General features: G+C 72.2%; 199 protein-coding genes, 6 tRNA genes, 5 pseudogenes and 1 riboswitch (2 of these 211 only partly in view). Of the genes and pseudogenes, 69 read left to right on the top strand and 141 right to left on the bottom strand.

Annotation, left to right across the window (positions count from 1 at the left end; genetic code table 11):
• The 5 genes in view from ACIPSJ_RS33050 to ACIPSJ_RS33030 are tightly spaced (at most 32 nt apart) and all read left to right on the top strand, a layout consistent with a single transcriptional unit that may run on beyond the window.
• Window positions 1–661 carry the 3' portion of a carbohydrate ABC transporter permease gene (locus ACIPSJ_RS33050; protein ID WP_401351348.1) on the top strand. Its footprint begins 206 nt before the window's first position, so the window shows 661 of its 867 coding nt (coding positions 207–867); the start codon falls outside the window, past its left edge; the stop codon is at window positions 659–661.
• Between the two features lie 10 nt (window positions 662–671).
• Window positions 672–4,088 (top strand): Tat pathway signal sequence domain protein, encoded by a 3,417-nt coding sequence (locus tag ACIPSJ_RS33045; RefSeq protein ID WP_401351347.1) that lies wholly within the window; start codon window positions 672–674, stop codon window positions 4,086–4,088.
• Between the two features lie 10 nt (window positions 4,089–4,098).
• Window positions 4,099–5,238 carry an alginate lyase family protein gene (locus ACIPSJ_RS33040; RefSeq protein WP_401351346.1) on the top strand — a complete coding sequence of 380 codons (1,140 nt, stop codon included), beginning with the start codon at window positions 4,099–4,101 and terminating at the stop codon, window positions 5,236–5,238.
• A gap of 32 nt (window positions 5,239–5,270) precedes the next feature.
• Window positions 5,271–6,878, top strand: a complete 1,608-nt coding sequence (locus ACIPSJ_RS33035; RefSeq protein WP_401351561.1) for a glycoside hydrolase family 43 protein — start codon at window positions 5,271–5,273, stop codon at window positions 6,876–6,878.
• Window positions 6,875–7,690: an alpha/beta fold hydrolase gene (locus tag ACIPSJ_RS33030; RefSeq protein WP_401351345.1), complete on the top strand. Its 816-nt coding sequence runs from the start codon at window positions 6,875–6,877 to the stop codon at window positions 7,688–7,690. Before ACIPSJ_RS33035 ends, ACIPSJ_RS33030 begins: the two co-directional genes overlap by 4 nt.
• On the opposite strand, the gene ACIPSJ_RS33025 is transcribed toward ACIPSJ_RS33030, so the two are convergent.
• From ACIPSJ_RS33025 to ACIPSJ_RS32935, 19 genes are all read right to left on the bottom strand, one after another.
• Entirely contained in the window at window positions 7,638–8,456 is an 819-nt protein-coding gene (locus tag ACIPSJ_RS33025; protein WP_401351344.1) for a BTAD domain-containing putative transcriptional regulator, read from the bottom strand. The two genes, ACIPSJ_RS33030 and ACIPSJ_RS33025, sit on opposite strands and share 53 nt — an antisense overlap.
• A 162-nt stretch (window positions 8,457–8,618) precedes the next feature.
• On the bottom strand, window positions 8,619–10,322 hold the full coding sequence (locus ACIPSJ_RS33020) for a hypothetical protein (RefSeq protein ID WP_401351343.1): 1,704 nt from the start codon (window positions 10,320–10,322) through the stop codon (window positions 8,619–8,621).
• Window positions 10,294–12,654: a hypothetical protein gene (locus ACIPSJ_RS33015; RefSeq protein ID WP_401351342.1), complete on the bottom strand. Its 2,361-nt coding sequence runs from the start codon at window positions 12,652–12,654 to the stop codon at window positions 10,294–10,296. Before ACIPSJ_RS33015 ends, ACIPSJ_RS33020 begins: the two co-directional genes overlap by 29 nt.
• A 9-nt stretch (window positions 12,655–12,663) precedes the next feature.
• Window positions 12,664–13,299 (bottom strand): hypothetical protein, encoded by a 636-nt coding sequence (locus tag ACIPSJ_RS33010; protein ID WP_401351341.1) that lies wholly within the window; start codon window positions 13,297–13,299, stop codon window positions 12,664–12,666.
• Between the two features lie 16 nt (window positions 13,300–13,315).
• Window positions 13,316–13,960, bottom strand: coding sequence for a hypothetical protein (locus ACIPSJ_RS33005; RefSeq protein ID WP_355718013.1), 645 nt, complete (start codon window positions 13,958–13,960; stop codon window positions 13,316–13,318).
• Between the two features lie 8 nt (window positions 13,961–13,968).
• Window positions 13,969–14,580 (bottom strand): hypothetical protein, encoded by a 612-nt coding sequence (locus tag ACIPSJ_RS33000; RefSeq protein ID WP_401351339.1) that lies wholly within the window; start codon window positions 14,578–14,580, stop codon window positions 13,969–13,971.
• Window positions 14,573–17,824 (bottom strand): LamG-like jellyroll fold domain-containing protein, encoded by a 3,252-nt coding sequence (locus ACIPSJ_RS32995; RefSeq protein WP_401351338.1) that lies wholly within the window; start codon window positions 17,822–17,824, stop codon window positions 14,573–14,575. Before ACIPSJ_RS32995 ends, ACIPSJ_RS33000 begins: the two co-directional genes overlap by 8 nt.
• Window positions 17,821–19,149, bottom strand: coding sequence for a baseplate J/gp47 family protein (locus ACIPSJ_RS32990; RefSeq protein ID WP_401351337.1), 1,329 nt, complete (start codon window positions 19,147–19,149; stop codon window positions 17,821–17,823). The genes ACIPSJ_RS32995 and ACIPSJ_RS32990 overlap by 4 nt, the downstream gene beginning before the upstream one ends.
• Window positions 19,146–19,595: a hypothetical protein gene (locus ACIPSJ_RS32985; protein ID WP_355718025.1), complete on the bottom strand. Its 450-nt coding sequence runs from the start codon at window positions 19,593–19,595 to the stop codon at window positions 19,146–19,148. Before ACIPSJ_RS32985 ends, ACIPSJ_RS32990 begins: the two co-directional genes overlap by 4 nt.
• Complete coding sequence (locus ACIPSJ_RS32980) at window positions 19,592–19,906, bottom strand: hypothetical protein (protein ID WP_359218903.1); 315 nt, start codon at window positions 19,904–19,906, stop codon at window positions 19,592–19,594. Before ACIPSJ_RS32980 ends, ACIPSJ_RS32985 begins: the two co-directional genes overlap by 4 nt.
• On the bottom strand, window positions 19,906–21,549 hold the full coding sequence (locus ACIPSJ_RS32975) for a hypothetical protein (RefSeq protein ID WP_401351336.1): 1,644 nt from the start codon (window positions 21,547–21,549) through the stop codon (window positions 19,906–19,908). The genes ACIPSJ_RS32980 and ACIPSJ_RS32975 overlap by 1 nt, the downstream gene beginning before the upstream one ends.
• Before the next feature lie 34 nt (window positions 21,550–21,583).
• Window positions 21,584–21,952 carry a hypothetical protein gene (locus ACIPSJ_RS32970; protein WP_359218907.1) on the bottom strand — a complete coding sequence of 123 codons (369 nt, stop codon included), beginning with the start codon at window positions 21,950–21,952 and terminating at the stop codon, window positions 21,584–21,586.
• Window positions 21,953–21,990: 38 nt separating this feature from the next.
• Entirely contained in the window at window positions 21,991–22,500 is a 510-nt protein-coding gene (locus ACIPSJ_RS32965; protein WP_355718035.1) for a hypothetical protein, read from the bottom strand.
• 48 nt (window positions 22,501–22,548) lie between these two features.
• Window positions 22,549–22,863: a hypothetical protein gene (locus ACIPSJ_RS32960; protein ID WP_401351335.1), complete on the bottom strand. Its 315-nt coding sequence runs from the start codon at window positions 22,861–22,863 to the stop codon at window positions 22,549–22,551.
• A gap of 3 nt (window positions 22,864–22,866) precedes the next feature.
• Window positions 22,867–23,259, bottom strand: a complete 393-nt coding sequence (locus ACIPSJ_RS32955) for a hypothetical protein (protein WP_393662020.1) — start codon at window positions 23,257–23,259, stop codon at window positions 22,867–22,869.
• Between the two features lie 41 nt (window positions 23,260–23,300).
• Complete coding sequence (locus ACIPSJ_RS32950) at window positions 23,301–24,479, bottom strand: hypothetical protein (protein WP_401351334.1); 1,179 nt, start codon at window positions 24,477–24,479, stop codon at window positions 23,301–23,303.
• A 110-nt stretch (window positions 24,480–24,589) separates the two neighbouring features.
• Window positions 24,590–25,414 (bottom strand): hypothetical protein, encoded by an 825-nt coding sequence (locus ACIPSJ_RS32945; RefSeq protein WP_359218915.1) that lies wholly within the window; start codon window positions 25,412–25,414, stop codon window positions 24,590–24,592.
• Window positions 25,415–25,652: 238 nt separating this feature from the next.
• Window positions 25,653–25,726 (bottom strand) — tRNA-Pro (locus tag ACIPSJ_RS32940).
• Between the two features lie 46 nt (window positions 25,727–25,772).
• Window positions 25,773–27,200, bottom strand: coding sequence for an MFS transporter (locus tag ACIPSJ_RS32935; protein ID WP_359218917.1), 1,428 nt, complete (start codon window positions 27,198–27,200; stop codon window positions 25,773–25,775).
• Between the two features lie 210 nt (window positions 27,201–27,410).
• On the opposite strand from ACIPSJ_RS32935, the gene ACIPSJ_RS32930 reads away from it, so the two are divergent.
• A complete protein-coding gene (locus ACIPSJ_RS32930) occupies window positions 27,411–27,992 on the top strand; it encodes a TetR/AcrR family transcriptional regulator (RefSeq protein WP_401351332.1) in 582 nt (193 codons plus the stop codon).
• An 86-nt stretch (window positions 27,993–28,078) separates the two neighbouring features.
• Here the strand turns inward: ACIPSJ_RS32930 and ACIPSJ_RS32925 are convergent, their stop codons facing one another.
• The 3 genes from ACIPSJ_RS32925 to ACIPSJ_RS32915 form a co-directional block, all read right to left on the bottom strand.
• A complete protein-coding gene (locus ACIPSJ_RS32925; RefSeq protein ID WP_401351330.1) occupies window positions 28,079–29,176 on the bottom strand; it encodes a maleylacetate reductase in 1,098 nt (365 codons plus the stop codon).
• Entirely contained in the window at window positions 29,173–30,030 is an 858-nt protein-coding gene (locus tag ACIPSJ_RS32920; protein ID WP_359218923.1) for an intradiol ring-cleavage dioxygenase, read from the bottom strand. Before ACIPSJ_RS32920 ends, ACIPSJ_RS32925 begins: the two co-directional genes overlap by 4 nt.
• A 95-nt stretch (window positions 30,031–30,125) precedes the next feature.
• Window positions 30,126–30,638: a hypothetical protein gene (locus ACIPSJ_RS32915; protein WP_359218925.1), complete on the bottom strand. Its 513-nt coding sequence runs from the start codon at window positions 30,636–30,638 to the stop codon at window positions 30,126–30,128.
• Between the two features lie 130 nt (window positions 30,639–30,768).
• On the opposite strand from ACIPSJ_RS32915, the gene ACIPSJ_RS32910 reads away from it, so the two are divergent.
• On the top strand, window positions 30,769–31,116 hold the full coding sequence (locus ACIPSJ_RS32910; RefSeq protein ID WP_393800509.1) for a cupin domain-containing protein: 348 nt from the start codon (window positions 30,769–30,771) through the stop codon (window positions 31,114–31,116).
• Window positions 31,117–31,164: 48 nt separating this feature from the next.
• Here the strand turns inward: ACIPSJ_RS32910 and ACIPSJ_RS32905 are convergent, their stop codons facing one another.
• The gene (locus ACIPSJ_RS32905; RefSeq protein WP_359218928.1) at window positions 31,165–32,190 is read right to left on the bottom strand and encodes a LacI family DNA-binding transcriptional regulator; all 1,026 of its coding nucleotides are present in this window, start codon (window positions 32,188–32,190) and stop codon (window positions 31,165–31,167) included.
• A gap of 147 nt (window positions 32,191–32,337) precedes the next feature.
• Here ACIPSJ_RS32905 and ACIPSJ_RS32900 point away from each other — a divergent pair, with 147 nt between their 5' ends.
• The 3 genes from ACIPSJ_RS32900 to ACIPSJ_RS32890 all read left to right on the top strand — a co-directional run bounded on the left by ACIPSJ_RS32900 (window position 32,338) and on the right by ACIPSJ_RS32890 (window position 35,432).
• Window positions 32,338–33,504 (top strand): phytanoyl-CoA dioxygenase family protein, encoded by a 1,167-nt coding sequence (locus tag ACIPSJ_RS32900; protein WP_359218929.1) that lies wholly within the window; start codon window positions 32,338–32,340, stop codon window positions 33,502–33,504.
• A 15-nt stretch (window positions 33,505–33,519) separates the two neighbouring features.
• Window positions 33,520–34,296 (top strand): SDR family oxidoreductase, encoded by a 777-nt coding sequence (locus tag ACIPSJ_RS32895; RefSeq protein ID WP_401351328.1) that lies wholly within the window; start codon window positions 33,520–33,522, stop codon window positions 34,294–34,296.
• Window positions 34,297–34,427: 131 nt separating this feature from the next.
• A complete protein-coding gene (locus tag ACIPSJ_RS32890) occupies window positions 34,428–35,432 on the top strand; it encodes a Gfo/Idh/MocA family oxidoreductase (RefSeq protein WP_401351326.1) in 1,005 nt (334 codons plus the stop codon).
• A gap of 76 nt (window positions 35,433–35,508) precedes the next feature.
• Here ACIPSJ_RS32890 and ACIPSJ_RS32885 read toward each other — a convergent pair whose 3' ends face one another.
• Complete coding sequence (locus ACIPSJ_RS32885) at window positions 35,509–36,072, bottom strand: TetR/AcrR family transcriptional regulator (RefSeq protein WP_359218935.1); 564 nt, start codon at window positions 36,070–36,072, stop codon at window positions 35,509–35,511.
• A 128-nt stretch (window positions 36,073–36,200) separates the two neighbouring features.
• Here ACIPSJ_RS32885 and ACIPSJ_RS32880 point away from each other — a divergent pair, with 128 nt between their 5' ends.
• Window positions 36,201–37,232: an NAD-dependent epimerase/dehydratase family protein gene (locus ACIPSJ_RS32880; protein WP_401351324.1), complete on the top strand. Its 1,032-nt coding sequence runs from the start codon at window positions 36,201–36,203 to the stop codon at window positions 37,230–37,232.
• A 245-nt stretch (window positions 37,233–37,477) separates the two neighbouring features.
• On the opposite strand, the gene ACIPSJ_RS32875 is transcribed toward ACIPSJ_RS32880, so the two are convergent.
• The 5 genes from ACIPSJ_RS32875 to ACIPSJ_RS32855 form a co-directional block, all read right to left on the bottom strand.
• The gene (locus ACIPSJ_RS32875; RefSeq protein ID WP_355727338.1) at window positions 37,478–37,648 is read right to left on the bottom strand and encodes a hypothetical protein; all 171 of its coding nucleotides are present in this window, start codon (window positions 37,646–37,648) and stop codon (window positions 37,478–37,480) included.
• Window positions 37,649–37,777: 129 nt separating this feature from the next.
• Window positions 37,778–38,680: a sugar phosphate isomerase/epimerase gene (locus ACIPSJ_RS32870; protein ID WP_359218939.1), complete on the bottom strand. Its 903-nt coding sequence runs from the start codon at window positions 38,678–38,680 to the stop codon at window positions 37,778–37,780.
• Window position 38,681: 1 nt separating this feature from the next.
• Entirely contained in the window at window positions 38,682–39,593 is a 912-nt protein-coding gene (locus ACIPSJ_RS32865) for an ATP-binding cassette domain-containing protein (RefSeq protein ID WP_393534134.1), read from the bottom strand.
• Window positions 39,594–39,597: 4 nt separating this feature from the next.
• On the bottom strand, window positions 39,598–40,668 hold the full coding sequence (locus ACIPSJ_RS32860) for an ABC transporter permease (RefSeq protein WP_401351322.1): 1,071 nt from the start codon (window positions 40,666–40,668) through the stop codon (window positions 39,598–39,600).
• 5 nt (window positions 40,669–40,673) lie between these two features.
• On the bottom strand, window positions 40,674–41,693 hold the full coding sequence (locus ACIPSJ_RS32855; protein ID WP_359218943.1) for a sugar ABC transporter substrate-binding protein: 1,020 nt from the start codon (window positions 41,691–41,693) through the stop codon (window positions 40,674–40,676).
• 248 nt (window positions 41,694–41,941) lie between these two features.
• Between ACIPSJ_RS32855 and iolD the strand changes: the two genes are divergently transcribed.
• The 7 genes from iolD (at window position 41,942) to ACIPSJ_RS32820 (ending at window position 51,492) form a co-directional block, all read left to right on the top strand.
• Window positions 41,942–43,813, top strand: coding sequence for a 3D-(3,5/4)-trihydroxycyclohexane-1,2-dione acylhydrolase (decyclizing) (iolD, locus tag ACIPSJ_RS32850; RefSeq protein ID WP_401351320.1), 1,872 nt, complete (start codon window positions 41,942–41,944; stop codon window positions 43,811–43,813).
• Between the two features lie 33 nt (window positions 43,814–43,846).
• Window positions 43,847–44,632, top strand: a complete 786-nt coding sequence (locus ACIPSJ_RS32845; RefSeq protein ID WP_355727329.1) for a GntR family transcriptional regulator — start codon at window positions 43,847–43,849, stop codon at window positions 44,630–44,632.
• A 320-nt stretch (window positions 44,633–44,952) separates the two neighbouring features.
• On the top strand, window positions 44,953–46,266 hold the full coding sequence (locus ACIPSJ_RS32840) for a carbohydrate ABC transporter substrate-binding protein (protein WP_359218948.1): 1,314 nt from the start codon (window positions 44,953–44,955) through the stop codon (window positions 46,264–46,266).
• Window positions 46,267–46,275: 9 nt separating this feature from the next.
• Window positions 46,276–47,256: a sugar ABC transporter permease gene (locus tag ACIPSJ_RS32835; RefSeq protein ID WP_359218950.1), complete on the top strand. Its 981-nt coding sequence runs from the start codon at window positions 46,276–46,278 to the stop codon at window positions 47,254–47,256.
• Window positions 47,253–48,143, top strand: a complete 891-nt coding sequence (locus ACIPSJ_RS32830) for a carbohydrate ABC transporter permease (RefSeq protein ID WP_359218952.1) — start codon at window positions 47,253–47,255, stop codon at window positions 48,141–48,143. Before ACIPSJ_RS32835 ends, ACIPSJ_RS32830 begins: the two co-directional genes overlap by 4 nt.
• Window positions 48,144–48,169: 26 nt before the next feature.
• Complete coding sequence (locus tag ACIPSJ_RS32825; RefSeq protein WP_401351318.1) at window positions 48,170–49,483, top strand: glycoside hydrolase family 36 protein; 1,314 nt, start codon at window positions 48,170–48,172, stop codon at window positions 49,481–49,483.
• Window positions 49,480–51,492: a beta-galactosidase gene (locus ACIPSJ_RS32820; protein WP_401351317.1), complete on the top strand. Its 2,013-nt coding sequence runs from the start codon at window positions 49,480–49,482 to the stop codon at window positions 51,490–51,492. The genes ACIPSJ_RS32825 and ACIPSJ_RS32820 overlap by 4 nt, the downstream gene beginning before the upstream one ends.
• A 90-nt stretch (window positions 51,493–51,582) precedes the next feature.
• Here ACIPSJ_RS32820 and ACIPSJ_RS32815 read toward each other — a convergent pair whose 3' ends face one another.
• Both ACIPSJ_RS32815 and ACIPSJ_RS32810 read right to left on the bottom strand, forming a co-directional pair.
• Window positions 51,583–52,248 (bottom strand): NUDIX domain-containing protein, encoded by a 666-nt coding sequence (locus ACIPSJ_RS32815; RefSeq protein ID WP_359218958.1) that lies wholly within the window; start codon window positions 52,246–52,248, stop codon window positions 51,583–51,585.
• Between the two features lie 81 nt (window positions 52,249–52,329).
• A complete protein-coding gene (locus ACIPSJ_RS32810) occupies window positions 52,330–54,147 on the bottom strand; it encodes an ABC transporter ATP-binding protein (RefSeq protein WP_359218960.1) in 1,818 nt (605 codons plus the stop codon).
• 270 nt (window positions 54,148–54,417) lie between these two features.
• Here ACIPSJ_RS32810 and ACIPSJ_RS32805 point away from each other — a divergent pair, with 270 nt between their 5' ends.
• Window positions 54,418–55,341: an NADP-dependent oxidoreductase gene (locus ACIPSJ_RS32805; RefSeq protein WP_401351316.1), complete on the top strand. Its 924-nt coding sequence runs from the start codon at window positions 54,418–54,420 to the stop codon at window positions 55,339–55,341.
• Window positions 55,342–55,364: 23 nt separating this feature from the next.
• Here ACIPSJ_RS32805 and ACIPSJ_RS32800 read toward each other — a convergent pair whose 3' ends face one another.
• From ACIPSJ_RS32800 to ACIPSJ_RS32740, 13 genes are all read right to left on the bottom strand, one after another.
• On the bottom strand, window positions 55,365–56,450 hold the full coding sequence (locus ACIPSJ_RS32800) for a Gfo/Idh/MocA family protein (protein WP_401351315.1): 1,086 nt from the start codon (window positions 56,448–56,450) through the stop codon (window positions 55,365–55,367).
• Window positions 56,435–57,091 carry a ThuA domain-containing protein gene (locus ACIPSJ_RS32795; RefSeq protein WP_401351313.1) on the bottom strand — a complete coding sequence of 219 codons (657 nt, stop codon included), beginning with the start codon at window positions 57,089–57,091 and terminating at the stop codon, window positions 56,435–56,437. The genes ACIPSJ_RS32800 and ACIPSJ_RS32795 overlap by 16 nt, the downstream gene beginning before the upstream one ends.
• Before the next feature lie 71 nt (window positions 57,092–57,162).
• On the bottom strand, window positions 57,163–58,263 hold the full coding sequence (locus ACIPSJ_RS32790; protein WP_359218968.1) for a sugar kinase: 1,101 nt from the start codon (window positions 58,261–58,263) through the stop codon (window positions 57,163–57,165).
• Complete coding sequence (locus tag ACIPSJ_RS32785) at window positions 58,260–58,889, bottom strand: bifunctional 4-hydroxy-2-oxoglutarate aldolase/2-dehydro-3-deoxy-phosphogluconate aldolase (RefSeq protein WP_359218970.1); 630 nt, start codon at window positions 58,887–58,889, stop codon at window positions 58,260–58,262. Before ACIPSJ_RS32785 ends, ACIPSJ_RS32790 begins: the two co-directional genes overlap by 4 nt.
• Before the next feature lie 20 nt (window positions 58,890–58,909).
• Entirely contained in the window at window positions 58,910–59,719 is an 810-nt protein-coding gene (locus ACIPSJ_RS32780) for a hypothetical protein (RefSeq protein ID WP_401351312.1), read from the bottom strand.
• A complete protein-coding gene (gene dgoD, locus ACIPSJ_RS32775) occupies window positions 59,719–60,864 on the bottom strand; it encodes a galactonate dehydratase (protein ID WP_359218974.1) in 1,146 nt (381 codons plus the stop codon). Before dgoD ends, ACIPSJ_RS32780 begins: the two co-directional genes overlap by 1 nt.
• Window positions 60,861–61,637: a FadR/GntR family transcriptional regulator gene (locus ACIPSJ_RS32770; RefSeq protein WP_359218977.1), complete on the bottom strand. Its 777-nt coding sequence runs from the start codon at window positions 61,635–61,637 to the stop codon at window positions 60,861–60,863. The genes dgoD and ACIPSJ_RS32770 overlap by 4 nt, the downstream gene beginning before the upstream one ends.
• A gap of 28 nt (window positions 61,638–61,665) precedes the next feature.
• Window positions 61,666–62,439: an SDR family NAD(P)-dependent oxidoreductase gene (locus ACIPSJ_RS32765; RefSeq protein ID WP_401351309.1), complete on the bottom strand. Its 774-nt coding sequence runs from the start codon at window positions 62,437–62,439 to the stop codon at window positions 61,666–61,668.
• 40 nt (window positions 62,440–62,479) lie between these two features.
• Window positions 62,480–64,546: an alpha-galactosidase gene (locus ACIPSJ_RS32760; RefSeq protein ID WP_401351307.1), complete on the bottom strand. Its 2,067-nt coding sequence runs from the start codon at window positions 64,544–64,546 to the stop codon at window positions 62,480–62,482.
• On the bottom strand, window positions 64,543–65,391 hold the full coding sequence (locus ACIPSJ_RS32755; protein WP_359218983.1) for a carbohydrate ABC transporter permease: 849 nt from the start codon (window positions 65,389–65,391) through the stop codon (window positions 64,543–64,545). Before ACIPSJ_RS32755 ends, ACIPSJ_RS32760 begins: the two co-directional genes overlap by 4 nt.
• A complete protein-coding gene (locus ACIPSJ_RS32750) occupies window positions 65,391–66,326 on the bottom strand; it encodes a sugar ABC transporter permease (RefSeq protein WP_359218985.1) in 936 nt (311 codons plus the stop codon). The genes ACIPSJ_RS32755 and ACIPSJ_RS32750 overlap by 1 nt, the downstream gene beginning before the upstream one ends.
• Window position 66,327: 1 nt before the next feature.
• A complete protein-coding gene (locus ACIPSJ_RS32745) occupies window positions 66,328–67,620 on the bottom strand; it encodes an ABC transporter substrate-binding protein (RefSeq protein ID WP_401351305.1) in 1,293 nt (430 codons plus the stop codon).
• Window positions 67,621–67,634: 14 nt separating this feature from the next.
• Complete coding sequence (locus tag ACIPSJ_RS32740) at window positions 67,635–69,749, bottom strand: glycoside hydrolase family 27 protein (protein WP_401351559.1); 2,115 nt, start codon at window positions 69,747–69,749, stop codon at window positions 67,635–67,637.
• 230 nt (window positions 69,750–69,979) lie between these two features.
• Here ACIPSJ_RS32740 and ACIPSJ_RS32735 point away from each other — a divergent pair, with 230 nt between their 5' ends.
• A complete protein-coding gene (locus tag ACIPSJ_RS32735) occupies window positions 69,980–73,615 on the top strand; it encodes a discoidin domain-containing protein (RefSeq protein WP_401351303.1) in 3,636 nt (1,211 codons plus the stop codon).
• A gap of 9 nt (window positions 73,616–73,624) precedes the next feature.
• On the opposite strand, the gene ACIPSJ_RS32730 is transcribed toward ACIPSJ_RS32735, so the two are convergent.
• A complete protein-coding gene (locus tag ACIPSJ_RS32730; RefSeq protein WP_401351302.1) occupies window positions 73,625–74,341 on the bottom strand; it encodes a DUF1275 family protein in 717 nt (238 codons plus the stop codon).
• Between the two features lie 259 nt (window positions 74,342–74,600).
• Between ACIPSJ_RS32730 and ACIPSJ_RS32725 the strand changes: the two genes are divergently transcribed.
• Entirely contained in the window at window positions 74,601–75,926 is a 1,326-nt protein-coding gene (locus ACIPSJ_RS32725) for a lipase family protein (RefSeq protein WP_401351300.1), read from the top strand.
• Between the two features lie 126 nt (window positions 75,927–76,052).
• Here the strand turns inward: ACIPSJ_RS32725 and ACIPSJ_RS32720 are convergent, their stop codons facing one another.
• Genes ACIPSJ_RS32720 through ACIPSJ_RS32710 form a run of 3 tightly spaced genes read right to left on the bottom strand, consistent with a single transcriptional unit; the run spans window position 76,053 to window position 79,229 of the window.
• A complete protein-coding gene (locus ACIPSJ_RS32720) occupies window positions 76,053–76,979 on the bottom strand; it encodes a sugar phosphate isomerase/epimerase family protein (protein ID WP_401351298.1) in 927 nt (308 codons plus the stop codon).
• A 3-nt stretch (window positions 76,980–76,982) separates the two neighbouring features.
• Window positions 76,983–78,152, bottom strand: a complete 1,170-nt coding sequence (locus ACIPSJ_RS32715) for a Gfo/Idh/MocA family protein (RefSeq protein ID WP_401351296.1) — start codon at window positions 78,150–78,152, stop codon at window positions 76,983–76,985.
• Window positions 78,153–78,179: 27 nt separating this feature from the next.
• Complete coding sequence (locus tag ACIPSJ_RS32710) at window positions 78,180–79,229, bottom strand: Gfo/Idh/MocA family protein (RefSeq protein WP_401351294.1); 1,050 nt, start codon at window positions 79,227–79,229, stop codon at window positions 78,180–78,182.
• A gap of 209 nt (window positions 79,230–79,438) precedes the next feature.
• On the opposite strand from ACIPSJ_RS32710, the gene ACIPSJ_RS32705 reads away from it, so the two are divergent.
• Window positions 79,439–80,491 carry a LacI family DNA-binding transcriptional regulator gene (locus ACIPSJ_RS32705; protein ID WP_401351293.1) on the top strand — a complete coding sequence of 351 codons (1,053 nt, stop codon included), beginning with the start codon at window positions 79,439–79,441 and terminating at the stop codon, window positions 80,489–80,491.
• Window positions 80,492–80,606: 115 nt separating this feature from the next.
• Here ACIPSJ_RS32705 and ACIPSJ_RS32700 read toward each other — a convergent pair whose 3' ends face one another.
• The 6 genes from ACIPSJ_RS32700 to ACIPSJ_RS32675 form a co-directional block, all read right to left on the bottom strand.
• A complete protein-coding gene (locus ACIPSJ_RS32700) occupies window positions 80,607–82,460 on the bottom strand; it encodes an RICIN domain-containing protein (protein ID WP_401351291.1) in 1,854 nt (617 codons plus the stop codon).
• Window positions 82,461–82,527: 67 nt separating this feature from the next.
• Complete coding sequence (locus tag ACIPSJ_RS32695; protein WP_401351290.1) at window positions 82,528–84,267, bottom strand: amylo-alpha-1,6-glucosidase; 1,740 nt, start codon at window positions 84,265–84,267, stop codon at window positions 82,528–82,530.
• Window positions 84,268–84,368: 101 nt separating this feature from the next.
• Window positions 84,369–85,193, bottom strand: coding sequence for a carbohydrate ABC transporter permease (locus tag ACIPSJ_RS32690; protein WP_401351289.1), 825 nt, complete (start codon window positions 85,191–85,193; stop codon window positions 84,369–84,371).
• Window positions 85,190–86,152 carry a carbohydrate ABC transporter permease gene (locus tag ACIPSJ_RS32685; protein WP_401351288.1) on the bottom strand — a complete coding sequence of 321 codons (963 nt, stop codon included), beginning with the start codon at window positions 86,150–86,152 and terminating at the stop codon, window positions 85,190–85,192. The genes ACIPSJ_RS32690 and ACIPSJ_RS32685 overlap by 4 nt, the downstream gene beginning before the upstream one ends.
• A 20-nt stretch (window positions 86,153–86,172) precedes the next feature.
• The gene (locus tag ACIPSJ_RS32680; RefSeq protein ID WP_401351287.1) at window positions 86,173–87,417 is read right to left on the bottom strand and encodes an extracellular solute-binding protein; all 1,245 of its coding nucleotides are present in this window, start codon (window positions 87,415–87,417) and stop codon (window positions 86,173–86,175) included.
• A gap of 244 nt (window positions 87,418–87,661) precedes the next feature.
• Window positions 87,662–88,675: a LacI family DNA-binding transcriptional regulator gene (locus ACIPSJ_RS32675; protein WP_359219006.1), complete on the bottom strand. Its 1,014-nt coding sequence runs from the start codon at window positions 88,673–88,675 to the stop codon at window positions 87,662–87,664.
• Between the two features lie 451 nt (window positions 88,676–89,126).
• Here ACIPSJ_RS32675 and ACIPSJ_RS32670 point away from each other — a divergent pair, with 451 nt between their 5' ends.
• Window positions 89,127–91,901, top strand: a complete 2,775-nt coding sequence (locus tag ACIPSJ_RS32670; protein WP_401351286.1) for a cellulosome protein — start codon at window positions 89,127–89,129, stop codon at window positions 91,899–91,901.
• Here the strand turns inward: ACIPSJ_RS32670 and ACIPSJ_RS32665 are convergent.
• Window positions 91,867–91,940, bottom strand: a tRNA-Pro gene (locus tag ACIPSJ_RS32665). The two genes, ACIPSJ_RS32670 and ACIPSJ_RS32665, sit on opposite strands and share 35 nt — an antisense overlap.
• 103 nt (window positions 91,941–92,043) lie before the next feature.
• On the opposite strand from ACIPSJ_RS32665, the gene ACIPSJ_RS32660 reads away from it, so the two are divergent.
• The 3 genes from ACIPSJ_RS32660 to ACIPSJ_RS32650 all read left to right on the top strand — a co-directional run bounded on the left by ACIPSJ_RS32660 (window position 92,044) and on the right by ACIPSJ_RS32650 (window position 95,524).
• On the top strand, window positions 92,044–92,553 hold the full coding sequence (locus tag ACIPSJ_RS32660) for a DUF309 domain-containing protein (RefSeq protein WP_401351285.1): 510 nt from the start codon (window positions 92,044–92,046) through the stop codon (window positions 92,551–92,553).
• A gap of 45 nt (window positions 92,554–92,598) precedes the next feature.
• The gene (gene cobF / locus ACIPSJ_RS32655) at window positions 92,599–93,381 is read left to right on the top strand and encodes a precorrin-6A synthase (deacetylating) (RefSeq protein ID WP_401351284.1); all 783 of its coding nucleotides are present in this window, start codon (window positions 92,599–92,601) and stop codon (window positions 93,379–93,381) included.
• A gap of 61 nt (window positions 93,382–93,442) precedes the next feature.
• Entirely contained in the window at window positions 93,443–95,524 is a 2,082-nt protein-coding gene (locus ACIPSJ_RS32650; RefSeq protein WP_401351283.1) for an MDR family MFS transporter, read from the top strand.
• 25 nt (window positions 95,525–95,549) lie between these two features.
• On the opposite strand, the gene ACIPSJ_RS32645 is transcribed toward ACIPSJ_RS32650, so the two are convergent.
• From ACIPSJ_RS32645 to rpmG, 4 genes are all read right to left on the bottom strand, one after another.
• Window positions 95,550–96,296 carry a cobalt-precorrin-6A reductase gene (locus ACIPSJ_RS32645; protein WP_401351282.1) on the bottom strand — a complete coding sequence of 249 codons (747 nt, stop codon included), beginning with the start codon at window positions 96,294–96,296 and terminating at the stop codon, window positions 95,550–95,552.
• 91 nt (window positions 96,297–96,387) lie between these two features.
• On the bottom strand, window positions 96,388–96,510 hold the full coding sequence (gene ykgO / locus ACIPSJ_RS32640; RefSeq protein ID WP_046728129.1) for a type B 50S ribosomal protein L36: 123 nt from the start codon (window positions 96,508–96,510) through the stop codon (window positions 96,388–96,390).
• Between the two features lie 34 nt (window positions 96,511–96,544).
• A complete protein-coding gene (locus ACIPSJ_RS32635; protein WP_390986684.1) occupies window positions 96,545–96,805 on the bottom strand; it encodes a type B 50S ribosomal protein L31 in 261 nt (86 codons plus the stop codon).
• A gap of 65 nt (window positions 96,806–96,870) precedes the next feature.
• The gene (gene rpmG, locus ACIPSJ_RS32630) at window positions 96,871–97,035 is read right to left on the bottom strand and encodes a 50S ribosomal protein L33 (protein WP_355714864.1); all 165 of its coding nucleotides are present in this window, start codon (window positions 97,033–97,035) and stop codon (window positions 96,871–96,873) included.
• Window positions 97,036–97,158: 123 nt separating this feature from the next.
• Between rpmG and ACIPSJ_RS32625 the strand changes: the two genes are divergently transcribed.
• Window positions 97,159–97,947: a TIGR01458 family HAD-type hydrolase gene (locus ACIPSJ_RS32625; protein ID WP_401351279.1), complete on the top strand. Its 789-nt coding sequence runs from the start codon at window positions 97,159–97,161 to the stop codon at window positions 97,945–97,947.
• Here the strand turns inward: ACIPSJ_RS32625 and ACIPSJ_RS32620 are convergent.
• Both ACIPSJ_RS32620 and ACIPSJ_RS32615 read right to left on the bottom strand, forming a co-directional pair.
• The gene (locus ACIPSJ_RS32620) at window positions 97,933–98,706 is read right to left on the bottom strand and encodes a sulfite exporter TauE/SafE family protein (RefSeq protein ID WP_401351278.1); all 774 of its coding nucleotides are present in this window, start codon (window positions 98,704–98,706) and stop codon (window positions 97,933–97,935) included. The genes ACIPSJ_RS32625 and ACIPSJ_RS32620 overlap by 15 nt on opposite strands.
• A gap of 156 nt (window positions 98,707–98,862) precedes the next feature.
• Complete coding sequence (locus ACIPSJ_RS32615) at window positions 98,863–99,795, bottom strand: LysR family transcriptional regulator (RefSeq protein WP_401351276.1); 933 nt, start codon at window positions 99,793–99,795, stop codon at window positions 98,863–98,865.
• Window positions 99,796–99,866: 71 nt separating this feature from the next.
• Here ACIPSJ_RS32615 and ACIPSJ_RS32610 point away from each other — a divergent pair, with 71 nt between their 5' ends.
• Window positions 99,867–100,763 (top strand): SDR family NAD(P)-dependent oxidoreductase, encoded by an 897-nt coding sequence (locus ACIPSJ_RS32610; RefSeq protein ID WP_401351275.1) that lies wholly within the window; start codon window positions 99,867–99,869, stop codon window positions 100,761–100,763.
• A gap of 24 nt (window positions 100,764–100,787) precedes the next feature.
• On the opposite strand, the gene ACIPSJ_RS32605 is transcribed toward ACIPSJ_RS32610, so the two are convergent.
• Window positions 100,788–101,642 (bottom strand): Cof-type HAD-IIB family hydrolase, encoded by an 855-nt coding sequence (locus ACIPSJ_RS32605; RefSeq protein ID WP_401351274.1) that lies wholly within the window; start codon window positions 101,640–101,642, stop codon window positions 100,788–100,790.
• A 121-nt stretch (window positions 101,643–101,763) separates the two neighbouring features.
• Here ACIPSJ_RS32605 and ACIPSJ_RS32600 point away from each other — a divergent pair.
• From ACIPSJ_RS32600 to ACIPSJ_RS32585, 4 genes and pseudogenes are all read left to right on the top strand, one after another.
• A pseudogene (locus ACIPSJ_RS32600) lies at window positions 101,764–102,102 on the top strand (SAM-dependent methyltransferase); the annotation flags it as partial.
• Between the two features lie 40 nt (window positions 102,103–102,142).
• On the top strand, window positions 102,143–103,546 hold the full coding sequence (locus tag ACIPSJ_RS32595) for a glutamine synthetase (protein WP_401351273.1): 1,404 nt from the start codon (window positions 102,143–102,145) through the stop codon (window positions 103,544–103,546).
• The gene (locus tag ACIPSJ_RS32590) at window positions 103,546–104,688 is read left to right on the top strand and encodes an amidohydrolase family protein (protein WP_401351271.1); all 1,143 of its coding nucleotides are present in this window, start codon (window positions 103,546–103,548) and stop codon (window positions 104,686–104,688) included. Before ACIPSJ_RS32595 ends, ACIPSJ_RS32590 begins: the two co-directional genes overlap by 1 nt.
• A 42-nt stretch (window positions 104,689–104,730) precedes the next feature.
• Window positions 104,731–105,258 (top strand): NUDIX hydrolase family protein, encoded by a 528-nt coding sequence (locus tag ACIPSJ_RS32585; RefSeq protein WP_355714883.1) that lies wholly within the window; start codon window positions 104,731–104,733, stop codon window positions 105,256–105,258.
• A 36-nt stretch (window positions 105,259–105,294) separates the two neighbouring features.
• Here the strand turns inward: ACIPSJ_RS32585 and ACIPSJ_RS32580 are convergent, their stop codons facing one another.
• The 4 genes from ACIPSJ_RS32580 to ACIPSJ_RS32565 are packed head-to-tail and all read right to left on the bottom strand — an operon-like array spanning window position 105,295 to window position 110,954.
• Window positions 105,295–107,424, bottom strand: a complete 2,130-nt coding sequence (locus ACIPSJ_RS32580; protein WP_401351269.1) for a SpoIIE family protein phosphatase — start codon at window positions 107,422–107,424, stop codon at window positions 105,295–105,297.
• Window positions 107,425–107,466: 42 nt separating this feature from the next.
• Window positions 107,467–108,486: a dihydrodipicolinate synthase family protein gene (locus tag ACIPSJ_RS32575; RefSeq protein WP_401351267.1), complete on the bottom strand. Its 1,020-nt coding sequence runs from the start codon at window positions 108,484–108,486 to the stop codon at window positions 107,467–107,469.
• Window positions 108,487–108,501: 15 nt separating this feature from the next.
• Complete coding sequence (locus ACIPSJ_RS32570) at window positions 108,502–109,983, bottom strand: NAD-dependent succinate-semialdehyde dehydrogenase (protein WP_401351265.1); 1,482 nt, start codon at window positions 109,981–109,983, stop codon at window positions 108,502–108,504.
• Window positions 109,980–110,954: an ornithine cyclodeaminase family protein gene (locus ACIPSJ_RS32565; RefSeq protein WP_401351264.1), complete on the bottom strand. Its 975-nt coding sequence runs from the start codon at window positions 110,952–110,954 to the stop codon at window positions 109,980–109,982. Before ACIPSJ_RS32565 ends, ACIPSJ_RS32570 begins: the two co-directional genes overlap by 4 nt.
• 168 nt (window positions 110,955–111,122) lie before the next feature.
• Between ACIPSJ_RS32565 and ACIPSJ_RS32560 the strand changes: the two genes are divergently transcribed.
• Window positions 111,123–111,827 carry a GntR family transcriptional regulator gene (locus ACIPSJ_RS32560; protein ID WP_401351262.1) on the top strand — a complete coding sequence of 235 codons (705 nt, stop codon included), beginning with the start codon at window positions 111,123–111,125 and terminating at the stop codon, window positions 111,825–111,827.
• Here the strand turns inward: ACIPSJ_RS32560 and ACIPSJ_RS32555 are convergent.
• Entirely contained in the window at window positions 111,824–112,732 is a 909-nt protein-coding gene (locus ACIPSJ_RS32555) for a TIGR01777 family oxidoreductase (protein WP_401351260.1), read from the bottom strand. The two genes, ACIPSJ_RS32560 and ACIPSJ_RS32555, sit on opposite strands and share 4 nt — an antisense overlap.
• Window positions 112,733–112,877: 145 nt before the next feature.
• Between ACIPSJ_RS32555 and ACIPSJ_RS32550 the strand changes: the two genes are divergently transcribed.
• The 6 genes from ACIPSJ_RS32550 to ACIPSJ_RS32525 all read left to right on the top strand — a co-directional run bounded on the left by ACIPSJ_RS32550 (window position 112,878) and on the right by ACIPSJ_RS32525 (window position 119,754).
• A complete protein-coding gene (locus ACIPSJ_RS32550) occupies window positions 112,878–114,086 on the top strand; it encodes an ROK family transcriptional regulator (protein WP_401351258.1) in 1,209 nt (402 codons plus the stop codon).
• A 127-nt stretch (window positions 114,087–114,213) separates the two neighbouring features.
• Window positions 114,214–115,575 carry an ABC transporter substrate-binding protein gene (locus ACIPSJ_RS32545; protein WP_401351256.1) on the top strand — a complete coding sequence of 454 codons (1,362 nt, stop codon included), beginning with the start codon at window positions 114,214–114,216 and terminating at the stop codon, window positions 115,573–115,575.
• A gap of 2 nt (window positions 115,576–115,577) precedes the next feature.
• On the top strand, window positions 115,578–116,576 hold the full coding sequence (locus ACIPSJ_RS32540; RefSeq protein ID WP_401351254.1) for a carbohydrate ABC transporter permease: 999 nt from the start codon (window positions 115,578–115,580) through the stop codon (window positions 116,574–116,576).
• Window positions 116,573–117,430: a carbohydrate ABC transporter permease gene (locus tag ACIPSJ_RS32535; protein WP_359221653.1), complete on the top strand. Its 858-nt coding sequence runs from the start codon at window positions 116,573–116,575 to the stop codon at window positions 117,428–117,430. Before ACIPSJ_RS32540 ends, ACIPSJ_RS32535 begins: the two co-directional genes overlap by 4 nt.
• A 46-nt stretch (window positions 117,431–117,476) precedes the next feature.
• Window positions 117,477–118,760, top strand: a complete 1,284-nt coding sequence (locus ACIPSJ_RS32530) for a 6-phospho-beta-glucosidase (RefSeq protein WP_401351253.1) — start codon at window positions 117,477–117,479, stop codon at window positions 118,758–118,760.
• Entirely contained in the window at window positions 118,753–119,754 is a 1,002-nt protein-coding gene (locus tag ACIPSJ_RS32525; protein WP_401351251.1) for an N-acetylglucosamine kinase, read from the top strand. Before ACIPSJ_RS32530 ends, ACIPSJ_RS32525 begins: the two co-directional genes overlap by 8 nt.
• A 523-nt stretch (window positions 119,755–120,277) precedes the next feature.
• Here ACIPSJ_RS32525 and ACIPSJ_RS32520 read toward each other — a convergent pair.
• The 3 genes from ACIPSJ_RS32520 to ACIPSJ_RS32510 all read right to left on the bottom strand — a co-directional run bounded on the left by ACIPSJ_RS32520 (window position 120,278) and on the right by ACIPSJ_RS32510 (window position 123,824).
• Window positions 120,278–121,222 (bottom strand): fumarylacetoacetate hydrolase family protein, encoded by a 945-nt coding sequence (locus ACIPSJ_RS32520; RefSeq protein WP_401351250.1) that lies wholly within the window; start codon window positions 121,220–121,222, stop codon window positions 120,278–120,280.
• The gene (locus ACIPSJ_RS32515; protein WP_401351249.1) at window positions 121,219–122,817 is read right to left on the bottom strand and encodes an MFS transporter; all 1,599 of its coding nucleotides are present in this window, start codon (window positions 122,815–122,817) and stop codon (window positions 121,219–121,221) included. Before ACIPSJ_RS32515 ends, ACIPSJ_RS32520 begins: the two co-directional genes overlap by 4 nt.
• 68 nt (window positions 122,818–122,885) lie before the next feature.
• Window positions 122,886–123,824 carry an MBL fold metallo-hydrolase gene (locus ACIPSJ_RS32510; RefSeq protein WP_401351247.1) on the bottom strand — a complete coding sequence of 313 codons (939 nt, stop codon included), beginning with the start codon at window positions 123,822–123,824 and terminating at the stop codon, window positions 122,886–122,888.
• 140 nt (window positions 123,825–123,964) lie between these two features.
• Here ACIPSJ_RS32510 and ACIPSJ_RS32505 point away from each other — a divergent pair, with 140 nt between their 5' ends.
• Window positions 123,965–124,612: a TetR/AcrR family transcriptional regulator gene (locus tag ACIPSJ_RS32505; protein ID WP_401351245.1), complete on the top strand. Its 648-nt coding sequence runs from the start codon at window positions 123,965–123,967 to the stop codon at window positions 124,610–124,612.
• Between the two features lie 255 nt (window positions 124,613–124,867).
• Here ACIPSJ_RS32505 and ACIPSJ_RS32500 read toward each other — a convergent pair.
• Window positions 124,868–124,941, bottom strand: a tRNA-Pro gene (locus tag ACIPSJ_RS32500).
• 140 nt (window positions 124,942–125,081) lie between these two features.
• Between ACIPSJ_RS32500 and ACIPSJ_RS32495 the strand changes: the two genes are divergently transcribed.
• Together ACIPSJ_RS32495 and ACIPSJ_RS32490 are read left to right on the top strand one after the other, a co-directional pair.
• Window positions 125,082–125,783, top strand: a complete 702-nt coding sequence (locus ACIPSJ_RS32495; RefSeq protein ID WP_359221665.1) for a transketolase — start codon at window positions 125,082–125,084, stop codon at window positions 125,781–125,783.
• 37 nt (window positions 125,784–125,820) lie between these two features.
• On the top strand, window positions 125,821–126,732 hold the full coding sequence (locus ACIPSJ_RS32490; protein ID WP_401351242.1) for a transketolase family protein: 912 nt from the start codon (window positions 125,821–125,823) through the stop codon (window positions 126,730–126,732).
• Here ACIPSJ_RS32490 and ACIPSJ_RS32485 read toward each other — a convergent pair whose 3' ends face one another.
• The 9 genes from ACIPSJ_RS32485 to ACIPSJ_RS32445 all read right to left on the bottom strand — a co-directional run bounded on the left by ACIPSJ_RS32485 (window position 126,733) and on the right by ACIPSJ_RS32445 (window position 134,097).
• The gene (locus tag ACIPSJ_RS32485; RefSeq protein ID WP_401351241.1) at window positions 126,733–127,092 is read right to left on the bottom strand and encodes an MmcQ/YjbR family DNA-binding protein; all 360 of its coding nucleotides are present in this window, start codon (window positions 127,090–127,092) and stop codon (window positions 126,733–126,735) included.
• 30 nt (window positions 127,093–127,122) lie between these two features.
• Window positions 127,123–127,659, bottom strand: a complete 537-nt coding sequence (locus ACIPSJ_RS32480; protein WP_401351239.1) for a GNAT family N-acetyltransferase — start codon at window positions 127,657–127,659, stop codon at window positions 127,123–127,125.
• Window positions 127,656–128,237, bottom strand: a complete 582-nt coding sequence (locus ACIPSJ_RS32475; protein WP_401351237.1) for a helix-turn-helix domain-containing protein — start codon at window positions 128,235–128,237, stop codon at window positions 127,656–127,658. The genes ACIPSJ_RS32480 and ACIPSJ_RS32475 overlap by 4 nt, the downstream gene beginning before the upstream one ends.
• 58 nt (window positions 128,238–128,295) lie before the next feature.
• A complete protein-coding gene (locus ACIPSJ_RS32470; RefSeq protein ID WP_359221672.1) occupies window positions 128,296–129,198 on the bottom strand; it encodes a LysR family transcriptional regulator in 903 nt (300 codons plus the stop codon).
• Between the two features lie 292 nt (window positions 129,199–129,490).
• Window positions 129,491–130,684, bottom strand: a complete 1,194-nt coding sequence (locus ACIPSJ_RS32465; RefSeq protein WP_359221674.1) for a glycine C-acetyltransferase — start codon at window positions 130,682–130,684, stop codon at window positions 129,491–129,493.
• A 19-nt stretch (window positions 130,685–130,703) separates the two neighbouring features.
• Entirely contained in the window at window positions 130,704–131,732 is a 1,029-nt protein-coding gene (gene tdh, locus ACIPSJ_RS32460) for an L-threonine 3-dehydrogenase (RefSeq protein WP_359221676.1), read from the bottom strand.
• 175 nt (window positions 131,733–131,907) lie between these two features.
• The gene (locus ACIPSJ_RS32455; protein ID WP_359221677.1) at window positions 131,908–132,285 is read right to left on the bottom strand and encodes a hypothetical protein; all 378 of its coding nucleotides are present in this window, start codon (window positions 132,283–132,285) and stop codon (window positions 131,908–131,910) included.
• A 32-nt stretch (window positions 132,286–132,317) separates the two neighbouring features.
• Complete coding sequence (locus ACIPSJ_RS32450) at window positions 132,318–133,031, bottom strand: SDR family NAD(P)-dependent oxidoreductase (protein ID WP_401351234.1); 714 nt, start codon at window positions 133,029–133,031, stop codon at window positions 132,318–132,320.
• Between the two features lie 136 nt (window positions 133,032–133,167).
• Complete coding sequence (locus tag ACIPSJ_RS32445) at window positions 133,168–134,097, bottom strand: LysR family transcriptional regulator (protein WP_401351232.1); 930 nt, start codon at window positions 134,095–134,097, stop codon at window positions 133,168–133,170.
• A gap of 108 nt (window positions 134,098–134,205) precedes the next feature.
• Between ACIPSJ_RS32445 and ACIPSJ_RS32440 the strand changes: the two genes are divergently transcribed.
• On the top strand, window positions 134,206–134,508 hold the full coding sequence (locus tag ACIPSJ_RS32440) for a muconolactone Delta-isomerase family protein (protein ID WP_359221681.1): 303 nt from the start codon (window positions 134,206–134,208) through the stop codon (window positions 134,506–134,508).
• Window positions 134,509–134,570: 62 nt separating this feature from the next.
• Window positions 134,571–135,749: a YbfB/YjiJ family MFS transporter gene (locus tag ACIPSJ_RS32435; RefSeq protein ID WP_401351556.1), complete on the top strand. Its 1,179-nt coding sequence runs from the start codon at window positions 134,571–134,573 to the stop codon at window positions 135,747–135,749.
• A gap of 21 nt (window positions 135,750–135,770) precedes the next feature.
• Here ACIPSJ_RS32435 and ACIPSJ_RS32430 read toward each other — a convergent pair whose 3' ends face one another.
• From ACIPSJ_RS32430 to ACIPSJ_RS32395, 8 genes and pseudogenes are all read right to left on the bottom strand, one after another.
• Window positions 135,771–136,373: a TetR/AcrR family transcriptional regulator gene (locus ACIPSJ_RS32430; RefSeq protein ID WP_355714777.1), complete on the bottom strand. Its 603-nt coding sequence runs from the start codon at window positions 136,371–136,373 to the stop codon at window positions 135,771–135,773.
• A gap of 57 nt (window positions 136,374–136,430) precedes the next feature.
• Entirely contained in the window at window positions 136,431–137,012 is a 582-nt protein-coding gene (locus ACIPSJ_RS32425; RefSeq protein WP_359221682.1) for a GAF domain-containing protein, read from the bottom strand.
• Window positions 137,013–137,073: 61 nt separating this feature from the next.
• The gene (locus ACIPSJ_RS32420; RefSeq protein ID WP_401351229.1) at window positions 137,074–137,673 is read right to left on the bottom strand and encodes a GTP-binding protein; all 600 of its coding nucleotides are present in this window, start codon (window positions 137,671–137,673) and stop codon (window positions 137,074–137,076) included.
• On the bottom strand, window positions 137,651–138,022 hold the full coding sequence (locus ACIPSJ_RS32415; RefSeq protein WP_359221684.1) for a DUF742 domain-containing protein: 372 nt from the start codon (window positions 138,020–138,022) through the stop codon (window positions 137,651–137,653). The genes ACIPSJ_RS32420 and ACIPSJ_RS32415 overlap by 23 nt, the downstream gene beginning before the upstream one ends.
• Before the next feature lie 2 nt (window positions 138,023–138,024).
• Window positions 138,025–138,459: a roadblock/LC7 domain-containing protein gene (locus ACIPSJ_RS32410; RefSeq protein WP_355714767.1), complete on the bottom strand. Its 435-nt coding sequence runs from the start codon at window positions 138,457–138,459 to the stop codon at window positions 138,025–138,027.
• Window positions 138,460–139,424: 965 nt separating this feature from the next.
• Window positions 139,425–141,125 (bottom strand): annotated as a pseudogene (locus ACIPSJ_RS32405) (sensor histidine kinase); the annotation flags it as partial.
• A 416-nt stretch (window positions 141,126–141,541) separates the two neighbouring features.
• On the bottom strand, window positions 141,542–142,660 hold the full coding sequence (locus ACIPSJ_RS32400; RefSeq protein ID WP_401351554.1) for a DUF4037 domain-containing protein: 1,119 nt from the start codon (window positions 142,658–142,660) through the stop codon (window positions 141,542–141,544).
• A gap of 87 nt (window positions 142,661–142,747) precedes the next feature.
• Window positions 142,748–143,965, bottom strand: a complete 1,218-nt coding sequence (locus ACIPSJ_RS32395) for an MBL fold metallo-hydrolase (RefSeq protein WP_401351227.1) — start codon at window positions 143,963–143,965, stop codon at window positions 142,748–142,750.
• 163 nt (window positions 143,966–144,128) lie between these two features.
• Here ACIPSJ_RS32395 and ACIPSJ_RS32390 point away from each other — a divergent pair, with 163 nt between their 5' ends.
• Entirely contained in the window at window positions 144,129–145,307 is a 1,179-nt protein-coding gene (locus tag ACIPSJ_RS32390; RefSeq protein ID WP_401351225.1) for a Glu/Leu/Phe/Val dehydrogenase dimerization domain-containing protein, read from the top strand.
• Window positions 145,308–145,311: 4 nt separating this feature from the next.
• Here ACIPSJ_RS32390 and ACIPSJ_RS32385 read toward each other — a convergent pair whose 3' ends face one another.
• On the bottom strand, window positions 145,312–146,460 hold the full coding sequence (locus tag ACIPSJ_RS32385) for an MFS transporter (protein WP_401351224.1): 1,149 nt from the start codon (window positions 146,458–146,460) through the stop codon (window positions 145,312–145,314).
• Complete coding sequence (locus tag ACIPSJ_RS32380) at window positions 146,457–147,068, bottom strand: XRE family transcriptional regulator (RefSeq protein WP_359221690.1); 612 nt, start codon at window positions 147,066–147,068, stop codon at window positions 146,457–146,459. Before ACIPSJ_RS32380 ends, ACIPSJ_RS32385 begins: the two co-directional genes overlap by 4 nt.
• On the opposite strand from ACIPSJ_RS32380, the gene ACIPSJ_RS32375 reads away from it, so the two are divergent.
• Both ACIPSJ_RS32375 and ACIPSJ_RS32370 read left to right on the top strand, forming a co-directional pair.
• Window positions 147,067–147,591 carry a GNAT family N-acetyltransferase gene (locus tag ACIPSJ_RS32375; RefSeq protein WP_401351222.1) on the top strand — a complete coding sequence of 175 codons (525 nt, stop codon included), beginning with the start codon at window positions 147,067–147,069 and terminating at the stop codon, window positions 147,589–147,591. The two genes, ACIPSJ_RS32380 and ACIPSJ_RS32375, sit on opposite strands and share 2 nt — an antisense overlap.
• Window positions 147,592–147,633: 42 nt before the next feature.
• Complete coding sequence (locus tag ACIPSJ_RS32370; protein WP_359221692.1) at window positions 147,634–148,236, top strand: TetR/AcrR family transcriptional regulator; 603 nt, start codon at window positions 147,634–147,636, stop codon at window positions 148,234–148,236.
• 47 nt (window positions 148,237–148,283) lie between these two features.
• Here the strand turns inward: ACIPSJ_RS32370 and ACIPSJ_RS32365 are convergent, their stop codons facing one another.
• The 4 genes from ACIPSJ_RS32365 to ACIPSJ_RS32350 all read right to left on the bottom strand — a co-directional run bounded on the left by ACIPSJ_RS32365 (window position 148,284) and on the right by ACIPSJ_RS32350 (window position 153,628).
• Entirely contained in the window at window positions 148,284–149,069 is a 786-nt protein-coding gene (locus tag ACIPSJ_RS32365) for an SGNH/GDSL hydrolase family protein (RefSeq protein ID WP_359221693.1), read from the bottom strand.
• A gap of 145 nt (window positions 149,070–149,214) precedes the next feature.
• Window positions 149,215–149,940, bottom strand: coding sequence for a DUF6250 domain-containing protein (locus ACIPSJ_RS32360; RefSeq protein ID WP_401351221.1), 726 nt, complete (start codon window positions 149,938–149,940; stop codon window positions 149,215–149,217).
• 185 nt (window positions 149,941–150,125) lie between these two features.
• Window positions 150,126–151,073, bottom strand: a complete 948-nt coding sequence (locus tag ACIPSJ_RS32355; protein ID WP_401351219.1) for a peptidoglycan DD-metalloendopeptidase family protein — start codon at window positions 151,071–151,073, stop codon at window positions 150,126–150,128.
• A gap of 5 nt (window positions 151,074–151,078) precedes the next feature.
• Window positions 151,079–151,239, bottom strand: a riboswitch (cyclic di-AMP (ydaO/yuaA leader).
• A 316-nt stretch (window positions 151,240–151,555) separates the two neighbouring features.
• Window positions 151,556–153,628: an alpha-galactosidase gene (locus tag ACIPSJ_RS32350; protein ID WP_401351217.1), complete on the bottom strand. Its 2,073-nt coding sequence runs from the start codon at window positions 153,626–153,628 to the stop codon at window positions 151,556–151,558.
• A gap of 176 nt (window positions 153,629–153,804) precedes the next feature.
• Here ACIPSJ_RS32350 and ACIPSJ_RS32345 point away from each other — a divergent pair, with 176 nt between their 5' ends.
• Window positions 153,805–154,602, top strand: a complete 798-nt coding sequence (locus tag ACIPSJ_RS32345; RefSeq protein ID WP_359221697.1) for a tyrosine-protein phosphatase — start codon at window positions 153,805–153,807, stop codon at window positions 154,600–154,602.
• A 21-nt stretch (window positions 154,603–154,623) separates the two neighbouring features.
• Here ACIPSJ_RS32345 and ACIPSJ_RS32340 read toward each other — a convergent pair whose 3' ends face one another.
• The 20 genes and pseudogenes from ACIPSJ_RS32340 to ACIPSJ_RS32245 all read right to left on the bottom strand — a co-directional run bounded on the left by ACIPSJ_RS32340 (window position 154,624) and on the right by ACIPSJ_RS32245 (window position 175,724).
• On the bottom strand, window positions 154,624–154,746 hold the full coding sequence (locus ACIPSJ_RS32340; protein WP_355714737.1) for a DUF6126 family protein: 123 nt from the start codon (window positions 154,744–154,746) through the stop codon (window positions 154,624–154,626).
• Window positions 154,743–155,366 (bottom strand): helix-turn-helix domain-containing protein, encoded by a 624-nt coding sequence (locus tag ACIPSJ_RS32335; RefSeq protein ID WP_401351215.1) that lies wholly within the window; start codon window positions 155,364–155,366, stop codon window positions 154,743–154,745. The genes ACIPSJ_RS32340 and ACIPSJ_RS32335 overlap by 4 nt, the downstream gene beginning before the upstream one ends.
• 59 nt (window positions 155,367–155,425) lie before the next feature.
• A complete protein-coding gene (locus ACIPSJ_RS32330; protein ID WP_401351214.1) occupies window positions 155,426–156,811 on the bottom strand; it encodes an aspartate aminotransferase family protein in 1,386 nt (461 codons plus the stop codon).
• Complete coding sequence (gene dxs / locus ACIPSJ_RS32325; protein WP_401351213.1) at window positions 156,808–158,820, bottom strand: 1-deoxy-D-xylulose-5-phosphate synthase; 2,013 nt, start codon at window positions 158,818–158,820, stop codon at window positions 156,808–156,810. Before dxs ends, ACIPSJ_RS32330 begins: the two co-directional genes overlap by 4 nt.
• Window positions 158,821–158,847: 27 nt before the next feature.
• Window positions 158,848–160,005 (bottom strand): flavodoxin-dependent (E)-4-hydroxy-3-methylbut-2-enyl-diphosphate synthase, encoded by a 1,158-nt coding sequence (gene ispG, locus ACIPSJ_RS32320; protein WP_359221702.1) that lies wholly within the window; start codon window positions 160,003–160,005, stop codon window positions 158,848–158,850.
• 4 nt (window positions 160,006–160,009) lie between these two features.
• Window positions 160,010–161,032 carry an adenosyl-hopene transferase HpnH gene (gene hpnH, locus ACIPSJ_RS32315; protein WP_359221703.1) on the bottom strand — a complete coding sequence of 341 codons (1,023 nt, stop codon included), beginning with the start codon at window positions 161,030–161,032 and terminating at the stop codon, window positions 160,010–160,012.
• A 6-nt stretch (window positions 161,033–161,038) separates the two neighbouring features.
• Window positions 161,039–161,680, bottom strand: coding sequence for a 1-hydroxy-2-methyl-2-butenyl 4-diphosphate reductase (locus ACIPSJ_RS32310; RefSeq protein WP_401351212.1), 642 nt, complete (start codon window positions 161,678–161,680; stop codon window positions 161,039–161,041).
• Window position 161,681: 1 nt separating this feature from the next.
• Complete coding sequence (gene shc, locus ACIPSJ_RS32305) at window positions 161,682–163,673, bottom strand: squalene--hopene cyclase (protein ID WP_359221705.1); 1,992 nt, start codon at window positions 163,671–163,673, stop codon at window positions 161,682–161,684.
• A 117-nt stretch (window positions 163,674–163,790) separates the two neighbouring features.
• Window positions 163,791–164,858, bottom strand: a complete 1,068-nt coding sequence (locus ACIPSJ_RS32300; protein WP_359221707.1) for a polyprenyl synthetase family protein — start codon at window positions 164,856–164,858, stop codon at window positions 163,791–163,793.
• Between the two features lie 59 nt (window positions 164,859–164,917).
• Entirely contained in the window at window positions 164,918–166,420 is a 1,503-nt protein-coding gene (hpnE, locus tag ACIPSJ_RS32295; RefSeq protein WP_401351210.1) for a hydroxysqualene dehydroxylase HpnE, read from the bottom strand.
• Window positions 166,399–166,476: pseudogene (locus ACIPSJ_RS32290) on the bottom strand (DUF6380 family protein); the annotation flags it as partial. The gene hpnE and the pseudogene ACIPSJ_RS32290, both read right to left, overlap by 22 nt.
• Window positions 166,476–167,429 (bottom strand): presqualene diphosphate synthase HpnD, encoded by a 954-nt coding sequence (gene hpnD / locus ACIPSJ_RS32285; RefSeq protein WP_401351209.1) that lies wholly within the window; start codon window positions 167,427–167,429, stop codon window positions 166,476–166,478. The gene hpnD and the pseudogene ACIPSJ_RS32290, both read right to left, overlap by 1 nt.
• Window positions 167,426–168,328: a squalene synthase HpnC gene (gene hpnC, locus ACIPSJ_RS32280; RefSeq protein WP_401351207.1), complete on the bottom strand. Its 903-nt coding sequence runs from the start codon at window positions 168,326–168,328 to the stop codon at window positions 167,426–167,428. The genes hpnD and hpnC overlap by 4 nt, the downstream gene beginning before the upstream one ends.
• 359 nt (window positions 168,329–168,687) lie before the next feature.
• Window positions 168,688–169,467, bottom strand: a complete 780-nt coding sequence (locus ACIPSJ_RS32275) for an ABC transporter ATP-binding protein (RefSeq protein WP_401351205.1) — start codon at window positions 169,465–169,467, stop codon at window positions 168,688–168,690.
• Window positions 169,460–170,389: an ABC transporter permease gene (locus ACIPSJ_RS32270; RefSeq protein WP_401351203.1), complete on the bottom strand. Its 930-nt coding sequence runs from the start codon at window positions 170,387–170,389 to the stop codon at window positions 169,460–169,462. Before ACIPSJ_RS32270 ends, ACIPSJ_RS32275 begins: the two co-directional genes overlap by 8 nt.
• Before the next feature lie 141 nt (window positions 170,390–170,530).
• On the bottom strand, window positions 170,531–171,415 hold the full coding sequence (locus ACIPSJ_RS32265) for a glycosyltransferase (protein WP_355714703.1): 885 nt from the start codon (window positions 171,413–171,415) through the stop codon (window positions 170,531–170,533).
• Window positions 171,412–172,155 (bottom strand): CDP-alcohol phosphatidyltransferase family protein, encoded by a 744-nt coding sequence (locus ACIPSJ_RS32260; RefSeq protein ID WP_355714700.1) that lies wholly within the window; start codon window positions 172,153–172,155, stop codon window positions 171,412–171,414. The genes ACIPSJ_RS32265 and ACIPSJ_RS32260 overlap by 4 nt, the downstream gene beginning before the upstream one ends.
• Window positions 172,156–172,168: 13 nt before the next feature.
• Window positions 172,169–173,230, bottom strand: a complete 1,062-nt coding sequence (locus ACIPSJ_RS32255; RefSeq protein WP_401351202.1) for an iron-containing alcohol dehydrogenase family protein — start codon at window positions 173,228–173,230, stop codon at window positions 172,169–172,171.
• On the bottom strand, window positions 173,218–173,970 hold the full coding sequence (locus tag ACIPSJ_RS32250) for a phosphocholine cytidylyltransferase family protein (protein WP_359221716.1): 753 nt from the start codon (window positions 173,968–173,970) through the stop codon (window positions 173,218–173,220). Before ACIPSJ_RS32250 ends, ACIPSJ_RS32255 begins: the two co-directional genes overlap by 13 nt.
• The gene (locus tag ACIPSJ_RS32245; protein ID WP_401351200.1) at window positions 173,967–175,724 is read right to left on the bottom strand and encodes a DUF5941 domain-containing protein; all 1,758 of its coding nucleotides are present in this window, start codon (window positions 175,722–175,724) and stop codon (window positions 173,967–173,969) included. Before ACIPSJ_RS32245 ends, ACIPSJ_RS32250 begins: the two co-directional genes overlap by 4 nt.
• 451 nt (window positions 175,725–176,175) lie before the next feature.
• Between ACIPSJ_RS32245 and ACIPSJ_RS32240 the strand changes: the two genes are divergently transcribed.
• Together ACIPSJ_RS32240 and idi are read left to right on the top strand one after the other, a co-directional pair.
• The gene (locus ACIPSJ_RS32240) at window positions 176,176–177,117 is read left to right on the top strand and encodes a cation diffusion facilitator family transporter (protein WP_393659743.1); all 942 of its coding nucleotides are present in this window, start codon (window positions 176,176–176,178) and stop codon (window positions 177,115–177,117) included.
• Between the two features lie 204 nt (window positions 177,118–177,321).
• Entirely contained in the window at window positions 177,322–177,915 is a 594-nt protein-coding gene (gene idi, locus ACIPSJ_RS32235; RefSeq protein WP_359221720.1) for an isopentenyl-diphosphate Delta-isomerase, read from the top strand.
• Between the two features lie 18 nt (window positions 177,916–177,933).
• Here idi and ACIPSJ_RS32230 read toward each other — a convergent pair whose 3' ends face one another.
• Window positions 177,934–178,428 carry an ATP-binding protein gene (locus ACIPSJ_RS32230; RefSeq protein WP_359221764.1) on the bottom strand — a complete coding sequence of 165 codons (495 nt, stop codon included), beginning with the start codon at window positions 178,426–178,428 and terminating at the stop codon, window positions 177,934–177,936.
• A 248-nt stretch (window positions 178,429–178,676) separates the two neighbouring features.
• On the opposite strand from ACIPSJ_RS32230, the gene ACIPSJ_RS32225 reads away from it, so the two are divergent.
• Window positions 178,677–179,432, top strand: coding sequence for an enoyl-CoA hydratase/isomerase family protein (locus tag ACIPSJ_RS32225; RefSeq protein ID WP_401351199.1), 756 nt, complete (start codon window positions 178,677–178,679; stop codon window positions 179,430–179,432).
• Here the strand turns inward: ACIPSJ_RS32225 and ACIPSJ_RS32220 are convergent.
• Window positions 179,404–180,054: a DJ-1/PfpI family protein gene (locus tag ACIPSJ_RS32220; protein ID WP_359221722.1), complete on the bottom strand. Its 651-nt coding sequence runs from the start codon at window positions 180,052–180,054 to the stop codon at window positions 179,404–179,406. The genes ACIPSJ_RS32225 and ACIPSJ_RS32220 overlap by 29 nt on opposite strands.
• A 7-nt stretch (window positions 180,055–180,061) precedes the next feature.
• Window positions 180,062–181,033, bottom strand: a complete 972-nt coding sequence (locus ACIPSJ_RS32215; protein ID WP_401351197.1) for a GlxA family transcriptional regulator — start codon at window positions 181,031–181,033, stop codon at window positions 180,062–180,064.
• 137 nt (window positions 181,034–181,170) lie between these two features.
• On the opposite strand from ACIPSJ_RS32215, the gene ACIPSJ_RS32210 reads away from it, so the two are divergent.
• From ACIPSJ_RS32210 to ACIPSJ_RS32200, 3 genes are all read left to right on the top strand, one after another.
• Window positions 181,171–182,040 carry a hypothetical protein gene (locus tag ACIPSJ_RS32210; protein ID WP_401351195.1) on the top strand — a complete coding sequence of 290 codons (870 nt, stop codon included), beginning with the start codon at window positions 181,171–181,173 and terminating at the stop codon, window positions 182,038–182,040.
• 145 nt (window positions 182,041–182,185) lie between these two features.
• Entirely contained in the window at window positions 182,186–184,576 is a 2,391-nt protein-coding gene (locus ACIPSJ_RS32205; RefSeq protein WP_401351193.1) for a Tex family protein, read from the top strand.
• Window positions 184,577–184,713: 137 nt separating this feature from the next.
• Entirely contained in the window at window positions 184,714–185,304 is a 591-nt protein-coding gene (locus ACIPSJ_RS32200) for a DinB family protein (protein ID WP_401351191.1), read from the top strand.
• Window positions 185,305–185,394: 90 nt separating this feature from the next.
• On the opposite strand, the gene ACIPSJ_RS32195 is transcribed toward ACIPSJ_RS32200, so the two are convergent.
• The 3 genes from ACIPSJ_RS32195 to ACIPSJ_RS32185 all read right to left on the bottom strand — a co-directional run bounded on the left by ACIPSJ_RS32195 (window position 185,395) and on the right by ACIPSJ_RS32185 (window position 188,681).
• Window positions 185,395–185,898: a DUF1003 domain-containing protein gene (locus ACIPSJ_RS32195; protein ID WP_401351189.1), complete on the bottom strand. Its 504-nt coding sequence runs from the start codon at window positions 185,896–185,898 to the stop codon at window positions 185,395–185,397.
• Between the two features lie 63 nt (window positions 185,899–185,961).
• Complete coding sequence (locus ACIPSJ_RS32190; RefSeq protein ID WP_359221730.1) at window positions 185,962–187,602, bottom strand: ABC-F family ATP-binding cassette domain-containing protein; 1,641 nt, start codon at window positions 187,600–187,602, stop codon at window positions 185,962–185,964.
• Between the two features lie 56 nt (window positions 187,603–187,658).
• Window positions 187,659–188,681, bottom strand: a complete 1,023-nt coding sequence (locus ACIPSJ_RS32185; protein ID WP_359221731.1) for an oxidoreductase — start codon at window positions 188,679–188,681, stop codon at window positions 187,659–187,661.
• A gap of 65 nt (window positions 188,682–188,746) precedes the next feature.
• On the opposite strand from ACIPSJ_RS32185, the gene ACIPSJ_RS32180 reads away from it, so the two are divergent.
• Complete coding sequence (locus ACIPSJ_RS32180) at window positions 188,747–189,694, top strand: FAD-dependent oxidoreductase (protein ID WP_359221732.1); 948 nt, start codon at window positions 188,747–188,749, stop codon at window positions 189,692–189,694.
• 7 nt (window positions 189,695–189,701) lie between these two features.
• Here the strand turns inward: ACIPSJ_RS32180 and ACIPSJ_RS32175 are convergent, their stop codons facing one another.
• Window positions 189,702–191,660, bottom strand: a complete 1,959-nt coding sequence (locus tag ACIPSJ_RS32175; RefSeq protein ID WP_401351187.1) for a Xaa-Pro dipeptidyl-peptidase — start codon at window positions 191,658–191,660, stop codon at window positions 189,702–189,704.
• Between the two features lie 223 nt (window positions 191,661–191,883).
• Here ACIPSJ_RS32175 and ACIPSJ_RS32170 point away from each other — a divergent pair, with 223 nt between their 5' ends.
• Complete coding sequence (locus tag ACIPSJ_RS32170) at window positions 191,884–193,353, top strand: M1 family metallopeptidase (protein ID WP_359221736.1); 1,470 nt, start codon at window positions 191,884–191,886, stop codon at window positions 193,351–193,353.
• Between the two features lie 69 nt (window positions 193,354–193,422).
• On the opposite strand, the gene ACIPSJ_RS32165 is transcribed toward ACIPSJ_RS32170, so the two are convergent.
• Together ACIPSJ_RS32165 and ACIPSJ_RS32160 are read right to left on the bottom strand one after the other, a co-directional pair.
• Window positions 193,423–193,923 carry a macro domain-containing protein gene (locus ACIPSJ_RS32165; RefSeq protein WP_401351185.1) on the bottom strand — a complete coding sequence of 167 codons (501 nt, stop codon included), beginning with the start codon at window positions 193,921–193,923 and terminating at the stop codon, window positions 193,423–193,425.
• A gap of 145 nt (window positions 193,924–194,068) precedes the next feature.
• Window positions 194,069–194,227 (bottom strand): annotated as a pseudogene (locus tag ACIPSJ_RS32160) (L-asparagine permease); the annotation flags it as partial.
• A 125-nt stretch (window positions 194,228–194,352) separates the two neighbouring features.
• Between ACIPSJ_RS32160 and ACIPSJ_RS32155 the strand changes: the two are divergent.
• Window positions 194,353–195,099 carry a MerR family transcriptional regulator gene (locus ACIPSJ_RS32155; RefSeq protein WP_401351183.1) on the top strand — a complete coding sequence of 249 codons (747 nt, stop codon included), beginning with the start codon at window positions 194,353–194,355 and terminating at the stop codon, window positions 195,097–195,099.
• On the opposite strand, the gene ACIPSJ_RS32150 is transcribed toward ACIPSJ_RS32155, so the two are convergent.
• Complete coding sequence (locus tag ACIPSJ_RS32150) at window positions 195,076–195,801, bottom strand: SDR family NAD(P)-dependent oxidoreductase (protein WP_401351181.1); 726 nt, start codon at window positions 195,799–195,801, stop codon at window positions 195,076–195,078. The genes ACIPSJ_RS32155 and ACIPSJ_RS32150 overlap by 24 nt on opposite strands.
• A 137-nt stretch (window positions 195,802–195,938) precedes the next feature.
• On the opposite strand from ACIPSJ_RS32150, the gene ACIPSJ_RS32145 reads away from it, so the two are divergent.
• Genes ACIPSJ_RS32145 through ACIPSJ_RS32135 form a run of 3 tightly spaced genes read left to right on the top strand, consistent with a single transcriptional unit; the run spans window position 195,939 to window position 199,510 of the window.
• Entirely contained in the window at window positions 195,939–196,964 is a 1,026-nt protein-coding gene (locus ACIPSJ_RS32145) for an ABC transporter permease (protein WP_401351179.1), read from the top strand.
• 25 nt (window positions 196,965–196,989) lie between these two features.
• Complete coding sequence (locus ACIPSJ_RS32140) at window positions 196,990–198,051, top strand: sugar ABC transporter substrate-binding protein (protein ID WP_401351177.1); 1,062 nt, start codon at window positions 196,990–196,992, stop codon at window positions 198,049–198,051.
• Between the two features lies 1 nt (window position 198,052).
• Window positions 198,053–199,510, top strand: a complete 1,458-nt coding sequence (locus tag ACIPSJ_RS32135; protein ID WP_401351175.1) for a sugar ABC transporter ATP-binding protein — start codon at window positions 198,053–198,055, stop codon at window positions 199,508–199,510.
• Here the strand turns inward: ACIPSJ_RS32135 and ACIPSJ_RS32130 are convergent.
• The 6 genes from ACIPSJ_RS32130 to ACIPSJ_RS32105 form a co-directional block, all read right to left on the bottom strand.
• Window positions 199,502–200,242 carry an IclR family transcriptional regulator gene (locus ACIPSJ_RS32130; RefSeq protein ID WP_355720684.1) on the bottom strand — a complete coding sequence of 247 codons (741 nt, stop codon included), beginning with the start codon at window positions 200,240–200,242 and terminating at the stop codon, window positions 199,502–199,504. The two genes, ACIPSJ_RS32135 and ACIPSJ_RS32130, sit on opposite strands and share 9 nt — an antisense overlap.
• A gap of 55 nt (window positions 200,243–200,297) precedes the next feature.
• Window positions 200,298–201,920, bottom strand: coding sequence for a thiamine pyrophosphate-binding protein (locus ACIPSJ_RS32125; protein ID WP_401351173.1), 1,623 nt, complete (start codon window positions 201,918–201,920; stop codon window positions 200,298–200,300).
• Between the two features lie 598 nt (window positions 201,921–202,518).
• Window positions 202,519–204,714 (bottom strand): 3-hydroxyacyl-CoA dehydrogenase NAD-binding domain-containing protein, encoded by a 2,196-nt coding sequence (locus ACIPSJ_RS32120; protein ID WP_401351172.1) that lies wholly within the window; start codon window positions 204,712–204,714, stop codon window positions 202,519–202,521.
• Window positions 204,715–204,754: 40 nt separating this feature from the next.
• A complete protein-coding gene (locus tag ACIPSJ_RS32115; protein ID WP_359221745.1) occupies window positions 204,755–205,969 on the bottom strand; it encodes an acetyl-CoA C-acetyltransferase in 1,215 nt (404 codons plus the stop codon).
• Between the two features lie 48 nt (window positions 205,970–206,017).
• Window positions 206,018–207,031: an LLM class F420-dependent oxidoreductase gene (locus tag ACIPSJ_RS32110; protein ID WP_359221746.1), complete on the bottom strand. Its 1,014-nt coding sequence runs from the start codon at window positions 207,029–207,031 to the stop codon at window positions 206,018–206,020.
• On the bottom strand, window positions 207,031–208,182 hold the full coding sequence (locus ACIPSJ_RS32105) for a CaiB/BaiF CoA transferase family protein (RefSeq protein ID WP_401351170.1): 1,152 nt from the start codon (window positions 208,180–208,182) through the stop codon (window positions 207,031–207,033). Before ACIPSJ_RS32105 ends, ACIPSJ_RS32110 begins: the two co-directional genes overlap by 1 nt.
• Before the next feature lie 191 nt (window positions 208,183–208,373).
• Between ACIPSJ_RS32105 and ACIPSJ_RS32100 the strand changes: the two genes are divergently transcribed.
• On the top strand, window positions 208,374–209,552 hold the full coding sequence (locus ACIPSJ_RS32100) for a saccharopine dehydrogenase family protein (protein ID WP_401351168.1): 1,179 nt from the start codon (window positions 208,374–208,376) through the stop codon (window positions 209,550–209,552).
• A gap of 4 nt (window positions 209,553–209,556) precedes the next feature.
• Here the strand turns inward: ACIPSJ_RS32100 and mmpA are convergent, their stop codons facing one another.
• The 3 genes from mmpA to ACIPSJ_RS32085 all read right to left on the bottom strand — a co-directional run bounded on the left by mmpA (window position 209,557) and on the right by ACIPSJ_RS32085 (window position 211,729).
• The gene (gene mmpA, locus ACIPSJ_RS32095) at window positions 209,557–209,703 is read right to left on the bottom strand and encodes a morphogenic membrane protein MmpA (RefSeq protein ID WP_355720665.1); all 147 of its coding nucleotides are present in this window, start codon (window positions 209,701–209,703) and stop codon (window positions 209,557–209,559) included.
• A 60-nt stretch (window positions 209,704–209,763) separates the two neighbouring features.
• On the bottom strand, window positions 209,764–210,453 hold the full coding sequence (locus tag ACIPSJ_RS32090) for an endonuclease V (protein ID WP_359221753.1): 690 nt from the start codon (window positions 210,451–210,453) through the stop codon (window positions 209,764–209,766).
• Window positions 210,454–210,643: 190 nt separating this feature from the next.
• Window positions 210,644–211,729, bottom strand: coding sequence for a WD40/YVTN/BNR-like repeat-containing protein (locus tag ACIPSJ_RS32085; RefSeq protein WP_401351166.1), 1,086 nt, complete (start codon window positions 211,727–211,729; stop codon window positions 210,644–210,646).
• 219 nt (window positions 211,730–211,948) lie between these two features.
• Between ACIPSJ_RS32085 and ACIPSJ_RS32080 the strand changes: the two genes are divergently transcribed.
• From ACIPSJ_RS32080 to ACIPSJ_RS32060, 5 genes are all read left to right on the top strand, one after another.
• Entirely contained in the window at window positions 211,949–212,365 is a 417-nt protein-coding gene (locus tag ACIPSJ_RS32080; protein WP_355720656.1) for an SsgA family sporulation/cell division regulator, read from the top strand.
• Window positions 212,366–212,636: 271 nt separating this feature from the next.
• Window positions 212,637–214,274, top strand: a complete 1,638-nt coding sequence (locus ACIPSJ_RS32075) for an ABC-F family ATP-binding cassette domain-containing protein (RefSeq protein ID WP_401351164.1) — start codon at window positions 212,637–212,639, stop codon at window positions 214,272–214,274.
• Between the two features lie 98 nt (window positions 214,275–214,372).
• Window positions 214,373–215,149, top strand: coding sequence for a dimethylargininase (gene ddaH, locus ACIPSJ_RS32070; protein ID WP_359221758.1), 777 nt, complete (start codon window positions 214,373–214,375; stop codon window positions 215,147–215,149).
• Between the two features lie 240 nt (window positions 215,150–215,389).
• The gene (locus ACIPSJ_RS32065; RefSeq protein ID WP_359221760.1) at window positions 215,390–216,364 is read left to right on the top strand and encodes an acyl-ACP desaturase; all 975 of its coding nucleotides are present in this window, start codon (window positions 215,390–215,392) and stop codon (window positions 216,362–216,364) included.
• A 157-nt stretch (window positions 216,365–216,521) separates the two neighbouring features.
• A complete protein-coding gene (locus tag ACIPSJ_RS32060; protein WP_401351162.1) occupies window positions 216,522–217,367 on the top strand; it encodes a hypothetical protein in 846 nt (281 codons plus the stop codon).
• Here ACIPSJ_RS32060 and ACIPSJ_RS32055 read toward each other — a convergent pair.
• Window positions 217,364–217,972, bottom strand: a complete 609-nt coding sequence (locus tag ACIPSJ_RS32055; protein ID WP_359213643.1) for a hypothetical protein — start codon at window positions 217,970–217,972, stop codon at window positions 217,364–217,366. The two genes, ACIPSJ_RS32060 and ACIPSJ_RS32055, sit on opposite strands and share 4 nt — an antisense overlap.
• A 108-nt stretch (window positions 217,973–218,080) precedes the next feature.
• Window positions 218,081–218,138 (bottom strand) — tRNA-Trp (locus tag ACIPSJ_RS32050).
• 17 nt (window positions 218,139–218,155) lie between these two features.
• Here ACIPSJ_RS32050 and ACIPSJ_RS32045 point away from each other — a divergent pair.
• Window positions 218,156–219,211 (top strand): annotated as a pseudogene (locus ACIPSJ_RS32045) (hypothetical protein); the annotation flags it as partial.
• Between the two features lie 40 nt (window positions 219,212–219,251).
• Here the strand turns inward: ACIPSJ_RS32045 and ACIPSJ_RS32040 are convergent.
• From ACIPSJ_RS32040 to ACIPSJ_RS32025, 4 genes are all read right to left on the bottom strand, one after another.
• On the bottom strand, window positions 219,252–220,580 hold the full coding sequence (locus tag ACIPSJ_RS32040) for an SDR family NAD(P)-dependent oxidoreductase (RefSeq protein WP_401351160.1): 1,329 nt from the start codon (window positions 220,578–220,580) through the stop codon (window positions 219,252–219,254).
• Window positions 220,581–220,607: 27 nt separating this feature from the next.
• Window positions 220,608–220,679: transfer RNA gene (locus ACIPSJ_RS32035), tRNA-Asp, on the bottom strand.
• A 10-nt stretch (window positions 220,680–220,689) separates the two neighbouring features.
• Window positions 220,690–220,761 (bottom strand) — tRNA-Gly (locus ACIPSJ_RS32030).
• Between the two features lie 68 nt (window positions 220,762–220,829).
• Window positions 220,830–221,084, bottom strand: coding sequence for a WhiB family transcriptional regulator (locus tag ACIPSJ_RS32025; RefSeq protein ID WP_355720642.1), 255 nt, complete (start codon window positions 221,082–221,084; stop codon window positions 220,830–220,832).
• Between ACIPSJ_RS32025 and ACIPSJ_RS32020 the strand changes: the two genes are divergently transcribed.
• Complete coding sequence (locus ACIPSJ_RS32020) at window positions 221,083–221,226, top strand: hypothetical protein (protein WP_359213650.1); 144 nt, start codon at window positions 221,083–221,085, stop codon at window positions 221,224–221,226. The two genes, ACIPSJ_RS32025 and ACIPSJ_RS32020, sit on opposite strands and share 2 nt — an antisense overlap.
• Window positions 221,227–221,343: 117 nt before the next feature.
• Window positions 221,344–222,135 carry a VOC family protein gene (locus ACIPSJ_RS32015; protein WP_359214096.1) on the top strand — a complete coding sequence of 264 codons (792 nt, stop codon included), beginning with the start codon at window positions 221,344–221,346 and terminating at the stop codon, window positions 222,133–222,135.
• A 28-nt stretch (window positions 222,136–222,163) separates the two neighbouring features.
• Here ACIPSJ_RS32015 and ACIPSJ_RS32010 read toward each other — a convergent pair whose 3' ends face one another.
• Window positions 222,164–223,192 carry a LacI family DNA-binding transcriptional regulator gene (locus ACIPSJ_RS32010; protein WP_359213653.1) on the bottom strand — a complete coding sequence of 343 codons (1,029 nt, stop codon included), beginning with the start codon at window positions 223,190–223,192 and terminating at the stop codon, window positions 222,164–222,166.
• Between the two features lie 65 nt (window positions 223,193–223,257).
• Window positions 223,258–224,034, bottom strand: the 3' portion of a protein-coding gene (gene ligD / locus ACIPSJ_RS32005; RefSeq protein WP_401351157.1) for a non-homologous end-joining DNA ligase. Its footprint extends 243 nt past the window's final position; 777 of the gene's 1,020 nt are visible here — the last part of the coding sequence; its start codon lies beyond the right edge, outside the window; the stop codon is at window positions 223,258–223,260.

The raw sequence follows: 224,034 nt of genomic DNA, 5'->3' as shown, positions 1-224,034 counted from the left end.
CTGGACCTACCACGACGGCGTCTTCACCCGCTGGATCGGCAACTCGATCCTCTACTCCACGCTCGGCGCGGCCGGCTCCACCCTCATCTCGCTCGCCGCCGGGTACGGACTGTCGAAGTTCGACTTCCCGGGGCGGGGCGCCCTGTTCGCGGTCATCGTCGGCGCCTCGCTGCTGCCCAGCACCCTGCTGGCCTTCCCGCTCTACCTCGTCTTCGCCAAGATCGGGCTGACCAACACCATCTGGTCGGTCCTGATCCCCTACTTCATCAACCCCTTCGGGGTCTACCTCGGCAAGGTCTACGCGGACAGCTCCGTACCCACCGAGCTGATGGAGGCGGCCCGCATCGACGGCGCCTCCGAGCTGCGGATCTTCTGGTCGGTCGCGCTGAGGCTGATGCGGACCGGCGGCATCACCATCTTCATGCTCGTCTTCATCGACATCTGGAACAACTTCTTCCTCCCCCTGTTCATGCTCAACGGCGAGCGCACCTTCCCCGTCACCCTGGGCCTCTACTCATGGCTCCAGCAGGCGCAGACCGCCCGCGACATGAACACCCTCGTCCTCACCGGATCCCTGCTGTCGATCGTTCCGCTCGCGGTGTTCATGTTCGCGCTCCAGAAGTACTGGCGCAGCGGAATCCTCATGGGCAGCCTCAAGTAAAGGACCAGCCGTGCCCAACGCACCCAGAAGACGTGACGTCCTCAAGTACGCCGGAACCACCGGCGCCGCCGCGGCCGGCCTAGGCCTGCTGAGCGCCCAGCCCGCCACGGCCGCACCCACCGCCGAACCCGCCCTCGCGAAGGCGGTCTGCAAGCCCCTGGACATCGTTGTCTTCGGCAACACCTCCTCCGAGTCCGCGCACCACCTCACCGCCACCCTCTCGGACACCGTCACCGGCGGCCTCGGCCAGCGGGCCCGGATCCTCAACCCCACCGAACCGGCGACCTACTGGGGCGGCACGCTGAAGTTCGACGTCGCTGTCAGCCCGACCGACACCACCTACGTCACCGTCCGCCTCTGGGGCGACGACTACGACTCGACCTCCCAGCAGTCCGCGTCCGGCACGAACATGTGGCGGCTCCAGCTCTTCTGCGACGGCCTTCAGGTCGGCCACCAGGACGAGGGCGCCGTCGACAGCCTCGACATCCTGGACACGGCGCCCCGCGCCCCCGGCCGCTTCTTCTTCCACACCCTGCCGCTGCCCGAGCGGCTCACCCGGGGCAAGAAGAGGGTGACGCTGGAGATCCGGTCCATGGGCCGCATCTGGTCCTACGGCCAGAACGCCGACCAGCTCTACTACAAGATGACGACGCCCTCCCGGGGCATCTACCGCCTCTACACCCACACCGAGCCGTACTTCGTCGCGCCCAAGGGCGAGGCGCAGGGCCCGGCCCCGGTCCCCAAGGTCCGGGAGGTCGAGGGCCCCGAGGCCCTGGACGCCGTCCGCAAGCGCGTCGACAAGGACCAGAAGTACTACCTCAGCGGCGCCGGCCCGGCCGGCATGGACGCCTGGGCCTTCCAGTCCCTCGCCGAGGGCTACCTCTGGTCCGGCAGCCCCGCCTACCAGAACCCCGTCGCCCTGGACCGCGTCCTGCGGGCGCTCGACGGCCGCTACATGGCCTGGCAGAACGACCCGACGGTGCTGACCGGCTCCGACCAGCAGTGGCAGGGCTTCGGCCGGGTCGGCCTGGTCCTCGCGCTGCTCTGGGAGCACCTGGGCGACCGTCTGGACCAGAAGGTGACCGGCTCGCCCTACGAGATCGCCAACCCCGGCTTCGAGGAGGGCGGCGACACCCCGGAGGGCTGGGAGGTGCCGGGCTGGGGGAAGACCGCCGACGCCGACTGGGCACGGGACACCACCGTCGCCCGCACCGGATCCGCGTCCCTCAAGGTGACGGCGACCGCGTCCAACGGCTTCATCACCGTCTACTCCTCGCCCAAGACCCGAGTCGGCAAGGGCACCTACACCTACGGCGCGTGGATCAGGACCGACGGCGTGACCGGCACCGGCGCGCACATCGACCCGCTGTTCTTCGACGCGAGCGGCAACCTCGTCGGCAGCGACCACCGCGCGTTCGCCACCACCGGCAGCCACGACTGGCAGTACGTCTCCATCGACCTCGACACCCCCGACGGCGCCACCCAGATGGAGATGCACCTGCGGCTGTCGGGTCCCGGCACCGCCTGGTTCGACTCCGTCGACCTGGTCCGGCCCACCGAGCTGCGCAACCCCGGCTTCGAACTGGGCGACACCACCCCGGCGGGCTGGGCCGTGCCCGGCTGGGGCAGGACCGCCGACGCCGACTGGGCACGGGACACCACCGTCGCCCGTACCGGATCCGCCTCCCTCAAGGTGACGGCGACCGCGTCCAACGGCTTCATCACCGCGTACAACACGGCGAAGGTCCAGGTCGGCGACGGCACGTACACCTACAGCGCCTGGATCAGGACCGACGGCGTGACCGGCACCGGCGCCCACATCGACCCGCTGTTCTTCGACGCGAGCGGCAACCTCGTCGGCAGCGACCACCGCGCGTTCGCCACCACCGGCAGCCACGACTGGGAGCAGGTGTCGATCGACCTGGCGACCCCGGCCGGGGCGACCCGGGTCGAGTTCCATCTACGGCTCTCCGGTCCCGGCACGGCCTGGTTCGACGACCTGGTGGTCACCGCCCCGGCCGGCACCGCCACGGTGGAGCAGCCGGTCCGGCGCACCGCCTACACCGACATGCTCAAGTCCAGCCGGGACTACTGGCGCCGGCACTTCCCGCACTACAGCAACCAGACGCAGATCTGCGCCATCGGCATCTACCAGGCCAACCGCGGCCTCAGCCTGCTCGCCCCCGGCCTCGCGCTGTCCGAGGACAGGGCCCGCGGCTACCTGTACCAGTCGCTCGGCATGACGCCCTACCTCGGCCCCGAGGACGCCGACGGCAACCCGACCAAGCCGCTCGGCGAGGGCTACCACCAGGTGACGAGGGCGGGCCTGACCCGCGAACTCGGGTACGTGGGCAGCTACGGCGAGGTCATCGACTGGCTCGTCATGATGTACGAGTCCGTCACCCGCGGATACCAGGGTCAGGACGCGCCCGAACTGCGCAAGCAGATGGTCGACATCATCAAGGCGCGCGGCCGGTTCCGCGTCGTCGACGTCGACGAGACCGGCGCCCGGGTCGCCCGTATCGAGACCGTCATCGGCTGGCGCAACGAGGTCTACCCCGGCGAGATCGCGTACGCGTCCCGCACCGTCTGGGACTCCCACCCGGTCCTGTCCGCCGTCGCCTTCAAGGACCCCGACATCGTCGGCTGGACCCAGGAGATGATGGACGACGGCCAGTTCTACCGCCAGCTGGACCTGCTCATCAACCACACCTGGACCCGCGTCGGGCTCGCCGCGCTCCGGCTGGTCTCCCGGGACTGGGACGCCTTCCAGGCGCTGCCCAGCCGCCCCGCCCGTATCCCCACGGACTGGGACCGCCCCGACTTCGTCTTCACCGACGAGGAGAACGGCTGCCTCGCCGTCAAGAACGGCCGGGAACTCCTCTTCGCCTCCCTCTACTGGCGGGCCCGCCAGGGCGTGAACGACTACGCCCGCGTCCACCACCTCACCCCGACCGACCAGCGCTCCGCGACGATCCGCCAGCGCTCGGCGGGGACCACCGACGACACGTTCACCGTCCGGGACTGGATCCTGTGGGACTACGCCATCAACGACCCCGGCGCCGGCGGCATCCCGCCGGGCGGCTTCCCGCCCCCCGGAGACACCCTCCACCAGGCCCTGGCCGGAGACGTGTACCACCTGGCGCCCGTCCCGGCGGACGTCCCCGACCCCGCCCTCGGCGTCCACTTCGAGGGCGTGGAGACCATGCTGGTGGGCCGCGCGCCGTTCTACCTGTGCGAGTACGGCGACTACCTCATCGCCATGAACACCAGCACCGACCGGACCTTCACCCTCCCCGCCCGCCCGGACTTCGGCCCGGCCCGCGACCTGGCCACCGGCAGGAACGTGGGCGCCGGGCAGCGCCCGAAGCTCGGCCCGCACAGCACCCTCGTGCTCTACCGGGGTGCCGGACGCGACGACAAGTGAGGAAGCCCGCATGACCGAGCCGCACCTCCCCGCCCCCACCCGCCGTCGCTTCCTGAAGATCACCGCCGTCGGCACCGCCGCGGCCGCCACCGGACTGGTCCTCGTCCCCGAGGCCGACGCCCTCACCTCGTTCATCCACCCCGGGGTGCTGCACAAGCTCTCCGACATCCAGCGGATGAAGACTCGGATCGCCGCCGGCACCGAACCCTGGCTCAGCGGCTGGAACGTCTTCAGAACCGACCCCTACTCGCAGTCGTCGTACACGATGCTCGGCCCGTTCGCCTCGGTCGACCGGGGCACGACCGAACTGCACAACGGGGAGTTCTGGAACGACTGCAACGCCGCCTACCAGAACGCCCTGATGTGGAACCTGACGGGCACCACCGCCCACGCGACCAAGGCCCTGCAGATCATCAAGGCGTGGTCGGCCACCCTCACCTCCATCACCGGCAAGGACGCCCAGCTCGCGGCCTCCATCTACGGCTTCAAACTGGCGGCGGCCGCCGAACTCATGCGCTACACGGCACCCTCCGGAAGCTGGTCGGCGTCGGAGATCACCCAGACCGAGAACCTCTTCAGGAACGTCTGCGTCCCGCTCGTCGACACCTTCGGCGACGCGGGCTGGGGCACCAACTGCATCAAGGCGATGATGGCCATGGGGGTGTTCTGCAACGACACCTCCGTCTACAACGCCGCCGTCGACGCCTTCTACCTGCACGACTGCTGCAAGATCAGCCGGGTGATCGGCGACACCGGCCAGTGCGTGGACAGCGGCCGCGACCAGGCCCACACCCAGCTCATCCTCGGCAGCATGGCCGAGGCCTGCGAGATCGCCTGGGTCCAGGGCCAGGACCTCTACTCCGCCTCCGCCAACCGCCTGCTCGCCGGCTACGAGTACACGGCGAAGTACAACCTCGGCAACGACGTCCCCTACGCCGTCTGGGGCTCCTGCCAGGCCACCTACAACGCCATCTCCACCGTCGAGCGCGGCAATCTGCGCCCGATCTACGAGCTGGCCTTCAACCACTACGTCAAGCGCCGCGGCCTGCCCACACCCTGGACCTATGCCGCCGTCGCGCGACTCCAGCCGGAGGGCGCCGCGTTCCAGTGCGACCACGTGGGCTTCGGCACCCTGCTGTTCACCCTCTGATCCACCCTCCGACCGGAGCATCCGTGAGCCTGTTGATCCAGAACCCCGTCCTGCGCGGCTTCGAACCCGACCCGGCGATCCTGCGGGTCGGCGCCGACTTCTACCTCGCCACCTCCACCTTCGAGTGGTGTCCGGGCGTCCGGATCCACCACTCCCGGGACCTGGTGAACTGGCGGCCGCTGGGCGGGATTCTGGACAGCGGGCGCCTGCTCGACCTGACCGGCGTCCCGGACTCCGGCGGCATCTGGGCACCCGGACTGTCGTACGCCGACGGCCTGTTCCACCTCGTCTTCACCGTCGTCGACACCTACGCGGAGGGCTGGAAGGACCTCCCCAACTACGTCACCACGGCCCCGTCGATCGAGGGCCCGTGGTCGGACCCGGTCCCGCTGCACGGCCGCGGCTTCGACGTGTCCCTCTTCCACGACGACAGCGCGGACGGCGACGGGCGCAGCTGGCTGCTGAACATGCGCTTCGACTGGCGGCCGGACCACGAGTCCTTCGCCGGGATCGAAATCCAGGAGTACGACCGCGGGACCCGGACCCTGCTCGGCGCGCCACGGACGATCTCCGTCGGCACCGCCGCCGGGGTCGCCGAGGGCCCCCACCTCTACCGCCGCGACGGCTGGTACTACCTGGTGCACGCCGAGGGCGGCACCGGCTACGAGCACGGCGCCGCGGTGGCCCGTTCCCGCAGCCTGTTCGGCCCCTACGAGCCCGACCCGGCCGGTCCCCTGCTCACCTCCCGGCACGATCCGAGGCTGGCACTGCAGAAGGCCGGTCACTGCTCCCTCGTCGAGACACCGGCCGGGGAGTGGTACGCCGCCCACATCGTCGCCCGGCCTCACGGCGAGCGGGGCCGGTGCGTGCTCGGCCGGGAGACCGCGCTGCAACCGGTGACCTGGACCGAGGACGGCTGGCCCCGCATCGCCGGGGCCGTCCCCGCCGTCACCGTCCCGGCCCCCGACCTCCCGCCGGCCCCCGCGCCCGAACCACCGCCCGCCACCGACCTCTTCGACACACCAGCCCTCGGCCCCGACTGGTCCACCCTGCGCCGGCCCGCCACCCCGGACTGGATCGAACCGGCACCCGGCAGACTGCGCGTCCACGGCGGCCAGTCACCGGTGGGCCGCCGCACCCCCAGCCTGGTCGCCCGCCGGGTGACCGCGAGCCGCTGCTCCCTCCGGACGAGCCTGATCTTCGCCCCCCGCTCCCCCGACCACATGGCCGGACTCACCGCGTACTACAACACCCGCAACTGGCACTACCTCCACGTGACGGCCCAGGACGACGGATCCCCGGTGCTGCGCGCGCTGAGCTGCGAGGCCGGGCGCCTCATCGCCCACCGGCCGGCGGTACCCCTCGCCCCCGGACGCGCGGTCGTCCTCCAGGCCGAACTCGAACTCCCCGTCCTGCGCCTCTCCTACGACACCGGCCAGGGCATGCGCGTGCTGCCGCTCGAACTCGACGCCACCGTGCTGTCCGACGAGCACGCCGACGAGTTCCACGACGGCCGACTCCGGGTCCTCGGGTTCACCGGCGCGATGCTGGGGCTGTGGGCTCAGGACCTCGACGGCGCGGGCGTGCACGCGGACTTCGCCTACGCCACCTACCTCACCACCCCGGACCGTGACGCATGACCATCCTCCCCCTGGGACGCATCCGCCTCTTCTGTACCGCGCTCGGACCCGCGGAGGGCCTGCCCCTTCTCCTGGTGCACGGCTGGGGCGGAGACGGCCGCGAGTGGTCCCCGCACGCCGAGGCCCTCGCCGACCGGTTCCGTGTCATCGTCCCCGACCTGCGCGGCCACGGCCGCTCCGAGGTGCCGGACCGGGGCAACACCCCGGCGGAGATGGCCGACGACCTGGCCGCCCTGCTCGGCCGCTTCGGCACCGTCCCGGCCGTCGTCGTGGGCCACTCGATGGGCGGACAGGTCGTCAACCTCCTCGCCGTACGGCATCCCGCCCTCGTCCGCTCCGTCATCGCCCTCGACCCGGCCCACGGCGCGCACGGCGACGAGGTGACCAGGATCCCGGTCCGGCTGGCCCGCTATCAGGCCCAAGGGGCCGAGGCGGCGGCCGACTTCGTCGCCGGCGCGTTCGCCGCGGGCGCTCCGCCGGGCCTGCGGACCGCGCATGTCCGGACCATGCTGGGCACCCCGGACCACGTCATCGCCCAGGCCTACGCCGGCATGTACACCGACCCGGACGCGGTGGGCATCCGCCCGCACAGCGAGGCGTATCTGCGGCGCCGCACCCAGCGCGCCCTGACCGTGTGGACCTCGGCCGAGGCCGCCGCCTGGGAGCGCGACACCCTGCACACGCCCGGCTCCCGCGTCGACCACTGGCCCGATTCCGGCCACTACCTGCACGAGGAACACCCCGAACGAACCGTCCGCCTCATCCGCGACTGGACGGCGGACGAACCACGAACCGAGTCCGACCCCGCCTGAGGAGGAGAGACCGAGGGGCCGTTTCCGGAATCATGCCGGCGAAGCGTGCCGAGGGTTCGATGTCCAGCTCCGCACGGAGCAGCCGCCGGAACGCCTCGTAGTGCCGGATCGCCTCCACGACATTGCTCTCGGCCAGATGCACGGTCACCACCGCGCAGTGGGCGCTCTCGCGGAGGGGCTCGATCGCGACGCAGGTGAGGGCGGCCTCCAGGGCGAGTGCGTAGCAGCCGCTCCGGACGTGCCGGGCACTCAGCGATTCGAGTGCGTGCAGGCGGAGTTGGCGCAGCCGCTCGCGCTCGGAGCAGATCCACTCCTCGTCCCATCCGGGGAGCAGTTCGCCTCTCGCCAGCAGGCCGAGCGGAGGCAGCTCGTCGCCCGGATCGCGCGCGGAGCCGGTCAGGCGCAAAGCGGCCCGGGTGAAGTCGTCGACGTCGACGGACACGCCGTCCGCGAGGTACAGGGTGTCGCCGTCGCTGCCGACCGCCGGGTACCGCACCCGGCGCAGCCGCCAGAGCGTCGTACGGAGGCTGCCCTGCGCGTGCTCCTCGCTGACGTCGGGCCACAGGGTCCCGGCGACCACCGACCGGGGCGCGCGCTGATGCAGTCCGAGATAGGCCAGCAGCCGCTGCTCGTTGGCCGGGACGGCGATGCCCCCCTCGGTGCCCTCCAGCCTGAAGGCGCCGAACAGGCGCAGTCTGGCGAGCCCTGGGGGCTGTTCCGTCGTGTCGTGTCTTCGTGGTTCCGCGGTCAGTTCGTTCCAGGCCATCGCCGTCCCCGTTTCCCCGTGTGGCGACCGCCGGTTGAACGGCCCCCGTGCGCTCAGGCCGGCGTTCGCGCGGGCCTGAGACGACCAGCGTGGCGAGGCGGGACGGGGGCTGTCATATGCCGTTCCGCTCATCGGACCGGAAGTGGGCACCCGCCCGCCGGGTCACGGGCTGGGCGGCACGTTGGGGTACGGGAGGGTGAGGTTGTCGCCAGGAGAGAGTCCCAGGTCGTAGAAGAGTTCACGGTGGATGACCCAGGCGATGGTGTTCCGGGTGGCCTGGTCGAGGAGCGGGATCCGGTCGACCGCCGCGAGCATCTCGGCGTACAGCTGCGCGACCGTCACCTGGGTGTCGCCGGCCCGGCGCCGCGCCATCGCCCAGTTCTTCCAGGGCTGGTCGAAGACGGTGTGGGCCCAGGTGGGGAGGAGCGTGCTGGGGGCGTCGCCGCGGCTGTAGCCGGTTACGTCGCGCAGGAAGGAGGTCGGGCTCGTGTGTGCCGACTGGACCTGTGCGCCCGTGACGCCGTAGGCGCCGCGCACCGCGGACGCGTCCGCGTGCCGCTGCACCGCGAGGTCCACCGTGCCGGGCGCGCCCAGCGGACCGAGCAGCCCGGCGGCCTGGGCGTCGGCGACGGCGGACGACACACCGGTGCCGCTGGGCGGCGCCGACGGCAGGTGGGCCAGCTCGACGTACAGCCGTGCGAAGACGTCGTCCGTGGTCAGCCTGGGCTCCGTCAGGTCGAGCGGGCGTGCCGCGGGCGCCGTCCGCGCGGGCGTCGGTTCCGGAGCCGGTGCCTGAGTTGTCGTGGATGGCCGGCCGGGAGCCGGTGGCGAGGTCTGCTCGGTGGGGGCGGGTGCCGAGGACGCCGCCATTCTGGGGGCGGGCAGCGCCTGGTCCACGCCGGTCATCGCCCTGTTCAGGCCGAAGCGGACGGCCCACGCCCGAGCCCGCGCCGTGAAGCCTCCGGGCGCGGAGGAAGGTACCCGTGCGGTCGCGGCGGCCGGTGACGGCCCTGGCGCGACCGGTTCGACTGGTTCGATCGGCCGCACCGGTTCGATCGGCCGCGCCGGTTCGGTCGACCGCACCGGGGGAAGTCCCCGGGGCGTGGGTACCTCGTCGGCCGACGGCGGAGCGGTGCGCGGGCCCGAGGACAGCACCCCGCCCGCGCCGGCGATGACGATCGGCGCCAACACGCCCTGCACGAACGCGTGCGCCTGCGCCCGCCGGAAGGCCTCCGCGTTCATCTCCTCCATGGTGAACGGCCTGTGGTGCTGCTTCTGGATCAGGAGCCACCCCTGCATGGGCGCGGAGAGGATGAACGCGCACCCGTCCCGCTCGTCCATGGCCGCTTGGTATGCGGGCCCGAGCGCACGGCGATGTCCATGCATGAAGGCGTCCATGTCGTTGTTGTAGGCCTTCCGGTCCCTGTGGAACGCCTCCAGCCTGATCTCCTCGCCGCGCCTGATGGCACGGTTGAGACGAGATATCCAGTATTTGCGCCAAATCTCGTACATCTCGTCGATCGTGAGCGTGTTGTGCGGGTTCGTCGGATCGCGCGGCGACAGCGGCGCGGCGGGGGCCGGTGCTGGTGCTGGTGCTGGTGCCTGGGAGGCGACCGGGATTCCGACTCTCTCGCCGTCGTTGTCGTAGCTCGGTACGGCGTAGTCGCGGCGGTCGGTCCCCGTCGCCGCGCGGGCCCGCGGCCGAGGGCGGGGGCTCGTCGGCGGCGGTGACGTCCCCCCCGGCTCGGCGTCCCGCACCGCGCGGCGGATCGCGGCCACGACCGTCGCGCGCAGCCGTTCGCCGGTCTCGGCCGACAGTCCCTCGGGCAGCGTGATGTCAGTGGGCGGGTGGTAGCGCCGCACCATAGCCTTCGACCTCCTCGGCGGGGATGGGGACCAGATCGTCGCGCGCGACCCAGAACTCGTTCAGCTCACCGATGGCAGCCGTACGGCCGACGTCGGCGTCCGGATGCCGGTAGTAGCGGGTGTTGCCGAACCGCCGGCTTCCCGGCAGCGGGCCCGCCACGAAGCTGTCGATGACACGGCCTTCCGGCGGCTGCCGGCTCAGGATCGGCCGGCCTTCGCCGCTCACCTCCTCGAAGACGTCGTAGATGTCGCCGCCGACCCAGTAGGAGCTGGCGAGCGCCACCCGTTCGGCGTCCGCGTTGGCCGGCGTGACGAACACCCGGACGTCGGTGCTGAACCAGCCGCCCACGTCCAGTTCACGCCCGAGCAGCCGGACCCAGGGGTCGGGCCCGAAGAGCAACTGGGAGTCGAGGATGAGCTGTTCGAGCCGACCGCCCTTGTGTGCGGCCCGGTAGACCGGTGTCTCGGCGCCCCGCCTCAGCCGGAAGGTCTGCCGACGCCGGTCGGTGCCCAGGGCGGCGAACCGTCGGCGCACCCTCGCGTCGAGGTCGGCGAGCATGGCGGCACGCACCGGCGCGATGATGTCGGTGAGGTCGTAGCGGTGCCGCCGCGCGTGGTCGACCTTGCTGACCGTCGTGTAGTAGCGGACGCTGTCGGCCCGCGCCCGCAGCGCGGCGTCCGGGCGGTCGACCGCGGGCGGGTCCTCCTCGACCAGACCGAGCGCCCGTGCCGCGTCCATGAAGTACAGGAAGTCCTGGTAGTCGTGGATGCGGGTACGGAACTCCTGCCGCAGGGCGCCGACGTCGATGTCGGCCACGTACCGGAACGAGGAGGAACCCAGCACGCTGGTGCTCGGCTCGGTGTCCGGTGGCAGCGCGCCGTGCCAGGTGTCCCAGACACCGCGGGTCGGCCTGGCTCCGAGCCACGTCCAGAAGGCGAGTTCGGCGTCGCCGGCCGCGATGTTCCCGTTGGCAGCCTCACGGGCCATGTTGATGAGTCCGAGGAAGTCGTTGATCGCGGTGATGAGGGCCGCCACACCCGCCACTGCCCGTTGCCCGGTGGTGTACCGGCTCGGCGCCGTGGGCGGGCGGGGCACCGTCGGCCTGACCGGCGGCGGGCCGGCGGGCGGCGTCTCCTCGTCCGTGCGAGCGGCACCGCCCGGCATCGCGCCGGGCTCGCGCACCGGCTCGCGCACCGGCTCGCGCACGGGCTCGGTGGACCGTGACTCCGGTCCCGTAGGCCGTGACTCCGGTCCCGTAGGCCGTGACTCCGGTCCAGTAGGCCGTGACTCCGGTCCAGTAGGCCGTGACTCCGGTCCAGTAGGCCGTGACTCCGGTCCAGTAGGCCGTGACTCCGGTCCGGTGGGGCGTGGCTCCGGTCCGGTGGGCTCCCGCTCCGGTTCGGGACGTTCGCCGCCCGTGGGTGGTGCGGCCGGTCCGCCGGGTGTGCCGGGGGCGGACTGGGGCCGGAAGTCCCTCTTCCCGTCGAGCCAGAAGTACCAGATCGTCGCGCCGGTACGGTTCGCGGCTTCCTGCATGGCCCGTTGGCAGGCCCCGCACGGGTTGTACTGGCCCATGATCACCATCACGTCGCCGCGCTGGAGCGGGGCCTCGCGCACCGCGCGTGCCTCGGTGTGCGTGGCGGAGTTCACGGTGCGCCAGTTCCCGAGGGCCTGTTCCTCGGGGGTCGCGTTGCCGCTGTGGAGTTCTCCGCGCCAGACCTCGACACCCCTGCGGGTCACGGTGACCGTGGCGGAGTGCGGCGGACGGTACTCGCTCTCCTGCGCCGCGGCGAGATCCGCCTCGTTCGACGGGACGTACTGCCGCAGAATCGCCCGCGCCGTCTCGTCGCCACGTGACGCACGGCGGCGCAGCTCGCTCTCGGGCATCTGCCGGTAGCGCAACCGCAGTTGCTCCGCGGCCTCCGCGTCGGCCCGTGCCCGCCTGCGCAGGGTGCCCAGCTTGACCTGCGGCGCCGGTGCCGCTTCGGGAGCGGGCGCAGGTGCGGGTGCGGGTGCGGGTGCGGAATCGGGTGCCGCCGGTGCCGCCGGTGCCGCCGTACCCTGTCCGTCCGGTACGGCGACCGGTTTGCCGCCGTCGCCGAAGGACGGGACGGCGTACCCCTCGGCGCCCTGCCGGTCCGCGTCGTACGGCTCCTTCACCTCGGCCGCCGTGCCGCAGTCCCGGCCGTGGCGGTCGGCCAGCAGGCGTTCGGCCTCGGTCAGCCGGGCCGCGACCGCGCGGGTCAACGCCCGTCCTGCCGCCTCCAGTTGGTCGTCGGTGGGCACCCCGACGATCCGCAGGGTGATCGGAACGTGGCAGTCGATCCGCATGGCGCCGGCTCAGCCCGCGGTGTAGGCGAGTTGGACGGTGGCGAGGCTGGTGGCGCCGACCACCTGGATGGCCGACCCCGTGGCCACGACACAGTAGCGGTACGTCTGCGGATCGACGGCGGCGAGCGCCGCGTCGACGGGCACGGTGATGTCGTACGGGTTGGTGATGGCGGACGTCGCCGTACCGATCTCGGCCAGCTTGTTGGGAGCGGCGCTCGCGTTCGCCAGCGGGGCCCTGGTCAGGGCGATGCTGAAGGCGGCCGGAGTGCCGAACCAGAGGCCGACGGCACGGAACGAGACGAGCCTGACGTTCGCCGGCAGGCTGAGGCCCATCACCGCGACGCTGTCGGGGCCGCTGACGGCCGGGTACGCCGCCCCGGTCTCGTCGTACAGCCAGCCGTCGCCCGAACCCGGCAGCGATACGAGGTCGAGGCCGGGCGTGAACAGTTGCTGGCCGGTCGGCAGGCCGACGGGCTGGGCGAGCGCGGTGTCGATCTCGGTGACCACGGCGGCCGCCTGGTGGAGGTCGCTTGCTATCGCGTCGAACCGCACGTTGAAGCCGTCTGGGCCGTCGGCGGTGACGCGGCTGACGTTGTCGATCCAGTCGGTGGGCTTGAACGTGGGGGTGTAGCTGAGGTCGGTCACGGGTGTCCCTTCCCGGTCAGGACGGCGAGGCGAAGGTGAGGTGGACGGCCTCGATCGACATGCCGCCGAAGAGGACGGTCTCGAAGGTCGCCGTGAGGACGTAGCGGAAGACGCTGGTGTCGATCAGGGCGCGTGGTGCCGAGACCGGTATCTGGAGGTCGAAGGGTCCGACGGACGTGAAGTCGTCGTTGACCGCCAGCGGTTCGGGGGCCGGGGCCGGGACGACGAGCCGAATCGGTGTGCGCGCCAGCGAGACGGCGCCGCCGACGCCGTGGGAGGAGCCTCTCTGCATGTCGCCCACCACCCGCACCGACGTCAGCCGAAGCCCGTGGGGCAGGGTGAGGTTGGCCACCCCGGTCATGGCGAGGGAGTTGGCGTGGGGCACGCCGTTCACGTCGTAGCTCCACGCGCCTCCCGACAGAAGTCCGGTGGGTCGCAGGATCGGCGTGAAGCTGAGCCGCTGCGGCTGCGGGGGTGGTGCGGTGTTCGACACGTCGATCGCCGCACCGATGTCGGTGACCACGGTGGACAGTTGGCGCAGGTCGCTCGCGATCGCGTTGAAGCGCACGTTGAACCCGTTCGGACCGGCTGCCTCCACCCGGTCCTTGCGGTCCTCCCAGGCGACATGGCGGAACGTCGGGGTGTAGCTGAGGTCGGCCACGTTGACTCCTAGCTGCTCGTGTAGGCGATCTGGAAGGCGGCGAGAGTGACCGTGGTCCCGGATTCGATGAGGGAGGCCTGGATGAGGTAGCGGTACGTCGCCGTCGCAGTCACGGCCTTCGACGGGTCCACGTCCGTGGACCTGTCGAAGGGGTCGGCGTCTCCGCTGACCGTCGCCAGCACTTCCGGAGTGCCGCCGGGGATCTTGACCCGGGAAAGGGAGACGACCAGACCCACCACGTTGACGCCGACCTGGCCCATGACACGGAACGAGGTCAGGCGGACGTTGTCGGGGAGCGCCACCTCCATCAGCCCGTACGCGTCCTCGTCCTGCACTACCTGGGCCGCGCCGCCAGGGGTGATCCGCCAGGCGATGGTGCCCCCGGCGGCGCTCAGCAGCATCGGCGCCAGGGTCAGCACATGTTCGACCGGCCCGGTGCCGCGCTGGTCCACCGCCGCGTCGATCTCGGCGACGACGGCGGACAGTTGACGCAGATCGCTCTCGATGGCGCCGAACCGGGCGTTGAATCCGTTCGGTTCGTCGGCCCTGACCCGGTCGCCGTCGGGGCCGTCCACGAACTCCTTGTGGACGAAGGTGGGTTGGAACACGATGTCAGCCATCGGCGGGCCTCCTGGCTCGGGGCGGCAGTGGGCCGCGGACACGGAACCGCGGGTAGGTGTAGTCGGGGTTCGCCAGCGAGAGGTCACCCTGGAGTTCGACCACATGGGCGCGGATCGCGGCGGTGTTGACCTCCACGCCGACCGGATGCAGCACGTTGAGGACGTTCATGATCAGGTCGTGCTGGTCCTTGGTGATGACCGTCGCCGGGGTGTCCGCCTCCGGCCGCAGCCGCACCTGGAAGGTGTACGGGACCGCCTGCCCGCCGATCAGGTAGCTCGCCTGCACCCAGGCCGTGCCGGCCGCGTCGGCCTGCAGGGTGACGGTCTGCCGGGTGCTGGACGCCACGGTGATCGCGGCGTCGTCGTACGTCCCCGACGCCCAGCCCAGGCGCGGTCCCTCGCCGGGGAACTGGCCGATGAGACCGGCGAGGGCGGCGGGCGGCGGGGTCGCGGTGAGGTCCATGGTGGCGCCCTCGTCCAGTTCGATGACGGCGCCCTGCTCGACTCCGGAGGGCCCGCGCACCTCGACGAGCTGACCGGGGGCCTGGCGCACCTCCAGGCCGTCGCCGCTGTTCAGGAGATACCCGAAGCCGACCGCGAACGCGGGCCCGGCCAGCGCTCCGGGGTCCAGGGAGCCGTGCCGCAGGACGAGCCGGCGTCCTGCGGCGGCGGCCGGGTCGGGAGGGTCGCCGGTGCCGTCGAAGCCGGCGGTCACCGTGAGCCGTCCCGTGACCGACCGGCGTGCCAGTTCGGCGAGCAGGGCGTCCAGGAGCTCGGCCACGGCCGGCTGCATCAGGTGGGCGCCGTCGCCGCCGTAGTCGACCCGGGGGTCGTCGTGGCGGACCAGGAACGCCGGGTCGAAGTAGGTTCCCGGGCGTTCCACGCTCGACGCGGGCACGCCGCGCGTTCCGTCCGCGGCGATCGTGGCGCCGTCGTCCAGGCCGGCCAGGCCGACCCGCAGGGTGCGGGTCGCCGACGCCGAGACCGTGTGCCTGCCCCGGGCCACGTCGGCCTTGACGATCAACTGGCCGGGGGCGGTGGCGTTCAGGGCCGCGGTCCGGTGCCGGGAGCCGGCCCCGCTCTCCGGCGACAACAGGCCTCGTCCTGAACCTCCGGGCACCACGAGCCAGTTGACGAACGCGTCCGCGGGGGGCGCCGGACGCAGGGACAGGGTCACGAGGGTGCCCTGGTCCAGGTCGGTCGGGTTCGGAGTGACGGGCGCGGCGACCGCGGCGGGGGCCGCCGGGGCAACGCCACCTGAAGGAGCGGCAGTCGGGACGACCGGGACAGGAGTGACGTCGATCCTGAAGTAGTCGCCTTGCGCTGCGGCCGCGTAGACCTCCCCCGCTCCGCCCCGGTAGGTGACGTGGTCGAAGCCCGCCCGGTGGGCCAGCGCCGCGAGTCGCCCCGGCGGCACCGAACTGTGGCGGAGGAGCACCGCCCGGCCTGTTGCCCGCAGGTCGTCCGCCAGGGGGTCGTAGGCGGCGTCGACCAGCAGGCGGCCGGGCGGTGCGGTCTCGGCACCGGCCAGGGTGACCAGCCGGTCGAGACGTTCGGCGACCCCGACCTGGACCAGGTGCGGGTCGGCGGGGGCCGGCGCCGGGGTGAAGTCCACCCCGGCGTGGTCGTAGCGGAACAGGTAGGCCGGGTCGAAGGTGTCCTCCTGGGCGGCGGTGCCCACCACGCTCGACTCGGTCGTACGGCGCCGTCCGGTCGCGTCGATGCTCTCGCCGGGCAGCAGGGCGTACGGCCGGATGTGCACGAGCCGGGTGCCGCGGACCAGGGTGGCGTTCGTGTCGTCGACCACCAGTGCGTCGGGCTGCCCGCCGATCGGTCCGGCGAGCCGGTTGAGGAGGGCGGTGAGGTTCGCCGGGGTCGGCAGGGTCCAGCGGCGGAACAGTTCGAGCCGGCGGCGGTAGTGGTCGTCGTCCTCGCCGAGGGCGGGTGCGAAGCCCGTCCTCGGCGCGGAACTGATCCGTACCTCGTCGACGACCCCGCGGAAGCCGCCGCCGGCCGCGCCGACGCGCAGCGGGGCCGTGTTCGCCACCGCGCCGAGCGGGTACAGGAACCGCCAGTCCCGCAGCCGTCCGTCGAGGAACAGCTTCACCCGGCCGCTGGTGCGGTCGAGCACCGCCGCCATGTGCGTGAACGCGTCGGTCGGCAGGCTGGTGTCCGCGAACAGGGTCACGTCGTGGCCCGGGTCGCCGTCGCTGATCGTGAACCGTACGTTGCGCGGGAGCCCCCGTCCGAAGTCGCCGATCGCGAACTCCCAGCCCGGGCCCCGTTTTTTGCCGGGGTCGGGGCGGGGGTCGGGGCGGCGGCCGAGCACCGGCCCGTCGTGGGCGCGGGGGTCGGGATCCGGATCGGGGTCGGGGGCCGGGTCGGGGCGGACGAAGCACTCGAAGGTCGCGTCGTCCCGCTCGCCGATGTCGAACGTGGTGTCGGTGTCGGCCACGATCACCGCGTCGGCGGACCGGAAGCCCATCGCCCGCCCGTACCGGCCGGGGAGGCCGACCTGCACCGGGCCCTGGAGCACACCGTGATGCGCGGTCCGGCCCAGGTACGCGGCGGTCGCGTCCGCCACCTGTGGGGTGGCCCCGGCGTCGTCGTCGAGGTGGTAGAGCGCCACGGTGTCGGTGTCGAAGCCGTACGCCAGCGCGGGGAAGCGCGGTACGCCGAGGTCGGCGCCGATCAGGTCGAGGCTCAGGCCCAGGGCGGACGGCAGGTGCCGTTGGGCGAGGGTCGTGGCCGCGTGCCGCCGCAGCCGGTCGCGTTCGGCGCCGGTCACCCACAGCAGCTTGGCCGTGGTGCCGAGCAGCGCGGTCAGCGTCCAGCAGTCCTGGGGCCGGTTGTCGAACGGTGATGTGCCCATGGTGAGCAGGAGCAGCCGGGCGGTCGCGGTCACGGGTCGCTCCAGCAGGAACGACGTGCCGGTGACCGTGCCGGCCGGCACGGTCACCGAGGTGTCCACCGCACGCGCGCCCGGCTCCTCGTAGGTGATCGTCACCGTGATGTCGACGTCGATGTCCCGGGTCGTGGCGAGGACGTAGCGCGGCTCGGGCGGTACGCCGAAGCGGGCCTCGTGGTCGGCGAAGTCGTAGCTCTCCACCGCTGCCTGGGAGCTGTTGAAGGGCAGCAGGCGAAGGTCGAGGACGTCCGCGCCGCGGGCGAACGGTGTGGTGAGCCGGCGCGCCATCGTGGTGGCGGCGAGCACGGGTGCCGGGGTGAGCTCCTCGGTGGTCATCCGGTCACCACCGTCACGTCGAAGGCCTCGCCGTCGACCACGAAGGTCGCCAGTTCGGTCGGGCCCATCACCAGGTTCTCGCCCACGGCGCCCTCCGCGAGCACCCGCTGGAAGGGCACGTCGCCGAAGGTGATCCGGCCGAACGCGGCCGGTGCCCTGCGCAGATGCAGCCCCTGGACGTCGAGCACGCCCGGCTGTTCGACGAACGCGCTGACCACCTGCGCGTACAGGACGTCGCCGCCCAGGCGCAGCGCCCCGATGTCCGTCGCCAGACGGCGGCGCACCGCGGAGAGCAGGGCGACGCCGTCCGAGCCGGGCGCGATCACGAGGGTGGCCCGGACCCCGACCTCGATGTGGTCGGCCTCGACGATGTTGGCGTGGATGCCGATCGGCCGTACCGCGTCGACCGCGGCGCCGACCCGCTCGAAGATCCCGGGCACGGAGCCGGTGGTGTGCCACGGCCAGCGGAAGTCGTGCGCGACCACGACGGTGAAGAAGTACGGCTGTCCGACGCGGCGTTCGCTGCTGAACGCCCGCTGGTCGAAGTGGAACAGGTCGAAGTAGCTCTGCGACACGTCGACTCCGCCGAGCGGGTCGGACAGGACGATGTCGAGGACGCCGCGGACGCCCTGGGCCGCCTGCGCCACGGCTTCGACCGTCCAGAGGTTGCGGGCGATCCCGAGCAGCCGGCCGCGATAGGTCCCGTCCGGTTCCTCCTTGGTTCCGCCGGTCGCCGCGGCCGCGTTGGTCACCTTGAAGTCCGCGGCCCCGAGGTCGGTCAGGTAGATGGACCGGTACGTCGGGTCGATGGCGGTGATCCTGTCGGCTTCGACGTCGCCGTCGGGTCCCGGCTCGAACGCCACCACGCCGACGTCCGCGGTGGGGGTGCCGCGGCTGTCGAGCACGACCGGCGCCACCGTGCCGAACGACTGGGCGGGGAGGCCGGGTTGGGCGGCGGTCACCAGGATCGCCCCTTGGGGCAGGACGTAACTCCGCCCCTCCACCCCGTTGTTCAGCGTCACGGTGACCGTGCCGGTGCTCGCCAGCGGCGCGCGCTCCAGGCCGGTGTCCTCGCCGAGCAGGTCGAGGGCGTCACCGACCGCCGTGGACATGAAGTTGGCGTAGTAGAGGTCCTCCAGCCGTTTCCACAGCTCGCCGTCCTCGGCGGCGGCCGTCTCCAGGATCTTGCGCAGTGCGCTGGTACTGGTCAGGTCCGCTCCGGGGAACGCCGCCCTGGCCCGGTCGAAGGACTCGCTGAGAATCACGTCGACGGGCTTGAGGACGAACCCGTCGGCAGTCACCCCGTAGTCGGTCACGGTCGTCATACCTCCACGTTCACGCGCAGCGTGACCGGAACCTCGGCCACCGTCTCCAGGTCGGCCTCGACCGTCCACGCGCGGCGGACCTGTGCGGCGCGCGCCTGTGCCACGGCGCCGGGACCGGCGGCCAGGCGTTCGGGATCGTCGTCGAAGGTGACCTGCCTGACCTCGCTGACCCGCGGGTCCGTGCCCAGGGTGCCGACCAGGTTCAGCTTCAGGAGCTGCTTGACGACGCGGGTGCCGTTCGGTTCGGTGAACGCCTGGGTGACGTCCAGGCCGTAGCCCGTGTTGAACCGGTCGGAGCCGAAGGGCGTCAGGACCCGCAGGGTCAGCGCCTGGGTGAGATTGGCGATCCCGGTCACCTCGGCCAGGTCCCCGCCGTCGAGTACGAGGTCCCCGTCGTCCACGCGCAGTCCGCGCCCGAACGGGTCCGGGGACGTCGGCGTTGTCATGTTGCCTCCAATTTCGTCTGGCCGGCCGAGACGACCCGCCAGGGCGTGGCCGTCAGGGTCGGTCCCTGTGCGGTCTCCAGTGCCACCGGTTCGCCCCCGACCTTCAGCGTCGTGGCGAGGCCGGTGTCGATGGAGGCGACCGCGCCGCACGGTGGTTGGTTCGGGCAGGCCGGGACGGTCGCGGTGAGCAGGTCGGCGCGGGTGAGGACGGGTTGGCCGTCCACGGTGAGCAGGTGTCCGGCGGGCACGATCAACAGCGGCGCCCCGTGCGGGCATTGGAGCGTGGACGCGGCGGTGAGAACGGCGGCCATCACGACACCGCCACGGCGGAACCGTCGAGGGCCAGGCCGACCGTGCCGTTGGTCAGCCGGATCGGCTGGTCCTTGGTGCTGATGGTGACCGCGCCGTCGGCGCCGACCGTGATGGTCGTACCGCTGTGGTGCTCGATGGTGATCGTGTCGTCGTCCGGCGGCTTCGGACGGGTGCCCACTTCGGGCAGCAGGTCCTTGCCGACCACGATGTGCAGGCCGGTCGTCTGGATGATCCGGTGACCGCCCGCGTCGGTGAGGTCGTTGGCGCCTGGGCCGGCCGGCCGGCCGTCGTCGCCGAGTGCGGTGGGCAGCGCCAGCCAGTAGTCGCCGGGCTCGTTGGCCGGGCGTCGCGTCGCCGGGTTGTCCGGCCAGAGGAACCCGGCCAGTACGGCGTCGTTGACGGCACCCCGGTTGTGGGCGAGGAGGGCGCGCATGCCGGGGTACACCGGCACGACCAGGCCCGTGCGGTCGAACGCGAACACCGAGGCGATCGGTTTCTCGTGCATGCTCGCGCCGGTGTCGACGGGGCTGGCCACGCTGGGCGCGACCACTCCGGGGTCGGGGGCCTGGGCGTAGTGCAGGGACGCGAGGTGCTTGTCGGCGCCCGCGGCGTACTCGGTGACCTCGCCGACGTCGACGGCCGGGTGGTCGTCGCGGGCCCGGTCGACCATGCCCCGCCAGCGGTCCACCACGACCTGGACGCCGGTGGTGACCTGGGCCCGTTCGCCCGCGGCGGCCGCGATCAGGCCGAGTTCCGCGGTGTATCCGCCGGAGGTGGTGAACCGGTGCACCACCCGGGTCAGCCGCAGGGTGCCGTCGGGCACCCCGGACAGTCCGGTGATCTTCGCGACCTGGCCGACGCGCAGCCGCGGATGCCCGAGCACGGCCAGGTTCACGGTGGCCCGCACCGGCGGCGACAACGCCCCGTCGGTGTCCTCTCCGTAGGAACTGTCCAGCCATACGATGTTGGTGTCGGGGTCGAGCGCCACCGGCGCCGTGTCCTGCGCGGCGCCGACCGCCGCACCGAGGTAGACCGTGCCGTCGCGGACCACCAGCGGGGCGTTGCCCCGTTCGGCCAGGGTGCGCAGCGCGTCCAGGGTGGACCCGCTGCGCACGGTGAAGCCGCTCAGGTCTCCCGGCAGGGTCGACCCCGCCGCGACCGGCACCTCCGCCTTCTCCAGCAGGTTGAAGGCGAACAGTTGCGCGCTCGTCCCGGCCGGGCTGCCGACGGCCACCGGCTTGTTGCGCAGCAGGTAACCGCCCTCCTCCTGCCCGTACAGCACCGTGCGTGCGTAGCCGTCCTGGCCGACGGTGCCGGAGATCCTGGTGACCCGGCCCACGAGGACGCGGCCGGCGTCGCCCGTCGTGGTGGACGGGTCGTCGAAGTAGCCGAGCCGGATGGAGACGTTGAGCGCCGTCCGCGCCTGGACCGCGCGGATCATGCCGATCACGTCGGTCGGCAGGTTGATGAGCGTGACCTCGAACGTGTCGGTGGCGGCGCCCTCCGTCATCGTGACGGTGATGTCGGCGTCGAGCACGAAGGAGCCGGCCAGCACGTCGTTGGACACGGTCAGCGGCAGTCCGGGCCCGCCGGGTTCCAGGGGCGCGGAGATCTCGACCTCGTACCGGATGACGAAGCTCATGTCGCCACCTCCCGGCGGGAGTTCGCCCGTTCGTTCATCGCAGGGCCACCCCTCCGACGACCCGGGAGCCGAACGAGCCGGCGCCGTTGAGATTGCGTGGGTCCAGCAGCATCGTGGGGAACGTCAGGGCCAGTTCGGCCGCGTGGTACTCCACCCCGGGCGCCAGCTTGCGCCGCAGGATGGTGGTCAGCCCGGCCGGCTCCTCGCGGTCGACCGACAGCACGAGGAACGCCCTTCGGGCCGGCAGGTCGAGCAGGTCGCCCGAGGCGTCGTCGAGGAGGTCCTCCGCCACGTTGGCGTAGAGCCGGAACCGGTAGGAGCGGACGCCGAGGGAGAGCCGGAACGCCTGCGGGAACCCGTCGGCCGGGTCGATGGGCAGGGCGAGATAGTTCAGGGCCGCCATATCCTGCCTCCTTGGTCATGACGGGGTTCGTCGCGGACTTACAACAGGCCGCCCGGGACACGGGCGATGGGACTGGCCACGGGTCCGGTGGGTACGGCCGCGGTGCCGGCGGCGAGGACGAGGTCGCCGATCTCGCCGAGTACCGCGGTGGTGAGGGCCGGCGGGATCTGCTGAAGCGTGATCGACACGTCCAGCGCGTCCCGCTTGGCCACTCCCTGGGTGAAGCGCAGATCGGTGACCTGCATGTTCAGGCTGGTGGTCAGTCCCGACACCACCGGGATGCCGACCGCCGACTCTCCCCGTGCCATGGCGGCGACCAGCAGCCGTGAGGTGAGCGCGAGCGCCTCCAGGGCCTTCTTCTGCTCCAGCCGCTGCGGGCCGAGCAGGACGGCCTCGATCGCGATCGTCTTGTTCGTGGGCTGGGTGGCCTGGGAGAACCGGCTGCCCATGATCCGCTCGATGCGGTAGCCCTCGTTGATGGTCATGCTCTGCACGTACAGCAGCTGCACAGGGCCCACCAGCACCGGCAGGTTCACCGCATCAGCCATCGTGTTCCTCCCCCTTCACATCCGTCGGGTCCGGCTCGTCGGCATCCGTCAGATCCGGGTCGCCAGTTCCCGGTCGAGCTGGTCGAAGACGTAACCGGCCACCCGCTGGACCTCGGCGTCCGGCAGCGTCCCCACGACCTCCACCTGGACCGGGAAGTAGTAGTTGACGACCGCGGACTCGCTCTCCGGCGAGATCACGGCCTCGCTGCCGGCCTGCGGGACGATGTACTCGCCCTCGTGCACCAGCGCGATCCCGGTGCGTTCCACCCGGCCGCCGGTCGCGAACCCCGGTACGGGGAACACGTCCTGGCCGCCGGGACCGCTCTCGACGCCGTCCGGACCCTCGTCCGGGTCGCCGTCCACGGGTTACGCCTCGACCCCGACGGAGAGCGCGAGGCAGGTGAAGCTCGCCTGCGGGACGCCGTCGATCACCACGTTGCTGGGGTTCGCCGACGTGACGACGCAGCGGGCGAACTTCATCGAGTTGAAGGCCCAGTCCGTACCCTTCTTCTCGGCCACGATGATCTGGAACTCGGTTCCCTCCGTGGCCAGTTGGGTCAGGTCGGCGACCGCGGTCGCGACCGCCGGCACGCCCATGGTGAACGTGAACGTCGCGGGCTGGCGGACGAACCCGACATTGTCCGCCTCGACGCTGTGCAGCACGGTGTGCGGCGCGTTGAAGGTCGGGGTGAACGTCGAGATGGGGGTGATGGTGGAGTCCCCGAGTTTCACTTCGAGGCGTGTGTTCCAGTCGGCCATCAGGTGTGCCTTCCTAGTGGGATGTGGCTGGTCGAAGTTCCCTACTCGAACTTCAGGTCGATGGAGATCCGGTGCACGGCGCCCGCGTACTCGACGGCGGCCAGCACCTGCACGAGGCGCTGCACCTCGGCGGTGTGGATCCGGTTCGCCTCGTCGGTGGTGAGCGTGGCCGGGTCCTTGTCCAGGAGGGCGAGGACGGGGACGACGATCTCGAAGCTGTTGAGGACACCGGCGTCCACGAAGGGGCTGAGCACCGCCTCCATCTGGGCGACCAGGGCGCGCAGCCCGGACCTGCTGATCCGCACGTTCCCGATCGAGCCGATGAGCTGCGCCTTGAGCAGGAAGGACAGGTGGTCGATGAAGCGGCAGACGTCGATGTACTTCTTGGGGCTGCCGGGGTTGCCGGTGTAGCCCTCGCCCATGTAGACGCCGTTGCCGGGGATGAGCGCCGGACTCGTCAGCCAGTTGACACCGGCTCCCGTCGGGCCCGATCCGGAGACCTCCGTCGGTCCGTTCAGGGTGTCGATGTCGGTGGGGTTGAACGGCGGGCTCTCGATGTTCACCTGCTTCAGCAGGAGCGACACGAAGGGTTCGTAACCGGCGATGGTGCCGGTCACCGCCACCGCCGCGTCCTCGTCGCTGTTGTGCGCGATGTAGACCATCCGCTCGTTGGGCAGGATCACCTTCGGGTCCGTGCTGCCCTTGGGCAGCATCGCGACACCCATGCGCTCCATCCCGTCGGCACCCGTGTCGGACACCGAGGTGACGTGGGCGGAGAGCAGGCCTATGGGTCCGTCGGGGGTCTTCGAGGTGGCGTCGACCGGGGTGTTGGCGACCACGACGAGCTGGACGTTCAGGCCGGCGACGGCCGAGAGCGCGCCCTTCCAGTCCGGCGCGGTGGCGTCGACCGGGACGCCGTAGACGAGAGTCGGGCCGGGGCTCTGCCTGAACACCAGCGTGAGTGCCTTGCCGAGTTCTCCCGGGAAGGTCTCCTCCGCCTTGTCCGGGCTGGTGAACGCCACCGGCGTGGGCGGCACGGCCGCGACCGCGTCCGCGGCGGCCGACTTCTTGGCCGACGCCGAGGCCGACGCGGACGCGGACGCGGGCGAGGCGGGGGCCGGGGTGGTCACGCGGCCCACGATCGCGATCGTGCCGAACGCGCGGACGGCCGGTGCGAACAGGTTGACGGTCGGGTCAACCCGGATATACCGAACGGGCATCAGGGTTCTCCTCCAGGGCGGGGCCGGTCAGGCCGAATCGGTGGCGGATAGGGGTGAGCCGGGTCCCGGGCCGGTCGGCCCGCTCCTCGGTGGCTGTCCTGACGGCTTCCTCACGAGGCCGGCAGGAAGAGGCTGACGACGCCTTCGGCGGCACAGAGCCGTTCGACGTCCGCCGCGGCGAGCCCGTCGGGCAGGCCGTCGGCGGCGATGACGAGGGCCGTCGCGTAGGCCTCGGTGGCCTCGGCCGGGAGCCCGGCGGGGACCGGGCCGGTCAGGGGCCGGGCCGCCTCCCGTACGAGCCGGGTGGCGCGCAGCCCGCCGGCGAGGTCGAACGGGTCGACGACCACGGCCGCCAGGGTGACCGGCAGGGTGTGCGTGTTCGCCGGGTCGTCGGGGTCGAAGGGGGGTGGTGTGCGCAGCTGTATCTCCGCGACCACGTAGTGGAAGGCGTCCTTCAGTTCCTTCACCGTGCTGATTCCGTGCTCGGTGAGGAAGGCGTCGAGATCGAAGAAGGTGAACCTCGCCCGGAACTCGTCGAAGGTGGCGAAGTCGTCGAACGCCCGGGCCACCACCGATTCCGCGCCGGCCGGGTCGATCTCGGCTACCAGCGTGACGTCGACGGTGGCGCGCAGGTCGATCCAGACCGGCCGGGTGGGCTCGGGCACGGTCAGGGTCAGTTCCGTACGGGCGTAGGACGGTACGAGTTGCGACCACGCCCCGTCCTGGCGGCCGGTCGGGAACAGCGGCCGTTGCAGGGCGATCTCCCGCACCCGTGCGTCGGTGATCGTGTCGAGCCGGACGGCCGACAGGTCGTAGACCGAGGCCAGCATCGTGCGGACCCGCTGGTCACCCGAACCGCCGGTGGGCGACAGCAACGCCCCCAGAGCGGCAGGGTCACTCAGTGCGAGCAGCGCCCGGTCCCCGAATGCCGACATGATTCCCCCGCTGGTAGTCCGGTCCCGGCGGGTCGTCCAGGCCCGTCCGGCGATGGCTACGTTGACAGGGGGGCCGTTACGGAGGCGTCACCGCGGCGTCAGCCAGAGGTCCGGATCGCTGCGGCCTGACCCGCTGACACCGGTCAAGGACCGCTGGTCCCCGAGTGGTCCACGAGAACGGTGAAGGGGCGGTCCCGGATTTCTCCGGGACCGCCCCTTCACCTACGACTCCATCGAGTCGGGACGACAGGATTTGAACCTGCGACCCCTTGACCCCCAGTCAAGTGCGCTACCAAGCTGCGCCACGTCCCGCCGCGGAGTCACGCGGTGGGTTTCCGCGTGATCACGCAGGTCAACACTACCGCACGCGTACGGGTGCTGCCGTCGGCCGCTCCGTGGCCGGGGTGGTGACGCGGTTCGTGCGGCGGACCGGGACGAGGAGCGCGGCTCCGGCGGCGGTCAGGCAGAACAGGGTGAGCAGGGCCCAGGCGTGGGTGTAGCCGGAGGCGTAGGGCAGTCCGGAGGGCTGGAGCCGGCCGGTGACCAGGACGCTGGTGAGCGCGGCGCCGATGGAGCCGCCGATGGTGCGGATGTTGGCGTTCATACCGGTCGCGGCGCCGGTCTGCTCGGGCGGGACGCTGCCGACGATGAGGTTGGCCATCGAGGCGAAGGCCAGGCCGATGCCGAGGCCGAACAGGCCCGCGACGACACCGATCTGCCACCGCTCGTCGTGCCAGAGGGTGAGGAAGCCGCAGGCCAGTGCGCCGAGCGCGGCGCCCGCGGTGAGCTGCGCCTTGGCGCCGACGCGGGGTTCGAGCCGGCCGCCGAGGACGCCGGAGAGGAACATGGCGATGAGCATCGGCAGCATGAGCAGGCCGGACTCGGTGACGGTGGCGCCGAAGCCGTAGCCGGCCGAGCCGGGGGTCTGGACGAAGCCGGGCAGGAAGGACCAGATCGCGTACATGCCGGCGCCGAAGAGCAGGGCGGCCGCGTTGGTGGTCCGGACGGCGGGCAGCCGCATCACGCGCAGGTCGATCAGCGGGTTGGCCGAGCGGGACTCGGACAGCAGCCAGACGGCGAACAGGACGACGGCGAGGCCGAACAGGCCGAGCACCTTCGCCGAGCCCCAGCCCCACTGCCCGGCCTGGCTCAGCGGCAGCAGCAGCGCCACCAGCCAGGCGGAGAGCAGCCCGGCGCCGAGCCAACTGACGCTGCCCTCGGCCCTCTTGGGCGACTCGGGGACGTAGCGGGCGGCGATGAGCACGGTCAGGGCGACGACGGCGACCGGGATCCAGAACAGCCAGCGGTAGTCGAGCGCCGAGACGATGGGACCGGCGGCCACGATGCCGACGCCGCCGCCGGCCGCGATCACCGCGGACAGGTTGCTGATGCTGCCGCTGACCTCGCCCGGGGCGAACTCGTCCCGGATGATGCCGAAGGAGAGCGGGAACAGGGCGCCGCCGATGCCCTGGACGACCCGGGCGATGATCAGGACGCCGATGTTCGGCGCGAGGGCGGCGACCAGACAGCCGGCCAGGACGGCCAGCAGGACGGCGACCAGGGTGCGCTTCTTGCCGACCAGGTCGCCGACGCGGCCGAGTATCGGGGTGAAGACCGAGGCGGACAGCAGGTATGCCGTCATCACCCAGGTCGCGGTGGACTGCGAGGCGTGCAGTGCGTGCTGGACGGTCGGCAGGGCCGGTGCGACCAGCGACTGGAGCATGGAGAACACGCCGGCACCGGTCGCGAGGACCGCGAAGGTGAGGCGGGTGGACTTCCGGGGCATGAAGGACCTCTCCGAGATCGGAACGGAGGGAAGGGTGAGCGAAATGTCGGTGAGCGTGCGGGGAGGGGACACCCGGCCGCGTCCGGCCATGGCGGTGCCGCTCCGCACTGCTAAAGTGGAGGCACCCCTCCACTCTACTGGAGGCAACCCTCCGCTTCAACCGAAGTCGAGGAACCCCTCCGGTTCACCTCGGTCCCCCAGGAGGCAGCAGTGACGACCGCCGGCTCTTTCCCCGTCAGTGAGATCGTCGCGTCCCGCAGACCGCACCGTAAGGACGCGGCCCGCAACTACGACGCGCTGATCACGGCCGCCCGCGAGGCCTTCGCCGAGCACGGCGCGGACGTCTCCCTGGAGGACATCGCCCGCCGCGCGGGGGTCGGCATCGGCACCCTCTACCGGAACTTCCCGACCCGTCGCGACCTCTTCGAGAGCGTCTACGCGGACGAGGTCAACGCCCTGTGCGCGGCGGCCGTGGAGCTGTCCGAGCTGGAGCCGTGGGAGGCGCTGACATCCTGGCTGAACCGCTTCACCGGCTACATGGTCACCAAGCGCGCGGTCCGCGAGGCCCTCAACGACGAGTCGGAGATCTTCTCGGCCTGCCGGGACTCGATGTACGCGGCCGGCGGACCACTGCTGGAGCGGGCCCAGAAGGAGAACGTGGTCCGCACCGACATGGAGATCGGCGACCTGCTGAGGATGGTCTCGGGCATCGCGGCGACGGCTTTCGAGGACAACACCCAGCGCGACCGGGTGATGGGCATCGCCCTGGACGGCATACGAACGATGCGTTAAGCGCCCCGCCAGGGGCGCGGGGCCCTATCGATATGCGGCTCCGCCGCGTGGGCGCGACCGGCCCCCACCGCCCCGCGGGTCACCACTCAGCCGAAGTCACCGCACTGAACAGACCTGCCCTCATAAGCCGCCCGCAGCACACCCAACGCGTCCTCCTCCGTAACGGCCCTCGGATTCGCGTACGCCTGCCCCGCAACCTGCCCGGCGGCCACGGCCAAGTCCGCTTCCTTCAGACCGAGTTCGGCCAGCGAACGGGGTGCACCGAGCCCACCGGCCAACTCCCGCAGCGCACCCGGCGCCCAGTCCGCCCCCAGCGCACGCGCCACCGCGGCGGCAGCCTCCGGCACGGCCGCCGCGTTGAAGGCGAGCGCGTACGGCAGCACGACGGTGTGCGTCTCGGCGTGCGGCAGCCCGAACGTGCCGCCGAGGACATGGCACAGCTTGTGGTGCAGGCCCATGGTGGTGGCGCCGAGGCAGGTCCCGCACAGCCAGGCGCCGTACAGGGCGCGGGCGCGGGCCGGTACGGCGCCCGGCGCGGCGGCGATCTCGGGCAGCGCGCCCGCCATCGCCCGGACGCCCTCCTCGGCCATCAGCGCGACCAGCGGCGAGCCGTCGGGGGCGTACAGCGCCTCGACGGCGTGGGCGAGGGCGTTGATCCCGCTGGTCACGGAGAGCGGGACCGGCAGGGAGAGGGTGAGTTCGGGGTCGTAGACGACGCTGCGGGGCAGTACGACGGGGTCGCGGCCGGTGCGTTTGGCGCCGTGCTCGGTCAGGCCCCAGACCGGGGTCATCTCGGAACCGGCGTACGTGGACGGCACCGCGATCAGCGGCAGGCCGGTGCGCAGGGCGATGGCCTTGCCGAGGCCGATGGCCGAGCCGCCGCCCACGGCCACACAGCCGTCGGCGCCCGCGGCCCGGGCCGCCTCGACGCCCCGCTCGGCGACCTCGACGGGAACGTGCATCCGGGCCCCGGTGTGCAGGCCCGCGCAGGCCGGGCCGAGCGAGTCGGCGACCGCCCGCGCGGTGTCCGCGCCCCGCCCGCCGCTGAGCACCAGCAGCCGCCGCAGCCCGAGGTGCCGGGCCTCCTCGGCGGTCGCGGTCAGCGCGGCACCGGGGCGGAAGACGACCCGGGTGGGCCTCGTCTCGTGAACGAAGTCGAGGCCGAAGAGGTCGGAGGGGCTCACGAGCGCTCCAGCACGAGATCGAAGCGGGCGTGCCGGAACGGGTTCGGCACGCCGAACTCCGCGGCCAGGGACGGGTCGTCGGTCGGTGCGAAGTCCTTCACCAGGCTCTCCTTGACCGCGAACACCGCGTCCGAGTCCAGGTAGTCGCCGCCGGCCACGAAGATGTGCGTGGTGACCGGCTGGTGTCCCTCGGCGGAGACGATGAAGTGGATGTGGGCGGGCCGGTAGGGGTGCCGGCCGGTGGCCTTCAGCAGGGCGCCCACCGGGCCGTCGGTGGGGATCGGATAGGCGCTGGGCACACAGGTGCGGAACCAGAAGCGGCCCTCGGCGTCGGCCGTGAACAGGCCGCGGCCGTTGCCCGCCGGCTGGACGTCGGGCTGCTGCACGTCGTAGAAGCCCCGCGGGTCGGCCTGCCACACGTCCAGGACCGCGCCGGGCAGCGGGGTGCCGTCGGCGGCGCGGACGACACCGCTGACCACGCAGGGTTCGCCGCCGCCCACCAGGTCGATGTCGGCGCCGAGCGCGCGCACCGGGGACTCGGTCATGTGGAAGGGGCCGAGCACGGTCGACTCGGTGCTGCCGGGGTCGCTGTGCCCGTTGACGGTCTCCACGAGCATCGACAGCCCGAGCACGTCGGAGAGCAGGATGAACTCCTGCCGGGTGTCCGTGCAGGTCTGGCCGGTCGCGGTGAGGAACTCGACCGCCGTCTCCCACTCGCGCTGCGTCAGCCGGGTCTCCCGCGCGAAGGCGTGCAGATGGCGGATGAGCGAGGTGAGGAGTTCACGCAGCCGGGGGTCGTCGGTACCGCCCAGACTGCCGACGGCCTCCGCGGTGACCGCGTCTTCGGTTGTCATACCGGCTCCTTGCCCGGAGGAACAGTGACCATGAGTGATCGTAAACCCGTTCACCGTTCAATGAACCGGATCCACCGCCGGAACCGCTGCCGGTTCTACTTGATGAGCGCGTTGGCGATCACCACGATCACCCCGAGGCACGCGTCCACCATGCCGATGAGTACGGCGGCCGGCCAACTCCGTCTGGACCAGCGGGCGGTGACCAGCCCGAGGCCGAACAGGATGACGATGTTCAGGGCGAACGCCGGGTACTCGACACCCTTCGGCGGCCACCAGCCCCAGCCCGCGCCCGCGAGCAGGAAGACGGTGGGTAGCACGGCCACTACCAGCGGCCACTCGTCGGCCAGGGTGCGCAGCACGTCCCAGCGGCGGTGCGGGGCGCGCTCGGCGATGTAGTGGGCGTAGCCGTGCGCCAGGGCGGAGGCGCAGGCGGTGACCACCAGCCAGAGGGCGTCGTAGCGACGGCTGGCGGCGGAGGTGTGGCCGTACTGGGTGAGCGCGGCCACCATCGAGCAGGCCAGCACGGCGCCGTAGACCCCGCCGAACAGGACGGCCTCACGGGTGTCGTGCGCGCGTGGCTGGGCGACGGTCGCCGTGGAGTCGGCCATGCCCTCCACGATCACCCCGGGCGGGCCTGCCCGCCAGTCCGGGCGGCCCGACGAAGTGTCCTCCCACCAGGTCCGATGCCGCACACACTGTCCACGGCCGACGGCCCGCCGGGCTCGCTAGGGTCGCCGTATGACGACGCACAGCTTCGCCCTGCACATCCCCGACGCCGAGCTCGAACCCGACCCGCTCGACCCGGCGCAGATCGTCTCCGGCACGCCCGAGGTCACCGGGAAGGTGGTGTGGGAGTCGGCCGACGGGAAGCAGCTCCGCGGGATCTGGCAGATCACCCCGGGGGTGGTCACCGACACCGAGGCGGACGAGCTGTTCGTGGTGGTCAGCGGCTCGGCGACGATCGAGGTCGAGGGCGGGCCGACGTTCACGGTGGGCCCCGGGGACATGGCCGTCCTGCGCGCGGGCGACCGTACGACCTGGACGGTGCACGAGACGCTGCGCAAGGCGTACGCGATCAACCTGTGACCGCCGACTCGGCACCACCGACCTGTGACCGCCGGCCCGGCACCGCTTTCAGCGTGCGGTCGGCATGTTGTACGGCGTGACCACCTGGATCGCCGACGGCAGGCTCGGGCCCGCCGGGGGCAGCGCGCCCTGGGCGCGCATCACCAGGTGGCACGCCTCCCGCATGTCCTGGCGCAGGTCGTGGTGGAGGACGGCGGACAGGCGGTGCTCGCGCAGCAGCCGGGTGTTGTCGTGGTCGAGATCGTGGGCGACGAACACGGCGCACTCCCGGCCCAGCTCGGCGAAGGCGCGCAGGGTGGCGATGTTGCCGCCGCCGATCGAGTAGACCGCGCGGATCTCCGGGTCGCGTTCCAGGGCGGCGCGGACCAGGTCGTACTGGGTGGCGTCCAGCCCCTGCCCCTCCGCGATCTCCACCAGCGCGCGTTCGGGGTGGGTGGCCCGCATGACGCTGCGGAAGCCCATCTCGCGCTCCTCCTCGTTGCGGAAGAAGCCGCTGCTGAGGCTGGTGAGGACGTTGCCGGGCCGGTCACCGAGCCACTGGCCCATCAGGTAGGCGGCGGTGGCGCCGGCCGCCCGGTTGTCGCTGCCGACGTAGGCGAGCCGGCCGCTGGCGGGCAGGTCGGTGACCAGGGTGACGACCGGGATCTCCGCCGAGCGCAGGCGGCCGACGGCGGCGGTGACCTCCGGGACGTCCGGCGCCTTGAGGATCACCCCCTGCGAGCCCCGCCGGGCTATCCGGTCCAGGGTCCGCACCAGCTCCTCCACCGGACCGGTCTCCCGGAAGTGGAACCGGGAGCGCACCACCGCCGGGTGCAGCGAGGGCAGCTCGGCCTCCAGCGCGCCGCGCACGGCCGTGGTGAACCGCTCGGGCGCCTGCATCACGATGTCGACCATGAAGGTACGGCCCACCAGCCGGACCTGGGTGCGCTGCCGGTCCAGATCGGCGATCGCCTGCCGCACCTCGCGCACGGTGCTCTCCCGGACCCCGCCCCGCCCGTTCAGCACACGGTCCACGGTGGCCTCGCTGAGACCTGCCTGTCGTGCGATCTCACGGATCGGGAAGGGATGGCCCACGGCCTGGCTCCTTGAGGGGTTTTTGATGGCTCGCTGCTGGTTGTTCGAGGGGTTTGTGCTGACAAGAATGACAGAGCCCGGCCGCTCACGTGGCCGTGCCCCCTGGCCTTGACCGTGGCCGTGACCGTGACCGAAAGAAGGACACCGATGTCCCTCGCCGCCGAACAGGGCCGTGCGTGGCTCTCGCAGCAGGACTGCGACCTCGACACCTTCCGCGCACTGGTCGAGCGGACCACCGACCCGGCCGCCTACCCGCACGCCACGTCCGTCGAGGACAACGTCCTCGTCTACGACAGCGAGCGGCTGCGCACCGCCGAGGCGCCCCACACGGTGCGCACCGAACTCGTCCGTGCCCTCACCGACGGCCCCGGTGTCGTCGTCTTCAAGGGCGCGTTCCCGGACCCGAAGGTCGTCGACCGGGCCACCGCGGTGTTCGAGGCGCTGATCAAGGAGCAGAACGAGTCCGGCGCGGGAGCCGGCGACCACTTCGCGAAGCCGGGCGCCAACGAACGGGTCTGGAACGCCCTGGAGAAGGCCGCGCTCTACGACCCGGAGGCGTTCGCCGACTACTACGCCAACGACATCGTGGCCCTGGTCTCCCACGCCTGGCTGGGCCCCGGCTACCAGATCACCTCGCAGGTCAACGTCGTCAACCCGGGCGGCACGGCCCAGCTCCCGCACCGCGACTACCACCTCGGTTTCCTCTCCGACGAGACCGCGGCGGCCTACCCGGCGCATGTGCACCGCCTCTCCCCCGTGCTGACCCTGCAGGGCGCGGTCGCGCACAGCGACATGCCGGTGGAGTCGGGCCCGACGATGTACCTGCCGTACTCGCAGACCTACGAGCCGGGCTATCTCGCCTGGCGGCGGCCGGAGTTCCGGGACTACTTCAAGGCCCGGCACGTCCAGCTGCCCCTCGCCAAGGGGGACGCGGCCTTCTTCAACCCGGCGGTGTTCCACGGAGCCGGCACCAACCGGACCGTCGACGTGCGCCGGATGGCCAACCTGCTCCAGGTGTCCTCGGCCTTCGGGCGGGCGATGGAGAGCGTGGACCGGGAGGCCGTGGCCAACGCGGTCTACCCGGTGCTGCGCCGGCGCCGGTCGGAGGGCGCGGCCGAGGCATGGCTGGAGCACGTCATCGCCGCGAGCGCCGAGGGCTATCCGTTCCCGACCAACCTGGACAGCGACCCGCCGGTCGACGGCATGGCGCCGCCCTCCCAGGCGGACCTGGTGCGGCGGGCCCTGCGCGAGGGCTGGCAGACGCGGACACTGCGGGACGAGCTGCGGGCGGCCGCCGCCCGACGCGAGAGCTGAAGGGCCGGAACTTCCATGGGACTTCTCGACAACAAGATCGTCCTCGTCAACGGCGGGAGCCAGGGTGTCGGCGCGGCCATCGCGCGGGCCGCGGTCCGCGAGGGCGCGACCGTGGCCGTGACCGGCCGCCGCCCGGAGCCGGGCGAGGCGCTGGTGGCGGAGCTGACCGCGGCCGGCGGCACCGCGCTGTACGTCCGGGCCGACCTCTCCGACGCCGACCGGGCCAGGTCCTCGGTGGCCGAGGTGGTCGAGGCGTACGGCCGGATCGACTGCCTGGTCAACTCGGCGGGGCTCACCTCCCGGGGCACCCTGCTGGACACCACGCCCGAGCTGTTCGACGAGCACATCGCGATCAACCTCAAGGGGCCGTTCTTCGCGATGCAGGCGGCGGTCGCCGACATGGTCGCGCGCAAGGAGCCCGGCACGATCGTCAACATCATCACCTCGTCGGCGCACGGCGGGCAGCCGTTCCTCGCGCCGTACGTCGCCGCGAAGGCCGGGCTGATCGGCCTGACCCGCAACGCCGCGCACGCCCACCGGTGGGACCGGGTGCGGATCAACGGCCTGAACATCGGCTGGACGGCGACGGAGGGGGAGGACGCGACACAGCGGGCGTTCCACGGGGCCGAGGACGGCTGGCGGGAGCAGGCGGCCGCCAGGCTGCCGATGGGGAAGCTGGGGCAGCCGGACGAGATCGCGGACTTCGTGGTCTTTCTGCTGTCGGAGCGGTCGGGGGTGGTGACCGGGTCGGTGATCGACTGGGATCAGAACGTGTTGGGGGGTCTCGACTAAGGATTTGCCGCGGTTTGCTGTCAGTCGTCCGCGGCTGCTTCGTGGCTGGTCGCGCCCACGCGGCGGTAGCCGCATATGGACAGAGCCCCGCGCCCCTTCGGGGCACGTCAATCTCAAGGAGTCACACCCCCATGCGTATTGGAATTCTTGGTCTCGGGCGCATCGGTGCCTTCCATGCCGAGACCCTCTCCGGGCTCGAATCCGTCGAGTCGCTCGTCTTCACCGATCCGTTCGCGGACGCGGCCAAGGCCGCCGCCGAGAAGTTCGGGGCCGAGGTCGTGGACTCGCCGGAGGCGCTGCTGGCGGCCGGGGTGGACGGCATCGTGGTGGCCGCCGCGACCGACGCCCATCCCGCGCTGATCCTGGCCGGTGTCGAGGCGGGCATCCCGGTGTTCTGCGAGAAGCCCGTCGCCAAGCACATGAGTGACGGTGTCGAGGTGCTGAAGGCCGTCCAGGGCCGGGGCGTGCAGATCCAGATCGGCTACAACCGCCGCTTCGACGCGGGCTTCGTCGCCGCCCGGGCCGCCGTGCGGAGCGGTGAGCTCGGCAAGCTGCACACCGTGCGCTCCACGACCCTGGACCCGGCCCCGCCGCCGGCCGCGTACGTGGCCGTCTCCGGTGGCATCTTCCGGGACTGTTCCGTGCACGACTTCGACATCATCCGCTGGGTGACCGGCCGTGAGGTCACCGAGGTGTACGCGGTCGGCGGCAACCGGGGCGCCGACTACATCAAGGAGGCGGGCGACGCCGACACCACCGGCGCGATCCTCACCCTGGACGACGGCACCATCGCGGTGGTCTCCAACTCCCGGCACAATGCCCGGGGTTACGACGTCCGGATGGAGATCCACGGTTTCCAGGACTCGATCGCCGTCGGCCTGGAGGACAAGCTCCCGCTGCGCTCGGTCGAGCCGGGCGTGACCTTCCCCGCGGGCACCCCGCACGACTTCTTCATGGACCGCTTCACGGCCGCCTACCGCGCCGAGCTGACCGCGTTCACCGAGGTCGTCGCCGGTACTCGGCCCTCCCCCTGCACGGTCGAGGACGCCCTGGAAGCGGGCTGGATCGCCGAGGCCTGCACCCTGTCTCTGCGCGAGCACCGTCCGGTGACGATCGCGGAGGTGCGGGGAGCCTGACCCCGCGCACGGCGGCGGGGCGGGCCGCCGGGACCGAGCACGCGGTTCCGGCGGCCCGCCCCGTCGCCCTTTTCTGTCACACGGCCCGCAGTCCGTCCACGATCAGCCCGAGGATCCGCGCCGCCCGCGCCCCGGCGTCGCCGCGCGCCGGGTCGATCCGCCACAACACGCTGAGCTGGAGGAGGACGTCCTCCGGATCGATGCCGGGCTTGACGGTGCCGTCCGCCGCGCCCGCGTCGAGCAGCACGGAGATGGCGTGCACGAACGGCCCGTACATCGGGTCGTCGGCGCCGCCGCCGGTCGCCGCGTGGATGATCTCGGAGACGCCGAACTTGAGCCGGCCGTAGCGGGCGACCTCGTCGAACCAGCGGCGCAGGGCCTCCAGCGGCGGATGGGCCGCCAGCAGCTCCGGTGCCAGGTCGACGAGGTGCTGGAGGTCGTGCCGGTACAGCTCCATGATCAGCGCCTCCCGGGTCGGGAAGTGGCGGTAGAGCGTGCCGATGCCGACGCCGGCCTTGCGGGCGATGGCGGAGAGCGAGGCCGTGGCGGAGACGGCGAGTTCCGCGCGGGCGACGGAGAGGATCCGGTCCCGGTTGTCGCGGGCGTCCTTCCGGACCGGCTTCGAGGGCTGCGGGTTCACGGTGTCAGGTGTCCGTCCGAAGTGGATTGCTATGCGGAGACCCCTCCGGTACGTTGGAGGACGTAGCGGAGGGGTCTCCGTTTCATTGCCGATTCTGGCACATCCCTGAGCATCCGCGGAGGTCCGTCATGCCCGAACTCGTTCTGGTGACCGGTGGCACCGGGTACATCGCCGGCTGGTGCGTCGCCGAACTGCTGAACCGCGGTTACGACGTCCGGACGACCGTGCGGGCCCCGGGCCGTGAGCGGGCGGTCGTCGACGCCGTCTCGACCGTCGTCGACCCGGCCGGGCGGCTGGGTTTCGCCGTCGCCGACCTCACCGCCGACGACGGCTGGGACGAGGCCGTGAAGGGCGTCGACCGGGTGCTCCACGTGGCCTCGCCGCTCGGCGTGACCGCGGGCTCGTCCGACCTGGTCACCCCGGCCCGGGACGGCACCCTGCGTGTGCTGCGCGCGGCCACCGCGGCGGGGGTGCGGCGGGTGGTGATGACGTCGGCCGCGAACGCCGCGAGCCCGTCGTCGTACGCCTCGGAGGGCGTCACCGACGAGACGCTGTGGACCGATCCGGAGGATCCGACGCTGATCCCCTACCGGCGGTCCAAGACCCTGGCCGAACTGGCGGCCTGGGAGTTCATGCGCGGGTACGACGGGCCGACCGAGCTGGCCACCGTGCTGCCGGGGGCCGTGTTCGGGCCGGTGCTGGCGGCGGAGACCGCCGGTTCCGTCGGGATCGTCGCCCGGATGCTCTCCGGGGCGATGCCCGGGGTGCCGCGGATCGGGCTGGAGGTGGTGGACGTCCGGGACCTGGCCGACATCCACCTCAGGGCGATGACCGCACCGGCCGCCGCGGGCGAACGCTTCCTCGCCACCGGTGAGTTCGTGTGGATGGCCGACATGGCGCGGGTGCTGCGGGAGGGGCTCGGCGAGCGCGGCCGGCAGGTGTCCACCCGCCGGCTGCCCGACTTCGCGGTACGGCTCGCGGCCCGCTTCCGGGACCCCGCGCTGCGGGAGATCACCCCGGCCCTGGGCCGCCGCAACCGCCACAGCACCGAGAAGGCCGCCCGCCTCCTCGACTGGCAGCCCCGCCCGGCCCGGGAGACCGTCCTGGCCTGCGCCGAGAGCCTCCTCGCCCACGGCACGGTCGAACTCCCGGCGGCCTAGCGGGCACGGCGAACAGGAAACCGGTCCGGAGCCGCCACGAACCGCGAACCCGGACCCCGACACCCGGGAACCCGCTGCCGACCGCGCCCCGGCAGACACAGGCCGTCGCCGACCACGACCCGATCCGGACCCACGCGCTCCGAGGCCCGGCCGGTCGCAGACCGCCGCCGATCATGAACCCGTCCGGATCCCGACACCCGGCGAACCGCCGCCGACCGCGAGCCCCGGTTCCGGCCCCGAGCCCCTCAGAGGCCGTAGCGGACCGCGAACTCGTCCGGGTCGTAGGTGTCCCGGTCCGGGTCGTGCTGGACGGCCGGCCTGGTCTCGATCATCTCCTCGGGGCGGATCCGCTCCGGCAGCGCGCCGAAGCGCTCCTTGCGGAGCACCGCGTCGGTCGAGGTCTCCTCGTGGGTCATGCTGGCCTCCCCGTGGTCACGGACGTAACCCGTCATCTTGCGAACGCGCGCGCCCCGGCGGGTGTTCCCGAACCCGCCGGGGCGCGCGGGGCCGTGCGGATCGCTCCGTCCGGCCCGGGGATGCGGCCTTCAGGCGCCGCAGGACCGCAGGAACTTGCGGGTGCGCACCGCGATGGGCAGCGGCCGGTCCGGCTCGCAGGGGTACATGTCCTGCTCGACGATGGCGAACAGGTCCACGCCCAGCCGCTGCGCCGCCGTCAGCACCGGCCCCAGCTCCGGTACACCGGCCGGCGGTTCGCACATCACGCCCTGGGCCACGGCGGGCCCGAACGGGGTCCCCTTGGCCTGGACGTCGGCCAGGATCGCCGGGTCCACCTGCTTGAGGTGGAGGTAGCCGATCCGCTCGCCGTAGGTCTCGATCAGCTTGACGCTGTCGCCGCCGCAGTAGGCGTAGTGACCGGTGTCCAGGCAGAGGTTGACCAGGTCGGCGTCGGTCGAGTCGAGGAAGCGCTCGACGTGTGCCTCGGTGTCGATGTGGGTGTCGGCGTGCGGGTGGACGACGATGTCCAGGCCGTACGTCTCCTTCACCTCGTGGCCGAGCCGTTCCATGCCCTTGGTGAGGTGGGCCCACTGCTCGCCGGTCAGCTCCTGCGGCTCCAGGATCTCGGCGGTCTTGTCGTCCCGCCAGAAGGAGGGGATGACCACCAGGTGCTCGGCGCCCATCGCCTGGGTGAGCGCGGCGACCTGGCTGACGTGCTCCCAGGTGGACTCCCAGACGGCGGGACCCCGGTGCATGCCGGTGAAGACGGTGCCGGCGGAGACCTTGAGGTCGCGCTTGGCGATCTCGTCGGTCAGGCGGGCGGGGTCGGTGGGGAGGTAGCCGTAGGGGCCGAGTTCGATCCAGGAGTAGCCGGCCTCGGCGACCTCGTCGAGGAAGCGTTCCCAGGGGACCTGCTGGGGGTCGTCCGGGAACCAGACGCCCCAGGAGTCGGGGGCGGAGCCGACCCGGATGCGGTCGAGCGGGGTGGCCATGTCAGGACTTTCCTTCCGGACCGGTCGCCACGGGTGCGGTGAGGTCCTCCTCTTCGGGGAGCTCCTCGGTGTCGACGCCGCGGACCTGGGACAGCTCGTGCTTGAGGGCCGCGAGCTCGGCACCGCCCGCCATGTGGTTGGTGAGCTCCTCCAGGGTGATCTCGCTGCGTTCGGCGCTCAGTTCGAGGGTGCCGAGGCGCAGGACGCTGAAGTGGTCGCCGACCATGTAGGCGTGGTGCGGGTTGTGGGTGATGAAGATGACGCCGAGGCCGCGTTCGCGGGCGGCGGCGATGTACTTCAGGACCACACCGGACTGCTTGACGCCGAGGGCGGCGGTGGGCTCGTCGAGGATGAGGACGCGGGCGCCGAAGTAGACGGCGCGGGCGATGGCCACGCACTGGCGCTGGCCTCCGGAGAGGGTGCCGATGGGCTGCTCCAGGTCGTCCAGGACGATGCCCATGTTGCGCAGCTCGCGGTCGGCGGTCTCCTTCATCTTCGCGATGTCGAGACGGCGGACCGGCCAGGGCCCCTTGGTCATCTCGGAGCCGAGGAAGAAGTTCCGCCACACCGGCATCAGGGGCACGGTGGCGAGGTCCTGGTAGACGGTGGCGATGCCCTTGTCGAGGGCCTCGCGCGGGGTGGAGAAGCGGACCGGCTCGCCGTCGACGAGGAAGTCGCCCTCGGTGTGCTGGTGCAGCCCCGAGATGATCTTGATCAGGGTGGACTTGCCGGCGCCGTTGTCGCCGAGCACGCAGGTCACCTGGTTCGGGAAGACCTTGAGGTCGACGCCGTGCAGGGCGCGGATGTTGCCGTACGACTTGCCCGTGCCGCGCAGTTCGACGATCGGGCCGTCCTTGGCGGGCGCCGTGTCCTGGAGGGTGGCACCGTGTGTTCCGTTCGTGTTGTCCGTCATCGGGTCACCTCCTGGTCGCAGTGCGCTGGACCCACAGATTGATCATGACGGCGCCGAGCAGCATGACGCCGAGGAAGGCCTTGAACCAGTCGGGGTTCCAGCCCGCGTAGACGATGCCCTGCTGCACCATGCCGAACATGAAGGCGCCGAAGACCGGGCCGATCGCCGAGCCGGCGCCACCGGTCAGGAGGCAGCCGCCGATGACGGCCGCGGAGATGTAGATCAGCTCCTGGCCGACGCCCTCGCCGGACTGCACGGTGTTGAAGGAGAACAGCTGGTGCATGCCGACGAACCAGGCGCCGAAGCCGACCAGCATGAACAGCGAGATCTTGGTGAAGTTCACCGGGACGCCGACCGCGCGGGCGCTCTCCTTGTTGCCGCCGACGGCGAAGATCCAGTTGCCGTACTTGGTGCGCAGCAGCACCCAGGTGGCGATGGCCGCGAAGACCAGCCACCAGATGATGGTGATCTTCACCTGGACGCCGCCGATGTCGAAGGACGACGCGAAGACCGCCTTGACCTGGCCGAAGCCGTCCATGTTGCTGATGTCGTCGGTGGCGACGTTGCCGGTGACCAGCTTGGTGACGGCGAGGTTCACACCCTGCAGGATCAGGAAGCTGCCCAGGGTGATCAGGAAGCTGGGCAGTCCGGTGCGGACCACCAGCCAGCCGTTGAGGAAGCCGATGGCGAGCGAGACGACGAGCGCGGCGATCACGCCCACCCAGACGTTCATGGACAGCTGGTAGGCCAGCATGCTCGCGGTGAGCGCCGAGGTGACCACGGCGACACCGGCCGAGAGGTCGAACTCGCCGCCGATCATCAGCAGCGCGACCGGGATGGCCATGATGCCGATGGTGGACGACTGGTACAGGATGTTCGCCATCGAGCTGGCCTCGCGCACCGGCGGTGCGGTGACCAGGAAGAAGACGTAGACCGCCACGGCGCCGAGGAAGACGCCGACCTCCGGGCGGGCCAGGAGCCGCAGCGCCAGGGGCCGTTGCGCGGTCCGGCCGTCCTTCTCCTTGGGGCCGGGGGCCGGCGGTGTGGCCACCGCCGGCCGTGCCTGCTGACTCATACCGATCACCGAGTGCCCTTCGCGGCGAACTCGGCGACCTTGTCGACGTTGGCCTTGTCGACGAACGCCGGACCGGTCAGCACCGGCTGCTCACCGCCGCCCATGTAGTTGCCGTTGTTCTTGTAGAGCCACAGCGAGTCGACCGCCAGGTAGCCCTGGAGGTACGGCTGCTGGTCGACGGCGAACTCGATGGTGCCCTTGCTGATGGCGCCGGTCAGGTCCTTGTTGAGGTCGAAGGTTGCGATCTTCGCCTTGCTGCCCGCGTCGGACACCGACTGCACGGCGATCAGCGCGATGGGGGCGCCGAGCGTGACCACGTGGTCGATGGCGGTGTCCTGCTTCAGCTTGGCGGTGATCGTGGACTTGACCGAGGTCGGGGAGGTGCCGTCGACGTACAGGGTCTCCGTGGTGCCGGAGAACGTCTTCTTCACGCCGTCGCAGCGCTGGGTGAGGCCGACGTTGCCCTGTTCCTGGATGACACAGACGGCCTTCTTCGCGCCCTCCGTGTTCAGCCGGTTGCCGAGCGCCTCGCCGGCCACCGTCTCGTCCTGGCCGAAGAACTCCATGAGCCCGAGCTTCTTCCAGTCGCTCACACCGGAGTTGAGACCGACGACGGGGATGCTCGCCGAGGTCGCCTTGGCGATGACGTCCTTCATGGCGTCGGGCTTGGCGAGGGTGACCGCGATCCCGTCGACCTTCTGGTCGATCGCGTTCTGCACCAGGTTGGCCTGGTTGCCGGCGTTCGGGTCGGCCGAGTAGATCAGCTTGATGTTGTCTTTGGCGGCCGCCGCCTCGGCACCCTTGCGGACGATGTCCCAGAAGGTGTCACCCGGCGACTGGTGCGTGACCAGCGCGACGGTCATGCGGGGGGTGGAGGCCTTGCCCGCGTTGGCGGAGGCGCCGCCCTCCTCGGACTTCTTTCCTCCGGAGCTGCTGGAGCAGCCGGCGAGGGTCAGGGCTGCCGCCGCGGCCACGGCCACGATGGGGGCCAGTCTGCGCGAACGGGAATGGGATGAGCGGTCCATCTCTCCTGCACCTCACTGTGCGACGGGGAAGGGCTGTGCGTTGGGACGGGATACAAGTCCCTGTGAGGCCCGCTGTCAATACTTTGTTAAGACATCATTTCACACTCAGGTCCGAATGTAAGTACAAACCATTGACAGCGCGACCTGCCCCGATCTACACCTGAGGGGGCCGTTCCGAAGGCGATCTACCCGCTCCTGCCGGGCGTACCCCTGCCCAGGTACGCCACCCCGTCCGAATGAGGTCCCCCATGAGCCAGCCGACCACCCGCCTGACCGTCGCCCAGGCGCTGGTGCGGTTCCTGTCCGCCCAGTACACCGAGCGCGACGGTGTCCGGCACCGGCTCATCGCCGGCACCTGGGGAATCTTCGGCCACGGCAATGTGGCCGGAATCGGCCAGGCGCTCCTGGAGTACGGCGACGTGATGCCGTACCACCAGGGCCGCAACGAGCAGGCGATGGTGCACGCGGCGGTCGGCCACGCCCGCCAGCTGGACCGGCTCTCCGCGCAGGCGGTGACCACCTCCATCGGCCCGGGCGCCACCAACCTGGTGACCGGCGCGGCCCTCGCGACCATCAACCGGCTGCCGGTGCTGCTGCTGCCCGGCGACTACTTCGCGAGCCACGCCCCCGACCCGCTGCTGCAGCAGCTGGAGCACCCGACCGAGTTCGACGTCTCGGTGAACGACACCCTGCGCCCGGTCTCCCGCTACTTCGACCGGATCACCCGCCCCGAGGCGCTGATCCCGTCCGCGCTCAACGCCATGCGGGTCCTCGCCGACCCGGCCGAGACCGGCGCGGTCACCCTCGCCCTCCCCCAGGACGTCCAGGCGGAGGCGTACGACTGGCCCGAGGAGTTCTTCGCCGAGCGCGTCTGGCGGGTCCGGCGGCCCGCCCCCGACGCGGTCGAGCTGGCGGACGCGGTGGCCGCCGTACGGGCCGCCCGGCGGCCGTTGCTCGTGGCGGGCGGCGGAGTCCACCACAGCCGCGCGGAGGACGCCCTGAAGGCGCTCGTGGAGGCCACCGGCATCCCCGTGGCCTCGACGCAGGCAGGCAAGGGCTCGCTGCGCCACGACCACCCGGCCGACCTTGGCGGGATCGGACACACCGGGACCGCCGTCGCCGACGACCTGGCCCGCACCGCCGACCTGGTCATCGGCGCCGGTACCCGGTACACGGACTTCACCACGGCCTCCGGCACCCTCTTCCAGAACCCCGGCGTCCGTTTCCTCAACCTGAACATCACCGGCTTCGACGCCCACAAGCAGTCCGCCCTCCCGCTGGTCTGCGACGCGCGCACCGGCCTCACGGCGCTCACCGGGGCCCTGGCCGGGCACCGCGTCGACGCGGCCTACGAGGACGAGTACCGGGCCGGCAAGGAGCGCTGGGAGGCCGTCGTCGAGGCCGCCTACCGCGCGGACGACGAGGACGCCGTGCCGACCCAGACGCAGGTGCTCGGCGCGCTGGACGCGGTCGTCGGCGATGACGACGTTGTCATCAACGCGGCCGGCTCGCTCCCGGGCGACCTGCACAAGCTGTGGCGGGCCCGCTCGCCGCGCCAGTACCACCTGGAGTACGGCTACTCCTGCATGGGCTACGAGATCCCGGCCGGCATCGGCGTCCAGCAGGCGGCCCCGGACACCGTCGTCTGGTCGCTGGTCGGTGACGGCACCTATCTGATGATGCCGACCGAGATCGTCACCGCCGTCCAGGAGGGCCTGCCCGTCAACCTGGTCCTGATCCAGAACCACGGGTACGCCTCGATCGGCGGCCTCTCCGAGTCGGTCGGCGGCGAGCGGTTCGGCACCGCCTACCGCTTCCGCGCCGCCGACGGCACCTTCTCCGGCGCGCCGCTGCCGGTCGACCTGGCCGCCAACGCGGCCAGCCTCGGCATGGAGGTGCTGCGCGCCAAGACCGTGCGGGAGCTGCGCGAGGCCCTCGCGGCGGCCCGCGCGAGCGACCGGCCGACCTGTGTGTACGTCGAGACGGACCCGACGCCGACCGCTCCCGGCGCGGAGGCCTGGTGGGACGTGCCGGTCGCCGAGACCGCCTCCCGGGAGGCCGCCGTGCACGCCCGCGCGGACTACGACCGCCAGGTCGCCGGCCGCCGCCGCCAGCTGTGAACCCCGACCCGCGCTCTGGAAGGAGGTGTCCCGGTGGCCCGAACCGGTGATTCCGCCCGCGCCGCGACCGCCTCGGCGCTCGACACCCTGGACTTCGCCCTGGACCGCGGCAGTCCGGTACCGCTCTACTACCAGCTCGCCCAGCAGCTGGAGGAGGCCATCGAGCACGGAGTGCTCGCCCCGGGCAACCTCCTGGGCAACGAGATCGACCTGTCGGTGCGGCTCGGCCTGTCCCGGCCCACGGTCCGCCAGGCCATCCAGTCCCTCGTCGACAAGGGGCTGTTGGTGCGCCGCCGGGGCGTCGGCACCCAGGTGGTGCACAGCCAGGTCAAGCGGCCGCTGGAGCTGAGCAGTCTCTACGACGACCTGGAGTCGGCCGGGCAGGGCCCGACCACCCGGGTGCTGCGCAACGAGCGGATCCCGGCGACCGCCGAGGTGGCCGCCGCGCTCGGGATCGCCGAGGGCGCGGAGGTGGTCGTACTGGAGCGGCTGCGCTCCACGCACGGCCAGCCGGTGGCGTTCCTGTGCAACTACCTGCCCGCAGCCCTGCTCGAACTCGACACGGAGCGGCTGGAGTCGACGGGCCTGTACCGGATGATGCGCACGGCCGGCATCACCCTGCACAGCGCCCGGCAGACCGTGGGCGCCCGCAGCGCCACCGCCGAGGAGGCCGCCCGCCTCGACGAGAAGGAGGGCACCGCCCTGCTCACCATGCAGCGCACGGCCTACGACGACACCGGGCGGCCGGTGGAGTACGGCAGCCATGTCTACCGGGCGTCCCGGTACGCCTTCGACTTCCAGCTGCTCGTACGGCCGTAGAACGCCCCGTGCCGGGCCGGTTGCAGTGGGCTTAACCGCTGGTCCCGCCCCCCGAAACCAACATGCCCGCACACGAGCCCCCATGAAGTTTGTCCCATGGGGGCTCCGTCGTACCGCTTTGTTCAACAAACCGGCAGGCGACCATGTCGATTACGTTTCGGGCAAGAGACGGGCGAGAGAGACGCAGGCTATTGACGCATGAGCGGACAAGCGGCTGTTATTGCGCCCACGATGTTCGGCCGAGTTGGTTTCTGATCGGTTTCGGGACCTTTCGAAGATCAACTCTTCCCCTTGCCGAACCCTGTTACTCAGGAGCCGCCATGCGCATCTCCCCGTCCGGTCTTCACGTGCCGGGTCCGAGCCGCCGTAACGTCCTGCGCGGTGCCGGTTCGGCCGCCCTTCTCGCCGGCGCCGGCATACCCCTGCTGTCCGCCTGTGGTGGCAGCGGGTCCTCGTCCGACCCGAAGACCGTCAGCCTCGGCTCCAACTCCTCCGACGCGGTGCCGAAGAAGGCCTTCGCGGAGATCTACGCGGCCTTCACCAAGCAGTCGGGCATCAAGGTCGACGTCAACACGAAGGACCACAACACCTTCCAGGAGCAGATCAACTCCTACCTCCAGGGCACGCCGGACGACGTGTTCACCTGGTTCGCCGGCTACCGCATGCAGTTCTTCGCGGCCAAGAACCTGGCCTCGCCGATCGACGACGTCTGGGCGAAGATCGGGGACAACTTCCCCGACGCGATGAAGGCGCTCAGCAAGGGCGAGGACGGCAAGTACTACTTCGTCCCGCTGTACACGTACCCGTGGGCGATCTTCTACCGCAAGAGCGTCTTCCAGGCCAAGGGCTACGAGGTCCCCACCACCTGGGACGCGTTCGTCGCCCTGTGCAAGCAGATGAAGAAGGACGGTCTGGTCCCGATCGCGTTCGGCGACAAGGACGCCTGGCCGGCGATGGGCACCTTCGACCAGATCAACTTCCGCCTCAACGGCTACGACTTCCACAAGTCGCTGATGGCCGGCAAGGAGTCCTGGACCGACGCCAAGGTCAAGGCCGTCTTCGACCACTGGGCCGAGATCCTCCCCTACCACCAGGACGGCTTCATGGGCCGCACCTGGCAGGACGCCGCCCAGAGCCTGGTGTCCAAGAAGGCCGGCATGTACGTCCTCGGCTCCTTCGTGGCCCAGCAGTTCACCAACAAGGCCGACCTGGACGACCTCGACTTCTTCGCCTTCCCGGAGCTCAACTCCGCGTACGGCCAGGACACCGTCGAGGCCCCCACCGACGGCTTCATGGTCAGCAAGTCCCCGAAGAACCACGCCGGCGTCGTCAAGCTCATGGAGTACCTGGGCACCCCCGAGGCGGAGCAGATCTACCTCAAGGCCGACTCCAGTGTGGTGGCCGCCTCCAGCAAGGCCGACACCTCGTCGTACACCGCGCTGCAGAAGAAGGCGTACACGATGATCAGCGGCGCCAAGTCCCTGACCCAGTTCATGGACCGCGACTCCCGCCCGGACTTCACCTCGACGGTGATGCAGCCCGGACTGCAGAAGTTCCTGCAGAACCCGAAGGGCATCGACAGCCTGCTCTCGTCCATCGATCGCCAGAAGAAGACCATCTTCGCGTCCGAGTGAGCCTGCTGAATGTCCACTGACACCCCCACGAAGTCCCAGGAGGCGGCCGCCGTGCCGCCTCCTGGGCGCGCGTCCAAGAACAAGCGGGTCCAGCAGGGGCACAGGCGCCTGCTGACCCGCCGCGACCGGATCACGCTCGCCTTCATGGCGGGCGTGCCGACGGTCCTCCATGTACTCCTGGTCTGGGTGACCGCCCTGGCCTCGATCCTTCTGGCCTTCACCTCCTGGGACGGCATCGGCTTCGACTCCATCAAGTGGGTCGGGCTCGACAACTTCCATCAACTCTTCAGCGACAACCCGCAGTTCTGGCCGGCCGTCGAGCACAACGTCATCTGGTTCGTGGTGCTCATCCTGATCCCGACCCCGTTCGGGCTCTTCCTGGCCGTGCAGCTGGACAAGAAGATCCGGTTCAGCCGGGTCTACCAGACGGCCTTCTTCCTCCCCGTCGTCATCTCGCTGGCCTGCATCGGGTTCGTCTGGCAGCTGATCTACAACCCGGACACGGGCCTGATCAACAGCCTCATCGGCGCCAACAAGCCGGGCCACTACATCGACTGGATCGGTGACCCGAACCTCAACCTGTGGGCGGTCCTGGTCGCCGCGTCCTGGCGGCACACCGGCTACATGATGATCCTTTACCTGGCCGGCCTGAAGAGCGTCGACCCGTCGCTGCGGGAGGCCTCGGCCCTCGACGGCGCCAACGAGTGGCAGACGTTCAAGAACGTCATCTTCCCGACGCTGCGCCCGACCAACACCATCGTCCTGGTCGTGACCATCATCGAGGCACTGCGCGCCTTCGACCTGGTCTTCGTCTTCAACAAGGGCGCCCAGGGCACCGAGTTGCTCTCCATCCTGGTGACCAACAACATCATCGGCGAGTCCAGCCGCATCGGTTACGGCTCGGCGATCGCGGTGGTGCTGCTGTTCATCTCGCTGATCGTGATCATTCCCTATCTGATCGCGACCTTCCGGAAGGAGCGGCGCGCATGAGCACCGTGAGCAGCGCGCTGCCCAAGCAGCGCAATCCGATCCGCCCGGCCCGCGTGCTGCTGCACGTGTTCCTGGGCGGTACGGCGCTGGCCTGGCTCGCCCCCCTGCTGTGGGCGGTCTTCTCGGCCATGCGCCCGTACAGCGAGACCAGCAACCGCGGCTACGTGTCCTGGCCGCACACGCTGAACTTCGACAACTTCAAGAACGCGTTCGAGCAGTCGGACATGACCCACTACTTCATGAACACGCTGGTCATCGCGGTCCCGGCCGTGCTGCTCACGCTGTTCCTGTCGTCGATGGTCGCGTTCTACGTCGCCCGGTTCGACTTCCGGGTCAACCTGTTCCTGCTGCTGGTCTTCACGGCCGGCAACCTGCTGCCGCAGCAGGTCATCATCACCCCGCTGTACCGGATGTACCTGCTGACGAACCTGCCGGGCATCACCGCGAGCGGCAAGCTGTACGACTCGGCGCTCGGCCTGGTCCTGATCCACGTGGCGTTCCAGTCCGGGTTCTGCGCGTTCGTGCTGTCGAACTACATGCGTTCGCTGCCGCACGAGCTGACCGAGGCGGCCCTGGTGGACGGCGCGTCGGTGTGGCGGCTGTACTGGCAGATCACGCTGCCCCTGTGCCGGCCGGCGATGGCGGCCCTGGCGACCCTGTTGTCGATCTGGATCTACAACGACTTCTTCTGGGCGCTGGTGCTGATCTCGACCGGTGAGAACATGCCGATCACCTCGGCGCTGAACAACCTCTCCGGCCAGTACTTCACCGACCCGAACCTGGTCGCCGCCGGTTCCCTGCTGACCGCGATCCCGACGCTGATCGTGTACTTCGCGCTGCAGAAGCAGTTCGTCAGCGGTCTGACCCTGGGCTCCGCCAAGGGCTGATCCGGCCCCGTCCGAAAGAGAACACCGTGCACAACCCGTTCACCCCGGTCGCCTCCGTACCCGTGGACACGCGCACCGCCCGTGTCCACGAGGAGGGCTGGCAGTCCTGGTCGCCGAGCGGCGGCTACGCCCTCGGCGCCGCCCCGTACCGCCCGGCGAACGCCAACTGGGCGACCGTGTGCTACCGCCCCGGCCGCAGCGTGCCCGCCGGCGCCTTCCAGGGCGAGGGGCTGCTGGCGCTCGACCCGGGGGACGGCTCCCCCGTCCGGCTCTGGGCGGCGACGGAACCCTCGCACGAGGTGCCGTCGATCCGGCTGACCGTGGCGGACGGGGTCGCGGAGGTGACGGCCGACGGCGCGGTCAAGGAGTGGAGCGGTACGGGCATCCAGTCCGTGCTGGCCGGCTGGGCCGACGCCCTGGCCCTGCCGGCGCCGCGCCCGGCGCCCACCGTGTGGTGCTCCTGGTACGAGTACTTCACGGCCGTCACCGAGGACGACATCCACGAGAACCTGCGGGCGATGGACACCCTCGACCTGCCGATCGACGTGGTGCAGATCGACGACGGCTACCAGAGCGCGCTCGGCGACTGGCTGAACCTCTCCGGCCGGTTCCGCTCCCGGCGGGGCATCGCGGACGCGATCCGCGGACGCGGCCGCCGGGCGGGCATCTGGACGGCGCCCTTCCTGGTCGACCCGGCGAGCGCGCTGGCCGAGACGTACCCGGACTGGCTGGTCCGCGACCCCGACGGCAACCCGCTGCACGCGGGCCGCAACTGGGGCCACGACCTGTACGTCCTGGACACCACCCACCCGGCCGCCGCGGCCTACCTCACCGACGTCTTCGCGACGCTGCGCGCCGAAGGCTACGACTACTTCAAGGTCGACTTCCTCTACGCGGGCGCCCTGGACGGCGTACGGCACTCCGGCGCGGACGCGCTGACCGCCTACCGGCTCGGCATCGCCCTGATCCGCGAGGCGATCGGCGCGGACGCCTACCTGCTCGGCTGCGGCGCGCCGATCCTGCCCTCGCTCGGCCTGTTCGACGCGATGCGGGTCAGCCCCGACACGGCCCCGCACCGCCGCCCCGAGGCCGACGACTACAGCCAACCCGGCCAGGACCCGGCCGAGTTCACCGGCGTCGGCCGCCAGTGGCAGCACGGCCGCCTCTGGGTCAACGACCCCGACTGCCTGATGGCCCGCCCCGCCGTGGAGACCCGCGCCCGCTGGGCCGCCCACGTGGAGGCCGTCGGCGGCCTGGTCGCCTCCAGCGACCGCCTGCTCTCCCTCGACCCGTGGGGCGTGGAGACGACCCGCCGCCTTCTGACCGGAGCTGACCGATGAGCGACCGCACCCTTTCCGTTCCCGGTATCGCCTACGGCGGCGACTACAACCCCGAGCAGTGGCCCGAGGAGGTGTGGGAGGAGGACGTCCGCCTGATGCGCGAGGCGGGCGTGAACATGGTCAGCGTCGGCATCTTCTCGTGGGCGCTCATGGAGCCGTCCGAGGGCGTCTACGACTTCTCCCGCATGGACCGGATCCTCGGCCTGCTCCACGAGAACGGCATCGCCGCCGACCTCGCCACCCCCACGGCCGCCCCGCCGGCCTGGTTCTTCCGCGCCCACCCTGAGGCGCTCCCGGTGGACCACGACGGCCGCACCCTGTCCTACGGCAGCCGCCAGACGTTCTGCCCGAGCAGCCCCGCCTACCGCGAGGCCGCGCTGCGCATCGCGGGCGCGATCGCCGAACGGTACGCGAGCCACCCGGCCGTCACGATGTGGCACGTCCACAACGAGTACGGCTGCCACAACGCGGCCTGCTACTGCGACACCAGCGCGGAGTCCTTCCGCCGCTGGCTGCGGGCCCGGTACGGCGACGACCTGGCCGCCCTCAACCACGCCTGGGGCACCACCTTCTGGAGCCAGTGGTACTACGACTGGGACGAGATCCTGCCGCCCCGCGCGACCGGTGCCGTGCCCAACCCGACGCACCAGCTGGACTGGCGGCGGTTCTGCTCGGACGAGCTGCTGTCGCTGTACAAGGCGGAGCGGGACGTCCTGCGGGAGGCGGCCCCCGCCATTCCCGCGACCACCAACTTCATGGTGATGTACAACTTCGACGCCCTCGACTACTGGCGCTGGGCACCGGAGTTGGACGTGGTCGCCAACGACCACTACCTGATGTCCGCCGACCCCGAGTCGCAGATCGACATCGCGCTGAGCGGCGATCTGATGCGGTCGCTGGCGGGCGGGCCCTGGCTGCTGATGGAGCACTCGACCGGCGCGGTCAACTGGCAGCCCGTCAACCGGGCCAAGACGGCGGGCGAGTTGCGCCGCAACGCGCTCGCGCACGTGGCGCACGGCGCGGACGGTATCGCCTACTTCCAGTGGCGGGCGGCGAAGGCGGGTGCCGAGCAGTGGCACTCGGCGATGCTGCCGCACGCCGGGACCGACAGCCAGATCTGGCGGGACGTGGTCCGGCTGGGCGCGGACCTGCGGGCGCTGGCCGAGGTGCGCGGCAGCACGGGGACGGCCGAGGTCGCCGTCGTCTGGGACTGGGACGCCCGGTGGGCCGTCGAGCTGCCGTCCCAGCCGAGCGGGGAGCTGCGCTACCTGGACGTCGTCCGCGCCTGGTACGAGCCGCTGTGGCGGGCCGGCGTGGCGGTGGACTTCGTACGGCCGGACGCGGACCTGTCGGCGTACAAGGCGGTGCTCGCGCCGAGCCTGTACCTGGTCGACGACACCGGCGCGGCGAACCTGGCGTCGTTCGCGGAGGCCGGGGGGAGCCTCGCGATCGGCTTCCACAGCGGTGCGGTGGACGAGAACTGCCATGTGCGGCTGGGTGGTTACCCCGGGGCCTTCCGGGAGCTGCTCGGCGTGTCCACCGACGAACTGTTCCCGCTGCTGCCGGAGGAGCGCGTGGCGCTCGACGGGGGCGGGACGGGGTCGCTGTGGACGGAGCGGGTGCGGCTGGCGGGGGCGGCCGCGGTCGCGTCGTACGCCGACGGTCCGCTGGCCGGGGTGCCGGCGGTGACCCGGCGCGGTGTCGGCGCGGGCAGCGCCTGGTACGTGGCGACGCTGCCGGACGCGGACACGCTGGCGGGGCTGCTGGACCGGATCCGTGCGGAGGCAGGGGTGGCGGCCGGGCGGGTCGCTCCGGCGGGGGTCGAGGTAGTCGTGCGGCGGGGTGCGGACGCGGACTACGTGTTCGTGATCGACCACACCGGGGAAGGGGCCGAGGTTCCGGTGTCGGACGGGGCGGTGGAGTTGCTGTCCGGGAAGGCGGTGGAGGGGGCGGTGGTCGTGGCGCCGGGCGACATCGCCGTCGTACGAGAGCGTCGGGTGTCCGCCTAGCACCGAGCCGGGTCGGTCGTCCGGCGGCTGCGGCGCCGTCGTGGCTGGTCGCGCAGTTCCCCGCGCCCCTACGGGGCGCGGGGGTGGGCCTCAGTCTGAAGCGAACGGGCCCTCCAGGGCTGCCCATTGGAGGAGCATGATGGTTTTGGCGTCGGCGATCTCGCCGGTGCGGATCATCTGGAGGGCTTGGCGGAAGGGGAGTTCGAGGGTCTGGATGTCCTCGCCCTCCTCGTCGAGGCCGCCGCCCTCGTGGGTGCGGGTGGAGGGGCCGTAGGCGGCCGCGTAGAAGGAGATCCGCTCGGTGACCGAGCCGGGGCTCATGTAGACGTCGAAGACGTGCTGGACGTCGCCGACCGTGTGGCCGGTCTCCTCGACGACCTCGCGGCGGACCGCGTGCTCCGGGTGCTCGTCCTCCTCGTCGAGGAGGCCCGCCGGGGTCTCGACCAGCATGCCGTCGGGGTGGCCGTTGACGTACGCGGGGAAGCGGAACTGGCGGGTGAGCAGGACGGTTTCGCGGTCGGCGTCGTAGAGGAGGAGCGTGGCGCCGTTGCCGCGGTCGTGGGTCTCGCGCTGCTCGGTGTGCCAGGTGCCGTCGGCGTGCTGGAGGTCGAAGGTGGTGGCCCGTTCGACGTACCAGTGGCTGGAGAGCAGTTTCACCTCCCGGACCTTCACGCGCGGGTTGCCGGTCAGGTCCAGGCCGGTGCGGTCGAGTCCGGTGCGGCCCCGGCGGTCGGGGGTGTCGGCCCCGGCGGTCATCGGGTACCGGCCGGGCGGGCGGAGACGTTCAGGTGGCTCATGATCACCTGTCTACCACCCGGCCGGCCGGACCGATATGACCTAGTGCACCGCCTCCCGCGCGGGGCCCTCGTCGAGGAAGCCGCCCGACTGGTGCTGCCACAGCTTGGCGTAGGCGCCCTGGGCGTCGAGCAGTTCGTGGTGCGTGCCCTGCTCGACGATCCGGCCGCGGTCCAGGACCACCAGCCGGTCCATCGAGGCGACCGTGCTCAGGCGGTGCGCCACCACCAGTGCCGTGCGGCCCTCCATGAGCCGCCACAGCGCCTCCTGGACGAGCAGCTCGCTCTCCGAGTCGAGGGCGCTGGTCGCCTCGTCCAGGAGCAGGATCGGGGCGTCCCGGAGGATCGCGCGGGCGAGCGCGACCCGCTGCCGCTGGCCGCCGGAGAGCTTCACCCCGCGCTCCCCCACCATCGTCTCGAAGCCGTCCGGCAGGGCGTCGGCGAACTCCGTGACGTGCGCGGCCTCGGCGGCGAGCCGGATCTCGGCGTCGGTGGCGCCGGGCCGGGCGAAGGCGATGTTGTCCCGCAGGGTGCGGTGGAACATCGCCGGGTCCTGCGGGACGTAGGCGATCTGGCCGCGCAGGTCGGCCTGGCGCAGCCGGCTGATGTCCTGGCCGCCGATGGTGATCCGGCCGCCGTCGATGTCGGTCATCCGCAGCAGCAGCCGGGTGAGCGTGGTCTTGCCGCCGCCCGACCGGCCGACGAACCCGAACTTCGACCCGCTGGGCACATCCAGCTCCAGCCCCTCGAACAGGGGTTTGGCACCCGCATGGGTGAAGGAGACCTTCTCGAAGCGGACGCCCGCGGTACGCGGTGCGAGCGGTTCCGGAACCTCCGGGTCGACCACGGCCGGCGGCTCCAGGAGCAGTTCGGTGAACTGGGCCGCCTCCGTCATGGAGCTCTCGATGCGCCGGTAGATCTGGTTGAACTCGAACATGATCCGGGTCGCGTTGGAGTAGTAGGTGAAGGCGACCACGACCGCCTCCACGCTGTGCCCGCCGCCCGCCAGTATCACCGCGAGCAGCAGTCCCACCGCGTTGGTCGCCACGGACATCGGGGCGACGAAGGTGTCGATGCGCAGGTTGCCGTAGTCCCAGGAGCGCAGGGTGCGCCGCCGGGACTCGGCGACCCGGGATCGGTGTTCGGCGGCCTCCCGTTCCTCGGCGGCGAACGCCCGGACGGTGTCCATGTTCATCAGGCTGTCGGCGACATGCCCCGACACCCGGGCGATCGCCTCCTCACGCTGGTCGACCAGCCGCTGGCGGCGGCGGATCAGCGGGAACACGCACACCGCCGTGACCGCGATCATCGTGAGGAGCGCGACGACGAGCAGCGGTTCGTAGCGCCAGAGCACCACGGAGCCGAAGGCCAGCGGCACGAAGCTGCCCACGATGTTGAAGGTCAGGGTGTCGCCGAACTCCTCGAACCGGGTGGCGAAGCTGAGCACCCGCTTGGTGAGCGATCCCGCGAAGTTGTCGTGGAAGAACGCGGCGTCCTTGGCGAACAGTTCGTCCATGCCGATGACGTACAGCTGCTCGATGCCGAGGGCGTCCAGGCGGTTCAGGCAGTGCAGACCGACCCGCCAGAGCGTCTCCGCCAGCAGCAGGACACCGGCGAAGCCGAGGACGTACGGCAGTGTGGTGCCGAGGCCCAGGCCGTGGCCGTCGGCGATCCGGCCGACCAGCTTGGCCACGAGCAGCGGGGCCAGGTAGTTGATTCCGATGTTGCCGAGCGCCGGCAGCAGCATCGCGGGCAGCGTGAGCCACTTGAGCCGGGCCAACTCCCGTCCGTAGTAACGAAGCGCGAGCAGCACCGCGCCCTTGCGCGGTCCCGTCGCCGGTAAATCGACAGAGGATGTCATGTCAACCCTGTGTAGTCGTCGCACGGCATGCCGAGTCGGCCGCCACATGGTCCGCGGCGGCCTGGAATCGGCTGGTCAGGAAAGGGAAGTGTCCCGCGACAGAGGTCGGGCGGTCCACGCATTTTTCCGCCGACGACTACGGAGCGAACACACGGTCGACGGCTGGGGTGGCGGAGCCCGGCGGAGGGCGCTGAGATGGGTCACGGTGCCCCGCGCGGGGGACGGGCCGCTCGGGTCCCCCGCCACTCCCCCACTTCGGAGGATCCCCCCATGCAAGCCATCACCGTCAAGGACCGCGAGGCCGGAGTCGCCGGTCTCGCCCTTACGGAGCTGCCGTATCCGCACGCCGCGGAGAACGACGTCGTCGTGCGCGTGCACGCCTCCGCGTTCACCCCCGGCGAGCTGACCTGGCCGGCCACCTGGACCGACCGGGCCGGCCGGGACCGCACCCCGAGCGTGCCCGGGCACGAGCTGTCCGGCGTGGTCGCCGAGCTGGGCTACGGCACCACCGGGCTGACCGTCGGCCAGCGGGTGTTCGGGCTCGCCGACTGGACCCGCGACGGCTCGCTGGCCGAGTACACCGCCGTCGAGGCCCGCAATCTCGCGCCGCTCCCGGCCGACGTCGACCATGTCACGGCCGCCGCCCTGCCGGTCTCCGGGCTCACCGCCTGGCAGGGCCTCTTCGACCACGCCCGCCTCACCACCGGCCAGACCGTGCTGGTCCACGGCGCCGCGGGCGGCGTCGGCTCCCTCGCCGTCCAGCTGGCCCGGGCGGCGGGCGCGCGGGTGATCGGCACCGGCCGGGCCGCCGACCGCGAGACCGCGCTGGAACTGGGGGCGCACACGTTCGTCGACCTCCAGTCCGGGCCGCTGGAGGACATCGGCGCCGTCGACGTGGTGTTCGACGTGATCGGCGGCGAGATCCTCGACCGCTCCACGGCGCTGGTCCGCCCGGGCGGCACGCTGGTCACCATCGCCCATCCGGTCACCGTCCACCCGGCGGACGGGCGGGCGGTGTTCTTCGTCGTAGAACCCGACCGCGCCCGCCTCACCGACCTCGCCGCGCGGGTGCGCGACGGACGTCTGAAGCCGATCGTCGGCGCGGTACGACCGCTCGCCGAGGCCCCCGCCGCGTTCCGCCCCGGGAAGCGCACCCCCGGCAAGACGATCATCAGGGTGACGGAGGAGGACTGAGCCCGGCCGTCCGGGGGTGCGGGTCAGCCGAGCGGGGCGGGGCGCTCGCAGGTGCTGGTCACCGGGAGTGCGCGGCCCTGGTCGGCCGCGTCCAGGAGGGTGAGCATGACGTCCAGGACGTGGGCGGCGAGTTCGGCCGACGCGCGGTGCGGGCGGCCGTCCGCCAGGGCCTCGGCGAGATCGGCGAGGCCGACGCCCCGGCCGGCCTCCCGGTGGCCGGCGGTGACCGGCAGGGTCTGCCAGCCGTCGCCGCGGTGCAGTTCGACGGGGCCGTCGAAGCCGTTCGGGTCGGGCACGGACAACGAGGCCTCGGTGCCGTGCACTTCGATGTGCGGCAGCCGGGCGGCCCGTACGTCGAAGCTCATGACCAGGGTGGAGAGCGCGCCGTCGGCGTGCTCCAGGACGCCGGTGACGTGGGTGTCCACCTCCACCGGGAAGGCGGTGCCCGCGCGCGGGCCGCTGCCGACGGTCCGCTCGGCCCGCGGCCGGGAGGCGGCGCCGGTCACCCCGACCACCGGGCCGAGCAGGTGGACCAGGGCGGAGAGGTAGTAGGGGCCCATGTCGAGCAGGGGGCCGCCGCCGGGCCGGTAGTAGAACTCCGGGTCCGGGTGCCACCTCTCGTGTCCGGCGGTGGTCATGAAGGCGGTGGCCGCGACCGGCCGGCCGATCAGTCCGTCGTCGACCGCCTTGCGGGCGGTCTGTGTGCCGGTGCCGAGGACGGTGTCGGGTGCGCAGCCGACGCGCAGCCCGGTCTCCCGGGCCGCCGCCAGCACGGCGCCGGCCTCCTTCCGGTTCGCCGCGAGGGGCTTCTCGCCGTACACGTGCTTGCCGGCGCCGAGCGCCGCGAGGGCGACCTCCGCGTGCGCGGCCGGAATCGTGAGGTTGAGTACGGCGTCCACGTCGTCCCGGGCCACGAGGGCGGCGACGTCCGCCGCCACGGCCGGCTCGCCGGAGGCCTGTTGCGCGACCGACTCGGCCCGGACCCGGTCGAGGTCGGTGACGGCGGTGAGCCGCAGGGAAGCCGTCCGGTCCAGGGTCGAGAGATAGGCGCCGCTGATCCTCCCGGCGCCCACGAGGCCGATGTTCAGGGGCTTCAGCGACTCGCCCACAGCAGTCCCCTCTCGGTCAGCGTGCGCACCTCGGGCACGTCGAAGTCGTCGGGCTTGTGCCCGACGGTGGAGACGAAGACCCGGCCCGCGCCCCAGGTCCTGGTCCACACGGCGGGCATCACCGTGGGCCGGTCGCGCAGGGCGTCGGCCGGGAAGGTGGTGGTGGCGAGGACGTCGATGTGCGGGTCGGTGAGCAGCCAGTACTGCTCGGTGTGCACGGTGAAGTCATGGAGCCCGGCGATGACCGGGTGGCCGGCGTGTTCGGGCAGCAGGTGCACGGTGTGGTCGTGGAAGCCCGGCGGGTGCATGACGAACGTGCCGCCGGTCAGCAGGTGGTAGCCGTGGTCGTGGAAGCTGTCCACGATGCCGCCGTGCCAGCCGGCCAGGCCGGTGCCCGCGCGCACCGCGGCGGCGAGGTTGTCGCTCTGCTCCCGGGTGATCGTCCCCATGGTCCAGCACTGCACGACCAGGTCGGTGGCGGCCAGGCGCTCCGCGTCCTCGTACACCGCGAGGTCCTCGGAGGTCTCGACGGCGAATCCCTTCTCCCTGAGGAAGGGGACGAACCCGTCGCTGATCGCGACGGGTTGATGCCCGTCCCAGCCGCCGCGGACGACGAGCGCCCGCCTGATGTCGTTGGTCAAGGTGATCGCACGCTCCCATCTGCGGACTGCCCGGCGAACCTATGAAGAGCGGTCGAGTTTGTCAATGCACTTTACGAATCCTGCGCGGGGCCGCGGTGACAGCCCCCTCCTCTGTTCCATCGCCTTGTTCGACCGACCTCGGACTCCCGGGGAGTCCTCGCCCGCCGTCGGCGCCCCGCACCGGCCGCCGCCCCGTCGCCGTACCGCCGCCATTCCGCATCCGGGAGGGCGAGCAGCCGGTCGATGTCCGCCGCCGCGGGCAGCGGGCCGTGGTCGCCCGTGACCCGGAGCGCGGAGACGGCCGTGATGTGGCCGAGCCGGAGGGCGCGGGTCGTCGTCCCGCCGCGCAGCAGACCGGCGAGGAAGCCCGCCGCGAACGCGTCGCCCGCGCCGACGGGTTCGACCACCGCGGTGCGCAGCGCGGGCACCGTGCACACGCCGTCCGCGGTGACGGCCGACGCGGCCCGGGCGCCGTCCTTGACGACGAGGATCCGCGGGCCGGGCAGCAGACCCCGCAGCCCGGTGACGGTCAGGTCCGCGCCCCACAGCTCCTGTGCCTCGTCGAGGCCCGTGAAAACGATGTCGGCCCGGTCGGCGAGAGCGCGCAGCACCTCGGGTGCGGTGCCGTCCGGCCAGAGGGCGGCCCGGTGGTTGACGTCGAAGCTGATGGCGTACGGCCGTTGCGCGGCCGGGACGTCGAGGGCGCGGGACACCAGGGCGCGGCAGGACGGGGACAGGGCGGGGGTGATGCCGGTGAGGTGCAGGAGGGCGGCCGAGCGCAGCGGTTCGCCGTCGAGCAGGCCGGGGTCCAGGGCCGAGGCCGCCGAGCCGGTGCGGTAGTAGTGGACGGTCGTCCCGGTGGGGCCGGGGTTCTTGACGAGGAGGCCGGTGGGCCGGCGCGGGTCGGTGCGCACATGGGTGACGTCGACCCCGGCGGCGGCGACCGCGGCGCGGACCCGGCGGCCCAGCGGATCGTCGCCGAGGGCCGAGAGCCAGACGGCGGGCACGCCGTGGTCCGCGAGGTACATCGCCACGTTCGACTCCGCGCCCGCGAGGGACAGCCGCAGTCGCTCGGCGTCCGCCAGCGGCCGGGGCGGGTCGGGGGCCAGGGCCGCCATGGTCTCGCCGACGCAGACGACCGGGCCCGGGAGCGGACGCCAGGGCGCCGTCACGGGCGTGCCTCCACGGCGGCCCGGAACGCGCGGGCCCGGTCGCGCAGGGCGCCCAGGTCACCGCCGTCCGCCGCGTCGCCGACGAGGGGTGAGCCGACGCCGACGGCGGTCGCCCCGGCGGCCAGGTGGGCCCGGGCGGCGGCGAGGTCGACGCCGCCCACGGGGACGAAGGCGGCGTCGGGGAACGGGCCCCGCAACGCCTTCAGATAGGCCGCTCCCCCGGCTTCCGCGGCCGGGAAGAGCTTCAGGGCGCTCGCGCCCCGGGCCCGGGCGGCGATGACGTCGGTGGGGGTCAGCACACCGGCCAGGACCGGCATGCCGAGGTGCAGCGCGGTGTCGACGCCGGCGCCGAGGCCGGGGGTGACAGCGAAGGCGGCGCCCGCGCGGTGGGCGGCGTGCGCGTCGGCGGCGGTCAGGACCGTGCCGGCGCCCAGCGGACGGCCGGGGCCCAGTTCCTCGCGGGCCCGGGTGAGGACGGTGAGCGCGTCGGCGCCGCTCAGTGACACCTCGATCAGTTCGATGCCCTCCTCGGCCAGGGTCAGCACGGTGCGCAGGGCGGCGTCCGGGTCGCCGCCGCGCACGATGGCGATCAGACGACGGGCGGTGAGGGCGGCTCGCAGATCCACGAGCACGTCTCCTTCCTCGGTCAGTGGGGGCAGTGACAGGCGGCGCTCAGGGTGAGCCGCCAGCGGACCTCGCCCGAGGCGGGGACGCGGGCCGCGTCGTCCGGGCCCGCGTCGGCGAGGTCGAAGACGCGGCCGAGCATGGGCTCGACGCCCGTACTGCGATAGGGCCGGCCGGCGGGGAAGCCGCCCAGGTTGCGCCAGAGGGCGACGGACAGCGGCTGCCCCTCGGCCTCGACGGCCAGGGCGAGCCGGTCCGCGCCGTCGTGGACACAGCACCGGCCGCCGGCCACCACGGCCCCGACCGCCGTGCCGTCGTCCGGTCCGAAGCGGTCGAGCCGCAGCCCGAGCGGCGCGGGCCAACCGCCCTCCAGCCACGGCGCGCCGGCCGGCCAGGGGCGGTCCAGCAGGGGCGCCGCCTCCGGGAACAGCCGGGTGGGCGCCCCGTCCCGGGTCCGTACGACGGCGTCCTCGGTGAGGTCCAGCAGGGCGTGCGCGGCCCACAGGAAGCGGAAGCCGGGCTCGGCGGTCAGCGCGTAGGCGGCTTCCACACCGTCGGTGGTGGTGCTCAACTCGCGGGTGAGGGTGAAGCGTTCGCAGGAGACGCGGTCGGTCCGCCCGTCCCGGGTCCAGGCGCGGGACCAGGCGTCGCCGTGGTCCGGGGTGCCGCGCACGGTGGGGACGCACTCCTCCAGTCCGCCCGCGTCGACGAACGCGCCGCCCGGCGCCACGCCGTCGCGTGCCGGGTCCTCGCGCCGCCACAGCCATTCGCGGCCGCCGTGCCGCAGGGAGGTCCAACGGCCGCCGTGCGCGAGGTCGGTGACCGCCTCCATCACCACTCCGCGAAGGAGCCGTCGGGATGCCGCCACACCGGGTTGCGCCAGCTGTGCCCGGTCCGGTCGGCCGCGCGGACGGCGCCCTCGTCGAGGGTGATGCCGAGTCCGGGGGTGTCGCCGCGCCGCGCGTGCCCGTCCACGAAGCGGAAGGGCTCGGGGTCGACGAGGTAGGAGAGCAGGTCGGCGTCCTTGTTGTAGTGGATGCCCCGGCTCTGCTCCTGGATCAGGAAGTTCGGAGTGGCGAAGGCGACTTGGAGGGCGGCGGCGAGCGAGATGGGGCCGAGCGGGCAGTGCGGGGCGAGCTGGGCGCCGTAGGTCTCGGCGAGCGAGGCGATGCGGTGCACCTCGGAGATGCCGCCCGCGTGGGACAGGTCCGGCTGGGCGACCGCGATGCCGGCGGCGAGAACGGGCAGGAACTCGGCGCGTGAGTAGAGGCGTTCGCCCGTGGCCAGCGGGACCGGGCTCGCGGTGACCAGGCCGGGCAGCAGGTGGCCCTGTTCGGGCAGGACGGGTTCCTCCACGAACAGCGGGTGCAGCGGGGCGAGTTCGGCCAGCACGCGGCGGGCGCTCGCGGCGGTGAACCGGCCGTGGAAGTCGACGGCGACGTCGCGGTCCGGGCCGAGGGCGTCCCGGGCGGCGCCCACCCGGGCGACGACGGCCGCGGTCTCGGCCGGGGTGGTGATCGGCGAGGTGACGCCGGCGGCGTTCATCTTCACGGCGGTGAAGCCCGCCGCCACCTGGGCCGCGATCTGCTCGGTGAGCTCGGCGGGTTCGTCGCCGCCGACCCAGGCGTAGACCCGTACCCGGTCCCGCACCGGTCCGCCCAGCAGGGCGTGCACGGGCGCGCCGTAGGTCTTGCCGGCGATGTCCCACAGGGCCTGGTCGAGTCCCGCGACGGCGCTCGACAGCACCGGGCCGCCCCGGTAGAAGCCGCCCTTGGTGAGCACCTGCCAGTGGTCCTGGATGCGCAGCGGGTCCTGGCCCACCAGGTACTCGGCGAGGACGTCGACGGCCGCCCGCACCACCTCGGCCCGCCCCTCGACGACGGGTTCGCCCCAGCCGACCACCCCGTCGTCGGTCTCGACACGGCAGAACAGCCAGCGCGGCGGGACGAGGAAGGTCTCTATTCGGTCGATCTTCACTGACCGCCACCGCCTTTCGTGTCGTCGTCGGAGCCGGCCGTCGCGTCGGAACCGGCCGTCGCGTCGGGCCCGTGCAGCCGGGCCAGGTCGCGGCCGGCCTGGTCGAGCAGGGCGCGCATGGCGGTCTCGGCCGCCGCCGGGTCGCCGTCGCGTACGGCGTCCAGGACGGCGCGGTGGGCGGGGACGGGGTCCTCGCTGTGCGGGGCGCTGTGCACGATGCGGTCCCGGTGGGCCAGGCCCGACTCCAGCACCATCTCCATGCGTTCGAGCAGTTCGTTGTGGGTGGCGGCGAGCAGGGCGCGGTGGAAGGCGAGGTCGGCGTCGACGGCGTCGCCCGGGTCGGCCTCCTGCCGTCCCATCGCCGCCAGGGCGACCTCCAGGGCCACCAGGTCGGCCTCGGTGCGGCGCTCGGCGGCCAGCCGGACGGCGGCCGGTTCGATGATCGCCCGGACCTCGGCGAGGTTGTGCAGCAGCGACCGGTCGGCGTCGGTGGTGCGGCCGCCCTCGAACTGCCAGCGCAGCACGTCGGCGTCGAGCAGGTTCCAGTCGGCGCGGGCCCGCACGAAGGTGCCGCGCTTCTGGCGGGCGTCGACCATGCCCTTGGCGGCGAGCACCTTCAGGGACTCGCGCAGGGCGGTGAGGCTGACGTCGAGTTCGCTCTGCAGCGCCACCAGGTCGAGCGTGGCCCCTTCCGGGATCTCGCCGCCGAGGATGCGGCGCGCCAGGGCCTCCACGGTCTGGCCGTGCACACCGCGGCGGGCGTAGGGCGTCATGTCGTACAGCCTTTCTGTTCACAGGGCGTCATGCGGAGGCCTTCACGACACTCCAGCCACCGTCCACGACGAGACTGGCCCCGGTGACGTAGGAGGCCTCGTCGGCGCAGAGGAAGGCGATCGCGGCGGCCGCCTCCTCGGGCGTGCCGAACCGGCGGGCGGCCGTCTGGGCGATGCTGCGGTCCCGTTCCTCCGGCGGGACCCGGTTCCAGGCGCCGGTGAGGATCGGCCCGGGCAGCACCGCGTTGACGCGTACCTCGGGCCCGTACTCGACGGCGAGCTGTCCGCACAGAGACAGCAGGCCGCCCTTGGCGGCGGCGTAGGCCGGGTGGCCGGGGAGGCCGGCGTGCGCGTGCACAGAGGAGGTGAGGACCACGGCGCCGCGCCGGGCGCGCAGGTCGGCCAGGACCGCCTTGACGCCGAGGAAGCCGGCGGTGAGGTTGACGGCGAGCTGCCGCTGCCAGGATTCCAGGGGCAGCTCGTGGGCGGGCCGCACGTCGACGGTGCAGGCGTTGCTGACGAGCACGTCGACCGGGCCGAAGTCCTGGGCGGCGGTGACGATCCGCGTCCAGTCGGCCTCGTCGGCGACGTCCGCGTGCACGTACCGGGCCCGGCCGCCGTCCTGGGCGATCCCGTCCACGACGGCCTGGCCGCGCTCGTCCGCGAGGTCGGCGAGCACGACGGCGGCCCCCTCCCGGGCGAGCCGTTCGGCGGTGGCGGCTCCGATGCCGGAGGCGGCTCCGGTCACCACGGCGGTCCGGCCGGTGAAACGGGCACCGTACCGTCGTACGGACTGGTCCATCGGGCTCCTTAGAGGGTGAGCTGCTGGAAACATATGCGCCCTACAGGCGGGTCAGTACCACCAGGTCGGCGTCGTACCCGGCATTCCAGGCGAACGGCAGGCCGTAGTGGAGCAGATGGGCTCCGCTGTACGAGGTTCCGCTCGCCGTCTCCCGGTAGCGTGCCGTCGGCTCCAGGCCGCGCAGCCGGAGCCGGTCGGGGCGGCCGGGGAGCAGCGGGGCGCCGTCGAGGCGGCCGGTGGAGAGCGCGGCGACGACGGTGCGGTCACCGGCGTCGTACTGCACGCCGCAGGTGGGGTCGTCCGGTGTGCCGAGCAGCCGGACCTCGCCGTGGTGGACGACGTCCCGTACCTCCTTGTAGCGGGCGATCCACCGGGCGGCCTCCGCCCGCTGTTCCGGGGTCCAGGCACGGAGGTCGGCGCCGATGCCGAGGACTCCGCACAGGGCGTTGACGAAGCGGAAGGCGAGGCTGCGCGGGCGCGGGTCGAGGATGCCGGGGGCGTCGGTGACCCAGGAGCTCATGACGTGCGGGGCGTGGGCGTGCAGGAAGCCGTGCTGGATGCGCAGCCGGTCCAGGGGTGCGGTGTTGTCGCTGGGCCAGACGACGTCGGTGCGGGCGAGGGTGGCGAGGTCGACGCGTCCGCCGCCGCCGGCGCAGCCCTCGACGGTGACGTCGGGGTGGGCGGCGCGCAGGTGGTCGAGGACGCGCAGGTAGCCGGCGACGTGCTCGGCGTCCAGGTCGGCCGGGCCGGTGCCGGGGCGCCCGCGTTCGGTGGGCGGCCGGTTCATGTCCCACTTCAGGTAGCCGATCGGGTGCGCGGTGAGCAGCCGGTCGAGGGTGGCGACGACGAAGTCCTGGACGTCGGTCCGGCCGAGGTCGAGGAGCAGCTGGTTGCGGACGAGCCGGGCCGGGCGGCCGTCGACGCGGTAGACCCATTCGGGGTGTTCGGTGTGCGGCCGGCTGCCGGGGCTGACCGCCTCCGGCTCGACCCAGAGGCCGAAGTCGAGTCCGAGGGCCCGGACGTCTTCGACGAAGCGGCCGAAGCCGTCCGGGAAGGCCTCCGGGTCCGGGTACCAGTCGCCCAGTCCTCCGGTGTCGTCGGCGCGGCCCGTGAACCAGCCGTCGTCGACGACGAAGAGTTCGGTCCCGAGGTCCGCGGCGGCCTTCGCCAGCTCCAGCTGGCCGGCCGCGTCGACGTCGAAGCCGGTGGCCTCCCAGGAGTTGTAGAGCACCTTGCGCGGGCGGTGCAGCCGCTCACCGGCGAGGTGCCGTTCGTAGCGGTGCCAGACCCGGGACAGGCCGTCGAGGCCGTCCGGGCTGAACGCGCAGGCGAGGCGGGGGGTCACCAGCGTCTCGCCGGGGCCGAGTCGGACGGCGCCCTCGTGCGGGACGCGTCCGGCGCGGACCCGTACGGCACCGCCGGGCTCGGCCTCCGCCGTGATGTGCCAGTTGCCCGGCCAGGCCAGGGCGACGCCGTAGGCGGCCGGGGCGTCCCCGTCCTGTACGGCGAGCCAGGGCGCGTACGCGTGACCGGGCACGCCCTGGAGGCTGCCGATGGTGAACGTGCCTCTGGTGAGGTCGAGTCGGGTGTGCTGGAACTCCTGGGACCACTGTCCGCAGAGGTACGTCAGCCGGGCCGCGCCGGTGACCGGGACGGTCACGGCGCCCGAGTCGAGCCGTTCAAGGCGGAGTTCGTCGTCGCCGGCCGTGAACTCGGCCCAGCGGAGGATCACATCGGTGCCCGGCACGGTCTCGTAGCCGAGGACCGTCCGCAGCCCGATCACGTCGTCCGTGAAGGCCAGACGCAGAGATCCCTCGGCGGTCTCCGCGCCTTCGAACTCCCACCACATGCCCCGCTCTTCGCCGTCCGGGCGCGAGGCCACCACCTCGGACCCGGTGAACGGCCGGAGCCCGTAGGGCAGGTACTCGGCCGGGGCCGCGTCGGCGGGCGTGATGAAGTGCGTGCGGTGGGACCAGTCCAGGGCGGAGGGGCCGTCCTCGACGCCGGGCGGGCCCCAGGCGGCGAGCTCGGCCCACGGCCCGTCCGGGGAGAGCCGGACGGTGTAGGAGGTGTTCGCCGTCCGCAGGGTCCAGCGCTGGTCCGTCACTTGACCGCTCCCAGGTTGAGGCCGGCCACGAAGTGCCGCTGGAATCTGAGGAAGACGGCGACCGTGGGCGCCGCGGCGATGACCGACCCGGCCGCGATCACGTTCCACATCGACACGTACTGGCCCTGGAGTCCGATGAGGGCGGCCGTGATCGGCATCTTGGAGTCGCTGCGCAGGACGGTGATCGCCCAGAGCAGGTCGTTGAAGATCCAGGTGAAGGAGAGCGCGCTGAGCGCGGCCAGGGCGGGCCGGGTCAGCGGGAGGATGATCCGCCGGAAGATCTGCCAGGGTCCGGCGCCGTCCACGACCGCCGCCTGCTGGATCTCCACCGGGATCGACCGCATGAACCCGTGCAGGACGAAGACGTAGAAGCCCACGCCGAAGCCGATCTGCACCCCGATGAGGGCGGGCAGGGTGTCGTAGACGCCCATCAGCTCGCTGAGCTTGGACACCGGGATGAGCAGGATCTGGGGAGGGAGCAGGTTGCCGCCGAGCATGAGGAGCAACAGGGCGCGCCGGAAGGGGAGTTCGTAGCGGCTGAGAGCGAACGCGGCCATCGCGGCGAGGGCGAGGGTGACCAGGACGCAGGGCACGGTGACCAGCAGGCTGTTGATCATGGCCTGCTGCTGGCCGCCGTCGCTCCAGGCCTGGCCGAAGTTGGACAGGGTGAAGGAGTGCGGCCGGCTGCCCAGGCCGTGGGCGGCGATGTCGTCGAAGGTGCGCAGGCTGGTCACCAGGACCAGGGCGATGGGCAGCAGCCACAGGACGGCCAGGGCACCGGCGCCGAGGTGGAATCCGGCGGTCGCGGCCCGCTTGCGGCGCACCGCCGTGGACGGGGCGGACATCAGTCGGCCTCCCGGAACGCGCGGACGAGGTAGGCGGCGATGACCCCGAAGGCCAGCACGAAGATGACGACGGCGAGGGCGGAGCCGTAGCCGAGGCGCAGGGACTGGAAGGCGGTCGAGTACATGTACGTGCTCAGCAGCTCGGAGGAGTGGTAGGGGCCGCCGCGGGTCAAGGACCAGACGACGTCGAAGGAGCGCAGCGAGTCGATGACGATGACCGACAGGACGACCGCGTTGACGCTGCGCAGCTGGGGCAGGGTGACATGGCGGAAGCGCTGCCAGGCGCTCGCGCCGTCGACCTTGGCGGCTTCGTACAGCGCGGGATCGATGCCCTTGAGGCCGGCCAGGTACAGGACCATGACATAGCCGATCTGGCGCCACAGCGCGGGCACGATCACCGCGTACAGGGCGGTGTCCTGGTCGGCGAGCCAGGCGTGCTGGAGGCTGCCGAGGCCCACGCTCTGCAACAGCCGGTTCAGGACGCCGTCGGGCTGGTAGATCGCCTGCCAGACGAGGGCGGTGGCGACCAGCGAGAACACGACCGGCAGGAAGAGCGCGGCCCGGTAGAAGCCGACCCCGCGCCGCTCCTGCTGGAGCAGCAGCGCGGTGGCCAGACCCAGTACGGCGGAGAGTCCGCCGAAGAGCACCAGCCAGAGCACGGTGTGGCCGGCCGCACTGCGGAAGACATCGTCGTGGGCCATCTCCCGGAAGTTGCCGAGCCCGATGAACCGCGGCGGGGAGACGCCGTCCCACCTGGTCAGGGCGAGGTAGAAACCCTGTAGGGCGGGCCAGAACACCCACAGCGCCTCGACGAGCAGCGGGACCAGGACGAAGGCGAGGACCAGGGGCGGGGTGCGCCGGGAGCCCCGGCCCGGTCCGCGGCTCGCGGGCGGACGGGCCGGGGACTTCCGGTCGGGGGCGGTGAGCACGGCCACGTCAGGCGTTCCAGATCTTCTGGGCGTCGCGCTGCCAGTCGGTGAGGATGCCGCCGATCTCCTTGGGCTTGGCCAGGAACTTGGTGAGCGCGGTGTCCGCGGTGGGCTGGAGGGCGTCGCTGGAGTCGCGGTTGAAGAACTGGGTGATCTCGGCCGCCGCGGCGATGTGTGCGCGGCCCTTCTTCACGAGCGCGGTCCCGGCGTCCTTGGCGTCCGGGTTGCAGGGCAGCACGGTGCCGGAGGAGCCCTTGATGTAGATCTCCTGGGCCTCGGCGGTGGCGAGGTAGCTCAGCAGGTCGTGGACCTGGTCGGTGCGGCCGGTGCGGGCGCTGGCGAAGTAGCCGTCCACGGGGGCCTCTTCGGCGAGCGGGACCTTGGCATCGACGACCGGGAAGCGGAAGAAGTCGATGTCGTCCAGGGCGCTCTTGGGAGCCGCGTCGGCGAAGAAGGTGCCGATGAGCATCATGCCGGTCTTGCCATTGAGCAGGGCCGTGGTGGCGTCCTGGAAGGGGAGGGCGACGCCGTTCGGGTCGAAGTACGGCAGCGCCTCCTGCCAGCGGTCGAAGACCTTGCGCACCTCGGGGTCGTCGAACCGGTGCTTTCCGGCGAGGAGTTCACGGTGGTACTGGGCGCCGTTGATCCGGATGTCGAGGTAGTCGAACCAGGCCGAGGCCACCCACGGTGTGTTGCCGCCGGCGCCGAGCCCGATCGGGGCGACGCCCTTGCTCTTCAGCTTCTCGCACAGGCCGAGGAAGTCGTCCCAGCTCCTGGGGAGTTCGGTGACGCCCCACTTGGCGAAGTTCGACTTCCGGTAGAACATGCCCCACCAGTAGTAGGTGGCCGGCACGAAGACCTTCTTGCCGGCGCTGGAGGTGCAGAGCGAGTTCAGCGCCTTGCTGTACTTCTTGAGGTCGGGCGAGGAGCTCCACACCTCGTCGAGGTCGAGCAGCAGGTTCTTCCTGGCGTAGGCGTCCGCCACCGAGCCGGGGTACCAGGTGAGCACGTCCGGCGGGTTGGCCGAGGTGAGGTAGGTCGGCAGCTGGGTGCGGAAGGTCTCGGCGGCGACCGTGTTGAGGCTCGCCCTGCCGGACCCCTTCTCGGCGTACGCCGCGACCAGGTCCTCCATCGCGGTCTTGGCCTGCGGGGCGGAGAGGTTGGACTGGAGGGTCACCGCGCCCTTCGAGGAGCTCTTCGCGGAGGAGGTCGAGGTGACACAGCCGCTGAGCAGTGCCGCGGTCCCGGCTCCGCCGAGTCCGGCGAGGAACCGGCGGCGGCTGGGCTGATGGTTGGCCATGATGGATCCCTCGGTTACTTGAATGTGGTCCGGTACACGTGGCCGTCGACCCCGCGGAAGACCGCGTCCACGGCTCCGTCCGGGCCGGCGACCGCGCCGAGCGAGCCGTCGAACGCGGCGCTCGGGAACTCCTGCCGCTTGCTCCAGCCCTGCCAGGCGCCGTCGGCGTACCGCTGCTGCCAGAGCGTGTAGTCGGCGGCGCGCGCGTAGAGCAGCACCGCGTCCCCGGCGGCGACCAGCGTCGGGCTGCCGCTGACGGTCCCGCCGAGCGGGGTCCACGCGGACCACTCCCCCGACGTGTCGCGGGACCGGGTCCACACGTCGTCGGCAGCGGTGCGGACGGCGACATGGACGCGCCCCTGCCCGTCGACAACGGCGGACGGGCGGCCGTACGTCGTCCGGTCGCCGGGCGCGCCGAGCGAGGACCAGCCGGTCGCCGGACCGCGCTGCACGACCGTGCCGTCGGCCCCGCGGGCGAACAGCGTCCAGTGGGCGGGGTCGGTGAAGGCCACGGACGGCGCGTCGGTCAACTCGCCGCCCAGGGACTGCCATCGGCCCCAGCGGCCGTCGGCGTAGACCCGCCGGTAGGCCCGGGAGTCGGCGCCGCGCACGAAGACGTCGATCCGGCCGCCGGCCGAGGCGTGGGCGGCGGGCTGGCCGAGGATCCGGCCCCGCGCGGGACCGCCGAGGTCCTTCGTCCTGCCGCCGGCCTGCTCGACGAGCGAGCCGTGCGGTCCCCGGAGGAAGACGGCGCCGTCGCCCGTCACGGCCGGGCTCGCGGTGGCCGTCACGCCCAGGTCCGTCCCGGGCAGGGCGTCGGCGCCGGTCAGCTTCAGGAACGCGGTGCCGTGCGCGGGGACCGCCACGGTGTACGACCCGGTGTGCGTGCCCCGGTCGGCGCGGGCCCGCAGGTCACGGACGCGCACCGGGCCACCGAGGCCGGTGTCGGCGAACCGCACGGTGCGTTCGGCCGGTTGGTCGGAGCGGTTGAGCAGGACGACCGCCCGCTGCCCGCTCCCCCGCAGCACCTTGCTGTAGACGTCGCCGACCGAGTCGGTCGCCACCCGTACCCCCTGGATCGCGAGGGGGTCCTGGTCGACGGCGATGATCTCCGGATTGCGGAGGGTGGCGAGCATCGGTTCGGACAGCGTCCGGGGGTCGGAACCGAGCACCAGCGGGGAGCCCATCTCGGCCCACATCACGAACTGGGTGGTGGACTCCTCCTGGGTCAGCTCGTACGACCCGTCGGTCATCCTCCGCATGGGGATGAGGTAGTCGGGGTCGTTGTAGTGGCCGGGGCCCTGCGCCTCGGGGTGCCAGGCGTTGGCGTCCATGTTGCGGAGCACGTTGGGCCACTGGCCGGGGCTCGGGGTGCCCCAGGCGATGTCGGTGCCGGTGCGCCAGGAGTCGGCGATCGCCGGGGCGTAGACATAGGTGTTGTGGGCGTCCTGCTCGGGGGTGTGCGGCAGGCCCCAGTCGTCGGTGAGCGGGTTGCAGAGGTTGAGCAGCATCCGGCGGCCGGACTTGGCGACCGCGTCGCTGAACTCCTTGAACGCGGGCCCCGGATCGAGCTCGGCGCCGATCCCGCACAGGAAGTCGACCTTGATGGCGTCGATCTTCCAGCTCGCGAACTGCCGTGCGTCCTGGTCGTAGTACCCACGGCTGCCGAGGCCGCAGCTCCTGCCGCCGTCGTAGGCGCCGGCGTCGGTGTAGATGCCGGCCCGCAGGCCGCGCCGGTGCAGATAGGACACGAGTGCCGGGATGCCGGACGGGAAGCGTTCCGGGTTGGCCACCAACCGCCCTTGTGCGTCACGGGGGTTGTCGGCCTGCCAGCCGCCGTCCAGCCACACGATGTCGTAGCCGCTGTCGCGCAGACCGCTGCCGACCAGCTTGTCGGCGACGGAGCGCACCTCCTTCTCGGTGGGCGCGCCGAGTCCGTAGTAGGTGTTCCAGCCCATGTAGGGCGTCGGTGCGAGGCCGCTGTCGTAGGCGGCGGGTGCGCCCTGGTCGACGGCCGTCCCGGCGAGGGCGTCGGGGGTGACGGTGGCGGCCAGGACCACCGCGGTCGCGGCCGCGAGGACGGGCCGGGTGAACCGGTGGTGCCGGGGTCTGGGTACGGGCGGGTGCAGGGTCACGTGCGTCTCCCGGGGGATGGGAACGTCTCGGCGAAGACTGTGACCCGAGGCCGAAACCACGTCAAGATTAATTACTAATTTAATAGAAGCAGCGCGAAGGTACGCACAGACTCTTGACAGGCCCACCTTCGGGAGGTCATGTTCGGCAACGTTGTCAGGGGTGCTGGCAACGTTGTCAGCACTCTGGTTCCCGGCTCGAACTCCCCTGATCGGAGCCCTCGTTCATGTCGGATCAGTCAACTCCGCCGTCCCGCCGTGCCGTTCTCTCCGCCGGAACCACCCTGCTGGCCGGGTTCGGGCTCGGCACGGGCCCCTTCGCCGGTGCCGCCACGGCGGATTCCGGACAGCCGGGGCCGCGCGGTTCCCGGGGCGAACTCGCCGCCCACCGGCCTGTGTCGGTGTCCTCCACCGACTACGCGCCCACGCCCGCGGAGTTCGCCGTGGACGGCCTCGGCACGGTCGGCGTCCGGGGCACCGGATGGCGGGCCGCGGCCGGTGATCCGCAGTGGATCTCCGTGGACCTCCAGGCGCCGTGCCGGGTGGAGTCGCTGCGCCTGGTCTTCGAGGCGACCGCGGCCGACCCGCCGTTCACCGACTCGCCGAACGGGAGCCCGCGCAACGACACGACGGGCCAGGAGATCCTGTCCAGCTGCGCGGTCGACTTCGTCGTCGAGACCTCGCGCGACCACACGTCCTGGAGCGCGGTGTACCGCACCGACTCCGGCACGGGTGGCGTGATGGAGATCGCCCTCCCCGAGCCGGTCACCGCGCGCTGGGTGCGCCTGACCGTGCACAAGCGCTCCAACGCCAACCCGCTCGGCCTCAACGGCTTCCAGGTGTACGGCACCTGCCATGCCCCGCGCCCCGAGGCCACCGGCTGGACGGACTGGGGCACCCACCACCGCACCCCCGAGCCACTGCGCCTCGCGGCGGACGGCACGGTCCCGCTGGAGTCCGGCTGGGACCTCACCCTTGACGACCGGGCGGACGGCGACGGGCCCGCGCTCTCCAAGCCCGGTGTGGACACCGGCCGTTGGCTGCCGGCCACCGTGCCCGGGACCGTCCTGACCTCGCTGGTGGACCAGGGCAAGCTGCCCGACCCGGTGTCCGGCCTGCACAACCTGCGGATCCCGGAGGCGCTGTCCCGGCACTCCTGGTGGTACCGGCGCGAGTTCCGCCTCCCCGAGGGCCTGCGCACCGGAGCCGGACGCCATGTCTGGCTGGAGTTCGACGGGATCAACCACAGGGCCGAGGTCTGGCTCAACGGCAGCCGGGCCGGCGAGCTGACCTTCCCCTTCGCCCGCGCCGCCCTCGACGTGACCCGCCTGCTCACGGACGACGCGGCGCAGGCCCTCGCCGTCCGGATCACCCCCGTCCCCTTCCCCGGCAGCCCCGGGGACAAGGGCCCGGCCGGACTGGCCTTCGTGGACGCGGGCGCCAACATGATGAACCGCAACTCCCCCACGTACCTGGCCGCTTCGGGCTGGGACTGGATGCCCGCGGTACGGGACCGGGCGGCCGGCATCTGGAACCACGTCCGGCTCCGCTCGACCGGCGCGGCGGTGCTCGGCGACCCCCGGGTGGACACCCGGCTGCCCGACCTGCCCGACACCGGCACGGCCGAGCTGACCCTGGTGATCCCGGTGCGCAACGCCGACACCGGACCCCGGCGCGTCACCGTCACCGCCGCCTTCGGGTCGGTACGGGTCTCCGAGACGGTCACCGTGCCCGGGGGCGGCGCCACCGACGTCGTCCTCACCCCCGCAGACCACCCCGAACTCCGCCTCCGCGAGCCCCGGTTGTGGTGGCCCAACGGCTACGGCGACCCGACCCTGCACGACCTGACCCTCACCGCCACCGTGTCCGGCGTGGAGAGCGACCGGCGCACGTCCCGCTTCGGGATACGCCAGTTCGGCTACGAGTACGAGGTGCCGCTGACCTTCCCGCCGGGCGGCAACGCGGTCGCACAGACCGTGGACCTCGCACCGCAACGGGCGCGGTACCTGCGCGTCCTGTGCCGCACCCGCGCCACCGGCTGGGGCGCGTCGATGTGGAGCCTGGCGGTGCTGGACAGCGCGGCGCCGGACACCGATCTGGCGCTGCACCAGGCGGCCACCGCGTCCTCGGTCGACGACGCCGCGCACCAGCCGGGCAGCGCCGTCGACGGCGACCCGGGCACCCGTTGGTCGTCCGCCTTCGAGGACGACCAGTGGATCCGGGTCGACCTGGGGAGCACGGTGTCGTTCGACCGGGTCGTCATCACCTGGGAGACCGCGTACGCGCGGACGTTCACCGTCCAGGTCTCCGACGACGGCACCGACTGGACCGACGTGAGATCCGTCGACAACTCCACCGTGCCGCTGAAGATCAGCGTCAACGGCGTCCGGGTGTTCTGCCGCGGCGGCAACTGGGGCTGGGACGAACTGCTGCGGCGGATGCCCGCCACGCGCATGGACACGGCCGTGCGGATGCACCGCGACATGAACTTCACCATGATCCGCAACTGGGTGGGCAGCAGCAACCGCGAGGAGTTCTACGCCAGTTGCGACGAGCACGGCCTGCTCGTGTGGAACGACTTCCCAGGCGCCTGGGCCATGGACCCGCCGGATCACCAGGCCTTCCTGGACCTGGCCCGCGACACCGTACGGCGCTACCGGATCCACCCGAGCGTGGTCGTGTGGTGCGGCGCCAACGAGGGCAACCCGCCCGGCCCGGTGGACGACGGCATGCGCTCCGCGGTCCGGGCGGAGGCGCCCGGAATCCTCTACCAGAACAACTCGGCCGGCGGGATCGTCTCCGGCGGCGGCCCCTACGGCTGGGTGGAGCCCGAGCGCTACTCCTCGCCGTCGACCTACGGCGGCGGGACCTTCGGCTTCCACACCGAGATCGGCATGCCGGTGGTGCCGACCGCCGAGACGATGCGCCGGCTCGTCGCCGACGAACCCAAGTGGCCCGTCGGCACCGCCTGGTACCACCACGACTGGAGCACCAGGGGCAACCAGGCACCGCAGAACTACCGGGCGGCGATCGAGGCACGGCTGGGCCCGGCGACCGGCCTGGACGACTTCTGCCGCAAGGCGCAGTTCGTCAACTACGAGAACATCCGCGCCATGTTCGAGGCCTGGAACGCCCGGCTCTGGGACGACGCGAGCGGCCTGATGCTGTGGATGTCGCACCCCGCCTGGTACAGCACGGTCTGGCAGACCTACGACTACGACTTCGACGTCAACGGCGCCTACTACGGCGCCCGCAAGGCCGCCGAGCCCGTCCATGTGCAGGCCGGTCCCGTCGACGGCCGGGTGATCGCCGTCAACCACACCCCGCGGACGATCGACGGGGCGGTCGTGGTGGCCCGGTGGTACGACCTGACCGGCCGCCAGGTGGCCCCCGAGCGGCGCGCGACCGTCGACGTGGCGCCGTCCGCGACCACGACGGCCTTCACCGGCCCCGCCCAGGACGACTTGCCGGACCTCCATCTGCTGCGCCTGCGCCTCACCGACGCGCGGGGCACGCTGCTCTCGGAGAACACGTACTGGCGGTATCGCACCCCCGAGGCCATGAACGCCCTCAACCAGCTGGGGCGGACCCGGGTCTCCGCCGACCTCACCCGCACCGACCGCCACACGGTGACCGCGAGGGTGACCAACCGGGGTCCCGCCGTCGCGGCCATGCTCCGGGTCTCCCTCCTGGACGACCGCTCGGGAGACCGCGTGCTGCCGACGCTCTACAGCGACAACTACCTGTGGCTGCTCCCGGGCGAGTCACGGACCGTCACCGCGACCTGGCCGGCCGACGTCGCGGTCGCCCGGCCGAGCGTGCGGGTCGAGGGCTACAACGTCCCCCGGTCCGCCGCCCGGTGACGCCGTACCTCACCGTGCGGCCTGGCGGCGGGCCCGGCACGAGCCCGCCGCCAGAAGGGCGCACACCACGAGCACGGGCGGGAGCACCCCCGCCCAGGGCGGTGCCGTCCGCAGCACCGCCATGGAAGCCGCCGCGCCCACCATCAGGGCGGCCAGCCGGGCGGACACCCAGCGGTTCAGGCGGCCCGCCCGCACTCCCTTGACGATGTACGTGGCCAGGGTGCCGGTCAGGTACGTGGTCGGCGCCGCCGCGCTCCCGGCCGCCACCATGGCCCCCGACTGGATGCCCATGGTGAGCGCGGCACCGCACTGCAGCATGTCCCGGGCGACCGGCCCCGGCGCTCCGCCCAGGACGGCCCAGGTCACCGCGCCCACGGCCAGCAGCAGCGCCTCTGCGGCGAGGGACCACAGCACCGGCGGCGACCAGCGGGTGCCCTCGCCCCCGAGCCCACGGGTGAACCAGGCGATGGCGGCCGCGCCCACGCCGAAACCCGCCAGCGCCAGCACCGCCGCGGTCACCCCCGTCGCCTCGGCCCGGCCGACCGCCATCCCGAGCAGGGCCAGGTTGCTCGTCATGACCCCGGCGAAGACATGGTCCAGGGCGGTGAAGGAGATGGTCTCCACCGCCCCGGAGGCCGCCACCAGCAGCACGACGGCGACGCGCAGCGCGGTCCCCGGTTCCGTCGGCGGTGGCCCGGGGGGCTCTGCCGCTCGCTTCGGCCGCACGTCACTCACAGTCCCCGAGCGTAACGCGCGGCGAGGGCCGCTCCCGGCTTCGACGGTCCGACCAGGCCTCCTGCCCGCAGTTAGACACTCCGTCAAATTACCGAACCGTAACCTACGCGGTGGTACCACGAGTAACTTACTCGCGCGTAATCTCCTGGCGAACCACTTCACCGCGGTGTGAGCCGGCCCGGGACGGCCTGCTCTCCCCGCCGCATTCACCTGTGTTCCTCACTGCCGGCCGCATCACAGGAGGTTCGCCATGCCCGCACGCAGAAAGCTTTTGGCAGCAGCGGTGACCGCTGCCGCCTGCCTCGGCGCCCAGGCTCTCGCCAGCACGGCCGCCACGGCGGCGGACGAGGTGGTCTCCCGGGGTGTCACCATCCCCGCGTTCTACGACCCGCCCGCCGAACTCCCCTCGGCGAACGGCACCCTGATCCGCAGCGAGCCCCTCCCGCTCGCCCTCAGCCTGCCCGGCCTCGACGGTCCGCTCCCCGGCACCGCGACCCGGCTGATGTACAAGTCCACGGACTCCAACGGCCGGCCCGTCGCCGTGACCGGCGCCTACATCGAACCGAGCGCCGCCTGGAAGGGCGACGGACCACGCCCCCTGGTGGCCCTCGCTCCCGGCACCATGGGCCAGGGCGACCAGTGCGCCGCCTCCCTGGGCCTCGAACACCCGCTGACCGTCAACAGCCAGACGCTGTCCGTCGGTTACGAGGACCTCGCGATCTACCGCCTCCTGGCGAAGGGCGTCGCCGTGGTCGTCACGGACTACGTCGGCCTCGGCGCCACCGACCGGCTGCACACCTACGTCAACCGCGTCGACGAGGGACACGCGGTACTGGACGCGGTCCGTGCCGCCCGCGCGGTCGACGGCGCCTCCGTCACCGACGCCTCCCCCGTGGGGCTCTACGGCTACAGCCAGGGCGGCGGAGCGACCGCCGCCGCGGCCGAACTCCAGGCCTCCTACGCCCCCGACGTCACCCTCTCCGGCACCTACGCGGGCGCACCGCCCGCCGACCTGACCGCCGTCACCAAGGCCATCGACGGCAGTGAACTGGCCGGTGCGCTCGGCTGGTCCCTCAACGGCTTCCTCCAGTCCGACCCCTCGCTCAAGCCCATCGCCGAGGCCCACCTCAACGACGCCGGAAAGGCCGCCCTCAGCGACCTGTCGACCATGTGCGTCGGCGACGCGCTCCTCGGCTACGCCTACGCGAAGAGCACCAAGTGGACCACCGACGGCCGGTCCATCAGTGACATCATCGCCACCACCCCCGCGCTCCAGGCCTTCCTCGACAGCCAGCGCATCGGCACCCTCAAGCCGTCCGGCCCCATCCGCCTGACCACGGGCGTCAGCGACAACCTCGTCCCCCACGCCCAGGCCCGCCGGCTCGCCGTCGACTGGTGCCGCAAGGGGGCCGACATCACCTACACACCCGTCGTACTCCCCAGCGTCGGCAGCGCCCTCCTCAACCACTTCGCCCCCCTGCTCACCGACCAGGGCTCCGCCATCGACTGGCTCACCGACCGCTTCGCCGGCAAGGCGGCCTCCTCCAACTGCTGGAGCATGCCCGTACAACCCTGACCGGCGTGCACCCCACCTTCGCGTCCTGACGGACCGCGGGCCGCGGACCGGGCAACAGCCCCGTCCGCGGCCCGTCCCACGCCAGTGGCCTCCGCCTTCCGGACGAGTTCGTCCGGTGATGCGCCGTCAGTGCAGGAGCGGCTCGATGAAGCGGGCCGCGTCGGTGACACCCTCGACGGCGTCCTGCACGGGGTCCTCGTTCTCGATGCTCACGACGTCGTCGTAACCGACCTCGGCGAGCGCGTCGATGAACGGGGCCCAGAACTCGGCGCCGTGCCCGTGGCCGACCGTGCGGAAGGTCCAGGCCCGTTCCTCGGGTGTGCTGTAGGGGCGGTTGTCGAGGACACCGGCCAGGGCCAGCTGGTCGGCGCGGTACTCGACGTCCTTGAGGTGGACGTGGTGCACGGCCGGGCCGAGGGCGCGGACGATCGCGGCCGGGTCCATGCGCTGCCAGAACATGTGGCTGGGGTCGACGTTGGCGCCGATGACCGGGCCGACCGCCTCGCGCAGCCGCAGCAGTGTGGGCACGTTGTAGACCATGTGCAGCGGGTGCAGTTCCAGGGCGATCCGCTCGATGCCGTGGTCGGCGGCGAAGGGCGCGAACTTCTGCCAGAAGGCGATGGTCTCGTCCCACTGGCGGTGGAGGAGTTCGATGTTCTCCGGCGGCCAGGGGTAGAAGATCCAGTTCGTGAACCGCGCGTCGGGTGACTCGCCGGGGTTGCCGGTCATCGTCACGATCTTCCTGACGCCGAGCTGCTCGGCGAGCCGTACCGCCGCCTCCATGATCTCGACGTGGCGGGCGCCCTTGCGGGGGTGCATCGGCCAGGCCGAGCAGTTCATCGCGCCCATGCGCAGGCCCCGGGAGGCGAGCGCGTCGGCGAACTTCGCGCGTTCGGCCGCGTTCTCGACGAGGGTGAAGACGTCCATGTGCGGGGCGCTGGACTGGCCGCCGGCGGCTATCTCGACGGCGGTGCCGCCGAGGGCGACGGTGAGGTCGAGGGCTTCTTCGAGGGTGAGGTCGGGGACCGAGTCGGTGTAGAGGCAGAGTTCCATGGGTCAGCTCCCGTTGGGGGTCGCGAGTCCGAACAGGCCGCGGGTGCGCACGCCCGAGGTGGCGGGGACGTCGAGGTCGGCGAGCCCGATCACGCCCCGGCGGTGCACGGGGCCGTCGACGGGCAGCGGGATGCCGACGCTCTCGCCGAGGGCGGCGGACGTGTAGGCGGCGACGGTGGCCTCCAGCGTGTGGAGCGCGGCGCGGCCCGGGGCGGCCGGCGCCCGGCCGGTCGTGATCGCGTCGGCGAGGTCGGCGACCGTGGCCCGCAGCGCGTCCGCGACCAGGGGCACGAGTTCCTGACCGGCGGGGAGATCGGGTGTCTCGGTGCCCGCCTCCGTGGTCAGTCGCAGCGCCTCGAACGGCGCCCAGGGGATGGTGCCCTCGTCGCGGTAGCGCAGCACCATGCGGCCCTTGGTGCCGTTGACCCGGATGCCGCCCGGGCCGAATCCCCAGCCGATGTTGACCAGCGCGGCCCGGTGGGCGCTCTCCAGCCGGCACAGCGCCAGGCCCTCGACCGCGTCACCGGGGGTCGCCGCGTCGACGTACGCCGAGACCCGTTCCACGGGCTCGCCGAGGAGGTGTTCGGCGAGGTAGACGCCGTGCAGCATGTCCATCAGCACCCCGCCCCCGGCCGCGGCGGGGTCGTGCCGCCACTGCGGGCGGTAGCCGGCGGCACCGGGCGAGTCGACGACACCGAGCATGTCGACGGTGACGGTGCGGACGTCGCCGATCGCGCCGTTGTCGATCAGCTCGCGGGCGGCGACGATCTCCGGGAAGAACAGGTAGTTGTGGACGACGCCGAGCACCACCCCGGCCTCGTCCGCGGCCGCGACCATGGCGGCGGCGTCGGCGGGGGTGGCGGCCAGCGGCTTCTCGCACAGGATGTGCTTGCCCGCGGCCGCCGCGGCGACGACGAGGTCCCGGTGCAGATGCTGCGGCGTGCACACGTCGACGACGTCGACGTCCTCGCGGGCGAGCAGCGCCGACGCGTCGCCGTGGACCTGATCTGCCGTCAGCCCGGTGACGGCGCGGCCGAGTTCGAGCCGCTCGGGGGTGGGGTCGGCGAGTGCGGTGATGGTGAAGCGGTCGGGTTCCGCCTGGTACGCGGGGACGTGGAAGTTCAGCGCGACGTTCCCGCATCCGACGATGCCGACGCGCAGGGGTGTGGTCATGTGTGGGCTCCTTGGGGGCCTGTGGGCCTACTGGCCGGTGGCGGCGACGGAGGGCGCCGGAGCGACGGGGCCGCCCAGGGCGGCGGCGCGGCGGATCGCGTCGACCACCTCGGCCTGGTCGACGGCGTCGGCACGGCCGAACAGCGGCGTCGTATCGTGGGCGATGGCGTGCGAGGCGGCCTCGAACTCGATCCGGTAGGCATCGGTGTTGTCCGGGTCGTCGGCGAAGGTCAGCCCGAACGCCCCGTCCGGGTCGACCGGCAGCCGGCGCGTCTCGCCGTCCCGCTCCAGCTCGACGTACCCGGTGCGGCACAGCCACGGATCCCGGACGGTGATCTTCCCCTCCGTGCCGATGACCTCCAGCTCGTCGCGCCGGGGGAAGTCGAGCGCGACGTCGAACTGGGCGAGGACGTCGTCCGGCAGCTCCAGGGTCGCGGCCAGCCGCAGGTCCGCGCCCTCGCCGCCCTCGGCACGGTCGAGGACGCGCGAGGCGTGCACCCGCAGCGGATGCCCGGCCAGCAGCCGGATCGCGCTGACGCAGTAGCAGCCGAGGTCCAGCGAGGCCCCGCCGCCGAGCGCGGTGGTCCGCCGGATGTCACCGGGCAGGACGTCGACCGTCAACGCCGCCCGGACATGGGCCAGTCGGCCGATCGCGCCGCCCGCGACCAGCTTGCGCACCAGCAGGGTCTCCGGGTGGTGCCGGTACATCAGGCCCTCGACGCACAGCTTCCCGGCGGCCTCGGCGGCGTCGAAGCAACGGGCGGCGTCGGCGGCCGTCACCGCGAACGGCTTCTCGCACAGCACGTGCTTGCCGGCCTCCAGCGCCCTGACCGTCCAGTCGGTGTGCATCGAGACGGGCAGCGGGACGTACACCGCGTCGATGCCGTCGTGGGCGAGCAGTTCGTCGTACGAGCCGAAGCTCGCCGGCGCCCCGATGTCGTCGGCGTAGCGGCGGGCGCGGACGGCGTCCCGGCCGCCGACGGCGACGAGGTCGGCGTGCGGTGAGGTCTTCAGGGCCGTGGCGACCACCCGGCCGATCCCGGCGGTCGCGAGCATGCCCCAGCGGACCGGCGTCATCGCGCGCCGCCGACGGTCACGGCGCGCCCGGTGGGCGGATGCAGGGCGATCCGCATGGGAGCACCTCCTTTTAGATCGATCTAAACACCATGTACCTCGAATGATGTGGTGCCTGTATCGCGACGTCAAGAGTCGACTTGGATCGATCTAAACTGGTGGTGAGAGCATGCTGTGCAACGCCCTGCCCCAGTCGAGGTCCCGGAGGCCGTATGTCCACCCCGAAGGCGTCCCGTACCCCGGGTCCCAAGGAAGGTTCGCCGTCGGCGGGCGCCGGGCGGCGGCCGACCCTGATGGACGTCGCAGGGCGTGCGGGCGTGTCCCGGGCCACCGCCTCGCTGGTCATACGCGAGGCGCCCGGACCGAGCGCCGAGTCCCGCGAGCGGGTGCGGCAGGCGGCGGCCGAACTCGGCTACCGCCCCGACCTGGCCGCCCAGCTGCTCCGCCGCCGCAACAGCCGCCTGATCGGCGTGATGTTCAGCGCCCAGGATCCCTTCCACGCCGACCTGATCGAGAGCGTCTACGCCGCGACCGAGGAACTCGGTTACGACGTGGTGCTCAGCGCGGTGGTCCCGAGCCGTGGCGAGCGCCGGGCCGTCGAGACCCTCATCACCTCACGCTGCGAGGCCGTGGTCCTGATCGGCGCGCGCGAGGCGTGCACCGCCGACTTCGGGATCCGGGTGCCGGTGGTGGAGATCGGCCGCCCGCCGCACGAGACGGTGTTCGACGCCGTGCACACCGCCGACGACGAGGGCGCCCGCCTCGCCGTGGAGCACCTCGTCGGCCTCGGCCACCGGGACATCGTGCACGTCGACGGCGGCGAACGGCCCGGCGCCGCCGAACGGCGGACCGGCTACCTGGACGCCATGCGCCACCACGGCCTGGGCGGCAGGGCACGGGTGGTGCCCGGCGACTACACCGAGGCCTCCGGCTCCGCGGCGGCGCACACCCTGCTGGCAAGTGGCACGCTGCCCACCGCCGTCGTCGCCGGCAGCGACCAGTGCGCCATCGGGCTGCTCATCGAACTGCGCCAGGCCGGGGTCGACGTCCCCGGCGAGGTCTCGATCGTGGGCTACGACGACATCCGCTCCGCACGGCTCGCGCACATCGGCCTCACCACCGTGCGCCAGGACACCGAGCAACTCGCGCGGCTCGCCGTCCAGGCCGCCGTCGAACGGCTCGACCACCAACTGGACGGCGAGGCCCGGGAATTCAACCTCGCCCCCCAGCTGGTGGTCCGCGGGTCCACCGCCCCCGCACGCTGACGGTCCCAGTCCGCCGGCGCACCCCCGGCGCTCATCAGGCCCACGGATCGTTCGGCGCGTCACGGTCCTCGCCGGGCATCCGGTCACGGACTTCGAGGACAGGGGGTGCTCTGTGTCAGGCCTTGCCGAGCAGGCGCCAGACCTGGTTCTTCTTCGTGGTCAGGACGCTCGCGGCGTCGCAGGTCCACTGGTGGACCAGGGCGCGGGGCGCGGTGGACACGCCGGAGACGTCCACGCACTTGCCGCTGTGCACGGCGACCAGCTGGTAGTCGTGGCCGTTGCCGAGCGCGGTGACGGGGTTCAGGGTGAACCGCTGGTTGGTGGCGCCGTTGCAGGTGTACTGGATGACGGCGGCGCCGTCGGCGGTGGACGCCCCGGAGACGTCGAGGCACTTGCCGCTGAGCTCGTCGACCACGGTGTAGGTGTCGGTCGTGCCGCTCACCGGTTTCAGGTCGAGCATCTGCTGGTAGCCGCCCTCGCAGGAGTACTGCTGGTACTGGGTGCCGTCGGCGGTGCTGAGACCGGTGTCGTCCAGGCACTGGCCGCTGTTCTGGCTCACCGCCACGGTGGAGACGGTGGTGTTCGACGGCGGGAGCAGAGTGACGGTGTAGCCGTCCTGGGCCGTTGTCCAGGGGATGGAGAGGGACGCCGCGTTGCCGCTGACGGTCAGGGTCGTGTCAGCGACGGTCTCCGGACCGGTCACGGCGGCGCCGCTGTTGTACGGGACGCGCTGGACGACGGCGCGGACCTTGCCGCTCTCCACCACCGACGTCGTGTTCAGACCGGTGAGGTTGACGGTGACGGTCCCGGTGTTGCCGTTGCCGCCGAGCAGGATCTTCGCGTTCTTCGCGGTGTTGTCCTTGGTGGCCAGGCCGTCGGTGTTGGTGCCGGGGACGAGGTTGACGATGTTGCCGCTCTGGGAGCCGTAGTAGCGGTACATGAACCACTCCCCCAGCGGCAGGTACTGCCCTGCGCTGTTCTTGGTGAGCAGGTTGGCCTCGTAGTCGTGCAGGTTCGTGCCCGAGGCCCAGTTGCCGCGCAGGCCGTCCGCGCCGGCCCGCTCCAGGCGGCCGATGAACCAGGCGCCGCCGCCCGGGGACTGCATGGACAGGGTGGCGTACTCGTTGATCTGGTAGGCACGGGTGTTGGTCAGACCGGCCGTGGCGAGCGTCGAGTTGGCGCGGCCGACGTCGGTGACCGGGTCGCCGGGCTCGTCGTGCCAGCTGTAGATGTCGGGCGCGACGTTGTTCGCCTTGACGTACGACAGGTACGTGGTCCACCAGGTGTTGGCGGAGTTGGGCTGGCCCGCGATGCTGGGACCGACGATGAGCTGGCTCGGGAACGCGGCCCGGACCTTGGCGTAGAAGCGTGACCACATCTGGAGGTACTGCGTCTGCGAGGCGCCCCAGAACCCGCTGCCGTCCGGTTCGTTCCACAGGTCCCATTCGACGGTCATGCCGTTGGCCTTGACGTCGCTGATCAGCTGGGTGACGAAGCCGTCGAACTGCGTCCAGTCGCCGTTGTCGCCGGGCCAGCCCTGGCTCGTGGTGCCGTCGGCGCCCCACAGGTCGTGCGGCAGCAGGACGAAGGTGCCGCCCAGGGCGGCGGTCCGCTTGTACTGGGCGAGGGTGGAGGCCCAGCGGGTCTGGTAGTCGGCGAGGCTGGTGGCGTAGCCGCCGCTGTTGAGCTGGGCGCCGCCGGCCCGCATGAAGTGCCACTTGATGTCGGTGAAGAAGTGGTCCTGCGGAAGTGAGCCGTCCGGCGTCATGCCGTAGATCGTTCCGGAGGCGTGATAGGTGGGGGCGCCTCCGGCGGTGGCGAAGTCGACGGTGACGCTGGTGTCGGCGGCCCGCGAGGGGGTGGCGGGCAACAGGGTGGCGGCGAGGGCGGTCAGGAGGACGGCGACGGAGGCGGTTGCCCGGCGCCGCAGGCGGGTGGTGGGTCTGGGGAGAATGGCGGGCGAGGTCATCGTGCGGCTCCTCGGGGGGGGTGAACCGGGGCCCGGTCGGCCCCGGAGCGGGGCGGGAGACGGCCGCTCAGCGGCGGCCCTCTCGGTGTGCGTGGGCCTCGGCCAGCAGCAGGTAGCCGGCGGCGGTCCAGGTGTAGGCGCGGTCGCGCAGGCCGGTGCCGGTGACGGCGTCGAAGTTCTCGGCGAAGCCGTGGGTCTCGCACAGGACGCGGAAGCGGGCGCTGATCTCGTCCGCCAGCCGGTGATGGCCGGCCCGGCGCAGGCCGTCCTCGACGAGGACGGTCGCGGGCGCCCAGACCGGGCCGCGCCAGTAGCCGTCGGCGAGGTAGTGCGGTGAGGCGGTCAGTTCGGTGGCGAGGCCGTACGGGGTCAGGTGGGCCTTGATCCGGTCGGCGAGCGCGCCGCTCACCTCGGCGGGCAGGTGCTCGCCCAGCACGACGGGCATCAGGTCGAGGAGGCTCGCGCTGCTCCAGGTGTCCCCGGTGGCGACCGACCGGGTGACGAATCGGTCTCCGTCCCACAGCTCCGCGAGGAGTGCCGTCCGGATCTCCGTGGCGGTCCACTGCCAGTGCCTGCTCTCGTCAGGCCGCCGCAACTCCCCCGCCAGACGTGCGAGTTCGTGGAGCTGGAGGACGAGGAAGGCGGCCAGGTCGGCGGTCTCGACGAGGCGCTCGGGGTCGAAGGGGGTGGCGTTGTCCCAGCCGCTGTCGTTGCCGTGCTGGTAGTGGGCCAGTTCGGACCCGGGGGCGCGCCGTGCGGTGAGCCAGAAGGTGGTCCAGCGCGCCAGCCGCCCGTAGGTCCTGGTGAGTTCGGCCTCGTCCGGCGGTGTGGGCAGGCGGCGTCGCAGCAGGCCGAAGGCCCAGCCGTGGATGGGCGGTTTGACGAAGTTGTGGAGCACCTCGGAGTGGGTGACCGAGTCGGGCAGGGCGCCGCTCGCGTCCTGGTGGTCGAAGGGCAGGGCGAACTGGTCCATGGCCAGCTCGGCGCAACCGGGGGCCAGGGCGAGGGCGTTGAAGCAGTGGTCCCAGCTCCAGACCTTGTCCATCCAGTGCTTGGACATCAGCACGGCGGGCCGGGTGACCAGTCCCGTGGGGCGCACGGTCGCCGACCACAGGACGTAGGCGGCGAGTTCGGCGGCCGGGGTCGCGGACGAACGCCATGGGGCGACCCGGCCGGCGAAGTCCGCGAAGGAGATCCGCGCGGCCTCGACCACCTCGTCGAAGCTCGCCTCGGCCGCGAACGGCGGGCGGGCGGTGTCGAGTTCCTCGATCGCGATCTCCCAGACACCGCCCGGCGCCGCGGTCAGCGCGAGACCCCGGTCGGCGCTGCCGAGGGCCTCGGCGCCCGTCGTCCCGGCGAGGGTGCCGGACACCACGGTGACGCGGTGGCGGCGGCCGGTCTCGTACGACGTGAACACGTGCGCGTCCGCCGCCGGATCGCGGAAGAAGTACGTGCCGCTGAACGGCGTCAGGGCGGGGGCGGCCGCGGCGACCCTGACGCCCAGGCCGCTCCCCCGCAGCCGCACGGTGTCCGGTGTCGCGTAGGCCAGGTCGATACGGCCGCCCGTGCCGACCCAGCTGAGCAGCGCCGGGGTCGCCTCGACACGGGTCTCCGCCCGGTCGCCGGTGGCCGGGTCCAGGGGAGTCAGGCGCAGAACGGCGTGCATGCCGTTCTGGTGCGAGACGAGGTGGAGATCGTCGGCGTACGTCTTCTCGGCCACCACGGGGGAGATGCCGAACCATGATCCGTACGTGCTGAACGGGATGTCGTGGACGGAGAAGGCCGGACCGGGTCGGACGGCGGTCATGAAGGGCGACTCGATTCTGCAGCAGGGGGCAGTGGCCGGCCGGCCGGTGGACAGCGGTGACGGACGGGCCGGCGGTGCTGGGGCGTCGAGAGGGAAGCGGCTCAGTCCTTGACCGCACCGGCGGTCACGCCGGCCGCGACGTAGCGCTGGGCGAGGACGAGGATGACCGCGGCGGGCAGCGAGGCCACGACGGCGGTCGCCATGATGGCGTTCCACTCCTGGTTGTTGTTGCCGATGTAGTGGTAGATGCCGAGCGTGATCGGCTCGTGGGCGCCGCCGTTGACCAGGGTGGAGGCGAAGACGAAGTCGGACCACGACCACAGGAACGCGAACAGGGACACGGTGACGACGGCGTTGCGGCTGACCGGCAGCACGATCGACCAGAAGGTGCGCAGCGGCCCGGCCCCGTCCGTCCGCGCCGCCTGGAGCAGTTCGCCGGGGATGCCGGACATGAACGCGGTGAAGACGAGCACGGCGAACGGGACGGCCAGGGTGGAGTCGGCGACGATCAGGCCGGGCACGGACTGGAGCAGGCCCAGCTGGAGGTAGACGGCGTAGAAGCCCATCGCCATGATGATGCCGGGGATCATCTGGGCGGCCAGCAGGAGGAAGCTCAGGGCTCCGCCGCCGCGCGGGCGCAGTTTGGCGAGGGCGTATCCGGCGGGAGCGGACAGCGCGACGGTCACGGCGACGGTGCCCAGGCCGATGACGAGACTGGTGCCGAGGTAGGGCAACTGGTCGGCGAGGACGGCGCGGTAGCCGGCCAGGGTGCCGTGCAGCGGCAGGAGGTCGGGCGGGCTCTTGCGCATGTCCTGGTCGCGGGTGAAGGAGACGTTCAGCATCCAGTAGACGGGGAAGAGCATGATCCCGGTCAGCAGGAGGCCGACGGCGGTCTTCCCCCGGGTCCGTGGGCCGTGCCGGTTCATGACGCCTCCTGCCTGCGCTGGACCCGGAGGTAGACCAGGCCGAAGACCAGGGCGGCGGCCACCAGCAGGTTGCCGACGGCCGCGCCCGGGCCGAAGGCGGGCAGCAGGTTGCCGAAGCCGAGTTGGTAGGACCAGGTGGCGAAGGTGGTGGACGACTCCGCCGGGCCGCCCTTGGTCATGATCCAGATGATGTCGAAGACCTTGAGCGTGTAGACCAGCCCCAGGAGCAGGGTGATCGCGGACACCGGACGCAGCAGCGGCAGGGTGATGCTCCAGAAGCGCCGCCAAGGGCCCGCGCCGTCGAGGGCGGCGGCCTCGTACAGGCCGGCCGGGATGGACTGCAGGCCGCTGTGGAGCACGACCAGGTTGAACGGCACGCCGATCCAGATGTTCGCGATGATCACCGAGGCCAGCGACCAGGACGGCGAGGTCAGCCAGTTCACCGGGCCGATGCCCACGGTGTGCAGGGCTGCGTTGACGACACCGGAGTCGCTGTTGAGCATCCACGACCAGGTGGAGGCCGACACGATCAGGGGCAGCAGCCAGGGCACCAGGAACAGGGCGCGCAGGGTGGCCGAGAGCCGGAAGTGCTGGTGGAAGAAGACCGCGAGGGCCAGGCCGATGGCGTACTGGAAGGCGAGGCACACGACGGTGAACACCACGGTGTGCAGCAGGGCCGGGGCGAAGGCCGGGTCGTCGAGGACGGTCCGGTAGTTGCGCAGTCCGGTGAAGGGCGCGTTGCCCTGGACGAAGGAGCGGACGGTGTAGTCGCGCAGGCTGAGGTCGAGATTGCGGTAGAGCGGATAGGCGTAGAAGAGGGCGAGGTAGAGGGTCACCGGGGTGAGGAAGGCCCAGGCGGCCCACTGCGGGGAGGCGGGACGGCGCCGAACCGGGGGCAGGGCCGCACCACCGGGGGCGGACACCGGTCGGCGGCGCGCCACTTGTGTCGTCTGGCTCATCAACGGACTCCGGAATGCGGCTACTTGACTGCGGACTGGGCGGCGTCGAGCGCGTCCTTCGGAGACTTCGAGCCGCTGAGGGCGGACTGGACGGCCTTCCACAACTGCTCGGAGATCTTGGGGTACTTGGTGCCCAGGTCGTCGCTGGTCCGCCCCTTGGCGGCCTTGACCGCGTCGACCCAGGGCTTGAGGCCCGGATCGGCCGCCACCTGCTTCTGCTGCACCTCGGCGGTGGGGGCCACGTAGGAGAGGGTGGTGTCGGTGTCGTACAGGTTCTGGGTGCTGGTCAGGCAGGTGGCGAGCCTGCGCGCGGTGGCGTAGCGGCCGGTGTCGCCCTGGACCGGGATGGTGACGAACTCGCCGCCGGTCGGTGCGGGGGCGGTGCCCGCGTCGGCGCCGGGGATCGGCAGGACGCCGTAGTCGAGTCCGGCCTTCTTCGCGTTGGCGAGCTGCCAGGTGCCGTTCTCGCTGAACGCGTAGTCTCCGGTCGCGAACTCCTGCCAGCTGGTGGTCTGGGTGTTGTTGAGCACGGAGTTGGGGGCGTAGCCCTGGTCCAGCCAGCCCTTCCACAGCGAGAGCGCGGAGACGGCCCGGGTGGAGTCGAGTGCGGTGAGGTGCGCGCCCGCGCCCCAGAACCACGGCAGGAACTGGAAGCTGCCCTCCTCGGTGCCGATCGCGGAGAAGGTGATGCCCTTCTTGCCGGCCTTCTTCACCTTCCCCAGCGCCGCCGTCAGCGACGGCCAGTCCCTGACCGAGGCGATGTCCACCCCGGCGGCCTTCAGGACCTTCTTGTTGTAGTACAGGGCAAGGGTGTTGGCGCCGATCGGGGTGCCGTAGGTCTTGCCGCCCGACTGGCCGGCCGCGAGCAGGTTGGGGTCCACGGCGGAGGTGTCGAGCTTCGTGTCGGCGGTGGTGGTGAGCACGCCCGCCTCGGCCAGGGTCGACACCACGGGGTTGTCGACGACGAGGACGTCCGGGGAGTTGTCCTGCTGCGCGGCGAGCAGCGCCTTGTTCGGCAGGTCGCTGGTGTCGAAGCCGGTCCGCTTGATCTTCACCCCGGCCGCGGTGCCGCAGGCGTCGAGCAGCTTCACCCAGGCGGAGCCCTGGGCGAACTGCGGATAGGGGTCCCAGACGGTGTACGTGCCGCTGTCCGCCGCCTTCGTCCCGCCGCTTCCCGAGCCGGAGCCGCAGGCGGTGGCGGTGCCGACGACGGCCAGGGCGGTCAGGGCCGCGACGGTCAGGCGTCTTGTGGAGGTGCTGTTCATCGGAGGTCCTCTGTTCTCAAGGCGCGGTTGCCCGGCGTAGCGGGCATGCGGGTGCTGCCGACGATCCGGGCATGCGGATGCCGTCGGCCTTGACGGTGAGGTCAGGTGAAGTGAGGTGAGCGCGGGCACGCCGAACGGCCTTGGCGGGCGGAGCGTCCCGTGAGGTGAAGTCAGGTGAAGTGAAGTGAAGTGAGCTGAGGTGACGTGAAGTGGCCGGGAGCGGCGGGCAGCGCGGGGGCGGCGGTCAGCCGGCCGTGCCGGGCCCGGTGCTGGCCCGCAGTGAGACGGGCGGTACGAGGAGATGGTGCCGGGGCGGCGCGGCGGGGTTGTCGAGCCGCTCCACCAGCAGTTCGACGGCGCGCCGGCCCATCTCCTCGGCCGGTACGTCCGCCGCGGTGAGCGGCGGGGTCACCGTCTCCGCCCAGCGGCCGGCCACGACCCCGGTGACGGAGAAGTCGCGCGGCACATGGCGGCCGGCCTGGGCCAGGCCCCGGTAGAGGCCGCCCAGCGCGGCCTCGTTCATGGTGACGAGGGCCGTGGTGCCGGGGTCGTCGTGCAGGATCTGTTCCAGACAGGTCTGGCCGGCGGCCGGGTCGTCCCCGCAGCAGTACGCGCGGACCGTCAGCCCGCGCTCGGCCGCGGCCTTGGTGAAGCCGTCCAGGCCGCGGTGCGCGGACTCGTATCCGCTGCGCAGCAGCTGCTCGGGACGGTTGACGAAGGCGACCCGGCGGTGGCCGAGGTCTGCCAGATGGTGGACGCACGCCTCCACCAGCGCGGTGTGGTCGAGCCCCACCCACCAGCCGCTGTCGGGCCGGGCGGTCCGGCCGATGGCGACGAAGGGGAAGTCCAGGGCGGTCAGATGGTCCACCCGGTCGTCCTCCAGCCGGATCTCCATCAGGATCGCCCCGTCGACCCGCCGCTCCCCCAGCAGCCGCTGGAAGGACCGGTCGCTGTCCACGCCGCTGGGCGACAGCAGCACGTCGTGGTCGTGGGCCGCGGCGGCCTCCACCACGCTGCCGATGAAGTCCAGCTGCATCCCCGTGTAGTGGTTCCCGGCCGGCGGAAAGACCAGACCGATGGTGCTGGTCCGTCCGTTGGCCAGGGCGCGGGCGCTGGCGCTGGGCCGGTAGCCCAGTTCGTCGACCACCTGCTGGATCCTGCGGCGGGTGTCGTCCGAGACCGGGCGCTTGCCGCTCAGCGCGTAGGACACGGTGCTGCGCGAGACACCGGCCCGCCGGGCGATCTCACCGATGTTCACGGCGACTCCTGGTTCGAAGTTCGAACCGGTTCGACACCTCGCGAGAGGGTCCGGGCCGGTTGGGAGCGTGGGAAGGGAATGCGAGGAGCGGCGCCCCGGTGTTCGAACCGGTTCGCGTGAAGTGACGTTAGGAAGGGCCCGTACCGCTGTCAACACCTCGGACCGTGCTTCCCGCGACGCCGTGACGACCACCGGTTCCTCTTGCCGGAGGGATTGCTGGCCGGATGGACCGGTGCTAGCTTCGGCGAACCGGTTCGACGATGCCGCCTTCACGGAGAACGGGAACCGGCCCCGCAGAATCCCGCAGATTCCAGCTCCCTCCACACCCCGCACCGGCCCACGGCAGGACCCCGGATCGAACCGGTTCGACACGCACATCGGCCGGAACACCCCCTGCTCACGGCACAAAGAGCGCCGAAGAGCCCTTACTCACGGATTGAGGACGCGATCCATGCCTTCCGCTGCCCAGGCGCCCCCCATCGCGGTCCGCGAGGGGCACCTCACCGTCGGTCTCGGCTCGGACACCGGCGCCTTCCACGGCGGGGCCTCCGGCACCCTCTACGGCCTGTACGGACCGGGCGTCCCCACCGGCAACCTCATCGAGGGCATGGGCCTGCGCACCGTCTCCACCAAGGCCCAGGACGGCCCGCAGCACCCCGGCGCCGACGCGCTGGAGGTGGTCGGGCCGCTGGCCGACTCGACCGGCGGTGACGTGTACGTCTACCTGACCGACATCCACCGCGGCTTCCCGTACCGGTGGCCCGGCGGCACCCCCGAGGAGAAGCTCGGGCGCTACAAGGAGCGGATCGCCGAGCAGGTGGACCAGATGCTGCGGCTGCCGGAGCGGTACCGGCACCACATCGTCCTCGTGCCTTTCAACGAGCCCGAGGGCAACATGTTCGGCACCGGCGAGTGGAGTTACGACGGGGTGGGCTGGCTCGACGATCCGGCCGCCTACTTCGCCGCCTGGGACGACGTCCACGGGTTCGTCAGGGGCAGGATGCCCGGCGCCCGCATCGCCGGACCCAACACCAGTGTCCTGTACGACCAGGTGAAGGGCTTCCTCACGCACACGCTGGCCGCCGGAACCCTCCCCGACGTCATCACCTGGCACGAGCTGAGCCACCCGGAGTCGGTGCGCGAGAGCGTCGCCAGGTACCGGGCGTGGGAACGGGAGCTGTTCCGGGGCACCGACCGCGAGGGCACGCGGCTCCCCGTCAACATCAACGAGTACGCCTTCAACTACCACACCTCGGTCCCCGGCCAGATGATCCAGTGGGTGTCCGCCATGGAGGAGTCCAAGGTGGACGCCGACATCGCGTACTGGAACATCGCCGGCACCCTCTCCGACTCCGCGGTGCAGGCGAACCGCGGCAACGGCCAGTGGTGGCTGCTGCACTGCTACGCCTCGATGAGCGGGCACACGGTACGGGTGAGCCCGCCCTTCCCCGGCGAGAACTACACCCTTCAGGGCGTGGCCACGCTGGACGAGCGGAAGCGGCAGGCCCGGCTGCTCTTCGGCGGTTCCGCCGGAGCGGCCCGCATCGCCTTCACGGACGTACCGAAGGAAGTCTTCGGGGACCGTGTGCACGCCTGGGTGCGCGAGATCGAGTGGAGCGGGCAGCTGGGCGACTCCGCGGGCCCCAGGCTGCTCACGGAGACGGACCTGGAGGTCGGTGACGACGGCACGGTGGCCTTCGGCTTCGGCGACGGCGGAGCACTGCCCAGGCTGCGGGAGTCCTCCGCGTACGAGATCGTCCTCAGCCCGGCGGGCGGGGCGAGGGGCACCCAGTCACCGCCGGTGCGCTGGCAGGCGTCGTACGAGGCGGAGGACGCCGCGCACACCGGGGCGGGGTACTCCAGGAACGGTCCGGAGGGCTCGCCGCGCGACGTGTCGAGGTTCTACACCTCCGGCGGCCACCACGTCGGCGGCCTGCGCACCGGCTCGGACGTCGTCCTCGACTTCACCGTGGACGTACCGGAGGACGGCACCTACGGCCTGAGCGTCTTCGCCAACTCCCTCAACACCTGCGACCGGGTGGCGGAACAGGGCCCGACCAACGTCTTCCTGAGGGTGGACGGCGCCGCGGACGGCGAACAGGAGCTGTATCTGCCGCTCGGCCACAAGTGGGCGGTCTGGGACCACACCGACACCGAGGTCCGTCTCACCGAGGGCCGCCACATCCTGACGCTCGCCGCGCGGAGCCTGGACGGCACGCGCGCCACCAAGGGTGACGCCGTCGTCGACCGCCTCGTCCTCTCCCTCCCGGAGGCCTCGGCGGCCACCCGGGTGTACGAGGGGGAGCTGGCCTGGCTGGGCGGCGGGGCCCGGCCCGTCTACGCCCTGCCGAAGCAGGCCACCACGTCCCCGGCCACCGGCTCGGGCGCGGCGCGGCTGGCGAAGGACCAGACGGCCACGTTCTGGGTCCACGCGCCGGCCGACCGCGAGGCCACCGTGCGGGTCGACACCCTCGGCGGCGCGGGGGCCCGGCTCTGCGTCAACGGGCACGACGTCCTGCGCCTGGGCAAGGGCACCGGCGCGGTCGCGGTCTCCCTCTCCGGCGGCATCAACAAGGTGACACTGACCGGAGGTTCGTCCACCACCCTCGTCGACCGCGTCACGGTCACGCCCTCACGAGGCACGCTCCGGGCCCGTACGTACGAGGCGCGGACCGCCGAACTCGCCGGCTCGGCCACCCTCACCCCCCTCTCCCTGGCCAGCGGCGGCACCGCGATCACCGGCATCGGCGGCGCCCCCGGGAACGACAACACCGCGGCCTTCACCGTCGCCGCGGACCGGACCGGCCTGCACGCGCTGCGCGTCCGCTACGCCAACCCCGAACAGGCCGAGGCCACCCACTACAACCCGGACCCGCTCGCCCGCCACGCCGACATCACCGTCAACGGCGGCGGGACACGACGCGTCGCCTTCCCGCACACCTTCCACCGGAACAACTTCTGGGAACTGACCGTCGCGGTCCGGCTGGAGAAGGGACCCAACACGATCACCTTCCGCGCCGAGGAGCAACCGAACTTCGACGGCGTCGGCTACGCGTCGGACACCTTCCCCGACGTACCGCTCCGCTCCCGCCACGCACCACTGATCGACAGCGTCACCGTCGCCCCGTACGCGTGTCCCGCAAACACACCAGCGGGCCTGCCGTTGCCGACAGACCCGCTGGTGAACACCGTCGGGACGACAGGATTTGAACCTGCGACCCCTTGACCCCCAGTCAAGTGCGCTACCAAGCTGCGCCACGTCCCGGTGCGCTCACTCGCGGTGATCCGCGTGATCGCGCGAACAGCACCTTACCCCACGGACCCGGGCGGGCCGAAAGCGGGCGTGGGGAGGGGGGACAATCGGTCGTATGGAAGACGCGGGGACAGGGGCACGGGACCGGGACGCCGAGGGGCGGGCGCGCAGTGCCCGGCCGCGCGACGGGCTGGGGCGGCCGCTGCCCTACGGTGCGCGCGGCGTCGAGCGGCAGCCCGAGGGGGTCGTGCGGGCTCCGCGGGAGACGGTCGGCGAGGCCCAGGCGCTGCTGGACGCGGGGAAGCCGTTCCACGCGCACGAGGTGTTCGAGGACGCCTGGAAGTCCGGTCCCGAGGAGGAGCGGACGCTGTGGCGGGGGCTGGCCCAGCTGGCGGTGGGGCTCACGCACGCGGCCCGGGGGAACGTGACCGGCGGGGCGCGGCTGCTGCGGCGCGGCGCGGGCGCGGTCGAGGAGTGGGCGGCCGGCAGCGGGGTGCGGCGGCCGCACGGGATGGATGTCGAGGGGCTCGCCCGGTGGGCGCGGGAGCTGGCCGGGCGCATGGAGAGCGAGGGCGGGAGCGTCGACGCCGGCGCCGAGGCGCCCCGGCTGCGCGGTACCGCGTAGCACCGGGGTGACCCGCTGTCAGTGGCATGCGGCAGACTCGGGGGTGTGCGAAAGATTCATGTCATCGGTATCGGCGCGGGCGACCCCGACCAGCTCACCCTCCAGGCGGTCCGGGCGCTGCGGGACACGGACGTGTTCTTCCTGCTCGACAAGGGCGAGGTCAAGAACGACCTGACCCAGCTGCGCCGGGACATGCTCGACACACACATACCGGACGGCGGTTACCGCTTGGTCGAGGCGCGGGACCCGGAGCGGGACCGGGCGGCGAGCGGCGGCGCGTACTCGCCGGCCGTCGGGGACTGGCGCAGCGCCCGCGCGGACATCTACGAACGGCTGATCCGCGAGGAACTCGGCGAGGAGCAGACCGGCGCCTTCCTGGTGTGGGGCGATCCGTCGTTGTACGACAGCACGCTGGCGATCCTGGAGGAGGTGCTGGAGCGGGGCGCGGTGGTCTTCGCGTACGACGTGGTGCCCGGGATCAGCAGTGTGTCCTCGCTGGTGGCCCGGCACCGCACGGGGCTGAACCGGGTGGCCCGGCCGGTGCAGATCACCACCGGGCGGCGGCTCGCCGAGGGGCTCCCGGACGGGGTGGACGACGTGGTGGTGATGCTGGACGCGCACCAGACCTTCCGGCGGTACGCGGACCAGGACATCGACATCTACTGGGGCGCCTACCTCGGCACTCCGGACGAGATCCTGGTCGCGGGCCCGATCGCCGAGGCGGCTCCCCGGATCGAGCGGCTGCGGGCCGAGGCACGGGAGCGCAAGGGCTGGATCATGGACACCTATCTGCTGCGCCGCCACCCCGGGGGGCCGAAGGAGAACTGACCGTCACTCAGACGGTTTCGCAGGGTATGCGCGGGTAGCCCAGCGGTGTGACAGTGACCTCGTGACGTCCACCGAGGAATCCGCACTGCCCGACACCGCGCAGCCGCCCGTGCTGGACACCCGTCGGCGCAACGTCGTCTTCGTGACGATCGTGCTGGGCATCCTGCTCGCGGCCCTGGACCAGACGATCGTGGGCACGGCCCTGCCGACGATCGTGTCGGACCTGGGCGGCGCCGCGCACATGTCGTGGGTGGTCACCGCGTACCTCCTCGCGGAGACCGTGTCGACCGTCCTGGTGGGCAAGTTCGGCGACCTGTTCGGCCGCAAGGCGGTCTTCCAGGTCTCGGCGATCGTGTTCATCACCGGCTCGTTCCTCTGCGGTCTGGCCACGAACATGTCGCTGCTGATCGCCTGGCGGGCGATGCAGGGCATCGGCGCGGGCGGGCTGATGGTCACCGCGATGGCGCTGATCGCGGACGTCATCCCGCTGCGGGAGCGCGGCAAGTACCAGGGCGCGATCGGCGCGGTGTTCGGCGTGGCCACGGTCATCGGGCCGCTGCTCGGCGGGGTGTTCACCGACCATCTGTCGTGGCGCTGGGCGTTCTACGTCAACGTGCCCATCGCCGTCCTGGTGGTGGTGGCCGCCGCCCGCACCATCCCGGTGGTGAGGTCGGCGTCCCGGCCGGTGATCGACTATCTGGGCATCGCGCTGGTCGCGGTCGGCGCGAGCGCCCTGATCCTGGCGACGAGCTGGGGCGGCAACGAGTACGCGTGGGGTTCGGGCACCGTCATCGGCCTGTTCGCGGGCGGTGCGGCGGCGCTCGCCGCGTTCTGCTGGGTGGAGACCCGGGCGAAGGAACCGATGCTGCCGATGCGGCTGTTCGGCAACCCGGTCTTCACGGTCTGCTCGATCCTCAGCTTCATCGTGGGCTTCGCGATGCTCGGCGCCATGACGTATCTGCCGAGCTATCTCCAGTACGTCGACGGGAACTCGGCGACGATCTCGGGGGTCCGCACCCTCCCGATGGTGATCGGTCTGCTCATCGCGTCGATCTTCAGCGGGAACGTGGTGAGCAGGACCGGCCGGTACCGGGTCTTCCCGATCGTCGGCTCGCTGGTCATGGGCGCCGGCCTGTACCTGATGTCGTTGATGGGGCCGGGCACCGGGGTCTGGCTGGAGTCCCTGTACATGTTCGTGCTGGGCACCGGCATCGGTCTGAGCATGCAGGTGCTGACGATCGCCGTGCAGAACACCGTCGACTACGCCGACCTGGGCACCGCGACCTCCGGCGTCACCTTCTTCCGTACGCTGGGCAGTTCGTTCGGTACGGCCGTCTTCGGCACCATCTACGCCAACGCGCTCAAGCCGAACCTCGCGGACGGGATCACCGCCGCCACCGGGGCGAGCGCCCTGGACCCGGCGGTCGTCGCCAAGGCGGCCACCAGCCCGGAGGGCCTGCACCGGCTGCCCGCGGCCGCCGCCGAGCCGATCATCCAGGCGTACGCCGACACCATCCACACCGTGTTCCTGTGGACGGTGCCGGTCGCGGGCGTCGGGTTCGTGGTCGCCCTGTTCCTCAAGCAGGTCCAGCTCCGGGACAGCGCGCGGCTCGGCTCCACCGACATGGGCGAGGGGTTCGCCTCGCCGCACGGGCCGGACTCGCAGCGGGTGCTGGAGGCGGCCGTGGCGAAGATCATCGGCAGGGCCGACCTGGACACCGCGCGCCGGATCATCCGCGACTCCGGCACCCGGCTGGACATCGCCGAGGCCTGGGCGGTGATGCAGGTCGAACTGCACACCCGCCTGGTCGGGCACGGCCACCTCGGTCTGATCGCCGCCCGCCGCCGGCTGCCGCCGGAGGTGCTGCTGCCCGTCTTCGACCGCACGGTGGACGAGGGCTACCTGACCCGTACCGGCCCCTATCTCTCGCTCACCGAGGCCGGCGACCACGAGGCCCAGGTCCTCGGTCACGCCTGGGGCAGCTGGCTGAAGGGCCGGGTGCAGGAGGACCTCGGCCGTCCGTCGGGCGCCGACCTGCGGGCCGCCGTCGACACCATCGCCAAGCGGCTGCTGGTCGAGGACCTGACCGACGGTCTGCCCGAACGGGCCGGGGAGTGGGAGCCGGCCGCCGAGGCGGCGTGAGCGCGCGGGCCTCGCCGTGCGGTGCTCAGGCGGGGCCGAGCCCCAGCCGCTCCAGTACGCCCGCCACGTCCGGGACCGCGGTGGCTCCGTCCGGCAGCGGCGGGCGCCGTACGACGACCACGGGCAGCCCCGACTCGCGGGCGGCCGTGAGCTTGGCGGCCGTCGCCGCTCCCCCGCTGTCCTTGGTGACCAGGACGTCGATCAGGTTCTCGCGGAGCAGCGCGGTCTCGTCGGCGACGGTGAACGGCCCGCGGGCCAGCAGCACCTCGGTGTGCGGCGGCAGGGGGGGTTCGGGGGGCTCCACCGACCGTACGACGAAGTGGCGGTCGGTCAGGTGGGCGAAGGCGGACAGGCCGAGGCGGCCGGTCGTCAGCAGGACCCGGGGGCCGAAGCGCGGCAGCAGGTCCGCCGCCGCGGCCAGCGACCCGACCGGGTGCCAGCGGTCTCCGGGGCTCGGCCGCCACCCGGGGCGGCGCAGCACCACGGCCGGGACCCCGGTCTCCGCCGCGGCCCGGGCCGCGTTCGCGGTGATCGTCTCGGCGAAGGGGTGGGTGGCGTCTACCAGGGCGTCCACCTGCCGCTCGCGCAGCCAGCCCGCCAGTCCGGTCGCCCCGCCGAAGCCTCCGACGCGCACCTCGCCCGGCAGCGCGCCGGGCCGGGTGACCCGCCCCGCCAGGGAGGTCGTGACGCGCACACCGGGACGCGGGGCGAGCGCGGCGGCCAGTTCGCGGGCCTCGGCGGTGCCGCCGAGGATCAGGACGTGCGGGGACATGGGGCGAGCGTACGGGGTGCCGCCCACGGGCCCGGACGCGGGACGGCCGCCCGGCGGGGTGCCGGACGGCCGTCGTGGAGGGGAAGCTCCGTCAGCCCTGGCGGGCCTTGAAGCGGGGGTCCTTCTTGTTGATCACGTAGACCACGCCGCGGCGGCGGACCACCTGGGCGCCGGGCTTGGCCTTCAGTGAACGCAGGGACTTGCGTACCTTCATGGTGCTGTTCTCCTCGTGTCGGCCGCGGGGACGGTCAGCCGCGAGCGGCCGCGGTACGGCCGTAGCGGCGCTCGAAAAGCTCCACCCGGCCGGCGCTGTCCAGGACTCGCGCCCTGCCGGTGTAGAAGGGGTGCGACGCGGACGAGATCTCGACGTCGACCAGGGGGTAGGTGTTGCCGTCCTCCCACACGATCGTCCGGGACGAGTCGGCGGTGGAGCGGGTCAGGAACGTGGCGTCCGCGGCGCGGTCGCGGAAGACCACGAGCCGGGAGTCGGGGTGGATGCGGGGCTTCATGGGGTTTCCTTCCTGGGGCGGTGGTGCACTTCGCTTCGACGCGCTGCGCCGGGACGCTCCGCGCCTCAGCGCTCTTCGCGGAAGTCGACGTGCGTGCCGGCCACCGGGTCGTACTTGCGCAGGACCAGCCGGTCGGGGTCGTTCCGGCGGTTCTTGCGGGTCACGTAGGTAACACCGGTCCCGGCCGTCGACTTCAGCCTGACGACGGGACGCGCGGTACTGCGTGCCATGAGGTTCTCCCTTCGCCCACACCCGGACTTACTGAGCCGAGCATGTCAATCACGACCGGTCCAACAACGCCCCCCGCCGTCGCATTCCCGGGTCCGCGGGCCCCGCGCGGCTATGGTCCTGGCATGGCTTCCGCGCGTGGGGTGCTCATCGACATCGACGGGGTGCTCACCGTGTCCTGGCGCCCGCTGCCCGGCGCGGTCGAGGCTCTGCGGACGGTCCGCGAGGCCGGTCTCGGTGTCGCGCTGGTGACCAACACGACCTCCCGGACCCGGGCCTCGATCGCGGACACGCTGGTGGCGGCGGGCTTCCCGGTGACGGCCGAGGACATCCTCACCGCGCCCGCCGCGACGGCCGTCCACCTGGCCGGGGCCCGGTGCGCACTGCTCAACAGCGGGGACGTACGGGAGGACCTGGCCGGGGTGACCCTCGTGGCGGCGGACGACGACACCGTCGTACCGGATGTCGTCCTGCTCGGGGGTGCCGGGCCGGAGTTCGGCTATACGGCACTGAACCGGGCGTTCGGGCAGCTGCAGCGGGGTGCGCGGCTCGTCGCCATGCACCGGAACCTGTACTGGCGCACGGAGGCGGGGCTCCAGCTGGACGCGGGCGCGTTCCTGGCGGGGCTGGAGGCCGCCGCCGGGGTCGAGGCCGAGGTCACCGGGAAGCCGGCGCGGGCCTTCTTCGAGGCGGCGCTGGAGCGTCTCGGGGTGGCTGCCGCCGAGGCGCTGATGATCGGGGACGACGTCGAGTCGGACGTGCTCGCGGCCCAGCGCCTCGGTATCACGGGCGTGCTGGTCAGGACGGGGAAGTTCCGGCCGGACACCCTGGAGCGGGCGAGCGGCGCCCCGGACCGGGTGCTGGACTCCTTCGCGGGGCTGCCCGGACTGCTGGACCGGCTAGCGCAGGAGTAGCTGGAGCCCGCCCACGATCGTCGCGGCGATGACCAGCTGCTCGAACAGCCGCTGGTTGATCCGGGTCACCGCCCACTTGCCGAGGACGGCGCCGGGGACGACGAACACCACGAGCGCGGCGTCGAGCAGCAGCGAGTTGCCGTCGATCAGGCCGAGCCCGGCGCTGAAGGGGACCTTGGAGACGTTCACGATGAGGAAGAAGAACGCCGAGGTGCCCAGGAAGCCGAGCTTCCGGAAGCCCGCGGACAGCAGGTACATCGACATCACCGGGCCGCCCGCGTTGGCGACCATCGTGGTGAAGCCGCCGAGGACGCCGTAGGAACCGGCCTTCGCCCGGCCCGCCCGGGTGGTGACCGCGTCCGGGTCGTCGGGACGCTCGGCCCTGCGCCGCCGCCACAGCGTGACCCCGGCCATCAGCAGCAGGATCGCGCCGATCGAGATCCGTACGACCGCGTCGTCGGCCCAGACCAGGAACACCGTGCCGATCACCACTCCGGCCGCGACCGCCGGGAACAGCCGCCACAGCGTGGGCCAGTGGGCGTGCCTGCGGTAGGTCGCGACGGCCAGCACGTCGCCCGCGATGAGCAGCGGGAGCAGCACGCCGGTGGAGGCGCGGGCCGGGAGGATCGCGGCGAAGACCGCGAGGCTGACGGTGTTGGCCCCGCTGACGGCGGTCTTCGAGAAGCCGACCAGCAGCGCGGCGAATGCCAGGGCGGCGAACTCCCAGCCGGATATGTGCCAGAGCGTCATCGTGTTCATGCGGGGACCGATGTTATGTCCGGACAAGCCGAGGCGGTAAGTACCGTCTCGCTGGTTGGCCCTCGCACGCAGGACACGGCGGGCGACCTTTGTTCATGTTTGCCCGTATTCCTGAGGCGCGGCGGAGCCTCCGGGGCAACTCTCCGCCCCGGAGTGTCACTTGGACCGGTCCGGCGCGTCCCCCGCGAGCGCCGCCGTCCGCAGGGCGGCGGCCACCCGGACGACCGCCTCGGCCGGCGGGTGCGGCAGCCGGGCCAGGAGCTGGCGCCGCTGTTCCTGGGGCCCGCCCCGGACGGGCAGGATCCGGACGCCCGGCGGCGCGGCGGCGGCGAGCGCGGGGGGCACGGTGGTCAGGCCGCAGCCGGCGGCGACGAGGTGGAGCTTGGCCAGCCAGTCCCGGGCGATGTGCGCGATCTCCGGCCGCTCGTCCAGACCGGGCCACACCCCCATCAGCCGGTCCTCCCCGGAGGCGGAGCCGACGATCCAGCGCTGCCCGCGCAGATCGGCGACGTCCACGAAGTCACCGCGGGCCAGGGGGTGGGCGGCCGGCAGGGCGAGGCACAGGGCGCGTTCGACGAGGGTCTGCAGCACCAGCGGCGGCGACTCGGCGTCGGGCGGCCGGAACGGCGGAGCCGAGGCGAGCAGGGCCAGGTCGAGGCTGCCGGCGCGCAGGGCGCGGACCAGTGCGGGGGTGGTGCCCTCGCGGCCGACGACCTGGAGTCCGGGGTCCGTGCGGCGCAGCGCGGTCAGGGCCCGGGGCACCAGGACGACACCCGCGGTGGGGAACCAGCCCAGCCGGACCGTCCCGCCCTCGGCTGGCAGCCCGGACAGCTCCCGTGCCGTCGCCTCGATCGCGTCGAGCACCACCGTCGCCCGCCACATGACCACGCGTCCGGCGGCCGTGAGCCGTACCCCGTCCCGCCGCCGCTCCAGCAGCTCGGCGCCCGCGGCCCGTTCGATCGCCGCGATCTGCCGGGACACCGCGGACTGGGTGTAGCCCAGCGTGGCGGCGGCCGCCGTGAAGGTGCCCTGTTCGGCCACCGCGCGGAAGACCCGCAGCGCGGTGAGGGACACATCGTTGAAGTCCATGACGTTTACGCATACCAGCTGTGCCGAACTTTCGTTGGACTCATGGATACGGCGTTCCTAGCGTTGTGGGCATGAAGACTTCCCGCATCGCCCGCATCGCCCTCGTGACAGGCGCCAACCAGGGCCTCGGCCGCGCTCTCGTGGAGGGCCTCGCCGCCCGGCTGGACCCGGCCGACCTGGTCCTGCTGACCGGCCGCGACCAGCGACGGGTGACGGACGCCGCCGTCGAGGTGGCCCGGCTGCCCGGCACCCGCGCCCGGGTCGAGGGCCACGTCCTGGACGTCACCGACACCGACGCCGTCGCCCGGCTCGCCGACGAGCTACGCGCCCGGCACGGCGGGGTGGACGTCGTCCTGTCCAACGCGGTCGCCCGGGTGCTGCCCGACGAGTCGCAGTCCGAGCGGGCCGACGAGTTCATCGACGTCTCCAACACCGCCACCCACGCGATCCTGCGTTCCTTCGGTCCCGTGCTGCGTCCCGGCGGCCGGCTGCTGGTCGTGGCCAGCTCGCTCGGCACCCTCGGTCACCTCGACCCCCGGCTGCACCACCTGTTCGACGGCGCGAGCCTCGACCAGGTCGAGTACGCCGTGGAGTCCTGGCGCAGCGCGATCCACCAGCGCACCGCCGCCGAGGCCGGGTGGCCGGTCTGGCTGAACGTGCCCTCGAAGGTGGCCCAGGTCGCCGCGGTCCGCGCGGTCGCGGCCGAACGCCGGGAACAGGACTTGGCGGCCGGCACCCTGATCGCCTCCGTCTGCCCGGGCATGGTCGACACCGCCACCTCCCGGCCCTGGTTCAGCGACTTCAGCCAGGCCCAGTCCCCCGCCGACGCCGCCCGCGCCGTCCTCGACCTGGTCTTCGCCGACGGCGTGGACCCCGCCCTCCACGGCGGACTCGTCCGCTTCGGCAAGCCGCTGCCCTGGCACGACGGCACACCCCTGGTCGAGCAGGACCGGCTGGTCAAGCCCTGAACGCCGTACCACCCCGCACCGGCATCAGATGCCGAGCACCCGGGCGATGGTGCGGAGCACCCCGTTGTCGTTGTTGGACGGGGCGAGGTGGCGGGCGCGGGCGATGACGTCCGGGTGGGCGTTGGCCATGGCGAAGGACCAGTCGGCGGCGTCGAGCATCTCCAGGTCGTTGAGGTAGTCGCCGAAGACCATGGTCTGGGCGGGGGTGATGCCCAGCTCGCGCTGGAGGCCGCGCAGGGCGGTGCCCTTGTTGGCGGTGCGGTTCATCACGTCGACCCAGTGCTCGCCGGAGACGACGACCTGGTGGGTGCCGGCGTAGGCGGCCAGCGCGGGGGCGGTGGTGCGGGCGGCGGGGCCGAAGTCGAAGAGGGCGACCTTGATGACGTCGTCGTCGACGGCGGTGAGGTCGTCGACGATGTGGTGTGTGACGTAGTACTGACGCACCTCCGCCAGGAACGCCTCGTCCCGCCGCTCCACATGGGCCCCCCGCTTCCCGCAGACCACCGCCCCCACGTCCACCCCGTCCGCGACCAGGCGCCGTACGGTCCGGGCGAGGCCGGCGGCGACGGCCGGGGCCAGGACGTCCGAGCTGAGTTCGACGCCGTCGCGCACCACGTAGGTGCCGTTCTCCGCGATGAAGACCATGCCCTCGGCGACCTCGGCGAACTGCCGGGCCAGGGTGGCGTACTGACGGCCGCTGGCGGGGCTGAACAGCACCCCGCGGCGGCGCAGTTCGGCCAGCATCGGCCAGAGTCCCTCGGGGACGCGCTTCTCGTCGTCGAGGAGGGTGCCGTCCATGTCGGTGACGACGAGCCGGATGTCGGCGGGGCCGGAAGGGAGGTCGGGCGTGGCGAGGAGGGACGCGGGCGAGGCGGACATGTCCTGCTTCCGGTCGGGGACGGCATTCGTACACCAGTGTCGCTCATACGACCGAGAGGCCCCGAAAGAACCCATGCGCGGCCGCGACAACTGCACCGCTGACCAGCAGGTCGGCGAGCGGGTCGCCGGGATGCTGCCGGGCATCCTCGACTTCGTCCTCGACACCGGAACGGCCCGCGAGGTGGTGCGGCGGATCATGGCCGCGGTGCCCTCGGGCAGTGTCCTCACCCGTCCGACGGCCGACGCGGAGGTGGGCGGGCAGGGCGACATCGCGGCGACGCGGTTCTGGAACGCGCACGCCACCCCGCCGATCACCGCCCGGACCCGCGCCGAGATCGCCGGCCTCTTCGAGGGGCTCGACCCGCTGGAGCCGGGGCTGGTGCCGTGCTCGCAGTGGCGCGCCGGGGCCGACTCCCCGGCGCCGGTGCCGCAGTTCGGCACGGTCGCCGTGAAACCCTGACCGGGACGCGTGCATCCGAGCCCGTCGAGGAGGACGTCGTATGCCACCCCTGGTCGACCCCGTGCCCGGTGGGCGCACCGGCGATCATGCCCGGGCCCATGCCCTCGCCCACGAACTGTCCGCGCAGGGTGTGCGCGGGATCGTGCTGGCCTATGTGGACACCGCAGGGATCTGCCGGGTGAAGACCGTTCCCTGGCAGCGGCTCCAGTCGGCGGTGGCGTGGGGCGTCGGGATGTCCCCCGTGTTCGACACCTTCCTGGCCAACGACGCGATCGTGCGCACCGACGTGCTCGGCTCCCCCGACGGCGATCTGCGCCTCTACCCGGACCTGGACCGGCTGGTGGTGCTGGCCGCGCAGCCCGGCTGGGCGTGGGCGCCGGTCGACCGGATCACCCAGGAGGGCGACCGGCACCCCGGGTGCAGCCGCACCTTCCTGCGCCGGATCGTCGCCGACGCCGAGGCACGGCACGGCCTCACCTTCAAGGCGGGCATCGAGATCGAGTGGTCGCTCGGCCGGGCCGCCGCGCCCAACGACGAGTTCGCCCCGGCGACCACGGCTCCGGCGTACGGCGCCACCCGGCAGATCGAGCTGAGCGACTACACCGCCGACCTGCTCGCGGCCTTCGAGAAGCAGGAGGTGCCGGTCGCGCAGCTGCATCCCGAGTACGCCCCCGGCCAGTTCGAGCTCTCCACCGGCGCCCTGGACCCGGTGGCGGCGGCCGACCAGAGCGTCCTGGTGCGGCAGACCATCCGCGCGGTCTCGCACAAGTACGGGCTGCGGGCCTCCTTCTCCCCGGCCGTCACCGAGCGCGGCGTCGGCAACGGCGGCCATCTCCACCTCTCCGTCTGGCGCCACGGCGTCAACCTGCACTCCGGGGGCGAGGGCCGGTACGGCATGACGGGCGAGGCCGAGTCGTTCGTGGCCGGGCTGCTGACGCGGCTGCCCGCGCTGACGGCGGTGACCGCGCCGAGCCCGGCCAGCTATCTGCGGCTCAAACCCTCCCAGTGGGCGGGGGTGTTCACGGCCTGGGGCCGGGAGACCCGGGAGACCGCGGTCCGGATCGTCACCGGCACCAACGGCCACCAGAGCCAGGACGCCAACCTGGAGGTCAAGCCGGTCGACCTGGCCGCCAACCCGTATCTGGCCCTGGGCTGCGTCATCGCCGCCGGACTCGACGGGATCGCCTCGGCCGCGCCGCTGCCCGAGGAGGTCGTCGACGACCCGGCCCGGCTGATCCCGGACGAGGCGGTGGCCCGGGGTGTACGACGGCTGCCGACCTCGCTCTCCCACGCCGTCGACGCGTTCCGCGAGGACGAGGTGCTGCGCACCGCGCTCGGCCCGGTCCTCGCCGACGCGGTGGTCGCCGTACGCGAGGGCGAGACGGCCTCCGTGGCCGATCTCGACGACGCCGGGGTGGCGGCGGCCTACCGCTGGAAGTACTGATGACGGGACCGGTCCTGGACACCCTCGACGCGCTCCCTCTCGTCGACCACCACTGCCACGGCGCGGTCACCGCCGACCTCGAACCGGCGGACTTCGAGTCGCTGCTGACCGAGGGCGAGGCCTGGCCGGGCGTGTCGCCGTTCGACAGCCCGGTCGGCCTGGCCGTACGACGGCACTGCGCACCCCTGCTCGACCTGCCCCGGCACGCCCCCGCCGCCGACTACCTGGCACGCCGTACCGAACTGGGCTGGCAGGAGGTCAACCGCCGGTTCCTGAGAGCCGCGCACACGGAGACGTTCTGCGTGGACACCGGCTACACCCCGCATCCGGTCACCTCCCCCGCCGAACTCGCGGCGGCGGCCGACGCCACCGCGTACGAGGTGGTGCGGCTGGAGAGCATCGCCGAGGCGGTGGCCGCGCGGGGCATCGAGGCGGACGAGTACGCGGGCGCCTTCCGGGCGGCGGCCGAGGAGGCGGTACGGCGGCCGGGGGTGGTCGCGGTCAAGTCGGTGGCCGCCTACCGCACCGGCTTCGACCTGGACCCGGCCCGGCCGACGTACTCCGAGGTGACCCGGGCGGCCGCGCTCTGGGGCGCCCGCGGCGGCCGGCTCACCGACCCGGTGCTCATGCGCCACCTGCTGTGGACCGCCGTCGGTCTCGGGCTGCCGCTCCAACTCCACGCCGGTTTCGGCGACTCGGACCTGCGGCTGCACCGCGCGGACCCGGCCCTGCTCACCGACTGGCTGCGGCTGACCGTCGGCACCGTCCCGGTGCTCCTGCTGCACTGCTGGCCCTTCCACCGCCAAGCCGCCTATCTGGCCGCGGTGTTCGAGCATGTTCACCTCGATGTCGGGCTCACCCTGCATCATGTGGGACCGGCCCGGGCGGCCGCCGTCCTGGCGGAGGCGATGGAGATCACCCCGTTCCGCAAACTGCTGTACAGCTCGGACGCCTATGGTGTGGCCGAGTTCCATCATCTCGGCGCGCTGTCCTTCCGGCAGGGGCTGGCCGGTCTGCTCCAGGACCGGGTGGACGCCGACGAGATGAGCCCGACCGACGCCGTGAGGATCGCCGCCTGGACAGGACGCGACAACGCCCGTCGCCTCTACGGACTTCCCGTATCGGACCCCGGCCGCGACTGAGCGCGCGCCCCACCCGGAAAGTATGATCAAGCAATGTCTGACATGACCGAAACCACGCCCGGTTGGCTCTCCTCCGACGAGCTGGAGATGGCTCGCGCCCGTATGCCGATCCTGTACGTGGAGGCCGTGCCCGTGCGCGTCGACGACAGCGGCGAAGTCACCAGCATCGGCCTGCTGCTCCGCATCGGCCCGGACGGCACGGTCAGCCGGACCCTCGTCTCCGGCCGCGTCCTGCACCACGAGCGGGTCCGCGACGCCCTGCTGCGCCACCTGGAGAAGGACCTGGGCCCGGTCGCGCTGCCCCGGGTGCCGGCCTCCCTGCAGCCGTTCACGGTGGCCGAGTACTTCCCGACGCTGGGTGTCACGCCGTACCACGACCCGCGTCAGCACGCGGTGTCGCTGGCCTACATCGTGCCGGTGACCGGTGACTGCCGGCCCCGGCAGGACGCCCTCGACCTGGTGTGGTTCAGCCCTCAGGAGGCGGTGTCCCTGGCCGTGCAGGGCGAGATGCCCGGCGGTCACGGCGTGCTGCTGAAGCAGGCCCTGGCCCATGTGGGCTTCGTGGCCTAGGGAGCCGGTTCCCGGGGTCCGCCACGCGCGGTGGGTTCAGGGCGCGGCCCCGGCCCGGTCCCCGGTGCCGTCCGGGATGTCCTGCTCGGTCCAGATGCACTTGGCGTCGCGGAGGTAGCGGGCGCCCCAGCGCCGGGAGAGGGCGGCGACCAGCTGGAGGCCGCGGCCGCCCTCGTCGGTGTAGGTGGCCTGGCGGATGCGCGGGGTGCTGAGGCTGCCGTCGTAGACCTCGCAGGTCAGGATGCGGCTGCGCAGCAGCCGTAGCCGCATGGGGCCCTTGGCGTGCCGGATCACGTTGCCGACCAGCTCGCTCACCAGGAGTTCGGTGGTCATCGCCAGGTCGTCAAGGCCCCAACGCGCAAGCTGGTCTCGAACGTGTGCGCGGGCCTGGCCGGCCGCGCGGGGGTCGTCAGGCAGGTCGAAAGAGGCGATGTCCGCGGTAGGCAGGGCCCGGGTGCGGGCGATGAGCAGGGCCGCGTCGTCGGTCGTCTCGCCCCGATCGGGAAGCAGGGCCGCGACGACCGTGTCGCACAGCTCCTCCAGGCCACGCACTCCCTCGTCGAAGCGGGCCGGGCGCACGGCGGCCCCGGACAGCAGCCGCACCAGCCTGGCCAGCCCCTGGTCGGCGTCCTGGCCCGCGGACTCGATGAGCCCGTCGGTGCACAGCACGACCAGGCTCCCGTCGGGCAGCGGCAGTTCGTGCGCGGTGAACGGCGGGGTGGCCGCGCCGAGCGGCGGGTCGGGGCTCAGGACGGGGCTGTGCACGGTGCCGTCGGGAAACACGAAGACCGGCGGCGGATGACCGGCCAGGCAGTAGCAGCAGGTGCGGCCGACCGGGTCGTAGACGGCGTAGAGGCAGGTCGCGTAGAAGTCCTCGCCCAGGTCGCTGACCAGGTCGTTGAGGTGGCCCAGCAGTTCGTCCGGGGCCATGTCCAGGTCGGCGAGGGTGCGTACGGCGGTGCGCAGCCGGCCCATGGTGGCGGCCTCGGCGATGCCGTGGCCCATCACGTCGCCCACCACCAGGGCGACCCGGTCGGCGGAGAGCGGGATCACGTCGAACCAGTCGCCGCCCACCTGTTCGCCCCGGCCCGCCGGCAGATAGCGCGCGGCGGCGACGGCGGCGGGCAGCCGGGGCAGGGTCCGGGGCAGCAGGGCGCTCTGCAGTTCCTGGGCGCGGGCGTGCTCCAGGTCGTACAGCCGGGCCCGTTCCAGCGCCTGGCCGACCAGGGCGCTGAGCGTGGTCAGCAGGGCACGGTCCTCGTCGCTGAAGGCGCGCGGCTGGTTGTAGGAGAGGACCGAGACGCCGACGGCGCGTCCGGAGGCGATCAGCGGCAGGAACGCCCACGCCATCTTCGGCGAGGTACCCATCAGGATCTTGTCCGTGACGCCCGGATAGCGTTCGTAGATCTGCTCCGGCGACTCCAGGAACTGCGGCCGCCGCGTCCGCAGCACGTCGGTGACGGGCATGCCCGCGGTCAGTGGGCCCTCGAAGCGCTTGAGGTAGTCCAGCGGGTATCCGACCTCGCCGACCCTGGTCAGCCGGCCGTCCTCGAACACGGAGACGATCAGGCCGTCGGCGCCGGACGGGGCCAGGACGTGGTGGGCCACGGACCGTACGACGTCCTGGACCGTCACCGCCTCGGCGAGGGCCGCGGTCAGCTCCACCGCCTTGGCCGTCCGCACCTGCTCGGGCCCGGGCCCCTGGCGCGGTGGGCGCCCGGCGGGGCGCTCCAGGTGCTCGGCGGCCCAGGCCGCCACCGCGTGCAGGAACGACAGCTGCAGGTCGTCCGGCCCGGCGCCCTCGGCCAGCAGCACCGAGAGCGTGCCGACCAGCCCCTCGGCGCCGATGAGCGGCACCGCCACCGTGCCGGACGCCCCCGTCCCGAGGTCGTCCCCCGCCGTCCGCACCAGGACACCCCGCCGCAGCGCCCGGGACGGCGGCACGTCCTGGTCCTCCCCCAGCTCCGCCCAGGCCCCCGCCTCCCCGGCCCCGACCCCGTCCACCGCGACCAGGCTCAGCCGGCCCGCGCCGGGATCCCACCGGTGCAGGATCGCGCCCCGGCCCCCGACACTCACCACCGCCTGCCGAAGCGCCAGCACCGGCGCCCCCGTCCCCGCGGCCGGGGACGGGTCGGATGCGGCCCCTTCCAGGCGGTTCGGGCACATAACCACAGGTTAACGCGGGAGATCGGGGCGACCACCGGGGAGCTAGGCCGGGTTGCGGCCGATGAAGAAGTCGCGGAACGGGTCCATGCTCGGTTCCAGTCCGGCGTCGATGAGGCCCTTGCGCAGGGCGGTCATCTGGGCGTCGTGGATGCGCTGGGTGGGCTGGCGCAGCGGGCCGCCGTTGTAGCCCTGGAGCCAGCCCTGGAACTTCCAGGCCTGCCGGTTGAGGAAGGCGCCGCCGTGCAGGGCGGGCGCCAGTCCGGACTTGGTCTTCCGGGCGGGGTGCAGCCGCCAGTAGAGGTCGGCCGCGTCGTCGTACTTGCCCTCGCGCAGCAGATCGAAGGCGCGCGGGATCATCGGACCGTAGTACTCGTGGTCGCTGGTGGCCGAGAACCGGAGCGGCATGATCTGGGAGAGCGGGATCAGCTCTCCCTCGATGGGCATGGAGATGACCACCTCGTCGCCGAAGTGCCGGTGGCACTCGATGACGGACTGGATGCTGGGGAACCCGCCCTCGGCCTTGATCGCGGCGATGTTGGGGCAGTCGTCGACGAGCCGCCTCAGCAGGCGGACCGGGATGTCGGAGGGGTGGATGCGGGGGCTGAACCCCCACAGGTACATGGGGAAGAGCATGACGGCGAGGTTCGTCGCGTCGCAGACGGCCTTGGTGTAGTCGTAGACGTCCTGCTCGGTCTCCGGGTAGAAGTTCGGCGGGTAGGACAGCAGCACCAGCTCGGCGCCCGCTTCCTCCGCTCCCTTCACCGCCTCGATGTTCTGCTCCAGCGTGCTCCAACTGCCGTGGTGGACAAGGAGGAACGACTCGCCGGCCTCGTCCTTGGTGATCCTCAGGAAGTCCAGGTACTCGGGGAGCTGGATGGAGACTTCCGAGACACCCAGGGTGCCCATGAAGCCGTGCTCGATCGCGAGCCGGGTGTCGTGGCGGATCGCCTTCTCGTTGATGTGCCTCAGGTCGCCGGTGAACGACGGGATGGTGCAGTTGACGACGCCGACGAGGTTCTCGCGCGCCCATTCGCGGGCTTCGGCGCGGGTGTAACGGGCCATGTCCGTGCGGTCCTTTCAGGTCTTCGGGGTGCCGGCGCCTTCCCAGGCGAGGTACTTGAGTTCCAGGAATTCCTCGATGCCGTAGACGGAGCCCTCGCGGCCGGTCCCGGACTGCTTGACGCCGCCGAAGGGGGCGACCTCGTTGGAGATGAGTCCGGTGTTGATGCCGACCATGCCCGCCTCCAGGGCGGCGCCGACCCGCCAGACGCGCTCGGCGTCGCGGGCGAACAGGTAGGCGGCGAGGCCGAACTCGGTGTCGTTGGCGGCGCGGACCGCGTCCTGTTCGTCGGTGAACCGGATCAGCGGGGTGAGCGGGCCGAAGGTCTCCTCCCGGGTCACGGCCATGCCGGCGGTGACGCCAGTGAGGACGGTCGGCTCGTAGAACAGCCCGCCGCGCGCGTGCCGTCGGCCGCCGTGCAGCACCTCGGCGCCCTTGGCGACCGCGTCGGCCACCTGCGCCTCGACCTTGGCGACGGCGTCCTCGTCGATCAGCGGCCCCTGTTGTACGCCGTCCTCGAAGCCGTCCCCGACGACGAGCCCGGCGACCTTCTCGGCCAGCTTCGCGGCGAACGCGTCGTACACGCCGTCCTGGACGTAGACCCGGTTGGCGCTGATGCAGGCCTGCCCGGTGTTGCGGTACTTGGCCGCGAGCACGCCCGCGACCGCCAGGTCGAGGTCGGCGTCGTCGAGGACCAGGACGGGCGCGTTGCCGCCCAGTTCCATGGAGGTCCGCTTGACGGTCGCCGCCGACTGGGCGAGCAGCAGCCGGCCGACCTCGGTGGAGCCGGTGAACGTGAGCTTCCGGACGAGGGGGTTGGCGGTCAGCTCGGGGCCGATCTCGCGCGGGTCGCCGGTGAGCACGTTGAGGACACCGGCCGGAACGCCCGCGCGTTCGGCGAGTTCGGCCAGGGCGAGGGCGGTCAGCGGGGTCTGCTCGGCGGGCTTGAGGACCATGGTGCAGCCGGCGGCGAGTGCCGGGCCCGCCTTGCGGGTGATCATCGCGGCCGGGAAGTTCCAGGGCGTGATCGCCGCGCAGACGCCGACCGGCTCCTTGAGGACGACGATCCGCCGCGAGGCCTCGGGGGCCGCCATCACGTCCCCGCGCACCCGCTTGGCCTCCTCGGCGAACCACTCCAGGAAGGAGGCGGCGTAGGCGACCTCGCCGAGCGCCTCGGCGAAGGGCTTGCCCTCCTCCAGCACGATGAGCCGGGCGAGGTCGTCGGCGTGCGCGGTGACGAGGTCGTACCAGCGGCGCAGGATCCGCGACCGTTCCTTGGCGGCCAGGGCGCGCCAGGCGGGCAGTGCCCGGTGCGCCGCGTCGATCGCCGCGGCGGTCCGCGCGCGGTCCAGGAGGGGCACCCGGGCCAGCACCTCACCGGTGGCCGGGTCGTGTACGGCGAAGGTGTCCGGGGCCGTCAGCCATGTGCCGTCGACGTAGGCGGCGTTCTTCAGCAGGGCCGGGTCGTCGAGTTCGCGGCGCAGCACGGGGGTCCTCACTTCGCGACCGGGGCGATGGTGACCGGCAGTTCGGTGCCGAGGGAGAGTTCGGCGGCCCGGCGGACGCACATCGCGGCGACGGCGAGGTCCTGGACGGCGGAGCCGACGGACTTGTAGACGACGGTCGCGTCGGGGTCCGAACGCCCCTGGATCCGGCCGGACATGACGTCGGCGAGCGGGACCAGCTTCCCGGCGAAGTCGACGCCCGCCTTCTTCGCGGCGATCAGGTCACCGGTCTCGTACGCCACCTCGTGGACCTGGTCGGCGACGATCAGGTCCGCCCGCTCGATCGCCTCCGCGCCCAGTTCCCGCTGTTCGGGCAGCGTGGAGCCGATCGAGACGACGGTGGCGCCCGCCGGCACCTGGCGCAGGGTCGGCCGTTCGTCGCGGGAGCGGGCCGCGCAGAGCACCAGGGAGGCGCCCTCCACTGCGGCTTCGGCGCTGTCCGCCGTGTGCAACGGCACGCCCAGGTCGGCGAGGCGGTCCGTGCAGCGGGCGCGGCTGGCCGGGTCGGGGCTGAAGACGGTGACCGAGGAGAGCGCGCGGATCGCGGCGAGCGCGCGGACGTGGTGCTGGGCCTCGAAGCCGGAGCCGATCACGCCGACCTTCAGGGGGCCGGCGGGCGCGAGCGCGTCGGCGGCGAGCGCCGAGGTGGCCGCCGTGCGGAAGCCGGTGATCGCGTTGCCGTCGAGGAGGGCGAGCAGTTCGACGGTGTCCTGGTCGAAGAGCGGGATCAGATACGAGGCCCGCCGGGCGCGCGGGGAGGCGGCGATCAGCTTGGCGCCCATCGGGGCACCGTCGCCCGGCACCCCGCTGAGGGTGCGCAGCCACAGGCCCTCGCCGCGGGCCATCGTGCGGGGCGGGAAGCGGGCCTCGTCCGGCGGCGTCGAGTAGGCGGCGCGCAGGGCGGCGACGGCCTCGGGCCAGCCGAAGGCGGCTCGGACGTCGGCGTCGGTGAGAAAGATCGTCACGGGCACTCCGTCGGGGATGTGCGGTCGGTCAGGGCATCCGACGCGTCGGCATCAGATGCTCTGGCATCCAATGTTCTGGACATTGAACATTGGATATTCTGTACAGACAAGGCCGTGACGCTAAGTTGTCCGCAGTCGGTAGAGGGAAGAACGAAGGAGCGGGTGGATATGCCCAGCATCCAGCGGCGCGCCGCTGACCTGGTGTTCGAGCACCTGCAGGAGCGCATTGTGTCCGGCGAGCTGGCCCCCGGGGACCGGCTCGACCCGACGGAGATCGCCGCGAGCCTGGGGCTGAGCCGCACCCCGGTCCGCGAGGCCATCCTCCAGCTGGACAGCGCCGGTCTGGTACGACGGCTGCCGTACCGGGGTGTGGTGGTGGCCGAGGTGGATCTGGGGCTCGCGGAGGAGGTGGCCGCGCTGCGGATCCACCTGGAGACGCTGGCCGCCCGCATCGCCGTGCCGAGGCTGCGGGAGGAGGACCTCGCGGCGATGCGGGACGCGCACGAGCGGCTGGACGCCGCGCTGTCCGGCGCGCATGCGCAGCGGGACTTCAACGAGCTCAACCGCCGCTTCCACATGGCGCTCTACCAGCGCGCCGGGTCCGCGGTGCTGCTGCACGAGATCGAGAGCCTCGCCGGTCAGGCCGAGCGCATCCGGATGCACTTCGACCTGCGGCACAGCCCGGCCGGGCACCACCACGCGGCGATCCTCGACGCGTGCGAGCGCCGGGACCCGGAGGCCGCCGCGGCCGCCACCCGCGACCACATCCTGACGGCGCACCGGATGGCCATGGGCGACGACCACCGGATCGAGCCGGGCTCCTCGCTGGCGGCGGTCCTGGCGGCCGCGGGGACGACGGACCCGATCGGCTAGCTCCGGGACAGGGCGGCGCGCAGGGCTTCCTCGATGCCGGGCCGCCGGAAGGTGAAGCCCGTCTTCAGCAGGCCCGCGGGGACGGCCCGGCAGCTGCCGGTGATGCCGTCGGCGAACTCGCCGAGGGCGATCCTCAGCGCGAAGCCGGGGACGGCGGCGAGGGTGGGCCGGTGCAGGACGCGGCCCGTCGCCCGGGTGATCTCACGGTTCGTCAGCGGTTCGGGGGCGGTGAGGTTGAGGGGTCCGGCGATGTCGTCACGGTCGATCGCGTGACGCAGGGCGGCGATGTGGTCGGGCAGGGAGATGAAGGGCCAGAACTGGTCGCCGGAGCCGAGCCGGCCGCCGAGGCCGAACCGGAAGAGCGGGAACAGCCTGCCCCAGGCGCCGCCGTCGGCGGAGACCACGAGACCGGTGCGCGGGTGGACGACGCGGACGCCGGCCCGCTCGGCGGGCGCGGCGGCGGCCTCCCAGCCGACGCAGACGGAGGCCAGGAAGTCGTCCCCGGCCGGGTCGGACTCCGTGACGACACGGTCGCCGGTGTCGCCGTAGTAGCCGACGGCCGAGGCCGAGACCAGCACCCGGGGCGGCCGGGCGGCCTCGGCGCACGCCTCGGCGACGGTCCGGGTCCCCTGGAGGCGGCTGAGCCGGATCTCCTGCTTGTAGGTCTGGGTCCAGCGCCGGTCACCGACCCCGGCACCGGCCAGGTGCACCACGGCGTCGACGCCGTCCAGTACGGCCGGGTCCAGTCGGGCGCCGGGCTCCCAGACCGCGGATTCGGTTCCGTCCGCCCGCTGCGGCGCGGTCCGGGCGCGGGTCAGACGCAGCACGCGGTGGCCGTCGGCGAGGAGGGAGCGGGTGAGGGCGGAACCGATGAGTCCGGTGGAACCGGTGATCGCGACGCGCATGACGTTCTCCGATGAGCAGATGTTTGAGTCTTCAAACTCTCACTGATCAGAGTACTCCGGCCGGGAGGGTTGAATCCGGCCACCCCCAAGCGTATAAATAAGCAACTTTCTTTCTTACAGAGTCTGATGGCGAGATGAGGGCACCGTGACCCGCCGTTATCCAGCAGGCCCGCAGCGGTTGCTGCGTTCCCTCAACGGGCGTGCCGTTCTGGAGGCGATCGACGAGGCCGGTCCCGTCACGACCACGGATCTGGCGGGCCGGATCCCGCTCTCCCGGCCCACGGTCGCCGCCGCGGTCGGGCTGCTGCTGGAGCGCGGTGTCATCACCGAGGTGGGCCCGGCGACCGGCCGCAAGGGCCCGGCGCCGGCGCAGTACGGAGTGAACGCCGACTGCGCCTTCGGGATCGGCGTGGACGTCGGGCACCGCAGGATCCGCGCCGCGGTCGCCGACGTCACGGGACGGATCCGCGGGCGTGCCGAGACCGAGCAGCACGGGGAACGGGGCGCCGACGCGTTCGTCGGGCAGATCCTGGACATGTGCGTCGACCTGGCCGGACAGGTCGGAAAGGAGCTCCCGGAGATCGCCCAGGTCGTCGCCGGACTGCCGGCCGCGGTCGGCCCGGACGGACGGCAGCTGTCGTACACCACCGGACTGCCCGACGCCGGGAGCGGGCTCGGCGAGGCGCTCGGGCGGGCGGTCCCCGTGCCCCTGGTGCTGGAGAACGACGTGAACCTCGCGGCGCTGGCCGAGCGCACCCACGGTCTGGGCACCGAGACCGACGACTTCGTCCTGGTCAGCCTGGGCGTCGGACTCGGTCTCGGGCTGGTGGTGGACGGCAAGGTCCGGCGGGGCGCCACCGGGGTCGCGGGCGAGGCAGGCTACCTGCCCAGCGACCGCATGATCGCGCCGGCCGGACAGCGCCGGGACCTGGTGCAGGAGCACCTGGGCGCCCGCTACATCAGCACCGAGGCCCGGCGGCGCGGACTGCCGGGCGACGGCAGCCCGCTCACCGTCTTCGCGCTCGCCCGCGCCGGCGACCCGGGCGCGCTGGAGATCGTGGACGACACCGCCCGCAGTGTCGCCTACGTGGTGGCCTGTGTCGTACCCCTGATCGACCCGGCGCTGATCGTGCTGGGCGGCGCCATCGGCGCCAACGGCGATCTGCTGCTCGAACCGGTCGCCCGTCATCTGGCCGATTTCAGTACGTTCCGGCCGACCGTCGTCGCCTCCGGGCTCGGCCAGGACGCCGTGCTCACCGGAGCGACCACCATGTCGGCGAAGCTGGCCCGCGAGGCCGCCTTCGCCGCCGCCACCACCCCTGTCCCCCAGACCGAGCCCTCGGCTCTGTCCTGAGAAACACCGCGGCGACGCCGTCTTGCCGGACAGCGCCGCCGCTTCAGGTCACCGGGCATTGCCGTGCCCGGGTGACCGACGACCGATCCGTCACCCAGGGAATCCCGTCTCCGAGGAAGGACGATCAGTGTTCAAACCTATCACCGGGCCTGTCACCGGGGTCGTGTCCGTCACGGCCGCAGGAGTGCTGCTGCTGGCCGGCTGCACGTCCACCGGGGCCTCGTCGTCAGAACCCGACACCGCCATCTCCGCGGGCGCCTCGCACCAGGCCACCACCGTCACCGTCTGGACCTTCAACCACCTCCCCAACGAGGTGGCCGCCTTCAAGGCGACCCTCGGCCGGCTGCACACCAAGTACCCGTGGCTGACCGTGAAGTTCGTCCCCAACAAGGACGACGCCGCCTACGCCAAGGCGGTCGCCGCGGGCGATCCCCCCGACGTCTTCATCAGCTCGGCGCCCGACAACGTGGCCAAGTTCTGTTACAACGGCACGGTCGCCGACCTCGGCCCCTACCTCACCTCCGCCAAGATCGACACGGCGAAGACCTTCCCGGCCGCGACCCTCGCCTACACCCGCTACCAGGGCAAGCAGTGCGCGCTGCCGCTGCTGACCGACGCCTTCGCGCTCTACTACAACAAGCAGATGTTCAAGGCCGCGGGTATCACCAAGCCGCCCACCACCCTCGCCGAACTCACCGCCGACGCCAAGAAGCTGACCGTCAAGAACGCGGACGGCTCGATCAAGACCTACGGCTTCGTGCCCCGCTCCGACTACGACGTCAACCGGTACCTGTTCACCGGCGCGCACAGCGGCACCGAGTTCTACGGCAAGGACGGCAGGACCACCTTCGCCTCCGACGCCAAGTGGCAGCAGCTGCTGAAGTGGGACCAGGACCTCATCGGCTACTACGGCGAGGCCAACGTCCAGAAGTTCGTGGGCCGTTACCAGCCGCACGCCGACGACGCGGGGAACCCGCTGCTGACCGGGGCCGCGGCCATGGAGTACGACGGTGAGTGGCACGTCGGCGAGATCGCCGCGGAGAAGAAGGACTTCGACTACGGCGTGGTGCCGATGCCGGTCCTGGACGGGTCGTCGGGCACCTACGGGGCGGGCAGCACACTCGGCACGGTCGCCTACCTGTCGGCGGGCTCCCAGCACAAGCAGGAGGCGTTCTTCGCGCTCCAGCAGCTCACCACCGACACGACGTTCCTGAACACCCTCGCGGACACGGTCTACAACATCCCGACCACGTTCGCCGCACTCAAGGCCTGGGACAAGCGGAACGACCCGCACTGGAAGCCGTTCGTCGACGTCTTCGAGAACAAGAACTCCACCTACAAGACGCTCACCCCCGCCGGCATCGAGGACATGGACACCTGGCGGGCGTTCCTCCTCGACTACGAGCAGGGCAAGGTCAGCAGTGCCGCGAGCGGCCTTGCCGGGGTCGGGAAGAAGATCGACGACCTCAACTCCGAGAGCGGGCAGTAGAGATGACGACCACTCTCGCCCCGGTCGGCGAGGCCCCGGGCGGCGCGCGCACGCGCGCCGCCCGGGGCGGGCGGCGGCGCGCGAGCGGGGCCCGCTGGTGGGTCGTCCTGGCCTTCCTGTCCCCGTTCGTCATCGGGTTCTGCGTCTTCGTGCTCTACCCGGTGGCCGCCACGCTCTACTACTCGCTCACCGACTTCCAGGCGGGCTCCTACCGCCCGGTCCAGTTCGTCGGACTGCGCAACTACCGCGCCCTGTTCAGCCAGTCCGACACGTTCTGGGTGGCCGTGCGCAACACCCTGTGGATGGTCGTCGTCATGGTGCCGCTGCGCACCGCCTGGGCCATGTTCACCGCCTGGGTGATCATCCGCGTCAAGCGCGGCCGGGCGGTGTACCGCACGCTGTTCTTCCTGCCGTCCATGGTGCCGGTGGTGGCCGCGGCCCTGTCGTTCATCGTGCTGCTGAACCCCGTCGGCCCGCTCAACCGGCTGCTGGGCTGGGTGGGGATCGACGGACCCGGCTGGTTCTCGGACCCGGCCTGGTCCAAGCCCAGCCTCGTCCTGATGGCGCTGTGGGCGAGCGGCAACGTGATGGTGATCTTCTCCGCCGCCATGCTCGACGTACCGCGCGAGCTGTACGAGGCCGCCGAACTCGACGGCGCGGGCACCCTGCAGAAGTTCCGCAGCGTCACCCTCCCGGCGATCTCCCCGGTGATCTTCTTCGCCCTGCTCACCGGGATGATCTACACCTTCCAGTACTTCACCGAGGCGTTCGTCGCCTCCAGCTCCGCGAACGCCACCTCCTCCAGCAACGACCTGATCGGCTACCCCGCCAATTCGCTGCTGTTCTACTCCACCGAGCTGTACCGGCAGGGCTTCGCGTACTTCAAGACCGGCTATGCCTCGGCGATGGCCTGGCTGCTGTTCCTCGTCATCTTCGCGGCGACCGTGGTCTTCATCCGCGCCTCGCGCCGTTTCGTGCACTACTCGGGCGGTGGCCGATGAGCACTGTTCCCCTGACCAGGCCCCGTGCCGGGCGCCGCGCGCTGTACCTGCTCGCCGAGCACGCGCCCGCCGTCGCCGTCGCGCTCTGCTTCCTCCTCCCGCTGACCATCGGCGTGCTCACCGCGTTCATGACCCAGCACCAGGCGGGCACCGGCTCGCTGTGGCCCTCACCCTGGGAGTTCGGCAACTTCGGCGAGGTCTTCAAGGCCATGCCGTTCGGCCGCGACCTGCTCAACACCATGCTGTACGCCGGGCTGTCCACGATCGGTGTGGTCGTCTCCTCGGTGCCGGTGGCCTACGCGCTGGCCCGGCTGAAGTGGCGCGGCCGGGAGGCGGTCTTCCTGGTCGTCCTGGCCGCCATGATGATCCCGGCCCAGGTCACCAGCCTGCCGCTGTACGTCATGTACGCGCACGCCGGCTGGGTGGGCACGCTCAAGCCACTCATCGTGCCGTCGTTCTTCGGCGACGCGTTCAGCATCTTCCTGCTGCGCCAGTTCTTCCTCACCATCCCGGACGAGTTCACCGAGGCGGCCCGGGTGGACGGCGCGGGCGAACTGCGCATCCTGTGGCGGGTGCTGATCCCGATGGCCCGCCCGGCGATCGCCGCGGTCGGCCTGTTCGCCTTCCTCTACGCCTGGAACGACTTCTACAACCCGCTGCTCTACACGGGCAACAGCGACACCGGCCAGACCCTCGCGGTGGCCCTCAGCCAGCTCGCCAAGAACGGGCACCAGAACGCCTACCAGCTCCAGATGGCGGCCTCGCTGATGTTCCTGCTGCCGGTCCTGGTGCTGTTCTTCCTGGCGCAGAAGGTCTTCGTCGAGGGCATCGCGCTCACCGGCGTCAAGGGCTGAACCCTTCCGGGGCCGAGCCGCCCCCGCATCTCTCATGGGAGCACGAGTGAAGATCACCGTTGTCGGCGGTGGCAGTACCTACACGCCCGAACTGATCGAGGGCTTCGCCCGGCGCGCCGACGTACTGCCGGTCGACGAGCTCGTCCTGCACGACATCGACGCCGAACGCCTCGCCGTCATCGGCGGCCTGGCCCGCCGTATCCTCGCCCGCCAGGGCTTCCCCGGCCGGCTGACCACCACGACCGACCTCACCGAGGCGGTCGACGGAGCCGCCGCGGTCCTGATCCAGCTGCGGGTGGGAGGGCAGGCGGCCCGGCTGGTCGACGAGACCCTCCCGAACCGGTTCGGCCTGCTCGGCCAGGAGACCACCGGACCCGGCGGCTTCGCCAAGGCGCTGCGCACGGTGCCGGTGGTGCTCGACATCGCGGAGGAGGTACGACGCCGGGCCCTGCCCGGCGCCTGGATCGTCGACTTCACCAACCCGGTCGGCATCGTCACCCGCGCCCTGCTCGACGCCGGGCACCGCGCGGTCGGCCTGTGCAACGTGGCGATCAAGTTCCAGCGGCAGCTGGCCGCCCGTCTCGGCACCGACCCCGGCCGGGTGCGCCTCGGCCACGCGGGCCTCAACCACCTGTCCTGGATCCGCTCGGTCACCGTCGACGGCGTGGACCGCCTGCCGGAACTGCTGACCGGGCCCGCCCTCGACCAGCTCGCCGCGGAACTCCGCGTCCCCGCCGGGGCCCTGCGCGACCTCGGTGCCGTCCCCTCCTACTACCTCCACTACTTCTACTGCACGGAACAGGAGGTCCGGGCCCAGAAGGCGGGCGGCCACCGGGCCGAAAAGGTCCTCGCCATCGAGCAGGAGCTGCTCGCCCTCTACGCCGACCCGGCCCTCGACCACAAGCCCGACCTGCTGGAGCAGCGCGGCGGCGCCTACTACAGCGAAGCCGCGGCCGCCCTGGTCACCAGCCTGCTCACCGGCGACGGCGCCCACCACTACGTCAACATCCGCAACGACGGTCTGCTGGCCGGACTCCCCGACGAGGCCGTGGTCGAGGTGGCCGCCGACGTCGACACCGCCGGACCGCACCCGGTGCCGGTGCCGCCGCTGCCGCCCGAGATGCTCGGACTGGTCCAGGCGGTCACCGCGTACGAGACGCTGGCCGTCGAGGCGGCCCTGACCGGGGACCGTACGGTGGCCCGCAGAGCGCTGGTGGCCAATCCGCTCGTCCGCGAATGGGGGCTCGCCGCCGAAGTCCTCGACGCCCTGCTGGAGGCCAACCGCCGCCATCTGCCCCGGTTCTCCGCGAGCGAGGCCGCCGATGCCTGAGCTGGTGGTGGGCGTCGACGGCGGGAACTCCAAGACCGACCTCGTCCTCGCGGACACCGAGGGACGGCTGCTGTCCTGGGTGCGCGGCGCGGGCACCCGCCCGCACACCGAGGGCATGGAGACCACCACGGAACGGCTCGCCCACCTCGGGCGGCAGGCGCTCGCGCAGGCGGGCCTGCCCGGGTCGACCCCTCTTTCGGCCGGCGCGTACTTCCTCGCGAACGTGGACCGCCGGGCCCAGGAGCGGCTGGCGCTGCGCCAGTTGACCGGGCTGGACGTGGCGGAACGCGTCCTCGTGCGCAACGACACCCTGGCCGTCCTGCGGGCCGGCGCGCCGGACGGCTGGGGGGTGGCGGTGGTGTCCGGTGCCGGTATCAACGCGGCCGCCGTCCATCCGGGCGGCCGTTCGGCCCGGTTCCTCTCGCTCGGCGACATCACCGGGGACTGGGGCGGCGGGCTCGCGGTGGCCCGGGCCGGCCTGGGTGCCGCGGTGCGCGCGGGCGACGGACGGGGGCCGGCGACCCGGCTGCGCCAGGAGCTGCCGGTCTGCTTCGGCCTGGACAGCGTGGAGGCCGTCGCGCTGGCCGTGAGCGCCGGTGAGATCCCGGTGACCGCTCTGCACGGCCTGTCGCCCGTGGTCTTCGCCGCCGCGGAGGGCGGTGACGCCGTGGCACGGGGCATCGTGGAACGCCTCGGCGACGAGATCGTCGCCATGGTGACCGCCCTGCTGCGCCGGCTCCGCCTGCTGCGCACCGTGACCCCGGTGGTCCTGGGGGGCGGCACCCTGCAGAACGATCAGTTGCTGCTGCGGGACCACATCGGCTCCCGCCTCGCCGCCGAGGCACCGCTGGCGCGTCCCGTGGTCCTCGACGTGGCCCCGGTCGCGGGCGCGGTGGCGCAGGCCCTGGTGACCGCGGACGCCCCCGCCGACGCACAGGACCGCCTCCGCAAGACCATCGCCGACCGCAGACCCCCGACCGCCCACCTGGACTGACCGCCCGACAGGCCCAAACGCACCCAGCGGGCCTGCCGATATCGGCAAACCCGCTGGTGAGCACCGTCTGTGACTGCCTCCGTCGCGGTCGGCGACGGTCAGTGACGGTGTCGGGCAGGCCGAGGTGGTCAGCGGCACCTACCCCCTCACGACCGGCTGGCCCGCGTGCAGCGAGAACGGCCACGGTGCGTGGGACCGGACGTAGATCGCATCGTCCGCCAGAACCAACCAGTAGCCCACGACCACCTGGCCCGTCGTCCAGGGCTGGACCGCCAAGGGCCCGTCGGGAGAACCGGACCGGCCGGCCGCAGCGCACCATGACTCGGCCACGGGCCCGCTGTGATTCCCTCGCTCACCCCGGAGCCGGAAAGTCCGGCTTCATCGGCGCACCACGGTGGCCGAGGGGACCGGATGCGCCGCCGGGGTCGCGCTGAGCGATCAGCGCGACCCTCATGGGACGGGGGCTCGGCCGCTCAGGGGCGACGCCTGAACGGGCCGCCCTGCCGAACCGGGCGCCCGGCGTTCAGCCCCTGCGCCGGGCGCTGGGCAGGGACACCGGTGGGACGCCCTCGGTGACGGTGTTGCTGACGGCGCCGATCCCTTCGACCGTCATGGTGACGGTGTCGCCGACGACCAGCGGCGGCGGTTCGAAGACATGGTGGCGGCCCCAGAGTTCGGCGAGGCAGCCTCCGTTGCCGCAGGTGCCCGAGCCCAGGACGTCACCGGGTCGGATCCAGGTGCCGCGGGAGGCGTAGGCCGCCATCTCCTCGAATGTCCACGCCATGTTGGACAGCCGGTCCTGCCCCACCATCTCGCTGTTGACGTACACGGTCAGGGCGAGGTCGAGGAAGCCCTCTGCGTCGCGGTGGGGTTCGAGTTCGTCGGCGGTGACCAGCCAGGGGCCGAGCGTGGTGGCGGTGTCCTTGCCCTTGGCGGGGCCGAGTTTGACCTTCATCTCGCGGCCTTGCAGGTCGCGGGCGGACCAGTCGTTGAGGATCGTGTAGCCGATGATGTGTTCGCGTGCCTGCTCGGGAGTGAGGTCCCGGCCGGCTTTGCCGATGACGGCGGCCACTTCGAGTTCGAAGTCGAAGCGCCGGCAACCGGGCGGTACGGGGACGTCGTCGTGGGCACCGATCATCGCGTACGGGTTGGTGAAGTAGAACGCGGGCGCGGTGTACCACTCCTCGGGAACCGTGTCGCCGTATCCCCGCGCGACGCCCGCGACATGGCTCTCGAAGGTCATGTAGTCACGGACGGTGGTCGGTTCGAGCGGCGGCAACAGCCGGACGTCGGCCAGGGCCACGGGCAGGGCGCCGGCCAGCGCGCGTTCTCCGGCCTCACGCAGCGGCTCCTCCCCTTCCGCGATGAGATCAAGCAGGCCGACGGGGTGGTCGAACGCGTGAAACCTGCCGTCGGCGGCGACTCCGGACTGCCGTTTCCCGTCGTGGACGACGCTCGCGAACTTCACGCCACGCTCTCCTTGCTCTCGACCGGCCCGGTTCCACCGGACCGGAAGCCGACGAAGACGGCGGCGATCAGGGCGGCGGCCGCGCACGCGGCGGCGGTGAGCAGCAGGGCGTTGTTGTAGCCGTGGGCCAGGGCGTCCGAGGTGAACGGCCTGAGCTTGGCGCTGAGCGGTCCGAGGTCGGCGGTGTGCAGGGCCAGGGGGCCGCCCGCGTCCAGGACGGCGTCGGCGATGCCGTGCTCCTTGGGGGTGAGTCCCGCATCGGCGAGGCTGCCCGTGAGCCGGCTCGCGGCCATGCCGAGGGCGACCGCTCCGACGACGGCCGGGCCGAGGGTCTGGCCGAGGTCGCGGACCAGGCTGGTGGTGGCGCCGGCCATGCCGGTCAGGCCCGGCGGTACGACATTGACGGCGGCGGCGGTGATGGCGGCGACGACCAGGCCGAAGCCCACACCGTTGAGGACCAGCGGTCCCAGCAGGGGGGCCAGGCCGGTCTCCTGGACCGGCACGGCCCGCAGCCACAGCTGGGCGGTGGCCAGCGAGACGAAGCCGGTGACGAGCATGGGGCCGGGGCCGACGCGGTGCAGCAGGCGGACCAGCAGGGGCCAGATGAACGGGGTGATGCCCTGGATGATCACGAAGGGGACGGCGGCCTGGAAGGGGCTCTGGTGCTGGATGACTCCCAGGCGGATGCTCAGGTCGTAGGCGCCGCCGAGGAAGCCGAACATGCCGATCACCGCCATCGCGGCCGAGGCGGCGAAGGCCCGGATGCGGAAGAGTTCCAGCCGGAGCATCGGAGCGGCGCTGCGGTTCTCCATCACGACGAACGCGGCGAGGAAGACGACGAAACCGGTGAAGGACAGCACGATCGGTGCCGAGCCCCAGCCGTCGGAAGGGCCCTGGATGATGCCGTACAACAGGGAGAGCAGGGCCAGGGCGATGGTGATCTGACCGGGCCAGTCCAGTGAGCGGCCCTCCGGAGCGGTGGACTCGGCCGCCAGCAGCCAGGCGGCGCCCGCGGTGCCGACGGCGATCACGCCGGTGACGCCGAAGGCCCACTGGAAGGAGGCGTGTTCGACGATGCCGCCGGACAGGAGCGGGGCGACGAGGGCGCCCAGCGACAGGGCCGTGGTCCAGGAGGCCAGCCCCTTGGCCCGCTCGGCCGGTGTGGTGGTGACGGCGGTGATCATCGTCAGGGAGGCGGGGAAGAGGGCGGCGGCTCCGATGCCGGAGATCGCCTGCCCGGTGATCAGCTGGGCCGCGGAGCCGGCGGTGGCGGAGACCAGATAGCCGATCGCGGCCAGCAGAGACGCGCCCACCACCAGTTTCCTACGGCCGTACAGATCGCCCACGACACCGAAGGTCAGGGCGAGTACGGCGGCCGGCACCAGGAAGGCGTCGCTGATCCAGGTCAGTTCGGAGCCGGAGGCTTGAAGGGAACGCTGTATGACGCCGTTGATCGCGGCGGGCAGCACAAGGCCGATCTGCGCGAGGCAGACGGCCAGACAGCCCGCCAGGATGGTGCCTGTGTGGCGTTGCGGAGTGGCGAGGGCGATGCCGGACGAGGCGGTCGGTGGGTCGTAGGCAGGTGTGGCGACCATGACTTCTCCTTTGAAGATCGGCGGATACACATACCGAGGACGGGGGATTTGGAAGAGTTGCGTGACCGTCAGGAGCCGGTGCACAGCTCGGCCATGCAGCCGAACAGTCCGGGGCCGTCGAGCGGGGGCAGTTCCGGGTCGAGCTCCCGGTAGACGGTGTGGACGTTGACGGCCAGGCGTTCGCTTTCGTCCAGATCCGCGAAGCGGCCGAGCCGGATGTCGCGCGCGGCGTCCATGACGGGCATCCCGGCGGCGAAGCGGGCGGTGGCCTGCTCGTGGACGTGTAGGAGGTACTCGCGGATCTCGCGGACGGCCTGTTTGGTGGTGACCGGTCCATGGCCGGGCACGATGGTGTCGGCGTCGAGAGCGAGCAGGAGGTCGCACGCGGCGAGCCAGCGGGCGAAGGGGCCGTGCCAGACGATCGGCGTGGCGCGGGCGAAGACGATGTCACCGGTGTAGACGACCCCGGCCCGTGGCACGTGGACGATCGTGTCCCCGGCGCTGTGCGCGGGGCCGACGTCGATGAGGCGGACCTCCGTACCGCCGACGTCCAGGACCGCCTCGCCGTCGAAGACCCGGCTCGGCAGCACCGGTTCGATACCGGAGTAGTCGAAGCGGCCGAAGGCGCGGCGGGCGAAGTGTCCTGCGGCATTGTCCATATCGGTCAACGCCCGCATCTCGGCCGGGCCCACCTGTCGCATGTCCGCCACCGACCCACGGGCCGCGATGATCTCGGCGTGGGCCACGAGCTGGTTGCCGAACCAGTGATCGCCGTTGCCGTGCGTGTTGACCACGGTGGTGATCGGCGCGGTGGCCGTGACCGGTGCCAGCGTGTCCAGCATGAGCCTGGTCAGCCGCAGGTCGTAGAGGGAGTCGACGAGCAGTGACGCGCCCCGGCCGGTGATCAGCCCCGCGTTGCTCATGCCCCAGCCCCGGGCGTCCGCCATCCAGGCGTGGCAGCCGCCGCCGAGCGTGATTCGACCCGTGCGGGGGGTCACGGAAGCCATGGCATCTCCTTGTCGGATTTCACAGCCAGCATCGCGGGACTCCAGTCCATCTTTGGACTGGAGTCCATCAGTGGCGAGGAATCTAGAGAGATACCGGGGAGAGGTCAAGAGCCATGCGGACCTGTGCTCTACTGGGGCCCATGAACATCAGGTCTGTGGCGGCCGGCGACGAGGCCGGTGCGGCGGTCGGACGTCAGGAGCGCAAGCGCCGCAAGCTGTACGACCAGCTGTACGACACGGCTGTCGGCCTCTTCGTCACCCGCGGGTTCGAAGCGACCACCATGGACCAGATCGCCGAGGCCGCCGACGTGGCCCGTGCCACCGTCTTCAACCACTATGCGCAGAAGGTCGGCTTCCTGGAGGAATGGGGCGCCCGCCGCCGCGCCCGGGTCGCCGGGATCCTCGGCGCGGAGCACGCGGAGAACCTGCCGGTCGACGACCGACTGCACCGCTACCTCAAGGAGATGGCCGACCTCAACATCGCCTCCCGCGCGGAGACCACCGTCCTGATGGACGCCTCGGCGCGCTACGGCCGCCTCCTCCAGGACCCGTCCCTGGAGGTGGAGCTCACCAGGATCGTCGAAGAGGGGCGCCGCCGGGGGGAGATCAGGACGGGCGTCGACAGCGACCAGGCCGGAGCGCTCCTGGCCGCCTGCTACTTCTCGACGGTCCTGCGCTGGATCCGTGAGGAACCGGCCCCCTTCGACCTCCACCAGCGTCTCGGCGGCGCACTCGACATCATCCTGCGCGGGCTCCTGGCCAACTGCGGGGACTCCAGCGAGCCCTGACAGCGACTGGGCAGCACCTACCGGGCGCTACCGACGAGCCGTTGCCCAACATTCCTGTCGGGGTGGCGGGTGCGCACCGGGGCGTCGCTCTCCGCACACCTCGGCCTGCTGTGCGCACCACGCTCACTGCCGAGCCCGATCGTCCTGACCCGTTGGACCCGGTCAAGGGTGGCGGTCCTGATCCGGCCCCCAAGAACGATCAAGGGCCGGTTTCGGATGCCTCCGAAACCGGCCCTGACCTGCGACTGTCTCCAGTCGGGACGACAGGATTTGAACCTGCGACCCCTTGACCCCCAGTCAAGTGCGCTACCAAGCTGCGCCACGTCCCGGTGCCGTTTGACCTGGGGTTTCCCCGGTCGAAACGCGCAAGGAAACAATACCGCACCGGGCTCGGTGGTCGCGCACGCGTTTCGTCCGGATCGGATGACGGCTTGACCTGAAGTTTGGTTGAGGTTGGACGATCGTCGTCATGACGATCACCGAGGAACAACCGGTCGGCCATGCGGACCTGCCCGCCCTGATGAGCCTGATGACCGGCGACGAGAAGCACGGCCCGGCCGCGACCTCCACGCTCGACGTGCTGTGGGTGCTCTACGACCGGGTGCTGCGGATCACGCCGGAGCGCGTCGACGACCCGGCCCGGGACCGGTTCCTGCTCAGCAAGGGGCACGGGCCGATGGCGTACTACGCGGTGCTGGCCGCGAAGGGGTTCGTACCGCGGGAGTGGCTGGCGGGCTTCGGCTCCTACGACTCCCCGCTCGGCCACCATCCCGACCGGACGCTGGTGCCGGGCGTCGAGATCGGCAGCGGCTCGCTGGGGCACGGGCTGCCGATCGCCGTCGGGACCGCGCTCGGACTGCGCGCCCAGGGGCTGCACGAGCCGCGGGTGTGGGTGCTGGTCGGGGACGCGGAGCTGGACGAGGGCAGCAACCACGAGGCGATCGCCTTCGCCGGGCCGGCCGGGCTGGAGCGGCTGGGCACCGTCGTCGTCGACAACTCCTCCGCCCGTCATGCCCGGCCGGGCGGGATCGCCGCGCGCTTCGAGGCGGCCGGCTGGTCGGCGGTGACCGTCGACGGACGTGACCACGAGGCGCTGTACACCGCGTTCACCACCCCGCATCCGGGCCGCCCGCATGTGGTGGTCGCCCGGGTCGAGCCCAAGTCCGCCTGAGTCGTCAGGCGGTTCACCGAGAAGGGAACCCCCGTCCATGGACACCATGCGTGACCGCTTCGCCCCTGTTGCCGCCCGGCTCCTCGACGAGAACCCCCGGGTCGCGGTGGTCCTCGCGGAGATCGGCGCGGCCAATTTCGAGGAGGCCCTCCGTCTCCACCCGGACCGGGTGATCAACGTGGGCATCCGCGAACAACTCCTGGTCGGGGCGGCGGCCGGGCTGGCGCTGACCGGGCTGCGGCCGGTCGTGCACACCTTCGCCTCCTTCCTCGTCGAGCGGCCCTTCGAGCAGCTCAAGCTGGATCTCGGCCACCAGGACGCCGGCGCGGTGCTGGTCAGCGCGGCCGCCTCGTTCGACTGGCCGGCCGGTGGCTACACCCACATGGCGCCCGGTGACGTCGCCCTGCTCGACACCCTGGACGGCTGGACCGTGCATGTGCCCGGGCATCCCGACGAGGCGGAGACCCTGCTGCGGCACGCGGTCGCCGCGGGCGACGACAAGGTGTACGTCCGCCTGTCCGCGCAGTCGAACCGGTCGGCGCTCCCGGTCGACGGCCGACGCTCGCGCACGGTCCGCGAGGGCCGCTCCGGCGTGGTCGTCGCCGTCGGGCCGATGCTGGACACCGTTCTGGAGGCGACGGAGGGCCTCGACGTCACGGTGCTGTACGCGGCGACCGTACGGCCCTTCGACGGGGCCGCGCTGCGCCGGGCCACGGAGTCCGCGGGTACCGATGTCGTGCTGGTCGAGCCGTACCTGGCGGGGACGTCCACGGCGGCCGTGGCCGAGGCGCTCGCCGGCGTGCCGCACCGGACGCTCGGGCTGGGCGTGGGGCGGCGCGAACTGCGGCGGTACGGGACGGTGGCGGAGCATGTGGCCGCGCACGGACTGGACGCGCGGAGTCTGCGGGAGCGGATCGGACGGTTCGCCGCGGCGCCGGTGCCGCGGTGATCAGCTGTCGCCGGACAGCCCCAACTCCGGGTGGGAGTCAAGGAGCCGGGGCGGGGCCGCCTGTCTCCAGGAGTCGGCGAGGATGTCGCGCAGTTCGGCCTCGTCGTCCAGCGCGGCGAGGCGCACCCGGACCCAGGCGAACTGGGCCTCGTGACCGGCGATCCAGAACTTGCCCGGCTCGGCCAGCACCAACTCGTCGCGCTCCTCCTTCGGGCAGCGCACGGCGATGGAGGTCTCGTCCTCGGGGAGGGTGGCGAACATCTTCCCGGCGACCCGGAAGGTGGGCATGCTCCAGGCGACCTTCTCGCTGGTGTCCGGCAGGGACAGGGCGACACGGCGTACGTCTTCGGCTTCCGGCATGCCACGAACGGTAGCCCCTGGCACTGACAGTCACCCGGCCGGAAGGTCCAGGTGCTTGTAGTAGAGGGTCGTCGGCCGCAGCACCCCGGCGGGGTCGGCCGCGTAGTCGGGGATGACCCCGGCCCGGGTCCAGCCGGCCGTGCGGTAGAGGTGTTCGGCAGGGCTGCCGGTCTCGGTGTCCAGATGCAGCAGGGTGATCCCGGTGGCGGCCGCGGCCTCCTCGGCGACGGCCAGCAGCCGGCGTCCGAGGCCGCGGCCCCGGGCGTCGCGGTGGACCATCAGCTTGACCAGTTCGGCGCGGTGCCGGCTGTTGGGCTTGTCGGGGAAGGGGAAGGACAGGCTGACGGTCCCCACCACCCGGTCCCCGCCGTCCAGGGCCGCCCACACCGCGAGCCGTCCCGTCGCCACGGCGTCCACCCGCCCCTGCCACCAGGCGGCGGCCCGCTCCCGATCGAAGGGCGCCAGGAAGCCGACGGACGCCCCGGCGTTCACGGTGTCGGCGAGCAGGTCGGCCAACTCCCCCACCCGCTCCGGCAGTCGGTCCGCCCCGAGCCGCAGCGCCGTCACGGCCGCACCACCGCCAGGACGTACCGCGTCTCCCCCGGCCCCACGCAGCGGAAGCGCGTCGGCCCCCACACCCGCAGCCGCAGGCAGTCGCCGGTGTCCAGGTGGTGCTCGCTCCCCTGCGCGGTGACGGCGAGCGTGCCGTCGAGCACCCAGATGTGCTGTTCCAGACCGGGCACGGGCGGGCGGTCGTAGGCGAGGTCCGCGCCCGCCGCGAGCCGGCCCTCGACGAGTTCGCCGCGCAGCCCGCCGTGCGGCGGCGACACGGACCGTCGTACGAAACCGGAGGTGCGGTCCTCCCACACCCGCTGTTCGGCGGCGCGGAGCACCGGCGCGGGCTCGGCCTCGACCTCGCTGAGCAGCTGGGACATGGTCCGGCCGTAGACGTTGCAGAGCCGGTTGAGGAGCGCGGCGGTGGGGCTGATCTCGGCGCGCTCGGCCCGGGACAGGGTCGACTTGCTGATGCCGCTGCGCTCCGCCAGCTCGCCCAGGGACCAGCCGTGTTCGGCCCGCAGTTCGGCGAGGCGGCCGCCGAGCCGGGCGTCGACGGGGTCGGGGGCCGCCGCGTCGTCTCGTTTCATATCCGGGACACTATCCCTGATATGAAACATCCGTGTTAAGGGCCACGGTACGGAAGGCTCACGGGCGGGCGGCCTCTCCCAGCGCCTCCAGCACCGGGCGGATCAGGGGATGGCCCTCGGCTCCGCGTCGTACGGCCGCGAACACGCGTCGGGTCGGGGCGACGCCGTCGACGGGGCGTACGACCACCCCGGTCAGGTCCGTGCCACGCAGGGCCGAGCGGGGGACGAGGGCCACGCCCGCGTCGGCCGAGGCCAGCGCCACCACGGCACGGAAGTCGTCGGAGGAGTGTTCGAGGCGCGGCTGGAAGCCGGCGTTCTCGCAGGCCAGGACGACCACGTCATGGCAGGGGTTGCCGGGGTAGGGGCCGATCCAGGGGTCCTTGGCCAGCTCGGCGAGCGGGACCTCGGAGGCCTCGGCCAGGCGGTGGTGGAGCGGGACGACCGCGTCGAAGGGCTCGGCGTACAGGGGCACGTGGGTCAGGCGGGGGTCGTCGGCGGGCGGGGCGCCCCGGTACTCGACGGCCACCGCGACGTCGACCTGCCGGTCCAGCACCATCGGGAGGCTGGCGTCGCCCTCGGCGTCCTGGACGCGGATGCGGATGCCGGGGGCGGTGCGGGCGAGGTGGGCCACGGCCGGGGCGACCACCTGCGCGATGCCGGTGGCGAAGGCGGCGACGGTGACCGTGCCGGCCTCGCCGGAGCTGTAGGCGGCCAGTTCGGCCTCGGCCCGCTCCAGCTGGGCGAGGACCGCGTTGGTGTGCGCGAGCAGGATCTCGCCGGCCGCGGTCAGTCGTACGCCCTTGGCGCTGCGCTCGACCAGGCGGTGGCCGGTCTCCTGCTCCAGGGCCGCCAGCTGCTGGGAGACCGCCGAGGGGGTCAGGAAGAGCGCGGCGGCAGCCGCCGTCACCGTGCGGTGGTCCGCCACCGCACGGAGGATGTGGAGCCGCCGCGCCTCGATCATGGGATTGATTATCGCAATTTGTCGGCGCCGACCGGACCGGCGGTTCCGACGCCACTCGGACCGGCGGTTGCGGCGCCGACCGGAGCCGCGGTTCCGGCGTCGACCGGACCGCCGCAGCGGCAGCCGGTCGAGAGCCGGTCGACCCGCCGGCGCCTCCGCGGTCGGTCGATCCGCGGGCGTCCGGGCGCCGACCGGGTCGCCGACGCCCGGGTTCCCGTCCAAGCCGCCGCCGGTCCGCTACCGCTCAGCAAGCCGCCGCCCAGGCCGCTGCCGCGCGGGCCGCCGCCCTCGCTCAGCCCGCCAGTTCCGCCCGGGCCGCGACGAAGGCGTCCACCGCGCGGTCGACGTCGTCCGTGGAGTGCGCCGCGGAGAGCTGGACGCGGATCCGGGCCTGGCCCTGCGGGACCACCGGGTAGGAGAAGCCGATCACGTACACCCCGCGCTCCAGCAGCAGCTCGGCCATCCGGGCGGCCTGGGCCGCGTCGCCGATCATCACGGGGGCGATGGCGTGGTCGCCGGGGAGGACGTCGAAGCCCTCGGCGGTCATCCGGCGGCGGAACAGGGCGGTGTTCTCGGCGAGCCGGACGCGCAGGTCGTCGGCCGACTCCAGCAGGTCGAGGACCTTGAGGGAGGCCGCCGCGATCACCGGCGCGAGGGAGTTGGAGAAGAGGTAGGGGCGGGAGCGCTGGCGGAGCAGGGCGACGATCTCCGCGCGGGCGGCGACGTAGCCGCCGGAGGCGCCGCCGAGGGCCTTGCCGAGGGTGCCGGTGATGATGTCGACGCGGTCCATCACGCCGTGCAGTTCGGGGGTGCCGCGCCCGGAGGGGCCGACGAAGCCGACGGCGTGCGAGTCGTCGACCATGACCATCGCGTCGTAGCGGTCGGCGAGGTCGCAGATCTCGCGGAGCGGGGCCACATAGCCGTCCATCGAGAAGACGCCGTCGGTGACGACCAGGCGGCGCCGGGCGGACTGCGCCTCCTTCAACTGCTGCTCCAGGTCGGCCAGGTCGCGGTTGGCGTAGCGGAAGCGGCGGGCCTTGGAGAGGCGGATGCCGTCGATGATCGAGGCGTGGTTGAGGGCGTCGGAGATCACCGCGTCCTCGGGGCCGAGGAGGGTCTCGAAGACACCGCCGTTGGCGTCGAAGCAGGAGGAGTAGAGGATCGTGTCCTCCTGGCCGAGGAACGCGGCGAGGCGTTCCTCCAGCTCCTTGTGGACCTCCTGGGTGCCGCAGATGAAGCGCACGGAGGCCATGCCGTAGCCCCAGCGGTCCAGGGCCTCGTGGGCGGCGGCGATCACCTCGGGGTGGTCGGCGAGACCCAGGTAGTTGTTGGCGCAGAAGTTGAGGACCTCGCCGGGGCGGCCGCCCGCGGTGACCCCGACGGTCGCGGACTGGGGGGTGCCGATCACCCGCTCGGGCTTGTGCAGGCCGGCGGCGCGGATCTCGTCGAGGGTGGTGCGCAGGTCGTCGCGCACGGAGTCGAACATCGCAGAAGCTCCTAGGGGGTTACGCGGTCCAGTCGAGGATGACCTTGCCGCCGCGGCCGCTCGCCGCGTCGGCGAACGCGGCCTCGAAGTCGCGGTAGCCGTAGCGGCCGGTGATCACGGGGGTGAGGTCGAGTCCGCCCTCCAGGAGGACCGACATCGCGTACCAGGTCTCGAACATCTCACGGCCGTAGATGCCCTTGATGGTGATCATCGAGGTGACGACGCGGGCCCAGTCGACGGGGAACTCCTGGGCGGGCAGGCCGAGCATGGCGATCCGGCCGCCGTGCGTCATGTTGGCGATCATGTCCCGCATGGCCTCGGGGCGGCCGGACATCTCCAGGCCGATGTCGAAGCCCTCGCGCAGGCCCAGCTCCCGCTGCCCGTCGGCGATCTCGGCCCGCGCCACGTTCAGCGCGAGGCTCACGCCGATCTTGCGGGCGAGGTCCAGGCGCTCCTCGCTGACGTCGGTGATCATGACGTGCCGGGCGCCCGCGTGCCGGGCCACGGCGGCGGCCATGAGGCCGATCGGCCCGGCGCCGGTGATCAGGACGTCCTCGCCGACCAGCGGGAAGGAGAGGGCGGTGTGCACGGCGTTGCCGAACGGGTCGAAGATCGCGGCCACGTCGAGGTCGACGGGGACGCGGTGCACCCAGACGTTGCCGGCGGGCAGGACGACGTACTCGGCGAACGCGCCGTCGCGGCCCACGCCGAGGCCGACCGTGGCCCGGCACAGATGGCGCCGTCCCGCTTGGCAGTTGCGGCACTTTCCGCAGACGAGGTGGCCCTCGCCGCTGACCCGGTCGCCGACCTCGACGTCGGTGACGTCCCGGCCGGTCCCGACGACCTCGCCGACGAACTCGTGCCCGAGCACCAGCGGGGTGGTGATGGCCTGCTGGGCCCAGCCGTCCCAGGCCCGGATGTGCAGATCGGTACCGCAGATACCGGTCCGCTCCACCTTGATCAGTACGTCACCCGGTCCGACCGTGGGCTCCGGCACGTCCGCGAGCCACAGCCCGGGCTCCGCCTTCTCCTTGACCAGCGCCTTCAACGCTACGGCTCCTGTGCGTGAGGTCCCGGCCGCGGGCACGCCGGAGCGGCCCGCGGCCGGGCATGGGGGGTGGTATATCGCACAGCAATCTGCCGCACCTGGCGCACCGGGTCCATCGAGGTTTTCTTAAGCGCCGCCACAGCTGCGCTTCACGCCGCCCGGACGGCCTTGTGGGTCACGCCTGTTCGAGGCGGGAGACCTGGTAGTGACCGATGAACCACTCCTGGGCCACCCGGGTGACGAGCACCGAGAGTTTCACGTCCAACGGGGGCCGGTCCGTGAACGAGAACTCGACGGCCAGATAGCCGAGGACGACGCCGTCCGCGAGCCGCCGGGTCTCCAGGACGCGGTACTCCGCCTTCATGCCGAGGGGCTGGGAGGCGTAGTAGTCGGCGACGCCCTGCCGTCCGACGCTGTAGGGGTGCAGCCCCTGGAAGACGGCGTCCTCGGTGAAGAGGGCGGCGACGCGGTCCGGCCGGTGCGCGTCGACGTTCGCCTTCCACCGGTCGAGCACTCCGCTCAGGATCGCCGTGTCGTCCGTCGTCGTGGTCATGTCCGCTCCTTGTTCCAAGACGTGGCGTACGGTCAGTGACCGGCGCTCATACCGCCGTCGACGTGCAGGATCTCGCCGGTGACGAACGGTGCCGTCTCCAGGAAGAGCACCGCGTCGACGATGTCGCTCACTTCACCCATCCGGCCGACCGGGTGCAGGGCGGCGAGGAAGTCATGGGTCTCCGCCGGGTGCATGGGGGTCTTGATGGTGCCGGGCGACACCGCGTTGACGCGGACGCCGCGGGTGGCGTACTCGATCGCCAGGGACTTGGTCGCGGACTGCAGGCCGCCCTTGGTCAGCGAGGCCAGGACGGAGGGGACCCGGGCGTCCGGGCTGTCGACCAGGCTGGTGGTGACGCTGACGATGTGCCCGCCGCCCTGGGCGAGCAGCTGCGGCAGCGCCTGCTGGGTGAGGTGGAAGAAGCCGGCGACGTTGATCCCGGTCACGGCTGCGTAGTCCTCGGCCGTGTAGTCGGTGAAGGGCTTCGCGACGAAGACGCCCGCGTTGTTGACCACGGTGTCGATACGGCCGTACCGCTCGACGGCGGCCGCGACGACCCGTTCGGCGGTCGCCGGGTCGGCGATGTCGCCCTGGACGGTGAGAACACCGTCGTCGTCGACGGGGGCGATGGTGCGCGAGGTGGCGACGACGGCGTGACCGAGCTTGCGGTAGCCCTCGACGAGGGCGGCGCCGATGCCCTGCGAGGCGCCGGTGACGATCGCGACCTTCTGCTGCTGCGTGCTCATGGTGACCTGCTTCCTGGTGGATGACCCGTTACTAGCCGACCGGTCGACTATTTGGAAGGTAGGCCGGGTGGATCCGAGACGCCACGATCGGTTTCCTCACTGCTGGGAGCCTCAGCCTCCCAGTGCGCGGCTCGGCTCAGCGTGGGAGCGCGTGCGGGTCGCCGGCCGGCAGCCAGGCGTCCGGGGCGTGGATCCCGAGGTCTCCGACGCCGTCGCACAGGGCGTCGACGGTGGCCAGGACGCCGGCCCGGTCCTCGTTCGCGCGCCGGACCAGGGACCAGGTCCAGTACGCCTTCGGCGCGACGACCTCACGGCGGACCAGGTCGGACGGGAGCGGAGTGGTCTGTCCCTTGGGCGAGTTGAGAACGGGGCGGGTGCAGCGGCGGACGTGGTCGAAGAAGGCGGGGCCGGTGACGGCGCCGTCGGAGATGCGGACCTGGCGCGCCCCGACGGCCTGCGCCAGTTCCGTGCCGTACTCGTTCCAGGAGGCCCAGGAGGTGAGGTCGTCGTCGATGAGGACGTCCATGTCCCGGGCCGCCAGGTCGGCGGTGTCGGTGCCCTTCGCGACGGCGTACAGCCGGTCGGCGCCGATCAGCCGGGCCCGCAGCCCGAGCCGTTCGAGGTCCTCGGTACGCACCCAGCAGACGGCCAGGTCCAGGCTGCCGTCGGCGACCCGGGCGGCCTGGGTGTGGGACGGAGCGACCCAGGCGTCGAGGTGTACCCGGGCCACCGCCGCCGTCCGCGAAGCCAGGTCCGGCGGGAGCCAGTTGACGTAGCCGAGCCGTACCGGCTGCGAACCCGACAGGCGCCCGGCCCGGCGTTCCAGGTCGGCGGCCCGCTCCAGCAGGGCGCGGGTGTCCGGGAGCAGGGCGGCACCGGCCGGGGTGAGCGAGACCGAGCGGCGGTCCCGGTCGAACAGCCGGACACCCAGGTCGCGTTCGAGGGCCTTGATCTGCTGGGAGAGGGAGGGGCCGGCGATGAGCAGCCGCTCGGCGGCCCGGCCGAAGTTCAGTTCCTCGGCGACCGCGACGAAATACCGCAGCTGGCGCAGTTCCACGCGCGCCATGCTACGCGCGGTGCGAGGCCGTGCCTCCCAGCAGCGAGGCAGCCGGTCGTGGCACCGCCGCCGGTGCCGGACGCACGATGAGGTGAGCGACGACGGAGGGAGCACATCGTGCGGGAGTTCCTGGTGGAGATCACCACCACCGTCCCCGAGGGCACGGACCGGGACGAGGTCGACCGGCGGCGGGCCGCGGAGGCCGTCCGCGCGCGGGAACTGGCCGCGGAGGGCAGGCTGGCCCGACTGTGGCGCCCCGTGGGCGAGTTGCGCAGCATCGGCGTCTGGCGCGCCGCCGACGAGGAGGAACTCCACGAGAAGGTGCTCGGCACCCTGCCGCTGCGCCCCTGGATGACGCTGACGGTCACCCCGCTGGAGTCCCACCCCAACGACCCGGGCCGGGTCGACGGCTCCCGATGACCGCTCCCGCCCCGTCCCCCTGGGCCCATGTCGCCCGGGCCGCCGCCGCGCTCGCCGCGGGCATGGGGGTGGGCCGCTTCGTCTACACCCCGATCCTGCCCCTGATGCACGCCCGGGCGGGGCTGTCCGCGGGTGCCGGGGCGAACCTGGCCACCGCCAACTACGTCGGCTATCTCGTCGGCGCGCTCGCGGGCACCCTGGCCCCCGCGCTGGTCCGCTCGCGTACCGTGCTGCGCGGCTCCCTGCTCCTGCTGACCGCCACGCTGGCCGCGATGCCCCTCACCCACAGCGTGCTCGTGTGGGGCGCGCTGCGGCTGCTGGCCGGGGCGGCGAGCGCCCTGGTCTTCGTCGTCGCCGTCGCCGCCCTCCTGCACCACCTGCGGGACCATCCGGCGCACCTGCCCGGCTGGGCCTTCGGCGGGGTCGGCGCGGGCATCGCGCTGTCCGGTCTGCTGGTCCTGGCCCTGCGGCCGGTCGCCGACTGGCGGGCCGCCTGGTGGTCCGCCGCCGCGCTCGCCGCGCTGCTGGCCGCGGCCGCGTGGCGGCTACGGCCCGAGGAGGCGCCCGCCGTCGCCCCGGTGGCCGGAGGCCGGGCGCGGGCGCGCGGGCACCGCTGGTTCGGCGCCCTGTTCGTGAGCTACTTCCTGGAGGGCGTCGGCTACATCGTCGCCGGTACCTTCCTGGTCGCGGCGATCGGCCAGGGCTCCCCCGGCTGGCTCGGCAGCGGCGCCTGGGTGCTGGTGGGACTGGCCGCCGTACCGTCCTCGGCGCTGTGGGCCCGGCTCGGGCGCCGGTGGTCCCGACCGGGCCTGCTGCTCACCGCGCTCGTGGTCCAGGCGGCCGGCATCGCCCTGCCCGCGCTGACCGGGAGCACCGCCGCCGCCCTGGGTTCGGCCGTGCTGTTCGGCGCCACGTTCCTGGGCGTCAGCACCCTCGCCCTGGCCACGGGGGCGCAGCTGCGCTTCCCTCGCTCCGTCGCCCTGCTGACCGCCGGATACTCCGTCGGCCAGATCCTCGGCCCCCTGGTCGTCGCCCCGCTCCTGCGCCACGGCTACCACCAGGCCCTGCTCCTGGCCGCCCTGGCGGTCCTGGCCGCGGCCGCGGCCGCCGCCGTCCTGCGGATCGGCTTCCCGCACGACCCGGCCGGCCACATGGGCGGGGACCACACCCTGCCGGTACGACGGCGGCAGGCGGCCGACGTCACGCGTCCTCAGGCACCGTCACCCGGACACCGTTACTGAGAGACCATCGCTGAAGCACCGTCACCGGGGCTCTGTCACGCCGAGCAGCGCCCGGCAGTTCTGCCACAGGGGGCTCAGCCGCCCGGTGCTGTTGTACAGCTTGGCGAACATCACCTGGCCCTCCAGCTGGGCCACCACCGCCCGCGCCGCCTCCCGGGTGTCGGTCACACCCACCTCGCCGCGCTCGCGGGCCTCGGCGACGACGGACTCCACCATGTCGACCTGCGCGTCGAAGATCTCCTGGAGCCGGCCGCGGACCGCTTCGGTCTGGTTGCTCAGCTCCAGGGTCAGGTTCCCGAACAGACAGCCCGCCACCGTGCCGCAGCCCTGCTGGACGGCCAGTTGAGCGGCCTCCGTCTCCTCGAACAGCCGCCGCAGCCGCGCGAGCGGCTCCGCGTCGCTCCCGAGGGCCCGGGTCCAGTCGCGTTTCTGGGCCGCCCAGTGCTCGTCGACGACGGCGAGCGCGAGGGACTCCTTGGAGTCGAAGAAGTAGTAGAAACTCCCCTTCGGCACCCCGGCCGCCTTGCAGATCTCGGCCACGCCGAGCGCCGAGTAGCCGCGCCCCTCGATCAGCGACCGGGCGGCGTCGAGGATCTTCCGCTTGGCGTCACTGGTGCGTCCCATACCGCAAGGGTACGGAGGTATTAGACCGGTCGGCTAGTGACGGGGCTGTTCCCGTCGTCACAGCAGCGGGAGGCCGTCGGCCTCGCGGCGCTCGATGCGGGCCACCAGCTCCGCCGCCGACGCCTTGATGGTCTCCAGACCGGGCCGGCCCCAGGGCCGGGGCTCCACGTCGATCACGCACACCGTGCCGAGCACCGTCCCGGTGCTGTCGATGAGCGGGGCGCCGAGGTAGGAGCGGATGCCGAACTCGTCGACGACCGGGTTGCCCGCGAACCGCGGGTAGTCGCAGACGTCCTCCAGGACGAGCGCCTTGCGCCGGACCACCACATGGGGGCAGAAACCGTGGTCGCGGGGCAGTTCACGGCCGAGCACGGGGATGGTGCCGTCGGGCTTCACCACGGGCGGTGCCACGGCCGGCAGGTGCAGGCCCGCGAAGAACTGGCGGTCCCGGTCGATGAAGTTGACCATGGCGTAGGGGGCCCCGGTGACCTCGGCGAGCCGGTCCGCGAAGACGTCGAGCTCGGGCTCCGGGCGCCCGCCCAGGCGTAGTTGGCCGAGGCGGCGGGTGCGCTCGGGTGCCTCCTTGTCCTCCGGCGTGAGCAGCAGACGACCGGCCGGGCGCGACGGGTCGTACCTCATGCGCGGGCTCCGTCGTTGTGGACGTGGGTCATATACGGGCTCCGTGAGGGGTGTGTGGGGATCACATGTGGGCGCCGTGGCTCGGCGCAGAGACCGGAGCGTGGGCGATGAGATGGCGGACGAGGGTGAGCAGGGTCTGGACGCCGGAACTGGAGATCCGGGCGTCGCAGCGGACGACCGGGACCTCCGGGTCGAGATCGATGGCGGCGCGCACCTCCTCGGGGTCGTAGCGGTAGGAGCCGTCGAACTCGTTGATGGCGACGATGAAGCCGAGGCCGCGCTCCTCGAAGAAGTCGACGGCCGCGAAGCAGTCCTCCAGGCGGCGGGTGTCGGCGAGGATGACCGCGCCGAGCGCGCCTTCGGACAGCTCGTCCCACATGAACCAGAACCGCTCCTGCCCGGGCGTGCCGAACAGGTAGAGCACGTGTTCCGCGTCCAGTGTGATGCGACCGAAGTCCATCGCCACGGTCGTCTCGACCTTGTTCTCGACGCCGTCGAGACTGTCGGTCGCGGCGCTGACCGTGGTGAGGAGTTCCTCCGTGGACAGCGGCGCGATCTCGCTGACCGCGCCCACGAAGGTGGTCTTGCCGACCCCGAACCCACCGGCCACCAGGATTTTCAGCGCGGTGGGGAAGGGGTCAGAGCTGTCGTCGTAGTCCATCGAGCACTGCCTCCAGTAGGGACCGGTCCGTGGGGTTGTGGTGGAAGACGGGGGGCTTGGCGGTCAGCGCCCCGCAGTCGACGAGGTCGGAGAGCAGCACCTTGGTGACCACGGCGGGCAGTTTGAGGTGCGCGGCGACCTCGGCGACCGGGACGGGCGCGCGGCACAGGTCGAGCGCCTGCGCGTGCTCGGGGCCGAGGTAGCCGAGCGGGGTGGCCCCGGTGGCCATCACCTGCGACATCAGGTCGAGGGCGATGCTGGGCTCGGTGCGGCCGTTGCTGACCGTGAACGGGCGCACCAGGCGTCCGGCCGCGTCGTCGAGCCACGGCCCGTCGCCGGCTGCCGCCACCCTCAAGGCCTCATCGCCGTGGGTTCGACGGCGTGCTGCCGGGGCGCGGTGACGAGGTACGGGCGGACGCTCTTGACCAGCATCGCCATCTCGTAGCCGAGGACGGCGGCGTCGGCCTCGCGGCCGGCCATGACGGCGAGGCAGGTGCCGGAGCCGGCGGTGGTGACGAACAGCAGCGTCGAGTCGAGTTCGACGACGACCTGGCGGACGTCACCGCCGTCGCCGAACCGGACGCCCGCGCTGCGGCCGAGCGAGTAGAGGCCGGAGGCGAGCGCCGCCATGTGGTCGGCGCTGTCCGGGTCGAGGCCGTGGACGGACTTCACCAGTCCGTCGCAGGACAGGAGCACCGCGCTGGTGGTGTGCGGTACGCGCTGCACTAGCCCGCTCATCAGCCAGTCGAGGTCGGATACCTGGGCGGTCGGCGCATCGCTCGCCATGGTGGATCGACTCCTTGGGGTACGAAGGTCTGCGGGAGCGCTGGGGGTGGGGGTGGGGGTGAACGCGGTGCTGGTCATCCGGCCGGTGCGCTCCCGTCGGGCCGGGCGGTGAGGTCGGAGGTGTGCACCGGGCGCAGGGTCGGGGAGTGGGGCTGGGGCTGGGGTCGAGGCGCGGTCCGGGGGTCGGCCGGGTCGCGGTGGCTTCGGCCCTGGGGTGCCGGGGCCATGTGGTCCGGGGCGAGGTACTCCGGGGCGGCATGGTCCCCGGCGAGGTGGTTCGGGATCGAGTGATCCGGGACGCTGTGTGCCGAGCCCATGTATCCCGCGCCCACGTACTCCGGGCCCGTGTATGCCCGGCCTGTGTAATCCGTGCCGGTGTGGTCCGGGCTGATGTGGTCCGGGCCCATGTGCTCTGGCCCCATGTGTTCTTGCCCCAGGTGTTCCGGCCCCATGGGGTCCCCGGCCGCCTGGTCCAGCACGCTCTGGCCCAAGGTGCTGTGGTCCGGGGTGGTGTGGTGCGCGGTGGTGTGGTGCGGGGTGGTGTGGTGCGGGGTGGTGTGGTCCGGAGCCATGTGCCCGGCGTCCACGTGGGCGGGATCTCCAAGGGCCGCCCCCATGTGTGCGGTCTCCATGTGTGTGGCGTCGGCATGTGTGGCGTGGGACGTGCTGGTCGCCGCCTCGCCGCCCAGGCCGATCGCCGTGCTCATGTTGTCCGCGCCCATGTCGGCGAAGCCCATGCCGGTGAGACCGGTGTGGAGGAAGTCTCCGGGTGCCCCGCCGCCCGTCGTCCCGTCGGCGGCTGTGGGCTCCCCCTGGGTGGCCTCCAGGTGCTGCTGGGCTTCGGCGAGGCCGATGCCTCGCTGGAAGGCGGCCATGAGGCCGGGGTCGTGTCCGGCCGGGTTCTCGTTGTCCTGGCGGGGCGCGGGGCCGCCGCGGAGCTGGGGGACGATGTGTTCCTGGGCGCGGCGGCGCGGCAGTTGGGGTTTGCCCATGGTGCCGCGCACGGCGCCGACCCGCGGGACGGGCGTGGTGCCCGCGTGCTCGGCCACCACGGGCCGGTCCTCGGGCCGGATGCCGGGCAGCGCGTCGGCGGGGTTGGGCCGGGTCTCCTGCGAGCCGCGTACCGGCAGCGGTGTGGCAGCACCCGCGCCCCCCTGCTGCGCGCGCCGACGCCGCCCGCCGACGGGCGTCGTGGTCGGGTCCTCGGGCGGCTCGGACCGCCGCCCCGCCGAGGCACCGCCCGCACCGCCCACACCGCCCGCACCGGGCATGGCGGTCGTCCGGCCCCCGGCGGCCCCCGCGTTCGGTCCGGCGGCGGTGCGAACGACCTCCACCGGACCGGTGCCGTCGGACGGCCGCGGGGCTCCGCCTTCCGGCGCACCGCCCGGTACCCCCGGCACGGCGCCTCCGGCCCCCGGGTCCCGCGGCTGCGGTACGGGTACGGCCCCGGGTGCGCCCGGTGTCGTACCGAGCAGGGCCTGCGGGACGACGAGGACGGCCTGGACGCCGCCGTAGATGTTGGTCTGGAGGCGGACGTTGATGCCGTGGCGGCGGGCGAGCTGGGAGACGACGAACAGGCCGATGCGGCCGTCGGCGAGCAGGCTGGCGACGTTGACCTGGTCGGGGTCGGCGAGCAGGGCGTTCATCTTGGACTGTTCGCCGACGGGCATGCCGAGTCCGCGGTCCTCGACCTCGACCGCGAGGCCGGAGGTGACGAGGTTGGCGCGGAGCAGCACCTGGGTGTGCGGGGCGGAGAACACGGTGGCGTTCTCGACGAGTTCGGCGAGCAGGTGGATCACGTCGGCGACGGCGTGGCCGCGCAGTTCGCCGTCGATCGGCGGGACGAGTTTCACCCGGGAGTACTGCTCGACCTCGGCGATGGCGGAGCGCAGCACCTCGGTCATGGAGACCGGGTTGCTCCACTGCCGCCGGGAGACCGCGCCACCGAGCACGGCGAGGTTCTCGGCGTGCCGTCGGATGCGGGTGGCCAGGTGGTCGACGTGGAAGAGGCCCTTGAGGAGGTCCGGGTCCTCGATCTCGTTCTCCAGGTCGTCCAGGATCGAGATCTCCCGGTGCACGAGGGACTGAAGCCGCCGCGCCAGGTTGACGAAGACCTCCAGCTTCTGTTCGCTGCCGGCCTGGCTGGAGAGCTGGGCCGCCTGCACGACGGCGGTGACGGCGCCGTCGTGCGCGCGGGACAGGTCGGCGGCGAGCAGTTCGAAGTCGTCGGCATCGGCGGGCGGTCCGCCGCGCGGGGTGCGCTGCGGCGGGGTCTCGCCACGGCGCAGCGCGTCGACGAGGGCCACCAGGTCGGCCTCGCCGCGGGCCGCGTTGCGGCGCAGGGTGCCGACGCGGTCGCTGACCGAGCGGGCGGCGCGGCCGGCGGCCACGGAGGCGATCACGACGGCCGCGGCCGTCACCGAGACCGCTCCGGCCAGCACGGCCAGCAGGGTGAGGCCGGGCCGCGCGCCGGTGGAGCGGACGGTGAACAGGACGGCCGCGCAGCCGCTGAGCGCCACCGCGACCGGCGGCAGCACGGCGAGACGCATCAGCTGAGGCCGTATGTGGGTCTCGGGCAGCGCGGGAACGGGTCGGGCGACCGGACGTCCGTGCCGGCCGCCCTCACGGCGGTCGGCGCGGGCGGCCGGTGCACGGAGGTGAGACATCTGCGTCCTCGTACTGGTCCGTCGGGCCTGATTCCTCGCGCGGGGCACGCGAGGTGGGCATGCGCCATCGCGATGTTGGACGAGGGGACCGCAAAAGAATTCGGCCCCGTGTCGTCCGACGGACACTCACAGTAGTCGCCGACGCATCATGTGCGGTGGGCAGTTGACAAAGTCCCCCGGGGAGGGTCCCGCTCTGGTATGAGCCGTCGTACGAAAGACCGATAACCCCCTCGACGCTTCGCGCCTGAACAGCCGACAACCGATCCGACCTGCTCAAAAAAGGTCACCCGCAGAACATGAGGACCGGGGCGCCCCACGCTCCCCGTCCATGCACCGGGCGCCCGTCCATGCGCCCCCGGCCGCCCCGGCAGCACGCCCGCGCGGCCCGCACATCCCCGCCACCATCCCCCAGAACGTCACTCACGGTGACCGCGCTGGGCGTCGACGCCCGTCACCGCGTCGGTCGCGGCCCCGGCCAGATCCGGGTGGCTCAGGACCTCGGTGCTGTCGATGAACTGGTCCACCGCGCCGGCCGTCCGCAGCTCCCGTATGTCCGGGTCCTTGATGCGGGCGGTGAGGGCCCGGGTGAAGCGATCGGCGCGCAGGACACGGAACGGCCTGGAGTGGTAGGAGCGGGTACCGGGGTCCACCCGGTCGGTGAGCTCCAGTTCGTTGTGGAGATGGGCGACGATCTCGTAGGCATGGGCCAGGTGCCGCTCACGGGTGTGCCAGTCGGTGGCGGCGAGCACGGCGGTGAGCTCGGGGGTGAGCCGAGGGGCCGCCGGGGTGCGGGCGAAGGCGCTGCCGAGCCATTTGCCGTACGGCGGATAGCGCCGGTCCATCAGCAGGCAGAGCCGCATGAGGTCGCGGACCAGGCGGGCGGCCTCGACGGCGGAGCCCAGTTCGTCGCCGACCTCGCCGCAGCGGCCGACGAAGGCCTCCTCCTGGGCGATGCGCCGCCACTGGCAGGCGAGGAGATGGAGCCACAGGTCGTGGGGGTACCAGCGCAGTGCGGCCCGGGCCGGGGTGAGCGTGCGGAGGCCGTCGTGGAACACGGCGCCGGCCGTGGCCTCGGCGAGCAGCTGGGTGGGGGTGGCGAGCCAGTGCGCCGGGGTGACTCCGGAGGCCGGATCGAAGCCGAGGGCGGCCCGGAACCAGGGGGACACGGCGGTCACCTCGACACGGTGGTGCACGGGCCCTTCGGTGACCTGCATGACCCGGATGTCCCGGTCCTTGGTGGCGGCGAAGTGGGTGGGCCAGCCGTGGAAGGTCTTCGGGAGGTGTTGGGCGAGCACATGTCTGATGCGGGCGGCATGGCGCGGCACATCGTGGGGGTGGAGGAAAAGCTGGAGGCGTGGGCCCCATTCGTGGTCGGCGGAGCGTTCGGTGTCGTAGCCGAGGACTTCGGAGCCCGGGCCGATACGGGCCGCCGTATGGGGTATTCCGGGGGCGGCCTCCTCCAGCAGCGAGCGCACGGCCTCGGTGTAGAAGCGTCGGGACAGCTCAAGTCCCGGTAAGAAGGCGGGGGTTGGCATATGTGCATGGCTCATGCCCATGCCCCTGCCCAGGTTGTGCAGGGGCATGCGCACCGCTTTCACGCCACCGCCACAAGGGTGGCGCAACTACTTCACAAGATCGTCCGCGTCCGGTGCCACCGCGTCGCCGGCCAGGCCGAGGTCCTCCGGCCCGGCCTCGCCGCGCGGCTGGAGGGCACGGCGCCAGGGCCGGGCGAGGGGCGCCGACACCTCGCGCCACCACGGGTCGACCGGCGGTTTCCCGGAGGGCTCGAAGGGCTCCCCGGGGCGCGGCAGCGCGACCGTCTGGCCCACCGCGTCCCCGGCGTCCTTCGTCCACTCCCCCGGCTCGGCCCAGGCGTGCGGGGCGAGGTTGAACGTGCCCCAGTGGATCGGCAGCAGGACGCCGTGCGGGCCACCGCCCTGGAGGTCCAGGTGGGCGCGCACGCCTTCCTCGGGCGTCATGTGTATGTCGGGCCAGTACTCGCTGTACGCCCCGATCTGAATCATCGTCGCGTCGAACGGGCCGTGGTCGGCGCCGATGTCCTTGAAGCCGTCGAAGTAGCCGGTGTCACCACTGTGGTAGATCCGGTGCTCCTCGCCGGCCACGACCCAGGACGCCCACAGGGTGTGCTGGGTGTTGCGCAGCCCGCGGCCGCAGAAGTGCCGGGCGGGGGTGGCCGTCAGGGTGAGTCCGCCGATCCTGGTCTCCTCGTGCCAGTCCAGCTCGCGCAGCCGGTCGGCGGAGACACCCCACTGTTCGAGGTGGGCGCCGACGCCGAGCGGTACGGCGAACAGGGTGTCCGTGCCGGCCAGCGCCTTGATGGTGGGCAGGTCGAGGTGGTCGTAGTGGTCGTGCGAGATGACCACGACGTCGACCGTGCCGAGCGCGGCGATCGGCAGCGGCACCGGGTGCAGCCGCTTGGGCCCGGCGAACGGGAACGGCGAACAGCGCTCGCCCCAGACGGGATCGAACAGGACGCGGTGCCCGTCGATCTCGGCGAGCACGCTGGAATGGCCCATCCACGTCAGCCGCAGGCCGCCGACGGCGGGCCTGGCGAGGTCGGCGAGCGTGGTGGCGTGCACCGGGACGGTGCCCCGGGGGGCACGGCGGGCGCGCTGCTCCTTCTCGAAGTAGGTCTTCGCGAACTCGAGCATCGAACCGGAGGGCCGGGTCCGGGCAGTACCGCCCGGGTTCTGGAAGACACCGTCCTTGAAGTGCGGTGAGCCCTGGATGCGGGCCAGGCGCTCGCCGCCGGGGTCCGCGCCGAAGGCGGCGGGCCGCAGCGCACGGAGCCCGGAGCTCAGGGAACTCGAACCGGTCACGGTACCTCCAGTGGTAAGGCTGAGGCCCTCCATTATGGTCGGCCCCTCCGACAATCGGCGTTGACACCGGACCGCCCACCTCCCGATACTGACCCACTGTTCAGTAGGAACCCGCTCGCTCCCACTCGCCCCCCCGCTCACCGCCTTCCTGCGAGGAAACTCCATGACCGCTCCCCTGATGTCCCTCGTCTGGACCGACCACGTCACCGGCCGCCGGGGTTTCCTGGTCGTCGACCGGCTGGTGCGGGGCGTGGCCAGCGGCGGTCTGCGGATGCGGCCCGGCTGCACCCTGGAGGAGGTCACCGGGCTCGCGCGCGGCATGACGATGAAGGAGGCCCTGCACTACAACCCCGGGGGCCGCTACGTCCCGCTGGGCGGTGCCAAGGGCGGCATCGACTGCGATCCGCAGGACCCGGGGTCGTACGCCCTGCTGGTCCGCTATCTGCGGGCCATGCGGCCGCACATCGAGAGCTTCTGGACCACCGGTGAGGACCTGGGGCTCACCCAGGACCTGGTGGACCGGGCGGCCGCCGAGGCGGGGCTCGTCTCCTCGATCCAGGCCGTGTACCCGCTGCTGGACGACGAGGCGGCGGCCCGGCGGCGACTGGCGGACGCCTTCGCGGTCGAGGTGGACGGCATCGGGCTCGACGAGCTGGCGGGCGGCTGCGGGGTCGCCGAGTCGGCGCTGACGGCGCTGGACCGGGCCGGGGTGCCGTACGCGGGGACGCGGGTCGCCGTGCAGGGCCTGGGCACGATGGGCGGGGCCACGGCGCGCTTTCTCTCCCGCGCGGGGCTCACGGTGGTGGCCGTCGCCGACGTCAAGGGCACGATCGCCAACCCGGCGGGTCTGGACGTGGAGGCGCTGCTGCGCGCGCGGGACGCGTACGGCACCGTCGACCGCGCGGTGCTGCGGCCCGGCGATCTGGAGCTGCCGGGCGACGCCTGGCTGTCCGTGGACGCGGAGGTGCTGGTGCCGGCTGCGGTCTCGTACGCGATCGACGCGGCCGACGAGCACCGGGTCACCGCCCGCTGGATCGTGGAGGCGGCGAACATGCCGGTGCTGCCGGAGGCGGAGGAGCGGCTCGCCGCGCGCGGCGTGACCGTGCTGCCGGACGTGGTGGTCAACTCGGGGACCAACGCCTGGTGGTGGTGGACCCTGTTCGGCGACATCGGCCCGGACGCGGACGAGGCGTTCGCCCACACCCGGCGTTCGATGCGGGCCCTGGTGGAGCTGATGCTGGACCGCGCGGAGCGCGACGGCACCACCCCGCGGGCCGCCGCCCACGCCCTGGTGACCGACCGGCTGCCGGTGATCGCGGAACGGTTCGGCTGGTACCGGTGACGGGTCAGCGGCGCCCCAGAGCGGCGGCGAGCAGCAGCGCGCCCAGGGCCGTGAGCGAAGTGCCCTGCCAGCCGAGGGTGTCGAGCAGCGGTGCGGCGACGGCCGTACCCAGGGCGCCGATCGTGAAGTACACCACGAGGTAGACGCTGCTGAGGCTGCCGGAGCGGGCGGGGTCGAGGGCGATGACGCGGCTCTGGTTGGCGGCCTGGGCGGCGAAGCAGCCGGCGTCGAAGAGGGCGAGGCCGAGGGCGGTGTGCCAGGGGGTGTCCAGGCCCGTGGCCAGCAGGGCGGTGCCGGCCGCGGCGGCGAGCAGGGCGGCGGTGATCACCGTGCGCGGGCCGTACCGATCGGTGAGGCGGCCGCTGAGCGGGAGCGCGGCGAAGCCCAGGAGCCCCGCCAGGCTGTAGAGGCCGATGGCGGTCGGGCCGAGCGAGTGCGGCGGCTGGGCCAGGGCGAGGGTGAGGGCGATCCAGACGAGGTTGAAGGCGAAGTACCAGAGGGCTCCGGTGGCCACCGCGCGGCGCAGCCGCGGCTGGTGCAGGAGCAGCAGCGGGAGGGCCGCCAGGGTGGCGCGGTAGCCGCGGTCGGCGTGCGGCCGAGCCCGGGGCAGGAGCGTGGCGGCGGCGAGCGCGCCGAGCAGCGCGAGGGCGGCGAAGACGAGGAGCATCCGCCGCCAGCCGAGGGCGTCGGTGAGGGCGCCGCCCACCAGCCGGCTGAGCAGGATGCCGGCCGACATGCCGGCGGCCACCAGGGCGACGCCGGTTCCGCCGCGGCCCGGCCGGGCGTGCCGGCCGGCGATGTTGCTCGCCTGGGCGGCCACGCTGGCGGCGGCGCCGACGAGCAGGTAGGCGGCCAGCAGGACGACCGCGTCGCGTGCGGTCGCGGCGAGCGCGAGGGCGGCGGCCAGGGCGGTGAGCTGCGCGGTGACCAGGCGGTTGGGGGCGAGGTGGTCGGTGAGCGGGAGCAGCAGGGCGAAGCCCGTCATGCAGCCGGCGAGCGCGGCGGTCGGCACCAGGCCGATCACGGCGAGCGGCACGTCCAGGTCGGTGGCGACCGCGGTGAGCGCGGGCTGCACGGCGTAGTTGTTCGCGATCGCCGTGCCGGCCACGGCGGCCAGCAGGAGCGTGCCGCCGCGGGGCAGCGTCCGGCTCACGGCCGGGTGTCGCGGGTGAGGACGACGGCGTAACGGCACTCGGCGTCGGTGGTGTTGGCGAAGACGCGCTCGGCGGGCGCACCGAGTTCGATGGTGTCGCCGGCGGCGAGTTCGTGGACCGTGTCGCCGTCGTGGAAGGTCAGCCGGCCGTCGAGGACCCAGACGAGCTGCCGTACGAAGGCGAAGGCCGCGGCCGGGTACGGCACCCGGGCTCCGGCGGGCAGCCGGATCTCGGCGATCTCCGCGGGGAAGCGCGGGCCGGTGATCTGGCGGCGCCGGTAGCCGGTGCCGGGGTCGCGCCACTCGGCGGCGTCGGCGCCGCGCCGCACGCCCGGGGTGTCGGCCGCGGACTCCGGCGCGTCCTGCGTGCCTTCGGCGAGGGCCAGCAGCGAGGCGACGCTGAGCTGGAACGCGGCGGACAGCTTGCCGAGGACGACCGCGGTGGGGCTGCTCTCGCCGCGTTCGATCCGGCTGATCATCGCCGGGGAGACACCGGAGGCGTCCGCGAGCTGGGCCAGCGTCCAGCGGCGGCGCTCCCGCTCGGTGCGGACGCGGGCGGCGATCTGCCGTACCAGGGGCTCCGCCGATGGTTCTACTATGTTGGACATGAATCCAATATACGAGAGAAGCGCGGTGACGGTCCGCCCGGCCCGTCCCGGGGACCAGGAGGCCGTCCGCGCGATCCGCAATCACGCGATCGAGCACTCCACGGCCCTGTGGACGGAGACCCCGCAGTCCCCCGCCGAGGGCGCGGTGTGGTTCGCCGCGCACCTGGAGCGCGGCTCGGCGCTCGTGGCCGCGGTCGCGGGCGCGCCGGGCGAGGTGGCCGGGTTCGCGGCCTACGGCCCCTGGCGCGCGCTGGACGGCTACCGGCACACGGTGGAGAACTCCGTCTACGTCCGCGAGGGCAGCCACGGGCTCGGCATCGGCTCCGCGCTCCTCGGCCCGCTGATCGCCTCGGCGCGCGATGCCGGCCACCATGTGATGATCGCCGGCATCGAGGCCGGGAACGCCGCGTCGATCCGGCTGCACGACCGGTTCGGCTTCGAGCACGTCGGCACGGTCCGGGAGGTGGGCACCAAGTTCGGCCGCTGGCTGGACCTCACGCTCATGCGGCTGCCGCTGGCCTGAGACGGCGACGCGGGCAGCGGGACGACCGATTAGGGTGACCGCGTGGCGAGAGTGCGGTTGAGCGTGGCCGAGCGGCGGGAGGAACTGCTGCGGGCGGCCATCGAGCAGATCGAGGCGCGGGGCGTGGCGGCGGTGCGGATCGCCGATGTGGCCTCGGCCCTCGGGGTGAGCAACGCCCTGGTGCTGTATCACTTCTCGACGAAGGAGAAGCTGGTCGCCGCCGCCTTCACCTATGCCGCCGAGGACGATCTGGCGCATCTGCGCAAGCTGCTGGGCCGCCGTACGTCGGCGCTGCGCCGGCTGCGGGCCGCGGTGCGCTGGTACGCGCCGACCGGGCAGGCCAAGGGCTGGCGGCTGTGGATCGAGGGCTGGGCGGTGGCCTTGCGCGAACCCGCGCTGCGGGACGTCACCAAGGGCCTGGACCAGCAGTGGAAGGCGGCGCTCACCGAGGTCATCACCGAGGGGGTGGCCGCGGGCGAGTTCCGGTGCCCGGACCCCGCGGCCACGGCGTTGCGCCTGACCGCCCTGCTCGACGGGCTCGCCGTCCAGCTGACGTCGTATCCGGGCGGCGTACCGCGGGCCCGGGCGCAGCAGTGGGTCGACGAGGCGCTGGCGCGCGAATTGGGACTGCCCGAGCACGAGTAAGGGGCGGTCCGCAGGGAGACCGCCCCTTACCCGCCGGCGCCGCCTCCTCAAGCCACGGAGGCGATCCGCATCTTGATGTCGTCCGGGGAGAGCGCCCCCTTGGCCGTCACATGGTCGCCCGACGACTCGCCGCGCAGCCGCCGCCCGATCCACGGGACCAGGTACTCGCGGGCCCAGTGCACGTCGTCCCGGCGGACCTCCAGGGTGCCGCGGGGCGGCAGCGGGGGCCACGGCTGGTCCGGGTCGGCCGGCACCTCGACGCCGAGCACCTGGCCGGCGCGGAGCGCCACCCGCGTGTGACCTTCGGGGGACAGGTGCAGCCGGTCGCCGTCCCAGGCCCGCCGGTCCTGCACGGTCTTGAGGGACCACAGGTCGAGGACCGGGCAGCCGTACCGGTCGGCGATGGCCCGGACATGCCCGTTGTACGTGGCGATCTTGCCGCGCAGATGCTTGAGGACGGGCACGCCCCGGGTGTCGAATCCGGTGGTCACGAGCACCGTGCCGATGGCCTCGGTCAGTTGGGCCACGGCCCGCTCGAACCGCTCGGCCACCTCGTCGGGGTCGGTGCCGGGACGGATGATGTCGTTGCCGCCCGCGCAGAAGGAGACCAGGTCCGGGGCGAGCTCCAGGGCCTGCGGCACCTGGTCCGCCACGATCTGGTCGAGCAGTTTGCCGCGCACGGCGAGGTTGGTGTAATCGAAGTCGCCTTCGGGCTGCCGGTCCGACAGCAGTACCGCGAACCGGTCGGCCCAGCCGACGAACGCCCCGTCGGGGCCGGGGTCGCCCACGCCCTCGGTGAAGCTGTCCCCCACCGCCACGTACGACCCGATCACTGATGCAATGTCACTCTTCGAATCGTCTGCCACGTCGGACCATGATTCCCCTTGAGGTGTGACCTACGCGACCGTAATAAGGGGTTGACGATCGGTGAGATAAGACACTTTTAAATACTTTGCCAAGCCTGGAATAAGGCCCCCATCAGGGACGTTGACGGGTTGATCGCCAGACCCGGAAGTCACTGATACGGAAGTGGCTCCATGTGGTCCGAAACGCGAAGTGCCCACCCGTGTAAGGCTCCGGGTCGGTGTAGTCGAACACCGGCCGGCCGTTGTTCCACCATTGCACGGTCGGGCCGTCGGAGACGATCCGGACGCGGTTCGGTTCGTTCGCGACGAGCAGCGGCTCGGTGTAGTCGTAGATCAGCGGCCGGACGCCGGGTTCGCCGACGTAACGGCGCAGCCGGGTGGTGGTGTTGTAGTTGGCGCCGAAGCCTGCGTAGTAGGTCGTGAGGTAGTCGTACTCGGCGAGGGCGCCGCCGCGCGGGGTGGCGAACAGGTCGCCCGGGGAGCGGACGTCGGTGGCGTTCCAGAAGTTGTTGAGGTCCGACACCCGGTCGTCGGGACCGCCCGCCGAGACCGGGGTCGCGGTGTACTCCAGGACGTACGGCCCTTCGAGCCGGCGCCGGAACCAGACGGTCGCGCCGGCCGGCACGTCGACCTCCAGGATCCCGTGCGACGCGGTGACCGAACCGCCCTGTTCCAGTTCGACGAACCACTGGCCGAGGCCGTGGCGGAAGTCGTCGTGGGCGAGCAGCCGGCGGTGCCGGGGCGCGGCGCTCGCGGGCGCGGCGGGAGCGAGGGCCGCGAGGGCGGCTCCGACAGTTCCGGCGGCCAGGGCTCCGAAGGCGCGGCGGGTGGTGGTCATACGCGGGATTCCTTCCGATAGAAAGCGCTTGCATTCACGGGGTAACTGTGCCGCCGTACCGCCGTCGTTGTCGATGCCCTGAACACTCCCGCCACAAGAACGCAACGCGCCGAAGGCCGGACCCGGGGATCGGGGGTCCGGCCTTCGGAGTGTGCGGCAGGGCGGCGGGGCGTCGGGGCGGCGGGTCAGCCGACGGCGAGGCCCTTGGAGCGGAGGTAGGCGACCGGGTCCACGTCCGAGCCGTAGTCGGGGGTGGTGCGGATCTCGAAGTGCAGGTGCGGGCCGGTCACGTTGCCGGTCGCGCCGGAGAGGCCGACCTGCTGGCCCGCGGTCACGGTCTGGCCGACCGAGACGGAGAGGGCGGAGAGGTGGCCGTACTGCGCGTAGTAGCCGTCGGCGAGCCGGATGACGACCTGGTTGCCGTAGGAGCCGCCCCAGCCGGCCGTGACGACCGTGCCGGCGCCGACGGCCTTGACCGGGGTACCGGTCGGGACGACGAAGTCGACGCCCGTGTGGTAGCCGCTGGACCACATGCCGCCGGCCACGTGGTAGCCGGTGCCGACGGTGGCACCGACGACCGGGAGGCTGAAGCCGGAGGCGCTCGTCACGGACGCGTCCGCGGAGGACGACGACGAGAACGAAGAGGACGAAGAGGACGGCGAGGAGTCGGAGGAGTCGGAGGACCGCGCCTCGGACCGGTAGCCGGAGTCCGTGGTGCCGTCCGTCGTCGCGGCGCGGCGGCCGTCGAGCGTGAGCTTGAGACCCGGGTGGATCAGCGAGGGGTTGCCGCCGACGGCCTGCCGGTTGTCGGCGTAGAGCCGGTGCCAGCCGCCGCTGACGTTCTGGTCGCGGGCGATCTTCGAGAGATAGTCACCGGGGACCACCGTGTAGGTGCGGTGCGCGGCACGCGCGGCGGCGGACTTCCGCACGGCCGCCGTCTTCTCCATTGCCGTCTTCTCGACCCCCGGCAGCGACTGCGCGGCCTTTTCGGGAACGGACTGCGCGGTGGCCGCGTGGGCGCCGGCGGCTCCCATGAGCGGCAGCGCCAGCGCGGCGCCGCCGGTTCCGGCGACGGCCATCGAGCGGGTGAATCGCTGGGCCTTGGGACGGCGGTGCTTACCCTTCGCGGGCATGGCGCATTTCCTCTCCGGCGCCTGCGAGGTGAGCTGTCGGGTTCGGGCTGGAGCTGCCCGGCCACACGTGAACGCGTGGCTACACCCCTAGCCGTCCCGGGAACCGGAACAGGCGGTCATACCTGGTGGGTCCCCCGCTCCTGCCGGGCACGGGTGAGTGTGTGGGGACTCCGGACGGCGGCAGGATTCGGCGTTCCGTCCGGATGCGTGGCGAACGTAAGCGAGCAGGACGCACCCGGACAAGCGACTGGTTCCCTCTGTCCGAGTTTCGCTTGATCCGTTACGGGAAATCACGGTCACCCTCCGTGAATTCCACCGGCCCGCGTTTATCAATTCCTCAGCGAAAACCAAGAATTACGTGAACATGACGCGCGACGGACGGTCACGGATATGACGCTCCTCACGCACTCGCCCATCACTCCCCTTTATTCCAGAGCGAGTTAGAATGAAGGGGAGTGAAGGCGCCAATTCGGACAGAGGACTCAAATGCGGCGCAGTCGGAGAACCGTCGCATCCAGGTCGCCCTTCAGGCCGGTGCGCAGACCGTGGTGCAACAGCACGGCACCCCGGTGCACTTCGCCCGTTTCGCGGCATTCGTACGACGCGGTCGGGTCGAGCCCCCGCAGCCGCAGCGCCGGCGCCGGCTCGCCGTAGCTCTGCGCCTGGAGCCAGGCGAGGACGACCGTCTCGTCGCCGAGGGTGTACTGCACGGCGCTGAGCCCGCCGGTCGGCGGCCGCAGCCGGAACTGGTCGCCGCGCTGCACCAGCGGCCGGATCTCCTTGTAGAGCTCCACCCAGCCGCCGGCCTCGGCGAGCTCCTCCTCGGTCCACTGCGAGAGGTCGCCGCCGACACCGAGCGCACCGGCCATGGAGCTGACGAACCGGAAACGCAGCGAGCTGACCCGGCCGTTGAGCTGGTGGTTCGGGCTGTCGGTGACCCAGGCGGACATCACCCGCGCGGGGTGGATCTGGCTGAAGCCGTGCTGGATGGCGAGCCGGTCCAGCGGGTCGGTGTTGTCGGAGGTCCACACCTCGTCGGTACGGCTCATGATGCCGAGGTCGATCCGGCCGCCACCGCCGGAGCAGGACTCGATGGCGACGTTCGGGTGGGCCGCGCGGATCCGGTCGAGCAGGGCGTACAGCCCGCGCACGTGGTCGACCCACAGGCGCTGCGGATAGGGCTCGCCGGGCCAGCCCGCGTCGGTGAAGCAGCGGTTGAAGTCCCACTTGACGTAGTCGATCGGGGCGCTGGACAGCAGGGTGTCGAGCTGCTGCCAGAGGTACTCCTGGACGTCCTCGCGGGCGAGGTTGAGGACGAGCTGGTTGCGCAGTTCCGTCCGCTTCCGCCCCTGCTGGTACTGGACCCAGTCGGGGTGGGCGCGGTACAGGTCGCTGTCCGCGTTGACCATCTCGGGCTCGACCCAGATGCCGAACTGCATGCCGAGGGCGTGCACATACTCGGCGAGGGGCTTGAGGCCCTTCGGGAAGCGGTCCGGGTTGGGGGTCCAGTCGCCGAGGCCCGCGCGGTCGCTGGTGCGGGCGCCGAACCAGCCGTCGTCCACCACGAACAGCTCGACGCCGATCGCGGCGGCCCGGCGGGCGAGGGTGGCCTGCTGCTCCTCGGAGATGTCGAAGGTGGTGGCCTCCCAGGAGTTGAACAGCACCGGCCGGTCGCGGTCGGCGTCCGGGATGACGTACGCCCGCTGGTAGGCGTGCCAGGCGCGGCTGGCCCCGCCGAAGCCGCCGTCGGTCCACAGGGCGGCGAAGACCGGGCTGGTGTACGACTCGCCCTCGGCCAGCATCAGCAGGCCCGAGTCGTCGTACCCGGCGCCGCCGGTGATCTGGACGCGCGCGTCGGGGAGTTGGGCGACGGCGATCCGCCAGGAGCCGGACCAGCCGAGGGCACAGCCCCAGACCTCGCCGCGCTCCTCGGTGGCGTCGGTTTCCAGGGCGACCCAGGGCAGGTGCTGGTGGCCGGTGTGGCCGCGGCGGCTGCCGATGACCTTCTCGCCGTAGGTGAGCGGGGCGCTGACCAGCCGGGACTCGGCGGCCCAGCGGCCGTGCAGCTGGGAGAGCCGCCAGCCCTCGCGGTCGGGCAGGGTCCAGGTGGCGGGGTCGGCGCGCAGCACCTCCAGGGGGGTGTGCCCGCCGTTGCCGACGGTCACCCAGCGCTCGACGACATCGCCGCGCATCCGGTAGTGGAGGGTGATGACGACGCCGTCGTCCGTGAAGCGCAGCCGGAGCTCGTCCTCCTCGACCTCGTACGCCTCGAAGGCCCACTCGGTGCCCCGGCGCTCCTCGGTGCGCAGCGAGAGCGCGGGGCGCACGAAGCGCGGGCCGCCCTCGACCGGGTACTCCTCGCGGCCGTCCAGGGGGGACTCGAAGGGCCAGTACTCGGGCAGCGCCCGGGTGCTGAGCTGCTCCGCGTCGGCGAGCTGGATCCTGGGCCCCCAGTGCAGGTGGAGCAGCTCGTCGGCCTCCGTCAGATGCAGCGCGTAGCTGCTGCCGGGGCCCGACAGGAGCCAGGTACGACCGTTTTCGGTGATGTCCACCATCGAGAAACCTCACACAGGTGCCAACAGATCCGCTCAAGCACGAACATCATCAAGGTCCACCGGCCCCTGAGGCAACGCCTGTGGACAACTCATTGCCCGCGGAAACCGATGTCGTATGGTCGATCCAGTGCCCGTCGACGAGCAGCGCCGACGGGGCCGGCCGGGAGGAGCCCCCCGTGACGCAGCAGGTCCCGTCGACCGAGCCCGAGCTGGCGGGTGTGCGCAACTTCCGTGACGTGGGCGGTCTGCCGACCGTGGACGGGCGGCGGGTGCGGCCGGGCGTGCTGTTCCGCAGCGGGCACCTGGCGCACGCGACGGAGTCGGACGCGGAGTTCCTCGCCTCCCTGGGCCTGCACACGATCTTCGACTTCCGCAACGCGGCCGACCAGAAGCTGGAGGGCCCGGACGTCGAGCTGCCCGGCGTACGGAACCTGAACCTGCCGCTGACCGACCCGGCGCACGGGGCCGACTTCTGGAAGATGGTCCGCGAGGGCGACATCGAGCAGCTGCGCGCGCTCCTGGGCGACGGCAAGGCCGCGAACCGGATGGTCACCTCGTACCGCACGATCGTCAAGGACCGCACCGAGGAGCACTCGCGCGTGCTGCACGCGGTCGCCGAGGACAGCGTCCCGGCGCTGATGCACTGCGCGGCCGGCAAGGACCGGGCGGGCATCTCCATAGCCGTGACGCTGCTCGCGGTGGACGTGGAACGGGACGCGATCCTCGCCGACTACCTGGAGTCCAACGCCAAGCACCGCCGCTACAAGGTGCGGCGCAGCGGCGGTGGGGAGTCCGCGTACAGCCCCGAGGTGATGGAACTGCTGAGCCCGCTCTTCGACGCCCGCGCGGAGTACCTGACGGCGGCCTTCGAGAGCATCGACGAGACCTGGGGCGACGTCGGGACCTACCTGGAGCAGGGCCTGAAGGTCACCGCGCGGACCCGGGAGCGGCTGCGCGAGCGTCTCCTCGACTGAGACCGGGCGAAGGGCGGCGGCTCAGCCCTTGCCGCCGAGGGAGAACAGCAGGAAGAGGAAGCCCGCCAGGACGTGCCCGACGGCGAGATAGATGACCAGCCGGATCCACAGGGACCGGGGGAACTTCTCCTCGATGTTGCTCACGGCAGCTCTCCAGTGATCGGTCCCAGGCACAGCGTGGCCGTGGGACTCTGCAGCAGGGTGTGGACGAACAGGAGCTCGACGCCGTCCTGGTCCTCGGCGGCGAGCCGGTGCGGGGTCAGCGAGTCGAAGTGCGCGCTGTCGCCGGGCGCGAGCACGTGTGCGGTGTCACCGAGGCGCAGCCGGAGCCGGCCGCGCAGTACGTGCAGCCACTCCTCGCCGGGATGCACCCGCACGATGTCGCCCTGGGAGCCGTACGGCACCCGGACGCGCAGGGCCTGCATCGCCCGGCCGGACGCCCCGGCCTGCCAGTAGGTCCAACCGCCGGCGCGGGTCGGTTCCATGTCGCCGGCGCGCACGATCGCGTCCCGGTCGGCGACGGTCTCGCCGAGCAGCTCGGAAACCGTCGTACTGTAGACACGTGCGAGCGCGAGCAGCATCGGCAGCGAGGGCTGCCGCTGGCCCGTCTCCAGCCGGGACAGGTGCGCGGGCGACAGCCCGGCGTCCCGTGCGGCGGCCTCCAGGGTGAGGCCGGCGCGGCGGCGCAGGGAGCGCAGCTGCGGGGCGACGGCGGGCAGGTCCGTGACCGGCCCGCCCGCGCCCTCGTCGTCGGAGGGGTTCATGCCTCCATTCAGCCGCAGTTTTGCCTCTGCGGCAATTTCCTTGCCTCAGAGGCAAAAAATCAGCGGTTGGCCACCGCCTGCTTGATCAGCGTCTTGCCGAAGTCCCACATCAGGCCGCCGCCGCTGTGGGCGTCGTCCATGACGTCCGTGAAGGCGTCCACGAAGCGGTCGACGTCCGCCTCGTCGACGATCAGCGGCGGGATGAGCTTGATCACCTCCAGGTGGTCACCGGAGACCTGGGTGAGGATCCGGTGGCGCTGGAGCAGCGGTACGACGACCATCTGGGCGAACAGACCCTTGCGGGCGGCCTGGAGCATGGTCCATCGGCTGCGCAGCTTCAGCGAGCTGGGCCGGCCGAACTCGATGCCGATCATCAGGCCCCGGCCGCGCACGTCGGCGAGCAGCTCGTACTTGTCGGTCAGCGCGGCGAGCCGGGACTTCAGCTGCTCCCCCACGGCCCGGGCGTTGGCCACGATCTGGTCGTTCTCCATGACCGACAGCACGGCGAGCCCGGCCGCCATCGCCTGCGCGTTGGCGCCGAAGCTCGCCGAGTGGACCAGGACGCGGTCCATGGACGAGTAGACCTTCTTGAAGATCCAGTCCTTGCCCAGCGTGGCACCGACCGGCACATAGCCGCCGGACAGCGCCTTCGCCACGCACACCAGGTCCGGCTCCACGCCCTCCTCGTGCTGGTGGGCGTAGAAGTCGCCGGTGCGGCCGAGGCCCGTCTGCACCTCGTCGGCGATCAGCAGCGCCTTGTGCCGGTGCAGCAGCTCCTGGGCGGCGCGCAGATACCCGGGCGGGGCCTCGTGCACGCCCTTGCCCTGGATCGGCTCGACGATCAGGGCGGCGACATCGCCCTTCTTCAGCTCCCGGGCGAGCGCGTCCAGATCGCCGAGGGGAACCGCCGTGTCGGGCAGCAGCGGCGCGAAGCCGTCCCGGAAGCCGTCCTCGCCGTTGACCGACAGCGAGCCGGTGGTCAGGCCGTGGAACGCGTGGTCGCAGTAGAGGACGCGCGGTCTGCCGGTGGCGAACCGGGCGAACTTCAGCGCCGTCTCGACCGCCTCGGTACCGCTGTTGCCGAAGAACACCCGGTCCAGGTGCGGGCTGTGGGCGAGGAGCTGCTCCGCGAGCAGACCGGGCAGCGGCTGGCAGTCGAAGCGGGTGAGGTCGGCCAGCTGGGCGTCCAGCACGTCGTGCAGGGCCTTGCGGACGACGGGGTGGTGCCGGCCCAGGCCCATCACCCCGAACCCGGCGAGCATGTCCAGGTAGTCGTTCCCGTCCGCGTCCCAGAAGTGCGCGCCCTCGGCCCGCTCGTAGACCTTGTCGAAGCCGATGGTGTGCAGCATGCGCGGGAGCTGGTGGTTGAGGTACTTGGCATGCAGCTCATACCGCTCGGCTCCGCGCTCGGCCAGCAGCGCGCCGAGGTCGAACTCCTCGCTCATTGTTTCTCCTTGCTGGCGCCATCGGTGACAGCGGCCTCGGCTGTGGCGCCCCGCAGGGGCGCGGGGAACTGCGCGACCAGCCCGGACGGCGCCGCACCCGCCGTACGACCCCCCGCGGCACCCCCGTGGGCGCCATCGGCCCCCCGCCCCGCGAGGCTCGCCCCGATCCGCCCCGCGATCTCCACCGGCGTCAGCCCGATGTCGGCCAGCACCTCCCCCCGCTTGGCATGCGCCAGGAACTGTTCCGGAATCCCGAACCGCCGTACCGGCACGTCCACTTCGGCGTCGCCGAGCGCCAGCGAGACCGCCGCACCGACCCCGGCCGCCCTGCTGTTGTCCTCGACGACGGCCACCAGCTCATGCCGGGCCGCCAGGACCGGCAGCGCCGGGTCCACGGGCTTCACCCAACGGGGATCCACGACCGTGCAGTTGATACCCCGAGCCGAGAGCAGCTCCGCCGCCTGGAGGCAGACCGGCGCCATCACCCCGACCGCGACCAGCAGCACCTGCGCGTCCGTGTCGCCGCGCAGCACATCCATCCCGCCGACCCGGTCGACCGCGGGGATCTCCGGTCCCACCGACTCCTTCGGGAAGCGCACCAGCGTCGGCGCGTCGTCCACGGCCACCGCCTCCCGCAGTTGGAGACGCAGTTGCTCGGCGTCGCGCGGGGCGGCGATCCTGAGGCCCGGCACCACCTGGAGTACGGACATGTCCCACATGCCGTTGTGGGACGCGCCGTCGACCCCGGTCACTCCCGCCCGGTCCAGCACGAACGTCACCCCGCAGCGATGCAGCGCGACGTCCATCAGCAACTGGTCGAAGGCACGGTTCAGGAACGTGGCGTAGACGGCGACGACGGGGTGCAGTCCGCCGGTCGCCAGCCCCGCCGCGGAGACCGCCGCGTGCTGCTCGGCGATGCCGACGTCCCAGACCCGGTCGGGGAAGCGCTCGGCGAACTTGCCGAGGCCGACCGGGTGCAGCATGGCCGCGGTGATCGCGACGACGTCGTCCCGCTCCTCGCCGATCCGGACGATCTCGTCGCCGAACACCGAGGTCCAGGAGGGCCCGTTGGACGGCGCGAGCGGCTCGCAGGTGAGCGGGTCCATCACGCCGACGGTGTGGAAGTGGTCCTCCTCGTGGGCGAGGGCGGGCTCGTAGCCGCGCCCCTTCTCCGTGAGGCAGTGCACCAGCACCGGCCCGTGGAAGCGTTTCGCGCGCCGCAGCGCCGACTCGACGGCCTTGATGTCGTGGCCGTCGATCGGGCCGACGTACTTGAGGCCCAGGTCCTCGAACATGCCCTGCGGGGCGAAGGCGTCCTTGAAGCCCTTCTTGGCGCCGTGCAGGGACTCGTAGAGGGTGGTGCCGACGATCGGGGTGCGCAGCAGGACGTCCTTGCCCCAGGCCAGCACCTTCTCGTAGCCGTCGGTCGTGCGCAGGGTCGCCAGGTGGTTGGCGAGGCCGCCGATGGTCGGCGCGTACGACCGCTCGTTGTCGTTGACGACGATGATCAGCGGCCGGTCCTTGGCGGCCGCGATGTTGTTGAGCGCCTCCCAGGCCATCCCGCCGGTCAGCGCGCCGTCGCCGATGACCGCGACGACATGGCCCTTCTCCCCCTGCACCTGGCGGGCCTTGGCGAGGCCGTCGGCCCAGCCGAGCGCGGTGGAGGCGTGGCTGTTCTCGATGACGTCGTGCTCGGACTCCTCGCGCGAGGGGTATCCGGACAGGCCGCCCTTGCCGCGCAGCTTGGAGAAGTCCTGACGGCCGGTCAGGAGCTTGTGGACGTAGCTCTGGTGGCCGGTGTCCCAGAGGATGCGGTCGACCGGGGACTCGAAGACCCGGTGCAGCGCGACGGTCAGCTCCACGACGCCCAGGTTGGGCCCGAGGTGGCCGCCGGTCCTGGCGACCGCGTGCACCAGGAACTCGCGTATTTCTTCGGACAGTTCACCGAGTTCCGCCTCGGACAGCGCCTTCAGGTCGCGTGGTCCCCGGATCTTCTCCAGAATCGTCACGCTCGGCCCCCTCTCGGTCCGTGCTGATCAGCTCACGGTGACGGCGGGTGCTCCGGACCCGGCGCCGTCCTTCTCCATCTGCTCGGCGATCTTCATCGCTTCCTCGATGAGGGTCTCCACGATCTTCGACTCGGGCACGGTCTTGACGACCTCGCCCTTGACGAAGATCTGGCCCTTGCCGTTGCCGGAGGCGACCCCGAGGTCGGCCTCCCGCGCCTCGCCGGGGCCGTTGACCACACATCCCATGACGGCGACCCGCAAGGGCACTTCCATGCCCTCCAGACCGGCCGTCACCTCGTCCGCCAGTTTGTAGACGTCGACCTGGGCTCGGCCGCAGGACGGGCAGGAGACGATCTCCAGGCGCCGCTGCCGCAGGTTCAGCGACTCCAGGATCTGGATGCCGACCTTGACCTCCTCGGCCGGCGGCGCGGACAGCGAGACCCGGATGGTGTCGCCGATGCCCTGGGACAGCAGTGCCCCGAAGGCCACCGCCGACTTGATCGTGCCCTGGAAGGCCGGGCCCGCCTCGGTCACGCCGAGGTGCAGCGGGTAGTCGCACTGGGCCGCCAGCTGCCGGTACGCCTCGATCATCACGACCGGGTCGTTGTGCTTGACCGAGATCTTGATGTCGCGGAAGTCGTGCTCCTCGAAGAGCGACGCCTCCCACAGAGCGCTCTCCACGAGCGCCTCGGGCGTCGCCTTGCCGTACTTCTCCAGCAGCCGGCGGTCGAGCGAGCCGGCGTTGACCCCGATCCGGATCGGCGTGCCGTGGTCTTTGGCGGCGCGCGCGATCTCCCGTACCTGGTCGTCGAACTTCTTGATGTTGCCGGGGTTCACCCGAACCGCCGCGCACCCGGCCTCGATCGCGGCGAACACGTACTTCGGCTGGAAGTGGATGTCCGCGATCACCGGGATCTGGGACTTGCGCGCGATGGTCGCCAGGGCGTCCGCGTCGTCCTGCGTGGGGCAGGCGACGCGGACGATCTGGCAGCCGGACGCGGTGAGTTCGGCGATCTGCTGGAGGGTGGCGCCGATGTCCGAGGTGCGGGTGGTGGTCATCGACTGCACCGACACCGGGGCACCGCCGCCGACCGCCACCGGCCCGACCTGGATCCGCCGGGACACGCGGCGCTCGGCGACCGGGCGGGCCGGGACCTCGGGGAGGCCCAGGGGAATGGCGGTCATGCGGTCACTCCCGGTTCCCGGAGACCGTCTCGCGCATGGCGCGCAGCGACTCCTTGAGGGACCCCATGGTGGCGAGGACGGCGGTGGGCTCGTAGCCGCAGTGCGCCATGCAGTTGGCGCACCGCGGGTCCTTGCCGCGGCCGTACTTGTCCCAGTCGGTCTCCTCGATGAGTTCGCGGTACGTCGGCACGTACCCGTCGCTCATCAGGTAGCAGGGGCGCTGCCAGCCGAAGAGCGAGTAGTTGGGGATCGCCCAGGCCGTGCAGGGGAAGTCGACCTTGCCCTCCAGGAAGTCCAGGAAGAGCGGGGAGTGGTTGAGCCGCCACTTCTTCCGGTTGCCGCCCGCGAAGGCCTTCTTGAACAGTTCGCGGGTCTGCTCCACGCCCAGGAAGTGCTCCTGGTCGGGGGCCTTCTCGTAGGCGTAGGCGGGCGAGATCATCATCTCGTCGACCTTCAGGTCGTCGTTGAGGAAGTTGAGCACCTCGACGATGGTCTGCGGGGTGTCGGTGTTGAAGAAGGTGGAGTTGGTGGTGACCCGGAAGCCGCGCCGCTTGGCCTCCTTGATGGCCGCCACCGCCTCGTCGAAGACGCCTTCCTTCGCGACGGACTCGTCGTGCCGCTCGCGCAGCCCGTCGATGTGCACCGCGAAGGCGAAGTACGGCGAGGGCGTGAACTTGTCCATCTTCTTGCGCAGCAGCATCGCGTTGGTGCACAGGAAGACGTACTTCCGCTTCGCCACCAACTGCCGCACGATCTCGTCGATCTGAGGGTGCATCAGCGGTTCGCCGCCCGCGATGGACACCATCGGCGCACCGGACTCCAGCACCGCCCCGACCGCCTGGGCGACCGGCATGCGCTGCTTCAGCACCCCGGCGGGATGCTGGATCTTGCCGCAGCCCTCGCACTTCAGGTTGCAGGCGAAGAGGGGTTCCAGCTCCACGATCAGCGGGAACTTGTCCCGCTTGCGAAGCTTCTGTTCAGCCAAGTAGGTAGCGACCTTGATCGACTGGCGCAGCGGCATGGCCATCTGGGCTCACCTCCGGGGGAGCAGCAAAGAACGGTGCCATTCGAAGAAAGCTGGAAGAACGGATCGAAGAACGCGGAAAGCTGATATTCCACCGCGGACCGTACCGATCCGGACGAGTTCATGTTCAGGAGCGTCCACGACCACCCTGACGGCCGCAACGGGGCGTTCGCCCGCGCGCACGGCGCTCAGGAGTGTGGCCGCCGATTCCATGTCGACCGCGATTGCGCCGGTCGCGAGCAGAGCGGACCGTTCGTGACCGCGGACGACGTGGTCGGAGCCGGTGAGGGGGCCGGTGTGGACGGTGCGGCCGGGTACGGTCCGCACGAGTTCCTTGACGAGGAGTTCGGTGGCGACGCAGGGCACGCTGCCGCGCGGGTCCCGGGTCTCCTCGGCGACGACCAGGTCGCCGGGGTGCATCCCCGGGGCGAGGCCCGCGCAGAAGCCGGTGGCCAGCACGGCCGCGCCGGCGAAAGCGGGATCGGCCAGGAGCCGGGTGACGGACCGTTCCGCCGCCTTGGGCCCCATGCCGGTGCGCAGCACGGTGACCGGCCCGTCCGCACCCCCGCGTTCGCCGGCGCGCAGGGCGAGGTGCTCGATGCCGAGCGCGCAGGCGATCAGCAGCGGGGCCGGAACGGGCGTGGTGCTCAATTCAGCTCCTCTCGGCCTCGGGGAACGGCTCGCCGTGGACGTAGCGGCCGAGCGCGGTGAGCGGGAAGACCTGCCGGTAGAGGTGGTAGTTGATGGAGAAGTCCCAGGGGAAGCCGGTGCCGGTGAAGTACGGCTCGTCCCAGGAGCCGTCCTCGGCCTGCGTCTCGGCGAGCCACCGGACGCCCCGCTCGACGGCCTTGGAGTCCTTCTCCCCCGCCGCGAGCAGCGCCATCAGCGCCCAGGCCGTCTGGGAGGCGGTGGAGGCGCCGCGCCCGCTCCATTCGCCGACGTACTTGTAGGAGCGCAGGTCCTCGCCCCAGCCGCCGTCGTCGTTCTGGACGTTCTCCAGCCAGGTGACCGCGCGCCGGATCGCCGGGTGCGCGGCGGGCAGTCCGGCCGCGGTCAGCGCGGGCACCACGGAGCCGGTGCCGTAGACGTAGTTGACGCCCCAGCGGCCGAACCAGGATCCGTCCGCCTCCTGTTCGGCGAGCAGCCACTCGATGCCGCGCCGGGTGCGCGGGTCGTGGGACATGCCCTCGAAGGCGAGCATCTCCACCACGTGCGCGGTGACGTCGGCCGAGGGCGGGTCGATGACCTCGCCGAAGTCGCAGAACGGCAGCCGGTTGGGGAACGGGCTGGTGTTGTCGACGTCGAAGGCGCCCCAGGCCCCGTTCTTCGACTGCATGCCGAGGTTCCAGCGCACCCCGCGCCCGATGGCCTTCTCCATCCGCTCCGGGTCGTGGTGCCGGACCCGGCGCAGCGCGAGGACCACCTCGGCGGTGTCGTCGATGTCGGGGTAGTTGTCGTTGTGGAACTCGAACGCCCAGCCGCCCGGCGGGAGTTGGGGGCGCTTCACGGCCCAGTCGCCGCGCCGGACGATCTGCTCGCCGAGCATCCAGTCGGCGGCTCTGACGAGTTGCGGGTGGTCGGCGGGCAGTCCCGCGTCGGCGAGCGCGATGGTCGCCAGACAGGTGTCCCAGACGGGCGACTGGCAGGCCTCGATCATCCGGGCGCCGTCCTCGCGCCACACGGCGTAACGATCCAGCGACTCGAGCCCGGCGCGCATCACGGGGTGTTCGAGGTCGTAGCCGAGCAGGTACAGGGCGATCACCGAGTACACGGCGGGGGGCTGGATACCGCCCCAGGCGCCGTCGTTCTCCTGGCGTTCGACGATCCAGCGGGCGGCGGAGTTCAGGGCGGAGCCGCGCAGCCGGCGCAGCGCGACCTTGCGGTAGCCGCGGACAACCTTGTCGAGCCGCTGGAAGACCCCCTCCCAGCTGGCCACCGGCGCCAGCGGCTGCGGCGGGTTCGGAACGGCCGGGTCGGTGTGCAGCTCGTCCAGCGGGAAGGGGGCCGGGCGCACCGGGCGCTTGGCCGAGACGACGGTGAGCGGCACGATCGTCTGCCGGGCCCACTGGCCGAAGTTGTAGATGCTGAGCGGGAACCACTTGGGGAAGTAGAGGAGTTCCGGGGGGAGTTCGGGCAGGTCCTCCCATTTCCACCAGCCGAACAGGGCCAGCCAGATCCGGGTGAACACCCGGGAGGCGGCGATCCCGCCGCGCTCGCGGATCCAGGCCGATGCCTTCGCCATGTGCGGGGCGTCCGGCGCGTCCCCGGCCAGCCGCAGGGCGACGTACGCCTCGATGGTGGTGGAGAGTTCGCCGGGGCCGCCGTAGAAGGTGGCCCAGGTGCCGTCCTCGCGCTGCTCGCCGCGGATGAAGAGGGCGGCGGCGGACACCGTCGACTCGTCGAGGGTGCCGAGGAACTGACGGAGCAGCAGGTCCTCGGCGTCCATGGTGACGTTGGTCTCCAGGTCGCCCTTCCACCAGCCCTGCGCGTCCTGCTGGGCGAGCAGATGGTCGGTGGCGCGCCGCATGGCGCGTTCGGCGGCTTCTTGTACCCCGGCCGCCACGGGGGTGCTGAGGTCGGTGGTGGCCGAGTCGGCCCGGGGCGGAACGGTGGCCCCGGTGCTTCCGTCGGTCGTCGCTGTCATGGCTTCCCCTTCTTGCAGTCGTACGAAATCGTTCTGCTGTGGGTCCGCCGTCGGCCGGTGCTGGCTGCGCGCTCGCACCGGCCGGCGACTACGCGAGGGCTATTCGACCGATAGTGATCATCTCTTTCGTACGACGACGAAGTCGGCCAGCGCCGTGAACTGCGCCCGCACCCGGTCGGGCATGTCGACGGCGTGCAGGGCCTCGATGGCGATGGTGTGCTGGCGACGCGCCTCCTCGGCGGTCCACTCCCGGCCGCCGGCCTCCTCGATGAGGGCGGCGCGGGCGGCGAACTCCTCCTCGGAGAAGTTCTCGAAGTCGCTGCTCTTGGCGTCGGCGGCGAGGATCTCGCCGAGCCGCTCGGAGGCGGACCCGCCCGCGGCGAGGGCGGCGACGACCGGCAGGGACTTCTTGCGCTGGCGCAGGTCGCTCCAGGTCTGCTTGCCGGTGGCGTCCGGGTCGCCCCAGATGCCGAGCAGGTCGTCGACGGCCTGGAAGGCGAGGCCCAGGTGGTAGCCGTACTTCTCCAGGGTGTCGGCGGTGCGGTCGTCGGCGCCGCCGAGCACCGCGCCGATGGAGCTGGAGGCGGCGAGCAGGGCGCCGGTCTTGTTGCCCTCCATCTCCAGGCACTCCTCGACGCTGACCCGGTCGCGGTGCTCGTAGGAGATGTCCTGGGCCTGGCCGTCGATCAGGGCCCGGGTGGCGGTGGTGATCCGGCGGGTGGCGCGGCCGGCCTCGACGGTGCCGAGTTCGAGCAGCACCTCGTTGGCGAGGGCGAACAGGGCGTCGCCGACCAGGATGGCCTGGGCGGGGCCGTGCACCTTCCAGACGGTGTCGCGGTGGCGGCGCTGTTCGTCGCCGTCCATCAGGTCGTCGTGCAGCAGCGAGAAGTTGTGGACGAGTTCGACGGCGACGGCGCCGGGGATGCCGACCTCGGGGGCGGCCCCGGTGACCTCGGCCGACAGGACCGCGAGGGCGGGGCGTACGGCCTTGCCGCCGTCGCCGTCGGCGGGGTTGCCCTCGGCGTCGATCCAGCCGAAGTGGTAGGCGGCCACGGTGTCCATGGGAGATGCCAGGCGGTCCACGGCCGCCCGCAGTACCGGTGTGGCAAGGGTCCGGCCGCGCTCCAGGAGCGCGGTCACGTCCACCGCGTCGGCAGCCGTCTCGGCCGGGGGCACAGTGGGCACAGTTTCTCCTCTTGTTGCGGTACCGGGGGTGCGGGGGCCTGCCGCCTGCTGATCGAGCGTCACGCCGCCTCCTCGAACTCGAAGAGGCGACGGGGGCGGGGCCGACCCAGGGTGTTCAACGCGGCGTCGGCCGCGAGGACACCGCTGCGGACCGCACTCTCCATGGTCGCGGGCCACCCGGTGGCGGTCCACGCTCCGGCCAGGTACAGGCCGGGGGCTCTGGTGCGGGCGTCGGGCCGCAGCCGCCCGACGCCGGGGGTGGGGGCGAACGTCGCGGTGCGCTCCCGGGTCACGAAGAAGTCCAGCACCCCGGCGCCGCGCGCGCCGGGCAACAGCCGTTCCAGCTCGGGCAGATAGCGCTCGCGCAGGTCGGCCACGGGGGTGTCGATCTCGTCCTGGGCCGCCGACTGGGACAGCGCGAGGTACTGTCCCGCGCGCAGCCCGGAGGCGTGGGTGCGGTCGAACACCCACTGGACCGGGGTGCCCAGGGCCGCGAAGAACGGCTTGGTGAGCACCTGACGGTCGTAGACCACATGGACGTTGAGGATCGGCGCGGTGCCGATCTCCAGCAGGTTCTCCGGGGCGTCCAGGGCGCCCGCCGGCAGCAGGTCGTGGGCCTCGCGCTGGGCCGCGGCGAGCACCACGGCGTCCGCGGTGAGCGTCTCGCCGGGAACCTGAACGCTCCACGTCCCGTTCTCGTTAGTGGAGACGGAGGTGACGCGTGTACGGACCTCGGTACGCACGCCCGCGGAGTCGAGCGCCTTGCGGGCGAGCCGGTCGTGCAGTTCGCCCAGCGGCACATGGGCCCAGCCGATGTCGGCCGCGCCCGGGTCGGACAGCAGACCGGTCTTGAACACCATCGCGGCGAGCCCCAGCGAGGCGTCGCCCGCGACCGCGTTGAGGGTGGCGACCCCGACCAGGTCCCACAGGGCCTCGACGGCACGCGCCGACTGGCCGTGGGCGGCCAGCCAGCTGCCGAAGTCCTGTGCGTCCAGGCTCGGATCGGCGAGGTCGAGCCCCTTGAGCGCGAGCGCGGCACGTCCCACCCTGGCCCGTTCGGCGAGCGAGAGGTGCGGATAGGCGGCCAGGCTGCGCCCCAGATGCAGGGGTACGGGCAGCGGGTCGCGACGGAGCCTGCCCAGGCGCCGCCCCTCCGGCTTGGCGAGGTCGAGCACGGGCACGTCGAGGCGGTCCTGCAGCGGTGCCAGCGCCGTGCCCTCGATGCGGTCGAGGAACCAGCGGTAGGCGGTGCAGCAACGCAGGTACACGTGCTGGCCGTTGTCCACGGTCAGTTCGCCGCGTTGGAAGGAGAAGGCGAGCCCGCCGAGCCTCGGCCTGCCTTCGAGAAGGGTGACCCGGACGCCCGCGTCGGCGAGCGCGAGCGCGGCCGTGATCCCGGCGAGCCCGCCGCCGACCACGACGGCACTGCGCCCGGACGTGATGTCGTCCTGCGTCCGTCCGGATCCCGTGCCGTCGGTCATCGTGCGCCCTCTCCCGCCTGCCCGCCGCCCCTGCGGAACGGGACAGGGCGGGCCGTCGCAGTCAGGGACGCGGCGCCGCACCGGAGGGTTGCCTGCCGTTTTTCTCCGGCGGAGTCACCTTGGCCCACTTTGTCCATCAGGTGCGCCTCCTGACGGTCAGGCGGGAGGTGTGACGCCGGGTGTCGATCCCGGAGAGGCCGCGCACGGCGACGTACGCCTTCTCGCGCCCGGGCAGCGAGACCCGGCCGCGCAGCACCGCCTCGGGTTCGCGCTCGATGCGGTCGAGCAGCCGGCGGTAGATCCCGGCCATGGCGGCGACACAGGCGCCGCTGCGCCGGTCGAGCATGGGCAGCAGCCGGTAGCCCTCGGCGAAAAGGGCACGGGCGCGCCGTACTTCGAAGTGCACCAGGCCCGCGAAGTCCGAGCCCTCCGGCGGGGTCGGCCCGTGGAACCCGGCCGAGCAGCCGAACTTGGCGAGGTCGTCGGCGGGGAGGTAGGTACGGCCGTTACCGGCGTCCTCGCGGACGTCCCGGAGGATGTTGGTGAGCTGGAGCGCGAGCCCGAGCGTGTCGGCATACTCCGGCGCGCGCTCGGCGCCGCGCGCCCCCGGTTCCGTGCCGAACACACCGAGCGAGAGCCGGCCGATGGCGCCGGCCACACAGCGGCAGTAGAGCTTGAGGTCGTCCCAGGTCTCGTAGGTCTCGCCGCGGACGTCCATCAGCACGCCGTCGATCAGCTCGTCCAGGCCGCCCAGCGGGATCGGGAAGGCCTGGGCGGAGTGCGCGAGGGCGACCGCGACCGGGTCGGTGTCGTCCTCGGCGACCGCGCCCTCCTGGACCCGGGCGAGCAGCGCCCGGGTGTCCTCCAGGCGGGCCACCTTCACCTCGTCGGCCAGCGCGCCGTCGCCGATGTCGTCGACGCGCCGGGAGAAGGCGTAGAGCGCCGACATGGCGCGCCGCTTGGACGTCGGCAGCAGCCTGATGCCGTAGGCGAAGTTCCGTGCCTGCTGTCCGGTGACGGTCTCGCAGTAGCTGTAGGCGGCGAGTACCGGTGCGGACACAGGTGTGGGAGAGTCCACGGTCCGGATCACCCCTCTCCTCGCAGAGTCACGCCCACCTCACGCAGCAACCGGCCCTTGCCGGGCTTGGGCGGGCCGGGAAGTACGTCGTATTCGGCGGCGGCGATCGCGTGGACCGCCGCCCTTCCCCCCGCCACGAACCCCGCGAGCAGCAGCTTCAACCTGCCGTGGACGCTACCCACAAGGGGGGCGCCTTCATTCAGGAGATCGCGGGCGCGTTGTGCTTCATATGCAACCAGTGCACGCACCGATGCGCCCGCGGTTTTCCTGGCGAGATCCGCCTCCTGGACGTGAAAGCGCTTCATGTCCTCGGCGGGCAGATAGATCCGGTCGCGGCCGAGGTCCTCGGCCACGTCCTGGAGGTGTTCGACGATCTGGAGTGCGGTGCAGATCGCGTCCGAGAGGCCGATCCGCTCGGGGGTCGAGGTGCCGGTGACGGCGAGGACCAGGCGGCCGACGGGGTTGGCGGACAGCTCGCAGTAGGCGAGGAGGTCGTCGTAGGTCTCGTACCGCTTGACGAGCTGGTCCTGGCGGTTGGCGGCGATCAGGCCGAGGAAGGGCTCGGGGGTCAGCTCGCGGCGGCGGACCGTGGGCTGCAGGCGGCGCAGCAGCGGGTGGTGCGGGGTGGCGTCGAAGACGCGGCGCAGATCGGCCTCGAAGGCGTCGAGGAGGACCAGCCGGTCCTCGGCCTGTGCGTCGGGCACGCCGAGCAGGCGGGCGTCGGCGCCGCCGGGGGCCAGGTCGCCGTCGCCGATGTCGTCGACGAGACGGGCGAAGCCGTAGACCGCCATCAGGTCGTCGCGCCAGGCCTTCGGCAGGAAGAAAGGGGCCACCGGGAAGTTCTCGTCCGCGGCCTTGTCGAGGGTGCCGCGCTCCGCGTCCGCGGTGCGCTCCGAGGCGGTCGCCGTCACCGTTCGCTGCCCGGGGCGGGGACGGCGCGGCCTGCGTTGAGCTGGGGAGTTTCCGTAGCCATTGCCGTCACATCTCCCGTTCTACACTGCCGACCCAATACACACTATTTCGGACACGCCGCCCAGCAATCCACGGGGCGGCCCGGCGGAGGGTGTCGCGCATTATCGCCCCACTTGCCGCTTTCCGGGACCGGTACAGCTTACGTTGTACAACGCATCGAGGTTCGTCGGGGTGTCCCGCAGATCACAACAACACACCGATTGGCGTCAAGATTCCTAAGGCGAGCCGGAGTTGACGTTTCCTTTGCAGACGCCGGGCCCCGCCGGAAAGGTTCCGGCGGGGCCCTGGGCGTGGCGGACTACTTGCCGGTGAACTTCTCGTACTCCTTGAGCACCTCTTCGGTCGGGCCGTCCATGCTCAGTTCACCGCGCTCCAGCCACAGGACCCGGTCGCAGGTGTCGCGGATCGACTTGTTGTTGTGGCTGACCAGGAAGACCGTGCCGGCGTGCTCCCGCAGCTGGCGGATCCGTTCCTCGGAGCGCTTGCGGAAGGCCGCGTCTCCGGTGGCCAGCGCCTCGTCGATCATGAGGACGTCGTGGTCCTTGGCGGCGGCGATGGAGAAGCGCAGCCGGGCCGCCATGCCGGAGGAGTAGGTGCGCATCGGCAGGGTGATGAAGTCGCCCTTGTCGTTGATGCCGGAGAACTCGACGATCTCCTCGTAGCGGTCCTTGATCTCCTCGCGGGTCATGCCCATGGCGAGCCCGCCGAGGATGACGTTCCGCTCGCCGGTGAGGTCGTTCATCAGGGCCGCGTTGACGCCGAGCAGCGAGGGCTGGCCGTTGGTGTAGACCCGGCCCTTCTCGGCCGGCAGCAGGCCGGCGATGGCCCGCAGCAGCGTGGACTTGCCGGAGCCGTTGGAGCCGATCAGGCCGATGGCCTCGCCGCGGTAGGCGACGAAGGAGACCCCGCGCACCGCGTGCACCTTGCGCACCCCGCGGTCGTCGCCGCGCTTGACGATCCGGCTGAGGGCGGAGGTCGCGCTGCCCTTGCCGCTCTTGGCGCCGTTGACGCGGTAGACGATGTGCACGTCCTCCGCGATGACGGTGGGGATCCGCTCCCCGATGGTCTGCTCAGCCACGGCCGTACCGCTCCTCAGCCTTCCAGAAGTACACGAACCCGCCCACGAACACGACCACGGCCCAGGACAGGGCGACGGCCCAGACGTGCGGCGGGAGGTTCGAGGCGCCGTAGCCGTCGATCAGGGCGAACCGCATCAGGTCCATGAAGACGGTGGCGGGGTTGACCTGGAGGAGCGTGCGCGCCCACTCCGGGCGGCCCTCCATCATCTTGCTGATCGAGAACATCACGCCGGACATGTACATCCAGGTCCGCAGCACGAACGGCAGCAGCTGCGCGAGGTCCGGCGTCTTGGCGCCCAGCCGGGCCACGATCAGGGCCAGCCCGGTGTTGAAGAGGAACAGCAGGAACAGGACCGGGACGACCAGCACCCAGGACAGGCCCGGACGGCTGCCGAAGCCGACCACCACGGCGACCATGACGATCATCGAGAACAGCAGCTGCTGGAGCTGCTGGAGCGCGAAGGAGACGGGCAGCGCGGCGCGCGGGAAGTGCAGCGCGCGCACCAGACCGAGGTTGCCGGAGATCGCGCGCACACCCGTCATGATCGAGCTCTGGGTGAACGTGAAGGTGAACACGCCGGTGACCAGGAACGGGATGTAGATGTCCTGCGACATACCGCGGCTGGCGTGCAGGATGACGCCGAAGATGAAGTAGTACACGGCCGCGTTCAGCAGCGGGGTGGCCACCTGCCAGAGCTGGCCGAGCTTGGCCTGGCTGTACTGGGCCGTGAGTTTCGCCTGCGAGAAGGCGAGGACGAAGTGCCGGCGTCCCCAGAGCTGGCGTACGTACTCGACGAGCGAGGGCCGGGCGCCGCTCACCGCGAGCCCGTACTGGGCGGCGAGCTGCGCCGCCGTGAGGCCCTCGTCGGGCGACGGCACCGCGGTCACCGCGATCCCGCCGTCATGCGTTGTCTCACTCAAGGGTCGGAGCCTTGTCCTCAGAATCGTCTTACGTTCGTCTTACTGAATTGTGCTACTGGACGCGACAGGTATCCGCCATCGGACACGGTCCAGGGGGCGTCCGCGTGCCACGCACGCGGACGGCGCACACCTTCGAGCTTGTCAGATCACCGGGGGACGGCCCAGTCGCGTGAGCTTCCACACGGTCCGCCAGCGCATCGGGCGGCGGGGTCCGCAGGGGGTGGTCCAGCCCTCCCGGAAGCCGGCGAACCAGGCGTGCAGGGCCGGGCGGGAGGGGCGGCGCAGCAGGGTGAGCAGCATCCACACGCCGAGGTAGACCGGGACCAGCGGGGCGGGCAGGTTGCGGCGGGCCAGCCAGACCCGGTTGCGGGCGACCATCCGGTGGTAGACCGCGTGCCGGGAGGGGGCGGTGGTGGGGTGGTACAGCACCATGTCGGAGCGGTAGTCGATCATCCAGCCGGCGTCCAGCGCCCGCCAGGCCAGGTCGGTCTCCTCGTGGGCGTAGAAGAACTCGTCCGGCAGGCCGCCGACCTCGGCGAGGACCTGGGTGCGGACGGCGTTGGCGCCGCCGAGAAAGGTGGTGACCCGGGAGGAGCGCATCGGGTCGGAGGCCCGCAGCCGCGGCACGTGCCGGCGCTGGGTGACGCCGGTCTCCGGGTCGGCGATGCGGAAGCTGACGATGCCGAGCCTCGGGTCGGCGTCGAAGGCCTCGCGGCACAGTTCGGCGGTGTCGTGCTCGGGGAGCAGACCGTCGTCGTCGAGGAAGAGCAGTATGTCGACATCGCGGCCGCTGGGGCCGAAGGCCTCTATGCCGACGTTGCGACCGCCGGGGATCCCGAGGTTCTCGGGCAGCTCCAGGGTGCGGACGCCGTCCGGCACCTCCGGGACCGGCGAGCCGTTGCCGACGACGACCACCTGGACCCGCTCGCCGTCCTGCTTGGCGACCGAGTCGAGGAGGGCGCGCAGTTCGTCCGGGCGGTTGCCCATGGTGATGACGACCGCGCCGACCTTCAGCCCGGCGCTCACCGCAGCCTGCTCGACGCGAGGACGGAGACCAGGTGCAACAGGGTCTGCAGCAGCGCGATCCCGGCGAGCACGGCGGTGCCGAGGCGGGTCCAGAAGAGGTCGCCGTGGAAGTGGTCGGCGACGGCGAGCAGCAGGATCAGCAGCGAGGCCTCGATGCCGAGGATCAGCCGGTGGAACCGGAACAGGGCGGCGGCCCGGCGGGCCAGCGCCATCCCGGAGGAGCGCATCTCGGCGGCGGCCTCCTTGACCACGGGCAGCCCGGCCTGGTGCCGGGCCACGCCGACCAGGTCGGTCTCGGCCTTGATCAGGATCGCGCCGAGCGCGGCCAGGGTGCCGAGGAAGGCCCACAGCCAGTCGATACGACCGCTGCCGAACAGGTCGGCGGCGCGCAGCCCGAGCCCGACCAGGACGGCCGCGTCGGTGAGGTACGCCCCGACCCGGTCGAGGTAGACCCCGCCGAGGGAGTACTGCTGCTTCCAGCGCGCGACCTCGCCGTCGACGCAGTCCAGGAGCAGGTACATCTGGACGCACACCACGCCGAGGACGGCGCCCCAGACGCCCGGCACCAGCAGCGCCGGGCAGGCGAGGACACCGAAGAGGGTCATCAGGTACGTGAGCTGGTTGGGCGTGACCCTGGTGTTCACCAGGTAGCGGTCTACCCGCAGGGACACCTCACGCATGTAGAGGCGCCCCATCCAGTGCTCACCGCTGCGCCGGTCCTTGACCCCAGCGGGGTGCACGACCGGACGGAGTTCAGCTACCGATGGCCTTGACATAGTCGACGTAGAAGTCCTTGATCTGGTGGGTCTTGAGGTCGAGGTGTTCGAGGATGGTGTAGCGGCCGGGACGGGTCTCCGGGGCGTACTCGACGACCCGGACGAACTCCTCCACGGTGAAGCCGATCTCCTCCGGCAGCACCGGCAGTCCGTGCCGGCGCAGCACATCGGCCATGTACGCGGACTCCTCGTGGGCTCCGCGCAGGTACATCGCGAAGGCCGCGCCGAGTCCGCACTGCTCGCCATGGCTGGCGGCACGCCTCGGGAACAGCAGGTCGAAGGCGTGGTTGATCTCGTGGCAGGCGCCGGAGGACGGGCGGGAGTCGCCCGACACCGACATGGCGATACCGCTGAGCACCAGCGCCTCGGCGAGCACCTGGAGGAAGTCGTTCTCCCCGATGCCGCCGGGGTGGCGCAGCACCGCCTCGCCGGCCTGCCGGGCCATGGCGGCCGCCAGTCCGTCGATCTTCTCGCCGGTGACGCGGTGGGACAGCTCCCAGTCCGCGATCGCCGAGATGTTGGAGACGGCGTCGCCGATGCCCGAGCGCACGAAGCGCGCCGGGGCCTCCCGGATGACGTCGAGGTCGATGACGACCGCGATCGGGTTCGGCACGCCGTAGGAGCCGCGGCCCGCGTCGTTGTCGAGGGTGGCGACCGGCGAGCACAGGCCGTCGTGGGCGAGGTTCGTCGGCACCGCGACCAGCGGCAGGCCCACCCGGGCCGCCGCGAACTTCGCGCAGTCGATGATCTTGCCGCCGCCGAGGCCCACGACCGCGTCGAAGCGTCCGGCCCTGATGTCGCCGGCCAGCCGGATCGCGTCGTCCAGGGTGCCGCCGCCGACCTCGTACCAGGTGGCGCCGGGCAGGCTCGGCGAGACGCGCTCGCGCAGCCTGGCGCCGGAGCCGCCGCTGACGGCGACGGCCAGCCGGCCGGAGTGCGAGATGCGTTCGTCGGCGAGCACGCCGGCGAGGTCGTCGAGGGCACCCGGGCGGATGTCGACGACGACCGGCGAGGGGATCAGCCGGGTCAGTACTGGCACGCGATCTCCCGTCCCCGGGCGAGATCGTCGTGGTTGTCGATCTCGACCCACCGGACGTCGCCGATGGACGCGACGTCGATGCGGAAGCCGCGGTTGACCAGCTCCTGGTAACCGTGCTCGTAGAACTGCTGCGGGTCGGTCTCCCAGACCGTCTTCAGCGCGTCGGCGAGCTCGGGGGCCGCGTCGCCCTCGATGAGGGTGACCCCGATGTACTCGCCGGTCGCCTCGGCCGGGTCCATCAGCTTGGTGATCTTCGTCATGCCCTGGCCGTCGCCGACGACGACCTTCATCTCCTCGTCGGCCAGCGACTTCACCGTGTCGAGGGCGAGGATGATCTTCTTGCCGTCACCGCGGGCGGCGAGCAGCGTCTTCTCGACGGAGACCGGGTGCACGGTGTCGCCGTTGGCGAGGATCACGCCGTCCTTGAGGGCGTCCCGGCCGCACCACAGGGAGTAGGCGTTGTTCCACTCCTCGGCCTTGTCGTTGTCGATGAGGGTGAGCGTGAGGCCGTACTTCTGCTCCAGGGCCGCCTTGCGCTCGTAGACGGCCTCCTTGCGGTAGCCGACGATGATCGCGACCTCGGTCAGGCCGATCTCGGCGAAGTTGCCGAGGGTCAGGTCGAGAACGGTGATCGAGTCCTCTATACCCGCGGGCCCCACCGGCACCAGCGCCTTGGGCAGGCTGTCGGTGTAGGGGCGCAGACGCCGTCCGGCGCCGGCCGCCAGCACGAGGCCGATCATGCGGGTTCTCCTTCATCGTGTACGGCGGGCGCCCCTGCGGACACCCAGAAGCGGATGCTCTCGACGAGCACCAGCCCGGCCACGAGCACGGCGAGGACCGTGAGCGCGACCTTGAACTGCGTGGCGGTGAGCGCCGCGGCCACCACGGTGACCAGGAGCGTTCGCCCTTCCTGCCCCCCGATGGCGCGTACCAGCCAGGCCGGCGGCGCCCCGGCGTCGCCGCGGATGCGGTACACCGTGTCGTAGTGATGGTAGGCGACGACGGCCACCAGGCCGAAAGCCGCGGGAAGGGCTCCGTTCACCCCGGCTTTGCTTGCGAGGACCAGGACGGTGCCGTACTCGGCGGCCCGGAAGAGGGGCGGGACCAGCCAGTCGAGGGCGCCCTTGAGCGGGCGGGCGAGGGCCAGGCCGGAGGTGAGGGCGTAGACGAGGGCGCCCACGACCGGCGCCCAGGTGACACCGGAGAAGAGGGAGACGGTGAGAACCGCCACTCCGGCGAGCGCCACGAGAAGGGGGGAACCGATGGGAGCACGGGAGACGAGTCCGGCCAGGGGGCCGTTGTCGGCCAGGTCCGCCAGCGCCTGCGCCGCCCGGTCGGTCCGCTTCGCCTTCCGGGTCAGCGACCGCAGCACCCGCCCGGCCGTCGTGTACGTGGCCGCGAGCGCGCAGCCGACCAGCAGTACGCAGAAGGTGATCCGCGGGGTCGTGGCCGCCGTCAGCACGGCTATCAGCGCCCACCGTTCGCCGATGGGCAGGACTATCATCCGGCGCACCCAGACCGTCCAGCCGACGCTGTCGAGCCGGTCGGAGAGCGCGGCGGTGGGGCTGGTGTTGGCGGTGGCGTCGTGGTTGGCCTCGTTGAAGGAGAAGTCGACCACGTGCCGGCAGGTCTGCAGGATCATCGCGCCGAGCGCGAGGGCCCACACGTCGTCGCCGCCGCGGGCCGCGCCGAGGGCGAGGCCGGCGTAGTAGGCGTACTCCTTGGCCCGGTCGAAGGTGGCGTCCAGCCAGGCGCCGAGCGTGGAGTACTGCAGGGAGTAGCGGGCGAGCTGGCCGTCGGTGCAGTCCAGGACGAACGAGCAGATCAGCAGGACGCCCGCGGCGACGAAGCCGATCCGGGTGCCGGTGGCCGCGCAGCCCGCCGCGATCAGCGCGGTGAGCAGGGAGGCGGTGGTGACCTGGTTGGGGGTCAGTCCGCGCCGGGCGCACCAGCGGGCGAGGTAGCGGGAGTACGGGCTGATGAAGAAGGTGGTGAAGAAGCCGTCGCGGGACTTCACGGCCGACTTCAGGCGTACGGCCTCGTCGTCCACGGCGGCGACGGCCTGCCGTGCCTCGTTGCGGGCCTGCGGGTCGGCGGGGACGGCGGCGACGAGACTGCCCAGCTCGGGGCGGTGGACGTCGGCGTCCAGGGCGGTGACGAGACCGTCGACGGCGAGGTCGGTGGAGCCGCCCGCGGCGGCCTCCCGGGTCAGCGCCCGGCTCAGGGCCTGGCGGCCGGCCGGCTGGGCGGTGACGGCGCCGGGGATGGCGGCGAGCGGGAAGCGCGGGTCGGTGAGGCCGAGGCGCAGGGCGTGCAGGTGGCCGACGAAGCGGGCGTCGACGACGGCCACGCGCCGGTCGGCGGGTACGGCCGCGAGGAGGTTTCCGGTGTCGGTGGCGTCGGAGGCCGCGAGCACCTCGAAGCCGAGCGCCCGCAGATCGCTCTCCAGTGACGATCCGGGGACCGGCTGACCGGTGACGATGGCGGTCGACAACCGAACTCACTCCCTGGGTGCGGCGCGTGGGGCGCCGGTCTCTCCTGCGTGGTGGGGCGCGCTGTGCCTGGTGGCCCCCGGACGGCATTCGGCAGAGGTTAGCGGATGGTGAGGACTGCTTGTTCACCGGCCGTTCACGGCACGGTCGACCCACTCTGCCCCGGCCTTTGCCGAGATCATCATCCGTGATCCGGGCCCCGGCCCACAAACCGCGCTCACAGAACGGGCATTGAGGACACCGGGACGAGGGCCGCGCGACCGTCCCCGACCGACCACCCGGAATCCCCGCCCGCTCACGACCGGTAACTGAGGCTACCCTGACCTGGGGTTTGTTTCCGCAGGTCAGGACATATGACAACGGTGTTCAGTGCCGCGTTGCCGGATACCCCCCACCCGTAGTTCACTGTGATCCCGGGCGGCACGGCGGAGCGGAACAGAGGAGGCGTATCCCATGGGGGCAGGGCACGACCACGGCCACGCGCACACGCACGCTCCGGCCACCGGCACGGCAGCGGCGGCGTACCGCGGACGGCTGCGGGTGGCGCTCGCCATCACCCTCGGGGTGATGGTGGTCGAGATCGCGGGCGGCCTGCTCGCCGACTCGCTGGCGCTGATCGCGGACGCGGCCCACATGGCGACCGACGCGCTGGGCCTCGGCATGGCCCTCCTCGCGATCCACTTCGCCAACCGCCCGGCGAGCACCCACCGCACCTTCGGCCTCGCCCGCGCCGAGATCCTGGCGGCCCTGGCCAACTGCCTGCTGCTGCTCGTGGTCGGCGGCTACGTGCTGTACGAGGCGGTCCAGCGGTTCGTCACGCCCGCGGACACCGAGGGCGGCCTGATGATCGTGTTCGGTCTGATCGGCCTGGTCGCCAACATGATCTCGCTCACGCTGCTGGTGCGCGGGCAGGCCGAGAGCCTGAACGTGCGCGGGGCCTTCCTGGAGGTGGCGGCGGACGCGCTGGGGTCGCTGGCGGTGCTGGTCTCGGCGGTGGTGATCCTGACCACCGGCTGGCAGGCGGCCGACCCGGTCGCCTCCCTGGTCATCGGCCTGATGATCGTGCCGAGGACGCTGAAGCTGCTGCGCGAGACCCTCGACGTGCTGCTGGAGTCGGCACCCAAGGACGTCGACATGGCGGAGGTGCGGACGCACATCCTGGCGCTGGACGGGGTCCGGGACGTCCACGATCTGCACGCCTGGACGATCACCTCCGGGATGCCGGTGCTGTCGGCGCACGTGGTGGTCGGCCCGGACGTGCTGAACGCCATCGGGCACGAGAAGATGCTGCACGAGCTACAGGGCTGCCTCGGTCACCACTTCGACGTGGAGCACTGCACCTTCCAGCTGGAGCCGAGCGGGCACGCGGAGCACGAGGCCCGGCTCTGCCACTGACGGCCCGGCGGCCGCCGTCCCGGAACGCATCGGTCCGGACTCCCCCGGCGTCCTTGTGTTCGAGGCCCCCGAGCGGTTCCCGTTCGTACCCGTAGGGCACGATCAACTACCGGGTCCCTCTTCCGGCGTGCCCGTGCCGGGAAGTGCCGGGAGTGTCGGATTCGTACGGCAGACTTGGTGCGAAGACCGAGGCGAAGGATGGGTATGCCGATCACACCTGCCACCGCGACGCACAGCACGTCGGAGGGCACCGCGGACGCGATTTTGCTTGAACTCGTCGACGAGAAGGGTGTGACCATCGGTACCGCGGAGAAGCTGGCCGCGCATCAGCCACCCGGGCAGCTGCACCGGGCGTTCTCGGTCTTCCTCTTCGACGAACACGGCCGGCTGCTGCTCCAGCAGCGGGCACTGGGCAAGTACCACTCCCCCGGTGTGTGGTCCAACACCTGCTGCGGCCACCCCTACCCCGGTGAGGCCCCCTTCGCGGCGGCGGCCCGCCGCACCTTCGAGGAGCTGGGGGTCTCCCCCTCGCTGCTCGCCGAGGCCGGCACGGTCCGCTACAACCACCCGGACCCGGCCTCCGGACTGGTCGAGCAGGAGTTCAACCACCTGTTCGTCGGCATGGTGCAGGCGCCGCTCGCGCCGGACCCGGAGGAGGTCGAGGCGACCGCCTTCGTGACGGCCGCCGAGCTGACCGAGCGGCACGCCCGGGACACCTTCTCCTCCTGGTTCATGACCGTGCTGGACGCGGCCCGTCCGGCGGTCAGGGAGCTGACGGGCGCGTCCGCCGGCTGGTGAGAATCCTCACCCGGCCCCTCAGGGCAGCCCCGCGGGTTTGAGCGGCAGGGCGGCCCAGATCACCTTGCCGCCGCTCGACGTGTGCTCCACGTCCACGACCCCGCCCGCCTCCCGGGCCACCTCCCGGACCAGCAGCAGCCCCCGGCCGCCGAGCTGGCCGTGGTCGGCCTCCAGGGCGGTCGGACGGTAGGGGTGGTTGTCCTCCACCGACACCCGCACCCACTCGGCGCCGACGGCGACCTCGACGGCGAGCACCGGCGACAGCAGCGCCGCGTGCTTGACCGCGTTGGTGACCAGCTCCGAGACGATCAGCAACAGCCCGTACCCCAGGTCCTCCGAGATCGGGACGCCCTGGCGCTGGAGCAGGTCCCGTACGGCGCGCCGCGCCTGCGGGACCGAGGCGTCCACGGCGGCGGCGGTGAACCGCCAGACTCCTTCGTACGGCAGCGGATCCGGCGGCGGCGCGCCGCCCGCCTCTGGACGCGGGTCGTGCCCGCGCCCGTGGTTCTCCATCGTCCGGTCGCCACCCTCGCGCTCGATTGTCACCACACGTCGAGTGTTGGTAACGACCCGCGCCGCTCCGGATGACTGAACACAAGTCAGCAACTATCGAGCGGATCTGACCGTTGGCGTATGACAAGGTCACGTGAGGGACCGATCCTGTCCCCGCACAAGCCGACTTCGCGAACTATTCGGGTTGTACTGCAACCCTGCCCGGACTGCGGGGAACTCCCTCCGGGACGCGGATACCATCCCGCATCATGGAGCCTCGCCTCACCCACCGGGTCGAAGACGCCGTTGCCACCGTGGTCATGGGCAACGCCGCCAAACGCAACGCGATGACCGCGGCGATGTGGCGAGCCCTCCCGCCCCTGCTCGACGAGCTGTCCGCCGACCCCGCCGTGCGGGCCCTCGTGCTGACCGGCGAGGGGGACACCTTCTGCGCCGGCGCCGACATCTCCACGCTCCGGGACTCCCCCGCCGAGGCGCAGCACCTCGCCGGCGCCGCCGAGGAGGCCCTCGCGGCGTTCCCCAAGCCGACGCTCGCGGCGGTGCGCGGCCACTGTGTCGGCGGCGGCTCCCAGCTCGCCGCCGCCTGCGATCTGCGGTTCGCCGAGGAGGGCGCGCTGTTCGGGGTGACGCCGGCCAAGCTCGGCATCGTCTACCCGGCCTCCTCCACCCGGCGCCTGGTCTCCCTCGTCGGCCCCGCCACCACCAAGTACCTCCTCTTCTCGGGCGAGTTGATCGACGCTCAGCGGGCGCTGCGCACCGGCCTGGTCGACGAGGTGCTGCCCGAGGGCGAGCTGGACAAGCGGGTCGCCGAGTTCACCCGGACCCTGGTGGCGCGCTCCCAGCTGACGCAGGCCGCCGCGAAGGAGTTCGCGAACGGCCGCACCGACCGGGACGCCCACTGGAGCGAGCAGGCGCGCGGCAGCGGCGACACCGCCGAGGGCGTCGCCGCGTTCCTGGAGCGCCGCCGGCCGCGGTTCAGCTGGGCTGTTCCCGGCCGAGGATGAACCGGCTCATCGAGCGGAGCAGGCCGACGACCTCGGCGGGCGCCTTCTCGGGGGATCCCGCGTCGTAGGGCGGCTGCGGGTCGTACTCGATGCCGAGCTGTACGGCCTGGGCGACGGCGTCCCCGGCGATCCGGCCGATCAGGGTGAGTCCCATGTCGATGCCGGAGGAGACACCGGCCGCGGTGACGTACTTGCCGTCGAGGACGACCCGCTCCCCCGTCGGCTCGGCGCCCAGCCTCCGCAGCTCGTCGAGGGCCAGCCAGTGCGAGGTCGCGCGGCGCCCGTCGAGGAGCCCGGCGGCGGCGAGCAGCAGGGAGCCGGTGCACACCGAGGTGGTCCAGGTGCTGGTGGCGTCGGCGGCGCGGATCCACCCCAGCAGAGCCTCGTTCTCCATCTGCGGGGTCTGGCCGGGGCCGCCTGGGACGACCACGACATCGGGGCTGGGCACCTCGGCGAAGGTCTTCTCGGCGGTCAGCGCCAGGGTGCCGCTGTCGGTGCGGACGGGGCCGGCCCGCTCGGCGACGAAGACGAGTTCGGCGTCCGGGAGACGGCCCAGGGTCTCGTAGGGCCCCACCGCGTCGAGGGCGGTGAAGCGGTCGTAGAGGACGATCGCGATCTGCATGGCTCTCCTAACCGGGTTGGCCGACGGCGGCCGGGCGGAACCTGCGCCGGTACTCGGCGGGGGTCGCGCCCAGGGCCTTGAGAAAGGCGCGGCGCATCGCTTCGGGCGTGCCGTAGCCGCTGGCTCGGGAGACCTCCGCGACGCCGTCGCCGGTGTCCTCCAGGAGCCGGCGGGCGTGCTCCAGCCGGACCCGGTCGACATAGCGGCCGGGCGTCGTCCCGGTCTCGGCCTGGAAGGCGCGGGCGAAGTGGCGGGGCGAGAGGGCGGCACGGGCGGCCAGGGCCTCGACGCCGAGGTCGTCCTCCGGGTGCTCGGTGATCCACTGCTGGACCTCCCGGAGCGGCTCGCGCCGCGCGGTCTGGGCGGCGAGCTGGGCGCTGAACTGGGCCTGGTTACCGGGCCTGCGCAGGAACACCACCAGGTGCCGGGCGACGGTGAGCGCGACGGCCCGGCCCAGGTCCTCCTCGACGAGGGCGAGCGCCAGGTCGATGCCCGAGGTGACGCCGGCCGAGGTGGAGAGCCGCCCGTCCCGGACGTAGATCGGGTCGGGGTCGACCTCGACGGCCGGGTGGTCACGGGCGAGCTTGTCGCAGTACGCCCAGTGGGTGGTGGCCCGGTGGCCGTCGAGCAGCCCGGCGTCGGCGAGCAGGATGGCGCCGGTGCAGACGGAGACGAGCCGTCCGGCGCGCGGCCCGTGTGCCCGCAGCCACTCGACCAGTTCCGGGTCGGGGCGCCGGGTGCCCTGCCCGCCGGGGACGAGCAGCGTGTGCGGCTCGGGTGCCGCTTCGGCCAGGGCCGCGTCCGGTACGACGGTGAGCCCGCTGGAGGTGCGTACGGGGGCCCCGTCCAGGGAGGCCGTACGGACGCGGTAGCTGCCCGGGGTCTGGGTCTCGGCGCCCGTGAACACCTCCACGGGGCCGGTGACGTCGAGGCTCTGGACGCCGTCGAAGAGGACGACGAGGACGGTTCGCTGCGCCATGCCGTCGATTCTTCGCGGCCCGCCCGATGGCCGCAACGACGAGTTCCCCACCTTTTCTGCCATGACTTCCGGCATGACCTCAGCCACGACGGGCCGAGCACTGGAGTACGTACCGACCAGTCAGTAACGTGCTCGCCATGACTACCGCCGCCCTGGAGCCGCGCGCCGGCCGCCGCTGCCACACCATGCTCAACTCGCTGCACGCGACCCACTTCTTCAGCCCCGAGCTGGCCGAGGAACTGGCCGCGCTCGGGGTCACCCACCCGCGGGCCGTCAACTTCGCGGTACGGGCGGCCGCGCTGGGGCCGGTCGGGCCGGGCACGGTGACGGCGACGTTCTACAACTACAAGTACGAACTGGTGGCCCGGCACGTACCGGCGGTCTGGGAGACCGCCGCCCCGCAGGACGTCCTCGCCGCGCGCCTGCGCGCGGTCGACGCGTCGCTGCGACGGCTGCTCGGCGCCGACACGGTGGTCTCCGACGGCATGGCCGAGGCCGCGCGGCTCGCCCTGCGCGCCACCGAGGCGTGCTCCCGCTCGGGCCGCCCGCTGTACGCGGCCCACGCGGACCTGCCGGTGCCGGAGCAGCCGCACCTCGCCTACTGGTACGCGGGCACGCTGCTGCGCGAGCACCGCGGCGACGGCCACCTCGCGGCGCTGCTCGCGGCCGGACTCGACGGCCTGGAGGCGGTGGTGACCCACACGGCGACCGGCAAGGGCATGAACCCGAAGTGGGTCTTCGCCACGCGCGGCTGGAACCAGGACGACTGGGACGCGGCGGTACGACGACTGCAAGACCGCGGCCTCCTCGACGCGGCCGGCGAGCCGACCGGGGCGGGGGTGGCCCTGCGGGCCCACGTCGAGGCGGAGACCGACCGCCTGGACCGGGCCCCCTACGAACACCTCGGTCCCGAGGCCGTGGCCCGGCTGACCGAACTGGCGGCCGGTTTCACGGGGGCGGCGGTGGCCGCGGGAGCGTTTCCCGCGGACCTGATCGGAAAGGGCTGACGGGGGCGTTCGACGTGGGGGCCGGTTCGGCGGCGGGGCGGGTTTGCGGGGAGTCCGTGTCGTGGAGGGGCGCCCTGCGGCCCGGTTGTCGGTGTCACCTGCCACAATTGCCGCGCAACCTCAGTGGAGAAGGCGGTACGGGATCGTGACGACACCCGGGTTCCTGGTTCCAGGGTCCATCGAAGGCAGGATCGCCGAGGAGCTCGGCGTACGGGAGCGGCAGGTCAAGGCTGCCGTGGAGCTGCTCGACGGCGGTTCGACGGTGCCCTTCATCGCCCGCTACCGCAAGGAAGCGACCGAGATGCTCGACGACGCGCAGCTGCGCACGCTCGAGGAACGGCTGCGCTACCTGCGGGAGCTGGAGGAGCGGCGGACGGCGATCCTGGAATCGGTGCGCGAGCAGGGCAAGCTCACCGAGGAGCTGGAGGCGCAGATCCGGGGCGCGGAGACCAAGGCGCGCCTGGAGGACATCTACCTGCCGTACAAGCCGAAGCGGCGGACCAAGGCCCAGATCGCGCGGGAGGCCGGCCTGGAGCCGCTGGCCGAGGGGCTGCTCGGGGATCCGGGGGTGGAGCCGCTGGCGGCCGCCGCCGCGTTCGTGGACGCCGACAAGGGCGTCGCCGATCCGCAGGCCGCCCTGGACGGCGCCCGCGCGATCCTCACCGAGCGCTTCTCGGAGGACGCGGACCTGATCGGCGAGCTGCGTGAGCGCATGTGGGTGCGCGGCCGGCTCGCCGCGAAGGTGCGGGACGGCAAGGAGGAGGCGGGCGCGAAGTTCGCCGACTACTTCGAGTTCGCCGAGCCGTTCACCGACCTGCCCTCGCACCGCATCCTCGCGATGCTGCGCGGCGAGAAGGAGGAGGTCCTCGACCTCACCCTGGAGCCGGAGGAGGCGACGGAGGGCCCGTCCTCGTTCGAGGGCATCGTCGCCCACAGGTTCGCGATCACCGACCGGGGGCGGCCCGCCGACAAGTGGCTGTCGGACACGGTCCGCTGGGCCTGGCGCACCCGCATCCTCGTCCACCTCGGCATCGACCTGCGGCTGCGGCTGCGCACGGCCGCCGAGGACGAGGCGGTCAACGTCTTCGCGGCGAACCTGCGCGACCTGCTGCTCGCCGCCCCGGCCGGCACCCGCGCGACCCTGGGCCTGGACCCGGGTTTCCGCACCGGCGTGAAGGTCGCCGTGGTCGACGCGACCGGCAAGGTGGTCGCCACCGACGTCATCTACCCGCACGTCCCGGCGAACAAGTGGGACGAGGCGATCGCCAAGCTGGCCCGGCTCGCCAAGGAGCACGCGGTCGACCTGGTCGCGATCGGCAACGGCACGGCGTCCCGCGAGACCGACAAGCTCGCCGGTGAACTCATCACCAAGCACCCGGAGTTGAAGCTCACCAAGGTGATGGTGTCCGAGGCCGGCGCCTCCGTGTACTCGGCCTCCGCGTTCGCCTCCCAGGAGCTGCCCGACATGGACGTGTCGCTGCGCGGCGCGGTCTCCATCGCGCGCCGGCTCCAGGACCCGCTGGCCGAGCTGGTGAAGATCGACCCCAAGTCGATCGGTGTCGGCCAGTACCAGCACGACCTGTCCGAGGTGAAGCTGTCGCGCTCGCTGGACGCGGTGGTCGAGGACTGTGTGAACGGTGTCGGGGTCGACGTCAACACCGCCTCCGCTCCGCTGCTCGCCCGGGTCTCCGGCATCACCTCCGGGCTCGCCGAGAACATCGTGGCCCACCGCGACGCCAACGGCCCGTTCACCTCCCGCGGCCAGCTGAAGAACGTGGCCCGGCTCGGCCCGAAGGCGTACGAGCAGTGCGCGGGCTTCCTGCGCATCCGCGGCGGCGAGGACCCGCTGGACGCGTCCAGCGTCCACCCGGAGGCGTACCCCGTCGTCCGGCGGATGGTGAAGACGTCCGGGCAGGAGGTGGCCGCGCTCGTCGGCAACACGGGCGTGCTGCGCTCGTTGCGGCCGACGGACTTCGTGGACGAGACGTTCGGTCTGCCGACCGTCACCGACATCCTCAAGGAACTGGAGAAGCCGGGGCGCGACCCGCGTCCGGCCTTCAAGACGGCCACCTTCAAGGAGGGCGTCGAGAAGCTCTCCGACCTGTCGTCCGGGATGATCCTGGAGGGGGTCGTCACCAACGTGGCGGCGTTCGGCGCGTTCGTCGACATCGGTGTGCACCAGGACGGCCTCGTGCATGTCTCCGCGATGTCCAGGACGTTCGTCAAGGACCCGCGGGACGTCGTGAAGCCGGGTGACATCGTCAAGGTGAAGGTCCTCGACATCGACATCCCGCGCAAGCGGATCTCGCTGACGCTGAGGCTGGACGACGAGGCGGCGCCGCCGGCCTCCGGCGGTGAGCGCCGACCGCAGCGGGGCGGCGGTGGGCGTCCGCCTCAGCAGCGGCAGCAGCAGCGCCAGGGCGGCGGCGGGGGCGGGGGTTCTCGTCAGGGGGCCGCGCCGGCTCCGGCCAACAGTGCGATGGCTGACGCGTTGCGCCGGGCCGGGTTGCTGAATCCGAAGAACGGGAAGCGCTGACCGTACCTTCGTGGGTCGTGGGGAGCCGCGGGACCGTTGTGGCTGGTCGCGCGGTTCCCCACGCCCCTGACGGGGCGCGTCGGCCCCTGGCCGCCTAATTGGGTGGACGAAGATCCTTGGGTCCGGAGACTGGGCCCATGACTGGATCCGACTTCAAGGCCGATCTCCACACCTACCTCCAGGACGCCCGTGACGTGCTGTTGTGGAAGCTGGAGGGGTTGTCCGAGTACGACATACGACGGCCGCTGACTCCCACGGGTACGAATCTGCTCGGCCTGGTCAAACATCTCGCCGGTGCCGAGGCCTGGTACTTCGGGGCGACCTTCGGGCGGTCGTTCGCCGGGACCGCCCTGTGGATCACCGGGGACGCGGAGCCCAACGCGGATCTGTGGGCGCGGGCGGACGAGACGCGTGCGGAGACGGTCGGGCTGTACCGGCGGGCCTGCGCCCACTCGGACGAGACGATCGGTGCGCTGGCCCTGGACGCGGTCGGGCAGCTGCCCGGTGACCGGCCGAAGGAGATCACCCTGCACCGCGTCCTCACCCACATGGTCGCCGAGACCCAACGGCACGCCGGTCACGCCGACATCGTGCGCGAACTCGTCGACGGGGCGACCGGGCAGCGGGCGAACGGCGCCAACACGGCACCCGGCGACGCGGCGGCCTGGGCCGCGCACCGGGACCGGGTGGAGCGGGCGGCCGCGGCAGCCGGGCGGCCCGGCCGGTGAACGAAGCCGGGGGCGAGTCGTTCCGCGCGGCGACGGTCCGTGGCACCGTCGGATGACGGTGGGCCGACGCGGTCGGCGTCGGCCGACGGATCACTTCCCTTCGGGCGGCTGGGCGGTGCCGTTCATCGCGGTGCCGTTCATCAGGGTGCCGTTCATCCGGGCGCGGTTCTCCGCGAGCAGTTCCTGGACGCGCCGCTCCACTTCGACGGGGTCGACGCCGAGGGCACGGCCCATGTGGATGGACCACACCTCCGAGCGCACGTTGGTCTCGAAGTCCAGGTCGGCGCGGACGTTCTCGCGGGCGGCCTGGCGGTTCTGGCTCACCATCACGAAGGTGGACAGGAAGATCGCCTCCAGGCTGACGATCATGGTGAGCAGTCCGAAGGGGTACGGGTCCCAGATCGCGCCCTCGCCGAACACGCCCTCGTTGCACACGATCCAGACCATGAACCAGAGCGCGTGCAGGTACACGAACCCCATGGTCCCGGCCCAGGCGGTGATGGCGTCCGCGATCCGGTCCTGGGTCCCCCGCATCCGCGCGAGGATGTCCTGTTCGTTCGTGATCCGCAAGGCCGGGCGCTTCGGTGTGCCCATGGTCCCTCCCTGCCGTTGTCCGACGGTGATCGAAGCGTACGGGGAGCGCGGCACGGGGCGTTCTCAGCGTTCCGTCACCTTGCCGGCCGCTACCTCCAGGCGGCGGGTGACGTGGATGGCGTCGAGCATGCGGCGGTCGTGGGTGACGAGGAGGAGGGTGCCCTCGTAGGCGTCGAGGGCCGACTCGAGTTGTTCGATGGCGGGCAGGTCGAGGTGGTTGGTCGGCTCGTCCAGGACGAGGAGGTTGACGCCGCGGCCCTGGAGGAGGGCGAGGGCGGCGCGGGTGCGTTCGCCCGGGGAGAGGGTGGTCGCGGACCGGAGGACGTGGTCCTGTTTGAGGCCGAACTTGGCCAGCAGGGTGCGGACTTCCACCGGCTCGGTGTCCGGTACGGCCGCGCAGAAGGCGTCCAGCAGGGATTCCGTGCCGTGGAACAGCTTGCGGGCCTGGTCGACCTCGCCGACCAGTACGCCGGGGCCGAGGGCCGCGTGCCCGGCGTCCAGCGGGAGCCGGCCCAGCAGGGCGGCGAGCAGGGTGGACTTGCCCGCGCCGTTGGCGCCGGTCACCGCGACCCGGTCCGCCCAGTCGATCTGGAGGGAGACCGGCCCGAAGGTGAAGTCCCCGCGCCGGACCTCGGCGTCGCGCAGGGTGGCGACGACGGCGCCGGAGCGCGGGGCCGCCGCGATCTCCATGCGCAGCTCCCACTCCTTGCGGGGTTCCTCGACGACGTCCAGGCGCTCGATCATGCGCTGGGTCTGGCGGGCCTTCGCGGCCTGCTTCTCGCTGGCCTCGCTGCGGAACTTGCGGCCGATCTTGTCGTTGTCGTTGGACGCCTTGCGCCGGGCGTTCTTCACGCCCTTGTCCATCCAGGAGCGCTGCATCTGTGCGCGGTCCTGGAGGGCGGAGCGCTTGTCGGCGTACTCCTCGTAGTCATCGCGGGCGTGCCGGCGGGCCACGTCGCGTTCCTCCAGGTAGGCCTCGTAGCCGCCGCCGTAGAGGTTGATCTGACCCTGGGCGAGGTCGAGTTCGAGGACCTTGGTGACCGTGCGGGTGAGGAACTCGCGGTCGTGGCTGACGACGACCGTGCCGGCCCGCAGGCCGGTCACGAACCGTTCGAGGCGTTCGAGGCCGTCCAGGTCGAGGTCGTTGGTGGGCTCGTCGAGGAGGAAGACGTCGTAGCGGGACAACAGCAGGGACGCGAGGCCGGCGCGGGCGGCCTGGCCGCCGGAGAGGGAGGTCATCGGCTGGTCCAGGTCGACGGCCAGGCCGAGGGAGTCGGCGGTCTCCTCGGCGCGTTCCTCCAGGTCGGCTCCGCCGAGGTCGAGCCAGCGCTCCAGAGCGGTGGCGTACGCGTCGTCGGCCCCGGGTGCCCCGTCGACCAGGGCCTGGGTCGCCTCGTCCATCACGCGCTGGGCCTCGGCGACGCCGGTGCGCCGGGCGAGGAAGGCGCGGACGGTCTCCCCCGGCCGCCGTTCCGGTTCCTGGGGCAGGTGGCCGACGGTGGCGGTCGGCGGGGAGAGCCGCAGTTCGCCCTGCTCGGGGGCGGTGAGCCCGGCGAGCAGCCGGAGCAGGGTGGACTTGCCCGCGCCGTTGGCACCGACCAGACCGATCACGTCTCCGGGCGCGACGACGAGGTCGAGCCCGGAGAAGAGCGAGCGGTCGCCGTGCCCGGCGGCGAGGTTCTTGGCGACGAGGGTGGCAGTCATCAGAACGCCGATCCTAGTGTGCCGGGCGGGGCGCCCTCAGCCCGGTTTCGCCCCGGTCAGCGCGCCATCGCCTGCACCAGGACGCTGCCGGAGGTCCGGGCCACGACATAGGAGGCACCCTTGACCGCCCGGCCGTCGAGGGGGATGCGGTGGCTGCCGGGTTCCAGGACGCCGTCGAAGAGCTCCTGGGTGCGGGGCCGGGAGAGCCGGTCGAGGCGGTACGCGGTGAGCCGCACCCGGCAGGGCGAGGTGACCTCGACGCCGGCCGTGCCGTCGGCGGCGTCCAGGCGGGTCAGCCGGCGCTGCGGAAGCGGGCTGCGGTCCAGGGCGTGCTCGATCTGGGCGACGAGGAGGGGGACGATCGGGGCGAGTCCCTCGACACAGGTGACCTCCACGCCCGCCCGCGCGAACGCCTCGCGGACGGCGGCCCGCTCGGCCTCGCCGACCGTGGGGCCGAAGGCGACGGCGCCGTAGTCGCGCAGTTCCTCGGCGGGGACGCCGTCGGCGTCGCGGGTGATGTCGGCGCCGATGCCGATGGTGCGCAGGGCGGCGGCCAGCTTGGCGAGGAGGGCGACGCGGGCGCCGATCAGCAGGACCCGGCGGGTGGGCGCGGGCCCGGAGTCCGCCAGGAGGGCGCCGAGCGCCTCGCGGTACTCGGCACCGCGGAAGCGGAACGGGCCGATGCCGTGGTAGCCGTTGAGCTCCAGGTCGGCGTGTTCGGCGGTCTGCCAGGCGAAGTCCCGCCAGATGTAGTCGTCGCCGTCGTGTTCGATGACCGCGGTGACCGCGCCGCAGGCCAGGTCCTCGCACTCGGGGCAGCCGTAGATGACGTACCGGTCGTCGGGCAGGGGTGCGTCGGACTCCAGTAACAGGCTGCGGACCTGGGCGGTGAAGATCGCGGGTGGGACGTCGGAGGCGAGGGGGGAGACGGCGTCCAGGTCGGAGAGCTGGAACAGCAGCGGACGTCCGTCGACGAGGAAGTCCACGAAGTCCCGGTGGACCTGGTAGCCGCCGTCGGCGCGGACACCGCCGGCGCGCATCGCCGGGGCCAGGCCGAAGGTCGCGTATGCGGCAGACATGCTGTGAGTATCCCCAGAGCGGGACGATCTGAGCGCGGCATGACATATTCCGCTACCGTCCCGGCATGGGTGATGACCGGAGTGACGAGGTGATCGTGGTCGGCGCCGGGGTCGTCGGGCTGACCACGGCGGTGGTGCTGGCCGAGGCCGGGCGCCGGGTGCGGGTGTGGGCGCGGGAGACCGGCGGGCGTACGACCTCGGCGGTCGCCGGCGCGCTGTGGTGGCCGTACCGCATCGAGCCGGAGGCGGCGGCCGGGGAATGGGCGCTCACCTCGCTCGCCGTGTACGGGGACCTGGCGGACCGGCCGGCGGAGACGGGCGTACGCCTGGTCGAGGGCGTACACGGCGGACTGCGGCTGGACGGGCTGGGTCCGTGGGCGGCCCGGGTGCCGGGGCTGGCCGAGACGGGGGAAGGTCTGTCGGCGCGGCTGCCGTTGATCGACATGCCGGTCCATCTGGCCTGGCTGCGGGAGCGGTTGGGCAAGGCGGGCGGGACGGTCGAGGAGCGGGTGGTGGGCGGGCTGGCCGAGGTGCCCGCGGCGGTCGTGGTCAACTGCACCGGGCTCGGGGCCCGTTCGCTCGTGCCGGATCCGGCGGTGCGTCCGGTGCGCGGGCAGCTGGTCGTGGTGGAGAACCCGGGGATCACCACCTGGTACACGTCCGAGGAGGAGGACGAGGGGGGCGCCTCCGCCTACTTCTTCCCGCAGCCCGGCGGTCTGCTGCTCGGGGGTACGGCACAGGAGGACGCCTGGTCCCTGGAGCCGGATCCGGACATCGCGGCGGGGATCGTGGCGCGGTGTGCGGCGGTGCGGCCGGAGATCGCCGGGGCGCGGGTGCTGGAACACCGGGTGGGGCTGCGGCCGGTCCGGGACGCGGTCCGGATCGCGCGTGAGGTCCGGCCGGACGGCGGGGTGCTGGTGCACAACTACGGGCACGGCGGGGCCGGCGTCACGGTGGCCTGGGGGTGTGCCCGGGAGGCGGCCGGGCTGGTGGGTCCGGGCCCGGCCGCCTGAGGGAGGGTCAGCTCACCGGGACGCGCTGGACGGTGCGCGGGGTGCGGACCCCGTCCAGGGTGTGCGCCCGGGGAGCCGTCCAGGTGCTGCCGGAGGTGGCCCGGTCGAACGCGGCGGCGCCGCCGACCAGCGGGACCCTGGCCGCCGTACGGGACAGGTCCAGGGTGAGCGTCGGGGTGGTGGACGGCGGATCGATGAGGTCCTTGTCCGTGCCCGCGACGATCAGCGCCAGGCGGTGGCCCTTGGGGACGACGTGGTCGGTGGCGGCCAGGTCGAGGGTGATGGTGTAGGCCTTGCCCGGGGTGAGCGGGACGCCCTTGCCGGGGTCGGCGTAGGTGCCGAGGTCGGCCCAGCCGCGGCTGAAGACGGTGTAGTCGACGGCCTTGGTCTTGGCCACGGTCTTCTTGAAGCAGGCGCTGTCGCCCGCCGTGCTCGCGCCCCAGCAGGTGCGGTCGGTGAGGGTGGTGATGCCCTCGGCGTCGTCCGCGTAGTCCCGGATGGTGTCCGGGCCCAGGTCGACCAGGACGGCGGTCAGGTGGGCCGTCGAGGTGGTCGGGGTGGCGGTGACGGTGACCTTGGAGGAGCCGGACAGGCGCAGGTCGCGGGTGAGCGGCGCGGTGAGGAAGCCGGCCTTGTCCGCGGTCGGGGTGGCGAGCTGGGCCGCCCAGTCCGTCTCGCTCTGCTTCGGGTCGTCGGTGAAGGTCTCGGTGCCCGAGCCGCGGCGCGAACCGAGGGTGCCGACGCCGGCCTCGGTGCCGGTGGCCGGGCGCAGGGTGGTGGTCCGGGTACCGCTCGGCGGCCAGACGGCGGAGGTCACCCACTGGTCGGGGTGGCGCTCGATGTCGGCCATCGGCTCGCGGTCGATGCCGTTGTCGTAGCCGAGGAGTTCATGGTCGAACCAGCGGTGCAGGGTGTCGACCCAGGCGCCGCGCCGGTAGTCGAAGGGGTCGACGTGTCCGGTCTGGGAGAGCCAGATCTTGCGCTCGACGCCGTGCTCGGCGAGGGCGTTCCACCACTGGCCGAAGTGCTTGGTGCGGACGTTGAGGTCCTGCATGCCGTGCACCAGGAACACGCTGGCCTTCACCTTGGCCGCGTTCTTGACGTAGTCCCGCTCGGTCCACAGACCGGTCCAGTCACCGTTGCGCGGGGCGCCGTCGATCAGTTTCTGCTGTACGGCACCGCACTTGGCGTAGGCCGCGTCGCTCTCCACGGCGCCGGCCAGCCAGTCCGGCCCGGAGTCGTACAGCGGGGCGCCCTGGGCGAAGTAGTAGTCGTACCAGGAGGAGATGGCGCTGATCGGGACGATGGTCTTCAGGCCCTTGACGCCGGTCGCGGCGACGCCGTTGGCGATGGTGCCGTCCCAGCTCTTGCCGATCATCCCGGTTCTGCCGTTGGTCCAGCTCGCCTTGACGGCGGTGGTTCCGGTACGGCTGCTGTACCCCTTCGCACGTCCGTTCAACCAGTCGATGACGGCCTTCGCGGACTGGATGTCGGAGCGGCCGCCGACGTCGACGCAGCCGTCGGAGCGGTTGGTGCCGGCCAGGTCGACGCCGACGAAGGCGTAGCCGCGGGGCACGAAGTAGTTGTCGTAGAACAGCGGCATCTGGACGACGTCGCCGTTGGCGTCGTACGTCTTGAGCTGGCTCTCGTTGCCCCGGCCGCAGCACGAGTAGTAGGGGCTGGCGTCCATGATGACGGGCACCTTGCGGCCCTGCGCGGCGGGTTCGGCAGGCCGGACGATGTCGGCGGCGACCCGGTCGGTCTTCCCGTCGCCGTCGGAGTCGAGTCCGGTGTCCACCCAGACGGCCTCGCGGATGGCGTTCGCGTACGAGTAGACGGGCCGGCTCTCGCGTGGGGCGCCGCCGGCGGCCTGGGCCGCGGCCGGGCTGAGGAACGCGGCCATCAGGGTGGCGACGGCGGCGAGTACGAGCGGTCTCCAGATCGTGAAGCGCGTGCGTTTCGGCATGCGGCGGACGCTACCCCGGTCAACTCCCGTGCAGAAGAGGGCACCTGAGGGACACGCGGAGCTGATTGCGGCCGAATGGCGATCGTGTGACAGCAGGGGCCGTGGACAGGCAGAGGGACACAGGGACTGAATAGGCTCCGAACAGTTTTGTGCTCCATCGACTTGGCGTTCCCCGTCGCGGTGTGGCGGGTGCGTCTCGGCCCCCTACCGACCTGGAGTTCACTTGCACCGCAGAATCCTCGCGCCGGGTGTCCTCGCGGCGGCCTCCCTGCTGCTGGCGATCCCGGCATCGGCCGCGAGCTACGGCCCCGGCGCGCCGGGTATCGGCGACCCCTACTACCCGGACTACGGCAACGGCGGCTACGACGTCTCGCACTACGACCTCCGTCTGCAGTACCAGCCCGCGACCGACGAGCTGTCGGGCACGGCGACGATCCTGGCGCGCACCACGCAGGACCTGTCCAGCTTCGACCTGGACTTCCTGCTGGACGTCAGCGAGGTGCGGGTCAACGGGGCGACGGCCGGTTTCGCCACCTCCGGTCAGCACGAACTGGTCGTCACGCCGAAGACCCCGCTGGCGAAGGGCACGCCGATCACCGTCGTCGTCCGTTACAGCGGGGTGCCGTCGACGAAGAGCGCGTACGGCTTCACCACCTGGCACCGCACCCCCGACGGGGCGGTCGCGGCGGACGAGCCGGAAGCCGCCTGGTGGTGGTTCCCGAGCAACGACCACCCGCTGGACAAGGCGACGTACGACGTCTCGGTGGCCGTGCCGGACGGTACCCAGGTCATCTCCAACGGGCTGCTCCAGTCGACGAGTTCGAAGCTCGGCTGGACCCGCTGGACGTGGCGGCAGAACAAGCCGCAGGCGACCTATCTGGCCACGCTGGCGGTCGGGAAGTTCGACATCACGACGAGCACCTCCGAGGGCGGGGTGCCGGTCGTCAACGCCTACAGCAAGGACCTCGGCGACAACGACGGGGCGGCGCGGGCGAGCGTGGAGCGGACCGGGGAGCTCGTCGACTGGCTGAGCGGCTATTTCGGGCCGTATCCCTTCAGCTCGGCCGGCGGGTACGTGCCGAACACCACCACCGGGTACGCGCTGGAGACGCAGACCCGCGTGTACTACAGCCCCAAGCAGTTCGCGAACGGCTCCAACACGTCGGTGGTCGTGCACGAGCTGGCCCACCAGTGGTACGGCGACGACGTCTCCCTCAAGGGCTGGAAGGACATCTGGCTCAACGAGGGGTTCGCGCGGTACGCACAGTGGCTGTGGTCGGAGCACGAGGGCGAGGGCACGACGCAGGAACTCGCCGACTACGTGTACGCGTCGCATCCGGCCGACGACGCGTTCTGGACGGTCGCGCCCGGGGATCCTGGGCCGGACGACCAGTTCGACATCGCCGTGTACGACCGGGGGGCGCTGGCCGTGCAGGCGCTGCGGAACGCGGTCGGGGACGACGCGTTCTTCGCGATCCTGAAGGGGTGGCCGCAGGAGCACGCGTATGGCAACGCTTCGGTGAGTGACTTCGAGGCGTATGCGGAGAAGGTGTCGGGGAAGTCGCTGGGCTCCTTGTTCGATGCGTGGTTGTTCGAGCCGACGAAGCCGGTGGCGCCGGCGTTGAAGGCGGCGGTGGCTCCGGGGCAGCCGAAGTCCTGGAAGAAGATCGAGGCTACGAACGACGTGCACTGAGGGGTTGCCGGGTTCGGTGGGTGGGGGGCTGCGGGTCCGTTGTGGCTGGTCGCGCAGTTCCCCGCGCCCCTAAAGGGGCGCTTCGGTGCCGTAGTCGTAGACGGTGACCGGGATGTTGTGCGTGAGCAGGCGGTTCTTTATCAGTGGTTCGACTCGGGACCATTTGCCGCCCGCCAGGCCGCAGCCTATGCGGGGCATGTGGACCGACGCGCCCAGCTCCAGTGCCTTGTCGGCCAGGGCGGTCAGCGCCGTGTCGATCGCCTCGTAGCGGACGGGTACGCCCTTGCTGCCGGTTCTGGTGCCGCGCTGGCCGATCATGTTGGCCACCCAGATGTAGCGGTCGGCGCGGACCAGTTGGACCGCGCCGAGCGCGAAGTCGTTGTGTGCGCGGTCGCGGTGCCAGGCGCGGTAGGCCTTCTCGGGCTCCGGCCAGCGGCGGGAGAGCGCCAGCACGAAGCCCTTTCCCCAACCCCCCAGGTCGTTGCAGACATGGGCGATCACCTTGACGCCCTTGCCCGACGGGGCGGTGGCGTCGCCCCGGATGTAGGTGATCTCCTTGGCCTCCGACATGACGCCACCGTAGGCGATGCCACTGACAGTGGCGCCGACCTGCTACTTCGTGAGCCGGGAGAGTTCCTGGTCGGCCGTCGTGGAGACCCTGCGGCGGACGCCGAACCAGCCGGTGACGAGCAGGGCCGCGATCACGGGGATGAGGGAAGAGGCCGGTGCCGATGGCGCCGCCGATGGCGATCATGTTGACGTGGCGGGCCTTGAGGTCCTTGCTGTACCCGGCGTCGCCCGCGTCCACGGGCGACCGGTCCGCGCCGGTCCGGGTGGCGACGGCCTGTGCCGTGCCGACGGCGTCCTTGCTCACAGGTGGTTCCACTCTCTGGTGCGCCCGAGCGGATCGCGCTCGGGAACATCGAATGAACAAACGCCCGCCCGTCCCACCTGATCCCCCGGTGTCACAGTGCCGGTGTGACAGCGATACTGCTGGGCATGACGACCGACACCGACAGTGACTCCGGGGACCCGGCGCTCACCATCGACGAGCTGGCCGCCCGGGCCGGCACCACGGTCCGCACGGTCCGGTTCTACGGCACCAAGGGGCTGCTCCCGCCGCCGGTGATCGGCCCGCGCCGGGTCGGGCACTACGGGCGGCGGCACCTGGCCCGGCTGGCGCTCATCGAGGAGCTCCAGCACCAGGGGATGACACTGGCGGCCATCGAGCGCTACCTGAACCAGCTGCCGCCCGGCCTCAGCCACCACGACCTGGCCGTCCACCGGGCCGTGGTCGCCTCCTGGGCGCCGGACACCGAGGAGACGGTGACCGCGCAGGAGCTGCGGCGAAGGGCCGGCCGGCCGCTGGACGAGGAGGACATCGAGCGGCTCGTCGCCATGGACGTCGTACGGCCCGACGGCGACGCCTACCGCGTCGACCCCGGCCTGCTCCGGCTCGCCGTACAGCTCCTCGACGTACCGCTGTCCGAGAAGGCGATCCTGGCCGCGCGCACGGTGCTGATCGAGCACTCGCGCGCCGCCGCGCGCGAGTTGTCGGAGCTGTTCCGGGCCGAGGTGGCGGAGCGGGCCGAGGAGGACGTGAAGTCCCTGTCCGCGCACATGCAGCCGCTGATCGCGCAGGCGCTGCTGACGACCTTCCAGCGGTCGCTCAGGGCGGAGGTCCACCAGTGGCTGCCGGAGTCGCTCCCGGAGTCACCGGAGTCAGAGGAAGGCCGATCCTCCTGACACGTTGAGCGTCTGCCCGGTCAGGAAGCCGCTGCCCTCGTCCACCACGTACAGGAGCGTCGAGACCAGGTCGGACGTCTCCTGGGTGCGGGGCACGACCTGCCCGGCGCGGACGGTCTCGAAGCCGCCGTCCGCGCCGACCGTGCGCTCGGCGGTCGCGGTGCGCACCATGCTGGGCGCGATCGCGTTGACCGTGATGTCGTACGGGCCCAGCGCCCCGGCCAGCGCGCGCGTGAAGCCGATCAGGCCGGCCTTGGAGGCGACGTAGGGGACCATGTCGGGCGGCGCGGTGAACACGGCCGCCGACACGATGTTGACGACCCGGCCCCAGCCCGCCGCCTTCAGGTACGGCAGCGCGGCCCGGGTCACCAGGAACGGCGCCTCCAGGTTGACGCGCATGACCCGCCGCCACTCCTCGGCGCTGGTCTCCTCGAAGGGCCGCGCCGGGTAGACGCCGGCGTTGTTGACGACGACGTGCAGGGTGCCGAACGCGTCGATCACGTGGCGCAGTGCCGCCCGTACCTGCTCCTCGTCGGTGACGTCGACGACCAGCTCCAGATAGTCCAGGACCTTCCCGGCGGTCCCGGTCTGCGGGGCGAGGTCGAGGCCGGCGACCCGGTAGCCGCGCCCGGCGAGGGCGACGGCGAACTCCTGCCCGAGCCCCTGTGCCGCTCCGGTCACCAGTGCGGTCCGTGTCTCCATGCGGTGAGTGTGAGGACCCGTCGGCGCGGCGGGCAAGGCCTCATTCCACTCGGCGGAACGGGCCGGTTGCCGTGCCCGGCCGGGGGATCGACGCTGCAGGCCCCACCCCAGCGTGAGCCGTACGGGAGCCGTGCCCGATGACCGAGACCGAGCGTGCCGTGGACGACGCCGAGCGCGCCCGTGACCAGGGCGACGGTCCGCGCCGCCGCCCGCTGGCGGGCCGCCTGGTCCGGGACGAGCTGGGCGTGCTGCTGGTGCTGGGGCTGCTGGTCGCCGCGATCGGCATCCCGTACCCGGACTTCCTGAGCAGCGGCAACCTGCTGTCCACCGCGCACAACTCGGTCTACATCTCGCTGATGGCGTGCGGGATGGTGTTCGCGCTGTCGATGCGCGAGGTCGACCTGTCGGTGGGCGGGACGTACGCGATGGTCCTGGTGGTCGGGGCGCTCCTGGTGCGGGCCGGGGTGGAGGCCTGGCTGGCGGTGCCGGTGATGCTGGCGACCGGCGCGGTGCTGGGGGTGTTCAACGCGCTGGTGACGACGCTGCTCGCGCTGCCGTCGTTCATCGTGACGCTGGGCACGCTGATGCTGTACCGGGGTGTCGGGCTGGCGCTCGCCGACGGCAGGCAGATCACCGATCTGCCGCTGGGCGACTCGTTCTTCACGTTCGCGGGCGGGGATCCGGGCGGGGTGCCGTTCGCGCTGTGGGTGCTGCTGGCGGTGGCAGTGCTGCTCGCCGTGGTGCTGTCACGGACCCGGTTCGGGGCGCGGGTGCGGGCCATCGGCTCCAATCCGGACGCGGCCGAGTTCAGCGGGATCCCGGTCGTGCGCACCCGGATCCAGGCCCTCGCGCTGTCCGGCCTGACCACGGCGTGCGCGGCCGCGCTGGCGCTCGCCTTCTACGGGGCCGGTGACCCGACCCTCGGCCAGGGCTACGAGTTGCAGGCCATCGCCGCCTGCATCATCGGCGGCACCCCGCTGGCCGGGGGGCGGGGTTCGGTGGTCGGCGCGGTGGCCGGGGCGATGATCCTGTCGGTCGTGGCGGCCGGGCTCGTGTTCTTCGAAGTACCCATCAACTGGACGTCGTTCGCGACCGGCGGGGTCATCCTCGTCGCGGTCGCGGCGGACAGCGCGCTGCGCCGCACGGGGCGCCGACGCAAATGAGCCACGAAGAGCCTGGGAGGCCGTGATGCACCCCCGATTCCGTACGGTGTCCGCCGCGCTCGGCGCGCTGCTGCTGCTCGGCGCGGCCGGCTGTGGCAGCTCCGGCCCCGGCAAGGGCGACAAGCTGCACATGGGTATCGCGGTCGCCAACATCTCGCTGAACTTCGCCCACGAGATGGTGCTCGGCGCGGAGAGCGCCGCGAGCCACGCGGGCAAGGTCGACTTCCAGGCGGTGGGCCCGCCCAACACGGACGGCCCGGCCGAGGTGCAGCTCTTCCAGAACCTGACCACCCGCGCCAAGGACGGCATCGTCCTGGAGAACCTGGACCCGCCGATCTTCACCCGCCCCGCCGCCCGCGCCGTCGACCAGGGCATCCCGATCGTCGCCCTGGACACCTCCCCCACCGACGGCAGCAAGGTGGACTTCTATGTGGGCAACGACAATTACGCCCTCGGGGAGCTGATGGCGAAGGAGGCGCTGAAGCGGCTCGGCGCGAACCCGAAGGGGGAGGTCGTCATCGGGGTGCCGAACCCGGGCACGCCGGTGCTGGACAACCGGGCCAAGGGGATCTCCGACACCTTCGCGAAGGAGGCGCCGGGCGTGAAGGTACTCGGCCCGTTCCAGACGTACAGCGATCCCGGGCAGAACTACAGCTCCTGGTCGGCGCAGGTCAACGCGCATCCGGACGCGCTCGCCTTCCTGGGGGTCGGGGACGCCGACAGCTACAACCTCGCCAAGATCAAGAAGGCGGAGAACGGGAAGTGGCTGACGGCGGGGTTCGACGTCGACCCGAAGACCCTGGAGGCGGTGAAGGACGGCTCGAACTTCGTCACCATCGACCCCCAGCACTTCCTCAAGGGCTATCTCTCCACGGCGATGCTGATCCAGGCGGTCCGCGACAAGGACGGCAAGCTGCCGCAGGGCTGGTTCCTCTCCCCCGGCGCGGTGGTGGACTCCTCGAACATCGACGCGATCATCGCCCGGCAGAAGTCGGCGAAGGCGGCGTACGACTGGTACAAACCGACGATCGACAAGCTGCTCGGCGACGAACAGGCCAACCTGAAACCGCTCAAGGACGCGCGCTGACATGGGCGATGTCCTGGTGGCCGAGGACATCGTCAAGTCCTACGGCGGGGTACGGGCGTTGGACGGGGCGTCCATCGCGCTGCGCGGCGGCGAGGTGCACGCCCTGGTCGGCGAGAACGGCGCGGGCAAGTCGACGCTGGTCCGCATCCTGTCGGGGACGCTGGCGGCGGACGCGGGCACGGTACGGCTGGCGGACGACACCCGGATCGCCGTCGTCTCCCAGGAGTTGAGCCTGTTCCCGGACCTGACCGTGCGGGAGAACCTCTTCCCGGACGGCGGGCCGCGCCGGTTCGGACTCGTCGACCGGGCCGCTGCGGACCGCGCGGCCGGGCCGGTCCTCACCGAACTGGGCCTCAACGTCGACCCGGGCATCCGCCTCGCCGAACTTCCGCTCGCCGACCAGCAGTTGACGGAGATCGCCCGGGCCCTGCTGCGCAGCCCCCGCCTCCTCGTCCTGGACGAGCCGACGTCCGCGCTGCCCAAGGAGGCGGTGGACCGCCTGGAACGCGTGCTGCGCGCGCTCACCGCCCGGGGCATCGCGGTCCTCTATGTCACCCATTTCCTGGACGAGGTGATGCGGTTCGCGCAGCGCGTGACGGTGCTGCGGGACGGCCGGGTGGCGCTGTCCGGCGTCCGGCGGGCGGAGGTGGACGTGCCGGAGCTGGTGGCGGCGATGCTGGGCGGCGGGAGCCAGGAGCGACCGGCGCGCCGGGCCCGGGTGGTGGCCGAGGGGCCGCCGCCGGTGGTGCTGTCGGCGGTGAGCGTCCCCGGCCGGCTCGCGGACGTGACGTTCACGGTCCGGGCCGGCGAGGTGGTCGGGGTCGCGGGGCTGCAAGGGGCGGGCCACCTGGACGCGTTGGAGGTGGTGTGCGGTCGTACGGCCGTGTCCGCGGGCCGGGTCGACGTCGGCGGCCGGGGGCTGCCGCGCTCGCTGCGGGCCGCGGTCCGGGCCGGGGTCGCCTTCGTGCCCAGCGACCGCAAGCGGTACGGGCTGATGACGGACCGGACGGTGTGGGAGAACACGACGTCCGTGAGCTGGCTCGCGCTCGGCCGGGGCGGGGTGCTGCCCCCGCGCGCCGAACTCGTCCGCCGTACGGCCGACCTGACCGAGCGGCTGCGGCTGCGCGGCGGGCCGTACGACATGGTGGCGCGGCTGTCCGGCGGCAACCAGCAGAAGGTCGTCTTCGCCAAGTGGCTGGCCACCGAGCCGCGGATCGTCGTCCTGGACGATCCGACGCGCGGTGTCGACATCGGGGTGCGGGCCGAGATGCACCGGATCGTCGGCGAGCTGGCGGCGGGCGGCGCGGCCGTGCTGGTCGCCTCGACGGATCTCGCCGAGCTGACGGAAGTGTGCGACCGGGTACTGGTGTTCGTGCGTGGGCGGATCGCCGGGGAGCTGTTCGGCCAGGGGCTCACGGAACGGGCGCTGGCGGTGGCGGTGCAGCAGGCCTCAGGCTGAGAGCTTCCGGGTCAGGGCCCGCGCCGCCGCGCAGACCCGGGCGCCGACCCGGTCCACGTCCAGACGGCGGGTCCCGCCGGTCACCGAGAGCGCGGCGACGGGACGTTCGCCCCGGCCCGGCGCGTACACCGGCGCCGCGACCGCCGAGATCCCCACCTCGGCCTCCTCCAGGTTGACGCCGAAGCCCCGGGCCCGGGTGAGGGCGAGGTCGCGGGCGAGCTGGCCGGGCAGCACCAGGGTGCGCGGGGTCAGCCGGAGCAGGACGCGGTACGGCGGGCAGGGGTCCTGGGCGAGGAAGACCTTGCCGGTGGCGGTGCAGTGGGCGGGCAGCCGGCCGCCGCTGCGGGAGACGATCGGGGTCGCGCGCCGGCTGGTGATCTTCTCCAGGAAGAGGGTGTCGGCGCCGTCCGGCACGGCCAGGTGCACGTTCTCCCGGGTCACCTCGTGCAGATCGCCGAGATACGGCAGGGCCGTGTCCCGCAGCTCCCGGACGGTCGGCGCCGACTGGCCGAGGACGAACAGGGCGAGCGCGAGCCGGTAACTCCCCTCGGCGGTCCGCTCGACCAGCCCCAGCCGCACCAGCTCCCCGACCAGCCGGTGCACGGTGGGCTTGGGCAGGCCGCTGCGCTGGGCGAGTTCGGCGAGCGAGAGCGCGGTTCCGGCGTCACCGCAGGCCCGCAGGAGGAGAGCGCCGCGGGCGAGCACGGACTTCGGAAGCTGGCGGTCCGTCATGCAGCGATGGTGGTCGTCGTGAGGGCGGGACGACAAGGTGCAGGGCACGGGGAGTTCATGAGCGCAGGGGGACGTCCACCAGGAGCGGCGCGCGCAACTCGCCCGACCCGGCGACCAGTTCCCGGAGATGGTCGGCGCTCCCGGCCCGTACCGCCGCCACCCCGAAGAACTCGGCCGCCGTGGTGAAGTCCAGCCGCCCCAGTTCCGTCCCCGGGCAGGTGCCCTTGCCGCCCATCGCCGCGTAGGTGTCCTGGAGGGTGCGGTAGGCCCCGTTGCCCATGACCACGAACAGCACCGGTACCGACTCGCGGGCGGCGCTCCACAGCCCCTGGAGGCCGAAGAGCGCGCAGCCGTCGCCGAGGACCGCGACCACGGGACGGCCGGGTTCGGCGAGGGCGCGGCCGACGGCGGCGCCGATGCCCCAGCCGAGGCCGCCGCCGACGGCGTGGGTGTAGCTGCCGGGGCGGTCGAGGCGGGCCAGCCGGCGCAGCAGCAGGCCGACGGTGATGGCCTCCTCGACCACCACGGCGTCCGGGGGCAGTCCGGCGGCGACGGCGTGCGCGGCGGCCCAGGGAGCCAGGGGCGCCGGGGAGTAGGCGGCGCGGGCGGCGGCCTCGGCGTCCGCCCGCTCGGCGGTGTGCCGGTCCCCCGCCTCCTTGGTGCGGGCCGCCGCGCCGGGCACCCGGTCGCGCAGCAGACCGGCCAGCCGGTGCAGGGAGGGCGCCAGGGCGCCGACCAGTCCGGCGTCGGCGGGGAAGTTGCGGCCGATCTCGTCGGGGTCGGAGTCGAGCTGGACGACCGTGAGGCCCGGGGGCAGGGCGGGTCCGGGGCTGTAGTGGTGGGGCGTGAAGGCGTGGGCGCCGGCGATCAGGACCGTGTCGTAGCGGGCGAGGGTCTCGCGGATGACGTCGTGGCGGGGCGGCAGCATCCCGGCGTACAGGGGGTGGGTGGCCGGGAAGTTCAGGAAGTCGGCCATCGGCTGGTGGTGGACCGGGGCGCCGCAGGCCTCCGCCACCAGGATCAGGTCGGCGAGCGCGTGCTCGCGGCCGACACCGTCCCCGGCCACGATGGCGGGCCGGTCCGCGGTGGCCAGCAGTTCGGCGGCGCGGTCCAGTCCGGTGGCCGGGCCGGGGCGGGGCACGGCCGTCCGGGGCGGGACCTCGACCTCGGTCTCCTCGGCCATCAGGTCCATCGGGACGGACAGGAACACCGGCCCGGCGGGCGGGCGTACGGCGAGGGCGAAGGCGCGGCGCAGGGCCAGCGGGAGGTCGTGGGCGTGCTGGATGTCGTACGCCGCCTTCACCGCGGGGCGGGCGAGGCCGACCAGGTCGCCGGAGAGCATGGGGTCCTGCTGGAGGTGGCGGCGGTCCTGCTGGCCGGCGGTGACCACCAGCGGGGTGCGGGAGCGGCGGGCGTTGAGGAGGCCGAGCAGGCCGTTGGCGAGGCCCGCCGCGATGTGCAGGCTGACGAAGGCGGGGCGGCCGGTGCCCCGCGCGTAGCCGTCGGCCATCGCGACGACCGCGCCCTCGTGGACGCCGGGGACGTACTCGGGGGCGTCGGCGGCCTCGGACAGGGCGGCCAGAAAGGGCAGTTCGGTGGTGCCCGGGTTGCCGAAGACCCGGTCCACGCCCTCGCCGCGCAGGATCTCCAGCAGGGCGAGGGCGGGACGGTATCCCATGGGGGCTCCTAGGCGGGGGGGCGGGACCGGTGACCGGCTCGGTCAGCGTCCGGTTCCGCCTCCCCGGGGAGCAAGCGCGGCGTGTCGCTCAGCGATACAGGCCCGCCGCGCGGGCGGCGCGCCCGTCTCGGCCGCGTCGGCGCCCCTGGCCCGGCACCCGCCGACATCCCTGCCCAGGCGCCGGCCCGCGTGCCCGGCCCGCGCCCGTCGGCCAGCCCGGCACGGCGCCCGTCGGCAGGCCCGGCACGGCACCGTCGGTCCGCCCGGCACCGCACCCGTCCGCAGGCCCGGCACGGCGCCCGTCGGCAGGTCCGGCGCCGCACCCGTCCGCAGGCCCGGCACCGCACCCGTCCGCAGGCCCGCACCGCACCCGTCCGCAGGCCCGCACCGCACCCGTCCGCAGGCCCGCACCGCACCCGTCCGCAGGCCCGGCACGGCGCCCGTCGGCAGGTCCGGCGCAGCGCCGTCGGTCCGCCCGCACGGCACCCGTCCGCAGGCCCGGCGCGCCGCCCGTCGGCAGGCCCGGCATGGCACCGTCGGTCCGCCCGGCACCGCACCCGTCCGCAGGCCCGGCCCGGCGCCGTCGGTCCGCCCGGGCTCAGCGCCCGTCGGTGAAGGTCTCCCCCTTCTCCGCCTTGGCGACCAGCAGCGCGGGCGGGGTGAACCGCTCGCCGTAGGTGTCCGCCAGCTCACGCGCGCGTGCCACGAAGCCCGGCACCCCGGCACCCGCCCCGCCGTAGGCGTCGTAGCCGTTGATGTACTGGAGCACACCGCCGGTCCAGCCGGGGAAACCGATGCCGAAGATCGAGCCGATGTTGGCGTCGGCGACCGAGGTCAGGACGCCCTCCTCCAGGAGGCGGACGGTGTCGAGCGCCTCGGAGAAGAGCATGCGCTCCTGCATGTCCCGGAACGGGATCTGGCGGCCCGGCTCGGTGAAGTGCTCGCGCAGCCCCGGCCACAGGCCGGCGCGCTTGCCGTCCTCGGCGTAGTCGTAGAAGCCCGCTCCGCCGCTGCGCCCCGGGCGGCCGAACTCGTCGACCATGCGGTCGATGACGGCCTCGGCCGGGTGCGCCTGCCAGGTGCCGCCGGCCTCCTCGACGGCCAGCCGGGACTCGCGGCGGATCTTCTGGGGCAGGGTGAGCGTCAGCTCGTCCATCAGGGAGAGCACCTTGGCCGGGTAGCCGGCCTGAGCCGCCGCCTGCTCGACCGAGGCGGGCTCGATGCCCTCGCCGACCATGGCGACGCCCTCGTTGATGAAGTGGCCGATCACCCGGGAGGTGAAGAAGCCGCGTGAGTCGTTGACGACGATCGGCGTCTTGTTGATCTGCCGGACCAGGTCGAAGGCGCGGGCGAGGGCCTCGTCGCCGGTGCGCTCGCCCTTGATGATCTCGACGAGCGGCATCTTGTCGACGGGCGAGAAGAAGTGCAGCCCGATGAAGTCGCCCTGGCGCTCGACGCCCTCGGCGAGGGCGGTGATGGGGAGCGTGGAGGTGTTGGAGCAGAGCAGCGCGTCGGGGGCGACGACGGACTCGATCTCCTGGAAGACCTTGTGCTTGAGGGCGGTGTCCTCGAAGACGGCCTCGATGACGGCGTCGCAGCCGGCCAGGTCCTGCGGGTCCCCGGTGGGCGTGATGCGGGCGAGCAGCGCGTCCGCCTTCTCCTGGCTGGTACGGCCCTTGGCGACGGCCTTGGCGCACAGCTTCTCGGAGTAGCCCTTGCCCTTCTGCGCCGCCTCGGTCGAGACGTCCTTGAGGACGACGTCGATGCCCGCGCGGGCGCACGAGTAGGCGATGCCGGCGCCCATCATGCCCGCGCCGAGGACGGCGACCCTGGTGACCTTGCGCGGCTCGACGCCCTGGGGGCGGTTGGCGCCGGAGTTGACGGCCTGGAGGTCGAAGAAGAACGCCTGGATCATGTTCTTCGAGATCTGCCCGGCGGCCAGCTCGACGAAGTAGCGGGCCTCGATGACCTGGGCGGTCTCGAAGTCGACCTGGCTGCCCTCGACGGCGGCGGCGAGGATGCGGCGCGGCGCCGGGTAGGGGGCGTTGTTGGTCTGCTTGCGCAGGGACGCCGGGAACGCGGGCAGGTTGGCGGCGAACTTCGGGTTGGCGGGCGTGCCGCCGGGGATCCGGTAGCCGGGCTTGTCCCAGGGCTGCTGGGACTCGGGGTTGGCGTCGATGAACGCGCGGGCCTTGGCCAGCAGTTCGTCCGGGGTCGCGGCCACCTCGTGGACGAGGCCGTTTTGCAGCGCGCGCGTGGCGTTGTACTGGGTGCCCTGGAGGAGGACCTTCAGCAGCGCGTCGGCGATGCCGAGGAGGCGGACGGTGCGGACGACCCCGCCGCCGCCCGGGAGCAGGCCGAGGGTGACCTCGGGGCAGCCGATCTTGGTGCCGGGGGTGTCGAGGGCGACCCGGTGGTGGCAGGCGAGGGCGAGTTCGAAGCCGCCGCCGAGGGCCGCGCCGTTGATGGCGGCGACGACGGGCTTGCCGAGGGTCTCGATGCGGCGCAGGTTGCGCTTGATCGCGAGGCCGCCGTCGAAGAGGTCCTGGGCGGTCTCGGGGGTGACCCGGATGAGGTCGCGCAGGTCGCCACCGGCGAAGAAGGTCTTCTTGGCGGAGGTGAAGACGATTCCGCGGATCGAGTCCTTCTCGGCCTCCAGGCGGTCGGCGATCGCGGCGATCGACTCGACGAAGGCCGCGTTCATGGTGTTGGCGGACTGGTTGGGGTCGTCGAGGACGAGGGTGACGACGCCGGTGTCGTCCTGTTCCCAGCGGATGGTGGTGCTCTCGGTCATGGCTCGTGTCTCCGTGAAGTCTCTTGGTTCCGCGGGGATTTCAGACGCGCTCGACGATGGTGGCGATGCCCATGCCGCCGCCCACGCACAGGGTGGCGAGGCCGTAGCGCTTGTCCTGGCGCTCCAGTTCGTCGACGAGCGAGCCGAGGATCATCGCGCCGGTGGCGCCGAGCGGGTGGCCGAGCGCGATGGCGCCGCCGTTGACGTTGACCTTGTCCAGGGACAGGCCCATGTCCTTCACGAAGCGCAGCACGACCGCCGCGAACGCCTCGTTGATCTCGACGAGGTCGATGTCGTCGATGGTGAGGCCGGCCTTGGCGAGGGCCTTGCGGGTGGCGGGGGCGGGGCCGGTGAGCATGATGGTCGGCTCGGAGCCGGAGACGGCGGCCGAGATGATCCGGGCGCGCGGGGTGAGGCCGTAGCGCTCGCCGATCTCCTTCGAGCCGATGGCGACCAGGGAGGCGCCGTCGACGATGCCGGAGGAGTTGCCCGCGTGGTGGACGTGGTCGATCTTCTCGACCCAGTGGTACTTCTGCAGGGCGACCGCGTCGAAACCGCCCAGTTCGCCGATGTCGGCGAAGGAGGGCTTGAGCTTGGCGAGGGAGTCGGCGGTGGTGCCGGGGCGCAGGTGCTCGTCGTGGTCGAGGACGGTGAGGCCCGCGCGGTCCTTCACAGGGACCACGGATCGCTCGAAGCGGCCCTCCTTGACGGCCGTCGCGGCGCGCTCCTGGGAGAGCGCCGCGTACTCGTCGACGTCCCGGCGGGAGAAGCCCTCGATGGTGGCGATCAGGTCGGCGCCGATGCCCTGCGGCACGAAGTTGACGGCCAGGTTGGTCATCGGGTCGTTGAACCAGGCGCCGCCGTCCGAGGCCATCGGCACCCGGGACATCGACTCCACGCCACCGGCGAGGACCAAGTCCTCGAAGCCGGAACGCACCTTGGCGGCGGCCATGTTGACGGCTTCCAGACCGGACGCACAGAAGCGGTTCTCCTGGACGCCGGCCACCGTGTCGGGCAGCCCGGCGGCGATCGCGGCGATCCGCGCGATGTCGGAGCCCTGGTCGCCGACCGGGCCGACGACACCGAGCACGATGTCGTCGATGGCGGCCGGGTCGAGGCCGGGGAAGCGGTCACGGACCTCGTGGATGAGGCCGACGACCAGGTCGATGGGCTTCGTGCCGTGCAGGGCGCCGTTCGCCTTGCCGCGGCCGCGCGGGGTGCGGATCGCGTCGTACACGTACGCTTCGGTGCTCACTGACAAGCCTTTCAACGAGGGTTTGTGCGCGGTGGGGTCAGCGGGGGCTCAGAGCCAGTTCTTGACGGTCTCGACCAGGCGGGCCGGGTCCTGGCCGACCGGGGTGATGTCCAGCATGGTCACGCCGGCCTCGCGGTAGGCGGCGATGCGGTCACGGACGTACCCCTCCGGGCCGCACAGGGATATGAGTTCGCAGAACTCGTCCGGTACGGCCGCGGCGGCGTCCCGGTGCCGGCCGTCGAGGTACAGCTCCTGGATGAGCCGGGCCTCCTTCTCGTAGCCGTAGGCGACGGCGAGGTCGTTGTAGAAGTTCTTGCCGGGTGCGCCCATGCCGCCGACGTACAGGGCGATCCTGGGGCGGACCTGGTCGCGGACGGCGGCCGCGTCCTCGCCGATGGCGAGCAGCCCGCCGGCGACGATCCGCAGCGGTCCGAGGGCCGGGTCGCGGCGGGCGGCGCCCTCCGCCAGGGGCGTGCCCCAGACCTGGTGGGCCTTCTCGGGGATGAACAGGGTGGGCAGCCAGCCGTCGGCGATCTCGGCGGTCATCCGGACGTTGGCGGGGCCGAGCGAGGCCACGTACAGCGGGACCTCGGCGCGGACCGGCCTGGTGAGGATCTTCAGGGGCTTGCCGAGGCCGCCGGGGCGGGGCATGTCGGTGATGCCGTGGTGGTCGATGGTCTCGCGGCGCAGGATCCGCCGGGTCAGCTCGATGGTCTCGCGGGTACGGCCGAGCGGCTTGTCGTACGCCTTGCCGTGCCAGCCCTCGACGACCTGCGGGCCGGAGGCGCCGAGCCCGATGATCGCCCGGCCGCCGGACATCGCGTCGAGGCCGGCCGCCGTCTGGGCGATCAGGGCGGGGGTCCGGGAGTAGACGTTGAGGATCGCGGAACCGATCTTCATCCGCTCGGTACGGGCGGCCAGGTAGCCCATGATCGTGGGCGAGTCGAAGCCGTAGGCCTCGGCGACCCAGACCGCGTCGAGGCCCGCGGACTCCAGCGTGGCCGCCCGGTCCGCGGCCGTGCGCGGGTCGCCCGCGTAGTCGAGGAAGGTCGAGAGCTCCATCAGGCGGGGTCCTTGTCGTGGTCGTCGAGGAGTGCCGGTACATCCCAGTCGCGGGCCACGCCCGTGGTGTCCGCGCCGGGCTGGGCGGGGGTGCCGCGCACGGCCGTGGGGGTCGCGGAGAAGCGGGGGGCGGGGGCGGGCTGGGTGATGCCGCCGTGGTCGGTGAAGGTGCCGCGGGCCGCGAGATGGGGGTGGTGCGGGGCCTCGCGGAGGGAGAGCACGGGGGCCACGCAGGCGTCGGAGCCCTCGAAGACGGCCGTCCACTCGTCGCGGGTGCGGGACTTGAAGCGGGCGGCGACCCGCTCGCGCAGCTCGCCCCAGCGGGTCCAGTCCTTGCGGGCGTCGGCCAGGTCCGGCACACCGCCGAGCAGCTCCAGGAACTCGGCGTAGAACTGCGGTTCCAGGGCGCCGACGGCCATGTACCGGCCGTCGGCGGTCTCGTAGGTGCCGTAGTACGGGCAGCCGCCGTCCAGCAGGTTGGCGGCGCGCCGGTCCTGCCAGCCGCCGGCGGCCACCATGCCGTGGATCATCGCGGCGAGGTGCGCGGTGCCGTCCACGATGGCGGCGTCCACGACCTGGCCGGTGCCGGTCGCGCGCGCGTGGTGGAGGGCGGCCAGGACGCCGACGACGAGGTAGAGGGAGCCGCCGGCGTAGTCGCCGAGCAGGTTGGCGGGGACGGCCGGGGGCTCGTCGGGGCGGCCGATCATGCCGAGGGTGCCGGTGAGGGCGATGTAGGCGATGTCGTGGCCCGCGCGGTGCGCCAGCGGCCCTTCCTGGCCCCAGCCGGTCATCCGCCCGTAGACCAGACGGGGGTTGCGGGCGTGGCAGTCCCCGGGGCCGACGCCGAGCCGCTCGGCGACGCCCGGGCGGTAGCCCTCGACGAGGATGTCGGCGCGCTCGACGAGGTCGAGGACGCGGGCGGGGCCGTCGGGGGACTTCAGGTCGAGCAGCACCGAGCGCTTGTTGCGGTTGGTGACGTCGTACGCCGGGTCGATCGCGAGTCCCGGGCCGCCGGGGCGGTCGACGCGGACCACGTCGGCGCCCAGGTCGGCGAGGAGCATCGCGGCGAACGGGCCCGGTCCGATGCCGGCCAGCTCGACCACGCGCACGCCGGAGAGCGGGCCGTGTCCTGGCGTCCCTGCCGTGGTCATGCCGCCCCCAGTCATGTGACACAACTGATGTAACACCGATGATGCTAAGAACAGGTTCCACCGGGCACAAGGGTCGGCGGGCAAGTCGACGAGCAAGCGCTTAGTCAAGATACCCGGTGGGGGTGCGTCCGCACCCTTCACGCTAGCCTCAGCCACCGACAACGGCGCGGGTTGCAGGACCGAGAGGTGTCATGAGCAGGCTGAAGACGACGGACCGTCCCTACGACATCGTGCTCTTCGGGGCCACCGGCTTCGTCGGCGAACTCACCGCCGAGTACCTCGCCGCGCACGCTCCCGAGGGCCTGCGCTGGGCCATCGCCGCCCGGGACGAGGGCAAGCTGGGGGCGCTGCGCGAGCGGCTGCCGGGCGGCGCGGAGGTCGGCGTGCTGCGCGCCGACGTCACGGAGCCCGCCACGGTCCGTGCCCTCGCCGAGCACGCGCGCGTGGTGGCCTCGACGGTCGGTCCGTACGGCCGCTACGGCGAGGACCTGGTCGCGGCCTGCGCGGACACCGGGGCGGACTACCTGGACCTGTGCGGTGAGCCCGAGTTCGTGGACCTGATGTACGTCCGGCACGACGCACGCGCGCGGGAGACGGGCGCCCGTCTGGTGCACGCCTGCGGCTTCGACTCGGTCCCGCACGACCTGGGCACGTACTTCACGGTCCAACAGCTGCCGGAGGGCGTGCCGCTGACCGTGGACGGGTTCGTGACCGCCGACGCCACCTTCTCCGGCGGCACCTTCGCCTCCGCGCTGGACCAGTTCGCGCGCCCCCGGCAGATGGTCGCCGCCGCCCGGGACCGCGCCCGGCACGAGCCCCGGCTGGTGGGCCGCCGGGCGGCCGCGCCGACGGGAGCCCCGCGCTTCGCGTCCGAGGTCGGTTCCTGGGCGCTGCCGCTGCCCACCATCGACGCCCAGATCGTGCGCCGTTCGGCGAAGGCCCTGGACCGCTACGGCCCCGACTTCCGCTACCGGCACTACGCGGCCGTCAAGCACCTGCCGGTCGCCCTCGGCGGGCTCGCCGCCGTCGGCGCGGTCGCCGCGGCCGCCCAGGTGCCGCCCGCCCGGCGCTGGCTGTCGGACCGGCTCAAGCCCGGTGACGGGCCGAGCGCGGAGAAGCGGGCCCGCAGCTGGTTCACGGTGCGGTTCGTCGGCGAGGGCGGCGGACGGCGGGTCTTCACGGAGGTCTCGGGCGGGGATCCCGGTTACGGCGAGACGGCGAAGATGTTCGCCGAGGGCGCGCTGTCCCTGGCCCTCGACGACCTGCCCCCGACGGCCGGCCAGGTCACCACCGCGCAGGCGATGGGCGACGCGCTGACCGAGCGACTGCGGGCGGCCGGGATCGGCTTCCGGGTGGCGGCGACCCGCTGAGCCCCTAGGACTGCCACTGGATCACGGTGTAGAGCATCCCGGCCACCCATCCGAACCCCACCACCACGGCGAGGACCAACGCGGCCGTCACCGAGCGCCCGACGGGCTGGGCGGAGGCGGCAACGGACTCGGAGGCACGGTATGCGGTCATGCGGCAAGCCTGCCGCCGGACTGTAACAACGGCATCCGTACTCGTACTCAGAATCGCTACTCAGGCCTGAGCTTCACGCAGCGCGCTCCGGCAGAGGGCGTCCGCGCGGCGGGTGGTCTCCGGCAGCCGGTACGCGGGGGTGAGCGCGAGCGTGTGGGCACAGGCGTTGTCCAGGCTCACCCGGTGTCCCACCGACACGAACACCGGCTTGACGCCGTCCCGGGTGCGCAGGGCGCGGCCGACCTCCTCGGTGCCGGCGAGGAGCGGCGCGTGGCTGCCGCGCGGGGCGTCCGGGTCGTCGTACGCGAAGGTGAAGGGGTTCTTCGCGACGCCGACGGTGGGCAGGCCGGTGAGGACGCCGAGGTGGCTGGCGAGCCCGAACCGGCGCGGGTGGGCGAGGCCGTAGCCGTCGCAGACCACCAGGCCCGGCGGGCAGGGCAGGGCGTCCAGGGCGGCCCGTACGGTGGGGATCTCGCGGAAGGCGAGCAGCCCCGGCACGTACGGGAAGGACACCCGTCCGACAGCGGTCGCCTCGGCGACCACCTCCAGCGTCGCCGCGTCCAGCACGACGGCCGCCGCCGCGACCAGGTCCCGCTCGTCGTCGTAGGCCACGTCCACGCCCGTGACATGCCCGCTGCCCGGCGCCGGTCCCGGCTCGTCGCGGACCACCCGCCCCCGCAGCTCGTCCTGCACGGCCAGCGCCGCTTCCTCGGTCGCGGGCCAGCCCGCGGGTACGCGTACGGTCGTCATGGTGCGCACGAGCGTACGACGCCCCACGCGCGCGTGCGGTGACGGGCCGGACCCGGCGTACGGCCCGGCTCCCCGGCCCGGGCGCGTGTGCCACGACGGGACCCGCGGTACGAGCGACGCGCGCGCTCCCCGCGCGCGTGTCCCCACCGGGCGACCTGGTCGCCCCGGCCTCAGGGCCGGTACCCGCCGGTCAGTTCTCCAGGCGGGCGGCGCGGCCCTGTTCGCCGGCTGCCCAGCAGCTCAGGTCCGGGGTGCAGGCGACGGTGTCGTACGAGCCGGTGTCGACGGTGCGCCAGGTGCGGCCGGCGTCGGTGGTGAGGTCGGTGCCGGTGGGGCCGACGGCGAGGGCCGCGGTGCGGCTGTGCGGGAGCCAGGCGGCGCCGGAGCGGTAGGCGGGCGGCGGGGTGGCCGCGGGCCGCCAGGTGCGGCCGCCGTCGGGGGTGACCGCGGCCGCCTGGGGGGAGGACTGGTCGGCGCGGTAGTCGCCGCCGACGGCGAGACCGTGGGTGCGGTCGCGGAAGGCGAGGGCGAAGACGCCCTTGGCCGGATCGCCCGCCGGGACCGGGGTGTCGGCGGCGGTCCAGGTCCGTCCGCGGTCGGCGGAGTGCAGCACGCGCGCGTGCGCGCCGCCGCCGGTCGCCAGCCAGGCGTCCTTCGGCCCGGAGGTGACCAGGCACTGGCCGCTCGCGGCGAAGCCCGCCTCGCCGTCCAGGGCGGCCGGCATGCCGGTGTCCGGCAGCACCCGCCAGGAACGGCCGCCGTCGCTGGTGGACAGGATGCGGAACCTCCCGTCGACCGGGTCGCTCATGGCGAGGCCGTGGCGGCGGTCGAAGAAGGCCAGGCAGTCGTAGAAGGCGGCGGGGTCGGTGTTGCGGAACGACTCGGTCCAGGTGGCCCCGCCGTCGTCGGTGCGGTAGACCCGGGACGCCTCGCCCTCGCCGATGGCCAGCACCACCGCGTGCCGCGCGTCGAACGCCTCCACGTCGCGGAACTGAAGGTCGCCCGCGCCCGGCGGAGAGACGTTCCGCCAGTTCGACCCGCCGTCCGTGGTGCGCAGCACGGTACCGGCGGTTCCGGCCAGCCAGGCGGTGTTCCGGTCGACGGCGGCCAGCCCGCGGAAACGGACGTCCGGCGTGCCGGTGTCCTTGAGCGCCCAGTGCGGTGCCCGCGTCCCGGCCTGCGCGGAGCCCGCGGTCAGCGCGGCCAGCGCCGCCCCGCACGCCACTCCCACGGCCACCACCCGGCTCGTCCGTCGGCCTCGTCCGGTCCGTCGCATGCTCCCCAAGCGCCTCATGGCGCGCGAAGCTAGCCCACTCCCCCGGCTCCGTCCAGACGGCCCGTACGTCGCGGAAGAGGTAAGCCGAGGGTATGAATGCCCCCGGTGACACAGGTCACCCGCCTTTCGTGTGCACGGATCGGCCACTTCCGTCGTCTCTTCCAGTGCCAGGTCTCACACGCCCGGAAATTCGTTCGTCCGTCATGAGGGAGCAAGGCGTTGTCCACCGTCATCGAGCAGCCCGTAGAGGCACGCCTGGTCGCCGCGTCGCCGCGCATGCCGAGCATTCCCGCCACCCTGCGCTACGACCGCGAGGACCCCTTCGCCGTCCGTATGACCTTCCCGGCCCCGGCCACCCTGGAGGGCGTCGACGTCTGCTGGACGTTCTCCCGCGAACTGCTGGCGGCCGGCCTGCACGCCCCGGAGGGCAGCGGGGACGTCCGGGTGCGGCCGTACGGCTACGACCGGACCGTGCTGGAGTTCCACGCCCCCGAGGGCACCGCCGTCATCCATGTGCGCACGGGCGAGATACGCCGGTTCCTGGAGGCGACCGGTGACCTGGTGCCCACCGGTCTCGAGCACCTCCAGCTGGACCTGGACCACGACCTGGCCGAGCTGATGCGGGACGCCTGCTGACCCCCGCGGCACCCTGGATCTAATTCCTTTGACAGTCCCTTCGGCGCCCTCCTAGCGTGTACCACGTCCTGTTGTCGTCGATTGGAGAAGGACGTTGCTCGTCTGAGGTCCTGAGACACCGCGTCACACCCGTGAGGTGTGTCTGTGGCGTTCGACCTCGGCGTACGAGCCGTCCCCCGGCGCAGGATCTTCTCCCTGGCCCCTCGGCTGCTGCCTCGCGGTGTCTCGACACGCGTTTGCCCCCGACACCGCAAGCAACCGCGAGGCGCCCATGTCTGCATCCGTCAGCTGTACCTCCCTGTCCTTCGCCTGGCCCGACGGCTCCCCCGTCTTCGAGGGCCTCGACGTCTCCTTCGGCCCCGGCCGCACCGGCCTGGTGGGCGTGAACGGATCAGGGAAATCCACCCTTCTGAAGCTCGTCTCCGGTGAGCTCACCCCGTCCGACGGCATCGTGAAGGTGGCCGGCGAGATCGGCTGCCTCCCGCAGAACGTCACCCTCGACACCACGCTGCGGGTGGACGAGGCGCTCGGCATCGCCGCCCGGCGGGCCGCGCTGCACGCCATCGAGGCGGGTGACGTCTCCGAGGCGCACTTCGAGGCGGTCGGCGACGACTGGGACGTCGAGGAGCGCGCCCTGGTCACCCTCGGCGAGCTCGGGCTCGGCCACATCGATCTGGACCGGACCGTCGGCGAGGTCTCCGGCGGCGAGTCGGTGCTGCTGCGGCTGGCCGCGCTGCTGCTCCGGCGGCCCGACGTGCTGCTCCTCGACGAGCCCACCAACAACCTCGACCTGTACGCGCGCAGGCGGCTGTACGCGGCCGTCACCGCCTGGCCCGGCGTACTGATCGTGGTCAGCCACGACCGTGAACTCCTCGACCTGGTCGACCAGATCGCCGACCTGCGCTCCGGAGAGGTCACCTGGTACGGCGGCAACTTCTCGGCGTACGAGGAGGCCCTCGCCGTCGAACAGGACGCGGCCGAGCGCATGGTGCGGGTCGCCGAGGCCGATGTCCGCAAGCAGAAACGCGAACTGTCCGACGCGCAGATGAAACTGGCCCGCCGCAAGCGGTACGGGCAGAAGATGTTCGACCAGAAGCGCGAGCCGAAGATCGTCATGGGGGCGCGCAAACGCGCGGCCCAGGAGTCCGCGGGCAAGCACCGCATCATGCACGAGGAACGGCTCGCCGAGGCCAGGGAACGGCTCGACGAGGCGGTGGAGGCGGTACGGGACGACGACGAGATCCGCGTCGAACTGCCGTACACGGCCGTGCCGCCGGGCCGGAACGTGCTCACGCTGGAGAACTTGGAGCTGGCCCACGGCTCCCGGGTGAAGGGGATCCTGGATCTGCGCGGGCCCGAGCGGATCGCGCTGATCGGGCGCAACGGCGCGGGCAAGACGACGCTGCTGCGGACCGTCGCCGGGGAGCTGGCACCGGTCGCGGGCGAGGCGCACGCACATGTGCCGCTGCGTTTCCTGCCCCAGCGGCTGGACGTGCTCGACGGCGAGCGGACCGTCGCCGAGAACGTGGCCCGGTTCGCGCCGGGCGCCACCAACAACCGGATCCGGGCCCGTCTCGCCCGCTTCCTGTTCCGGGGCGCCCGCGCCGACCAGCAGGCGGCGACGCTCTCCGGCGGTGAACGCTTCCGGGCGACGCTGGCCGCGCTGCTGCTGGCCGAACCGGCCCCGCAGCTGCTGATGCTGGACGAGCCGACGAACAACCTCGACATGGCGAGTGTGCGGCAGCTCACCACCGCCCTGGAGTCGTACGAGGGTGCCCTGATCGTGGCCAGTCACGACCTGCCGTTCCTGGAGTCGATCGGCATCACGCGCTGGCTGCTGATGGCGGACGGGGAGCTGCGGGACACCGTTCCGGAGGAGGTGGCGCGTCTCGGCGAGGGCACAGCCTGACAACAAGGGGTTTTGTCGACACCAATCCGCCCTGCATGATGGCGGTCCGGCGCCCCTCGACGGGCGCCGGACCGCATCCCCGACCCCGGAGACCCGACGTGCCCAGCAAGAAGGCCCTCGTCCGCCGCCCCAGCCCCCGCCTCGCCGAAGGCCTGGTGACGCATGTCGAGCGGGAGAAGGTCGACGTCGAACTCGCCCAGGAACAGTGGGAGGAGTACACGGAGACGCTGCGCGCGCACGGCTGGGAGACCGTCGAGGTGGACCCGGAGGACGACTGCCCGGACTCGGTGTTCGTCGAGGACACGGTCGTCATGTACAAGAACGTCGCGCTGATCACCCGGCCCGGCGCCGAGTCCCGGCGCGCGGAGACCGCCGGGGTCGAGGAGGCGGTGGCCCGCCTCGGCTGCTCGGTGAACTGGATCTGGGAGCCGGGCACCCTGGACGGCGGTGACGTCCTCAAGGTCGGCGACACCGTCTACGTCGGCCGCGGCGGACGCACCAACGCGGCCGGGGTGCAGCAGCTGCGGGCCGCCTTCGAGCCGCTCGGCGCGCGTGTGGTCGCCGTGCCGGTGAGCAAGGTGCTGCACCTGAAGTCGGCGGTGACCGCGCTGCCCGACGGAACGGTTCTTGGGCGCATCCCGAACGTGGACCGGCCCTCGCTCTTCCCGGGCTTCCTCGCGGTGCCGGAGGACGCGGGCGCCCATGTGGTGCTGCTGGGCGGCGGCAAGCTGCTGATGGCGGCGAGCGCCCCGAAGACCGCGGAGCTGCTGACCGACCTCGGCCACGACGTGGTCACCGTGGACATCTCCGAGTTCGAGAAGCTCGAGGGATGTGTGACGTGCCTCTCGGTGCGGCTACGGGAGTTGTACGTCTGACCGGGTGATCGACTCACCTCTTCAGCCCCGGGACCTGCGGGTCCGGAGGCAGTTTGGCATGTCCGGATTCGCCCTGGGCACCGCATCTGATCAGCGGTCTTTACAGCGCACTTAACCTACGGCTTCGTAACCTACGGATTCGTAGCCTACGATCACGTAGGTTTCCCGGCAACCGCTCGCCGGACCCCTCCCGTTCGTTCCCGTTCGTCCGCTCGTGTACGGCGTCCCCCTGGAGTTCTCGTGACGATCACTTCTCCCCACCTCGGCAGCTCGTCCGCCTGGACCGACGCGCGGCTGCTGTACGCCCTGGAGGAAGTGGTCGAGAACGAACTGAACCGCCATCTGAAGGTCGCCAAGGACTGGATGCCGCACGAGTACGTGCCCTGGACGGACGCCCGCAACTTCCCCGGCTTCTTCGAGGACGGCCAGGCCTGGGAGAAGGAGCAGTCCAAGGTCACCGAGATCGGCCGGATCGCCCTCGTGGTGAACCTCCTCACCGAGGACAACCTGCCGAGCTACCACCACGAGATCGCCTCGCTGTTCGGCCGGGACGGCGCCTGGGGCACCTGGGTGCACCGCTGGACCGCCGAGGAGGGCCGGCACGGCATCGTGATGCGCGACTACCTGCTCGCCTCGCGCGCGGTCGACCCGGACAAGCTGGAAGCGTTCCGGATGTCGCACATGAGCGAGGGCTTCGAGTCGGACAACCGGCACTCGATGCTGCACTCGGTGGCCTACGTCGCCTTCCAGGAGCTCGCGACGCGCATCTCGCACCGCAACACCGGCCACCAGTCGGGCGACCCGGTCTGCGACCGCATGCTGGCCCGCATCGCGACCGACGAGAACCTGCACATGGTCTTCTACCGGAACCTGCTCAAGGCGGCCTTCGAGCTCGCCCCCGACCTCACCATGCAGGCCGTGCGGGACGTCGTCGTCAACTTCCGGATGCCCGGTCACGGCATCCCCGGCTTCGAGCGGGCCGCCGCGCAGATGGCGATCGGCGAGGTCTACAACCTGCGCATCCACCACGACGACGTGCTCCAGCCGGTACTGCGCCACCTCAAGGTCCTCGAGATCGACGGCCTCGGCCCGGAGGGCCTGCAGGCGCAGGAGGAACTCGGGCTGTTCATGGGCGGCCTCGACTCGGAAGCCTCCAAGTTCGACGAGAAGCTGGCCGCCCGCAAGGCCCGCATGGCGGCCCGCGCCGGCGCGTGACAGGTCGGGCCGCTGCCGTAGGACCGATCGGGCCGCCGCCGTGTGACCCACCGGGCCGCCGCCACGTGACTTGTCACGTGGCGGCGGCCCTTTCCGTTGCCGGGGGCGCGTGGATTTTCCGGTGCGTGCCGGCCGTGGCCTGCGGCATCATGCGCGCATGCGTGCTGACATCACCTCCGGCCGGGCGGTCGGCTTCCTGCTGGGTCTGATCGACTCGGAGGACGCCGACCGGGTACGCGCGCGTGTCGGGCTGCCCCGGCCGGTGCCGGAGGATCTCCAGGAGGTCCGGTACGGGCTGCCCCGGGATCTGTCGGCGCTGCCGGCCTCGGTGGTGCTGTGGATGCTCCAGGAGGACGACCCGGATCTCAACGCCGTCGTCTGGCGGCTGCTGTCCGAGCAGGACACGGCGCTGCGGCGGGCCATCCTGGACGGGGTGCCGTTCGCCCCCGGACGGCTGCTGGCGATCGAGGTCGACCCGGTGCTCAGGAGGGACTACGAGGCACCGCCGGTCCCGGACCGGGTGGCCCGCCTCGGACTGGTCCCGGCCCTGCGCGCGTCGACCTCGATGGCCGAGGCGCGGGAGGCCGCCTCCATGGTCTACCGGCGTGAGCACTGGCAGACGGTCGCGGAGGCGGACCGCGAGAACTCCCTGCCCGGCTACGTCCGCTGGGCCCTGTGCGTGCGCCCGGACTGCCCGCCCTCGCTGCGCGCCCAGTTCGGCTCCCATCGCAAGTTCGACTTCCGGGTCCGCCAGGCGGGGATCCTGGCCGGGCCCGCCGAGTACGCCACGGGTCACGGCCCGGCGCTGGACGTGCTGAAGGTACTCTCGCTGGGCCAGGTGATGTTCCCGCGGCGCGTGACCGAGGCCGAGGACGAGCTGCGCCCGCTCGTCCGGGACCACCTGGGCGGCCGGGAGGAGGCCTGGGCGGTGCTGGCCCAGCTCGTCGACACCTTCCACGGCACCGCGCCGGAGCTGGTCCTGACCGCGGGGGCCATCGCCTAGGCGGCCCGCCGCTTGTACTGCTCGGGATAGCGGTCCGTGAACTTCACCGCCCAGACCAGCAGAGCGACGGGGATGACCCAGTTGAACCAGTCGCTCTGCCCGGGCAGCCTGATGGCCAGCCAGGTGGACAGCGCCATCAGCGCGAAGACCACGCCCCAGGCCGTGGTCAGCACCTTGTTGACGTGGGTGAAGACCGGCGAGTCCCAGAACTCCCGGGGCACCGAGTGGCGGGCGTACTGCGCGGTGAACGGGTCGGACGCCAGGGAGCCGAGCGCCACGACGGCCACCACCGCGTTGGAGATCACCTGGGCGTAGGTCTCCAGCCAGATCAGTTGGTGGCGGTCCAGGGCGAGGGCGAGGACGCAGAGCACGGCGAAGAACACGATGGCGACCATGTCGAGCAGGAAGAACCGGCCCCTGAGCATGTCCTTGCCGGACAGGACGACCGCGGCGACCAGCGCGGCCAGCGCCGCGTACTCCCAGGTGCTGGGGCTGGCGACGACCCCGAAGATGATCCACGGGGCGAAGGAGAGGAAGACGCTCCCGGTGCCCGCGGGCTTCTCGGCCCGGGCCTGCGTGGCGGGCCGCTGTTCCGTGTGTCCCATGGGAACTCCTCCCGTCACCGCGTCGCTCTCCTACCAGCGTGCCGCGCGAGCGGGCCGCCCGCAGGCGGAGAAGGGGGGCGGAGGGGGCGGGGCGGAGGGGGGCGGGGCGGCCGGATTCGAACCGGCGTGTTCTGGTTCTGGAGACCGGCGCGCCTGCCTCTGCGCGGCGGGGGGGAGCTGCACATGGTGTACGGAGAGCGGGGGCGGTCACACCCTCTTGTGGTCGATCCGACGGACCGCAGGGCTCTGGAGGCGTACCGGCCGGCCGATCCCGCCGTGGTGGCCGAGGCGCGGCGGCTGAAGGAGGCCGCGCTGCTGGACTCCGGGCTGACGGAGTCGGCGGTGGCGTCCTGGCTGTACTCGAAGTGCCCGCACCAGATCCCGACGACGGCGGTGGACACGGCGGCCGTGGTCGCCTCCGGCGACGGCACCTGTCTGCTGCTCCACAACCCGGACTTCTTCGTCGCGCTGGGCCTGGACGGCGTGAAGTTCGTGCTCTTCCACGAGGCCCGGCACCTGGTGCACCGCCATCTGCCGGCCGACCCGGAGCTGCGCGAGGACCCGGTGTTCACACTCGCCGCCGAGGTCGCCGTCAACCACGTGGCCCTGGTCCGGCTGGGCCGCGCGGAGCTGCCCGTGCTGGACGGCCGCCCCACCGGCGTCGACCCGCGCGAGATCCACGACGCCTACCGCGCCGACCTGACCGCGCACGGTCTGGAGCCGCTCGGGTACGACGCGTTCACCGAGACCGACATGCGGATCCACGGCGAGCTGAAGCGCATGGGCGATCCGCCGGTGCCGCCCGCGGTCTGCCCGCACCTGGTGTCCGGTCTGATCCCCGCCGACCAGGAGACGGTCGACGCGGTGACCTCGTCCGCGCTGCTCAACACCCTGCTGGCGGCCCGGCGCGGCCACGCCGGCGCGGAGCGCGAGCTGCTCGACCTCATGGGCCGCACGGAGGACTGGCTCACCCGGCTCGTCGGCGGGATCGACGGGGTCACGGCGCACTGGCTGTCCTTCGACGCCGAGGTGATGCCGTTCCGGCCGGGCGAGCGAAGCGAGATGGGGGTCCCCCCGGACGAAGTCTGGGGGAGGGTGTACGACGGTGGCGGCACCAGCTTCCGGGCGGTCGCGGACTATGTGGAGGGCCGTACGGAGGTGGCGGGCCGGCGCTGCGAGGTGTCCCCGGACGCGGTCGTCGTCCTGACCGACGGATACGCGCCGCCGATCGCACCTGCGCGGGAGCCGACCGCCGGCCCCGCGCGGTTCCCGTCCCCGCTCACCACTCCGCCACCCGGTAGTCCTTCAGGAACACCCCGGACACCGGGTCCCCGGCCTCGCCGCGCACGATCGGGTCGTACACCCGGGCCGCGCCGTCGACGATGTCGAGGGGGGTGCGGAAGCCGGCGCCCGCCATCCGGGCCTTCTTCGGGGCCGGGTTCTCGTCGGTGATCCAGCCGGTGTCGACGGCGCACATGTGGACGCCCTGCTCGGCGAGTTCGGCGGCGCTGGTGCGGGTGAGCATGTTGAGCGCGGCCTTGGCCATGTTGGTGTGCGGATGGCCCGCCATCTTGTTGCGGACGGTGAAACGGCCCTCGACGGCGGTCACGTTGACCACGTAACGGCGGGGGTGCGGTGCGGCCAGCAGCAGGGGCAGCAGCCGGTCGCAGAGCAGGGCCGGGGCCAGGGCGTTGACGAGCTGGGTCTCCAGGACCTCGGCCGGATCGAGCTCGCCGAGCCGGGCCGACCAGGAGTTCTCGGGCGACGGGTCGGGCAGCAGCCCGGCCTCGTCGGCCTCCCGGAGCGCCACCGGGAGGGACGCGGCTCCGCGCTCCAGCGTGCGCATCGGGGTGAAACCGGGGGCCTGCCGGGCGGCCGGGGGCAGTGCGTCGCGCTCGCCGGCCGCCAGCAGGGCGTAGGACTCCGCCGGTCTGCGTACGGTCTGGGCCGCGTTGTTGACGAGGATGTCCAGCGGCTCGCCCTCCTGCCGCAACTCCTCGCACAGGCCGAGTACTTGGCGCGGGTCGCGCAGGTCGACGGCGAGGACGGTGAGCCGGTCCAGCCAGCCGGCGCTGCCGGGCGCGGCCTGGAAGCGGCGCACGGTGTCGTGCGGGAAACGGGAGGTGACCAGGACCCGGGCACCGTCGCGCAGCATCATCAACGCCAGCTGGAAGCCGATCTTCACCCTGCCGCCGGTGAGCAGCACCCGGCGGCCGGCGAGGTCGGTGCTCAGGGCGCGGCGGGCGGTGTTGTCGGTGGCGCAGCCGGGGCAGAGCCGGTGGTAGAAGGTGTCGACCTGCCGATAGGGCGACTTGCAGACGTAGCAGGTGCGCGGTCTGTGGAAGACGCCCCCGGCGCCGGGCAGGGCCAGGGGCGCGTCCTCGCGGCGGTCCAGGGCGCCGGTCGCGGTCGCGGCCATCGCGGCGGCGTCGGCCGCCGACACCTCGCCGCCGCGCGTCCTGCGGCGGCGCAGCCGTCCGTCGCGGGCGAAGGAGGCGGCGACCTGCTCGGCGCGCAGCCGCACCGGGTCGTCGACGGGCAGCGCCCGCAGCTTCCCCACGACCGTGTGGAAGGCGGCCAGTTCCGCCTCGGTGATCGCCTCGCCCATCCGCCCCGTCCCCTGTCCGCGCTCCCGCGGTCCCGGCCGGATTCGAACCGGCGTATCCACCTTGACAGGGTGGCGAGTCTGCCTCTGCTCCACAGGACCTCGTGACACGGCCGGACGACCGGATTCGAACCGGCGTGTCCGCCTTGGCAAGGCGGTGCGCCTGCCTCTGCGCCACGTCCGGCCGTGTGCCCCGGATCGTAGCCGGGCGAGGGCGTGGAGGCTTACCCGTTTTCCGCGGTGGCCGTGGGATCAGCGGGAGGCGCGCCGCAGTTCCAGGCGTTCCTTCTCGGACAGGCCGCCCCAGACGCCGAACCGTTCGTCGTTGTCCAGCGCGTACTCCAGACAGGCCGCGCGCATCTCGCACATACCGCAGATGCGCTTCGCCTCGCGTACCGAGCTGCCGGGCTCGGGGAAGAAGAAGTCCGCCCCGGTCTGCGCGCACAGCGCCTGCGCCTGCCAGGCCGGGACGGGCGTGCGGGGCGGGATGATGGTGTCGAAGTGCATGGCCAGGATCGTGCCGTGCGGCGAAAAACGTTCGCTCAACGACCGATCAACGCCGGAGCGACGGACCACAGCACTCTCGATGATGCGCTTCGGCACCACGCCTGCGCACGGCGGCGCGCGCAACGAAATCAGAACCCGGTGAGTGCGTCAAGTGACCGACGGTAACCGGGGTCCGGTGGGCGTGCTCCGGCAGCGATTGTCAGTGGGCGGTGGAAGACTCGCCTGTGCAATGGACGGGACCCTTCCGAGGAGGGCGATGATGCTCACCACCCGTTTCGTCAACGGCGCACCCAACTGGATCGACCTCGGCACCCCCGAGATCGACGGCGCCATCTCCTTCTACAACGGTCTGTTCGGCTGGGAGTTCCAGTCGGCGGGGCCGGACGCCGGCGGTTACGGCTTCTTCCAGCTGGACGGCAGGACCGTGGCCGGTGGCATGCAGACCACTCCCGAGCAGGGTCCGCCCTCCTGGACCGTGTACTTCCAGAGCGAGGACGCGCAGGCCACCGCCAAGCTCTCCGAGCAGGCGCACGGCAGTGTCCTCGCCCAGCCGATGGACGTGATGGGCCAGGGCCACCTGGCGATCCTCGCCGACCAGGCGGGCGTGCCCTTCGGCATCTGGCAGCCCGCGCTGACCAAGGGCGTTGAGGTGGCCGGCGATCCGGGCTCGCTGTGCTGGGTGGAGCTGTACACCCCGGACATCGCGGCGGCCGCCGCTTTCTATCACAAGACGCTCGGCCTGGAGACCTCCGGAGTGCCCTTCCCGGGCGGCACCTATACCTGTGTCAATCCGGCGGGCGGCGAGGACGACTCGATGTTCGGCGGGATGGTCCCGCTGGCCGAGGACCCGGCCGAGGCGCAGGCCGGCGCGTACTGGCTGCCGTACTTCGAGGTCGAGGACCCGGACGCGGTGGTCGAGAAGGCCCAGCAGTCCGGCGGCAGGGTGCGGATGCCGGCGACGACGCTGGAGGGCGTGGGCCGCATGGCCAAGCTCGCGGACCCGTACGGCGCCCGCTTCGCGGTGATCAAGGGCGAGCCGCAGCAGAGCTGACGCGGGGCGCGGTCGGGCGAAGGCGCGGCTAGGCGGAGGCGCGCCGTACCAGTGTCGTGGGCAGGACGACGCTGGACGGCGCGTCCGTGGCCGACTCGTCGCGGGTGAGGGTGCGCAGCAGGAGCCGGGCCATCAACCGGCCCATCTCCTCTATGTCCTGACGGACCGTCGTCAGCGAGGGTTCGGTCTGCTCGGTGACCGGCAGTACATCGTCGAAGCCGATCACGGCCACGTCCTCCGGCACCCGGCGGCCGCGCTCGCGCAGGACCCGCAGCGCGCCGAGCGCGGTGAGGTCGTTGGCGGCGAACACGGCGTCCACGTCCGGGCAGCGGTCGAGGAGTTCGGCCATGGCGCGCTCGCCGCCGCCCGGGGTGAAGTCGCTCGGCACGACCAGCCGGGGGTCGGGCTCCCCCATGACGTCCCGGTAGCCCTGGAGGCGGTCGGCCGCCGAGGTCTGGTCCAGGGGCCCGGTGATGTGCGCGATCCGGTTCCGGCCGAGGCCGGCGAGGTGGCGTACGGCGTCCTGGGCGCCGCCGCGGTTGTCGCAGTCGACGTACACGACGCTGTCGGTGCCGTCGTGCCAGCCGGGGCGTCCGCCGAACACAGTGGGGACTCCGGCGCCCTCGATCAGGCCGGGCAGCGGGTCGTCGAGGTGGAGCGAGAAGACCAGGGCGCCGTCGACATGGCCGCCGGCGAGATAGCGGGCCACCCGCGCGTGGTCGTCGCGGCCCTCGGTGAGCAGCAGCACCAGCTGGTTGTCCTGGGCGGTCAGCTCCTTGCTTATGCCGCGCAGTTGCAGGGCGAAGAAGGGGTCGGTGAAGATCCGGGTCTCGGGTTCGGCGATGACGACGGCGACGGCGTCGTGGCGTCTGGTCACCAGGCTGCGGGCGGCCTGGTTGGGGACGTAGCCGAGTTCCTCGACCGCCCGGCGGACCCGTTCGACGAGAGGCTCGCGCACGCCGTCCCCGCCGTTGACCACCCGTGAGACGGTGGCCCGGGACACCCCGGCCCGCGCGGCCACGGCCTCCAGGGTGGGGCGCGACACTGCCTCGGACACCTCGGCCCTCCTCGTCGGCGGCTGGTGATCAGCATAGCCCCGGGTGACCGCCCCAAGCCGTGGCGTCAGGAGGGCTCTTCGGGCCGCGCCCGGCTCGGCTGGACGCGTTTCGGTTCGCCCGGCATCTTCGGGTACTCGGGCGGGTACGGCAGATCGCCGAGCCCGTGCTCGTGTTCGTCGCGGCGGGCGAGTTCCAGGAGGGCGTCGAGGGAGTAGGCGTGGTCGTCCATGTCGGCGTGCACGTCGCCCACTTCGGCGAACCGGGCGGGCATCGTGGCGAGGTCGAAGTCGCCGGGCCGCACGTCGTCGACCTCCTCCCAGCGCAGGGGCGCGGAGACCGGGGCGTTCGGGCGGGGCCGCAGGGAGTAGGCGGAGGCGATGGTGCGGTCGCGGGCGGTCTGGTTGTAGTCGACGAAGATGCGCTCGCCGCGCTCCTCCTTCCACCACTTGATGGTCACCCGGTCGGGCATCCGGCGTTCCAGCTCACGGCCCAGGGCGATCGCGGCCCGGCGGACCTGGACGAAGGTCCAGCGGGGTTCGATCGGCACGAAGACGTGCAGGCCCCGGCCGCCGGAGGTCTTGGGCCAGCCGCGCAGGCCACCGAACTCGTCGAGGACGGCGCGCAGTTCGTGGGCGGCGCGGACGGCGTCGCCGAAGTCGGTGCCGGGCTGCGGATCGAGGTCGATCCGGAGTTCGTCGGGGCTGTCGACGTCGGCGCGGCGTACCGGCCAGGGATGGAAGGTGAGGGTGCCGTACTGGGCGGCCCACACCACGGCGGCCTCCTCGGTGGGGCACATCTCGTCGGCGGTGCGGCCGCTGGGGAAGGTGATGTGGGCGGTGGG

The sequence above is a fragment of the Streptomyces sp. NPDC090088 genome, from assembly GCF_044747345.1.
GTDB lineage: Bacteria > Actinomycetota > Actinomycetes > Streptomycetales > Streptomycetaceae > Streptomyces.
Note: the sequence above shows the minus strand (reverse complement) of the source record. Positions and strands in the feature narration are given on the sequence as shown.

What these genes read in the sequence shown, in the direction of transcription:
- ACIPSJ_RS32165 (WP_401351185.1), bottom strand. Translation starts at nt 193,923, where the DNA reads ATGTCGGAGGCCAAGGAGATCACCTACATCCGGGGCGACGCCACCGCC.
- ACIPSJ_RS32910 (WP_393800509.1), top strand. Translation starts at nt 30,769, where the DNA reads ATGACGACGCACAGCTTCGCCCTGCACATCCCCGACGCCGAGCTCGAA.
- ACIPSJ_RS32735 (WP_401351303.1), top strand. Translation starts at nt 69,980, where the DNA reads ATGTCGGATCAGTCAACTCCGCCGTCCCGCCGTGCCGTTCTCTCCGCC.
- mmpA (WP_355720665.1), bottom strand. Translation starts at nt 209,703, where the DNA reads ATGACCGCATACCGTGCCTCCGAGTCCGTTGCCGCCTCCGCCCAGCCC.
- ACIPSJ_RS32610 (WP_401351275.1), top strand. Translation starts at nt 99,867, where the DNA reads ATGAAGACTTCCCGCATCGCCCGCATCGCCCTCGTGACAGGCGCCAAC.
- ACIPSJ_RS32615 (WP_401351276.1), bottom strand. Translation starts at nt 99,795, where the DNA reads ATGGACTTCAACGATGTGTCCCTCACCGCGCTGCGGGTCTTCCGCGCG.
- ACIPSJ_RS32900 (WP_359218929.1), top strand. Translation starts at nt 32,338, where the DNA reads ATGTCCCTCGCCGCCGAACAGGGCCGTGCGTGGCTCTCGCAGCAGGAC.
- ACIPSJ_RS32180 (WP_359221732.1), top strand. Translation starts at nt 188,747, where the DNA reads ATGGGTGATGACCGGAGTGACGAGGTGATCGTGGTCGGCGCCGGGGTC.
- ACIPSJ_RS32390 (WP_401351225.1), top strand. Translation starts at nt 144,129, where the DNA reads ATGACCGCTCCCCTGATGTCCCTCGTCTGGACCGACCACGTCACCGGC.
- ACIPSJ_RS32040 (WP_401351160.1), bottom strand. Translation starts at nt 220,580, where the DNA reads ATGGGCGAGGCGATCACCGAGGCGGAACTGGCCGCCTTCCACACGGTC.
- ACIPSJ_RS32425 (WP_359221682.1), bottom strand. Translation starts at nt 137,012, where the DNA reads ATGAGGTACGACCCGTCGCGCCCGGCCGGTCGTCTGCTGCTCACGCCG.
- ACIPSJ_RS32145 (WP_401351179.1), top strand. Translation starts at nt 195,939, where the DNA reads ATGACCGAGACCGAGCGTGCCGTGGACGACGCCGAGCGCGCCCGTGAC.
- ACIPSJ_RS32725 (WP_401351300.1), top strand. Translation starts at nt 74,601, where the DNA reads ATGCCCGCACGCAGAAAGCTTTTGGCAGCAGCGGTGACCGCTGCCGCC.
- ACIPSJ_RS32990 (WP_401351337.1), bottom strand. Translation starts at nt 19,149, where the DNA reads ATGACGACCGTGACCGACTACGGGGTGACTGCCGACGGGTTCGTCCTC.
- ispG (WP_359221702.1), bottom strand. Translation starts at nt 160,005, where the DNA reads ATGACCGCCATTCCCCTGGGCCTCCCCGAGGTCCCGGCCCGCCCGGTC.
- ACIPSJ_RS32875 (WP_355727338.1), bottom strand. Translation starts at nt 37,648, where the DNA reads ATGACCCACGAGGAGACCTCGACCGACGCGGTGCTCCGCAAGGAGCGC.
- ACIPSJ_RS32380 (WP_359221690.1), bottom strand. Translation starts at nt 147,068, where the DNA reads ATGTCCAACATAGTAGAACCATCGGCGGAGCCCCTGGTACGGCAGATC.
- ACIPSJ_RS32815 (WP_359218958.1), bottom strand. Translation starts at nt 52,248, where the DNA reads ATGACCGCCGGGGCCGACACCCCCGACCGCCGGGGCCGCACCGGACTC.
- ACIPSJ_RS32190 (WP_359221730.1), bottom strand. Translation starts at nt 187,602, where the DNA reads ATGACTGCCACCCTCGTCGCCAAGAACCTCGCCGCCGGGCACGGCGAC.
- ACIPSJ_RS32240 (WP_393659743.1), top strand. Translation starts at nt 176,176, where the DNA reads ATGGGGGCAGGGCACGACCACGGCCACGCGCACACGCACGCTCCGGCC.
- ACIPSJ_RS32535 (WP_359221653.1), top strand. Translation starts at nt 116,573, where the DNA reads ATGAGCACTGTTCCCCTGACCAGGCCCCGTGCCGGGCGCCGCGCGCTG.
- ACIPSJ_RS32375 (WP_401351222.1), top strand. Translation starts at nt 147,067, where the DNA reads ATGAATCCAATATACGAGAGAAGCGCGGTGACGGTCCGCCCGGCCCGT.
- ACIPSJ_RS32945 (WP_359218915.1), bottom strand. Translation starts at nt 25,414, where the DNA reads ATGTCGGCATTCGGGGACCGGGCGCTGCTCGCACTGAGTGACCCTGCC.
- ACIPSJ_RS32020 (WP_359213650.1), top strand. Translation starts at nt 221,083, where the DNA reads ATGGCCAGGATCGTGCCGTGCGGCGAAAAACGTTCGCTCAACGACCGA.
- ACIPSJ_RS32510 (WP_401351247.1), bottom strand. Translation starts at nt 123,824, where the DNA reads ATGGCTTCCGTGACCCCCCGCACGGGTCGAATCACGCTCGGCGGCGGC.
- ACIPSJ_RS32830 (WP_359218952.1), top strand. Translation starts at nt 47,253, where the DNA reads ATGAGCACCGTGAGCAGCGCGCTGCCCAAGCAGCGCAATCCGATCCGC.
- ACIPSJ_RS32835 (WP_359218950.1), top strand. Translation starts at nt 46,276, where the DNA reads ATGTCCACTGACACCCCCACGAAGTCCCAGGAGGCGGCCGCCGTGCCG.
- ACIPSJ_RS32840 (WP_359218948.1), top strand. Translation starts at nt 44,953, where the DNA reads ATGCGCATCTCCCCGTCCGGTCTTCACGTGCCGGGTCCGAGCCGCCGT.
- ACIPSJ_RS32855 (WP_359218943.1), bottom strand. Translation starts at nt 41,693, where the DNA reads ATGGACCGCTCATCCCATTCCCGTTCGCGCAGACTGGCCCCCATCGTG.
- hpnH (WP_359221703.1), bottom strand. Translation starts at nt 161,032, where the DNA reads ATGGCCATGCCGCTGCGCCAGTCGATCAAGGTCGCTACCTACTTGGCT.
- ACIPSJ_RS33030 (WP_401351345.1), top strand. Translation starts at nt 6,875, where the DNA reads ATGACCATCCTCCCCCTGGGACGCATCCGCCTCTTCTGTACCGCGCTC.
- ACIPSJ_RS32605 (WP_401351274.1), bottom strand. Translation starts at nt 101,642, where the DNA reads ATGTCCGCCTCGCCCGCGTCCCTCCTCGCCACGCCCGACCTCCCTTCC.
- ACIPSJ_RS32745 (WP_401351305.1), bottom strand. Translation starts at nt 67,620, where the DNA reads ATGGCCAACCATCAGCCCAGCCGCCGCCGGTTCCTCGCCGGACTCGGC.
- ACIPSJ_RS32400 (WP_401351554.1), bottom strand. Translation starts at nt 142,660, where the DNA reads ATGCCAACCCCCGCCTTCTTACCGGGACTTGAGCTGTCCCGACGCTTC.
- ACIPSJ_RS32490 (WP_401351242.1), top strand. Translation starts at nt 125,821, where the DNA reads ATGGACACCATGCGTGACCGCTTCGCCCCTGTTGCCGCCCGGCTCCTC.
- rpmG (WP_355714864.1), bottom strand. Translation starts at nt 97,035, where the DNA reads ATGGCACGCAGTACCGCGCGTCCCGTCGTCAGGCTGAAGTCGACGGCC.
- ACIPSJ_RS32920 (WP_359218923.1), bottom strand. Translation starts at nt 30,030, where the DNA reads ATGACAACCGAAGACGCGGTCACCGCGGAGGCCGTCGGCAGTCTGGGC.
- ACIPSJ_RS32195 (WP_401351189.1), bottom strand. Translation starts at nt 185,898, where the DNA reads ATGGGCACACCGAAGCGCCCGGCCTTGCGGATCACGAACGAACAGGAC.
- ACIPSJ_RS32870 (WP_359218939.1), bottom strand. Translation starts at nt 38,680, where the DNA reads ATGGCCACCCCGCTCGACCGCATCCGGGTCGGCTCCGCCCCCGACTCC.
- ACIPSJ_RS32595 (WP_401351273.1), top strand. Translation starts at nt 102,143, where the DNA reads ATGCCACCCCTGGTCGACCCCGTGCCCGGTGGGCGCACCGGCGATCAT.
- ACIPSJ_RS32085 (WP_401351166.1), bottom strand. Translation starts at nt 211,729, where the DNA reads ATGCGACGGACCGGACGAGGCCGACGGACGAGCCGGGTGGTGGCCGTG.
- ACIPSJ_RS32715 (WP_401351296.1), bottom strand. Translation starts at nt 78,152, where the DNA reads ATGACCACACCCCTGCGCGTCGGCATCGTCGGATGCGGGAACGTCGCG.
- ACIPSJ_RS32505 (WP_401351245.1), top strand. Translation starts at nt 123,965, where the DNA reads ATGAACATCAGGTCTGTGGCGGCCGGCGACGAGGCCGGTGCGGCGGTC.
- shc (WP_359221705.1), bottom strand. Translation starts at nt 163,673, where the DNA reads ATGACAGCGACGACCGACGGAAGCACCGGGGCCACCGTTCCGCCCCGG.
- ACIPSJ_RS32890 (WP_401351326.1), top strand. Translation starts at nt 34,428, where the DNA reads ATGCGTATTGGAATTCTTGGTCTCGGGCGCATCGGTGCCTTCCATGCC.
- ACIPSJ_RS32820 (WP_401351317.1), top strand. Translation starts at nt 49,480, where the DNA reads ATGAGCGACCGCACCCTTTCCGTTCCCGGTATCGCCTACGGCGGCGAC.
- ACIPSJ_RS32980 (WP_359218903.1), bottom strand. Translation starts at nt 19,906, where the DNA reads ATGGCCGCCGTTCTCACCGCCGCGTCCACGCTCCAATGCCCGCACGGG.
- ACIPSJ_RS32585 (WP_355714883.1), top strand. Translation starts at nt 104,731, where the DNA reads ATGACCGAAACCACGCCCGGTTGGCTCTCCTCCGACGAGCTGGAGATG.
- ACIPSJ_RS32110 (WP_359221746.1), bottom strand. Translation starts at nt 207,031, where the DNA reads ATGGAGCTCTCGACCTTCCTCGACTACGCGGGCGACCCGCGCACGGCC.
- ACIPSJ_RS32810 (WP_359218960.1), bottom strand. Translation starts at nt 54,147, where the DNA reads ATGACATCCTCTGTCGATTTACCGGCGACGGGACCGCGCAAGGGCGCG.
- ACIPSJ_RS32680 (WP_401351287.1), bottom strand. Translation starts at nt 87,417, where the DNA reads ATGAACAGCACCTCCACAAGACGCCTGACCGTCGCGGCCCTGACCGCC.
- ACIPSJ_RS32215 (WP_401351197.1), bottom strand. Translation starts at nt 181,033, where the DNA reads ATGGCGCAGCGAACCGTCCTCGTCGTCCTCTTCGACGGCGTCCAGAGC.
- ACIPSJ_RS32805 (WP_401351316.1), top strand. Translation starts at nt 54,418, where the DNA reads ATGCAAGCCATCACCGTCAAGGACCGCGAGGCCGGAGTCGCCGGTCTC.
- ACIPSJ_RS32935 (WP_359218917.1), bottom strand. Translation starts at nt 27,200, where the DNA reads ATGCCCCGGAAGTCCACCCGCCTCACCTTCGCGGTCCTCGCGACCGGT.
- ACIPSJ_RS32590 (WP_401351271.1), top strand. Translation starts at nt 103,546, where the DNA reads ATGACGGGACCGGTCCTGGACACCCTCGACGCGCTCCCTCTCGTCGAC.
- ACIPSJ_RS32955 (WP_393662020.1), bottom strand. Translation starts at nt 23,259, where the DNA reads ATGGCCGACTGGAACACACGCCTCGAAGTGAAACTCGGGGACTCCACC.
- ACIPSJ_RS32220 (WP_359221722.1), bottom strand. Translation starts at nt 180,054, where the DNA reads ATGCAGATCGCGATCGTCCTCTACGACCGCTTCACCGCCCTCGACGCG.
- ACIPSJ_RS32690 (WP_401351289.1), bottom strand. Translation starts at nt 85,193, where the DNA reads ATGAACCGGCACGGCCCACGGACCCGGGGGAAGACCGCCGTCGGCCTC.
- ACIPSJ_RS32710 (WP_401351294.1), bottom strand. Translation starts at nt 79,229, where the DNA reads ATGACGCCGGTCCGCTGGGGCATGCTCGCGACCGCCGGGATCGGCCGG.
- ACIPSJ_RS32975 (WP_401351336.1), bottom strand. Translation starts at nt 21,549, where the DNA reads ATGAGCTTCGTCATCCGGTACGAGGTCGAGATCTCCGCGCCCCTGGAA.
- ACIPSJ_RS32420 (WP_401351229.1), bottom strand. Translation starts at nt 137,673, where the DNA reads ATGGACTACGACGACAGCTCTGACCCCTTCCCCACCGCGCTGAAAATC.
- ACIPSJ_RS32430 (WP_355714777.1), bottom strand. Translation starts at nt 136,373, where the DNA reads ATGGGACGCACCAGTGACGCCAAGCGGAAGATCCTCGACGCCGCCCGG.
- ACIPSJ_RS32660 (WP_401351285.1), top strand. Translation starts at nt 92,044, where the DNA reads ATGGAAGACGCGGGGACAGGGGCACGGGACCGGGACGCCGAGGGGCGG.
- ACIPSJ_RS32950 (WP_401351334.1), bottom strand. Translation starts at nt 24,479, where the DNA reads ATGCCCGTTCGGTATATCCGGGTTGACCCGACCGTCAACCTGTTCGCA.
- ACIPSJ_RS32410 (WP_355714767.1), bottom strand. Translation starts at nt 138,459, where the DNA reads ATGGCGAGCGATGCGCCGACCGCCCAGGTATCCGACCTCGACTGGCTG.
- idi (WP_359221720.1), top strand. Translation starts at nt 177,322, where the DNA reads ATGCCGATCACACCTGCCACCGCGACGCACAGCACGTCGGAGGGCACC.
- ACIPSJ_RS32555 (WP_401351260.1), bottom strand. Translation starts at nt 112,732, where the DNA reads ATGCGCGTCGCGATCACCGGTTCCACCGGACTCATCGGTTCCGCCCTC.
- ACIPSJ_RS32560 (WP_401351262.1), top strand. Translation starts at nt 111,123, where the DNA reads ATGCCCAGCATCCAGCGGCGCGCCGCTGACCTGGTGTTCGAGCACCTG.
- ACIPSJ_RS32435 (WP_401351556.1), top strand. Translation starts at nt 134,571, where the DNA reads ATGGGGGTGGGCCGCTTCGTCTACACCCCGATCCTGCCCCTGATGCAC.
- ACIPSJ_RS32090 (WP_359221753.1), bottom strand. Translation starts at nt 210,453, where the DNA reads ATGACGACCGTACGCGTACCCGCGGGCTGGCCCGCGACCGAGGAAGCG.
- ACIPSJ_RS32335 (WP_401351215.1), bottom strand. Translation starts at nt 155,366, where the DNA reads ATGAACCCCTCCGACGACGAGGGCGCGGGCGGGCCGGTCACGGACCTG.
- ACIPSJ_RS32695 (WP_401351290.1), bottom strand. Translation starts at nt 84,267, where the DNA reads ATGACCGCCGTCCGACCCGGTCCGGCCTTCTCCGTCCACGACATCCCG.
- ACIPSJ_RS32150 (WP_401351181.1), bottom strand. Translation starts at nt 195,801, where the DNA reads ATGGAGACACGGACCGCACTGGTGACCGGAGCGGCACAGGGGCTCGGG.
- ACIPSJ_RS32575 (WP_401351267.1), bottom strand. Translation starts at nt 108,486, where the DNA reads ATGGCCCGTTACACCCGCGCCGAAGCCCGCGAATGGGCGCGCGAGAAC.
- ACIPSJ_RS32780 (WP_401351312.1), bottom strand. Translation starts at nt 59,719, where the DNA reads ATGGAGGCGGTCACCGACCTCGCGCACGGCGGCCGTTGGACCTCCCTG.
- ACIPSJ_RS32465 (WP_359221674.1), bottom strand. Translation starts at nt 130,684, where the DNA reads ATGTTCGACTCCGTGCGCGACGACCTGCGCACCACCCTCGACGAGATC.
- ACIPSJ_RS32100 (WP_401351168.1), top strand. Translation starts at nt 208,374, where the DNA reads ATGAGCAGGCTGAAGACGACGGACCGTCCCTACGACATCGTGCTCTTC.
- ACIPSJ_RS32105 (WP_401351170.1), bottom strand. Translation starts at nt 208,182, where the DNA reads ATGACCACGGCAGGGACGCCAGGACACGGCCCGCTCTCCGGCGTGCGC.
- ACIPSJ_RS32540 (WP_401351254.1), top strand. Translation starts at nt 115,578, where the DNA reads ATGACGACCACTCTCGCCCCGGTCGGCGAGGCCCCGGGCGGCGCGCGC.
- ACIPSJ_RS32075 (WP_401351164.1), top strand. Translation starts at nt 212,637, where the DNA reads ATGTCTGCATCCGTCAGCTGTACCTCCCTGTCCTTCGCCTGGCCCGAC.
- ACIPSJ_RS32055 (WP_359213643.1), bottom strand. Translation starts at nt 217,972, where the DNA reads ATGGGACACACGGAACAGCGGCCCGCCACGCAGGCCCGGGCCGAGAAG.
- ACIPSJ_RS32230 (WP_359221764.1), bottom strand. Translation starts at nt 178,428, where the DNA reads ATGGAGAACCACGGGCGCGGGCACGACCCGCGTCCAGAGGCGGGCGGC.
- ACIPSJ_RS32755 (WP_359218983.1), bottom strand. Translation starts at nt 65,391, where the DNA reads ATGTCCGCCCCGTCCACGGCGGTGCGCCGCAAGCGGGCCGCGACCGCC.
- ACIPSJ_RS32125 (WP_401351173.1), bottom strand. Translation starts at nt 201,920, where the DNA reads ATGGGATACCGTCCCGCCCTCGCCCTGCTGGAGATCCTGCGCGGCGAG.
- ACIPSJ_RS32120 (WP_401351172.1), bottom strand. Translation starts at nt 204,714, where the DNA reads ATGACCGAGAGCACCACCATCCGCTGGGAACAGGACGACACCGGCGTC.
- ACIPSJ_RS32525 (WP_401351251.1), top strand. Translation starts at nt 118,753, where the DNA reads ATGCCTGAGCTGGTGGTGGGCGTCGACGGCGGGAACTCCAAGACCGAC.
- ACIPSJ_RS32210 (WP_401351195.1), top strand. Translation starts at nt 181,171, where the DNA reads ATGACTACCGCCGCCCTGGAGCCGCGCGCCGGCCGCCGCTGCCACACC.
- ACIPSJ_RS32470 (WP_359221672.1), bottom strand. Translation starts at nt 129,198, where the DNA reads ATGATCGAGGCGCGGCGGCTCCACATCCTCCGTGCGGTGGCGGACCAC.
- ACIPSJ_RS32625 (WP_401351279.1), top strand. Translation starts at nt 97,159, where the DNA reads ATGGCTTCCGCGCGTGGGGTGCTCATCGACATCGACGGGGTGCTCACC.
- ACIPSJ_RS32225 (WP_401351199.1), top strand. Translation starts at nt 178,677, where the DNA reads ATGGAGCCTCGCCTCACCCACCGGGTCGAAGACGCCGTTGCCACCGTG.
- ACIPSJ_RS32155 (WP_401351183.1), top strand. Translation starts at nt 194,353, where the DNA reads ATGACGACCGACACCGACAGTGACTCCGGGGACCCGGCGCTCACCATC.
- ACIPSJ_RS32140 (WP_401351177.1), top strand. Translation starts at nt 196,990, where the DNA reads ATGCACCCCCGATTCCGTACGGTGTCCGCCGCGCTCGGCGCGCTGCTG.
- ACIPSJ_RS32770 (WP_359218977.1), bottom strand. Translation starts at nt 61,637, where the DNA reads ATGACGCCCTACGCCCGCCGCGGTGTGCACGGCCAGACCGTGGAGGCC.
- ACIPSJ_RS33000 (WP_401351339.1), bottom strand. Translation starts at nt 14,580, where the DNA reads ATGGCTGACATCGTGTTCCAACCCACCTTCGTCCACAAGGAGTTCGTG.
- ACIPSJ_RS32670 (WP_401351286.1), top strand. Translation starts at nt 89,127, where the DNA reads ATGCCTTCCGCTGCCCAGGCGCCCCCCATCGCGGTCCGCGAGGGGCAC.
- ACIPSJ_RS32455 (WP_359221677.1), bottom strand. Translation starts at nt 132,285, where the DNA reads ATGACCACGACGACGGACGACACGGCGATCCTGAGCGGAGTGCTCGAC.
- ACIPSJ_RS32970 (WP_359218907.1), bottom strand. Translation starts at nt 21,952, where the DNA reads ATGGCGGCCCTGAACTATCTCGCCCTGCCCATCGACCCGGCCGACGGG.
- ACIPSJ_RS33020 (WP_401351343.1), bottom strand. Translation starts at nt 10,322, where the DNA reads ATGGTGCGGCGCTACCACCCGCCCACTGACATCACGCTGCCCGAGGGA.
- ACIPSJ_RS32475 (WP_401351237.1), bottom strand. Translation starts at nt 128,237, where the DNA reads ATGAAACGAGACGACGCGGCGGCCCCCGACCCCGTCGACGCCCGGCTC.
- ACIPSJ_RS32515 (WP_401351249.1), bottom strand. Translation starts at nt 122,817, where the DNA reads ATGGTCGCCACACCTGCCTACGACCCACCGACCGCCTCGTCCGGCATC.
- ACIPSJ_RS32175 (WP_401351187.1), bottom strand. Translation starts at nt 191,660, where the DNA reads ATGCCGAAACGCACGCGCTTCACGATCTGGAGACCGCTCGTACTCGCC.
- ACIPSJ_RS32060 (WP_401351162.1), top strand. Translation starts at nt 216,522, where the DNA reads ATGCGTGCTGACATCACCTCCGGCCGGGCGGTCGGCTTCCTGCTGGGT.
- ACIPSJ_RS32485 (WP_401351241.1), bottom strand. Translation starts at nt 127,092, where the DNA reads ATGCCGGAAGCCGAAGACGTACGCCGTGTCGCCCTGTCCCTGCCGGAC.
- ACIPSJ_RS32995 (WP_401351338.1), bottom strand. Translation starts at nt 17,824, where the DNA reads ATGACCACCGAGGAGCTCACCCCGGCACCCGTGCTCGCCGCCACCACG.
- ACIPSJ_RS32645 (WP_401351282.1), bottom strand. Translation starts at nt 96,296, where the DNA reads ATGTCCCCGCACGTCCTGATCCTCGGCGGCACCGCCGAGGCCCGCGAA.
- ACIPSJ_RS32130 (WP_355720684.1), bottom strand. Translation starts at nt 200,242, where the DNA reads ATGACGGACCGCCAGCTTCCGAAGTCCGTGCTCGCCCGCGGCGCTCTC.
- ACIPSJ_RS32350 (WP_401351217.1), bottom strand. Translation starts at nt 153,628, where the DNA reads ATGGTGGACATCACCGAAAACGGTCGTACCTGGCTCCTGTCGGGCCCC.
- ACIPSJ_RS32445 (WP_401351232.1), bottom strand. Translation starts at nt 134,097, where the DNA reads ATGGCGCGCGTGGAACTGCGCCAGCTGCGGTATTTCGTCGCGGTCGCC.
- ACIPSJ_RS32720 (WP_401351298.1), bottom strand. Translation starts at nt 76,979, where the DNA reads ATGGAACTCTGCCTCTACACCGACTCGGTCCCCGACCTCACCCTCGAA.
- ACIPSJ_RS32965 (WP_355718035.1), bottom strand. Translation starts at nt 22,500, where the DNA reads ATGGCTGATGCGGTGAACCTGCCGGTGCTGGTGGGCCCTGTGCAGCTG.
- ACIPSJ_RS32700 (WP_401351291.1), bottom strand. Translation starts at nt 82,460, where the DNA reads ATGACCTCGCCCGCCATTCTCCCCAGACCCACCACCCGCCTGCGGCGC.
- ACIPSJ_RS32865 (WP_393534134.1), bottom strand. Translation starts at nt 39,593, where the DNA reads ATGACGGACAACACGAACGGAACACACGGTGCCACCCTCCAGGACACG.
- ACIPSJ_RS32915 (WP_359218925.1), bottom strand. Translation starts at nt 30,638, where the DNA reads ATGGCCGACTCCACGGCGACCGTCGCCCAGCCACGCGCGCACGACACC.
- ACIPSJ_RS32985 (WP_355718025.1), bottom strand. Translation starts at nt 19,595, where the DNA reads ATGACAACGCCGACGTCCCCGGACCCGTTCGGGCGCGGACTGCGCGTG.
- ACIPSJ_RS32015 (WP_359214096.1), top strand. Translation starts at nt 221,344, where the DNA reads ATGCTCACCACCCGTTTCGTCAACGGCGCACCCAACTGGATCGACCTC.
- ACIPSJ_RS32185 (WP_359221731.1), bottom strand. Translation starts at nt 188,681, where the DNA reads ATGTCTGCCGCATACGCGACCTTCGGCCTGGCCCCGGCGATGCGCGCC.
- iolD (WP_401351320.1), top strand. Translation starts at nt 41,942, where the DNA reads ATGAGCCAGCCGACCACCCGCCTGACCGTCGCCCAGGCGCTGGTGCGG.
- ACIPSJ_RS32200 (WP_401351191.1), top strand. Translation starts at nt 184,714, where the DNA reads ATGACTGGATCCGACTTCAAGGCCGATCTCCACACCTACCTCCAGGAC.
- ACIPSJ_RS32330 (WP_401351214.1), bottom strand. Translation starts at nt 156,811, where the DNA reads ATGAGCGAGGAGTTCGACCTCGGCGCGCTGCTGGCCGAGCGCGGAGCC.
- ACIPSJ_RS32360 (WP_401351221.1), bottom strand. Translation starts at nt 149,940, where the DNA reads ATGACCACCACCCGCCGCGCCTTCGGAGCCCTGGCCGCCGGAACTGTC.
- ACIPSJ_RS32765 (WP_401351309.1), bottom strand. Translation starts at nt 62,439, where the DNA reads ATGGACCAGTCCGTACGACGGTACGGTGCCCGTTTCACCGGCCGGACC.
- ACIPSJ_RS33015 (WP_401351342.1), bottom strand. Translation starts at nt 12,654, where the DNA reads ATGCGGATCGACTGCCACGTTCCGATCACCCTGCGGATCGTCGGGGTG.
- ACIPSJ_RS32895 (WP_401351328.1), top strand. Translation starts at nt 33,520, where the DNA reads ATGGGACTTCTCGACAACAAGATCGTCCTCGTCAACGGCGGGAGCCAG.
- ACIPSJ_RS32860 (WP_401351322.1), bottom strand. Translation starts at nt 40,668, where the DNA reads ATGAGTCAGCAGGCACGGCCGGCGGTGGCCACACCGCCGGCCCCCGGC.
- ACIPSJ_RS32135 (WP_401351175.1), top strand. Translation starts at nt 198,053, where the DNA reads ATGGGCGATGTCCTGGTGGCCGAGGACATCGTCAAGTCCTACGGCGGG.
- ACIPSJ_RS33025 (WP_401351344.1), bottom strand. Translation starts at nt 8,456, where the DNA reads ATGGCCTGGAACGAACTGACCGCGGAACCACGAAGACACGACACGACG.
- ACIPSJ_RS33040 (WP_401351346.1), top strand. Translation starts at nt 4,099, where the DNA reads ATGACCGAGCCGCACCTCCCCGCCCCCACCCGCCGTCGCTTCCTGAAG.
- ACIPSJ_RS32450 (WP_401351234.1), bottom strand. Translation starts at nt 133,031, where the DNA reads ATGAGCACGCAGCAGCAGAAGGTCGCGATCGTCACCGGCGCCTCGCAG.
- ACIPSJ_RS32705 (WP_401351293.1), top strand. Translation starts at nt 79,439, where the DNA reads ATGTCCACCCCGAAGGCGTCCCGTACCCCGGGTCCCAAGGAAGGTTCG.
- ACIPSJ_RS32880 (WP_401351324.1), top strand. Translation starts at nt 36,201, where the DNA reads ATGCCCGAACTCGTTCTGGTGACCGGTGGCACCGGGTACATCGCCGGC.
- ACIPSJ_RS32355 (WP_401351219.1), bottom strand. Translation starts at nt 151,073, where the DNA reads ATGCCCGCGAAGGGTAAGCACCGCCGTCCCAAGGCCCAGCGATTCACC.
- ACIPSJ_RS32250 (WP_359221716.1), bottom strand. Translation starts at nt 173,970, where the DNA reads ATGATCGGCCTCGTGCTGGCGGCCGGCGCCGGACGGCGTCTGCGCCCC.
- ACIPSJ_RS32580 (WP_401351269.1), bottom strand. Translation starts at nt 107,424, where the DNA reads ATGTGCCCGAACCGCCTGGAAGGGGCCGCATCCGACCCGTCCCCGGCC.
- ACIPSJ_RS32495 (WP_359221665.1), top strand. Translation starts at nt 125,082, where the DNA reads ATGACGATCACCGAGGAACAACCGGTCGGCCATGCGGACCTGCCCGCC.
- ACIPSJ_RS32620 (WP_401351278.1), bottom strand. Translation starts at nt 98,706, where the DNA reads ATGAACACGATGACGCTCTGGCACATATCCGGCTGGGAGTTCGCCGCC.
- ykgO (WP_046728129.1), bottom strand. Translation starts at nt 96,510, where the DNA reads ATGAAGGTACGCAAGTCCCTGCGTTCACTGAAGGCCAAGCCCGGCGCC.
- ACIPSJ_RS32025 (WP_355720642.1), bottom strand. Translation starts at nt 221,084, where the DNA reads ATGCACTTCGACACCATCATCCCGCCCCGCACGCCCGTCCCGGCCTGG.
- ACIPSJ_RS32635 (WP_390986684.1), bottom strand. Translation starts at nt 96,805, where the DNA reads ATGAAGCCCCGCATCCACCCCGACTCCCGGCTCGTGGTCTTCCGCGAC.
- ACIPSJ_RS32685 (WP_401351288.1), bottom strand. Translation starts at nt 86,152, where the DNA reads ATGAGCCAGACGACACAAGTGGCGCGCCGCCGACCGGTGTCCGCCCCC.